The organism is Enterococcus avium ATCC 14025, from assembly GCF_000406965.1.
GTDB classification, from domain to species: domain Bacteria; phylum Bacillota; class Bacilli; order Lactobacillales; family Enterococcaceae; genus Enterococcus_A; species Enterococcus_A avium.
In genome coordinates, this window is the sequence record NZ_KE136357.1 from 412,694 (window position 1) to 634,216 (window position 221,523).

216 protein-coding genes, 1 tRNA gene, 2 pseudogenes and 2 other annotated features (1 of these 221 running past the window's edge) are annotated in these 221,523 nt (G+C 38.4%); of the genes and pseudogenes, 114 read left to right on the top strand and 105 right to left on the bottom strand.

Annotation, left to right across the window (positions count from 1 at the left end; all coding sequences use genetic code 11):
* On the top strand, window positions 1–523 hold the 3' portion of the coding sequence (locus tag OMU_RS01945; protein ID WP_016178304.1) for an ABC transporter ATP-binding protein. It extends 257 nt beyond the left edge of the window; 523 of the gene's 780 nt are visible here — the last part of the coding sequence; the start codon falls outside the window, past its left edge; the stop codon is at window positions 521–523.
* A 311-nt stretch (window positions 524–834) separates the two neighbouring features.
* On the opposite strand, the gene OMU_RS01950 is transcribed toward OMU_RS01945, so the two are convergent.
* Together OMU_RS01950 and ald (OMU_RS01955) are read right to left on the bottom strand one after the other, a co-directional pair.
* On the bottom strand, window positions 835–2,535 hold the full coding sequence (locus OMU_RS01950) for a M3 family oligoendopeptidase (RefSeq protein WP_016178305.1): 1,701 nt from the start codon (window positions 2,533–2,535) through the stop codon (window positions 835–837).
* A gap of 80 nt (window positions 2,536–2,615) precedes the next feature.
* A complete protein-coding gene (gene ald, locus OMU_RS01955; protein ID WP_016178306.1) occupies window positions 2,616–3,752 on the bottom strand; it encodes an alanine dehydrogenase in 1,137 nt (378 codons plus the stop codon).
* Window positions 3,753–4,048: 296 nt separating this feature from the next.
* Here ald (OMU_RS01955) and OMU_RS01960 point away from each other — a divergent pair, with 296 nt between their 5' ends.
* Window positions 4,049–4,441: a zinc ribbon domain-containing protein gene (locus OMU_RS01960; RefSeq protein WP_016178307.1), complete on the top strand. Its 393-nt coding sequence runs from the start codon at window positions 4,049–4,051 to the stop codon at window positions 4,439–4,441.
* Between the two features lie 20 nt (window positions 4,442–4,461).
* Here OMU_RS01960 and OMU_RS01965 read toward each other — a convergent pair whose 3' ends face one another.
* Both OMU_RS01965 and OMU_RS24130 read right to left on the bottom strand, forming a co-directional pair.
* Window positions 4,462–5,976 carry an AcpB/EbpR/MafR family transcriptional regulator gene (locus OMU_RS01965; RefSeq protein WP_016178308.1) on the bottom strand — a complete coding sequence of 505 codons (1,515 nt, stop codon included), beginning with the start codon at window positions 5,974–5,976 and terminating at the stop codon, window positions 4,462–4,464.
* A pseudogene (locus OMU_RS24130) lies at window positions 5,945–7,477 on the bottom strand (AcpB/EbpR/MafR family transcriptional regulator). Before OMU_RS24130 ends, OMU_RS01965 begins: the two are co-directional and overlap by 32 nt.
* Before the next feature lie 325 nt (window positions 7,478–7,802).
* Between OMU_RS24130 and OMU_RS01980 the strand changes: the two are divergent.
* The gene (locus tag OMU_RS01980) at window positions 7,803–8,078 is read left to right on the top strand and encodes an HU family DNA-binding protein (protein ID WP_010743624.1); all 276 of its coding nucleotides are present in this window, start codon (window positions 7,803–7,805) and stop codon (window positions 8,076–8,078) included.
* Between the two features lie 99 nt (window positions 8,079–8,177).
* Here OMU_RS01980 and OMU_RS01985 read toward each other — a convergent pair whose 3' ends face one another.
* The 4 genes from OMU_RS01985 to OMU_RS02000 form a co-directional block, all read right to left on the bottom strand.
* Window positions 8,178–9,320: a tyrosine-type recombinase/integrase gene (locus OMU_RS01985; RefSeq protein WP_016178311.1), complete on the bottom strand. Its 1,143-nt coding sequence runs from the start codon at window positions 9,318–9,320 to the stop codon at window positions 8,178–8,180.
* Window positions 9,321–9,430: 110 nt separating this feature from the next.
* On the bottom strand, window positions 9,431–10,156 hold the full coding sequence (locus OMU_RS01990; protein ID WP_028020497.1) for a potassium channel family protein: 726 nt from the start codon (window positions 10,154–10,156) through the stop codon (window positions 9,431–9,433).
* 89 nt (window positions 10,157–10,245) lie between these two features.
* Window positions 10,246–10,650 (bottom strand): ImmA/IrrE family metallo-endopeptidase, encoded by a 405-nt coding sequence (locus OMU_RS01995; protein ID WP_010743619.1) that lies wholly within the window; start codon window positions 10,648–10,650, stop codon window positions 10,246–10,248.
* Window positions 10,651–10,670: 20 nt separating this feature from the next.
* Window positions 10,671–10,982, bottom strand: a complete 312-nt coding sequence (locus OMU_RS02000) for a helix-turn-helix domain-containing protein (RefSeq protein ID WP_010743618.1) — start codon at window positions 10,980–10,982, stop codon at window positions 10,671–10,673.
* Window positions 10,983–11,279: 297 nt separating this feature from the next.
* On the opposite strand from OMU_RS02000, the gene OMU_RS02005 reads away from it, so the two are divergent.
* From OMU_RS02005 to OMU_RS23290, 6 genes are all read left to right on the top strand, one after another.
* Complete coding sequence (locus tag OMU_RS02005; protein ID WP_010743617.1) at window positions 11,280–11,462, top strand: helix-turn-helix domain-containing protein; 183 nt, start codon at window positions 11,280–11,282, stop codon at window positions 11,460–11,462.
* Window positions 11,463–11,474: 12 nt separating this feature from the next.
* Entirely contained in the window at window positions 11,475–11,777 is a 303-nt protein-coding gene (locus tag OMU_RS02010) for a hypothetical protein (protein ID WP_010743616.1), read from the top strand.
* Window positions 11,774–12,052: a hypothetical protein gene (locus OMU_RS02015; RefSeq protein ID WP_010743615.1), complete on the top strand. Its 279-nt coding sequence runs from the start codon at window positions 11,774–11,776 to the stop codon at window positions 12,050–12,052. Before OMU_RS02010 ends, OMU_RS02015 begins: the two co-directional genes overlap by 4 nt.
* A 139-nt stretch (window positions 12,053–12,191) precedes the next feature.
* A complete protein-coding gene (locus tag OMU_RS02020; protein ID WP_010743614.1) occupies window positions 12,192–13,109 on the top strand; it encodes a hypothetical protein in 918 nt (305 codons plus the stop codon).
* Entirely contained in the window at window positions 13,102–13,575 is a 474-nt protein-coding gene (locus OMU_RS02025) for an ORF6C domain-containing protein (RefSeq protein WP_010743613.1), read from the top strand. The genes OMU_RS02020 and OMU_RS02025 overlap by 8 nt, the downstream gene beginning before the upstream one ends.
* 14 nt (window positions 13,576–13,589) lie before the next feature.
* Window positions 13,590–13,742, top strand: coding sequence for a hypothetical protein (locus tag OMU_RS23290; RefSeq protein WP_010743612.1), 153 nt, complete (start codon window positions 13,590–13,592; stop codon window positions 13,740–13,742).
* A 119-nt stretch (window positions 13,743–13,861) separates the two neighbouring features.
* Here OMU_RS23290 and OMU_RS02030 read toward each other — a convergent pair whose 3' ends face one another.
* Window positions 13,862–14,389, bottom strand: a complete 528-nt coding sequence (locus tag OMU_RS02030; protein ID WP_010743610.1) for a hypothetical protein — start codon at window positions 14,387–14,389, stop codon at window positions 13,862–13,864.
* Between the two features lie 53 nt (window positions 14,390–14,442).
* On the opposite strand from OMU_RS02030, the gene OMU_RS23295 reads away from it, so the two are divergent.
* From OMU_RS23295 to OMU_RS02040, 3 genes are all read left to right on the top strand, one after another.
* The gene (locus tag OMU_RS23295) at window positions 14,443–14,586 is read left to right on the top strand and encodes a hypothetical protein (protein ID WP_010743609.1); all 144 of its coding nucleotides are present in this window, start codon (window positions 14,443–14,445) and stop codon (window positions 14,584–14,586) included.
* Between the two features lie 28 nt (window positions 14,587–14,614).
* Complete coding sequence (locus OMU_RS02035) at window positions 14,615–14,944, top strand: hypothetical protein (RefSeq protein ID WP_010743608.1); 330 nt, start codon at window positions 14,615–14,617, stop codon at window positions 14,942–14,944.
* A gap of 97 nt (window positions 14,945–15,041) precedes the next feature.
* Window positions 15,042–15,611, top strand: coding sequence for a host-nuclease inhibitor Gam family protein (locus OMU_RS02040; protein ID WP_248620882.1), 570 nt, complete (start codon window positions 15,042–15,044; stop codon window positions 15,609–15,611).
* Between the two features lie 109 nt (window positions 15,612–15,720).
* On the opposite strand, the gene OMU_RS02045 is transcribed toward OMU_RS02040, so the two are convergent.
* Window positions 15,721–16,971, bottom strand: a complete 1,251-nt coding sequence (locus OMU_RS02045) for an IS110 family RNA-guided transposase (RefSeq protein ID WP_016178086.1) — start codon at window positions 16,969–16,971, stop codon at window positions 15,721–15,723.
* A gap of 407 nt (window positions 16,972–17,378) precedes the next feature.
* Between OMU_RS02045 and OMU_RS02050 the strand changes: the two genes are divergently transcribed.
* The 8 genes from OMU_RS02050 to OMU_RS23300 all read left to right on the top strand — a co-directional run bounded on the left by OMU_RS02050 (window position 17,379) and on the right by OMU_RS23300 (window position 21,607).
* Window positions 17,379–18,059 (top strand): AAA family ATPase, encoded by a 681-nt coding sequence (locus tag OMU_RS02050; RefSeq protein WP_010743605.1) that lies wholly within the window; start codon window positions 17,379–17,381, stop codon window positions 18,057–18,059.
* Window positions 18,056–18,673 carry a DUF669 domain-containing protein gene (locus OMU_RS02055; protein WP_010743604.1) on the top strand — a complete coding sequence of 206 codons (618 nt, stop codon included), beginning with the start codon at window positions 18,056–18,058 and terminating at the stop codon, window positions 18,671–18,673. The genes OMU_RS02050 and OMU_RS02055 overlap by 4 nt, the downstream gene beginning before the upstream one ends.
* A 10-nt stretch (window positions 18,674–18,683) precedes the next feature.
* Window positions 18,684–19,415: a putative HNHc nuclease gene (locus OMU_RS02060; protein WP_016178313.1), complete on the top strand. Its 732-nt coding sequence runs from the start codon at window positions 18,684–18,686 to the stop codon at window positions 19,413–19,415.
* Window positions 19,408–20,331 (top strand): hypothetical protein, encoded by a 924-nt coding sequence (locus OMU_RS02065; RefSeq protein WP_010743602.1) that lies wholly within the window; start codon window positions 19,408–19,410, stop codon window positions 20,329–20,331. Before OMU_RS02060 ends, OMU_RS02065 begins: the two co-directional genes overlap by 8 nt.
* Before the next feature lies 1 nt (window position 20,332).
* Window positions 20,333–20,617: a hypothetical protein gene (locus OMU_RS02070; protein WP_010743601.1), complete on the top strand. Its 285-nt coding sequence runs from the start codon at window positions 20,333–20,335 to the stop codon at window positions 20,615–20,617.
* Window positions 20,614–20,970, top strand: coding sequence for a hypothetical protein (locus OMU_RS02075; protein WP_010743600.1), 357 nt, complete (start codon window positions 20,614–20,616; stop codon window positions 20,968–20,970). The genes OMU_RS02070 and OMU_RS02075 overlap by 4 nt, the downstream gene beginning before the upstream one ends.
* Entirely contained in the window at window positions 20,970–21,278 is a 309-nt protein-coding gene (locus tag OMU_RS02080; RefSeq protein ID WP_016178314.1) for a MazG-like family protein, read from the top strand. The genes OMU_RS02075 and OMU_RS02080 overlap by 1 nt, the downstream gene beginning before the upstream one ends.
* A gap of 161 nt (window positions 21,279–21,439) precedes the next feature.
* Window positions 21,440–21,607, top strand: a complete 168-nt coding sequence (locus OMU_RS23300; protein ID WP_016178315.1) for a hypothetical protein — start codon at window positions 21,440–21,442, stop codon at window positions 21,605–21,607.
* Window positions 21,608–21,659: 52 nt separating this feature from the next.
* Here the strand turns inward: OMU_RS23300 and OMU_RS02085 are convergent, their stop codons facing one another.
* Window positions 21,660–22,178, bottom strand: a complete 519-nt coding sequence (locus OMU_RS02085; protein WP_016178316.1) for an HdeD family acid-resistance protein — start codon at window positions 22,176–22,178, stop codon at window positions 21,660–21,662.
* 111 nt (window positions 22,179–22,289) lie between these two features.
* Here OMU_RS02085 and OMU_RS02090 point away from each other — a divergent pair, with 111 nt between their 5' ends.
* The 24 genes from OMU_RS02090 (at window position 22,290) to OMU_RS23305 (ending at window position 43,635) form a co-directional block, all read left to right on the top strand.
* Window positions 22,290–22,790, top strand: coding sequence for a hypothetical protein (locus tag OMU_RS02090; RefSeq protein WP_016178317.1), 501 nt, complete (start codon window positions 22,290–22,292; stop codon window positions 22,788–22,790).
* Window positions 22,791–22,798: 8 nt separating this feature from the next.
* Window positions 22,799–23,185: a hypothetical protein gene (locus OMU_RS02095; protein ID WP_016178318.1), complete on the top strand. Its 387-nt coding sequence runs from the start codon at window positions 22,799–22,801 to the stop codon at window positions 23,183–23,185.
* A 1,091-nt stretch (window positions 23,186–24,276) separates the two neighbouring features.
* Window positions 24,277–24,756, top strand: a complete 480-nt coding sequence (locus OMU_RS02100; RefSeq protein WP_010743598.1) for an RNA polymerase sigma factor sigma-70 region 4 domain-containing protein — start codon at window positions 24,277–24,279, stop codon at window positions 24,754–24,756.
* Between the two features lie 580 nt (window positions 24,757–25,336).
* Window positions 25,337–25,420, top strand: coding sequence for a putative holin-like toxin (locus OMU_RS23625; RefSeq protein ID WP_219924597.1), 84 nt, complete (start codon window positions 25,337–25,339; stop codon window positions 25,418–25,420).
* A gap of 189 nt (window positions 25,421–25,609) precedes the next feature.
* The gene (locus OMU_RS02105) at window positions 25,610–25,792 is read left to right on the top strand and encodes a hypothetical protein (RefSeq protein ID WP_010743597.1); all 183 of its coding nucleotides are present in this window, start codon (window positions 25,610–25,612) and stop codon (window positions 25,790–25,792) included.
* Window positions 25,793–26,122: 330 nt separating this feature from the next.
* The gene (locus tag OMU_RS02110) at window positions 26,123–26,347 is read left to right on the top strand and encodes a hypothetical protein (protein WP_016178319.1); all 225 of its coding nucleotides are present in this window, start codon (window positions 26,123–26,125) and stop codon (window positions 26,345–26,347) included.
* Window positions 26,348–26,372: 25 nt separating this feature from the next.
* Window positions 26,373–26,729 carry a phBC6A51 family helix-turn-helix protein gene (locus OMU_RS02115; RefSeq protein WP_010743595.1) on the top strand — a complete coding sequence of 119 codons (357 nt, stop codon included), beginning with the start codon at window positions 26,373–26,375 and terminating at the stop codon, window positions 26,727–26,729.
* Window positions 26,722–28,002 carry a PBSX family phage terminase large subunit gene (locus OMU_RS02120; RefSeq protein WP_233421612.1) on the top strand — a complete coding sequence of 427 codons (1,281 nt, stop codon included), beginning with the start codon at window positions 26,722–26,724 and terminating at the stop codon, window positions 28,000–28,002. The genes OMU_RS02115 and OMU_RS02120 overlap by 8 nt, the downstream gene beginning before the upstream one ends.
* A 17-nt stretch (window positions 28,003–28,019) precedes the next feature.
* Complete coding sequence (locus tag OMU_RS02125; RefSeq protein WP_010743593.1) at window positions 28,020–29,438, top strand: phage portal protein; 1,419 nt, start codon at window positions 28,020–28,022, stop codon at window positions 29,436–29,438.
* Entirely contained in the window at window positions 29,410–29,886 is a 477-nt protein-coding gene (locus tag OMU_RS02130; RefSeq protein ID WP_016178321.1) for a ribosomal-processing cysteine protease Prp, read from the top strand. Before OMU_RS02125 ends, OMU_RS02130 begins: the two co-directional genes overlap by 29 nt.
* Window positions 29,867–31,105 carry a minor capsid protein gene (locus OMU_RS02135; protein ID WP_016178322.1) on the top strand — a complete coding sequence of 413 codons (1,239 nt, stop codon included), beginning with the start codon at window positions 29,867–29,869 and terminating at the stop codon, window positions 31,103–31,105. The genes OMU_RS02130 and OMU_RS02135 overlap by 20 nt, the downstream gene beginning before the upstream one ends.
* A gap of 143 nt (window positions 31,106–31,248) precedes the next feature.
* Window positions 31,249–31,905: a DUF4355 domain-containing protein gene (locus OMU_RS02140; protein ID WP_010743590.1), complete on the top strand. Its 657-nt coding sequence runs from the start codon at window positions 31,249–31,251 to the stop codon at window positions 31,903–31,905.
* 17 nt (window positions 31,906–31,922) lie between these two features.
* Window positions 31,923–32,957, top strand: a complete 1,035-nt coding sequence (locus OMU_RS02145) for a major capsid protein (protein ID WP_010743589.1) — start codon at window positions 31,923–31,925, stop codon at window positions 32,955–32,957.
* A gap of 15 nt (window positions 32,958–32,972) precedes the next feature.
* Complete coding sequence (locus OMU_RS02150) at window positions 32,973–33,320, top strand: phage head-tail connector protein (RefSeq protein WP_010743588.1); 348 nt, start codon at window positions 32,973–32,975, stop codon at window positions 33,318–33,320.
* On the top strand, window positions 33,301–33,654 hold the full coding sequence (locus tag OMU_RS02155; protein ID WP_010743587.1) for a hypothetical protein: 354 nt from the start codon (window positions 33,301–33,303) through the stop codon (window positions 33,652–33,654). The genes OMU_RS02150 and OMU_RS02155 overlap by 20 nt, the downstream gene beginning before the upstream one ends.
* Window positions 33,644–34,183 carry a hypothetical protein gene (locus OMU_RS02160; RefSeq protein ID WP_016178323.1) on the top strand — a complete coding sequence of 180 codons (540 nt, stop codon included), beginning with the start codon at window positions 33,644–33,646 and terminating at the stop codon, window positions 34,181–34,183. Before OMU_RS02155 ends, OMU_RS02160 begins: the two co-directional genes overlap by 11 nt.
* Window positions 34,180–34,545 carry a hypothetical protein gene (locus OMU_RS02165; protein ID WP_016178324.1) on the top strand — a complete coding sequence of 122 codons (366 nt, stop codon included), beginning with the start codon at window positions 34,180–34,182 and terminating at the stop codon, window positions 34,543–34,545. The genes OMU_RS02160 and OMU_RS02165 overlap by 4 nt, the downstream gene beginning before the upstream one ends.
* Window positions 34,546–34,560: 15 nt before the next feature.
* Complete coding sequence (locus OMU_RS02170) at window positions 34,561–34,998, top strand: phage tail tube protein (RefSeq protein ID WP_010743584.1); 438 nt, start codon at window positions 34,561–34,563, stop codon at window positions 34,996–34,998.
* Between the two features lie 71 nt (window positions 34,999–35,069).
* Window positions 35,070–35,441: a DUF6096 family protein gene (locus tag OMU_RS02175; RefSeq protein ID WP_016178325.1), complete on the top strand. Its 372-nt coding sequence runs from the start codon at window positions 35,070–35,072 to the stop codon at window positions 35,439–35,441.
* A gap of 32 nt (window positions 35,442–35,473) precedes the next feature.
* Entirely contained in the window at window positions 35,474–35,821 is a 348-nt protein-coding gene (locus OMU_RS02180) for a hypothetical protein (RefSeq protein ID WP_010743582.1), read from the top strand.
* A gap of 3 nt (window positions 35,822–35,824) precedes the next feature.
* Window positions 35,825–40,483, top strand: a complete 4,659-nt coding sequence (locus tag OMU_RS02185; RefSeq protein ID WP_016178326.1) for a hypothetical protein — start codon at window positions 35,825–35,827, stop codon at window positions 40,481–40,483.
* Window positions 40,484–40,495: 12 nt separating this feature from the next.
* Window positions 40,496–40,855: a DUF6711 family protein gene (locus OMU_RS02190; protein WP_016178327.1), complete on the top strand. Its 360-nt coding sequence runs from the start codon at window positions 40,496–40,498 to the stop codon at window positions 40,853–40,855.
* A gap of 11 nt (window positions 40,856–40,866) precedes the next feature.
* Window positions 40,867–43,488 carry a hypothetical protein gene (locus OMU_RS02195; protein ID WP_016178328.1) on the top strand — a complete coding sequence of 874 codons (2,622 nt, stop codon included), beginning with the start codon at window positions 40,867–40,869 and terminating at the stop codon, window positions 43,486–43,488.
* Entirely contained in the window at window positions 43,489–43,635 is a 147-nt protein-coding gene (locus OMU_RS23305) for a hypothetical protein (protein WP_016178329.1), read from the top strand. It abuts the gene before it with no gap.
* A gap of 131 nt (window positions 43,636–43,766) precedes the next feature.
* On the opposite strand, the gene OMU_RS02200 is transcribed toward OMU_RS23305, so the two are convergent.
* Window positions 43,767–45,017, bottom strand: a complete 1,251-nt coding sequence (locus OMU_RS02200) for an IS110 family RNA-guided transposase (RefSeq protein WP_016178330.1) — start codon at window positions 45,015–45,017, stop codon at window positions 43,767–43,769.
* Between the two features lie 395 nt (window positions 45,018–45,412).
* Here OMU_RS02200 and OMU_RS02205 point away from each other — a divergent pair, with 395 nt between their 5' ends.
* The 6 genes from OMU_RS02205 to bsh all read left to right on the top strand — a co-directional run bounded on the left by OMU_RS02205 (window position 45,413) and on the right by bsh (window position 49,706).
* A complete protein-coding gene (locus tag OMU_RS02205) occupies window positions 45,413–46,447 on the top strand; it encodes a hypothetical protein (RefSeq protein WP_016178331.1) in 1,035 nt (344 codons plus the stop codon).
* A 74-nt stretch (window positions 46,448–46,521) separates the two neighbouring features.
* A complete protein-coding gene (locus OMU_RS02210) occupies window positions 46,522–46,860 on the top strand; it encodes a hypothetical protein (RefSeq protein ID WP_016178332.1) in 339 nt (112 codons plus the stop codon).
* Window positions 46,861–46,862: 2 nt separating this feature from the next.
* Window positions 46,863–47,132: a phage holin family protein gene (locus tag OMU_RS02215; protein ID WP_016178333.1), complete on the top strand. Its 270-nt coding sequence runs from the start codon at window positions 46,863–46,865 to the stop codon at window positions 47,130–47,132.
* A gap of 117 nt (window positions 47,133–47,249) precedes the next feature.
* A complete protein-coding gene (locus tag OMU_RS02220) occupies window positions 47,250–48,263 on the top strand; it encodes a peptidoglycan amidohydrolase family protein (RefSeq protein ID WP_010743573.1) in 1,014 nt (337 codons plus the stop codon).
* 271 nt (window positions 48,264–48,534) lie between these two features.
* A tRNA-Ile gene (locus tag OMU_RS02225) sits at window positions 48,535–48,608 on the top strand.
* Between the two features lie 123 nt (window positions 48,609–48,731).
* Window positions 48,732–49,706 carry a choloylglycine hydrolase gene (gene bsh, locus OMU_RS02230; protein WP_010743572.1) on the top strand — a complete coding sequence of 325 codons (975 nt, stop codon included), beginning with the start codon at window positions 48,732–48,734 and terminating at the stop codon, window positions 49,704–49,706.
* A 184-nt stretch (window positions 49,707–49,890) separates the two neighbouring features.
* Here the strand turns inward: bsh and OMU_RS02235 are convergent.
* Window positions 49,891–51,230, bottom strand: a pseudogene (locus tag OMU_RS02235) (ISL3 family transposase).
* Between the two features lie 706 nt (window positions 51,231–51,936).
* Here OMU_RS02235 and OMU_RS02240 point away from each other — a divergent pair.
* Entirely contained in the window at window positions 51,937–52,623 is a 687-nt protein-coding gene (locus OMU_RS02240) for a hypothetical protein (RefSeq protein ID WP_010743569.1), read from the top strand.
* Between the two features lie 289 nt (window positions 52,624–52,912).
* Here the strand turns inward: OMU_RS02240 and OMU_RS02245 are convergent, their stop codons facing one another.
* Window positions 52,913–53,167, bottom strand: a complete 255-nt coding sequence (locus OMU_RS02245) for a hypothetical protein (protein WP_010743567.1) — start codon at window positions 53,165–53,167, stop codon at window positions 52,913–52,915.
* Between the two features lie 389 nt (window positions 53,168–53,556).
* On the opposite strand from OMU_RS02245, the gene OMU_RS02250 reads away from it, so the two are divergent.
* The 6 genes from OMU_RS02250 (at window position 53,557) to OMU_RS02275 (ending at window position 60,047) form a co-directional block, all read left to right on the top strand.
* Window positions 53,557–54,453 (top strand): permease, encoded by an 897-nt coding sequence (locus OMU_RS02250; RefSeq protein WP_016178335.1) that lies wholly within the window; start codon window positions 53,557–53,559, stop codon window positions 54,451–54,453.
* Window positions 54,454–54,468: 15 nt separating this feature from the next.
* Window positions 54,469–55,308, top strand: a complete 840-nt coding sequence (locus tag OMU_RS02255; protein ID WP_016178336.1) for a TIGR03943 family putative permease subunit — start codon at window positions 54,469–54,471, stop codon at window positions 55,306–55,308.
* A 183-nt stretch (window positions 55,309–55,491) separates the two neighbouring features.
* Entirely contained in the window at window positions 55,492–56,169 is a 678-nt protein-coding gene (locus OMU_RS02260) for a response regulator transcription factor (protein ID WP_016178337.1), read from the top strand.
* On the top strand, window positions 56,169–57,170 hold the full coding sequence (locus OMU_RS02265) for a sensor histidine kinase (protein WP_016178338.1): 1,002 nt from the start codon (window positions 56,169–56,171) through the stop codon (window positions 57,168–57,170). Before OMU_RS02260 ends, OMU_RS02265 begins: the two co-directional genes overlap by 1 nt.
* Before the next feature lie 124 nt (window positions 57,171–57,294).
* Window positions 57,295–58,056, top strand: coding sequence for an ABC transporter ATP-binding protein (locus OMU_RS02270; protein ID WP_016178339.1), 762 nt, complete (start codon window positions 57,295–57,297; stop codon window positions 58,054–58,056).
* Between the two features lie 2 nt (window positions 58,057–58,058).
* On the top strand, window positions 58,059–60,047 hold the full coding sequence (locus OMU_RS02275) for an ABC transporter permease (protein WP_016178340.1): 1,989 nt from the start codon (window positions 58,059–58,061) through the stop codon (window positions 60,045–60,047).
* A 224-nt stretch (window positions 60,048–60,271) separates the two neighbouring features.
* Here the strand turns inward: OMU_RS02275 and OMU_RS02280 are convergent, their stop codons facing one another.
* Window positions 60,272–61,432, bottom strand: a complete 1,161-nt coding sequence (locus OMU_RS02280; protein WP_016178341.1) for a cation diffusion facilitator family transporter — start codon at window positions 61,430–61,432, stop codon at window positions 60,272–60,274.
* A gap of 232 nt (window positions 61,433–61,664) precedes the next feature.
* Here OMU_RS02280 and OMU_RS02285 point away from each other — a divergent pair, with 232 nt between their 5' ends.
* The 9 genes from OMU_RS02285 (at window position 61,665) to OMU_RS02325 (ending at window position 71,615) form a co-directional block, all read left to right on the top strand.
* Window positions 61,665–62,018 carry a hypothetical protein gene (locus OMU_RS02285; RefSeq protein WP_016178342.1) on the top strand — a complete coding sequence of 118 codons (354 nt, stop codon included), beginning with the start codon at window positions 61,665–61,667 and terminating at the stop codon, window positions 62,016–62,018.
* A 562-nt stretch (window positions 62,019–62,580) separates the two neighbouring features.
* Window positions 62,581–64,527 carry a glucosaminidase domain-containing protein gene (locus OMU_RS02290; RefSeq protein WP_016178343.1) on the top strand — a complete coding sequence of 649 codons (1,947 nt, stop codon included), beginning with the start codon at window positions 62,581–62,583 and terminating at the stop codon, window positions 64,525–64,527.
* A gap of 226 nt (window positions 64,528–64,753) precedes the next feature.
* Window positions 64,754–65,332 carry a TetR/AcrR family transcriptional regulator gene (locus tag OMU_RS02295; protein WP_016178344.1) on the top strand — a complete coding sequence of 193 codons (579 nt, stop codon included), beginning with the start codon at window positions 64,754–64,756 and terminating at the stop codon, window positions 65,330–65,332.
* Between the two features lie 142 nt (window positions 65,333–65,474).
* On the top strand, window positions 65,475–66,815 hold the full coding sequence (locus OMU_RS02300) for an aldehyde dehydrogenase family protein (protein ID WP_034875865.1): 1,341 nt from the start codon (window positions 65,475–65,477) through the stop codon (window positions 66,813–66,815).
* Between the two features lie 9 nt (window positions 66,816–66,824).
* Complete coding sequence (locus OMU_RS02305; protein ID WP_016178346.1) at window positions 66,825–67,715, top strand: phosphate acyltransferase; 891 nt, start codon at window positions 66,825–66,827, stop codon at window positions 67,713–67,715.
* A gap of 5 nt (window positions 67,716–67,720) precedes the next feature.
* Window positions 67,721–68,791, top strand: a complete 1,071-nt coding sequence (gene buk, locus OMU_RS02310; RefSeq protein ID WP_016178347.1) for a butyrate kinase — start codon at window positions 67,721–67,723, stop codon at window positions 68,789–68,791.
* A 42-nt stretch (window positions 68,792–68,833) separates the two neighbouring features.
* The gene (locus OMU_RS02315) at window positions 68,834–69,952 is read left to right on the top strand and encodes an NAD(P)-dependent alcohol dehydrogenase (RefSeq protein WP_016178348.1); all 1,119 of its coding nucleotides are present in this window, start codon (window positions 68,834–68,836) and stop codon (window positions 69,950–69,952) included.
* A gap of 14 nt (window positions 69,953–69,966) precedes the next feature.
* Window positions 69,967–70,641: an Mpv17/PMP22 family protein gene (locus OMU_RS02320; RefSeq protein ID WP_016178349.1), complete on the top strand. Its 675-nt coding sequence runs from the start codon at window positions 69,967–69,969 to the stop codon at window positions 70,639–70,641.
* Window positions 70,642–70,778: 137 nt separating this feature from the next.
* Window positions 70,779–71,615: a GNAT family N-acetyltransferase gene (locus tag OMU_RS02325; protein ID WP_016178350.1), complete on the top strand. Its 837-nt coding sequence runs from the start codon at window positions 70,779–70,781 to the stop codon at window positions 71,613–71,615.
* Between the two features lie 74 nt (window positions 71,616–71,689).
* Here OMU_RS02325 and OMU_RS02330 read toward each other — a convergent pair whose 3' ends face one another.
* The gene (locus OMU_RS02330) at window positions 71,690–72,124 is read right to left on the bottom strand and encodes an OsmC family protein (RefSeq protein WP_016178351.1); all 435 of its coding nucleotides are present in this window, start codon (window positions 72,122–72,124) and stop codon (window positions 71,690–71,692) included.
* 172 nt (window positions 72,125–72,296) lie between these two features.
* Between OMU_RS02330 and OMU_RS02335 the strand changes: the two genes are divergently transcribed.
* Entirely contained in the window at window positions 72,297–73,154 is an 858-nt protein-coding gene (locus tag OMU_RS02335) for a formate/nitrite transporter family protein (RefSeq protein ID WP_016178352.1), read from the top strand.
* 96 nt (window positions 73,155–73,250) lie between these two features.
* Window positions 73,251–73,964 (top strand): nitroreductase family protein, encoded by a 714-nt coding sequence (locus OMU_RS02340; protein WP_016178353.1) that lies wholly within the window; start codon window positions 73,251–73,253, stop codon window positions 73,962–73,964.
* Between the two features lie 282 nt (window positions 73,965–74,246).
* Here the strand turns inward: OMU_RS02340 and OMU_RS02345 are convergent, their stop codons facing one another.
* A complete protein-coding gene (locus OMU_RS02345) occupies window positions 74,247–75,215 on the bottom strand; it encodes a YncE family protein (RefSeq protein ID WP_016178354.1) in 969 nt (322 codons plus the stop codon).
* Window positions 75,216–75,345: 130 nt separating this feature from the next.
* Window positions 75,346–75,576, top strand: a binding site (T-box leader).
* An 83-nt stretch (window positions 75,577–75,659) separates the two neighbouring features.
* Window positions 75,660–75,887, top strand: a binding site (T-box leader).
* A gap of 96 nt (window positions 75,888–75,983) precedes the next feature.
* Between OMU_RS02345 and trpE the strand changes: the two genes are divergently transcribed.
* The 18 genes from trpE (at window position 75,984) to OMU_RS02435 (ending at window position 95,894) form a co-directional block, all read left to right on the top strand.
* Window positions 75,984–77,333 carry an anthranilate synthase component I gene (gene trpE, locus OMU_RS02350; protein WP_016178355.1) on the top strand — a complete coding sequence of 450 codons (1,350 nt, stop codon included), beginning with the start codon at window positions 75,984–75,986 and terminating at the stop codon, window positions 77,331–77,333.
* Window positions 77,330–77,860 carry an anthranilate synthase component II gene (locus OMU_RS02355; protein WP_016178356.1) on the top strand — a complete coding sequence of 177 codons (531 nt, stop codon included), beginning with the start codon at window positions 77,330–77,332 and terminating at the stop codon, window positions 77,858–77,860. The genes trpE and OMU_RS02355 overlap by 4 nt, the downstream gene beginning before the upstream one ends.
* Complete coding sequence (trpD, locus tag OMU_RS02360; protein ID WP_016178357.1) at window positions 77,861–78,874, top strand: anthranilate phosphoribosyltransferase; 1,014 nt, start codon at window positions 77,861–77,863, stop codon at window positions 78,872–78,874.
* A complete protein-coding gene (gene trpC, locus OMU_RS02365) occupies window positions 78,875–79,633 on the top strand; it encodes an indole-3-glycerol phosphate synthase TrpC (RefSeq protein WP_016178358.1) in 759 nt (252 codons plus the stop codon).
* Window positions 79,630–80,244, top strand: a complete 615-nt coding sequence (locus OMU_RS02370; protein ID WP_016178359.1) for a phosphoribosylanthranilate isomerase — start codon at window positions 79,630–79,632, stop codon at window positions 80,242–80,244. The genes trpC and OMU_RS02370 overlap by 4 nt, the downstream gene beginning before the upstream one ends.
* Window positions 80,245–80,267: 23 nt before the next feature.
* Complete coding sequence (gene trpB / locus OMU_RS02375) at window positions 80,268–81,461, top strand: tryptophan synthase subunit beta (RefSeq protein ID WP_016178360.1); 1,194 nt, start codon at window positions 80,268–80,270, stop codon at window positions 81,459–81,461.
* The gene (gene trpA / locus OMU_RS02380; RefSeq protein WP_016178361.1) at window positions 81,458–82,213 is read left to right on the top strand and encodes a tryptophan synthase subunit alpha; all 756 of its coding nucleotides are present in this window, start codon (window positions 81,458–81,460) and stop codon (window positions 82,211–82,213) included. Before trpB ends, trpA begins: the two co-directional genes overlap by 4 nt.
* Before the next feature lie 70 nt (window positions 82,214–82,283).
* Window positions 82,284–83,690 (top strand): C69 family dipeptidase, encoded by a 1,407-nt coding sequence (locus OMU_RS02385; RefSeq protein ID WP_016178362.1) that lies wholly within the window; start codon window positions 82,284–82,286, stop codon window positions 83,688–83,690.
* Window positions 83,691–83,862: 172 nt separating this feature from the next.
* The gene (locus OMU_RS02390; RefSeq protein WP_016178363.1) at window positions 83,863–84,756 is read left to right on the top strand and encodes a diacylglycerol/lipid kinase family protein; all 894 of its coding nucleotides are present in this window, start codon (window positions 83,863–83,865) and stop codon (window positions 84,754–84,756) included.
* 376 nt (window positions 84,757–85,132) lie between these two features.
* Complete coding sequence (locus OMU_RS02395) at window positions 85,133–86,548, top strand: cytochrome ubiquinol oxidase subunit I (protein ID WP_016178364.1); 1,416 nt, start codon at window positions 85,133–85,135, stop codon at window positions 86,546–86,548.
* Window positions 86,541–87,563, top strand: coding sequence for a cytochrome d ubiquinol oxidase subunit II (gene cydB / locus OMU_RS02400; RefSeq protein WP_016178365.1), 1,023 nt, complete (start codon window positions 86,541–86,543; stop codon window positions 87,561–87,563). The genes OMU_RS02395 and cydB overlap by 8 nt, the downstream gene beginning before the upstream one ends.
* 44 nt (window positions 87,564–87,607) lie before the next feature.
* The gene (gene cydD / locus OMU_RS02405; protein ID WP_016178366.1) at window positions 87,608–89,320 is read left to right on the top strand and encodes a thiol reductant ABC exporter subunit CydD; all 1,713 of its coding nucleotides are present in this window, start codon (window positions 87,608–87,610) and stop codon (window positions 89,318–89,320) included.
* On the top strand, window positions 89,317–91,065 hold the full coding sequence (gene cydC, locus OMU_RS02410; protein WP_016178367.1) for a thiol reductant ABC exporter subunit CydC: 1,749 nt from the start codon (window positions 89,317–89,319) through the stop codon (window positions 91,063–91,065). Before cydD ends, cydC begins: the two co-directional genes overlap by 4 nt.
* 164 nt (window positions 91,066–91,229) lie before the next feature.
* Window positions 91,230–91,760, top strand: a complete 531-nt coding sequence (locus OMU_RS02415; RefSeq protein WP_016178368.1) for a ClbS/DfsB family four-helix bundle protein — start codon at window positions 91,230–91,232, stop codon at window positions 91,758–91,760.
* A gap of 140 nt (window positions 91,761–91,900) precedes the next feature.
* Window positions 91,901–92,944, top strand: coding sequence for a peptidylprolyl isomerase (locus OMU_RS02420; RefSeq protein WP_016178369.1), 1,044 nt, complete (start codon window positions 91,901–91,903; stop codon window positions 92,942–92,944).
* 280 nt (window positions 92,945–93,224) lie between these two features.
* Window positions 93,225–93,656: a DUF6323 family protein gene (locus OMU_RS02425; RefSeq protein ID WP_016178370.1), complete on the top strand. Its 432-nt coding sequence runs from the start codon at window positions 93,225–93,227 to the stop codon at window positions 93,654–93,656.
* Window positions 93,653–94,843, top strand: a complete 1,191-nt coding sequence (locus tag OMU_RS02430; RefSeq protein ID WP_016178371.1) for a DUF6179 domain-containing protein — start codon at window positions 93,653–93,655, stop codon at window positions 94,841–94,843. Before OMU_RS02425 ends, OMU_RS02430 begins: the two co-directional genes overlap by 4 nt.
* A gap of 226 nt (window positions 94,844–95,069) precedes the next feature.
* A complete protein-coding gene (locus OMU_RS02435; protein ID WP_016178372.1) occupies window positions 95,070–95,894 on the top strand; it encodes a sortase domain-containing protein in 825 nt (274 codons plus the stop codon).
* A gap of 47 nt (window positions 95,895–95,941) precedes the next feature.
* Here OMU_RS02435 and OMU_RS02440 read toward each other — a convergent pair whose 3' ends face one another.
* Window positions 95,942–97,495: an AcpB/EbpR/MafR family transcriptional regulator gene (locus OMU_RS02440; protein ID WP_016178373.1), complete on the bottom strand. Its 1,554-nt coding sequence runs from the start codon at window positions 97,493–97,495 to the stop codon at window positions 95,942–95,944.
* Window positions 97,496–97,617: 122 nt separating this feature from the next.
* Here OMU_RS02440 and OMU_RS02445 point away from each other — a divergent pair, with 122 nt between their 5' ends.
* The 6 genes from OMU_RS02445 to OMU_RS02470 all read left to right on the top strand — a co-directional run bounded on the left by OMU_RS02445 (window position 97,618) and on the right by OMU_RS02470 (window position 103,214).
* Window positions 97,618–98,991 (top strand): aminopeptidase P family protein, encoded by a 1,374-nt coding sequence (locus OMU_RS02445; protein ID WP_016178374.1) that lies wholly within the window; start codon window positions 97,618–97,620, stop codon window positions 98,989–98,991.
* 149 nt (window positions 98,992–99,140) lie between these two features.
* The gene (locus OMU_RS02450; protein WP_016178375.1) at window positions 99,141–99,974 is read left to right on the top strand and encodes a Rossmann-like and DUF2520 domain-containing protein; all 834 of its coding nucleotides are present in this window, start codon (window positions 99,141–99,143) and stop codon (window positions 99,972–99,974) included.
* Window positions 99,971–100,813: a 3-methyl-2-oxobutanoate hydroxymethyltransferase gene (gene panB / locus OMU_RS02455; protein ID WP_016178376.1), complete on the top strand. Its 843-nt coding sequence runs from the start codon at window positions 99,971–99,973 to the stop codon at window positions 100,811–100,813. The genes OMU_RS02450 and panB overlap by 4 nt, the downstream gene beginning before the upstream one ends.
* Window positions 100,810–101,655, top strand: a complete 846-nt coding sequence (panC, locus tag OMU_RS02460) for a pantoate--beta-alanine ligase (RefSeq protein WP_016178377.1) — start codon at window positions 100,810–100,812, stop codon at window positions 101,653–101,655. The genes panB and panC overlap by 4 nt, the downstream gene beginning before the upstream one ends.
* A gap of 196 nt (window positions 101,656–101,851) precedes the next feature.
* Window positions 101,852–102,745, top strand: a complete 894-nt coding sequence (locus tag OMU_RS02465) for a helix-turn-helix transcriptional regulator (RefSeq protein WP_016178378.1) — start codon at window positions 101,852–101,854, stop codon at window positions 102,743–102,745.
* Between the two features lie 52 nt (window positions 102,746–102,797).
* The gene (locus OMU_RS02470; protein WP_016178379.1) at window positions 102,798–103,214 is read left to right on the top strand and encodes a DUF3788 family protein; all 417 of its coding nucleotides are present in this window, start codon (window positions 102,798–102,800) and stop codon (window positions 103,212–103,214) included.
* Window positions 103,215–103,342: 128 nt separating this feature from the next.
* Here the strand turns inward: OMU_RS02470 and OMU_RS02475 are convergent, their stop codons facing one another.
* The gene (locus tag OMU_RS02475) at window positions 103,343–103,786 is read right to left on the bottom strand and encodes an Lrp/AsnC family transcriptional regulator (RefSeq protein ID WP_016178380.1); all 444 of its coding nucleotides are present in this window, start codon (window positions 103,784–103,786) and stop codon (window positions 103,343–103,345) included.
* Between the two features lie 205 nt (window positions 103,787–103,991).
* Between OMU_RS02475 and OMU_RS02480 the strand changes: the two genes are divergently transcribed.
* From OMU_RS02480 to ald (OMU_RS02490), 3 genes are read left to right on the top strand one after another with little or no spacing between them, the layout of a single operon-like run.
* Entirely contained in the window at window positions 103,992–105,176 is a 1,185-nt protein-coding gene (locus OMU_RS02480) for an MFS transporter (RefSeq protein ID WP_016178381.1), read from the top strand.
* Window positions 105,177–105,187: 11 nt separating this feature from the next.
* Complete coding sequence (kynU, locus tag OMU_RS02485) at window positions 105,188–106,459, top strand: kynureninase (RefSeq protein ID WP_016178382.1); 1,272 nt, start codon at window positions 105,188–105,190, stop codon at window positions 106,457–106,459.
* A gap of 19 nt (window positions 106,460–106,478) precedes the next feature.
* Entirely contained in the window at window positions 106,479–107,597 is a 1,119-nt protein-coding gene (ald, locus tag OMU_RS02490; RefSeq protein ID WP_016178383.1) for an alanine dehydrogenase, read from the top strand.
* Window positions 107,598–107,669: 72 nt separating this feature from the next.
* Here the strand turns inward: ald (OMU_RS02490) and OMU_RS02495 are convergent, their stop codons facing one another.
* Window positions 107,670–108,608: a helix-turn-helix transcriptional regulator gene (locus OMU_RS02495; protein WP_016178384.1), complete on the bottom strand. Its 939-nt coding sequence runs from the start codon at window positions 108,606–108,608 to the stop codon at window positions 107,670–107,672.
* A 79-nt stretch (window positions 108,609–108,687) separates the two neighbouring features.
* Between OMU_RS02495 and OMU_RS02500 the strand changes: the two genes are divergently transcribed.
* Both OMU_RS02500 and xerS (OMU_RS02505) read left to right on the top strand, forming a co-directional pair.
* Entirely contained in the window at window positions 108,688–109,305 is a 618-nt protein-coding gene (locus tag OMU_RS02500) for a Type 1 glutamine amidotransferase-like domain-containing protein (protein ID WP_016178385.1), read from the top strand.
* Between the two features lie 1,226 nt (window positions 109,306–110,531).
* On the top strand, window positions 110,532–111,674 hold the full coding sequence (gene xerS / locus OMU_RS02505; RefSeq protein ID WP_016178386.1) for a tyrosine recombinase XerS: 1,143 nt from the start codon (window positions 110,532–110,534) through the stop codon (window positions 111,672–111,674).
* Between the two features lie 91 nt (window positions 111,675–111,765).
* Here the strand turns inward: xerS (OMU_RS02505) and OMU_RS22765 are convergent, their stop codons facing one another.
* The 4 genes from OMU_RS22765 to OMU_RS02520 form a co-directional block, all read right to left on the bottom strand.
* Window positions 111,766–111,945 carry a type II toxin-antitoxin system RelE family toxin gene (locus OMU_RS22765; RefSeq protein WP_081638465.1) on the bottom strand — a complete coding sequence of 60 codons (180 nt, stop codon included), beginning with the start codon at window positions 111,943–111,945 and terminating at the stop codon, window positions 111,766–111,768.
* Window positions 111,946–112,060: 115 nt separating this feature from the next.
* Entirely contained in the window at window positions 112,061–112,816 is a 756-nt protein-coding gene (locus OMU_RS02510; protein ID WP_016178387.1) for an alpha/beta fold hydrolase, read from the bottom strand.
* Between the two features lie 140 nt (window positions 112,817–112,956).
* A complete protein-coding gene (locus OMU_RS02515) occupies window positions 112,957–114,195 on the bottom strand; it encodes an MFS transporter (RefSeq protein WP_016178388.1) in 1,239 nt (412 codons plus the stop codon).
* A 103-nt stretch (window positions 114,196–114,298) separates the two neighbouring features.
* Complete coding sequence (locus OMU_RS02520; RefSeq protein WP_016178389.1) at window positions 114,299–114,943, bottom strand: TetR/AcrR family transcriptional regulator; 645 nt, start codon at window positions 114,941–114,943, stop codon at window positions 114,299–114,301.
* A 241-nt stretch (window positions 114,944–115,184) separates the two neighbouring features.
* Here OMU_RS02520 and OMU_RS02525 point away from each other — a divergent pair, with 241 nt between their 5' ends.
* Together OMU_RS02525 and OMU_RS02530 are read left to right on the top strand one after the other, a co-directional pair.
* Complete coding sequence (locus tag OMU_RS02525) at window positions 115,185–115,583, top strand: helix-turn-helix domain-containing protein (RefSeq protein ID WP_016178390.1); 399 nt, start codon at window positions 115,185–115,187, stop codon at window positions 115,581–115,583.
* A gap of 12 nt (window positions 115,584–115,595) precedes the next feature.
* Window positions 115,596–115,922, top strand: a complete 327-nt coding sequence (locus OMU_RS02530) for a hypothetical protein (protein WP_016178391.1) — start codon at window positions 115,596–115,598, stop codon at window positions 115,920–115,922.
* Between the two features lie 25 nt (window positions 115,923–115,947).
* Here OMU_RS02530 and OMU_RS02535 read toward each other — a convergent pair whose 3' ends face one another.
* Window positions 115,948–116,994 carry a bifunctional transcriptional activator/DNA repair enzyme AdaA gene (locus OMU_RS02535; RefSeq protein WP_016178392.1) on the bottom strand — a complete coding sequence of 349 codons (1,047 nt, stop codon included), beginning with the start codon at window positions 116,992–116,994 and terminating at the stop codon, window positions 115,948–115,950.
* Between the two features lie 205 nt (window positions 116,995–117,199).
* Between OMU_RS02535 and xerS (OMU_RS02540) the strand changes: the two genes are divergently transcribed.
* Entirely contained in the window at window positions 117,200–118,309 is a 1,110-nt protein-coding gene (gene xerS, locus OMU_RS02540) for a tyrosine recombinase XerS (RefSeq protein ID WP_016178393.1), read from the top strand.
* Between the two features lie 291 nt (window positions 118,310–118,600).
* Here xerS (OMU_RS02540) and OMU_RS02545 read toward each other — a convergent pair whose 3' ends face one another.
* From OMU_RS02545 to OMU_RS02580, 8 genes are all read right to left on the bottom strand, one after another.
* Entirely contained in the window at window positions 118,601–122,947 is a 4,347-nt protein-coding gene (locus tag OMU_RS02545; RefSeq protein ID WP_016178394.1) for a zinc-ribbon domain-containing protein, read from the bottom strand.
* Between the two features lie 4 nt (window positions 122,948–122,951).
* Window positions 122,952–123,647, bottom strand: a complete 696-nt coding sequence (locus tag OMU_RS02550; RefSeq protein ID WP_016178395.1) for a hypothetical protein — start codon at window positions 123,645–123,647, stop codon at window positions 122,952–122,954.
* On the bottom strand, window positions 123,629–125,326 hold the full coding sequence (locus OMU_RS02555; RefSeq protein WP_016178396.1) for a hypothetical protein: 1,698 nt from the start codon (window positions 125,324–125,326) through the stop codon (window positions 123,629–123,631). Before OMU_RS02555 ends, OMU_RS02550 begins: the two co-directional genes overlap by 19 nt.
* Complete coding sequence (locus tag OMU_RS02560; RefSeq protein ID WP_016178397.1) at window positions 125,326–127,200, bottom strand: hypothetical protein; 1,875 nt, start codon at window positions 127,198–127,200, stop codon at window positions 125,326–125,328. The genes OMU_RS02555 and OMU_RS02560 overlap by 1 nt, the downstream gene beginning before the upstream one ends.
* A complete protein-coding gene (locus OMU_RS02565; protein WP_238054253.1) occupies window positions 127,175–128,308 on the bottom strand; it encodes a site-specific integrase in 1,134 nt (377 codons plus the stop codon). The genes OMU_RS02560 and OMU_RS02565 overlap by 26 nt, the downstream gene beginning before the upstream one ends.
* 775 nt (window positions 128,309–129,083) lie before the next feature.
* Window positions 129,084–129,605: a hypothetical protein gene (locus OMU_RS02570; protein ID WP_016178399.1), complete on the bottom strand. Its 522-nt coding sequence runs from the start codon at window positions 129,603–129,605 to the stop codon at window positions 129,084–129,086.
* Window positions 129,606–129,640: 35 nt separating this feature from the next.
* Window positions 129,641–130,090, bottom strand: a complete 450-nt coding sequence (locus OMU_RS02575; RefSeq protein ID WP_016178400.1) for a hypothetical protein — start codon at window positions 130,088–130,090, stop codon at window positions 129,641–129,643.
* 20 nt (window positions 130,091–130,110) lie between these two features.
* Window positions 130,111–130,332: a helix-turn-helix transcriptional regulator gene (locus tag OMU_RS02580; RefSeq protein ID WP_016178401.1), complete on the bottom strand. Its 222-nt coding sequence runs from the start codon at window positions 130,330–130,332 to the stop codon at window positions 130,111–130,113.
* A 174-nt stretch (window positions 130,333–130,506) separates the two neighbouring features.
* Between OMU_RS02580 and OMU_RS02585 the strand changes: the two genes are divergently transcribed.
* Window positions 130,507–130,755, top strand: coding sequence for a helix-turn-helix domain-containing protein (locus OMU_RS02585; RefSeq protein ID WP_016178402.1), 249 nt, complete (start codon window positions 130,507–130,509; stop codon window positions 130,753–130,755).
* A gap of 143 nt (window positions 130,756–130,898) precedes the next feature.
* Here OMU_RS02585 and OMU_RS02590 read toward each other — a convergent pair whose 3' ends face one another.
* The 11 genes from OMU_RS02590 to OMU_RS02640 all read right to left on the bottom strand — a co-directional run bounded on the left by OMU_RS02590 (window position 130,899) and on the right by OMU_RS02640 (window position 142,039).
* The gene (locus tag OMU_RS02590) at window positions 130,899–132,146 is read right to left on the bottom strand and encodes an IS256 family transposase (protein ID WP_016178403.1); all 1,248 of its coding nucleotides are present in this window, start codon (window positions 132,144–132,146) and stop codon (window positions 130,899–130,901) included.
* A gap of 324 nt (window positions 132,147–132,470) precedes the next feature.
* Window positions 132,471–132,734, bottom strand: coding sequence for a type II toxin-antitoxin system Phd/YefM family antitoxin (locus OMU_RS02595; protein ID WP_016178404.1), 264 nt, complete (start codon window positions 132,732–132,734; stop codon window positions 132,471–132,473).
* 20 nt (window positions 132,735–132,754) lie between these two features.
* Window positions 132,755–134,569 (bottom strand): hypothetical protein, encoded by a 1,815-nt coding sequence (locus OMU_RS02600; RefSeq protein WP_016178405.1) that lies wholly within the window; start codon window positions 134,567–134,569, stop codon window positions 132,755–132,757.
* A gap of 427 nt (window positions 134,570–134,996) precedes the next feature.
* Window positions 134,997–135,503 carry a GNAT family N-acetyltransferase gene (locus OMU_RS02605; RefSeq protein WP_016178406.1) on the bottom strand — a complete coding sequence of 169 codons (507 nt, stop codon included), beginning with the start codon at window positions 135,501–135,503 and terminating at the stop codon, window positions 134,997–134,999.
* Window positions 135,504–135,636: 133 nt separating this feature from the next.
* Complete coding sequence (arsC, locus tag OMU_RS02610) at window positions 135,637–136,047, bottom strand: arsenate reductase (thioredoxin) (RefSeq protein ID WP_016178407.1); 411 nt, start codon at window positions 136,045–136,047, stop codon at window positions 135,637–135,639.
* A 134-nt stretch (window positions 136,048–136,181) separates the two neighbouring features.
* Window positions 136,182–136,952: an ABC transporter permease gene (locus OMU_RS02615; protein ID WP_016178408.1), complete on the bottom strand. Its 771-nt coding sequence runs from the start codon at window positions 136,950–136,952 to the stop codon at window positions 136,182–136,184.
* Window positions 136,945–137,880 carry an ABC transporter ATP-binding protein gene (locus OMU_RS02620; RefSeq protein WP_016178409.1) on the bottom strand — a complete coding sequence of 312 codons (936 nt, stop codon included), beginning with the start codon at window positions 137,878–137,880 and terminating at the stop codon, window positions 136,945–136,947. The genes OMU_RS02615 and OMU_RS02620 overlap by 8 nt, the downstream gene beginning before the upstream one ends.
* A 329-nt stretch (window positions 137,881–138,209) precedes the next feature.
* Window positions 138,210–139,295, bottom strand: coding sequence for an ACR3 family arsenite efflux transporter (gene arsB / locus OMU_RS02625; protein ID WP_016178411.1), 1,086 nt, complete (start codon window positions 139,293–139,295; stop codon window positions 138,210–138,212).
* A 278-nt stretch (window positions 139,296–139,573) separates the two neighbouring features.
* Entirely contained in the window at window positions 139,574–141,301 is a 1,728-nt protein-coding gene (gene arsA, locus OMU_RS02630) for an arsenical pump-driving ATPase (RefSeq protein ID WP_016178412.1), read from the bottom strand.
* Between the two features lie 35 nt (window positions 141,302–141,336).
* Entirely contained in the window at window positions 141,337–141,714 is a 378-nt protein-coding gene (gene arsD, locus OMU_RS02635) for an arsenite efflux transporter metallochaperone ArsD (protein ID WP_016178413.1), read from the bottom strand.
* A complete protein-coding gene (locus tag OMU_RS02640) occupies window positions 141,692–142,039 on the bottom strand; it encodes an ArsR/SmtB family transcription factor (RefSeq protein ID WP_016178414.1) in 348 nt (115 codons plus the stop codon). The genes arsD and OMU_RS02640 overlap by 23 nt, the downstream gene beginning before the upstream one ends.
* Before the next feature lie 493 nt (window positions 142,040–142,532).
* Between OMU_RS02640 and OMU_RS02645 the strand changes: the two genes are divergently transcribed.
* Together OMU_RS02645 and OMU_RS02650 are read left to right on the top strand one after the other, a co-directional pair.
* The gene (locus tag OMU_RS02645; RefSeq protein WP_016178415.1) at window positions 142,533–143,462 is read left to right on the top strand and encodes a sulfurtransferase; all 930 of its coding nucleotides are present in this window, start codon (window positions 142,533–142,535) and stop codon (window positions 143,460–143,462) included.
* Window positions 143,462–144,172: a TVP38/TMEM64 family protein gene (locus OMU_RS02650; RefSeq protein WP_016178416.1), complete on the top strand. Its 711-nt coding sequence runs from the start codon at window positions 143,462–143,464 to the stop codon at window positions 144,170–144,172. Before OMU_RS02645 ends, OMU_RS02650 begins: the two co-directional genes overlap by 1 nt.
* Before the next feature lie 507 nt (window positions 144,173–144,679).
* Here the strand turns inward: OMU_RS02650 and OMU_RS02660 are convergent.
* The 7 genes from OMU_RS02660 to OMU_RS02690 form a co-directional block, all read right to left on the bottom strand.
* A complete protein-coding gene (locus OMU_RS02660) occupies window positions 144,680–146,140 on the bottom strand; it encodes an SMODS domain-containing nucleotidyltransferase (protein WP_016178417.1) in 1,461 nt (486 codons plus the stop codon).
* 4 nt (window positions 146,141–146,144) lie between these two features.
* Entirely contained in the window at window positions 146,145–146,873 is a 729-nt protein-coding gene (locus tag OMU_RS02665) for a DUF6602 domain-containing protein (protein WP_227132322.1), read from the bottom strand.
* 253 nt (window positions 146,874–147,126) lie between these two features.
* On the bottom strand, window positions 147,127–150,030 hold the full coding sequence (locus OMU_RS02670; protein WP_016178419.1) for an SIR2 family protein: 2,904 nt from the start codon (window positions 150,028–150,030) through the stop codon (window positions 147,127–147,129).
* A gap of 450 nt (window positions 150,031–150,480) precedes the next feature.
* Entirely contained in the window at window positions 150,481–151,200 is a 720-nt protein-coding gene (locus OMU_RS23825; protein WP_016178420.1) for an MFS transporter, read from the bottom strand.
* Window positions 151,201–151,226: 26 nt separating this feature from the next.
* Window positions 151,227–151,826, bottom strand: coding sequence for an MFS transporter (locus tag OMU_RS23830; protein ID WP_016178421.1), 600 nt, complete (start codon window positions 151,824–151,826; stop codon window positions 151,227–151,229).
* Between the two features lie 37 nt (window positions 151,827–151,863).
* Window positions 151,864–153,858 carry an alpha-L-rhamnosidase-related protein gene (locus tag OMU_RS02685; protein WP_016178422.1) on the bottom strand — a complete coding sequence of 665 codons (1,995 nt, stop codon included), beginning with the start codon at window positions 153,856–153,858 and terminating at the stop codon, window positions 151,864–151,866.
* A gap of 11 nt (window positions 153,859–153,869) precedes the next feature.
* Complete coding sequence (locus tag OMU_RS02690) at window positions 153,870–155,195, bottom strand: MFS transporter (protein ID WP_016178423.1); 1,326 nt, start codon at window positions 155,193–155,195, stop codon at window positions 153,870–153,872.
* A 167-nt stretch (window positions 155,196–155,362) separates the two neighbouring features.
* On the opposite strand from OMU_RS02690, the gene OMU_RS02695 reads away from it, so the two are divergent.
* Window positions 155,363–156,331, top strand: a complete 969-nt coding sequence (locus tag OMU_RS02695) for an AraC family transcriptional regulator (protein ID WP_016178424.1) — start codon at window positions 155,363–155,365, stop codon at window positions 156,329–156,331.
* A 261-nt stretch (window positions 156,332–156,592) separates the two neighbouring features.
* On the opposite strand, the gene OMU_RS02700 is transcribed toward OMU_RS02695, so the two are convergent.
* The 8 genes from OMU_RS02700 to metF form a co-directional block, all read right to left on the bottom strand.
* Complete coding sequence (locus OMU_RS02700; protein ID WP_227132317.1) at window positions 156,593–156,868, bottom strand: hypothetical protein; 276 nt, start codon at window positions 156,866–156,868, stop codon at window positions 156,593–156,595.
* A 90-nt stretch (window positions 156,869–156,958) separates the two neighbouring features.
* Entirely contained in the window at window positions 156,959–157,285 is a 327-nt protein-coding gene (locus tag OMU_RS02705) for a DUF2922 family protein (protein ID WP_016178426.1), read from the bottom strand.
* Between the two features lie 58 nt (window positions 157,286–157,343).
* Window positions 157,344–157,718 (bottom strand): hypothetical protein, encoded by a 375-nt coding sequence (locus OMU_RS02710; RefSeq protein ID WP_016178427.1) that lies wholly within the window; start codon window positions 157,716–157,718, stop codon window positions 157,344–157,346.
* A 509-nt stretch (window positions 157,719–158,227) separates the two neighbouring features.
* The gene (locus tag OMU_RS02715) at window positions 158,228–158,944 is read right to left on the bottom strand and encodes an alpha/beta hydrolase (RefSeq protein WP_016178428.1); all 717 of its coding nucleotides are present in this window, start codon (window positions 158,942–158,944) and stop codon (window positions 158,228–158,230) included.
* Between the two features lie 190 nt (window positions 158,945–159,134).
* Window positions 159,135–160,046 carry a LysR family transcriptional regulator gene (locus tag OMU_RS02720; RefSeq protein WP_016178429.1) on the bottom strand — a complete coding sequence of 304 codons (912 nt, stop codon included), beginning with the start codon at window positions 160,044–160,046 and terminating at the stop codon, window positions 159,135–159,137.
* Window positions 160,047–160,068: 22 nt separating this feature from the next.
* Window positions 160,069–161,166: an aminotransferase class I/II-fold pyridoxal phosphate-dependent enzyme gene (locus OMU_RS02725; RefSeq protein WP_016178430.1), complete on the bottom strand. Its 1,098-nt coding sequence runs from the start codon at window positions 161,164–161,166 to the stop codon at window positions 160,069–160,071.
* On the bottom strand, window positions 161,117–162,370 hold the full coding sequence (locus OMU_RS02730) for a MalY/PatB family protein (protein WP_016178431.1): 1,254 nt from the start codon (window positions 162,368–162,370) through the stop codon (window positions 161,117–161,119). The genes OMU_RS02725 and OMU_RS02730 overlap by 50 nt, the downstream gene beginning before the upstream one ends.
* Window positions 162,371–162,656: 286 nt before the next feature.
* A complete protein-coding gene (metF, locus tag OMU_RS02735; RefSeq protein WP_016178432.1) occupies window positions 162,657–163,514 on the bottom strand; it encodes a methylenetetrahydrofolate reductase [NAD(P)H] in 858 nt (285 codons plus the stop codon).
* 164 nt (window positions 163,515–163,678) lie between these two features.
* Here metF and OMU_RS02740 point away from each other — a divergent pair, with 164 nt between their 5' ends.
* The gene (locus OMU_RS02740) at window positions 163,679–164,602 is read left to right on the top strand and encodes a LysR family transcriptional regulator (RefSeq protein ID WP_016178433.1); all 924 of its coding nucleotides are present in this window, start codon (window positions 163,679–163,681) and stop codon (window positions 164,600–164,602) included.
* Window positions 164,603–164,666: 64 nt separating this feature from the next.
* Here OMU_RS02740 and OMU_RS02745 read toward each other — a convergent pair whose 3' ends face one another.
* Window positions 164,667–165,251: a phosphatase PAP2 family protein gene (locus OMU_RS02745; RefSeq protein ID WP_016178434.1), complete on the bottom strand. Its 585-nt coding sequence runs from the start codon at window positions 165,249–165,251 to the stop codon at window positions 164,667–164,669.
* Between the two features lie 268 nt (window positions 165,252–165,519).
* On the opposite strand from OMU_RS02745, the gene OMU_RS02750 reads away from it, so the two are divergent.
* On the top strand, window positions 165,520–167,151 hold the full coding sequence (locus OMU_RS02750) for a malolactic enzyme (RefSeq protein WP_016178435.1): 1,632 nt from the start codon (window positions 165,520–165,522) through the stop codon (window positions 167,149–167,151).
* A gap of 114 nt (window positions 167,152–167,265) precedes the next feature.
* Entirely contained in the window at window positions 167,266–168,588 is a 1,323-nt protein-coding gene (locus tag OMU_RS02755; RefSeq protein WP_016178436.1) for a 2-hydroxycarboxylate transporter family protein, read from the top strand.
* Window positions 168,589–168,680: 92 nt separating this feature from the next.
* Here the strand turns inward: OMU_RS02755 and OMU_RS02760 are convergent, their stop codons facing one another.
* The 9 genes from OMU_RS02760 to OMU_RS02800 form a co-directional block, all read right to left on the bottom strand.
* Window positions 168,681–169,007, bottom strand: a complete 327-nt coding sequence (locus OMU_RS02760; protein ID WP_034875844.1) for a hypothetical protein — start codon at window positions 169,005–169,007, stop codon at window positions 168,681–168,683.
* A 180-nt stretch (window positions 169,008–169,187) separates the two neighbouring features.
* On the bottom strand, window positions 169,188–169,427 hold the full coding sequence (locus tag OMU_RS02765) for a hypothetical protein (RefSeq protein ID WP_016178437.1): 240 nt from the start codon (window positions 169,425–169,427) through the stop codon (window positions 169,188–169,190).
* 5 nt (window positions 169,428–169,432) lie between these two features.
* A complete protein-coding gene (locus OMU_RS02770; protein WP_016178438.1) occupies window positions 169,433–171,109 on the bottom strand; it encodes a hypothetical protein in 1,677 nt (558 codons plus the stop codon).
* Between the two features lie 56 nt (window positions 171,110–171,165).
* A complete protein-coding gene (locus tag OMU_RS02775; protein ID WP_233421603.1) occupies window positions 171,166–173,211 on the bottom strand; it encodes an adhesive domain-containing protein in 2,046 nt (681 codons plus the stop codon).
* Between the two features lie 694 nt (window positions 173,212–173,905).
* Complete coding sequence (locus OMU_RS23630) at window positions 173,906–174,523, bottom strand: MATE family efflux transporter (RefSeq protein ID WP_016178440.1); 618 nt, start codon at window positions 174,521–174,523, stop codon at window positions 173,906–173,908.
* Window positions 174,524–174,550: 27 nt separating this feature from the next.
* Complete coding sequence (locus OMU_RS23635) at window positions 174,551–175,210, bottom strand: MATE family efflux transporter (protein ID WP_016178441.1); 660 nt, start codon at window positions 175,208–175,210, stop codon at window positions 174,551–174,553.
* Window positions 175,211–175,358: 148 nt separating this feature from the next.
* Window positions 175,359–175,805 carry a GNAT family N-acetyltransferase gene (locus tag OMU_RS02790; protein WP_016178442.1) on the bottom strand — a complete coding sequence of 149 codons (447 nt, stop codon included), beginning with the start codon at window positions 175,803–175,805 and terminating at the stop codon, window positions 175,359–175,361.
* Between the two features lie 92 nt (window positions 175,806–175,897).
* Complete coding sequence (locus OMU_RS02795; protein ID WP_016178443.1) at window positions 175,898–177,433, bottom strand: MFS transporter; 1,536 nt, start codon at window positions 177,431–177,433, stop codon at window positions 175,898–175,900.
* A 51-nt stretch (window positions 177,434–177,484) separates the two neighbouring features.
* On the bottom strand, window positions 177,485–178,018 hold the full coding sequence (locus tag OMU_RS02800) for a PadR family transcriptional regulator (RefSeq protein WP_016178444.1): 534 nt from the start codon (window positions 178,016–178,018) through the stop codon (window positions 177,485–177,487).
* Window positions 178,019–178,328: 310 nt separating this feature from the next.
* Here OMU_RS02800 and OMU_RS02805 point away from each other — a divergent pair, with 310 nt between their 5' ends.
* Window positions 178,329–179,042 carry a sugar isomerase domain-containing protein gene (locus OMU_RS02805; RefSeq protein WP_016178445.1) on the top strand — a complete coding sequence of 238 codons (714 nt, stop codon included), beginning with the start codon at window positions 178,329–178,331 and terminating at the stop codon, window positions 179,040–179,042.
* Window positions 179,043–179,148: 106 nt separating this feature from the next.
* Here OMU_RS02805 and OMU_RS02810 read toward each other — a convergent pair whose 3' ends face one another.
* Entirely contained in the window at window positions 179,149–180,063 is a 915-nt protein-coding gene (locus OMU_RS02810; RefSeq protein WP_016178446.1) for an alpha/beta fold hydrolase, read from the bottom strand.
* 178 nt (window positions 180,064–180,241) lie between these two features.
* On the opposite strand from OMU_RS02810, the gene OMU_RS02815 reads away from it, so the two are divergent.
* Window positions 180,242–181,153 carry a hypothetical protein gene (locus OMU_RS02815; protein WP_016178447.1) on the top strand — a complete coding sequence of 304 codons (912 nt, stop codon included), beginning with the start codon at window positions 180,242–180,244 and terminating at the stop codon, window positions 181,151–181,153.
* Window positions 181,154–181,234: 81 nt separating this feature from the next.
* Here OMU_RS02815 and OMU_RS02820 read toward each other — a convergent pair whose 3' ends face one another.
* The 15 genes from OMU_RS02820 to OMU_RS02885 form a co-directional block, all read right to left on the bottom strand.
* Window positions 181,235–181,549 (bottom strand): type II toxin-antitoxin system RelE/ParE family toxin, encoded by a 315-nt coding sequence (locus OMU_RS02820; protein WP_016178448.1) that lies wholly within the window; start codon window positions 181,547–181,549, stop codon window positions 181,235–181,237.
* Entirely contained in the window at window positions 181,536–181,787 is a 252-nt protein-coding gene (locus OMU_RS02825; protein ID WP_016178449.1) for a type II toxin-antitoxin system prevent-host-death family antitoxin, read from the bottom strand. Before OMU_RS02825 ends, OMU_RS02820 begins: the two co-directional genes overlap by 14 nt.
* 200 nt (window positions 181,788–181,987) lie before the next feature.
* On the bottom strand, window positions 181,988–182,731 hold the full coding sequence (pnuC, locus tag OMU_RS02830) for a nicotinamide riboside transporter PnuC (RefSeq protein ID WP_016178450.1): 744 nt from the start codon (window positions 182,729–182,731) through the stop codon (window positions 181,988–181,990).
* Window positions 182,732–182,825: 94 nt separating this feature from the next.
* The gene (locus OMU_RS02835; protein WP_016178451.1) at window positions 182,826–183,533 is read right to left on the bottom strand and encodes a deoxynucleoside kinase; all 708 of its coding nucleotides are present in this window, start codon (window positions 183,531–183,533) and stop codon (window positions 182,826–182,828) included.
* A 548-nt stretch (window positions 183,534–184,081) separates the two neighbouring features.
* Entirely contained in the window at window positions 184,082–185,086 is a 1,005-nt protein-coding gene (locus OMU_RS02840) for an SIS domain-containing protein (RefSeq protein ID WP_016178452.1), read from the bottom strand.
* Window positions 185,087–185,104: 18 nt separating this feature from the next.
* Window positions 185,105–186,160, bottom strand: coding sequence for an SIS domain-containing protein (locus tag OMU_RS02845; RefSeq protein WP_016178453.1), 1,056 nt, complete (start codon window positions 186,158–186,160; stop codon window positions 185,105–185,107).
* Window positions 186,161–186,175: 15 nt separating this feature from the next.
* A complete protein-coding gene (locus OMU_RS02850; RefSeq protein WP_016178454.1) occupies window positions 186,176–187,003 on the bottom strand; it encodes a PTS system mannose/fructose/sorbose family transporter subunit IID in 828 nt (275 codons plus the stop codon).
* Complete coding sequence (locus OMU_RS02855) at window positions 186,987–187,778, bottom strand: PTS mannose/fructose/sorbose/N-acetylgalactosamine transporter subunit IIC (RefSeq protein ID WP_016178455.1); 792 nt, start codon at window positions 187,776–187,778, stop codon at window positions 186,987–186,989. Before OMU_RS02855 ends, OMU_RS02850 begins: the two co-directional genes overlap by 17 nt.
* A gap of 20 nt (window positions 187,779–187,798) precedes the next feature.
* Window positions 187,799–188,269, bottom strand: coding sequence for a PTS sugar transporter subunit IIB (locus OMU_RS02860; protein ID WP_016178456.1), 471 nt, complete (start codon window positions 188,267–188,269; stop codon window positions 187,799–187,801).
* A gap of 19 nt (window positions 188,270–188,288) precedes the next feature.
* Window positions 188,289–188,708: a PTS sugar transporter subunit IIA gene (locus OMU_RS02865; protein WP_016178457.1), complete on the bottom strand. Its 420-nt coding sequence runs from the start codon at window positions 188,706–188,708 to the stop codon at window positions 188,289–188,291.
* A gap of 80 nt (window positions 188,709–188,788) precedes the next feature.
* The gene (locus OMU_RS02870) at window positions 188,789–191,560 is read right to left on the bottom strand and encodes a sigma-54-dependent transcriptional regulator (protein ID WP_016178458.1); all 2,772 of its coding nucleotides are present in this window, start codon (window positions 191,558–191,560) and stop codon (window positions 188,789–188,791) included.
* Between the two features lie 343 nt (window positions 191,561–191,903).
* On the bottom strand, window positions 191,904–192,560 hold the full coding sequence (locus OMU_RS02875; protein ID WP_016178459.1) for an ABC-2 transporter permease: 657 nt from the start codon (window positions 192,558–192,560) through the stop codon (window positions 191,904–191,906).
* 1 nt (window position 192,561) lies between these two features.
* Window positions 192,562–193,266, bottom strand: a complete 705-nt coding sequence (locus OMU_RS02880; protein WP_016178460.1) for an ATP-binding cassette domain-containing protein — start codon at window positions 193,264–193,266, stop codon at window positions 192,562–192,564.
* 2 nt (window positions 193,267–193,268) lie between these two features.
* On the bottom strand, window positions 193,269–193,406 hold the full coding sequence (locus tag OMU_RS23310) for a hypothetical protein (RefSeq protein WP_016178461.1): 138 nt from the start codon (window positions 193,404–193,406) through the stop codon (window positions 193,269–193,271).
* Window positions 193,406–193,780 (bottom strand): GntR family transcriptional regulator, encoded by a 375-nt coding sequence (locus tag OMU_RS02885; RefSeq protein WP_016178462.1) that lies wholly within the window; start codon window positions 193,778–193,780, stop codon window positions 193,406–193,408. Before OMU_RS02885 ends, OMU_RS23310 begins: the two co-directional genes overlap by 1 nt.
* A gap of 168 nt (window positions 193,781–193,948) precedes the next feature.
* Here OMU_RS02885 and OMU_RS02890 point away from each other — a divergent pair, with 168 nt between their 5' ends.
* Complete coding sequence (locus OMU_RS02890; RefSeq protein ID WP_016178463.1) at window positions 193,949–194,803, top strand: RNA polymerase sigma factor; 855 nt, start codon at window positions 193,949–193,951, stop codon at window positions 194,801–194,803.
* A complete protein-coding gene (locus tag OMU_RS02895) occupies window positions 194,793–195,485 on the top strand; it encodes a DUF2461 domain-containing protein (RefSeq protein ID WP_016178464.1) in 693 nt (230 codons plus the stop codon). The genes OMU_RS02890 and OMU_RS02895 overlap by 11 nt, the downstream gene beginning before the upstream one ends.
* Window positions 195,486–195,546: 61 nt before the next feature.
* Here the strand turns inward: OMU_RS02895 and OMU_RS23835 are convergent, their stop codons facing one another.
* The 10 genes from OMU_RS23835 to glpO all read right to left on the bottom strand — a co-directional run bounded on the left by OMU_RS23835 (window position 195,547) and on the right by glpO (window position 204,990).
* A complete protein-coding gene (locus OMU_RS23835; protein WP_256184926.1) occupies window positions 195,547–196,248 on the bottom strand; it encodes an MFS transporter in 702 nt (233 codons plus the stop codon).
* Window positions 196,154–196,762, bottom strand: a complete 609-nt coding sequence (locus OMU_RS23840; RefSeq protein ID WP_071879945.1) for an MFS transporter — start codon at window positions 196,760–196,762, stop codon at window positions 196,154–196,156. Before OMU_RS23840 ends, OMU_RS23835 begins: the two co-directional genes overlap by 95 nt.
* Before the next feature lie 3 nt (window positions 196,763–196,765).
* Complete coding sequence (locus tag OMU_RS02910) at window positions 196,766–197,941, bottom strand: M20 metallopeptidase family protein (RefSeq protein ID WP_016178467.1); 1,176 nt, start codon at window positions 197,939–197,941, stop codon at window positions 196,766–196,768.
* Between the two features lie 148 nt (window positions 197,942–198,089).
* Complete coding sequence (dhaM, locus tag OMU_RS02915) at window positions 198,090–198,458, bottom strand: dihydroxyacetone kinase phosphoryl donor subunit DhaM (RefSeq protein ID WP_016178468.1); 369 nt, start codon at window positions 198,456–198,458, stop codon at window positions 198,090–198,092.
* Window positions 198,451–199,029, bottom strand: coding sequence for a dihydroxyacetone kinase subunit DhaL (gene dhaL, locus OMU_RS02920; protein ID WP_016178469.1), 579 nt, complete (start codon window positions 199,027–199,029; stop codon window positions 198,451–198,453). Before dhaL ends, dhaM begins: the two co-directional genes overlap by 8 nt.
* A gap of 187 nt (window positions 199,030–199,216) precedes the next feature.
* Window positions 199,217–200,200, bottom strand: a complete 984-nt coding sequence (gene dhaK / locus OMU_RS02925) for a dihydroxyacetone kinase subunit DhaK (protein WP_034876009.1) — start codon at window positions 200,198–200,200, stop codon at window positions 199,217–199,219.
* 40 nt (window positions 200,201–200,240) lie between these two features.
* A complete protein-coding gene (locus OMU_RS02930) occupies window positions 200,241–200,768 on the bottom strand; it encodes a GNAT family N-acetyltransferase (RefSeq protein ID WP_081638466.1) in 528 nt (175 codons plus the stop codon).
* A gap of 63 nt (window positions 200,769–200,831) precedes the next feature.
* Window positions 200,832–201,554, bottom strand: coding sequence for an MIP/aquaporin family protein (locus OMU_RS02935; RefSeq protein ID WP_016178472.1), 723 nt, complete (start codon window positions 201,552–201,554; stop codon window positions 200,832–200,834).
* A 96-nt stretch (window positions 201,555–201,650) separates the two neighbouring features.
* Window positions 201,651–203,159, bottom strand: coding sequence for a glycerol kinase GlpK (glpK, locus tag OMU_RS02940; RefSeq protein WP_016178473.1), 1,509 nt, complete (start codon window positions 203,157–203,159; stop codon window positions 201,651–201,653).
* A gap of 25 nt (window positions 203,160–203,184) precedes the next feature.
* Entirely contained in the window at window positions 203,185–204,990 is a 1,806-nt protein-coding gene (gene glpO, locus OMU_RS02945) for a type 1 glycerol-3-phosphate oxidase (protein ID WP_016178474.1), read from the bottom strand.
* Between the two features lie 307 nt (window positions 204,991–205,297).
* Here glpO and OMU_RS02950 point away from each other — a divergent pair, with 307 nt between their 5' ends.
* Genes OMU_RS02950 through OMU_RS02960 form a run of 3 tightly spaced genes read left to right on the top strand, consistent with a single transcriptional unit; the run spans window position 205,298 to window position 208,113 of the window.
* Window positions 205,298–205,981: a response regulator transcription factor gene (locus tag OMU_RS02950; RefSeq protein WP_016178475.1), complete on the top strand. Its 684-nt coding sequence runs from the start codon at window positions 205,298–205,300 to the stop codon at window positions 205,979–205,981.
* Complete coding sequence (locus OMU_RS02955; RefSeq protein ID WP_016178476.1) at window positions 205,978–207,414, top strand: sensor histidine kinase; 1,437 nt, start codon at window positions 205,978–205,980, stop codon at window positions 207,412–207,414. The genes OMU_RS02950 and OMU_RS02955 overlap by 4 nt, the downstream gene beginning before the upstream one ends.
* Before the next feature lie 57 nt (window positions 207,415–207,471).
* Entirely contained in the window at window positions 207,472–208,113 is a 642-nt protein-coding gene (locus OMU_RS02960) for a hypothetical protein (protein WP_016178477.1), read from the top strand.
* A 180-nt stretch (window positions 208,114–208,293) separates the two neighbouring features.
* Here OMU_RS02960 and OMU_RS02965 read toward each other — a convergent pair whose 3' ends face one another.
* The 10 genes from OMU_RS02965 to OMU_RS23645 form a co-directional block, all read right to left on the bottom strand.
* The gene (locus OMU_RS02965) at window positions 208,294–210,090 is read right to left on the bottom strand and encodes a heavy metal translocating P-type ATPase (RefSeq protein ID WP_016178478.1); all 1,797 of its coding nucleotides are present in this window, start codon (window positions 210,088–210,090) and stop codon (window positions 208,294–208,296) included.
* Window positions 210,091–210,312: 222 nt separating this feature from the next.
* Window positions 210,313–211,002: a response regulator transcription factor gene (locus OMU_RS02970; protein WP_016178479.1), complete on the bottom strand. Its 690-nt coding sequence runs from the start codon at window positions 211,000–211,002 to the stop codon at window positions 210,313–210,315.
* 9 nt (window positions 211,003–211,011) lie between these two features.
* Window positions 211,012–213,573, bottom strand: a complete 2,562-nt coding sequence (locus tag OMU_RS02975) for a sensor histidine kinase (protein WP_016178480.1) — start codon at window positions 213,571–213,573, stop codon at window positions 211,012–211,014.
* A 65-nt stretch (window positions 213,574–213,638) separates the two neighbouring features.
* A complete protein-coding gene (locus tag OMU_RS02980; RefSeq protein ID WP_016178481.1) occupies window positions 213,639–214,169 on the bottom strand; it encodes a potassium-transporting ATPase subunit C in 531 nt (176 codons plus the stop codon).
* Window positions 214,170–214,185: 16 nt separating this feature from the next.
* On the bottom strand, window positions 214,186–216,216 hold the full coding sequence (gene kdpB / locus OMU_RS02985; RefSeq protein ID WP_016178482.1) for a potassium-transporting ATPase subunit KdpB: 2,031 nt from the start codon (window positions 216,214–216,216) through the stop codon (window positions 214,186–214,188).
* 15 nt (window positions 216,217–216,231) lie between these two features.
* On the bottom strand, window positions 216,232–217,908 hold the full coding sequence (kdpA, locus tag OMU_RS02990) for a potassium-transporting ATPase subunit KdpA (RefSeq protein WP_016178483.1): 1,677 nt from the start codon (window positions 217,906–217,908) through the stop codon (window positions 216,232–216,234).
* A gap of 223 nt (window positions 217,909–218,131) precedes the next feature.
* Window positions 218,132–218,536, bottom strand: coding sequence for a pyridoxamine 5'-phosphate oxidase family protein (locus OMU_RS02995; protein WP_016178484.1), 405 nt, complete (start codon window positions 218,534–218,536; stop codon window positions 218,132–218,134).
* A gap of 198 nt (window positions 218,537–218,734) precedes the next feature.
* Window positions 218,735–219,979 (bottom strand): MFS transporter, encoded by a 1,245-nt coding sequence (locus OMU_RS03000; protein WP_016178485.1) that lies wholly within the window; start codon window positions 219,977–219,979, stop codon window positions 218,735–218,737.
* Between the two features lie 103 nt (window positions 219,980–220,082).
* Window positions 220,083–220,853, bottom strand: coding sequence for a Cof-type HAD-IIB family hydrolase (locus OMU_RS03005; protein ID WP_016178486.1), 771 nt, complete (start codon window positions 220,851–220,853; stop codon window positions 220,083–220,085).
* A 190-nt stretch (window positions 220,854–221,043) separates the two neighbouring features.
* The coding region (locus OMU_RS23645; protein WP_016178487.1) for an ISL3 family transposase at window positions 221,044–221,523 on the bottom strand (480 nt) is incomplete at its 5' end.

Here is a 221,523-nt window from a genome sequence, read left to right on the forward strand (position 1 = left end):
GCAGGAACGAATTCATCGCGAGGAGCAGGCGGAGGCCATCGTATTGTCAGGAAAATTTGCCAGTATTGGGATTTATCAAAAATACTCGGAGGCTGATATGGAGGAGGCCAAGCAGCTTTTACTATCACTTGGGGCGAAAAAATTAATCGGCAAAGTCTATCAGGTATTGTCGCAAGGGGAGAAGCAAATCGTTCTGATCGCGCGTGCACTCATGGCAAAACCAGAATTATTGATTCTCGATGAGCCATGTAATGGTCTTGATTTATTTGCTCGAGAAGATTTGCTGGCACGAATTAAACAGATGAAACAAACTGCAGATGCACCGAGCTTGCTGTATGTCACGCACCATACGGAAGAAATCCTGCCGCTGTTTAATCAGGTTTTAATGATTCGCGAAGGTAAAATCTTCAACCAAGGACCACGGATCGAACTGTTAAAAGAAAAAGTATTGAATGATTTTTACCAACGACCGATCGCACTTCATCAAATGAGTGGGGATCGGATGATGGTGATTCCTAAATAAATACTAGGATTCCTCTCTATGCAGAGGGATTTTTTTTGCGAATTCTGCTTTTCTCAGTTTGTTAGGCTTGAGCTCTAATTATTAATTTTCTTGAATATAGCGAACAGACTCTTTAGCAGAATCTTATAACTGAGCTATCTGTAGTAATTAACGAAGTAAAAATATCGCATAAGAAATATATGACATTCCCTCCAAAAAAATCACAACAATCAGCACAATCGTCCAATTTTAGATTTTTCATTTGTCATAAAAGTTGCTATGAAAGCAATAAGAAAACCTCAGGAGTAATCTGCTCCTAAGGTTTTCTTATCTCAGCGTAATTCCTTTTCCGAAATGTGTGACAAGTAATCATCGACTTCTGTTAAAAGACGGCTCATCTTTTCCTGATCAAAAGGTGAGGCAAGGTGACCTAACTGGACTGTTTCCAAAAAGGTTTTACTTCCACCGATACGACAAATCGCAAGATAATCCTGCCAAGTAGATGGATCATTTTCAACAATCTGTCGTTGCCAAAATTGCAAGGCGCATACCTGGGCTAAAGTATAATCGATGTAATAAAAGGGAACTTCAAAAATATGACCTTGACGATACCAGTAAATTCCTCGTTCTAAAGCTTCGGAGGCCTGATAATTCCGTTCCGGACAATAACTGTGCTCCAGTTCACGCCAGCAGGCTTTTCGCTCATGCGCTGTCCATTCAGGATGCAGATACACTTCCTCTTGAAAATGATCAACTAAAGCACCATAAGGTAAAAACTGCAGTGCGCTGCTTAGATGGGCAAATTGATATTTTCTGCTATCCGTTCCGAAGAAGTTCTCCATCCAAGGCCAAGTTAGAAATTCCATACTCATAGAATGGATTTCGGCGGTGTCCGAAGTTGGAAAAACCAGCTCAGGCTCTTTGATCCAGCGAGACAGATAGCTTTGGAAGGCGTGTCCTGTCTCATGAGTCAGGACATCAACATCATCTGACGTACCATTAAAATTTGCGAAAATGAAGGGCATTTGAATACCATCGATGAATTCACAATAGCCGCCGCTTTGTTTTCCTGAACGACTGGCTAGATCCATGAATTTTTGTTGCGCCATCAAGTCAAAAAAATCGCCAGTCTCATCGGAAAGTTCCTGATACATCGCTTGGGCTTTTTGAATTAATGCTTCTCCTTGGCTTTGCGGACGAGGATTGCCATCTGGATAAACGAGGGGCAGGTCATAATGTAAGAGTGCTTCAAGCCCCAAGCGATCAGCCTGTCGTTGATAGAGCTTTTGATTGATTGGTACGACCTTTTCCAGAATAAATTGGCGGAAATCCTGTAGCTGACTACGATCATAGCTCCAGCGATTCATTAAATGATCTCCGTACTCGACATAATTCTTAAAGCCTAGTTTTTCTGCCTGCTGATGGCGCAGCTGGACTAAGCGATCATAGATCTCATCAAATTCTTCTTCGTGGGCGACAAAAAAGCTGTCGTAAAGTTTTTGAGCAGACTTTCGGATTTCTCGGTTTGGATCAGTAAAGAAGGCAGATAACTCTGACAGTGTCCGTTTCTTACCGTTAAAGTCCAATTCAGCTGAAGCGATCAATTGAGTGTATTGGCTAATTCCTTCATTTTCCTGCTGTTTTAAAGCAATAACCGAGTCATCTAATAGACGCAGTTGATCCTGTGCATAAAGAAATAGTGTTGTCGGGAAATCCTTTTCTAATTGTTCCAGATAAGAAGAGGATAGCAGGCTTTTGTAAAAATGATTGTGGATTTGATCAACTATAGGAGCATGTTGATCCCAAAAGTCATTTTCCTCACGATAGAAGCTGTCCTTTGTATCGATTGAGTGGCGAATGTAGGCCAATTTCATGTTTTTAGCCATCTCAGCACGTAATTGATTTAGCTTTTCTAGAGCTGCCTTTGCGGCTGGGTAATTTGGAGCTTCGGAAAATTGTTGAGTAACTTGATGAAAGAGCGTTTCATATTGTGTTAAATCAGGTCGCTGATATAGAATTTCAGAAAAAAGCATGATGAACCTCCTAAAATATAAGAATCTTCTTCATTATAGCAAAAAACCTGCCAGCATCACGCTGACAGGCTCTTCCTGTTTTATGAATTCATCATTAATTCTTCGTTTAATACCTCGTCAATCGAAGTATATTCCATGTTTAAGTCTTTAGCTACTGGCTCAATTGTCAGCTTGCCATTGTAAGTGTTGACTCCACGTCGAAGGGCTAAGTTATTCTTCAAGATTTCTTCTAATGTGTTATTTGCTAACAGATTTGCATACGCCATCGTGCTGTTGCTCAAGGCATATGTCGCTGTTTGTGGAACGGCACCCGGCATGTTTGCTACTGCATAGTGAACCACACCTTCAGTCACGTAGGTTGGATCATCATGAGTAGTCACGCGGTCTTCTGTTTCGAAGATTCCGCCTTGGTCGATCGCGACATCCACGATTACTCCATGATCCGGCATTTGAGCAACCATTTCTTTGGTAACCAATGTTGGTGCTTTGTGTCCTGGGATCAATACGGCACCGATAACCAAATCAGCCGTTTTCAAACATTCTTGAATGTTGTAGCTATTTGACATCATGGTTTGTACGCTGTTGCCGAAAATAATATCCAATTCTTTCAGGCGAGGAACGCTGACATCTAGCAAGGTTACATTAGCACCTAGACCTAATGCTAATTTAGCGGCGTTCAATCCAACAACACCACCGCCGATTACGACTACATTTCCGCGACGCACACCAGGAACACCAGATAGTAGAATACCTTTTCCACCGTTGACACGTTCTAAATAATTCGCGCCGATTTGTGCCGCCATACGTCCTGCGATTTCACTCATTGGAGCAAGTAACGGTAAGGTATTGTCAGCTGGCTGGACATTTTCATAAGCAATCGCATTGACACCGCTATTAACTAATGCTTCAGTCAATGGTTTGTTTGCTGCTAAATGCAAATAGGTAAATAGTAGCAACCCTTTGCGGAAATATTGATATTCTTCAGGTAGAGGTTCTTTGACCTTCATCACCATTTCAGCCGCCCAAACATCTGCGGCACTGTCGATAATGGTTGCACCTGCTGCCACATACTCTTCGTCCGTAATGGCAGAACCTTTACCAGCGTCTTTTTCAACTAATACTTGATGACCACGATTGGTTAAATCAAATACACCAGATGGGGGAAGGGCAACACGATTTTCATTGTTCTTGATTTCTTTGGGAATTCCAATAATCATTTGACACACTCCTTCTTAACGATTCGTATACGAAGTGGATTCGCTTACAAAACAATTGTACAGGAATTTCGAACAATTTCAAATAAGAATTTGCAAAGTTTTTATACAATTTGAACGATTGCGACCAAATGAAATCCTTTACACTTTTTAATCTTCCGCGTTAAATGCTTAGAATGTTCTTATTGATCAGGGCTGCCTGATAAAAATTATTATTTTTATAATTGGAAAATAAAATATTTGCGAAAATGGAAATTACTGGTAATAATAGATTATGGAGATGGAGGAGCGAAGTTACTATGCCAGATATACAACGAATCAATCAATTAAAAGAGCAGGTCAGCTTTTTAGAAGCGCGCCTGACTCGTTATGAAGAATTATTACACGGCTCGGTACTAAAGCGGATCATCTTTGGGGGAGGGCGGCGAGCAAAGCTTAGTATTCTCGAAATCGTGATCGGTTTGATTGTTTTATTATATACACTATTTAGAATGGAATTAAGCGTTATCTCACTGGTGATTATTGTTTTAGCGTTGATTATGATTCTTTTTTCTGTGATTCAGTTGAATGTATTTCGGAAAAAGAACGGCACTGAGAAGTATCAGCGAATGATCAACAGCTTAACAGCAGAAAAGGCATCAATGGAAAAAGAGCTAACCCGTTTAGTCGCTGAAAAAAATGGACTTGAGTGAACGTACTCAAGTCCATTTTTTTAGGTTCGCAGCAACTGATTGTTGGCTTTGTTGATTTCATCTACCATTATCTGAATTTTATTTAAAGAGTGCACGCTGGGACAAAGTTCAACGGCGATGATGGGTGTTTGACAGTTCGGTACATCAAACGTGGAGGTGCTGATGACAATATCGTGTTCTTCAAAAAGCTCCGAATAGCTTCGATTATGCAGTTGCGAAGCATTTATTTGATGAATCGTATAGTTTCCTCGAAGTGATAAACGCAAAAGCTCCGTCAATAAGCTTTCCTGCATAATAGAATCAGTAGACACGACCAAAAGTTTAACGGGCTTTTCTGATCGCCTCATTCCATTTAAGCAGTTTGGAACAGTAGCTATGATTTGATAGATATAGTTATCAATAAATTCATCTGAATTAAAGAGATGATACTCCTCAGTAAATTCGAGTATGAGCTTACGCAGCTGATAGACGCAATGAGCATGAAAAGTCTCTAGCAACCGCAAGCAATCCTTTTTTCGATCCTGGAGAATACTGATCATTTCCTTTGTTTTTGCGTGGAAAAGATGCTGATTAATCAAGATTGTCGCTACTTGATCCTTTTGTTTTGCAGTTAGTGGAACGATCAGCATTCTACTGAGTTTTTCTGCTAACTCAAGGTGTATTTCATAATGATAGGCTAAAGAATAATTATTCTCCATGACCTTTTTCTTTTGTTTATCTCCTAATAAGAATAAATCGGAATAAAGCAGCCAAAAACTATCCTTCACGATGTCTTCGGAACAAAGAATTCCCAGCTCTCTCCGCAGGTAGGGCTCAAACCTGTTGACTGTGTATGGATTAGGTGCGCTGATCGCAGTTGATCGTAATCGTTTCGGAACAATACGATGTCCTCTTGAGATTCGTACTAGACTGATAAAAAAAGTAATTGATAGACGGTTATACTGAGCCAGCGATAACGATAGCTCATTTTCTCTAACTATCGAGCGAACAATTTTTTCGCCAAAATGAAAAAATTCCGAACTGAAACGTGTGTTTTCACGGGCTTCTTTTTTCTCAGAAAAATATAAAAAATATAAATGCCGAATAGCTGTCTCATCACCCGTTAGACGAAAAGGGCGACGCTGGATAGACATTTTCCAGCGCCCTAATGTTTCTTGCAGGTCCTTCATTGATGCTTGAACTGTACTCAGACTGCAGAATAGTTTTTTCGAAAGCTCTAATAGTGTATAAGATTCTTCATAAAAGATTGCTTCTAACAGTTTAAAAGCAATTGAGTTTCTAATTAACGTTGAATATAAAATATCAATTGTGGCATTATCTTTGAGTTCTAAATGATATAGACTATTTTCTCGCACTATCTTGTAATACTCGCTTTGATTGTTGATGGCGCGAATATCATTTAGAAATGCAGGTATCGTACATTGAATGATTGACGATAATTCCTCACTCGAACGTGGATGTTGAGAGTAATAGAGTGTTTCAACTAACTGTAATTGTCGCTGACTATCTCGTTTCAGTAGACGGCGTAAGTTCATGATGTAGTTCCTTTCGTGATAAAAGTGGGTCAAATTGATTAATAAACTGTTGAATTCGATCAAAATCTTTTGCCGTTGGAAAAGCGTTGATCGCAATCAAAGGACAAGCAGGTACTAGATCCTTCATCGTAACATTCGTAACAATCAGATCGTATTGCTGTGTTAAGTCAGTCAGTTGATCCTGCTTGATGAAGGGCGTCTCAAAGTGTTCATACGTGACTGCACCTTTGATGAAATCAGGAAAAACAGAATGCCAAAAGCGTTCATGAGTGGTGGAAGTATCTGACAGGAGAAGCACCTTGATAGGCCTGTCAGAATTAATTAAACGCTGCAGCAGATTATCTATCGTTGTTATCAAAAAACTGATATACAGCGGAACAAATTCCTCCTGATGAAGCGGCGATAAAAAGTTGCTGACAACATTCTCAAGCTTTTTGATTTCTCGATAGTATTTTTTATCAATTAAATGCAACATAATTTTTTCTGACTCGTGCAAAATTTCGATTGAATGCTTTTCTGGATAGTAGCAAAATAATTCATTGCCGAGCAGCCGAGCAGCGTCGACCATTTCATTTTGTGAAAGTGGTGTACTCAATAGATCGCTGACCGCTTCCAGCAATAAATAATGTGTATGGTAGAAATTTGCTAGGCGTCTATTTCTTTTGTGAACCAGTGCTTGCTGTTTACGATTCAGAAGCAGTTGATGTTAAAACAACGGCCATAAGCACTCTTTTAGACAAGCATTGGTAAACTCTAAAGATGTTTCCCGCTTGATCAAACGTACCAATGATTCAAGCTGCTTCACATTAGGTATAATTAATCCGCTGTAGCGGTAAATCCGCTTCATTTTATGCCCATGCTTTTGACGTTGCAGCCCAATCAAAAAGCTATGCATTAATTGGAAATGAATGTTCATATTATTCGTAATTTGATTTTCTTCTAGAATACGACGAATTAACTCATCCACAGAATTCAATAGACGCTGAGAAAATCCGTAATCAGCAAACTCCATACGCGACTCTTTAAAGAAGAGATAAAACAAATGCCGAATTGCTCCTTCATCGCCAACCATTTGTAACGGTCGATGTGTAACCGTGATATCCCATTTGATCACTTCCTTCTTGATGCTGATTAAGTAACGCTGCATATTTGAAAAGCTGCAGTTCAATCGATCAGCAGCAGGTTGGATGCCGCGACTTTTTTCAAAAAGTAGACTGTTAATGACCTGATATTCTAAACTAGTGCGTAAAATATACGCATAAACTGCATCAATCGTTGCATATGAATCAAAGTCGATCGTATAGAGTCCTTTGATTTTCGTAATTTTAAACGGCAAATTTTCTCCATTAAGAAAACGAACATCGGTGATTAATGCTGGGAGTGAACAATTTAATGATTCCATTAATTGTTCCGATGTCAGGAGTTCCTTTGCATAATATAATTCTTCAACCAACTGCAAACGACGAGATGTCTCCTTCTTCATTAACCCTCTCATATTCATAAATAAAACCCCTTAAAATGTTTTTTTATTTAATATAATCTTAAAAACCTGATAAAACAAGCGTGCCAGCCTTATTTATTTGTTATATTTGTTATTTAACTAATTATCAATATAAAATATTATAATTTAGAATACCAATTTAATAAGGAAATGTACAAATTATTTTAAAAAAATGAATAATTTTTTTATTTTTTAATTTCTAATAAATAAAAAAATAAAAAATCCAAAAAAAGAGAAAAAGGAGTGTTAACTGTTGCCTTTCCCCGCAAGAACGAATAGAATTGTCTTTGGAATACATTAAAAAAGATAGTGGAGGCTATACATTATGATCAATAAGCAAAGTTTAGTTGAACAAGTAGCAGAGAAAACAGGATTGACCAAAAAGGACGCAACAGCAGCCGTAGATGCTTTATTTGACGGAATTCAAACTTCATTAAAAGATGGAGAAAAGGTTCAAGTAATCGGCTTTGGAAACTTCGAAGTACGTGAACGCGCAGCTCGTAAAGGCCGTAACCCTCAAACAGGCGAAGAAATCACTATCGCAGCCAGCAAATCACCAGCTTTTAAAGCCGGAAAACAATTAAAAGATGCTGTAAAATAGTATCGACATTAAACCTGTTGGGGCTGTAAGGCTCTAGCAGGTTTTTGTTTTGATGCAAGGTTAAAAGGGGCAGAAAAGGGGCGAAAATAAAAAGAATGGCTATAAACCATTCTCTTCTAATTGACTGATTAAATCAGTTTTCATTTTATCAGTAATGTGAGTATAGATTTTATTTGTAACGTCGGCATCCTCATGGCCTACTCGATCCATAATAGCCTTCAAAGGAGTATTTTGTTCGGCTAGTAATGACACGTGGGTATGTCTTAGTATGTGAGAGGTTAAACGCTTGTTAATTCCACTTTTTTTACCTGCAGCAGCAAAAGAACGATTGAATGAACTATTTTGCATAGGCGTACCTGTTCGGGTCACAAAAACGAATCCATCATTATTAAAATCAGATTCGGATAACAGGTCTAGTTTATTTTCCTCAAAAGTACGTTTTACTAGCTCAACCGTCCGTTGGGTCAATTGAACATCTCTATTTGATTTCTGGGTCTTAGTTGGTCCTATCGCTTTTTGTTTGTAACCTTTGCTGTAGTCGATTGTACCTCTAATGTGAACGATATTATTATCCAAGTCAAAATTTCCTTCTCTTAATGCGACTGCTTCGCCAAAGCGAACTCCTGTTAAATACATAAATTCAGCTAATCGACCGACACGAAAGGTTGACCGACTTTTATAAAGTTGATCTAGGATCAATTTTACTTCATTTTTTTCAAGGTACTTATCCTCAATACGTTCTATATCTTCTAGGGTTTTCGCTTTAGGGATAATCTCCACGTTTTCAACAGGGTTTTTATCAGTGTAGCCTAGTTTAATCGCATATTTAAATACTAAGTTAAGATTTGACTTGATATGGGCGATATAAGTCTGAGAATAATCGAGAGAGGCAAAGAAGTTTTGCAACAATCTTGTATCAATATTTGAAATCAGAATGTCTTCGTTTATATTCTTGAAAATAATTTTTCGAATGGCTACATACGTGTTCTTTGAGTTAGGTCTCAAAGATTTAAAATAATTATTTTCCCATTCAGTATAAACTTGCTGGAAGGCGACTTTCTCGATTTTCTTTTTAGCCAGTTCATTTTCTATTTTATCATTCAGGATACTTAGCGCTTTATTCCATGCTTGTTTTGATTGGCTATTTAGTACCACCGATTTTTTCCGAGTCTTTTCAGTATACGGGTCTTTGTAGCGTTCAATAAACTTGAAACGCCCATCTTTCAATGGTTCTACCCACATTGTCATTTCCTCCTATCATTTGGTATAATAGGCACAACAAAAGAAGCCTATGCCTATAGGCGCTTTATTTTTGCACGATCATACTCTTGCCGGGGCGGGATCGTGTTTTTTTAATCCTTCTTTATTTCATCTTCTAACGACTCTATTTTTTTCATCAATAAATCCATTTTTTTGTGTAAACTTTCGATTTCATCGTCTTTAGTATCCTTGCCTGCATTGAAATATTCAGTGATTGTGGAAGTGAGCATACCTATAAAACCAATCCCTAGAAACATTAATAGAATAGCAGCTATACGTCCTAATGGTGTATTTGGAGATATATCGCCATACCCAACAGTTGTAGTTGTAACTACGGCCCACCAAATTGAGTCGACAAAAGCGACACTTTCTGCTATAGAATACATAGTGGCTGAAATCAGTATCAGAACCACACTGACATACAAAGCATTTCTAAAATTATTAGTTTTAAGAAAACCATCTATCCTATTAGTCAATTTTCCGGTAATCCCAACTAGTCTACTAAGTTTAAATAGTCTTGTTACCCTTGCTATCCGAAAAACTCGTGCAAGCCTGAAGAATGAAAAAATAGAGTTGAAGGGAATAATTGCAATAAGATCAAACATGTTTTTCAAGAAAAACTGTTTTTTATTTTCAGCCTTAATTAGTCTCGAAAAATAATCATAAGCAAATACTATTAATATAGCGGAGTCTATTGTTTTAAATGGATTTTTCGAAATGCTGATGATGTTAGAAAAATCCAGTACTACTAAGACAATCGAAAAAACAGCTAACACAATGATAGTAAAATCATAGATATTCTTTTTTGTAAATCTCAAATAGATCACCCTATTCTGATATAATATCAATATTTCATCAATCTTAGTAATAGGGTTGAGTTGAAGTCCGTGTGCCAGCACGGGCTTTTTTATCCTAAATTTCTCATTGATTCACGTACATATCTTTCTAAACTCCAAGGAATTTTATAATACTCCATGAATTTAACAGCATTTAGTTGTTCTTTATCAAAATCGTATTCGTTAGACCAAATAAATAATAGTATCTCTATAGCAATTCGATTGGCTTCAAATTCTAACTTTCGCCGACTATATCCAGTAGCATTATAATATGCAGATAATTCTTCATGTTTTTTGATACAGTGAGCTAGTTCGTGAGATACTTCAAAGTCAGAATTTTCATTAAGGAGCTCATTGTTTAAAAAAATCGTTTTCTCCTCAGCAAAATAAAAACCACTTCTTTTCATATCTACAAAGCACAGTTCTAAACCCAAATTCTCTACGAGGTTCAATAAGTGATTATTAATTTCATGCATAAATTATTAATCACTTCACTTTATTTGTTTTCCGCAGCCCGCTTTGCAGCTAATACAGATTTTAAAAACTCTACTTCTTCATCCGAAACAGGTTCGCCATCGAATGCAAATACACCATGCTTTTCTGCTAAAGAAGTCTTTTCTTCGCGTCCTAACAAATAGTCGACGGAGACTCCAAAATAGTCAGCTAGACGGGGCAATTCATCAGCGTTAGGAGTGTTTGTTTTCCATTTGGCTAAATATCCATTTGAATAGCCGAATCTCATTTCTAACTGCCTTATAGAAATCTTCTTTTTCTTGGCAAGCTCTTTTATGATTTCATAAGTATTCATTGATTTTGCAACCTTTCTGAATGCTCACAAAAAAAGTTTAGAAAAATACGCAGAATAAACTTGAAAAATTCTGAATGATAGTCTATACTTATTTTTGTAAACAAGTTCGTTAATAAAAAAGACAACAAAAAATAAAACTGATTAAAGTAAGCTGACCGGCAAGAAAGCTATAAATCAATATTTTATGTCTTATTTAACTATGCCTCTAGTATAGAGTAATACTCAGCACAAGTCAATATAGTTTAAAAAATAGTTTTCGAACTTGTTTACATTTCAACATAGAAAGGAGCAGCGTAGATGGCTAATGCACAGGAGACAAGACAAAAAATATTGGATCATTTCAAAGCGAATGGTTGGAGCATACCAGATGTTGCTAGCGCTTTGAATATTACTGAGCAGTACCTACGAAAAATATTGAACAATCCAGAAGACCATTGGAAGCAGATCACGGATATCATATCACGATACAAAATCAGATAGGAGGTTGAAATCATGAAGAAGCCGACGTTAGCAGAGTTAATCGAATCCGCAGAAAAGAATATGAAACCAGACGACTGGTATCGTCAGGGCTTAATCCTAAAAATGTTTCACGGGATGTCGAAGACAACTCTCGTTGAGTACTGCAAAGAGATGGAAGCCATCGACGAATTCAAAGAAGGAATTCTCAGGCCAGGACATTCAACAACTTTCATTCATGTCCATACGTTCATTTGGTTTTTACGATGGAAAGATGAGAACAAATACAGAACTAAAAAAGTAACGCCTAAAGAAATTTTGAAGGAGGCGACAGCATGAATGATGATAAATCAAAAGAGACCGGAAATATATTCGAAGGTTTGAGCTTCAAATATCCGCCAGTCTCAAAAGAAGAATATGAACAAGCATATGAAGAATATGTTAAGCGTTGTTCAGATCAACAAATCAAAATTCATAAAGGAAATTCAAAATGCGGAAGCAATGTTGAGGTGAAAAACACAATCGAGGCAAAAAGAATCGTGACAGAACTGATTGATAAAGAAACAGTTTCAATCACGATTAATCAAAAAAATGGGATAAAGTGCAACCTGTGACAGCTAACGGCGATAAATTTTCTGACGTAAATAATTGCTATCACTAGCATCAAATAGGCCTTCGTAGTTCGAGGTCAAACCGCCGATAAACAGTCGATCTTGCCTAGTAATTACTTGGAAAATCAGAGGAGGTTAAAAATTGAATGAAGTAAAAAATTTGTTCGACTATTCAATAGTGGATGATCGGACTGCTAGCTTTCTCAAAGTTAAAGAGCAGGAAATGAGGACAATCGTTTTGAATGGTTCGATTCAACTTGGTGACAAACTGATCGAGGCGCAAGAAAAATTAGCAAAATACAATTCTGGCACATTCGAGAAGTGGTTTTCGTCAATCGGGTTAAAAAAACAAACAGTTTACAACTACATTAATCAAGCGAAATTCGTCCATCAAATGGACGAATCAGAACAAATCAATATATTCCAAGAACTTCCGATGACCTTGAGAACAGAAGTTTCTAAACCTTCAGCTCAACCTGAAGCAGTCGAGTTAGTTCTATCTGGCGATATAAAAACCACAAAGGAATATCGTGAATTAGAAAAGCAACTAAAAAAGAAAGATGAACAAATCGATAACCTTTCAGAAGTGATCAATGACATGAGTGTTCAACAACCAAGAGTCATTGAAAAGGAAGTGGTTGTTGAAAAAGTTCCGGATGATTACGAAAATTTGAAACAATCCTATTCACAATTAGAAGAACGAAGTTCGCAACTAGAATCAAACTATAGAGATTTGTTAGCCGAACGAAAAGAAGTGGATGAGAAATCGTCTAAGTATGAACAACTATCAAAGGCGATCAACCAAGCCGAAGACAAACTGAGTGAAACCCAGCGACTTATTTCCAACTACAAGAATCTATCAGATGTATTAGAAAAATCGAATGAGTTATTGTCAGAGGCGAGCGCTCTAATCTATCAGGATTTGTCAGAAGTAATCAGTCGGGATGGACTTGCAAAAAGAGAGCTAGACTTTCTAACCGAAAGGTTGGAGAAATTTTTATCAGACTTAAAATTAATCAGCAAAAACAACATATTGGAAGGAGAGGTTATCAATGAGTAATCAGCTATTAGAACTAGAGAAAACCCTAGAAAATCAATTAGTTTTGGTGAAAGAAATGCGCCTAATCAAGAGCGACGTTTCTAAGATGAAGGAGGAAATTACGAAGGATGTTCAAGAATTGCGAGATAGTATCACATTGAACCGTCACGAAGGAGCAGAAATTCAGTCAGCAGTTGGGAAGAAAGCATGGGATTTAGCAAAAGAATACTTCGATCATAAAGTGTCAGATGATTTGTTTTTGGCTAAAGTTGGGCACTTCCGCGGAATCATCTACAAGCGATTAAAAGAAACTTTTAATGTACCGAGATACTATGATATTCGCCGCATTGATTTTACTAGGGCAAAACAAGTTATAGAAATCGTGTCATTAAGCAACTTAAAAGACTACCAATTGCGATTAACAGCACGGCAAAAAGAAATAGCTTACTTGAATGCTGATAATGTTGATGGATTAGAGATTGTTTAAGTGGAGAGGAGAAAATGAAACAAATCAACCTAGCTACAACAATCATGTGCATGTTAGCTATCCCAGTTTTTTCAAAATTTAGTATGCTGGCAGCTTATGGATACATCGGAATCTTTCTCCTAGCGATCGGATGGGAAAAGAAAAAGCCAGCCGAGGGGGCTGACTAAGATGAATATTGGAGATTACATTTTAATTGTTGCAATTTCACTAACATTGGTTATAACAATTCCGATAATGGTCGATAACCATAAGACACTTAAGCGATTAAAAAGGAGAAAGAAGTGATCTATTTAAGAGTTTTTACTATTGCATGAGCAGCGTTATTTATGGCTTTAGCCTCTTCAGAGCGATTTTTTGAAGTATCTTTTTGCCACATCATATCTGTAGTTTGACCAAAGTAAAGGTGAAAAATATCTTTATAAGTTTTCCCCTGAGTATCTGAATAAGTAATCTGAACTATTACGTTTCCTCTAAAGTCAGGTTCAACCGCAGTGGAAAATTTCTGGTTTGGCGCTATTGACCCGCCAACTAAAGATTTCATTTGACGATTTCTGTTTACTTGGTCTTCTTCAAGACCTTCAAACGTAAGCTTAGATATAGTGGCCATTGTATTTCCAAAATTTTTTAAAACTAAGTACTTTGCAAAAAATGTTGTATCTATTATATCCACATATGCAGATACATACGGCCTGTTAGATTCTTCTATAGTTTTTTCTGTTAATTTAATTGATCTATTCGATTGAACAATTGAAATGACAGACACAATAAGAGTAAGGCAAATAGCAATAACTTGAATCCAATCAGAAGATTTCATAATTCCACCATCCAGTTTTTAAACCATTATATCAAATTGAAAGGGGTGAGAAGATGAGTTATGAGGAACACATAAAGCTAATGGAAAAAGCAAATAGAGAATATTATAACTATCATGAGTCCATTTTGTTAGCAAAGCAAATTATCGAAAAACAAAAAAAGGCTCACTACGCCGACAAGCAATTAGTGAGCAAATGAAAAAATATATTTCTAAGGAGAGAATAACATGATTAACGAAAAAATTCAAAATTTATTGAAAGAACTACAACGGGAATGTGAAAAGGAAGGTGTATCAGCACTTTGTACACTCCATAAAGAAGCGAATATTTTACAACTGCTTGTTGGTGGATTACCCGATGTAGCTGCACTCTTAGCGATTCAAGAAAGTGAATTAGACAACAAGTTACTGGTTCCCGTGAAACTATTAAGGAATGCAGGATTAGAGGCATTGGGGATGGAAACGGGGAAAACTATGCCCGATCATACCTTTGTTCTTAATGATGTAAACGATATTCCAGATGTCCTTGAACGTATTAGGAAAGGTGAATTCGAATGAGTTTCGATTATGACACTGCAATGGCTGATCCTGATAACCACGTTTTCATAAATGTTACTCAATCAGGGGCAGAAGATAAGCCCGAAAGTATGGAGGGATGGAATTGAACGCCTTAGAAAAATATGAACTCGAAGAGTTAGAAGCAAGTGAGGTTCTAAAAGATGAGTCGCACGGTTGGAAAATTGATAGTTTAGAAAGTGCCGATTGGGCATTTAGAAAAATCGCTGCTTTAAAAAAAGCGAATAAGGAAATCTATCAGCTTGCCGATAAAGAACGTGAACGTATTGCTGAATGGGAAACAAAGGAAACGCAAAGTAACCAAGATAGCATTGATTTTTTTGAACATAAATTAGCAGACTATCTGCGTGAGCTACGGAAAAACGATCCAAAGGTAAAAATCAAAACACCGCATGGAACGGTAAACACGCGTAAACAAGCAGATTTATGGGAATATCGCGCTGATGCGGTAGACACTTTAAAAAAATTAGGACTCACTGAATTTATAAAAGTGACAGAAACTGTAAACAAAGCAGATTTTAAGAAAGCTGTTCAAGTTCTAGAAGATGGGCGTGTAATAAGCCCTGACGGTGAATTGATCGAATGCGTAAAAGTTATTCCGCAAGGTGAAAAAGTCATCGTGAAGTCTAATGGTGATAAGTCAAGATGAAATTTGAGATTATTTTTATTGAATAGACTATTTTGAAGCGCACTGAACTAAACCCGACTAAAATCAATTTTTTTCGGGCGTTTCAAGGATTTGCGTCAATAACAAATTGTTATTTATCTATCACGCTCCTTGGTGGCGTGTAGAGTTGATGGTTACGTAGTAGCGTATCCACCAAACGCGTAAATTTTCTTGCGGTTAAGACGAGTGCTCGTTTGTGTTGGTGTTTAGGTACCTCTTTATACTTGCTTTGATAAAAAGCTTTATATTCAGGAAGATAATTTTTTACTGAGTTGGCAGCTTCAACTAAGTAATAACGAAAATATCGATTCCCTTGCTTGGTCAGAGGTGTATTTTGAGACTGATAGTTTCCAGATTGTTTAACTTTCCAACTTAATCCAGCGTACTTCGCCAATTTTGTTTGATCTTCAAATCGTTCGATTTGACCAATTTCAGCGATCAAACCAGCAGCGTAGACTTTTCCAATTCCTGGAATACTGGTTAAACATTGATATTCTGGAATGACTATAACTAATTGTTCAATTGCTTTATCCAGCTCTTTGATATTCTTTTCAAGAGCCCGCATTTCACAAACAAGAACGCCCAGAACAATATCAATAGATTCTTGGGCTACAGTGCCTAAGCGATAGCTTGATCTGATGGCTCGTTGAATAGCCTTGGCAATTTTCTCGGGTTGTTTGAAACGACCTCTTCCTTTTTCTTGGATTAAGTCACTGAAAGCTTCCAAAGGAAGCTCAGCCAGTTCATCTAACGTGAAGTCTTCTGTCATTAGAGAAATCACTGTAGCACTAAAAAGACTAGTAGATTCGTCTTTCATTTCACGAACAAGTGTGTTGCATTTGTACGTTAGATTTTCAAGAAAGTGTTGCTTTGTACGAGTTAGTTGCTTAATTAATTGATAACGAGTTCGGGTCAGACGCTGTAACGCCATGTATTTTTCTTCTTTAATAGGAGACGTGGTAAAACGTTGAATGCGTAGAAAGTCAGCAATTCTTAGCGCGTCATTACGATCTGTTTTGTCTTCATCAAACATGCGTCTAAATTGTTTAATTCGAAAAGGATTTTCGATAGTTACAAGCGTATTGAGCTTTTTTAGTTCCTCGTCTTCATGAAAAAACATTGAAGGATGGAAACTGTACATGGACGTTGATTCCATGCCAATTATAATTTGATCAAATAGGTAATTCTCATTGAACTCAAGAATCATTTCTCGTGTTAATGAAGCACCTTCAATGTCATTGGAGACTGAGATTTCAGACAATGTAGACAACTGATCGTCGTCAGTTAGGAAACAGACATCTAACTTTTCAGAACTAACGTCAATACCGACAAATAATTTCATGGAAGAAGGACCTCCTTTCGATCTAAATTTTGGAAAATGCTTCGATACTGTGGGATTTCCCAGAAGCTCACTGTGTAACCACAACCTCGCCTAATAGAATACGGTGATAAAAGAGCTAGAAGCTGCCTTCCAAACTACTATCTGAAAGTCTAGTCCATTATCGAAACAGCTAATGAGTTGGTAGTGATAACAGTGGTTCGGGTAACAGACTTTGCAAGGTAGACAAAGCTACAGGAGGGCATAGCAAATTCCCGTTGGATCCTTTCCATGAATCCATTGTACTCTGAGAAATCACACAATAACGAAACAAATTCCGCAAGGAATGTGTTATTCAATAAATTTTTCGATTCAGAAGCATTTTGATTAAAAAGTATTAGACAAAAACTATTTTACGAGGAGGGCTAGCAATGAAATTTTATCCAAATGGTTCTGTGCCTGAACAAGCGAATATGTACTTTGTTTATGGTGATGGTGGAACTGGTAAAACGTCACTCGCAAAACAATTTGAAGGAAATAAAATGCTTTTTAGCTTCGATTTATCAACGAATGTTATTCGAGAAGCTAAAGATATATCTGTCGTTCAACTCGAAAGCCAAGATGCACCGAATATTCAAGCGTTAGTAACTAAATGGGTCTATAACGCATTAATTAAGCCGGAATACGAGGTTATTATTTTAGACAACGTAACAGCGTTACAAAATTTAGTACTGGAAAATATTGATGGGGCATCGAAAGATGGCCGACAAAATTATCAAAAGTTGCAACTGTGGTTCAGACAGTTAGGAACACGTCTAAGAGAAAGTAATAAAACAGTTTATGCAACAGCACATCAAATTGATAACGGAATTGCTGGATTAGACGGTAAAGGACGATTTAGTCCAGATATGAACGAGAAGACGTTTAATGCTTTTACATCAATGTTTGATGTGGTAGGACGCATTTACATTGATGGTGGTAAACGATTGATCGATTTAGATCCTGAGAATGGGAATCATGCTAAAAACAGGCTTGATGAGCGCAAGCTAGTTGAAGCAAGTGAGTTGATAATAAATAACAATATCGAAGAGAAAGAAGAGAAGAAAAAATGACGCTATTTATAACAGATTCTAAAAATGTATTTGGTAAATCAGTCAGTGAAGCAGGAAGCTACAACGTTAGAATTCTCGAAGATTCAGAACATAAGTTAACTAACAATACATTTAATGACATGGCCGTTTTAAATTATGAAGTTGTAGACGGTAAATATGCTGGTGGGAAAATCTTATACAACAACATAGTATGGGATAAAAAAGATGTCGAATTATCTGCTAAACGATTTAACACGTTATTAGCCGCGATTGGAGTTCCGGATGGTACACCAATTCAAAGTATTGAACAATTAGTTGAAGCAGTAAAAAACAGAAAGCTAAATATAACTGTTGAGTGGAAGCAAAGTGACTATAACAAAAAATGGAATTTGGAAGTTAAGTCATATAAACCAACTGATCCAGAAGGAAGCAAGCCAAACGGTGTTGAACGTCCGTCTGAGCAACAAATGAACGCACATAGACAAGATGAGATTGATCAAGCTGCAAATATGATTGCCCATAATAACACGTTCCAAGACTCACTCCCTGGGGTTGATCCAGTTAGAGATACAAGAAGTTTTGCAAATGGTGGTTTTAATAGCATTGATATAGCTGCAGACGATCTCCCATTTTAAGAGGGATTAAATGAATTATCCATTTAAAATGCTTAACTACGATGAAACAAATCGGGTAATGACTGTTCAATTGTTTGAATCACTGGATATAGAGCGGTTAATCAAACTATTCTCTGGTGATTTAAACAACGTGAACGGTGGAGTGTTTATTCCCGATCCTAGAGGATTTACTGTGCAACAGCGTAAGCTCTATTGGGCGTTGCTAGGTGATATTTATAGATGGTCTGGTACTGGTACAGGTCAATTAGACAGCTATTTCAAGGAATCCTATGCAATGAAATATTTCACCGAGATTAGCATTGCCGACTGTTCTGATGCCACCGTAAGCGAAGTAAACAACCTCTTAGAAATGGTTATTGATTTTATGTTTGAGTGGAATGTGCCATTTCCAAAGTCTTACGAATTGTTGCCACGAAAGGAACAGTATTACTTCTATCTCTGTTGTAAGCATCGTAAATGCGTGATTTGTGGGCAATCACATGCAGATATACACCATTTGATAGCTGTAGGAAATAGAAAAAGGAGTCAAGTTGATCATCGGAAGTTGCCGTTGACAGCATTATGCAGAAGGCACCATATGATGATTCATACATTAGGACTTACCGAATTCATGACTCGATTTGAAATCCATCCAGTGTATCTAAATAATGAAGAATTAATCAGAATCGGGATCATGAATGGAAAACAAATTAAGGAATTAGATGAGCAATTCAAATTCGAAGGCGGTGAAGCGAATGTCTGATAAAGGCTGGATAGCTCTTCATCGAAATATCCGTGATCATTGGGTATACCAAGAAAAAAGAGTATTTTCAAAATATGAAGCTTGGCTTGATCTGCTAATGGATGCCAATCACCAAGACAATAAATTTGTATTTGATGGAAAATTGGTTGAAGTTGAACGCGGTCAAAAAGTGACGTCGATCCGACAATTGTCAGAAAGATGGGGCTGGTCCAGGACGAAAGTGACTGATTTTCTAACCCTGCTGGAGAAAGACAAAATGTTGGTTAGAAAAAGTGACAGTAAAAAGACAGTTCTAACCATTGTCAATTATGACATTTACCAAAATCAGGAACAAGAAAAAAGCCACTCAAATGACACTGAAAAGCCGCAGAAAAGCACAAACAACAATGTTAAAACAATGAGTAACAATGAGAACAATAAAACATCGTCGTCAACACGCAAAAAGCGCGTGTATGACCCTGACTCAATATATTTCATTCTTGCAGAAAAGTTATCCAAACAGATTTGTCAGAATCAGGAAATCAAAGAGCCGAATTTAAATCGTTGGGCCGACGATATTCGGAAAATGATCGAGATCGACAAGCGGACCGAAAGCCAAGTAAGCAACATGATAGATTGGGCAACAAGTGATCCGTTCTGGTCAGCGGTTATTTTGTCCGCAAAAAAATTGCGTGATAAATACGATACGATGGCTGCGCAAGCAAATCGTGATTACAAAACGCAAACCAGCGTCAACAACAGCAGATCGTCGAAAAAACAAGCTACAAACTACGGAAAAACACTGTACACGTATTACGAGCAGGAACTCCGCTTTTCGCCCAATATGGCGTTCGATGAATATGTCAGAAAAAAACGATTGAATGAACGTGACCGACAAGCTTTAGAACAATACATTCACAGCCTGGAGGAGCGATAGAATGACTGATTTAGAATTAGCAGACGCAATCACTTCGTTGTTACCCGATGACTATCGAGAAAAGTTGAGGGGAACACTAGAACGCTTTGAAAAGACCATGGAGCAAACGAAACTAGACACCAAAGAATCGAACGAATGTTTTTGTCGATACATGGAGATTTATTGGCTAGCGGTTTATAACGGGCGATACGAATACAGTGCGTTGCAAAAGCTAGAGTATTCCGAATGGCGCAAACGTGCAAAAGAGATGCTACAAAGATTGCAACGTAAGGCGGTGACCGCATGAGGCGTAAGAAAACACCAGAACAACGACAGGCTAGACGTGAACTTTTTATGCTAACTGACGAGGAACTAAATCCAGAGTGGTTCAATGATCCAGAAAAAGTAAAACGTCGGGACGAATTGCTGGGAATTATCGAATATCGTGAACCGGTTGTAATGAGCGACGATGAAAAGTATCAACGCTATTTAGATAAACGCCCAGGTTTAGAGGCTGCTGTCGTAAAGATGTTGCTTGAAAAGAAGTTAAGCAAAGAAATCCGAGACGAATTAAAAATGGATTTTAAAGTGATCGCATTTTGTCGGAGGAAATACAATTTGAATCCGAAAATACGTACGAAAAGAGTTAGGAGAACATGATGGACGAACTAATACAAATGATCGAAGAGTGGTCGAAAGAACGCGGAATCAATAAAGCAGATCCTCAAAAACAGATGCTAAAAGTCTACGAGGAAATCGGCGAGGTTTCCGCTGCTGTTGTCAGAGACGATAAAGACGCATTGGGAGATGCTATAGGCGATTCGGTGATAACATTACTCAATCTAGCTTTGCAAAGCGATATGAGCCTGTACGAGTGTTTGATGCACGCATATGGTGAGATACAAGGACGAGACGGGAAAATGATCAACGGGATGTTTGTAAAGTCTGAGGACTTGAAGATTGGATAGTTCTGCTTAGAAGGGATTCAATACTTCTTAAATATTATATGGGGTTTACTACCCATTAGTTTTCTGTTGTTCGGCGGGAAGTGGAGTATTGGTAATTTTATTGAGCTAAACATGTCATCGTTTCTATGGAATAGTAAGAGAGCATACAAGGAGGACGGCGAATGAAAGATCAAGTCTCAATTCCAGAGGTGAGAGAGGCTATTAAAAGAGTCAAAGATATTACACCAGTGATGAATAGAACTGAATTTCTTCAATTGATTGCATTATACAAACGTGTTTTAGAACGATATGAAAAAGAGGAATATCTAAACGGGTTGCCAGAAGAATAATAGTTCCGGTAACCACGCCTATCATATAAAAATAGAGGCAGAAGCCTCTATTTTAAAACGCATATGCGATAAGAGAAATTCCAATCATCATTAAATAAAAACCAACTAAGAATGCTAATGTAAATGCTGAAACAATTGGATTAAATAAGAGCATAATTCCTACAATTATCCCAATAATATTTACTATCAGAATAAACCAATAGTAACTTGATCCATTGACCTTGTAAATATCTGCTCCTACAAGCCCCATAATTGAATCTACAATAAACCAAATAGCAAAAATATAAGGTAGGGCTAGTAAACCTGCATTAGTATTGAAGAGTAAAAATACACCAATTAGCAGGTCAAATATACCGAGAATCATTAGTAGGGTTGATTTTTGATTAGTGAATTCATGAAGTTTACGTCTAAAAAACAGTTCAAAAATTCCCTTTAAAACTGCAGCAATGGCAAAAACGTAGACAACTGCTTTTAAACTACTATCTGGATTATTAAATGATACTAAAGAAGCTATAACAAAAAGTAATCCAATTAAAAAATATTCCCAACTAAATCCAATTTTTCTTACCATGCTTATCACCTCCTTATGATAAATAATAGTATAACCTTATGAATAAAATAATGAAAATAAAACGTAAATAATACGCTAATTCAGCCTATCAAGTAAGAAAAGAGGTATGAAATGGAAATACGAGAAGTTATAGAGAAAATAAAGCAAGAAAAATATGATTTTTCAAAACCGTGGACGTCACTGGACAGATCGGATTATAAGGAAGGATACAATGATGCCTCCGATGACATTATCGGAATTGTTAATCAACTAGACGAACCGACGAAAGTGATTGCTCATTTGGCCGAAAAATGGCACGAAGACATTGGTCCTGTTCTCTGGTGGGATTTCCCAGTCGAAGAACCACCATATTGCGGCACACCACTAGATGACGATTTTCCAAAGTATAAGAGACATTTTACTGAACTTCATATTCCAGACGAGGTCGAGGAAGAGCCGAAGTGGGTGGTTAAGATAGAAGACAATGGGTCAGCGTACTTTGTTGACTTTTTCGATGAATTACAGCCTCATCTCGTCTACGGTTTAAGCGGCGAAGTAATGAGATTTGATAGCGAAGATAAAGCGAATGCGATTGTTACATTGATTGAATGTGGCACAGTTGAGAAAGTGTAGGTGTGAGAATGAGTGAAGTAGTGATTGATCCACAGGAGTATTACGTGTGGCTTGCATGTGAAAACGGATGGAATCGAGCAGTTGGCTTCAAAGCAAAAATAGCTGGTATAGATTGTTCCGTCGTCATGGTGCCGATTGATCCTATCGAGATAGTTTTTAGTGATCTCAACTCGGGATCAAGGATATTATCATTACCAATTTCGATACTTGATATGATCATGTGTGATACAAAAGAAAAAATGCTCGTATTGATGAAGGAGAATGCAGGTTTAGCAGCGAAAAAGATTGAGTATAGCGGAATAGACTTAGTACGTGAAGAATCAAGAAAAGCCAAAGGTTCGTTTGAAAAGAAGTTTGGTCCAATGCCGGACTTTGAGAAAACTTCTGTTTACTAAGATTCGGTAACTGAAGCCATAGTAAAAAAGACTGCCGCGGTATGAAACGGCAGTCAATGAACTATGGGTAGCTGATTAGAATAGTTCAAAGGTATTTTACACCTAAAACAAAAATAAAAAAAGACAGCCGACCACTGGCTGCCTTGGAAAAGAACTCTCGTCTAGTTTCCGCTAGACAAAATAATTTGTAACAAAAAAAGACCGCTGGGGATTGGTCAGCGGCCATGAGCTGATTGAAATATGCTTTTAACCCGATTAAAAAGGAGGGGCCAGCTCATCACTATTGTACACCTAGTAGCGCAATAAAAAAAGACCGCTAGGCAGTCAGTTAGCGGTCAATGAGCCGATTGCGAAAGTTGTTTGTAGTCAACAAAAGAAAATATCAGCTCTTCATAATTGTATCATAAAAAGGACCGCTTTTTCATATGGCAGTCCCTAAGCTAGTGTAGTATTCTTGGATTATTTATGGATTTTTCTAGCTCAAATATATTGTACACCTATGTGAATCAAAGTGAAATAACAAAAAAATAAATTAAGAAGCCTAGGTTTTATGAATTTGAAAGGTATAATGCCTGGTTTTCGTTAGACAAAATAGTTTTATCACAAAAATAGACCACTAAAAAAGCGGTCTACGAGCTAGATGAAATAGGTTTTGACGTTAACGAAAATTAGAAAGGAAAGAACTAGCTCATTTAGATGATACCATAGAAAAAGACCACTGAACAGTTATATCAGCGGTCCCTGAGTTAGGTCGTTGTGCTTATAATAAGTGGGTTGTATTTTTATTTAACCTAACTCATTGGGCTAGTGCAGTGTCAAAATTGTCGGTCTCAAACTTCAAGAAAATTACTAGCCCTAGTCTTATTTTACACGGAGATAAGTAAGAAAAAAAGACCGCTGAGTAAAAAAACAGCGGCTTGTGAACTAGAAAAATTCGGGTAATATGGAAAAATTAGAAACCAGCTCACACTAAAAGTTTATCAAATTCATTTTTCCGTTTCAAGATCGTACAAAAAAACGCTGGGAAAGTTCCCAACGCCTCTTTATGAATAAAAACTGACAAGATAATTATACCATAAGGAGTGGCGATTGTGAGATTTCAATGGTTAAAGGATTATCAAGATTTGGAAGAACAGTTACTCTACTTAAAGTGGAATCTGAATAAAAGTAAACTTGAATTGATTCGGTGGACAACTGGTGATTTATCGAAAGTACGTATAGAAAAAAACTCTCGATCGTCATTGCTCGAGGAGAATATTACTCAAATTGAAAATGAGATTGAATTGTTAGAAGAACAACAAAAGGAAATGTTGGTCATTATTCAATCTTTCAAAGGAGTCGAAAATGAAATTGTTCGTATGAAGTACATTGAGGGATTAACTTTGGAAGAAATAGTGGAAGAAACCGGATATAGCGATTCTTACATAAGAAAAAAGCATGCGGAAATCAGAAGTAAGCTTCAATTTATTGATGATTACGAGGCTCGCCATTTAGATAGAAAAGCAAAAAAAGAAGAGCTTGAATACTACGATGAAAAAAGGAGAAAAACTCAGCAACTTTCCCTTTTTTGAAAATTTCAACATTCACTAAATGTGCACTCATTTTGTGTATGGAAGTATTGAAATAGGCATGATATTTTATTAGCATAGAAAATTTTGAAAGGAGGAAGCTCCTCTTCGTTTCAATTTTTTCGATCGTTTGCAAGACGATAAATACTAGACGGCACAAAAAATAAATAATGAATGGAGTTGAAAAGTTTCATTTCCGTTGAAAGTTCGCTGTGCTGTCTATTGTTATCAAATAATTTTTATTAAAATTTATAGATTTCGAATATGTTCTTTTGTATAATATTTAACGTAGAGAAGTTAAGATGAGTAGCTCCATTTTTATGACTCTGCGCAAGTTAAAAAAAAATGATATACCTTGAGAATGATTTTTTAAACGATTTAAAAAAAGATCTTACTCATCTTAACAACTCTACAGGGCGTGCATACAGCACGTTCTTTTTTGCTGTTAAATTAAAACATACTAGCATGATTATTAGTCTTTTTGTATAATATTTGCGTAGAAAAGTGAAAAGATGGTGGCTAATCTCTTGAATAAAGGGGTGATGCCTATGGTTCATAGCTTTATCCCTAGAAGGGAGTAGGCATGTCTGTTTATCAAGCATTGTCACTGATGATCGCATTTGCGACGTTAGTGTTGCTGATTACAGATCACAAGAACAAAAAATAACCATCTAACACTTTGGCGAGGATAGATGGTTTAACAAAAAAAACTATTCATTTAAGCCACCGTCTTTTTAACGGTTCTACATGGGGCGTGTTACCAGCACGTCCTTTTTCTATGTCTATTATAGCATGGGAAAATAGAAAATCAATTGAGATCGCTTCGGCGGTCTTTTTATTTTGAGGAGGAATGAGAATGCTACAAGAAGCTATTATCAAGGGTGAAACAGCATATTTGAAAAACTTGACTCGAAGAAAAGATGTCTCAGTTGAAGAAATCGTTGAGGCTAAAGAATCATTGAACAATAAAGTTAGGGGAATGAAATTAGATCGTGCAGTTGAAATGATTGCCGACCCAGAAGGAACGTACAGAATCTAGCAGTCTCCTCGTGAGGCTGTTTTATTTTGCTCACAAAAATAGACCACTACCGGGTAATAGTGGTCAGGAATTAAATGAAAAAGATGTTAAAGGGTTGTTAGACAAGTATAACATCATAGCGTTTACATAGCAATACAAAAAAGAGCCACTGTTTCCGCAGCAGCCCTTTAGTGTAACAAGTAACTATAAATATATCATCCTTGGCCATGTATTTCAACACACAAAAATAGACCGCTGTTTCCGCAGCGATCTATCTGTGAAACGTAAACAATTTATACATAAAGCATACAATAATAACGCTTACATTGCAACGCAGAAAGGGATAGAGCAATGAAAACTTACTGGTACGTGTCATTAAACAATAAATACCCGCTGCCAATGAAAGGACAGCATAAACGTGTAGTGATGTCTGTTCAAATGAAGGCGAAGTATTCGATTGTAGAAATGATCAGAGAGGCAACGCCAGTAGAGGTTGATCATTGCAAGCTAGTCTATTGTTGGTGCGGCCGTTGGAAAGATGCTCATATACAAGAAAACATCAGAAAATACGTTTAGTTTGTTTTAGTTTGGAGGTGATTTTATGAAACTTACTAATAGGCATAATAAGGCTATAGAATTGCTGTTCGAAGGCTCTTTAAAGCGGATTGAAATCGCTGAAGAACTAAAGATAAGCGAACAGACACTTTACAATTGGTTAAAAGACGAAGATTTCACTCATGCTTATGATGAATATGTAAAAACTATTATGGGTAAGTCATCAGGTAAAGCGTTGAATACAATGTTGAAGCTTTTAGCAGCCAGATCAGAAATGGTTCGTTTTAACGCAGCTAAAGATATTCTTGATCGTGGAGGATTCGCTCCTGTTGATAAGAAGGAGATTACTTCAATTGAGCCTCCTGTATTTAAGGATGACATCAGTGGTGAGCCAGATGGTTAAACTATCTGAGTATTTGCCAAAAGCTTTTCATAGTACGTGGAGAGCAGCAATTGATCCAGAAATTCTTCATATTGTTGAAAAAGGCGGTCGTGGTTCAGGTAAATCTTCTGATATTGCGCATGTAATCATACAATTAATCATGAGGTATCCAGTCAACGCGGTTGCTATTAGATTCATCGATAACACGATTGAATTATCAGTTTTTGAACAGTTGAAGTGGGCAATCGAAGAACAAGGGGTAACGAGCTATTTCAAGATCAATAAAAGTCCAATGAGAATTACCTATCTGCCCAGAGGGAACTATATTACCTTTCGGGGTGCACAGAATCCAGAACGGATAAAATCTTTGAAAGATAGCAGATTTCCATTCGCAATAGCTTGGATAGAAGAATTAGCAGAGTTTAAAACAGAAGAAGATGTAACGACCATTACAAACTCCCTTTTACGTGGAGAGCTTGCAGATGGTCTTTTTTATAAGTTCTTTTACAGCTACAACCCTCCGAAGAGAAAACAAAGTTGGGTAAATAAAAAATACGAGACTAGTTTTCAGCCAAAAAATACGTATGTCCACCATACAACATATAAAGACAATCCCTTTATAGCCAAAGCCTTTATAGAAGAGGCGGAAGCAACAAAAGAACGTAATTCGAGGCGTTATGATTGGGAGTATTTAGGCAAAGCCATCGGTTCAGGTGTTGTTCCGTTCGATAATCTTCAAGTAGAACCAGGAAGTATTACGGATGAGATGGTAGCGAACTTTGACAACATCAGGAATGGTCTCGATTTTGGTTATGCAACAGATCCGCTAGCATTCGTTCGTTGGCATTATGACAAAAAGAAAAATGGGATTTACGCTATAGATGAAATCTATGGTGTAAAAATGAGCAATCGAGAGTTCTCAAATCAAGCAAAAGCAAGAGGGTATCAATCGGATGAAATATTTGCTGATTCCGCTGAGCCTAAATCAATTGCTGAACTTCAAAGTGAGCATGAGATTCGGAGAATTAGAGGAGTAAAAAAAGGACCTGATTCAGTCGAATACGGGGAAGAATGGTTAGACGACTTAGATTTTATCTGTATTGACCCGCTGAGAACACCAAATATTGCAAGAGAATTTGAAAATATAGATTACCAAGTGGATAAGGATGGGAATCCAAAGCCAAGACTTGAAGATAAAGACAACCATACGATTGATGCAACTCGATATGCTTTTAGTGAAGATATGAGAAATAATACAGCAGTAATCGGCAATAGAGCGAAAATCGGACTATAAAGGAGGGATAAAGTTAAATGGCGATTGTAGTAAATAGAGAAATAGCAGGAGATTTGAAAAATCCTTCTGCAGAACTATTAAATTACTGCTTGCAAGAACATCAGAAACAATTAGAGCGGTTAGAAAGACTTTCAAATTATTATGATGGAAAGCACGATATCTTGCTTAGAAAAAAAGAGAACGAATCGGCTCCGAATAATAAAGTTCTTATCAATCATGCGAAGTATGTAGTTGATATGAATGTTGGTTTTATGGTTGGCAATCCTGTTGCTTATTCAGGAACTGGAGAAGTTGATTTGTCGCCTATTCTTGACGAGTATGATCGTATTGATATTGTTTCACATGACACGGAATTAGAAAAAGATTTATCGACCTTTGGAATAGGTTATGAATTAATTTATTTGAAAGATGAGGCAGAATTATCTATAAAATGTATTGATCCACGAGGGATTTTTTTAGTTACTGATGACACTATCGACAAAAATCCGCTATTTGCGATTCACTATCAACCAGTATTCACTTTGCAAGGTGGCATTAGCCATTATATTGTTAAGTATTACAGTGATGATCGGATACTTACGTATAGAACTGAATCGAGAGGATTTGGCTCCTATCAGTTAGTTAAAGCTTTACCACACTATTTTGGAAGAGTTCCTGTAATTGAGTACAGAAACAATGAAGAAAAGCAGGGGGACTTTGAGCAAGCAATCTCATTAATTGACGCATATAACTTATTACAATCGGATCGACTGAACGACAAAGAAGCGTTCGTTGATGCGATTCTTTTTATTCAGGGGTTTGTTCTCCAAGACGGTGATGGTGAAAAGCTTCAGAAAGAAAAAATGCTCCAAGCTCCAGGTTCAAAATCTGATACAGCTGCAAGCTATCTAACAAAAGCATTAGATGAATCAAGTGTGACTTTGTTGCGTGATGCAATCCTAGATGACATTCATAAAGTAACGTATGTTCCAAATATGAATGATGAGAAGTTCGCGGGAAACGTTTCGGGTGAGGCAATGAAATATAAATTGTTTGGTTTGTTGCAATTAATGTCTGTGAAGTCTCGATACATGATTAAGGGATTAAGGCAACGCTTAGAAATATTTTCAACAGTGTTGAGGTACACAGAGCCAGAGATAGATATTTCAGGAGTGAAAATTAAGTTAAAACCTAATCTCCCAATTAACACGAGCGACATAATCAATCAGATTGTGACTGCTTATAACGCAGGGATTTTGCCACTAAAAATTTTATTGTCGTGGTTGCCCGATATTGATGATGTCGATGAAGTAATTGAACAATTGAATCTAGAAAAGGAAGAAAAAATTGAGCTACAGAAGAAAGTGATGGGCGTTCAAGCAGAAGACAGTCATTCGGATTTAGATGAACCACCTGAGGAGGAAGACGATGATCAAAGCAACGTTCATAAAGAGTAACGGCTCGTATATTAGTTATGAGGTTACTGGTCATGCTCACTACGCTGAACCGGGCAAAGATATCGTTTGCGCTGGTGTGTCTACTCTTTTTATCACGATTACTAATCAATTACTTTGTAAATCGTACGTGAAGTTGCAAGACAAGAAAGTTTCCATTCTTAATCCGGATGAGATTGATAATGCGTTAGTCGAAGCTTTATTATGCGGTTTGTATGATATTCAACAAAACTATCCTAATTATGTTTCTGTTGAAGTATCTAAAAAATGGACAGCAAACATGAAGTATGCTGTCCATGGGTATTCAAAAACTTTTCATTCTAGAGATGAAGCAATCAAGTTTGCAGAGTCTGTTTCAGTTTCTCGTAGTCGGGTTTTGATGATTTGTCCACCGGGACTGCTACAGAAAAACTTTGATAGGGGGAAGTTAGTTGCCGAAAAAACAAGATGATTCCTACTGGCTCGATCGAGGGATTAAGCAAGAGAAAAAAATTAATGACGCTGCGAAACAAGTCGAACAAAAGATAATTGTAGCTTATCGACAGGCTCAAAGTTATTTGACGAGGCAAGTTAGAAAACTATTTAGTCGAGCGAAACAACGTTCTGGAATGGATGAGGGAGAAACAAGAGCGTTACTTAATCAAACTGTTCAACCTGATGAGTTAGTAGAATTGAGAAAGCTTGCTGATGATGTTTCTCATCCTGAACTTCAAGAGTCCGCAAGAAAACGATTGAATGGATTGGCATTTAAAGAGCGAATAACACGAGCTGAAGACTTGAAAGCCAAGTCTTTTTTAGTTTCCAAACAGATTGCTTCTGTGCAACTAGATAAATCGACTGAATTTTATATTGATGTTATTCACGATTCGTATAATGAGACAACTGCCGAAACAATCATAAGGCAAGTTGAGCAAACAAAATCTGATCAGATCATCAGTGTTCGGAATGGAAAAAAGCATGGTTCAAAAATAGAAGCATCTAAACAGACGCAAAAACGTGACGTACCGATTGAGGTGTGGAATGATCCTGATATTCGATCGACTGATTACGAATTCAAGGAGCTTTCAACTAAGTACACCAAGAATATTCTTGATTCTCATTGGCATGGTTCAAATTATTCAAAACGTATCTGGAAAGATACTGAAGCATTGGCCAAACGTCTTGAAGAGTTATTTACTGTTGAGTCTATGACAGGGATGTCCGAGTTTGAAATGGCTAAAGCGATAGCGACTGAATTTGACCGCTCAATTGGTGTTGTTCAGCGTTTAATACGAACCGAGGCCAATTATATGGCAAATCAAGCAAAGCTCAAAGCATGGCGAGACAGAGGTGTAAAAGAGTATCGTTTGATTGCTGTATTAGATTTAAGAACATCTGAAATTTGCCAGAAGAAAGACGGAAAGATTTATCTTGTTTCCGAAGCTGTTGTTAATGGGGAAGCCGGAACGTATCCACCGTTTCATCCTTGGTGTCGAACTGTTGCTGTTGCTATTATTGGCAAACGATCACTAACAGGCAAACGAATAGCCCATGATCCGATCAGCGGAAAAACAATTACCATGGAACAAAGAGAAACATATGATGATTGGATGAATAAGTTAAAACAACGATATTCTAAAAAAGAAATTGAGCTTCAGAAAAAGAAGCTTCGGAATTACAGAAAAAAATAATTAACTGCCCTGAATATGGCGTTAAACTGTTCGAAAATATCAAACATACTGATTGGGTCTATCAATCAAAAATCAAGTGGACTGGTTAAACTGGGCTGCTTTTTTTGCGTGCGCTAGGACTGATTGGGATAGGAGAGATTGAATTGAAAAATTTACTAATGAAATTAGACCTGCAACTTTTTGCTGAAGAACAACCCTCAGATCAGAATTCCGAACAAATCAGGAATCCATATGAAGCTGGAAATCCTGAGTTTGATGCTGCAGTTTCTAAAGCAGTCAATACGGCTTTGGAAAATAATGACAAAAAATGGCAATCGAAACTTGATGAGAAATTGGAAAAGGTTCGGCAAGATGCGAAAACAGAAGCTGAAAAAATGGCGCAAATGAATGCTGAACAAAAAGCGGATTATGATCGCCAACAGCGTGAAGCGGCATTAGATCAGCGAGAATTGGAACTAAATATGCGTGAATTACGAGCGCAGTCAATTACGCAGTTAACAGAGGATAATTTACCTGTTGAATTAGTTGATCTTTTAGATTTGTCAGATGCAGATAAATGTCAAACTGCATATAACAAATTGAAAACAACGTGGGAAAAAGCTGTGGGAACTTGGGAAAAATCCTTACAAAAGAAAGTGAAAGAAGAACTAAAAAATAGTGTTGATAATCCTTTGGGGGATGCAACAAATCCAGAAGTTAACCCTTGGAAAAAGGAAACACTCAACCTTACAAAACAAGGTCAGATTTTGAAAGAAGATCCAGAGCGGGCAAAAGTGCTAATGGCTCAAGCCAATAAATAAGAAAGAAGGATAAAATCGTGGATAAATTAAAAATGAATTTACAGTTTTTCGCTAAAAAAACAAAAATTGAAGATGTTATTGTTCCAGAAGTTTTTAATAAGTATGTAATCGAGCGTACAGCTGAATTATCAGCTTTATACCAATCGGGTATTGTAAGCCATAATCCGGAGCTAGATGCTCTAGCTAGTGCCGGTGGTAAACTAATCAACATGCCTTTTTGGGCTGATTTAACTGGTGAAGACGAAGTCTTATCTGATACGAATCCATTAGAAACGGATAAAATCACCGCGAATCAAGATCAGGCGGTTCTATTGATGCGTGGTAAAGCTTGGAAAGCGAACGATTTAGCAAAAGCACTTTCTGGTGATGATCCTATGCGAGCAATTGGTGATTTAGTTGCCGCTTATTGGGCGCGTCGTCAACAAGTAACTTTGCTTTCTATATTGAAAGGTGTGTTCGGAGGAACATCAACTAAAATGGCTGGAAATAGTCTAGATATTTCCGCTGAAACTGGAAATGATGCAGCATTTACAGGGGAAACATTTATCAATGCTTCTTACAAACTGGGAGATGCAGAAGAAAAATTAACAGCATTAGCTGTTCATTCTTCAGTATACGCTAATTTACGAAAACAAAACTTAATTGAATTCTTGTTAGCTTCTGACAATACTAAAATTCCAACTTATATGGGGAAACGTGTCATTGTTGATGATGGTATGCCGTTAGATGGAGATGTGTTCACTTCTTATATTTTCGGAGAAGGAGCAATCGGTTTAGGAAACGGCGCGGCTCCTGTGCCAACGGAAACTGATCGTGATGCTTTAGCAGGAGATGATATTTTGATTAATCGCCAACACTTCTTGTTACATCCAAGAGGGGTGAAATTTACTAATAAATCTGTCGCAGGTTCTTCTCCTACGAATGCCGAATTGGCAACGGCAAGTAATTGGGAACGTGTATATGAGCCAAAAAATATTCGTATTGTTCAATTCAAACATAAGCTTTATGTTCCTAATGTCACGGCTTCTGGTAGAACTGGAACAGGTAAGTAAAGAAGGTAAAGGAAAATGAATGATGAGTTACTGGAAAAACACACGGATGTGTTGATGGAACGTCTCGACGATGTTGAGGAAAAGGAAAGACCTAAAATTAAAGGCATGTTAGAGGACGCGATTACTCTCATTCTTGATTATACCGCTCGAACAACCGAACAGATGAACGATAGCCTTTATTACTATGCGCGACAATTAGTTGTGATTGCTTGGAATCAGGAAGGAAATGAGGGAGATGCTGCTCGTTCTGAAGGCGGCGTCTCCCATACCTTTATTACAGATATTCCGCCTAAATTAAAATCGGGCTTAAATAATCACAGGCTGGGAAAGGTCGTGAGTTTTCATGCGCCTAAGGAAACGTGACCTTTCAACCGTTTATTTAAAAGAGCGGTTAACTGGGCAAGATGATGAAGGAAACTTTCAAGAAGGTTTTTCAGATGAATCAACAGAGATTCAAATGAATATTCAATCCGCAGGAGGACAAGTAATGGCTTCTGTCTATGGTCAAAGTCTTCCATACATCAAATCTTGCAAGTATCAAGGTGACAAAATCAAAGAAGGAAAGAATGAGAAAGATGGTATTTGTCTTTATGTGAGCAAAGATAAAGAACCAGACTATGAAATTGTTGCCATTCAAACATTTTCTGCTCATTGTAATGTGACCTTGAAGAAACTAGGTGATGAAGATGGGCGTTGAGTTCAGAGGTGCTGACCGACTGATGTCAAAAATACGAGCGATTCCTAAAGTGATGGAAGACGCTGTTTTTGAAGCGACATTCGATATTGTAGATGAAACTGTGGCAAGAGCAACAAGTCACCTGCAATCGTCAATTAAGTATGGATCAGGTGAATTAAGTGGTTCTCCAAAGCAGGAAGTCGTGATCGATGGTAAAGGTAAAATAATAGGGCGTGTGTGGTCAGACAAGATGGAAGCATTGTTTCGAGAGTTTGGTACAGGTCCAGTCGGAGCAGAGTCACCAAAAGATCTGCCGCCTGGAGTTAATCCTGTTTATTCTACTGAACGGTGGTTTATTCCTGTACACAAAACATCTGTTGACCTTGAGATGGTATACGGTATTTCAAGAGTGACTATCAAGGGACAAGATTTCTTTATGACTCGTGGGCAGCCGGCAAGACCTTGGCTATATCCGTCAATGAAAGAAGTGGTTGAAATGGCCGAAGACATTTATAAAGATCGTGTGAAGGAAGGACTGAGGAAACTATGACAGAGCGTTATAACATAAAGTCTGATATTGTTGCTCAGTTGAAAAAAGTCGCTGAGCTGAAGCTCGTATCTGCGGAGTATCCTAACACATGGTCGAATATGCCCGCTGCAATTTATTCGACAAAGGCAAAGCCGCACAAGAAAGATATATCCGACAAAGAAGCACTAACTGAATGGACAGTAAAAATCGATTTATACGGAAACAAATCTCTATCTACAATACAGAGTGAAATAATTAAAGTATTGAAAGAGATTGGATTTAAGAATACAGCCAGTGATGATGGCAATCAAGATGCATTGAAGCGTTCGATTCTAACATTCCGAGGAGTGGTAGATAATCGAACGCTTTTTGTATACCAATAACAAGGAGGAAATACCATGAAGAAAACAAAAATTTTACCGATGAACTTACAATTATTTGCCGGTTTACTAACTAAGGGCACGGCGTTATCAATGAAATCAGGCTCCGAGTCTGGCTTTACTGAAATTGAAGGATTACAAGCTGTTCCTGAAATCGGTGGAGATCCAGAACAAGTTGATGTTACGACGCTAAAAGACGCAAATAAAAAATATATTTCGGGTATTCAAGATATGGATTCATTAGAGTTCACTTTCTTATATGACAAAGCTGTATTTACAAAGTTAAAGGCAGTGCAAACGTCAGGAAAAGAAGCAAAATTTGAATTGTCTTATCCTGACGGTGCGAAATGCACATTTACTGGCGGCGTGACTGTGAAAATGGGTTCTGGTGAAGTAAACGGAGCCTATCAATTTACGCTGTCTGTAACTGTTTCAGATGGACCGGATTGGGCATAAACGTTTAACGAAAACTATATGGGCTAGAGATAACCCTCTGGCCCTATTTAAATCTTAGGAGGAAAAACAATATGAAACCAATGAAAGTAGAATTTGGAACTAAAACTCTATCCCTTGTATTAGATGGAAGTGCAACGGTAGACATTGAGAAGAAATTAGGTAAATCGTTATTTGGAATTATGATGACTGGCAACGGTGGAATGAAAATGCCGCGATTAGGTGAAATGCTAACTATCTTGCATTCTGCGAACCAAACAGCAAACATCAAGTCTGCCGATATGACGAAACTTTATGATGAATATATTTCTAAAGGCGGATCGATGATGAAGCTTTTCGAAGTCATTCAAGAATTGATGGAGAAGGCAGGTTTTTTCGAGTCGGAAAAGACGGACGAAGAAGACCTAGTTGGGGAAGAGAAAAACGAGGAAGAGAGTCTAGTGTAGGCTTCTCTTCCTTTTCTGATTTGCTGCAGGAGATGTATCCAAAAGCAGTAGAAGCAGGAATACCCGCAGAAAAATACTGGTCAATGACCTATGAAGAAATAGTCATACAAGCTGAAGCAAATGTTGCGATTAGAAAACAACAGCTAGAAGAAAAAGCCATGATGGATTACAAAGCTGCACAATTAAATGCTTATGGTTTTAATGATCCGAAGAAAATGCCTAAACCAGATCAACACTATCCATTCTTGAAAACGGAAGATAAGCAGGAACAATCAAATCGGCCGCAAGATTGGGAAATTATGAAGGCTCGGATGATTGAACGAACGGAATTGATTAAAGCTACACGAGAGCGGAAAAATAAACAGGAAAAGGAGGGATAGATCATGGAGCTGGATAGACTTGAAGTCGTTTTTGATGGTGACTTGAACCCCATTGAGGAAAAGGTCGCACGATTTGAACAAAAGATGGATTCTATGATGAGCCGAGTCAAGAGTTCATCTGGTCAAGGGATGGAAGCTGTAGAAAAAAACTTATCTGATTCAAAAGGGTTCGATAAATTTACCAAACAATTCGAGAAAATGAATTCAAATTTTGATTCTATGCTGAAGAGAATGAATCAATCGGCGTCAAAAAATGGCGAAGAAGTTGGGAAGTCACTTTCTGCTGGAGTATCCAAAGGCGCTGTTAAAATGACAAAAGATGTTCAAACCGCAGTTGATAAAGTGAACACGCAAATGCAGCAAGCCAAAGCAGCACAACAACGAATTGCCAACTTGCAGGCTAATAAAAATGGTGCGCGGTTGTCTGGGGATACTAAAAGTGAATCGAGAATAGGCGAACAAATTTCAAAAGCTCAAATTCAGATGAACAAGTCGCAACAACAAGCACAAGCGATTGTGCGCGGATTAAAATCCGAATATGATGCTATCCCTAATTCTCTGTCTAACATTTCAGCTAAGATGGAAGGCAATGAGCGGCAGATTGAAGCTATGAGAGCTAAAGTTAAGGCTCTGAAAAATGAAATGAAGATGCAGCAAACAGAAACAGGAAGTTTCGCATCTGGAAAGTGGAAATCTACAGGGATTCAAGATACACCACAATCGACCAAAACCGCTGAAACTATTTCTAAACAATCAGCAAAAATGGAGAAATTGATTGCAGACAATGATGCTTTGCAACGTTCATATGCTCAGTTGGAAGATCGTTCTGGCGTTCTAAAGACAGCGTTGTCTAGTGTAAATACGGAACTTGGCGAGCAACCTGTAAAAGCTCGTATGGCAGCAAATGGAATGAGGAATCTGTCGGGTTCCACGAAACAATCAGAAGGACTCTTTTCACGTTTCAAAAATATGATGAGTAATTCTATTGGTAGATTTGGAAGTTTATTTGACAGACAATCGAAACAAGTCACTAGCGGAACATCTAGAATGGCTCAAGGCATGGGTGGTTTTGGACGCTCCATGAAGATGCTATGGTCGCAGTTATTCTTGTTCACGTTCTTATACCAAGGAATCATGACTCTAGCTGGCGGGCTTTTTAAAGCGTTACAGACTAACGCACAGTTTTCAGCTAGTTTAAATCAAATTAAGGTCAATTTACTAACTGCATTTTATCCAATTTACCAAGCAGCTTTGCCAGCGATAAATGCTTTGATGTCGGCCTTAGCTAAAGTTACTGGCTATATTGCTGGATTTATATCCACACTTTTCGGAATGAACATCGGTGATGCATTCAACGGTGCTCAGGGACTAATGAACAATGTCCAAGCTTTAGATGATACTGGAAGTGCTGCATCTGATGCATCAGATGGATACGATGAGATGGCTCAATCCATTAAGGATTCAAATAAGCAACTTAAAGATCAGCATGATAGAACGGAAGCAGCTCGAAAAAAAGCAAAAGAATATAAACGTCTTTTAGCTGGGTTTGATGAATTAAACATTTTGGATTTCAGTGATGACTCTGACGACGAATCAAATGAGTTCATTCCTCAGGAAATTCCAACAAGACCGAAGAATCCGAATGGATCTGGTTCTGATCCATGGGCTGACTTTGGATCAGCAGCAGTTCCAGAAACTCCGAAATGGTTAACGGATTTTGCCAAGAAATTTAAAGACATCATGTCAAAACTCTTTGATCCAATAAAGAAAGCTTGGGACGCTCAGGGAAAACGTGTTATGGATGCGTTCAAGTATTCATTATCTGAAATTGGAAAATTGATTAAGGCAATTGGTAAATCATTCTTGGAGGTATGGACTAATGGAACCGGACAAAAGTTTGTAGAAAATCTTTTAGTATTATTGGGCGATGTTCTTTATATCATTGGTGATATTGCAAGGGCTTTTAGAATTGCTTGGGAAGAAAACGGCCGAGGCACTAAATTGATTCAGCAAATATTTAATGCCTTAAATCAGTGGTTAGAAGTCTTGCATGATATCGCGGAGTCATTCCGAGAAGTTTGGAATAATGGCACTGGGGTAGAGCTTGCAAGACAATTGATAGAATTCTATACTAAGCTATTTCATTTAATAGAAACTATAGGTAAAGTATTTCAAAATGCTTGGAACGACAACGGTCGAGGGACGGCGATCATTCAAGCTATCTTTAACGCGTTATCAGAAGTTCTTAAGCTAATCAATTCAATCATGACAGCATTTGACAAGGCTTTTGCTTCGGGAATTGGCGAAAGTATTCTAGCTAATATCATGGAGATCATTACGAATATTTTCAATACTGTTGGAAATCTGGCAAAAAGCTTTCGAGAGGCATGGGATGAAAATAACCGAGGTCAAACAATCTTCGAAGGGATTATGAAGATAATTGACACAGTCCTTGGGACAATCAAACGAATGACAGGAGCGACTGCAGAGTGGGCTAAGACTCTTGACTTCCGTCCACTCCTTAATTCTATTAATGGGTTACTTAAATCAATACAACCATTGACAAAAAACATTGGAGATGGGTTGGAATGGTTTTATAATAACGTTCTACTTCCTTTAGCCAAATACACAATTCAAGATTTAATTCCAGCATTTCTTAAAGCATTAAGTGGTGCACTAGATGCACTTAACGGGATAATCAATGGATGTAAACCTGCTTTTGATTTCTTTTGGAATTCCATGCTCAAACCAATTGCTGAATGGACTGGAGGAGTAATCGTTGATGTATTGAAAAAACTAGGTGACGCTCTTTCGGGTATTGGGAATTGGATAACTGAACATCAAGAAGGGTTTTCAGCTTTTGTAACGGTTTTCGGAACATTTGTTGCCGCTCTGAAGGTAATTAGTGCTCTTTCAACTGTAATAGAAATAGTTGGAGGACTTTTCGCTGGATTGAGTGCTATTGGTGGTTTATCGGGAGTTCTTTCAGCAGTAGGAACTGCGATTGGCGGATTAATTGCCTTTTTAGGTGGACCATTAACCGTTGCAGCTGCTGCAGCCATAGCAGTAGGCGTAGCTCTTTGGCAAAATTGGGATACCATCAAAGAGAAAGCTAGCCAGTTGAAAGACTGGATCGGTGAAAAATGGGAAGGTATAAAGACGGCAACATCTAATGCTTGGAATAATGTCAAAAATTGGACTTCGGAAAAATGGAATGCAGCGAAAGATGCTGTGACTAGTAAAGCAGGTGAAATTTATACCGCCGCTAAAGATAAATTTACGAATACTGCAAATACAGTTCGCGATAAAGCAGGTCAAGCAAAAGATTGGGTTTCTAGCAAATGGTCTGATTTAAAGAATTCCACTTCAACTAAATTTGAAGAAATACGTTCAACTGCTGGTTCGAAAATGAACAGCGCAGCTGAAGCGGTTAGGTCTGGTGCAGAGACAGCTAAAAGTAAAGCTGTTTCTGCATTTTCAAGTTTGAAGGATGGAGTCGGAGGACATTTAAATTCAATAAAAACTACAGCTTCAGAAGTCTTTAAGAAAGTAGGGGGATGGGCGTCCGATTTACCTGGTGATATTGCAAAAGGCCTGTCTAGCGGTCTTAATACGATTAAACAAGCCATGAACAATATTGCCAATGGATTAGCCTCTGGAATAGGAAAAGGTGTTAATGGCATTATCTCTGGAGTTAACTGGGTTATGAGTAGTTTAGGTGCAGGTTGGCGATTATCTTCTTGGCACGTACCATATTTCAGTTATGCAACTGGGACGAGTTTTCATCCAGGCGGATTAGCTATGGTAAATGACGGAGATGGCAGCAATTGGCGTGAGATGTATAAGTTGCCAAGTGGTCAGATTGGCATGTTCCCTAAACAAAAGGATTACATGGTTAACCTTCCCAAAGGTACCCAAGTCCTAAATGGTAGGGACACCAATAACTTTATGAATAATATTCCTCACTATAAAGGTGGATTAATCGACAGTGTTAAGAATTTCTTTGGTTCGATAAGTCCGAGTGCTTTATTAGATCGAGCATTCGAAAAATTCGTTGATGTAGCAGGTATACCTGAACCAGGAGCTTCGATGGCTCTAGGCGCGGCTAAGAGAATTAAATCAAGTGCTTTTCGTGTCGTGAGTGATCGTATTTCTGAACTATTCAGACTCGATCGAGAAAACGAAAGTAAGAAAAAGGGATTTGCTAACGGAGGTAGAGTAGATCAGTTTGGCTGGTACAAAATGTCTGAAGGCAATAACACTGAATGGGTTGTTCCAGTAACTAAGCCAGAACTAGCCTTTCAAAGAATCAACGAAGCGCTTGATTTCATGGGGTATGATGGTATCCCTGATTTAACAATGCCAGAAGTATTTAGAGATTCATCTGATAGTTATACTGGTTCAAGTTCATCTGGTAAAAAGAATAAAGGTTTTTCTATTACTGGTAATGGGATGGAAAACTTATCAGATAATCTACTTTCAAGTCTTGGTAATACAATCGCGAATGCCATTATTAACGCGCTCTCTAATTTGGATCTGAAGGGGAACGACGGGCCCTTGGAAGTTGTTCTAGAGGTAGATTCAACTAGATTAGGACAAGTAACTGTACGAGGCATTAATCAGTATCATGAACAGATAGGAAATGTAGAACTAAACTTATAAGGAGATGAGCTAATGGATTTCTTGATATCAGGGTCAAATGTAGTAACACCAAAAGAATTATCTGTCAGCATACAAACCTTAGACAGTGGTTCTAGCGGAAGAAATGCTAATGGAGATATGGTTCGCGATATTCTCGGAAGAAAAACTAAATTAGATGTAAAATGGGGACCTTTGGAAATTTCAGAGGTCTCTTTAATTTTGCGTTTAATTGATTCTGCCTTTTTTACAGTAAGGTATTTTGACCCACAGGAGGCAGGATTGATTACAAAAACATTTTACTGTGGTGATAGAGTAGTACCTGTTTACTCTTGGAATGAAAAATTCTCGAAGATGATGTGGCAAGGCTTGTCCGTATCGTTAATTGAAAAGTAGGTGAATACTGAATGCTGATAGTTTCAAATGAATTCTTTGAAGCCTGTAAAGATAAAGAAAGGGAAGCTTTTGCACGCATCATTGTTAATGATAAAGTCATATATCTTAAAGATAAAATAAAGAAAATTGATTATTCAATGGGGGCCTTGGGAGGAGAAAGTTTCCAGATTGGGTCAACGCAATCAGCCACAGTTAAAATTGTTTTTTCTGAAATTATTGAAGGGTTAAAAGAACTAGACGAGATCAAGGTAGAAGTAGGATTTAAAATAAGAGGAACCGGCTTGCCATCAAATATCAATCATGTTTCAAAAGTTGATCGAGCAAAAGTTGGAAGAGCAAGATTGGTGAGCTATGTTCCCGATAGATATGAATTTGTTCCTCTAGGAACGTTTTACATTAGTGGTCGAGTTGATCCCGACAGGAATGAAAAGACTACAACTGTTGAAGCTAGAGACGGATTTATTTTTTTGGAAGACAAATATGAGTCCGAGTTGAAATATCCAACAAAATTAGCAGACATTGCTTTAGAAATAGCAAACAAAAGTGGAAGTATTATCGATCCTGTTTCGTTTAACCATTTGAGTAATTACACGATAAATAAGTTTGAGGGATACACATATCGGCAAGCAATAGGTTTAGTCGGACAATTTGAAGGTGGGTTTGTTTGTTTTGATAGAGAAGGTAGACTGTCAATTCGAAAACTAGCAGACCCGAACTTTAAGATTGAACCAAATGAATACTTTTTAAAAGGCCTTGTAAAAAGTGAATTACTTTATCAACCTAGAGGGATTACATGTAAAGTTGTTAACCAAACTAATGAATCTAGTAATGAAACAGTTATTCTTCAATCAGGGTCAACAAATGGTGCGCAGATTTCTCTGGAAAATAATGCGATGACTCAGATTTTATTAGATGATGTTTTCCAGAAAATAAGATACATCAATTTTTACCCAATCAGTTTGAAGTGGCGAGGGAATCCAGCTTTAGAGGTTGGAGACTGGGTAACTATGACAGATAGAGAGGGAAATAAATTTAAATCTCCTGTTCTAAATTATACGATGTCTTTCGACGGTGGTTTCAGTTCAACTATTAGTGCTGACACTAAAGCTTATTCAGCTAACGTCTCATCATTCAAAGGACCGTTGCAACAAAAGCTTGATGACATCGATTATAGAATCGATGCAGCTGGCAAGAACAATGTTTATGAAGGAACAGAGGAACCGACAAATCCAAAAGAAGGCGACATCTGGTTTAAAAAGAATGGACCAGATGATGAGATATGGGTTTATAAGCAAACGGCACCTGGAGTATTCGAGTGGGTAATGACGACATCCACCGCTTTAGAGGAAAGTATCAAAGAGCAAATTGAAAACTCGACTCCTAAAGATGAAATAGTTAAAACCATTAATCTGAGTGATGAGATGGATGGTAAAGAGTGGCTGAAAATTAAAGGCGCAAAATTATGGCTAACTAACGAGACGAAGATTGACAAAGCTATAATCACATCGGCAATGATTGGATCAGTTGATGCTGGAACAATTAGTGTTGGTACTCTAGATGCTTCTAAAATAAGAGTCGTCAATCTTGACGCTTCATCTATATCCACTGGAACGTTGAATGCTATAACGATTAAAGGGGCGACTATAACAGGATCTAAAATCACGTCAACTGGTACGGATTATAATATGACCTTAGATAACGGAGCAATTCGGTGGAACAGAAAGTCTGATGGAAAAAAAGTATTCGAAATATATAGTGCGATCAGAAATCAAAATGAAGGTGTCATGTATTTTGCAGTTGAAGACGGCGGAACCTTCAATTTGAAAAGCAATAAACTGAATAGGAATTTTATCACTGCATATGGTTCAACCAGCAATATGCAATTAAACCTTGATTTAGATAGATTAAGTCTTTATTCATCAACTGGGAATACTTTAAGTTTTAGTGTTGAACGAACTGGTTTTTCTTATAGTACGAACGACAATGGGACATATAGAAATTTGTATTTACGTAACAATTCGTTCAGAGCAGATATTGGAGGTAACAAATATCTGAACTTAACGAATACTGGTTTTTCAATAAATACTGAAGGCATAATGAGCTTTATGACAAACAACTCAATCCAATTGAGAGGAACATCGGCAAGAATCATGAGCGATGCTTCAGTTGATAAATCATTTTATGTGTATGGGACAAAAAGCTCCATTGTAAGGACTGAAAATTTTGGTGAGCGTTTGCTATATGCTTATGAAACACCAGAATATTTATTTGCGACATATGGTAAGGCAATTACTGATGAAAATGGGTTTATAGAGATTGAAATTGAACCAATATTTTTAGAAACAATCAATACTGATTCAAGAAACTATCATGTTTTTGTTACACCATATGAGAATGCAAATGTTCATGCGTGCCATTTAGAGCGTGATCGTTTCATGGTTAAGTCTGACAAACCTAACATAGAATTTAGTTGGCAAATAGTAGCTTATAGAAAAGGATACGAAGAATTTTATTTGGAAACTCTATCCAGCAATAACGATAAAGCGCCAAATTTGCTTCAATATCCAATAAGTATTACTGACATGACAGAGAAAAACTCTAATCAAATATTAAATTACGAGAAGGTGAATTAAATGAATAAGGATGGTTTTGAAGTAAATGCGGAAAGCGTTATTGATCAATTATTAAAAAGACTGTCTCAAGTAGAGTTGGAAAATGCTTCACTAAAAGTAGCTCTTGATCAGGTTTCGATTAATAAACAAAACGTTACAAAAGTCTAGTGGTAATAAGTCAAGATAATTTTTCAAAAGATTTTTAAAGGTAGTTAATTTTTGAAGCGCACTGAACTAAACCCGACCAAAATTAAAAATTTTTTCGGGTACTTCCAAGGATTAGCGTCAATAACATACTGTTATTTATCTATCACGCTCCTTGGTGGCATATAGAGTTGATGGTTACGTAGTAGCGTATCCACCAGACGCGTAAATTTTCTTGCGGTTAGTACGATGGCTCGTTTGTGTTTATGCTTGGGTGTTTCAGCGTATTTTTTCTTATAATACGCATGGTACTCAGGCTCGTATCTCCTTACGGAGTTGGTGGCTTCAACTAGATAATAACGGAGATAACGATTGCCTCGTTTGGCCATAGGAGTATTTTCATACTCAGAGTTACCTGATTGGTTCTGTCGCCAATATAAACCGGCATATTTAGCCAATTTGCTTTCATCTGAAAAGCGATTGATAGGGCCAATTTCAGCGAGTATACCCGCAGCATAAACAGGACCGATTCCTGGAATACTGGTTAAACATTGATATTCAGGTAGCACAACGACTAAATCGTCAATGGCTTTGTCTAAGTCTTTAATTAACTTTTCAAGACTACGAATTTCTTTGGCTAGAACACCCAAAACAATATCTACAGAGTCCTGATGGACTTTTCCTAACCGGTAGGAACTACGTATGGCTTTAGAAATTGCCTTTGCAATTCCTTCGGGATTTTTAAAACGATACTTCCCTAGTTTTTGAATTAGGTTCGCAAACTCTTCTAATGACAGTTCGGCAAGTTGGTCCATTGTGTAATCTTCCGTCATTAGAGTTACTAATGTGGCACTTAAAACGGATCCACCTTCTGCTTTTAGTTCTTTAGAAAGCGTGTTGCATTTATAATAAATGTTTTCGATAAAGTGTTGCTTTGTACGAACCAGCTGTTTAATTAGCTGATAACGCGTTCTAGTTAAGTGTTGGAGGGCAAGGTATTCTTCCTCTTTAATGATGGAGTTGACTTGCCTTTGGATGCGAAAATAGTCAGCGATATAAAAAGCATCAATTTGATCGTTTTTGTTTTCTTCAAAAATATCACGATACTTTTTAATTTTATTTGGTTGTTCAACTGAAACCATAAGGTTCAATTGATTTAACTCAAGATCTTCTTTAAAAAACATAGCTGGATGAAAGCTATATAAAGATGTGGCCTCCATTCCAATCACTAAGCTCTCTATCTCAAATTTTTGAGAAAATTCGAGAATGTATTCTTTGATCTGGCTTGCGCCAAGTTGACTATTTCCATAAGATGCTTCTTTTAAAACAGAGCAAATTGAATCGTCTGTCATAAAGCAAGCATCTAATTTTTCAGAACTAACGTCTAAACCGACAAATAGTTTCATGTGGAAGGACCTCCTTTCGTTGATTATTCGGAAATTGCTTGGGTACTGTGGGATATCCCAGAATCACGTTGTCTAACGACAGCCTCGCATAATAGAGTTTCATTCATTAAACCTCTAAGCCACCCAATCTCTACTAGGATTGGTAGAGGTCAATGGACTCAGCTAGTGTGTTGGAGGTTATACCAACGGTTCGGGTCACAGACTTTCTGTCGCAGTAAAACTGCAGAAGGTGATAGCGTCTTCCCGTAAGTCCTTTCCAAGACTTATTATTCAGGAATATCCTACAGTATCCAAGTAGTAATCGTTATTTTATTTAAACATATTAGGAATAGCCCCTAAGGGCGATTGAAGGAATGAAAGTTTCTTCAAAATATATATTACGAGAAGGTGAGTAAATGGCTTATGAAAAACAAACTTGGATTCCTTATGATGACAATAAAACAGAGGAACAAAATATTCAGGCGGGAGCAGTAGTTACTGCTGAAAGAATCAATCATTTAGAGGACGGATTGGATGAACATGATAAAGATACGACTAATCCGCACAAGGTAACAAAAGCCCAAGTTGGCTTAGGAAACGTGACCAATGTTGAACAAGCGCCTAAAACTGATCTTACCTCCCATACATCAAATAAAACCAATCCTCATGGAGTTACCAAAAGCCAAGTTGGACTAGGAAACGTATCAAATGTGGAGCAAGCCAGTAAAACGGAGTTCAATAGTCATGTTGCTGATAAAACGAATCCGCATTCCGTAACGAAGGCTCAAGTTAACCTCGGTAACGTCGACAACTACGCTACTGCCAATCAGACTGATGCGGAACAGGGGCTTGCAGGAAATAAATTTATTACGCCAATGGGTGTAAAGCAGCATGTAGATAAGCGTATAGCGACGCAGGAAGAAGTAAACGCAGGGGAAGCAAGGGATAAAATTGTTAGTCCTAAGACGCTTGATAAAAAGTTAGATGATTTAAATGTATCAGGTGGTTTTGGTGCATTTAACATGAGTGTTTTCAATGGGGAGCAAGGACAAATAACTGGTAGTGGAATTCATGGGAAAGAGGTCAAATCAGGAACTCAAGTGCTACACATGCGGCCAGATGACCCAGTGGCAGAGAGAGCGTCCAATGGTCGGATTAAAATCCAAAAAGCTGGTACGTATTTATTTATCATTCACACGTGGTATCAAATAGGCACACAAACAAATGGTTACCTGTATTTCAATTTGTTAAAGAATGGCTCTCGTGCCGGCAACAATGATCGAGTGACTGGTCAAGGGGTAGATGCACTCAAGAATAGATGGGACGGCACAGGGCAGTGTGTAAACACAGCGAATGCAGGAGATGAGTTTTCTGCAGGTATTGAAACCAATATTACCGGCAGTTTCACGAGTGTTGGCACAAAAACTATTACAGTTATCAAATTAGCATAGATAAATAAGCAACGATTTAGCACACTTTCGAGTGTGCTTTTTCAATTATTTATTGAAAGGAAGGCGGAAAGCATGTGTTAGAAAAATTTCTGGAAATTAACAGTTTCTTGATGGCAATTGGATTAGGGGGATTCTTAAAGATTTTCCACAGTATTTATAAAGCGGTCAAGGGAAATAAGGATCAAACGGAAAATAGATTCAAACGTTTGGAATATGCGAATGTAGCCATTCTGCATGACAAAATTTATAAGCAATGCTCCGAATTTTTGGAGCAGGGTTGGATTTCTATAGATGATCTAGAAAATTTAGAGTACTTGTGGCGTGGATATCGAGAACTTGGCGGTAACGGAACTGGCGAAACACTGTATAAAAAAGTGTTGGATTTGCCGAATAAACTAAAGGAGGAAAAATAGTTATGGATTTATCATTTATTACAGAAAATTTTGTACCAGTTATTGTAGTTGCCTGTTTAATAGTTGGGTATGTAATCAAGGTTACGCCGCTATTTAATAAAGTAGCAAATGCTTATATCCCATTGATTGTAGCAGCGTTAGGAGCGATTTTGGGCGGTGTTATGAACGGTATAGATGTGGAGTCAATTGTTTATGGCGCAGTGAGTGGTTTAGCTTCTACAGGCTTGCATCAAATGTTTTCAAAATTATTGAATTTAGGAGGGAATGAGTAACATGGACATGAAAAAAGCGAAGGAACTTTACGAAAAATCAGATGATAAAAATGTTGGTCTGCAACCTCAACCAAAAGAAATCGAAAACGTCAAAGAAGGAAGAGAGGAGAAAAAATAATGGCTATTAATATCGAAAAAGGATTAGCTGTCGTTCAAAAATTTGTAAATAATTGCTACTACAGCATGTATGGTTCTCGTTATTACACAGATGGTACATGCGACTGTTCAGGCTCTGTTTATCGTATTTTACGTGAATCTGGTGGTTTTAACTATGGATATATTCCTAGCACTGAAACGCTACATGACTATCTTCTAAAGCTAGGGTATGAAAAGATCGCAGAAAATACAGACTTTCCAATGCAACGCGGCGATGTAATTATTTGGGGGAAAAAGGGTTACTCTGCAGGGGCAGGCGGTCATACAGGCGTAGCACTAGATAATCAAAACTGGATTGAATGCACTGGTTGGAAAATGACTACGATCATTGCTAATCACGATCAACGATGGGTGATGGCCGGATGTCCTTATTTTTATGCGTACCGTTTAAAAACTGGAGCATCTAGCTCAACATCGTCGAATACAGCGACAACAACACCTGCAACTGGAAATAAAAACGGTATCGCGATTGACAACGTGTCGAAAGATCAAGCGGTTAAAATGGTGCAACGCATTCAAACACGATATGCATGGACTTTATTGCGCGATCAAGTAAAACGAGTGTTTCAGCCGAACAAGGTTTATACTTTAATAATCTCGTGTGATTCTAAGTGGAAATACGAGAACGCTGTAAATCGCTTGAAACAAGAACTAAAGTCATACTATCCAACTTATATGCAGCAAAATATTGCGATTGTTGATGGAGATAAACCTATCATTAAAATTGAAGCTAGGAATCTTAATGATGAACAAAGCAAAAAAATAGAAGGGCATATGCGCAACTTCCTGAAAGATGTATTGTTGGATAGACAAACGTACGCAGAAGCTAATAGCTACGGAACTTACGATGTACGCGTCAAAGGTGAAGGATTTAACGATCACGACGCACCAATCGTCTTGAAAGAAATTCAGGAGATGGGTAAAGCAAATGACGTGAAGATTGACCCGAGCCATATTAAAGGATTTAAGTATTAAAAAATATTGACTCCGATGGAGTGTGTATGATAGTTTTATAGCATCGAAGGTAGCACCTCGATATACCGTAATGACTGACCGATACTAGCTTCTCGGTCAGTCTTTTCATTTTTGAAGCTAAATAGTTGCTCTAAAACTAGTATACGAATACTATCTAAATAGGGATTCCTGATACAGTATCATTGATAGTAATTTAAGAGACTGTGGGGAAGTTCAGGAATCCCTAGTTTATATTCTAACGCTTTGTATGCGTTTGCACAAATAATTCCTTGTACCTTTAGCTCAGTTGGTTAGAGCAGACGGCTCATAACCGTCCGGTCGTAGGTTCGAGTCCTATGGGGTACATAATATTGTCAATTTATAAAAAACGAAAACGTTTTTTTGTATGCGATGTGCTTTTCTTTTGATATACGAAATTATTAGGAGTAATATGGGGTTAAATGAACTATTATTTAGGGGGAATAACTTATGTGTACGTCCATCACTTATGTTACAAATGATCATTATTTTGGAAGGAATTTTGATTATGAAATATCTTACAATGAAGTAGTCACTGTTACTCCAAGAAATTATAAATTAGTTTTTCGAAAGGTAAATAATTTGGATAAGCATTATGCAATGATTGGTATTGCCGCAGGTATAAGTGACTATCCTCTTTATTATGATGGTACCAATGAAAAGGGTTTGAGTATGGCTGGATTAAATTTTTCTGGGTATGCTGATTATAAAGAAATACAAGAAGGAAAAGATAATGTATCTCCTTTTGAATTTATTCCTTGGATTTTAGGACAATGTGCAACAGTAGATGAAGCTAAAGATTTATTAATGAATATCAATTTAGCAAACATCAATTATAGTGAAGAACTTCCACTATCTCCTTTACACTGGCTATTAGCTGATAAAGAAAAGTCTATTGTGATAGAAAGTATGAAAGATGGGCTTCATATATATGATAATCCTGTAGGAGTCCTTACAAATAACCCTTCATTTGATTATCAATTATTTAATTTAAACAATTATCGTGTATTGTCGAGTGAAACACCTAATAATAATTTTTCAGATCAAATTAGTTTGAACGCTTATAGTCGTGGGATGGGAGGAATAGGTTTGCCTGGAGATTTATCTTCTGTTTCTCGTTTTGTTAAAGCGACATTTACTAAACTAAACTCATTATCAGGAGATTCAGAATCAGAAAGTATTAGCCAGTTTTTCCATATCTTAGGTTCAGTAGAACAACAAAAAGGTTTATGTGATGTTGGTGACGGAAAATACGAATATACTATTTATTCTTCTTGTTGTAATGTAGATAAAGGAATTTATTATTATCGTACGTATGAAGATAGTCAAATCACAGCCATAGATATGAATAAAGAAGATTTAAATGGTGAGGAATTAATTAGATATCCGATAATGAAAAAACAACAAATAAAATATGCTAATTAATTATTTGGGTATTTTTATTAAAAAGCCGAGAATACTTGTGACTTCAGTCTTGAGAGGTTCAATAAAATGTACTATTAACTAATTAATTGTAAAAGCTGATGAATCATTTCCTCAATATTTTTAGGCTCTTCGTCAATGAGTGTTGGTGAAGAAATTCAATAGAATAATCGAGATACTCACACGGCTAGACAGCTATCTTGTCTAGCCGTGTTGTTGTTCTGGCTTTAGTCAGTTGGGTAGTATTCTTAGTTTTCTTAAAATATTTTCCTCGATATAAAAAGATTCGTTCTCGGTAGTTTTGAAAGTTTCTAAAGCCATAGGCAATTCGTTTTAGTACTTTGATATGGTTATTCAGACATTCTATAGGCCGTTGGAATAGGGAACGCGCAACGCTCGTTTGATTTCTGTTTGATATTTCTTGAAGGTCGTGAACACTGGTTGGTAGTGCTTTGGCAACTCCTTGTAGTCTTCTTTTAGGAGCGCGACGAATTCAGGAACATCTTGTCTTCTGATAACGGAAAGAAAATCCTGGTAGACTTCGTAGCCTCGCTTTAAGGAATCATCATAAGATAATAGCCGATCGACTATCTCTGCTTCTGTCAGATGATCTCGAAATGACGGACGCCAGTAGCGATGCTGACCTTTCAATTCCCACGCATTCTTTTGAAGTAGTCTCCAGTATTTCTTTAAGTGCTTCGACCGACGATCCCCTTTTTTAAAGGTCTTCATTACTTGAATTCGGTGGTTGGTAAAAGCCCGACCAATGTGTTGGCTAATATGAAAGCGATCGGCGACGATTCGGGCATTCGGAAAACACTCTTTCACCAATGTGCGATAAGGTGTATAGAAATCTGAAACCACTAGACGCACTTGTTCACGGACTTTTCTAGGGTAGCGCAAGAAATAGTCGCGTAAAGGATTGAGTTGCCGATTTTCCACAATATCAATCAGTTGATGGGTCTTGCCGTCCATCATGACAAAGCTCATGGCTCCCGAGACGTTTTTCACCGATTTGAATTCATCGAAACACACTACTTCTGGTAACGGCTGGTTCAAAGAAACAATTTTAGGCCGAAGGCTGCGAAGTATTCGAATGACAGTGGTCGGAGAAATGTGCTTCATACGTGCAATCAAAGACATAGAAATAGGCTCACTTAATAGCTCAAGAATGGCTTGTTTGACTCTGCGGGCGATGGAGCAGCGACGATCACTAACTGAATCTTCTGCTAAAAAAGTCTTTCCACAGTGTTTACATTTGAAGCGCTGTTTGTTAATCCGCAGAATGGTCTTGTAGTTACTGACATCATTCAATAAGATGGATACTTTTTTCCAGCCCCATTTAATGATCGTTTGCTTATTTTGATAGTGACAATGGAAGCATTCCTCTGGTTGATAGGTCAATGTGCCATCAAAAACAAAACATGTTTCGTCATTGATTCGCTCTTTGCGAAAGGCATCTTCATGAAAGATAAGATTTAGGTCTAGAATATCTAGTAACTCTTTGGTAAACTCTGAATAGGACATCTTGAAACACTCCTTTGAATGGTTTTCGTCGACTTTATTCTAAAGGATTTCAAGGTGTCTGTTTGCGTTTATTAGAAAAAAGAAAAAGTATTGGCAACAGAAGGCGTCACCAACACTAGATATTATAGAGCCTATTTTTACACCCTTAAACAACGGAGCTCCTCTGGGAGCTTCTTTTTTACACTATGATTTTCCCGCGATTAACACGGTAGCTATATATTGCGATCTTTCGATTATTCCAGCAGAATATCTGCTTATTCTTATGAAGAAGCAAAATAGAGAATAAGGTTTTAGTGCTCATTGGAGCCTTTCTGTTCTGGCGAAAAAATATTAGGTTTCCTTCGTCATCAGGCTTAGCAGTAGTCAGTGGAATAAGGGTACTGCCCATTTGTGTATATATTTCCTTTGTATTCCTCATGAAAAGGATTCGCAGTTAGTTGTCTCAATAATTCGCCAGCCTTCATTTCATACCTTCTTCCGTTGGAATCTACTTGATTCAAATTTTAGCATGATACTTGTCTTGCCGACAACTGAATATCTTCTTACAATATCAGTTCCTGATTTTTAAACACGATTTAATTATAGTATGCAGGCTTATATTAAAATTTATTTATAAATAAACAATGTTATTGAGAAACAATAGATAAAACGTTAATATATAAAAGTTGCAATGTCGCTTTTATATATGAAAGGAGAAAATTGAATAATGAAAAGGAAAAAATATGTAGTCGTAACACTCATCATTGTAATAGCTTTTATTGGTTTAGCCGGTAAAAATTATGCAGACAGTATTTTAAACTGGGGTGGGGAACAGAATATTTCTACCATCAATGATAACTTAGATAAGTTGAATGATTCATTATCAGATAAAGAACAGAAAATCATACAATTATCCAATAAATCAGCAAGTACAGAGGGCCAATTAACTCAATTTCAAAAAGATATTGATAGTTACAAGCAACAGTTAGAAGCTTTGAAAAATGAAAAAAATCAATTAGCTGGAGAAAAAACTAGTTTAGAATCTCAATTAAATAGTAAAAATGGAGAACTTCAATCTAAACAGCAAGAAATCGCAGATAAATTAAAGGAAATTGAGCAGAAAAACCAAGAGATCAATCAGAAAAACCAAGAATTTAATACTAAATTGCAGGATGCACAAAATAAAGCTAATGATTTACAAAATACCATTAATTCACTAAATAACCAGATTAACACTTTAAACAGTGAAAAAAATTCTTTGCAAGCAGAACTGGATTCTACTAAACAACAATTAGCAAGTGCAAACAAAGAAAATTCTAATTTAAAAGCTTATATTGATAAATTAAACAAGGCTAAACAAGATGTAAAAGATACAGCTAACAAGTCTCAACAAATAGTTGATCAACATCAATAAAAGAGAAAAGATTTCTAGCCCACGATAAGTTATTTTCCCATTGCACATGAAACCGTTTCATTGTATACTATTCATATCCTAAAAACATTTTTTTCATTACTTCAGAACGCTCGAACGACCGGGCGTTCTATTTTTTTGAGTAAATCTATCTTGTCAAATGTAACCGCTCGCTGTATACTTTAGTCACCAACAACCCTAAAACACTTTTTCATAATCCTTGGAGCCCTGGACTAATCGGGAGCTCCTTTTTTTTGTTGTTTTATGTTGGTAAATTAAAAAGCCCGAAAAATCAGGCTTTTACCATATCAAATTCCATCATAATTTTTGTTTTTCCGATCACAGCGTACTTTTTTACAATGAATTGTTTTCTCTTATTATAATCGCCAGCCACTACAACATTCATGCCATCTTCTACGTCAGCTAGAAAATTCAAAGAGTGACCAGCAATCAAGCAACTAACATCATCTAACTTAAAGAAGACAAGGGGACATTCCGACATCTTTAAAATTTTAATTTTGATAACTGTTCCTGTTATTGACTGCATGCGATCACTCTATTCTAAATTGATAAACTTATTATACGAATGTACGTTCGTATTTTCGAGCGAACAAAAGATTAAGAATGAAAGGGGCAGAAAAGGGGCAAAAAATCCTAACTAGTTCGTTCTAGCTCGTTTTTTATCGTAATTTAATCGTTGTTAAACGTTGATTTCAAGCGTTTTTTGACCAGTTTGAACAAGCGATAAAACAGCCATAATAAAAGATGCTGTAAAATAGTTTGTGCATGCCCGCTCTTTTGAGTGGGCTTTTTTAATACTCAAAAGTAAAAAATCTATAAAAAAAGCGTAAAAAAAAGTTTGTGAATTGAAAAAATCTTGTGTCTTTTGCCGAAAAAGAGTATATCTTAGAACAGCGAAAAATTTGGAGGCGTCACATGTTTAATTTTCTACCACATTCGGTTCTGCAAATGAGCACAATTTTTTTGTCAATCGTCATTGAAGCGATTCCTTTTGTTCTATTGGGATGTCTCATTTCCGGAGCGCTGCAGGTATATTTAACCCCTGAACGAGTGCAAAAAATTCTGCCTAACAATAAGTTTCTAGCAATTCTAGTAGGTTCTTTTTTAGGCTTCTTTTTTCCATCCTGTGAATGCGGCATCGTGCCGATCGTCACACAGTTTATGCGAAAGGGAGTTCCTGAGCATACGGCATTTGCCTTTATGGTAACCGCACCGATTATTAATCCGATCGTTCTATTTTCAACCTATATTGCTTTTGGCAACAGTATGAAGTTTGCGTTTCTGCGAGCTCTTGGAAGCTTCATTGTCGCCTTGATCATAGGCTCATGGATCGCCTATTTTAATCGTTCTCCAATCTTAAAATCCGAATTATGCGAGCATTCTGATCATCACGTCGAAAATAAAATTAGAAAAAACTTAAAAAACAACATTTGGTCAGTGCTTATTCACGGAATTGATGAATTTTTCGATACTGGACGATATCTAATCATTGGAGCCTTGATTGCCAGCGGAATGCAGGTCTTTCTTCCGACACAATTCATGCTGCAGCTGACCTCTTCAAAAATCGTCGGCATTCTAGTGATGTTGGTCTTAGCCTTTACCATGTCACTTTGTTCAGAAGCGGATGCTTTTGTGGGCTCTTCTTTACTAAGCTTATTCGGTACGAATGCGATTGTTGCCTTCCTAGTCTTTGGTCCAATGGTTGATATTAAGAATTTAATGATGATGAAACGCAGTTTTCATGGGAAATTTATCCTACAGCTGATCGCATTGATCAGTGTGGTTGTAACGATTTACGCGCTAGTGATATAGAAGGAGGAAGAGGGAATGATACGTTTTTTGATTTTGTCGGGCTATTTTGAATTAATGATGTATTTGCAGGTTTCCGGCAGACTAGATCAATATATTAATGTCCACTATCGTTATCTCATCTTTCTGACGATGGCATTGTCGCTGATACTCGCTTTGGTCCAATTGAAAATTTGGGCCGCTGGAGAGAATGAGAAAAATGATGAGCATCATCATCACGGGCATGATCACGGCTTGAACAAATCCTATCAGCGAGGAATTGCTTATTTGCTGCTGGCTTTGCCGCTAGTAGTGGGGACGCTATTTCCAACGATCAGCTTGGATACGACGATTGTTGAAGCGAAGGGCTTCAGCTTTCCAGTAAGCAAAGAATCGGTGGGCGACCCTGAGATGAACACCCAATATTTGAAGCCTGATACGAGTATCTATTACAATAAAAGCGACTATAATGAACAAATGACACAGCTGATGAAGAAATACGAGACCGATCAAAAATTGGAGATCACGGATGAGAATTATTTAGAAGTGATGGAATTAATCTACAATTACCCAAATTCCTTTGTTGGAAAAACGATTTCTTTTAACGGCTTTGTTTACGAGGCGAACAAGAACAATCAGAAATACGATTTTCTTTTCCGATTCGGGATTATTCATTGCGTGGCTGATTCCGGAGTATTTGGATTGATGACCAAGCTGCCAACTGATTTAACAGTGAAAAACAATCAATGGCTGCATGTAGAAGGGACTATAACTTTAGATTTCTTCGAACCTTTTGATCGTCAGATCCCATCTGTGACAGTCAACAATGCTCAAATGGTGAGTGCTCCAAAAAATCAATATGTTTATCGTGCGTTCTAAGCATGCAATTTATCCGTAGACACCATCTTTTTTAGATGAGGTCTACGGTTTTTTGTTGGCATTTAGTCTCTAAATTTTTATTTTACGGAGTATAGGTAAATAAAATATTTCTCGAAATCAAGATAAACTCAGAAATTCTACAAATTTCTAGTATAATAAAAAGAAAAAGTAGAAGGAACTATAATGACGAATAAAATTTTTCTTGTAGAAGACGACGCGACGATTGTTTCTGTGATTCAACAGCATTTAACTCAGTGGGGGCTGGATTGTGAAATAGCAAATGACTTTCAACATGTTTTCGAAGAGTATCAAGCGATTCAGCCTGACCTAGTAATTTTGGATATTTCTTTGCCATATTTTAATGGCTTTTATTGGTGCCAGGAAATACGTAAGGTTTCAGAGGTGCCGATTATTTTTCTGTCCTCAGCCAAAGACCACATGAATCAGGTTATGGCTTTGAATATGGGCGCTGATGAATTTATCGAAAAGCCTTTCGAACTGACGATTTTACTAGCGAAGATTCAAGCGCTGCTGCGCCGCAGTTATAAATATGGTCAGCAACTAAGCTATTCCTTTGGGGAGTATCAATTTGTTCCAGCAATCAATCAGATTCAATCAACAAATGATCATCTGCCATTGACTCCAAATGAATCACGTATTTTAAGTGTTCTATTTGCCACACGAGGGCAGATTGTACCCAGAGAACAAATCATTGAGACATTGTGGCAAAGCGATGATTTTATTGATAACAATACCCTGGCAGTTAATTTGACACGCTTACGAAAAAAATTGAAGGACTTTGGTATTGACAGTTTGATTCAAACGGTTAAAAACAAAGGCTATTTAATCGAGGAAAAATAATGAAACTACTAATCCATTTTCTATTTGAAAGACGAATGATTTACGGGATGTACCTCGTATTTTGGGGACTGATTTTTCTGACGTTTTATCTCTATGAACTCAGCTTGATACCTTTTTGGGATAGCTTCTTATTTACATTTTTTGTGCTGATTACCTATTCTTTTGTTTCTTTTTATCGATATTTCCGTAAGCAAAAGCAATTAAGGCTATTAGCAACAAAAGATCTGCAATTGAATAGTTTAATCTTTCTGCCTAAAGCTGCAACCTTGTCTGAGCAGACCTATCAGAATGCTTTGCGATTAGTCTTAGAAACGAAAAATCAGCAGCAAGAAGCTCTGCAGCAAAGACAAAAAGATATGCTAGATGACTTCGGCTTGTGGCTGCATCAAATCAAGACACCAGTGGCTGCTTTAGATCTTTTAATTCAATCAGGTCAGTTAGAGCCACGAACAATGAAAAATGAACTCTTCAAGATTAATGAATATTTGCAGATGATTTTAAACTATATGCGGCAAAATCTCGATCAAACAGATCTTGTTTTTCAGCAAATTTCAATTGATAAGGTGATTAAAACCGTTGTAAAGAAATATGCGACTTTTTTCTCTCAAAAGAATTTAAGTCTGCAGCTTGAAAATTTGACTGGAAAGGTCAACTCAGACCAAAAATGGTTAATTTTTATTCTAGAGCAGATCATTTTTAACGCAATCAAATATACAGAAAATGGCACGATCAGCATAGCCTTTGAGAAGAATCGGCTGATTATTCGAGACACTGGTATGGGGATTCGAGCGGAGGATCTGCCGCGCGTTTTCGAAAAGGGATACACTGGAATGAATGGCCGCGAGCAGCAAAGAGCTAGTGGACTGGGCCTCTACCTTAGTCAACAGGCCGCCAATAAATTAGGTTGTCAATTGTATATTGAATCTCAAGTGAAAAAGGGAACAGAGGTCGTAATAGTTTTCCCAGAAGAGATGCATATGAATAAATCCAAACTTTCATAATTGTAAGTTTGGATTTATTTTCGTAAGTAGTGTTTTTACAGGCAAGATTCTATGATGTAGTAGAGAGCTAGCCAGTGACAATCGGCTAACGAAACCACAAAAAATGAACTAGGAGGAATTCACAATGAATGAACTATTAAAAGTTGAGAATATCAAAAAGATTTATCAAACCCAGTTCAAGGGGATGCCTGTTGAAGCATTAAGAAGTATTGATTTGTCTGTTGACAAGGGCGATTACGTAGCGATTATGGGCGAATCCGGGTCTGGTAAAAGCACCTTATTGAACTTGATCGCAACCTTGGATAAGCCTTCTTCTGGAACGATCTTATTGGACGGGATGGATCTGAATACCATCAAGGAAAAAAATGCGGCCGCTTTTCGCCGAGATCATTTAGGCTTTGTGTTTCAAGATTTTAATTTACTAGACACATTTTCAGTCAAAGATAACATTTTATTGCCGTTAGTTTTGTCTCGCATGCCAGTTAAGCAACTGATGGGAGAACTTAAACCAGTAGTTAAGGCCTTAGGCATCGAAAAATTATTAGAAAAGTATCCTTATGAGCTTTCAGGCGGTCAAAAGCAGCGAGTTGCAGTGGCTAGAGCGATCATTACCAATCCAGATTTATTTTTAGCGGATGAACCAACAGGGGCATTAGATTCTAAAACCTCTGAACAGCTGCTGCAAATTTTCCAACGTTTGAATTTCAATGGTCAGACGATTTTAATGGTAACTCACAGTTCGATTGCGGCCAGCCATGCCAAACGCGTCCTCTTTATCAAGGATGGACAGGTCTATCATCAACTTTATCGTGGGAACAAGGATAATTATGAGTTTTTAGAAACAATCAATGAAACGCTGACAGCCTTGTTATCGAAGGAGGCTTAAATATGTTTTATCTAAAATTAGCCTCTACAAATTTAAAGAAGAATCATCGCGGATATTTGCCATTTCTTATTTCAATGCTATTTCTAGTCGCTATCAATACAATGACACAGGTAATTGTAAATAATGAAGGGATGCGCGCGCTGCCTGGCGGCGATTCTGCTAGTTCGATGTTTGGATTAGGTCATATCGTTATTATGATTTTTACTGTGATCTTTTCATTTTATACGAATAGTTTTTTACTCAAGCAGCGAAAAAAAGAACTAGGCCTTTACAATATACTCGGCTTAGGAAAACGCGAACTGTATCAGCTAATGATTTGGGAAAGCTTCCTCAGCTTTTTCATTGTGCTGATCACTGGTTTAATTACCGGAGTTGTCTTATCAAAGCTAGCTTTTCTAGTCTTGCGTCGGCTGATCAGCGTCGGAAATGAGTTTGTTTTTCAGCTGTTACCTGAGAGTCTTGGATTTGTTTCCCTGCTGTTTCTTGGAATTTTCTTCTTGCTGCTGCTAATCAATTGCTGGCAAATCAAAAAGACCAACCCTATTTCGCTTCTGCATGGAAGCAAAAAGGGAGAACAGGAACCAAAAGCACGTTGGATCATCGCTATTTTGGGTTTGGTCTTTTTAGGAAGCGGCTATGGGATCGCGGTTACAATTGATTCTCCGATAAGTGCCTTAACGCTGTTTTTTGTTGCCATTATTTTGGTAATTCTTGGAACCTACTGCTTATTTATGGCAGGAAGCATTGCTTTACTGAAGCTGCTAAAAAGGAATGAACGATTCTATTATAAGACGAATCATTTCATTTCAATCTCAAGTATGATGCATCGAATGAAGCAAAATGCAGCGGGCTTAGCCAGCATTTGTATTCTTTCAACAATGGTTCTAGTAACAGCAGCGACTACTGGCAGTCTATTCTTTGGACAAAAGGATGTTGAAAATACACGCTATCCACGTGACGTGATGATTTCAACAGTTCAGCAGCCGGAGAAGGTGAAAGCTGCAATCGAAGCAGTTAGTGCTGAGAAACAAGCGCCGATTACTAAACAGGTCTACCTGACTTCGACCAAAAGTATCATGTTTCAACCAAAAAATGGCAACTACCAGCTGACACCATTGGAGGATTTTTACAACTCAAAATCAGCAACGATCGCTTTAATTAGTTTTATGACTGCTCAAGAGTATGCAAAGCACACAGATGAAACAGTGAATTTGAAGGATGACGAAATTTATTTCTACCCAGTTAGCGGTGATATTGACGGAAATCAGCTGAAGCTTGAGAATCAGAAGTTTAAAATCAAAAAGCGCATCAATAAATTTCCTGGAATTAATCAACAGATCGAGCTAACGGACTATTTTGTAGTCGTTTTAGCCAATCAGTCAGTTTTAGAGCAGTGTTTGTCTGACTGGTTTCCGAAAAAAGCAGTTGCGGCAGAAAATTATCCTGAATATAACTTTATGTTCAACACTGACCTAAAGGGAGAAAAAAATCAACTTGATTTTGCTCAAACATTGCGTAATCAACTAAATCAACAGCTGGGTGACTCTCAAGTTAGGATTGTTGACAAATATACATTTGTGTCTGAGAACAAGATATTTACTGGCGGCTTCTTCTTTTTAGGAATCATTTTCGGAGCGACCTTTATTTTAGCAACAGCCTTGATTATCTACTACAAGCAAATCTCTGAAGGAATAGATGATCGAGAACGCTTTGAAATTTTACAGAAGGTGGGAATGAGTCATCGTGAAGTAAAAAAGGTTATCCGCAGTCAAGTGATGATGGTATTTTCTTTTCCATTAGTTGTGGCTGTCATCCATCTAGGATTTGCCTTTCCTTTAATTAAGAAGCTGTTGGTTCTGTTTGGGCTGGTAAACTGGAAGCTGTTTCTGCTTGTTTGTGTTATCGTGACAGTGATCTTTGCCATCTTGTATTTTGTAGTTTATCGTTTAACCGCGCGAAGCTACTATCAACTTGTTGAACGGAAAAGCTAAAAGAAGGAGCTGATCTAAAAGTCTAAAAGACTTTCGGATCAGCTCCTTTTCACAATTAAATAGCGACTCATAAGTAGCATCGGCGGAAAATAAGCCGAAAATTCATAAATTTTACGAAGCATTGAGTGTACCATTCACTATCAGCTCCTAAGTCGCTGTGTTTCTTTTCGGGATTTTCTGCTTATTTCCTGACACTGAATAGTTATGACTCGGACTCTTCTTGCTTACAATAAATAGGTTCGATCAAAGGTAATACTTAGCTTTGCAGGTCCGCTTTGGCTGATAAAGCGTTCGCTGATCTGATCTTGCAACTGTGAATTTGTGACCTTTTTTAAGTCTTCAGGCACTACTAAATCAAAATAGATGGTCTCTGGTGTGGTCGTCTTATCAACACGCAGATCGTGAAAACGCAAATGCTGATGAATATCCTTTAAAATCCTTTTTAGTTCTGGAGCAATCCGCTTAAAGTCAGGATCATCAATCGGGTAGGGATCAAGATGACAGACTAAATCAACCCCCAAGTTCTGCTTCACATCATATTCGATCGCATCAATCACTTCATGAGCATGAGGCAAACTCCAATCTTGATTGACCTCAATATGGACAGACGCAAAAACACTATTTGGTCCATAGCTATGAATCAGCAGATCATGATAGCCGATGATGTCTGGGTAATTATCCAAATGCTTGCGGATCGCTAAAACTTCTTCTTCGCGCGGTCGAACTCCCATTAAATCATTAATGAAGCTCATAATCATTTTGACTCCTGAATAAATAATATATAAAGCGATCAGAAAGCCAATATACCCATCAATGCGCCAGCCGCTGAACCATTCGATAATTGCGGAGATCAGCACAGCGATCGTAGTGTAAACATCGTTAATACTATCTTGAGCAGTAGCCTTTAAAGTATCAGAGTTAATTTCACGACCTAATCTCCGATACATAAAGGACTGCCAAAACTTCATTAGGATAGATAATATCAAAACAATATAAACGATGGGGGAGAGCAAAACACTGCTGGGATGTAGAATTTTGATAAAAGAACTATCCAAAAAACGAATCCCAACATAGGTGACCAAGATCGAAATGACAAATCCACTGATATACTCAAATCGTTCATGGCCATAAGGATGGTCTTCATCCGCTGGTTTTCCAGCAATTTTGAAACCAGCAAGGGTGATAACCGAAGAAGCAGTATCCGAGAGATTGTTCATCGCGTCCGCCATGATCGAGACACTACCTGAAAGTGAACCGATAAAGAACTTGGCGAGAAAGAGAAGCAGATTCGAAAGTAATCCTAAAATTCCACCTAAGATCCCAACACTGGTTCTTCTATTTCCCTTCCAACGACTTGTAATTTTATTTATTAAAAAATTTAGCATAACACTCATCCTTATCAATCAATTATTACTAGTATAACCGAAAAAAGTGAGAGAAAGAAACTAAATCCATCATCAAGAATTAAAAGTAAACCTTAAATATTTGCGGTTTACTTTTAATAACGATCTATTTTCGAAGTTTTTTAATAAGATTTTTGCAAATATCTCAGCTAATTAAAATGTAAACACTTTATAATTGTTTATGTAAGAGGATTCAAAAATGGGAGGTATGAGTATGGAGAATCAAGTAGACATAACATTATGGAAGATTCAAACAAGTAATGTAGTCACAGCACTGGAAGATTTCATTGAAGACTGGAAAGCTTCAAGAAATAGTGATCTTGATGAATATTTGCGGAGCTACCCAGGTTACTTCCAAAGTGACGAACCCACCCGTGAAGCAATTCGTCTAGTCCTGAATTATGCTAAAGAGCTGATGGACGGAAAACGTGATAGTGTTGGATTTTATGAAAATAAAATTTGGCGGACCGAAAGCGGCGAAAGTGTTCGAATGACTCATTTCCACGAACGTTCAATTTCGAAGTTAATGCAGAAAATTATCAAAGATAAAGAAAAAGCCAATATTTAAGAAAAGAAGGACCTAAATAGCCTGTGCTATTAGGTTCTTTTTATGCAGTCTTGTTCAATGATCTCTGCAGCTTTGACACTGTGTTGTCAGTAATTCTATTTGTTTAGATACTGAGCGCATACCAATTATAAACGGTGTCTTAAGTAAGTTAACCTCATCAATAGATCTCGGATTATCATTTTTATTGATGTTTCGAGATTTATCTTTATTTTCGCGTATATTATATTAATAAAATAATTATTTACACAAATTACACAACACACTTTTTTAGAATTTTATTAAAATAAACATTTTATTCGCAATTGAATCTTCATTGAATAACCATTTATTGCATTTAGTAAAATATGCAATTTGTGAACGAATTAGACTGATTTATCAAGCTTTATAAACTAATGAACAGATAAAAAGGTAGCCATTTTATCCTGCACGTTGATAATATTGAAGATTTTATGAACTCTGGCTTAGACTTTAGACAGGTTCTTAAATTAATGATATTATAGTAAGTAATTAAGGAAATTAATTATATGTGAAAATATATTTATATTAGAAATGAGGTATAGAGATGAAGTACAATAAAATTGTAAGTCTATTAGCGCTGGGTAGTCTTTTTGGTCCAACTCTATTGGCTTCACAACAAGCTTTCGCTGAAGAAAGTAGTACTGTTGCAAGCAATTCAGCTGCGACTTCATCAAGTCAACAAACGACAGAAAGCTCGAGTACAGGAGAAACCGGGAGCTCTGAAGCGCCTGATCCGACTCCAACCGAACCAACTCCTGAACCAGCGAAACAATATAATTTATTAGCGAATGGTAGTCCAATCGCAAACAATACAGTCGCTGATGCAAACGGCAACCAAATTAGCTTCCAATATACATCGAATGAAGGCTTGGTTGCTGGTACAACCGTTCATTACGTTGTGTCATTGGTAAAAGGCTATACACTAAAAGAAGTAAAGATTATTAATACTACCACACAAGCAATTGTTTCAACGAGTGGAAATATCAATGGTCAATTCCCAATGCCTGATTCAGATGTATCTATCCAGTTTGAAGTGACTCCTGTGAAGGAGGAAGCAAAACCAACACCAACGCCAAAACCAGCAGAAAAACCGAGCGGCAATACAGGGAATTCAAACAGCGGAAATAAGGATAAACCAGCAAGCAATCCGTCAAGTACCACCAATTCCGCTGGAAATTCATCAGCAGCAAATCAAGAACAGCAAGCAGCACGTCAACCAGAGGCAGCAGCAGCGGATGTTCGTATTCCATCAAATCAAAATGCACCAACCTTCAGTAATGAGGTTCAAACGGCAATCGTTCAAGAGGCATACCGCCATCTTGGAAAGCCTTATGTTTGGGGAGCTAAAGGTCCGAATGCTTTTGACTGTTCAGGGCTTGCTTATGTTGTATATGCCAATGCGACTGGTCATAATATCGGCGGTTGGACAGGGGATCAGCAATACGCGGGGACGCAAATTCCTGTCAGTGAAGCACAGCCTGGTGATCTGCTATTTTGGGGAGCACCAACGAGTGTGACGACTCACGTTGCGATCTATATTGGTAATGGGCAATATATCCATGCACCACAACCTGGCGACGTCGTAAAAATCGGTAGTATCGCTGATTTTGCGCCAACCTTTGCTCTTCGCGTAAATGTTGCCGGTCTACCGAAAGCAACGGGCTCTTTATCCAATGCATTTGGACAATATAGTACGAATCAACCATTTATTTTTAATAAAAATCAAACAACCGATCAATTCATCAAAAAAATCGGAGAAACATCTCGCGAAATTGGACAAAAGAACGGCATTTATTCATCAGTAATGATTGCCCAAGCGATTTTGGAAAGTGGTTCAGGTAATAGTTCACTAGCCAGCGAACCAAATTATAACTTGTTTGGTATTAAAGGCAAGTTCAAGGATCAAGGCGTGACATTCCAAACGTTGGAACAGGATAAAGATGGTGCAAGCTTCCAAATTACTTCTGAGTTTAGAAAATATCCTTCTTATAAAGAATCATTGGAAGATTATGCTAAACTGATCAAAAAAGGAATTTCAGGCAATGCTGACTTCTACAAGGCAACTTGGAAAGATCAAACCGAATCTTATAAAGACGCGACAGAACATCTACAAGGACGCTATGCAACAGATAAACAATATGCAGAGAAACTAAATGCAATCATCAAAGCATATGATTTAACAGAATTTGATCACGCTAAAGAAACCAAAGAAAAAACGCCTGGACCTGAAAGCACAGTAGCGAAAGCTAAATTTGATGTGAATGATCAGATCCAATCAAAATTAATTGCTAGTATTATAAACAGTCCACGAATTCCACAAGTGATGTCAACGAAGCATTTTGTTAATCTTTTCCGCGGTGAAAGCCTAATTGCGTTAGCTGCGACAGCTTTGCCAACGAAGAAGATTCAAACGGAAACTATTCCTACCGCTTCATCAATCTATGTTACTTTAAGCAGTGGCTTATTGGCGGTTATCCCACCAATGAAATAATTTTTTCAAACCATAGACTGCCAAGTGAAAAACTTGGCGGTTTTTTTCTTTTAAAAATGCTTGAATTATGTGAAAATGGAATCGTATTCTTTTTCTCACGAATTAAACTAATAAAGAAAAATTTCACAAGAGAGAGGATTTCGTGAAATTTATCAATGATTTCAAAAAAATTAGAAATAGGTCTGAATGAATCAATTTTTGTTTTTTTAAAGCAGGAGAGATGACAATGAAACGGAAGCAAGAGAGTTTATTAACGAAGCAGCGATTACTGGAAACCGCCTTTCAAAATTTCTATGAAGTTGGATTTGAGAATACTTCATTAGATAAAATATCCAAAGATGCACATGTTAGTCGAGGTGCTGCTTACTGGCATTTTAAGAATAAATCAGAAATTTTTGGTGAAGTCGTTTTAATGACGATTGAGAAAATCAAGACTGAAAAACGTGGGATCATGTTAGACGAAGAGATGAGTTTTCAAGAAAAAGTCGTGGAAATATTGATGGTTCCGTCGCAAAATCAGATGGGCTTCAAGTTTATGCAGCAATCTTTAAAGACGTTAGAGGTCTATCCAGAATTTGCCGAGCTGCTTGAAACTTTTCGCGAAACACGCGCGCGACTGTATAACTTCTTTTTAGCTGGTTTAGTGGAAGAGGGATTAGAGGAAAATGATGCCATGGCTGTTTCTAGTATGCTTTACAATTATTTCGAAGGAATGTATGGTTTAGGAACTCCTGATGAAGTTACAAAAAATTACACTGCCGAGGCTATTAGACGTAGTATTTCGATTATTTTTAAAAACGCTTAAAAAAAAGAAGAACTTGTTTGCATCAGCATTTTGCGAACAAGTTCTTTTTTTCACGAAATTGACAGCGCTTTCATAACTTAGGTATATTGAGGTTGTAAGAAACATACACTCATGTATGTAAAAATGAAAGGGGCTTAAGGAAATGGCAATGGAGGAAATGGTACAACGGGCACGTGTCGCAATGGAAGAAATCAGCGGATACACTCAGGCAGAAGTAGATAAGATGCTTTATGCAATTTCTAAGGCAGTTTTTGAACAAGCAGAACCATTAGCCAAGTTAGCAATTGAAGAAACAGGGTTGGGACGACTGGATCATAAAATCGGAAAAAACCAAGGTATGGCCACCAATATTTTTGCGAGTTTGAAGAATAAGGCTTCTGTTGGCGTGATCCGAGAAATACCTGAAGAAGGTCTAGTAGAAATCGCGCATCCAAGAGGCGTGATCGGTTCGGTAACGCCAACAACCAATCCGACAATTACCCCTTTAGGTAACGGCTTGATGGCCCTTAAAGGAAAAAATGCCATGATCGTATCGCCGCATCCCCGTTCGAAAAAGACAACAAAAGAAACCATTGAGCTGATGCGAGAAGCTTTAGTCAGCGTTGGAGCACCTAGAGATTTGCTACAGGTAATTGAAGAACCGAGCATTGAATTGTCGCAAGAATTGATGAAATCTGTTGATTTGATTGTTGCAACGGGAGGCCCTGGCTTAGTGAAGTCAGCTTATTCCAGCGGACATCCCGCATACGGTGTTGGCCCAGGAAATGTACAAGCGATTTTGGATCGTGATTTTGATGTAGAAGTAGCCGCGGAGCTTTCAGTTATTGGTCGCTCCTTTGATAACGGGATTGTCTGTGCGTGTCAACAAAGCCTATTTTATCCGCAAGAAAAAGAAATCGAAGTTCTTGACGCATTACGTGCAAAGCAAGCGGCGGTCTTCACTGAGGAAGCGGATTTAACGAAATTACGTGATACTTTATTCATCGATGGCAAAGCTAATCCAGCAATGATTGGGCAAGATCCGCAGGTGATCGCTGAGGCAGCCGATGTTGAAATTCCAGAGGATAGTCAGATCATCGCAGTCAAAGTTGACGCAGTTGGCAGCGAAGAATTGTTCTGTAAGGAAAAAATGGCCCCTGTACTCGCATTGAAAAGTTACGATGACTTTGAAGAAGGAGTGGCTTTTGCCCAGGAAAATCTTTTATTAGAAGGCTCCGGTCATTCAGCAGGCCTATTCAGCCATAGCAAAGAACATCAACTTTATGCGGGAGAAGTTTTGCCAGTCAGTCGCTTAGTTGTTAATCAGCCAACGATTGATGCAGGAGGCTCTCCAGCAAATGGCCTGAACCCAACTGTGTCACTTGGCTGCGGGTCATGGGGGAACAATATTATTTCTGAAAATTTGACCTATACCCACTTGATTAATATTTCGCGAATCGCGGTGCCGATCACGCCTAAACATGATGGAAACCCTTGGGATTAGGTGATCTTCATGCAAAAATTTGATGAATTACTCTCAAACTTTACTAGCGTTCAAAAAATCCGGATCGGGGTAGTCTGTGCCAATGACGAAATAACGGTTCAGTCGGTTTTTAATGAAAAAGTCAAAGAGTATCTCGAACCGGTTTTAATTGGCGATGAGATCAAGATTCAAACCATTTTGGTGCAACATAATTTTTCAGCACAAGTTGTCCCAGCAGAAACGGAAGAAGAATGTGCAGCGATTGGTGTGAAGATGGCCAAAAATAATGAGCTCGATTTTCTGATGAAGGGGCATCTTCAGACACGGACATTTTTGAAGGCAGTCGTCGATCGTGAAAAAGGAATTGCTACTAGCAAGTTATTGAGTCATGTGGCACTAAATGAGATTCCCACTTATCACAAGCTGCTGCTGACAACAGATGGCGGGATGGTGACTTCGCCCAGTAAAGAAGAGAAGAAAATTTTGATTCAGCATGGGATCGAAGTGATGAATAAAATTGGTGTTGCTAAACCGAAAGTTGGTTTGTTAGCTGCGGCGGAAAAGGTCAATCCGAAAATCACTTCTAGCGTAGAGGCAGAGGAAATTATGCAGGAGTTTCAGAACGAAGCGCCAGATAGTTGTTGGATCGACGGCCCGATTTCGCTAGATCTTTCGTTAAGTAAGGAAGTTGCAAGAATCAAACACTACGAAAGTCCTGTCGCAGGTGATGCGGACATCGTAGTAGGGCCTGATATTACCACCATGAACGTTCTTGGCAAGAGCTTAACGATCCTAGCCGGTGCAAAAATGGCTGGGTTAATTATGGGCGCCAGCGTACCAATCGTGATGGTATCAAGAGGGTCAACAGAGGAAGAAAAAGCCTATTCGATTTTAGTCGCGATGTATTGCAGCAAGAGGTGAAGCAGATGAAAATTTTAGCAATTAACCCCGGATCAACATCAACCAAGGTTTCTTATTATGTGGATGGTGAGATTATCAAAGAACAGGGAATCTCGCATTCAACAGAGGAGTTGCAGAAATTTCAAAATGTCGTAGATCAAATGGAATTTCGCCGAGATATTTTATTGGCGTTTATGAAAAAAGAAGGAATTGATCCTAAGGAATTAGACGCTGTAGCTGGTCGAGGAGGAAGTCTTCCGCCTGTTTCCTCCGGTGCCTACGAAGTAAATGACGACATGATCTATTACTTGAAGAACGTCACACAAATTGAACATCCCTCAAATTTGGGGGCAATTTTAGCTCATGAGATTAAAGAACAAGGCAGTGAAAAAACCATCGCACTAATCTACGACCCCGTATCAGTGGACGAGTTTGAAGAGGTGGCTCGTATCTCTGGCTTGAAGGGGATCGAACGCAAAAGTATTGGTCACGCCTTGAATATGCGAGCAGTGGCTATGAAAGTTGCACGTGAGGAAGGGCTTGATTATCAGCATTCAACATTGATTGTCGCTCATTTAGGAGGTGGAAACACAATCAGTATTCATTACAAAGGGAAAATGATTGATTTAATCTCTGATGATGAGGGGCCATTCTCAACGGAGCGTACAGGTGGTTTACCGTTGAAATATTTAATGCCGCTGTGCTACGAGCATAGCTTAAAAGAAATGCTGCGACTTTATAAACGTGAAGGCGGTTTGAAATCGTATGCTGGAACCAGCAACGCAAAAGAAATCGAAGAACACATTCTGGCTGGAGATGAAGAACTAAAAATTGTTTATGACGCCTATATTTACCAGATCGCTAAAGGCATAGGAAGCTTAGCCACAGTTACCAATGGTTTAGTCGATCGGATCGCTTTGACTGGTGGGGTAGCTTATTCAAAGATCGTCGTAACAGAATTAGAAAAACGGATCGGTTTTATCGCACCAATCGTAGCAGTACCAGGGGAACACGAAATGATCGCTTTATCTAAAGGCGCAGAGCGGGTTGTACTAGGAGAAGAAGAAATGAAGGAATTTGTCAGTCCAAACGTCTAAATAATTCAATAATATGTTTTTAATAAGAAAGGGGCAGCAAGAATGAAAATCAAAGCGGCATTAGTAAAGGAAAAAGGGGCGCCATACGAAATTACAGAACTGGAATTGGCAGAAGTAGGTTCAAAGGATGTATTGGTGAAAATTGTCGCCTCTGGATTGTGTCGTTCAGATTACGGTGAAAGAAACGGGAATAGTATCAATTTTCCAAATGTTTTAGGACATGAAGGCGCCGGGATCGTTGAAAAAGTCGGCAATGCGGTGACCTCCGTAGAGCCAGGAGATCATGTGATTCTGTCTTACGCTTATTGCGGTGAATGCAAGCATTGTGTCGAAGGGCACCCGTCTTCTTGTGAGAAGTGGTTTACGGTCAACAACCTTGGAAAAAATCCGCGGGGAGAGTTCATTTTGCACACGGAGGATGGCACTGAGGTCAATAACTTCTTCAATCAATCTTCTTTCTCTACGTATAGTTTGACTGAGGAATCAAACGTTGTGAAGGTGGATAAGGAGGTTGATTTACGTCTGCTTGGTCCTTTGGGCTGTGGACTTGGTACCGGAAGTGGCGCAGTTTTAAGTGTCTTACAGCCAAAAGTAGGTGAAGGGATTGCTGTTTTTGGTACCGGTGCAGTCGGCTTTTCCGCAGTTATGGCTGCAAAAATTGCTGGTTGTTATCCGATTGTCGCGATTGATATTAACGATCAACGTTTAGAAAAGGCAAAGGAACTAGGCGCCAGTCACATCTTTAACAGCAAAGAAGATGATCCTGAAAAGTTCATCAAGGTTTTAACAGATGGTCGCGGCTTGGATTATGTGATTGATTCGACCGGTGTTGGCCCTGTTATGACGAAGGCCCTTCATTCAGTAAGCAATTCAGGAACCTTCGTACCGTTAGCAGTGACTCAGAAAAATTTTGAAGTGAATACTTTCTTTGACTTAGTTTTTGGAAACAAAAAGGTTCGCGGTGTTTTGATTGGCGATACTATCGCAAAATATCATTTGCCAAACTTAATCGAGTTCTACAAGCGCGGGGAGTTTCCATTTGATCAATTTATCAAATACTATGATTTTGAAAACATCAATCAAGCCGAAGCAGATTCTATCAGCGGAGAAGTCATTAAAGCAGTCGTTGTGATGGATAAAGATTATCAGCCGCCTAAATGATTGGAGGAAATCAAATGAAAAGAGGGGACATTGTTTGGGGGCTTTTGCTGGCAGGTTTGTTAATGCTTTTCGTTATCCCTGCTACTAGAGATTCTATCTTAGCAGCAAGCTCTGCCCACCCTTATATTGGAGGCTTCATTCAATTTGCGATTTTGGCGACGATGGGTGATCTCTTTGGAAAGCGGATTGCTTCTGGTGACTATCAGTTTTCAGCTCAAGTTCCTCTGCGAGCAGTTGTTTGGGGGATCATTGGCTGTATGGTAACGCTGGTTTTTCCAGTATTCATGGGAGGTGCTGGTTTAGCACAGGCTGGGAAATTGCTGCCTTTTGCTGGCGTTTCGTTGGCACAAGCTTTTTTCGGAAGCAGTATTATGAATCTTACCTTTGCGCCAGCGATGAATACGTTTCATCGTATTATGGAGCTATGGATCGAAACAGCAGCTGCAAAAGAACCCGTGACTCTGAAGGGATTGATTGGCAAAATTGATTGGACAGCTTTTGTAACCTTCAATTGGCTGAAAGTTGGCATTTGTTTCTGGATTCCAGTCCACACGATCGTATTTCTGCTACCTGAGAATATTCGAGTTGTGGTGGCTGCCTTCAGTTCGATCGCATTAGGGATCATCCTCTCATTTGCTTCTAAAAAAGGTAGCAGTCCAGCAAAAATTTCAGAGGAAGAAGCCATCTAATTCTATTACTAGAAAAAGCCGTCTCGATCCTGCGAGATGGCTTTTTTGTCATGCTAAGAAACTCCTCATTTTAATTTACATAAAACGGTTACATGATATGCTGAAATTAATCGAATGGTCAAGGAAGGGGTAGTAGGATGTATGAAATCAAGGATTTATCAGAGGTAGAGTTTTCGATAATCGCTATCTGTATGCGGGAAGCATTTTCTGATTATTATGTAAAAATGGAATTGAGTGATGAGGCTCTCTATCATCGTTTTAAGAGTGATAATGTGCGTTATGATTTATCCTGTGGAGCTTTTTTTGAGGGTGAGTTAGTGGCCGTCTTACTAAATGCAGTGGGCGAATCCAATGGGGAAAAGGTTGCCTTCGATGCTGCAACCGGTGTTGTGCCAGCTCATCGTCGCAAAGGACTGTATTCAAAAATGATGGATTATTGCCTAGAATTATTGAAACAGTATAACTTTGCCTATTATGGTTTGGAAGTGATTCAAACCAATAAACCCGCAGTGGCAACGTATCGTAAAATGGGCTTGGAGATCATTAAAGAATATGCGTGTTTTCGAGGAAATGCAAAAGAATCAATGAAGGGGACAGAAAACTTTCAAGAACTGCCTATTACTGAGTTTCCGTTAGAATCACTAGAACCACTTAGACATGATACGCCTTCTTTTGAAAATCGAATAGAGATTCTGCAGAATTTTCCAGATGATTATCGAATTATGTATACTGGCAATGAGAAAGAGTGCAATGCTTTTATTATTTATCAAAAAGATAGTGGGCAGGTAAAGCAGTGGGGAAGACGCGAAGGGAGAATTTCAGAGTTAGGAGAATTAATGGTCAATTTGAGCGAACGCTATCAAGACGTTCGTTTGCATAATATCAATTTTACGGATCAATTGTGGATTAAAAAAATGGAGGAATTGGGTTTTGATCATTTTTGCGATCAGTTTGAAATGAAAATGGACTGTTGAAAGGACAAGGAGGTTGCGGCAACGTCAACTTCTTCGAGAAATAAGCTGTGACAAGAATTTTGTCACAGCTTATTTCATGGATTGATATGCAGCTCCATCTCTGGGGCATTGACGATGGTATCTTTAACAGGACAGGTCGTCTCAATAAAGGCCACTAAATCTTTGATTTCTTCATCAGTATTGTCAGCGTCAATGTAATAATTTGTGATAATTTTTGAGAAGCCAATCTTTACATTTGGTTTTCCCTTTAGGCGATCAGAGTCGATCTCTCCTAGGATTTCCACACGCATCGATTTCAGATTGATTTGTTTTGCTTGATAAAAGAACCGAACCACCATCATTTTACAAGCGCCTAAGGAACAGAGCAAAGCCTCCAGCGGATTCATCGCTTCATTGGTGCCGCCAACATTTTCTGGCTCATCAATGATGAATTCAAAGCCGCGAGCCGAGCATTTCAGCTGTAGACCGCCTAAAGATTCTACTTCTGCCTTCAAAATTTGTTTAACCATTCATTTCCCTCCCAATCTATTACTTCAATCATACGATTTTTGCTGAGAAAATCAAATAACTTGTGCGATTTTTCTCAATATTTCATTTTTTTGCAAGTTTTCATTGAAAATAGTATGGAAATCTTGTATGATACCTGTACATTATGGCTTTTGCCAAGAAGGAAGGAACCTTATGAAATCGGATTTATTTATGGAAATTGAAGAAACACCTGTGACTGAAAGCGAAAAGCATGTGAAAACAAAATCAGGTTTAATGTCTCAGCTAGAGTATTCGATTAGTAAAAAAATTGATTTGTTTAATTCGAGTTTGCCTCGTTATGCAGTACGTTCAATGTTCGCTTGTTTATTTTTAGCGTTAGGAACAGCTATTGCTTTTTATATTGCCATTCGTATGCAGGAAGCAATTCCAGGCTTGGAAAAAATGGCTTATGCGTTTATGTTTAGTTGGTCGTTAGTAATGATTTTATTCATGAATGCAGAATTAGGTACTTCAAACATGTTGTACACAACGATTGGTGTTTACAAGAAGAAAATGTCTGTATCATTTGCTATTAAGTTATTATTTACTTGTATTTTATTCAATCTGATTGGCGGAGTGCTATGCGGATACCTGCTTTCATTGACAGCGCCATTCGGTCACTTGGAACCAGACAACTATATGTTCACCGGAATTGCTTCAAAGCTGACAAAATCAACAAGTCAAATTTTAGTTGAGGGAATGTTTGCTAATATCGTTGTGAATACTGCTGTGCTAGTCAGTTTACGGATGAAGGATGACGCAGCAAAAGTAATGGCGATTATTTTTATCATCTTTATTTTTGCCTTCTTAGGCTTTGAGCACGTTATCGCTAACTTCCCAGCTTTTTCTTTAGCATATTTCGCTTCCCATGGTACGATTGCTGAGATGACCGCAGGAAATGTCGTTCATAACTTATTCTTCACCTTGATTGGAAACTTCATCGGTGGCGGCTTAGTGATGGGGCTAGGTTATGCGTGGCTGAATAAAACCGATTCAAAATATGTTGACTAAAAAACGTTAGGGAGCAATCCCTGACGTTTTTTCTTGCATAGGTTAAAGGATATACCTATAGTTAAAATAAGTAATCTAATTGGGGAGGTTTATTGTATGGATTTGTATTCAAGTATGTTCACTCGAAAGTCAACGCGCAATTTTAATATGAAGCCGCTATCCGAAACGACACTCAAAGAGGTAGAGACCTTTATCGAAACCGTCCAGCCACTTTTACCAAATGCTGAAATTACCTATAAGCTTGTGGGACCTGAAGGAGTTAAAGGTATTGGAACACCAAAAGCTCCCCATTATCTTCTGATTTATGGCAAGGAACAGCCATTACGAGATACCTGTGCCGGTTTTTTATTTCAACATGTCGATCTGTTTTTATTTTCTCAAGGCTATGCATCCCGGTGGGTGGGAATGATGAAACCTGCGAAATCAGACAAGGATTATATTATCGGATTGGCTTTTGGTGAACCGGCTGAATCTGCCAGCAGAACCTTGAAAGAATTTGATCGGAAGGCTTTGAAAGAGATATCAGAGGGGAAGGATTCAAGAATTGAGGCTGCACGGTTAGCACCTTCTGGTCTGAATGGACAACCATGGTATTTCATCGCAAATAATGGAGCCATTTATGTTTATCGAAAAAAGAAAATCAATGGTCTTCCTGGGATGATGTACAAGCTGACGGAACTAGATGTTGGAATCGCTCTTTGTCATTTGGCAGTTGCGACTGAGCATAGCGGTCGGTCTTTTGAATTTGTAAACAGTAAGGGCGCGCCAGCTGCACTAGACGGACATCTTTACATTGGGACTGTAAAATAAAAAAAGTCGATTCATCACTGTTTGACTTCAATCAATAAGAAGAAATTTCTGAAAATCATCATGACGTGGGAGCGGATGTTGAATAGTTCCTATTCGGCATTTTTTGAATTTTCGGCTTATTTCCCAGACGCGACATACGAGTCGACGTTTAATCATGAAAAGTAGCTGAATCAAAAATCTAAAAGATTTTTGATTCAGCTACTTTTTTCGCATTCTGACTGAAAAAGTTGAGTAATCATTATAGTATTTCTGAGCCAGCTATCTGGATCTATTTAAAACAATTTAGAGCATGTTTTTTCCTAGCAGCTTCATTAGGTCAACTTGCAGGACGTCTTTCATAACATATGGAGTTTTTTGACGATAGGCTGCTGCACCGCTTTCGAATAAGGCGAAAAGTTGTCCATTCTCGACGTGTATTTGCTCTAAATATGGCGGTGTTTCGATGATTTTCAGTGCTTCATCAAGATTAGAAAAATCAGCCGTTTCCTGAATATCAAAAACAAAGATCTTTCCTGGTTGAGTTCCCCAAGATTGCGAGAGCAGCAGGAGATTTTTGTAGATAGTCAGTCCCTGAATTTTTTTCGGAATCATTAATGTGTCATAAGGAGATTTGACCACGGATTCCCCAGCCATCATTTCTAAATTTCCGTATTCATCAATTGGATAACAGCAGAATTTTCCAGGTTCATTTAAGGAAAATAAAGCGACGTAAAGATAACCTTGATCATATGTCAAGGTAGACGCGCGGGGAAGCTCCTTTAAGGCGATTTTTTGTTGATAGGCGATCATTATGGGATCTTTTGTGTATTTTTCAATGTCGGAAAGATGGATTGCTGCCACAGCAGCATGGTTATCTAATGTATTACTGATCCAGATTTTTCGATGGATTGGATCATAAGCCAGTCCTCCAGCATGAGGTAAATCTGGGAGAATAACCGTTTTGAGTCGAACACCAGTGATACGGTCCAAGACATAGATGACAGAATTGTGCTGATGATCATGACAGTAAGCAGAAATCAGTAAATAGTCTTCAGTCAAGGTCAATCCTTGAGGCGTCATGGCTGTACAGTGGTCTTTTTCATTTCTCCAATTTATCGTGTGGACTTTTTTTAACCCGGGAACAGGAAAGCTCAATTCTTTCCTAGCATTAAAAAAATCGGGAAACGCCTGCCAAACGTTTTTATGATTGGAAAATGATCCTAATAAAAAATGGCGCAACCAAATTATTGTTTTCAGAAGAATATTATTCACCGTCTTCGCCTCCAATGTCTCTATTTTAGCAATTTATTTCTGTTACGAACAGTCATTGGAATTTAGATAAATTGATTTTTTTACCAAAAAATGTTGACATGTCGAAAAAATACGGGTAATATTCAAAAAAATAAGAGTCATACAAAAGAGAAGTAACATAAATGAGCCTTTTCAGAGAGCTGATGGTGCTGTGAATCAGTAGGGATAAATTATGTGAATGGACTTTTGGACGAAGCTTTGAAATCTTAGTAGGAGCTTCCGGGAACTCCCGATATAGAGTAAGGTCGTTGTTGGACGACTGATAGAGAAATGCCTTGTTTGGCATACCATTGAGGTGGCACCGTGGATTACCGCCCTCAAACCAAGTTTATTTGGTTTGAGGGCTTTTTTTGTTCGAAAGGAACAAAACATGGGTTACGACAGGAATACTTTTTTAGAAAATCAAAAAAATCGACTTTAAGAGAAGTAGCTAGGATAGAAAAAATCACAGAAAGTTTCGGCTGATGAGAAGAAACATTTTTTCCCTAGTGAATGGACTTATTGGAGCGTTCTTGAACCAGAGTAGGGAACGACGGGAGCTCCCGTTACAGAGTACGATCGTTGTTGGACGATTAGAGTTGCTGTTTGCGAACAGTAAAAAAGAGGTGGTACCGCGCTGCTTGCGCCCTCAAACCAAAGTTTATTTTGGTTTGAGGGCTTTTTTTTGTTTAGTTAGCTATGAAAGACTTAGCAATCCTTATTAAAAATTCAACTTAAAGGAGTCATAGAATGAGAAAAACGAAAGAAATATTCGACAAACATCTGACCCCAGAGACGATTTATTACAGTTTGAAGGATCGAGGAACGTCACTGTTTGAACGAAGGTCTGAAACGCAGGATTATGCAATCATCGCTTTTGATCCAGTGAAGAATTTGATTTTTCAAAATGGAGCATTTCAAGACGGTCACGTGAGCTATCCTTGCGAAGATCCGCTGAAGGAGTTAGAAAACTACGTATTAGTAGATGAAGAAGAGCAAGAAAACTTGATTTTTCAAGGCGGGGCTTTAGGGTATGTCGGGTATGATGTGGCCGCCTGTTACGAAGCTATCGGAGAGATTCCAAAGGATCAACTAGGTGTTCCAGATCTGCAATTTTACTTATATGAATCCTATGTAATCTATGACAAGCAAAAACAAATGAGTACCTTTGTAATTGGAAATAGCTACAGCAAAGACTCAGAATTACAAATGAATAGGCGAATGACAGAATTAGAGCAGAAGCTTCTTCAAGTAAGTAAGCTGCCGGATTTAGAAATGCCTACTTTGGAATTTACGAGTAATCTTTCTCAAATCGAGTTTGAAGCAATTGTAAGACAGGCGAAGGAACGGATTGTAGAAGGGGATTTATTCCAAGTCGTCCCATCGCAGCGCTTGTCAGCGGAATTTACGACTGATCCTTTTAACTATTATCGTCAGCTGAGGCAAAACAATCCCTCAGCATATCTCTATTATCTTGATTTTCCTGATGTCCAAGTAATTGGGAGTTCACCAGAAAGTTTAGTGACTGTCGAAGCTGAGCTGGTTACGACAAACCCGATTGCAGGAACTAGAAAAAGGGGAGCAAATCAAGAAGACGACGAAGCTTTGGCTAAAGAGCTGCAAAATGATCCAAAAGAAATCGCGGAGCATCGTATGCTAGTAGATCTTGGTAGAAATGATTTAGGCAAAATAGCCGTTCATGGATCAGTAACCGTACCAACATACTTAACGATTGAGCGTTATCAATTTGTGATGCATCTTGTATCAGTAGTGACTGCCAAACTAAAACCGGGACACACAGCGATGGATGCCTTAAAAGCTACTTTACCGGCTGGAACAGTCAGCGGTGCGCCGAAGATCCGAGCGATGACTCGTATTTATCAATGGGAAACAGTCAAACGTTCGATTTATGCAGGAGCAGTTGGTTTTCTTGGTCAAAACGATCAGGCTGATTTTGCGATCGCAATCCGCACAATGGTCGTTAAAGATAATCAAGCCCATGTACAGGCAGGCGCAGGAATTGTCTATGATTCTAACCCGACTAGCGAGTATTTTGAGACATTGCAAAAAGCCAAAGCATTGATGGAGGTGGGACAATGATTTTGCTTGTCGATAACTATGATTCATTTACCTATAATTTGGTCCAGCTGTTGCCAGAGAATGTCAAAATTTTGCGAAACGATGATCCAGAGCTGTTTGCCATAGCGGAAAAAGCTTCGGCAATCGTCCTTTCTCCGGGACCAGGCAGGCCCGCAGAAGCCGGTATGATTGAAATGCTGATTCGTCGTTTTTATCGCAGAAAACCAATTTTAGGTATTTGCCTAGGTCATCAAGCGATTGGCGAAGTCTTCGGCGGAAAAATCATCAGTGCCCCGACGATCATGCATGGCAAGCAGTCGCGTCTGCAAAGACAATCTGAAAGGCAGGTCATGCGTTATCACTCGCTGATGATCGATCCTCATCAGGTGCCACAGGATCTAGAAGTTATGGATGAAGCAGAAGGCTGTATCATGGCGATTCGTCATAAACGCTACCCGGTGTTTGGCTTGCAATTCCATCCTGAATCGATTGGAACAGAAGACGGCGCTAGTTATCTTAATCATTTTTTACAGAAAGCAGGGATTTAAATGCAAGAATTATTTGAGAAAGTCTATCGTGGCAATGATTTAACTATTAGTGAGATGCAGCAGGTCGGCAAGGCGATCTTTGAGGAGCAATTAACAGACAGCCAAATCAGCGCATTATTGGTGGGCTTGAAAATCAAAGGGGTTGCGGCAGCCGAACTGACTGGACTAGCGCAGGTTATGCAGGGAAAAGGCACACCAATGTTAGCAGCACCAGTCGGTGTGATGGATAATTGCGGTACTGGTGGCGATCATTCTCACAGCTTCAATATTAGTACGACAGCCGCCTTTGTTTTAGCAGGCGGCGGCATTCCTATGGCGAAACATGGTAATCGCAGTGTTTCCAGCAAATCGGGCAGTGCTGATATTTTAGAAGCTCTAGGGATTACCTTGACCGTTAGTCCTGAAAAAATTGATTATTTGCTAAAAGAAGCAGGCATCGCCTTTTTGTTCGCACCAACGTTGCATCCGGCAATGGGAGCGGTAATGCATATTCGCAAAGAATTAGCGACACCAACGATTTTCAATCTGTTAGGACCGCTGATTAATCCTTATCCGCTAGATTATCAGTTGATGGGCACCTATGCTGGTGACTCGCTCGTTGAAACTGCTAAAACATTGGGACAATTAGGACGGGAACGAGCAATCGTCATTCATGGTCATGGCGGCATGGACGAAGCCAATCTAGCTGGCACAACTCATTGCGCCGTCTATCAAAATGGTGCAGTCAAAGAATTTTCTTTTGATCCTGAAGAAGCCGGCTTCAAACGAGTGCCATTAGCAGGGATTGTTGGGGGCTCCGCTGAGAAAAATAAAGATATTTTACTTTCTGTTTTACGTGGCATTCCTTCTGCTCACTATGAAACCGTACTTTTGAACGCAGGCTTAGGCTTTATGGCTAGTGGTCGGGTAAAAACATTGACTGACGGAATCGCCGAGGCAGAACAATCGATTCTTTCTGGAGCGGCTTATGATCGACTTCAGCAACTGATCGTAAAGCAACAGGAGGCGGCGTAGTTGGATTTTTTAACCAGAATTTTATTAGAAAAAGAAAAAGAGATAGAGAACCTAACAGCTGTTCAGACAGTTAAAACCAAGGTTCGCCCTTCCTTTTACCATATTGTCAAAGAGCAGCCAAAGAAAATGCATGTAATTGGCGAGATTAAACGAGCATCTCCCTCAAAAGGAGTCATCAATGAGAACGTTGATATTTTGCAACAGGCCAGAAGTTATGAAGCAGCTGGTGTCAGTGCCATTTCAGTCTTAACTGATCCAGTCTTTTTTAAGGGTGAGATCAATGATCTTGCCGCGGTTGCCCAAGTGGTGGATGTTCCTGTTTTGTGTAAAGACTTCATTATAGATAAACGACAGCTTGATCGTGCAAAGCAGGCCGGAGCAAGTATTGTACTGCTGATTGTTGCAGCACTCTCTGTAGCAAGATTATCAGAGCTTTATCAAGAAGCCAGAAAGCGGGGACTTGAAGTTCTGGTGGAGGTTCACGACAAGGATGAATTAAGGAAAGCACAAGCGATCGGTGCTGAGATCATCGGTGTTAACAATCGTAATCTGAAGACCTTCAATGTTTCCCTACAGACCAGTCTTGATCTTGCCCAACCAGAAGGGAAGTCCATCTATATCAGCGAATCAGGCTTTAAAACGGACCAGGATGTTGAAAAGATTAAGCATTCCTATCATGGGATATTAGTGGGAGAAACATTGATGCGAGCGAAGACCCCGTCCGCGAAAGTGGCTGAATTGCAGGTGAGCAGAAAATGACAAAAATTAAAATTTGCGGATTGAAAGATCGCCCGACAATTGAAGCGGCAGTGTTGGCTGGAGCAACCTATCTAGGATTTGTCTTTGCGAAAAGCCCGCGTCAGATGATGCCAGATGAAGTGCGTAGGCTGACCAGAGATCTGCCAGAGAGGATAAAAACAGTCGGCGTTTTCGTTTCACCGCAACAAAACGAGATTGAAAAAATCGCAGATATCGCTGGTGTAGACCTAGTCCAAATTCACGGCAAGACGAATCTGACCAAGCTTTCACGCCCAATCATTCGCGCCTTTAGTGTCAAAGATCAGAAAATCGTTTGCTTCAATCAATATGCCCATCTTTTATTGGATGCGCCACCTGCCAAGCTGATGGGTGGTAATGGTCGAACGTTTGACTGGCAGCTAGTTGATCAAAATCACCTACCTAAGGAGAAGCTCTGGTTGGCTGGGGGATTGACCAGCGATAATGTTAGCGAAGCGATCCAGTATTTCGCGCCGAAGGTAGTAGATGTTTCCAGTGGTGTTGAAACGATGGGAGAAAAGGATAGCATCAAGATTCATGCTTTTTGTCAAGCGGTTAAGGCAACAGATAGTCAAATAAAACTTCAAAAATAAAGTAAAAACAAAGGAGCGATTCTATGTATCAAGAACCTAACAAAGCAGGTTTCTACGGAGAATATGGCGGAAAATTTGTCCCTGAGACATTGATGTACGCGATTCAAGAATTAGAGGAAACCTATGAAGCATCAAAAAAAGATCCAGCATTTCAAAAAGAACTGAACTATTATTTGAAACAGTATGTAGGACGGGAAAATCCACTTTATTATGCAGAGCGCTTAACGAAAGATTTAGGTGGAGCTAGGATTTATTTAAAGCGTGAAGATTTGAATCATACAGGGGCACACAAGATTAATAATGCTTTAGGTCAAGTGCTGCTAGCCAAGAAAATGGGCAAACGTAAGGTTGTTGCTGAGACTGGTGCAGGTCAGCATGGTGTCGCAACAGCCACCGCCGCGGCGTTGTTCGGCATGGAATGTACGATTTTCATGGGCGAAGTCGACGTGAAGCGTCAAGCGCTGAATGTCTTTCGCATGGAGCTTCTAGGAGCCAAAGTTGAAAGTGTCACTTCCGGCAGCAAGACCTTGAAGGATGCGGTGAATGAGGCATTGCGTTATTGGGTCGCAACGGTGGAGGATACTCATTATGTGATGGGGTCTGTTTTAGGTCCGCATCCATTTCCTGAAATCGTCCGTGATTATCAAAGTGTGATCGGGATCGAAACGCGGCGGCAAATTTTAGAAGCTGAAGGTCGATTGCCTGACTTAGTTTTGGCTTGTGTTGGCGGAGGAAGCAACGCGATGGGGATGTTTTATCCGTTTATAGAAGATCAAACGGTTCGATTAATGGGAGTGGAGGCCGCTGGGCATGGGTTGGATACGGAAGAACATGCGGCATCAATCAATAAAGGCAGTGTTGGTATTTTACATGGGTCGAAGATGCACCTGCTGCAAGATGAGGATGGTCAAGTTTTAGAAGCCTTCTCGATTTCTGCCGGTTTAGACTATCCAGGTATTGGGCCAGAGCATTCTTTCTTACATGACATCGGCCGAGCAGAGTACGCAGCGATTAATGATGAGGAAGCAGTTGAGGCCTTCCATTATTTATCACGACTAGAAGGGATCATTCCAGCACTAGAAAGTTCTCATGCGTTGGCACAGGTATTAAAATTGGCACCGACAATGAGTAAGGATCAGATTATCGTGATGAATCTTTCTGGCCGCGGAGATAAAGATGTTCAGCAAATCAAAGAACGAATGGAGGCAGCACAATGAAACCTTTGACGGAAACATTAAAAAGCAGAGTAGAAACAGAAAAATTATTTGTTCCATATATTATGGCAGGAGCGCAGGGATTAGATAAGCTAGAAGAAGAAATAGCAATGCTGGTAGATCAAGGAGCAGCCGCGATCGAATTAGGTGTACCATTTTCTGATCCCGTCGCTGATGGTCCGACGATTCAAGCTGCCGGATTACGGGCCTTTGCACAACAGGTGACGCTTAAGAAGCTGGTCGAAAAATTGCAGGAGATTCGTTCAGGTGCCCCGCTAATATTGATGGGCTATAGTAATTCTTTCTTTCATTATGGAATTAAGGAACTCGTGGAAGATTTAGATGGAACCGATGTCCAAGGGTTCATTATTCCTGATTTACCTTATGAACATCGTGATCTGGTCCTACCAAATTTGAGAGACATCGCTTTGTTAACGTTAGTTTCCTTAACTAGTCCAATAGAACGGATAAAAAAATTAACAGCGGATGCGGAAGGATTTATCTATGCCGTAACCGTCAATGGCATTACTGGAACAGGGCAGGATTTTCGCAATGATCTAATGACGCATCTGTCAAGGATCAAATCCTTCAGTAAGATCCCCGTCTTGGCTGGCTTTGGTATCTCAACGAACGAGCATATCAAAAACTTTCAGCAGGTTTGCGATGGAGTTGTTATCGGTTCTAAGATCGTCAGCTCTTTAGAAAGACAAGGAACCGAAAAAACTGGAGAAATATTGGCAGAAATTTTGCGATAAGGTTTCATTTGGTGTTTAAATTTTTTAGCGTTATACTTGAGTTATTATGAAAAGGGAGAGTGTTTCAAGTATGACAAAAAGAGTAAAAGGTTCATGTACCACCGTACTAGTCGGAAAGAAAGCATCAATTGATGGCTCAACTATTATTTCAAGGAACGATGATGGGCATGAAGCATTAGACCCACAGCGTTTTGTGGTAGTTCAACCAGAAGATCAACCAAAACATTATCAAGCAGTCATTAGCGGCGTGAAAGTTGAATTGCCTGATAATCCACTGCGCTATACCTCAATGCCGAATTCGATTTTAACGAATGGTATTTGGCCTGCGGCCGGGATTAACAGCGAAAACGTTGCGATGTCCGCAACGGAAACGATCACCACAAATCCACGGATTCAAGGACTTGATCCTTATGTTGAAGGCGGGATCGGTGAAGAAGATATCGTGACATTGGTTCTACCTTACATCCACAGTGCCAAAGAAGGCGTAGAACGTCTCGGTGCTTTATTGAAAGAATACGGAACCTACGAACCAAACGGTATTGCTTTTTCTGATCAAGACGAAGTATGGTGGTTAGAAACCATTGGCGGACATCATTGGGCAGCAGTTCGTATCCCAGACGATGCTTACGTAGTTGCGCCAAACCGTATGAATATTGATGATTTTGATTTTGACTCCGCTGATACGCTTTGTTCAGATGATTTAAAAGCATTGATCGATGACAACCATTTGAATCCAGACTTTGAAGGCTATAACCTGCGTCATATTTTCGGCAGCTCTTCAATCAAGGATACGGTCTATAACAATCCGCGGGCTTGGTATGGGCAAAAATATTTCACTCCTGAAGTAGAACAAGACCCAATGGATCAAGATCTTCCATTCATTTGTCGAGCAAACCGCAAGATCACAATTGAAGACGTAAAATTCGTGTTAAGCTCTCACTTTGAAAATACCAAATACGATCCTTACAGAGACGGTACAGAAGCAGAAAAGACCTTGATCCGGCCAATCGGAATCAACCGGAACCATAATGTGCATATTCTACAAATCCGCAACAATGTACCCGCTGAAATCGCAGGTGTTCATTGGTTAGCCTATGGTGCCAATACCTTTAACACGGTCGTACCATTCTATTCAAACGTTAACGACACACCTGCTTGCTACAAGGATGCCACCGGTACCTTTGATCTAAATAATATGTACTGGTTAAGCTGTGCAACTGCACTCTTAGGTGATACAGATTACAATTTCTACGTGGATTTCCGTAATACCTTCGAGTTAGAAGCAATGTCGGCTTATCGCGGTATTCAAAATGAAACGGATAAGGCAATTGCTGATCAAACCGATGTGCAAGAATTCTTGGAAGCTGCTAATGAAAAACTGGCAGATGAATCCTTGAAACGCCAAACGAAGCTATTTGGCGACATGGTCATCTCAGGATCAGAACATATGAAATTACGTTACAATTTGAATGACTAAAAGAAAAAAATCCTCCAACGTCAATGGAGGATTTTTTTTCGTTCCAACAGCTTTTCATCACCTATCCGCAAAGCATCCTCAACAAATAATCGCTCTTTGCCTGTTATACTAAAGAAGAATAGAAAAGAAAAAGAACTATTTTCCAGATAGATGAAAAGGAGATCGTGTAATAATGAAAAAAGCAGTCTTAATTGTCAATCCTAGTTCAGGGAATGAAGAGGCAAAGAAATACGCTGGACAAGCGCGAGAAAAATTGGAACAGTTTTTTGATGAGGTGGATGTACAAGAAACAGAAAAAGAAGGCGATGCAACAAAATTTGCCCGCAAAGCGGCTGAGGAAAAAGTCGATAGTGTTTTCGCGATGGGCGGAGATGGAACAGTTAATGAAGCAATCAGTGGATTGGCTGAACAGGAGTATCGTCCGAAATTTGGTTTCTTCCCATTAGGTACAGTCAATGACCTAGGACGTTCCTTGAAAATACCAATGGACCCCAAAGAGGCGATTGATACTTTCACCATCGAACGCAAAACATCTTTAGATATTGGAAAAGTCAACGATGAGTATTTTATGAATATTGTTGCCGTTGGAAGTATTCCTGAAGCCATCAGTGATGTTGATGTAGAAGAAAAGACCAAATTCGGCAAACTAGCCTATTTTGTGAATGGGGTCAAAGAAGTCTTCAATGATGAAAATTACCATTTTACGTTAGAAATAGACGGAGAAAAAACCGCAATCGAAAGCAGCGCAGTTGTTATCGTATTGACAAGAACAATTGGCGGTTTTACACACATTGTTCCTGAAGCGAAGGTTAATGATGGGCAGCTGTATCTGCTTTACCTCAAGGATCAAAGCATCACGGATCGTCTGAAAAGTGTTCCAGATATTATCAAGGGTGTTGATCAGGCAAGCGAGAATATCGGGTATACGCCATTTACAGAGGGGCGTTTGACGGTGAAGGAAACTGTAGACTTGCATCCAAGTGTCGACGGGGATGAAGGACCAGAACTGCCATTAAGCTTCAAAGTATTGCCTCAACATTTAGAAGTCTATTACGGAGCTGAGTAGGCGAAGGAATGAGGCAGCAACAGAAGTGGTCGGCACATTTCCGATACTAGAAAAACATTTAATCGGAAAAAGGAGTTATGACAAAAAAAATTTTTCATAGCTCCTAATTTTTTTAGCCAATTTTTCTCATTAAAAATAAAGGACAAAAATGTTGCTCAAGTGAGGTTCTTATTAAGATAAATCAATTCAGTTCAATATTTTGAGCGAAAACCATCAAATTTTTACCTTTATATAGTTATTTTCCTTTTTCTTCATATTTTACGAATAAAAAGCGCTTAAGCTGAACATTTGGCAATTTATTTCGTAAGGATTATAGTAATTATAGAATTAGATTTATTTTAGTTCTGTTATTCACAATATAGGGGAGGAAATAAAAATGGACATAGTGACGTTGGCCCGTTTTCAGTTTGCCATGACAACGGTTTTTCACTTTTTCTTCGTACCATTCTCAATTGGAATGGTATTAGTTGTTGCCATTATGGAAACGTTATATGTTAAAACGAAAAATGAAAAATATCGTCAATTGGCAAAGTTTTGGGGAAACATTTTCCTACTAAGTTTTGCGGTGGGCGTCGTGACTGGGATCATTCAAGAGTTTCAATTTGGAATGAACTGGTCAGATTATTCACGGTTCGTCGGGGATATTTTTGGCGCGCCTTTAGCAGTGGAGGCCTTATTGGCTTTCTTTTTGGAGTCCACATTCTTAGGGCTCTGGATTTTCACATGGGATCGGGTAAAACCAGGTCTGCATGTACTATTTATTTGGCTTGTAACGATTGCCTCAATGTTATCGGCTTTTTGGATTTTAGCGGCCAATAGTTTCATGCAGCATCCTGTTGGTTATGCGCTTCGTAATGGCCGAGCAGAAATGACCGACTTTGGTGCGGTAATAGCTAATCCAAAGGTCTGGTATGAATTCGGTCATGTAATCGCTGCGGCAATCACAATGGGCGGAATGATTGCCGCTGGACTTGCGGCATTCCAACTATTAAAACGAAAAGACATAAAAATGCGGGAATTCTTTATGAAATCTATGCGCATCGGATTAGTAGTTACATTATTTGGCTCAATCATGGTTTTAGGTGCGGGAGATGCGCAAATGAAAGCCTTGATTGAAACGAATCCAATGAAGTTTGCAGCGATGGAAGGAACTTATGAGGATACTGGAGACCCGGCAGCCTGGACCTTGATTGCTTGGGATAATGAACGAGAACATAAGCAGGTGTTCGGGATTCAAATTCCCTATATGCTAAGTATTCTTTCTTATAATAAACCTTCTGGCTCGATTAAAGGAATGGATACTGTGAACAAAGAGTTAGTTAAAAAATATGGCGATCGAAATTATTATCCACCGGTGAATGTTTTGTTCTGGAACTTCCGTATCATGGCGGGCTTTGGTATGCTGATGCTGCTAGTAGCCGTTCTTGGTTTGTTCTTTACTCGTAAGAAAAAACCAATATTATATGAGAAGCGTTGGATGCTGTGGGTGATGGGGCTTTGTACCTTTGCACCATTTTTAGCCAATACAGCCGGCTGGCTAGTGACCGAGTTAGGCCGCTATCCGTGGACGGTTTACGGCTTGTTTACGATTGAAGACAGTGTGTCGCCAAATGTTTCAGTGACCTCTTTATTAATTTCAAATATCATTTACTTCCTGCTGTTCTCAGGATTAGCAGTAACAATGATTTATTTAGTTAAGCGTGAATTAAACAAAGGACCAGGACTGGATCAAATGAATCAGGAGACTGACTCAACTGATCCTTTCGATAAGGGGGCGTTCAGTCATGAGTAGTTTACAATTATTGTGGTTTTTATTGATCGGCGTCCTGTTTTCTGGCTTTTTCTTTTTAGAAGGGTTTGATTTTGGTGTCGGTATGTCGGTTCAAACCTTGGCCCATGATGAACACGAAAAGGACCAGATCGTAGAAACAATTGGACCGGTGTGGGATGGCAATGAAGTCTGGCTGTTGACAGCTGGCGGTGCGATGTTTGCCTCATTTCCGTATTGGTATGCGTCACTGTTTAGTGGGTACTATTTAATTTTGTTTATCATTCTATTTGGCTTAATTATACGCGGCGTTTCCTTTGAATTCCGCAGTCACATGCCGAAGGAACACAAACAATTATGGAATTGGACATTGACTATCGGTAGCTTTCTTGTGCCATTTTTCTTTGGTATTTTATTTATTAGTATGATTCAAGGAATGCCATTGGATGCGAATCACAACATGACAGCGACCTTTACTGATTACATCAATTTGTATTCTCTTGTCGGCGGTGTGGCCTTAACGTTATTGTGTTATTTGCATGGCTTGAACTATATTGCGCTGCGTACGGAAGGCCCTGTTCGCTACCGCGCAAAAAACTATGCGCAGCTGCTGTACGGCGTTCTTTATTTTGGCTTAGTCGCATTTGCGATTTTGATGTATTTCAAAACGGATTTCTTTCAAAATAATTTTGCGGTGACATTGATTTTATTAGCGGTGATCGTGCTGCTGACAATTATCGCAAATGTATCTGTCTTTAGAAATAAAGAGATGCTGGCGTTTATCACTAGCGGGTTAACCTTGATTGCGCTAGTCGCTTTATTATTCAGTGGCTTGTTCCCGCGAGTCTTGATCAGCTCTATTCCAGGAAATGACTTGTTAATCGAACATGCTTCTTCAAGTCCGTATACGCTGAAGGTCATGTCTTATATTTCACTGACTATTTTACCCTTTGTACTAGGCTACACTGCCTGGACATATTATATTTTCCGCAAACGGATCAAACATCCTCATGAGATCGGAGTACAATCAAATTATTAGCAGTTTTATTTGAATTAACTTTACTAGGAAATAGGAGTTCAATCATGATCGACAAGAAGTTATTACAACTTCCCGGTATCAAAAAAATTCTGATGTTGCTTGCAGGATCTGCTATCCTGCAAGCAATCTTTATAATCGGACAAGCGTACGGGTTGTCTAGGACAATCACGCATTTATGGGACGGGGAAGAATTAAACAAACAACTACAGTGGATACTGTTGTTTTTCATATCCTTTGCGTTGCGTCATTTGATGACCTATTTGCGGGAGCATGTATTAGAAGAATATGCTTATCAGCAGGCTAAAGATTTACGTGGTCAATTGTTGCGAAAAATCTTTCGCTTAGGTCCGCAGGTGGTGCAAAAACAAGGAACTGGAAGCGTGGTTACGACTGCACTAGATGGGATTGATCAGGTGGAGGAGTATTTGCATCTGATTTTACCAAAAATGCTGAATATGATGATTATCCCTTGGATTCTATTAGTAGCAATTTTTCTATTGGATTGGGAATCTGGTGTGGTATTACTGCTTGTGTTTCCGCTGATTATTATTTTCATGATCATCTTAGGATACGCGGCTCAAAGTAAGGCCGACAAGCAATACAAGGTATTTCAAGTGCTATCGAACCACTTTATCGATTCTTTACGAGGAATTGATACGTTGAAATTCTTTGGCATCAGCAAGCAATACAGCAAGAGTATTTTTACGACCAGTGAACGTTTTCGCAAAGCGACAATGAGCACACTAAAAATCGCGATTCTTTCGACGTTTGCGCTAGATTTCTTTACCACGCTATCTGTTGCCGTAGTAGCTGTTTTATTGGGGCTGCGTTTAATCAATGAGGGGATTTTCTTATTTCCGGCATTGACGGTGCTGATTCTTGCTCCTGAGTATTTTCTGCCCATTCGTGATTTTTCCAGTGATTATCACGCGACTTTGGATGGGAAAAATGCGATGGACGATGTTAATCAGATTTTAGAACTGCCAGAGACGCAGGATGCGCAGCTTAAGCTACCAACCTGGTCAGCTGATAGTCAGTTGAGTGTGAAGATGCAGTACAATTACGCAGAAAAGCTTGGTGCAGAAGTTGATTTCAAGGTACGGGGTTATCAAAAAATCGGAATTATCGGCATGAGCGGCTCTGGAAAATCAACATTGATCAACTTGCTGAGCGGTTTTTTACGTCCTGATGCTAGTCAGATTCGTTTTAATGATCAAGCGTTAACCGCTTTTGACCAGCCTCAATGGCAGGAGCAATTGATTTATATTCCGCAAAATCCATATATCTTCCAGCGATCAGTACGGGAAAATATCGCTTTTTATCATCCGCAGGCCAGCGATGAAGAGATTTTAAAGGCAATCGAAGTGACTGGTTTGACGGATTTAGTGAATGACCTGCCAGATGGTTTGGATACGAAACTAGGCGAGGGAGCACGCACACTGAGTGGTGGACAGGCTCAGAGAATCGCGTTAGCTCGTGCCTTTTTGGATCAAGAACGAAAGATAGTATTGTTCGATGAACCAACAGCGCATTTGGATATCGAAACGGAAGTCGAATTAAAGGAACGAATGTTGCCGCTGATGGAAACTCATTTAGTCTTTTTCGCGACACATCGGCTTCATTGGCTAACCGAAATGGATTATCTGCTGGTAATGGATCACGGAAAACTCGTTGAACAGGGAACCTTGAAAGAGCTGCAAAAAAGAAAGGGTGCCTTTACAAAATTAAGTCAGGCGTTGCGAGGTGAAGAGACATGAAGCAAATCGGATTATTCGACGTCCTAAAAACCGATGAATGGGTCAAGCCCTTTTTCAAGCAATATAAGAAATCTTTGATTCTAGCTTTGACATTAGGCTTTATCACTTTTTTCTGTGCGGGGGCCTTGATGTTCAATTCAGGCTATCTGATTAGTCGGGCAGCATCGTTGCCGGAAAATATTCTGATGATTTATATTCCTATCGTGTTAACACGAGCTTTTGGAATCGGTCGACCTGTCTTTCGATATGTGGAACGGCTAGTCAGCCATAACTGGGTCTTGAAGATGACCTCGAATTTACGCGTAAAGCTTTATAATTCGTTAGAGCAGGATGCGATTTTCTTTAAACAGAACCATCGCACTGGAGACATTCTCGGACTGCTTTCTGAAGATATCAACCATATTCAAAATTTGTATTTAAGGACGATTTTTCCAACGATTATCGCGTGGCTGCTCTATGTTTTTGTAATTATTGGGATCGGCTATTTCTCTTTCTTCTTTGCTTTAGCGATGCTGCTCCTTTTAGGGATCGTCGTATTTCTACTGCCTCTATGGTCAGTCATCATCAATGGTGCTCGTCAAGAACAGCAGAAGCAGATGAAGAATGAATTATACAGTGATCTGACTGATAATGTGTTGGGCGTGTCGGATTGGATTTTTAGTCAACGTGGACAGGATTATGTGAACCATCATGAAAAATCCGAAGAGGCATTACGAGAGGTCAATTGCAAACTTCAAAGCTTCCAACGTAAGCGTAATTTTATTTTACAGCTGATGTTTGGCGTGATTACGATCGCTCTGCTCGTGTGGACCAGTCGTCAATTCCCTGGGAATCATGGAGGAGCGGCAAATTGGATCGCAGCTTTTGTATTATCAGTTTTTCCGTTGATTGATGCCTTTGCGCCATTGCCAGCAGCGGCTCAAGAAACGAATAGCTACAAAGATTCAATCAAAAACTTGAATGATCTTCCTACGATTCAGAAGCGTCATGAAGCAACTCCAAAAATTTCAGGCGCTTTGACATTGAAAATTGACAATGTTCACTATCATTATCCTGAAGGTAAGAAAAGTGTTTTATCAGGAATTGATCTAACGCTGCGACCTGGCGAAAAAATCGCAATCTTGGGACGGAGTGGTTCCGGCAAAAGTACATTAGCGAATCTGATTCGTGGCGATCTGCGAGCCACTGAAGGGACAATTACGCTAAATGGAGAAGAAACCTACAAATTTGGTGACGACATCAGCAATTATCTAGGTGTTATCCATCAAACACCGTATCTTTTCCATACAACAATCGCGAATAACCTGCGGATTGGAAATGAGGCAGCAACAGATGAAGCTCTTTGGCAAGTATTAGCTCGAGTAGAATTGAAGGAATTAGTGGAGAATTTGCCAGAAGGCTTACTGACAATGGTGGATGAAGCAGGTTTACGTTTCTCTGGCGGCGAACGCCAACGTTTAGCATTGGCGCGCATCTTATTACAAGAAGTTCCGATCATATTATTGGACGAACCAACTGTTGGTCTCGATCCGGTAACCGAGCAGGCATTAATCAATACCTTTTTCAATGAGCTGCAGGATAAAACAGTTATTTGGATCACCCACCATTTGCAGGGTATTGAAGCGATGGATCAAGTTATTTTCATCGAAGATGGTCATTTAACGATGCAGGGAAGTCCGAGTGAATTAGAACAATCCAATGCTCATTATCGGAAACTAAAGCAAATCGATCAGGGAATTATTTAAAACTACAACTTCCTCAGGTAATTCTGAGGAAGTTTTTTGCTTGTCGGGCGAGTCGCAGTTTTGTAAAGTGAGTGAATGTAAAAAATTTGGAACTTCTTATAGACTCCCACGTTACGTGCTAGTCTATAATGATAGTAAGGACAGAGGTATGGGAGGAAGTTATAATGGCAAGACCAACAACTAAACACGACTTGATTCAGGTAGGAAATGACATGTACGAGAAAATGATTATGCTACTAGATTCAATTCCAAAGGAAGAATTGAACCGTACTTTTACTTTTGATACAAAAAATGAAAAACAGGCGCATTGGGAACGTGATAAAAATCTTCGTGATGTATTGATCCACCTATATGAGTGGCACCAATTATTGTTAAAATGGGTGCGAGCGAATCAGGCAGGAGAGAGTAAGCAATTCTTAAAGGAAGGCTATAATTGGAAATCTTATGGGGAAATGAACCTTGAATTTTGGGAAAAACACCAAACAACCAGCTATGAAACAGCACTTGAGCTATTAATAGAAAGCCATAAACAAGTGATGGAGCTTGCCAATGATTTTTCAAATGGAGAGTTGTTTTCAAAGGGAATCTTTCCGTGGGTTGGTGGCAGTACACTAGGAAGTTATTTCGTTTCTGCCACATCGAGTCATTATAATTGGGCGATGAAGAAAATCAGAAAGTTCAAAAAATCATTATAAATTATGAACAGCTTAGCATCCCAGTATGTTAAGCTGTTTTTTAGATAATACGATTAGAACTTAATCATTGATAACTTTTGGAAGAAGGACTGACTTTATCCTTTTCTGGTACAATTAAGAAAACGGGTTGGAGGCACGACATGAAAAAAAGGAAAATTATTTTAGCTGCTAGTGTTCTCGGTACTGCCGCAGTTATCGTTAAAAAGAAATTGATTAATGAAACCGTCACTAAGCAATTGATTCCTCGGCATTGGGATGAAGCAGAAATCAATGAACGATTGCGGGATTTCACCCGATTTTTAGCTGACGGAAATGAGGAGAAGATTGCTTCATTTGTTTTAGGCAAGTCGATAAAACCATTCAATTTATTGAAGAAGCAAGAATTAACCTTTTTAACGGCACATTTTTTGAGTATGTACAAAGTAAAAGGAAACAGCAGCAATAATTTACGCGGGTTAGTCTCTTATCGTGTGGCAACACCGAAAAAGGAATATACTTATCTGATCAAAGTAGCGCGACTTGGTGTTGAAAAACTAGATTGGTATATTCAAAAAGTAGTAGAGCAAGATCACGGCATTAACTATCCGAATCAATATTTACTTCAGCTGACCTCTCCACGCCCTAATGAAGAGCTTTGTCTGATTGAAACTGATGAAGGAACCATTACGATGAGAGTCTTTCCGCAGGATGCGCCAAAAGCGGTTAAGAATTGGCGTGGGCTGGCTAAGCAAGGATTCTATGATGGGACACCCTTTGCTCGGGTAATCAAGGATTTTGTGATCCAAGGCGGAGCATTAGATGGTTCTGGAGACGAAGCAACATCGATTTATGGCGGTTATTTCGAAGACGAGGTGGATGAAGGGCTGTATCATTTTGACGGAGCCGTTTGTCTGGGGAATCATGGACCCAATACCAACGGGAATCAGTTCTATATCGTGGAACGAAATCATATCGACAACGACCAGTTATACCGTATGAATCTCCCTCACAAAGTGCGCTCTCACTACGAAGCGGTGGGAGGAATTCCAGAGCTAGATGGACGCTACACAGTCTTTGGACAGGTTATTGAGGGGATGTCTGTGGTACGCGAGATTGCTAGTCAAGAAACAGACGATAATGATGCGCCGTTAAATCCGATCAAGATTCAAAGAATTACGTTTAAGCGAATACGAAAGATCAAATAAAGTCGTTTGGCAATTTTTAACACTAAGATTTTGAATAAGCAAACAGAACCAGTGATGGCAACTAAATTGTCCTCGCTGGTTCTGTTTGTGTGATTGTTTTAAAGTTATTTTATCCAAATCGAAATGAAGAGTACAGCTAGAAAAGTAAACAAAAAAAGTTAAGGAAGGCTTAATTCCGGCTTCTTAACTGTCTTTATAATACCACATTTTTGACTCTTTTTCAAGATTGTCTTTTTTGCTAGTCTGTGTTATTAGGACTATGAAAGGGGTGAACAAATGAATGTCAAATTTTGATGTTTCGTTATTTAACCAATTCCTATCAGAGCAAAAGGAAGAACCGCGAACAACGATCAATCAAGTGCTTCAAGTCAATCACAAAAGCTTTCAATTATCGGTGGCGGATTTTAGGGAAATCGCTGAGGAACGCAAACAGCATTTTAAGAATTATCACTTACTTGATTTCAGTTGGGAGAATTCTCAGACGGTCGCACATTTCTTAGCAAAGGAGCCATTTTCATACAAAAGTGATTACTTAGAGCATTTCTCTATTTGTCAGGAACTCTTTTATTATTTGCGGGCCTACCATTCTGGATCAATAACAGATCAAGAAATACTTGAAGAGATCGAACGCCGCTATCAAAAATATCAAGGAGATGTAGAAGCACTTCAAGGTTCATTTGAAGACTTTCCGGAATTGGAGGAAGAGGAATGAGGAACGAACTTTTAGATCCAGCTTTTTATCCATTTTTCATGAAGAAATTGCAGGAACGGTTAAGCGGTTCAAGCGTTATGCCAATTGATCAAGCAGAAAGAATCCAACAGTCCCTTGAGTTTGTTCTAAAAAATGGTGGAGAGGGAACTTTGCCGGAGCGCTTCGAACAAGGAAAGCAGCAATTGAAGCAACGCATAGAGAAATTACAACAGCTCTATGAGAAAATCCTTATAAGTTATCAAAGCTTTGGAATTGATTCTCTTGAGGAAAGCTTACGAGAAATTGGCAGTTTTTTTACAGATTATGATATTGATTACGGAGCAGCTGAGGTCGATCAGGCCTTTCTTGATTACCAACTTGCTGAAGCTGTTCCGGCTAACTTTGTCGGTCTTGATTTTTATGAGCGCTACCTACAAAATTTAGCAGCGGAAGTATTCTTTATTGCAAATATTCCAGAGAATCAAATTTACGAACTGTTAGAGACATATCAGGAGAAGTTAGGATTTGATTATCGCAAAGATGTGAACAATCTGTTTGAGATTGTCTTCAGGCAGGTTATAGGTAAATTGTTAATTGGAAAAAAGGAAAATGACCGTTTACTGCTAAATCCATTCGAAGCACAATATGCTCTGAATCAGCTTCAAGAAAAAAATCATCATCAAGAACTGAATCAATTGTTTGAATTGAATGAATATTATTATCGCATTTTTGAACAATTAAGAGGAATTAGTCAACGCTTAGAAGAGCCTGAGAAGGCATTTGACTTCTTTCTCACCATTACTCCTAAGAAGAAGGAGCTAGAATTGACTCCCACCATGACATCTAGTCGTTTCAATCAATTGCTAGAAGCCTACTCTGCAGCTGATCAGCAGGAAAAAATACGTCTAATTTCGAAGAATATTTCTGCTCCAGCAGATTTTGAAGAACTTCTAGATTTCACTTCAGAAAAGTCCGAATTTTACGAAAAACTTTTAAAAGAGCTAGATAAAAATTTTATAAAGGCTTTAATTTTATATGAAATGAAAAAGAATAGCTTCGAGAAATTCCATCAAATCATTTATACATCAAGGGGTACAGCGATTTTAAATCTTTTAAAAGATTATTTAAAAACTTATACAAAAGAAGAACGTTTAGCGCTTTTTGCTTCTATAAAAGACTATCAAATAACCCATTATGACTTTTCATAAATCAAGAAGGAAGCTTTTAGGTCATTCTGCAAAATAAGCTCGACCAGTTTTGTTTTCAGAAAAGAAAGTTATGAAACAACTATTTAAAAAGGGAGTACCGCACGATCTTTTCGGAGTATAAATAATACTATTCGTTATTTCACGAGCACCATTACAGTGATAGGGCTGTTTTTCCGTTAATTTGTAAGCAAATAGCAGAGAGCTTTTTGCTTAGGAGGAAACAGAAATGAGTACCTATTTTAAATTTATTATTATCGCTGCACTTTTTCTAACAAACGGCGCAGCATCTGTATTGGGTGAATCAGAAAATGGTTCATCCGCCACAAGGGATCAAGAAATTGTAGAACAGTCTACCAGTCAGGAAGAAACTAAATCAGCGTCTTCAACAACTAAAGACAGTGGAGACTCAATTGAATCAAATGAGGATGGCAACCAGATAACTACTCAAAGCAGTAGTGTGAATCCAGCAGCTACGGCCAACTCTGGAGCGTCCAACACAGACGCACATTCTGCAGAATCAGAAGCTGAGACAGCAAAAACAAATACTCGACCCTCACCAACAGTGAATGAAGCTGAGCCTAATAACAGTTCAGCACCGGAGTCCACCGCACCAAACATGGCAGTGCCGCAATCAACAACAATGCAGGCGGATCAATTGGAGATTGCTGGGCAATTGATAACTTATTTGAATGCGGGACAGGGAAACGGACAAGCCATAATTGATGCCAATCCCAATCTAGTCGCAACCTGGGGCGGTGCTTCTGTTCAGTCAGGAGACGATGGCGCGAATACACATTTTATTGGACATAATCCTGGCATTTTCAATGTGCTGTTCTCAGTAGGCGTCGGGGAAACGATCAGTGTCTCAGATGGAGCGAATAATGTATCGACATACACTGTTTCTCAAATCGTTACGGTGGATGATTCTGGAATGGCGGAGGACGGAACAGATTATTGGGAGCAAATCACAAGCTCTGGTGGCGGAGAGCGCATCAGCTTGCAGACGTGTATTAATGATGATTACAATTTAATCGTCTTTGCCAACAAATAAAAAATCGTCACCCTCTAAAGATTCGTCAATAGGAGGTGGCGATTTTTTTATTTGTTCATCAATTGCTGAGAGAAATACAGCTCTTTGGCGGTTTTCGTTTTAATATTGCCGAGAGCTTTCAAATGTTTGCGCGCTTCGCTTTTTTGATGGGCAACAATAAAGTTCAAAAGATTTTCTCGGTCAGAAGCGGAGAAGAAATTGTTAACAATCAAAACATTGTCATTTTCATATCCTTTAATTGGATTATTGCTTAAAACGATATCGTAGGTGGAAAAATCCTCAAAATCGTCTGCTCCAACCGAAATGACCGGCTCATTAAATGTATCAACGATGGTCCAATTACTATAATTAGCCACTAAGAAATCTCGCAGCATTTCTGCATGTTTCCGTCCCAAGTCACTCACTACATGAATAGTTACCTTTCGTCTCAGTTTTTCTAAATGGATTGGCAACTGTGACCATTCTTTCATCATCAAGAAAAAGATATTGTTGATCCGGATATCCGTCCATAATTCAGGTGATTTTTTTTCAATATCCTGTAGATGTATCTTCACAAGTGTCGAGAAGATTGGATAGACTAGTTGGACCTCACGAGCAAATTTTTTATATTTGTCATACAACATAATTTGACGGTAAGGATAGAAATTATATTCTACATACCAGGACATCATTTGCTGCATAATTTTCCGTTTATCCTCTTGATTCAATGGAAAATCGATTCCCTCTGACACGTTTTTTAAAAACGTATCAATTTTACTGTTGATCCGAACAATTTGCTCTGGATTGTCCCAATTGTAAAATTCATGGAAAACGGTTCGACTGACTTCTTTGTACCATTTTGGGGGCAGGGTGAAATCCTTATCCGCCAATAAATGTTCGGCAAAGGGCCGGCTGAAATCTAAAACCTTGTCAATCGTATCATCTTCTTCAGCATAAACATTCTCAGGTAAATAAAAGCCTTGCTGCATTCGATTTAAGGTCACCATAAATAAATAAGCCGCCTCCTGAATCTCTCGATCATCTAGAGAAACGTCAAAATCGGTGGAGGTGCGCATAATAAAACAAGTGGTTTCTTCATGATCCAAGGTAAAAGGCCATTGATTTGCACCATAGGCTTCAGAAAAATATTGCTGATAAAAGAAGCGAACCCAGCGTTCATCAGGTCCAACAATTCGAAAAGGGGAGCGTTCGAGCTGAAGTCCGCGTCGCTTCAAAAAATCCTCTAAAGCGTTGACCATCCGATAAAAGGAAGCCTCACTCATAAACAATTCGTTGATCCAATAATCCGCATCCTGATTTGATTCATACAGCATTTTTTCAACAAATTGAAATTCGTTTGATTCACTATATATCAATCCGTAGACATTCCCCATCTTATTAGAGGTTATATTGTTCAGGCGCACTCCTTGAAATTTCGAGTATTCAATATAGATGTAATCCCCCCAAAATTCATTGATATAATCAATATCTGATAATAATGTTTTCGCTGAACAATCAATTTTGCGTGCCGCCTCTTTGACGTCACACCAAGAAGGTAGCTGATCCAAAAATTCAACGAATTGAATTCGGCGGTATGTAGAGGAGTTAAGTAACTGTTTCATATTGACTCCTTTCAAAAAAAATTATTTATAATTATAAGTTTACCGATTTTCTTAAAAAAAAGCGAGTATTTTCAAACTAATTGTTATGGTATGATTAAAAAAAACGAAGGAGTCAGATAATCGTGATCAAATTAGAAAAAATTAGTCCTCCAAAATTGGACGAAAATATTCAACCAGTACAACTTACTGATGAAACGATGGCGACGCGTAAGGCTGAGCTTTTGAAAAAAATGCAAGAGGAAAATTACGACGCAGTTGTGATCTATGCCGATTTAGAACATGGCGGCAATTTTGAGTATTTCACCGGTTTTGTACCGCGTTTTGAGGAAGCTTTACTAGTGGTTCATCAAAGTGGAGAAGCCTATTTGGTATTAGGAAATGAGAACCTCAATAAAGTTCCCTTTGCTCGAATCAAGGCGAATGCTGTTCACATGCCGCATTTTTCATTACCAAACCAACCTATGGAAACGAAATTGACGGTGCCCGAGATTTTAAAGCAGACGAAGCTTGAACACGCGGATAGAATTGGTCTAATTGGCTGGAAGAACTTTACCAGTCAGCAAGAGGACAATGCCGTGATTTATGACCTTCCATACTTTTTAGTCGAGGGACTTAAACAAGCTGTACCAACCGCGGCCTTTAATAATGCGACCTACCTATTGATTGGCGAAAACGGCTTACGCACTACCAACAACGCCAATGAAATCGCCCATTATGAATTTGGTGCTATGAACGCTGGAAACTGTATCTTAAGTGCGATGGATCAGTTGGAAATTGGAAAAAGCGAGATGGATATTGGTGCCTATTTAAATGACCTTGGACAAAGACCTAGTGTTGTAACCATCATGGCAACTGGGGCTCGTTTTGAAAAAGCCAATCTTTATCCGACAGCTAAGAAAATCCAGCTAGGTGATCGGATTTCTATGACAACTGGCTATAAAGGCGGCCTGCAAAGCCGCGGCGGATATGCCGTTCACTCAAGTGTCGAATTGCCTGAAGGAGAAAAGGATTATTTGGATCGTATCGCAAAACCTTATTTCAATGCCGTTAAGACCTGGCTTGAGACAATCGCCACAGACCTCGAGGGTGCTGTATTATATGATAAAATTGAAGAAGTTTTACCAAAAGCTCAATATGGCTGGCATTTGAATCCGGGACATCTTTGTGCCGATGAAGAATGGTTGGCATCACCTGTCTATCCAGCCTCAAAAGAAAAACTTCAAAGCGGGATGATCCTCCAATTCGACATTATTCCTTCGGTTCCCGGATATTCCGGCGCCAGCTGTGAAGGCGGTGTTGTACTGGCAGATGAAGAATTACGAGCTGCTATTCAAAGAGAATATCCAGAAATGTGGGCACGGATGCAGGAACGACGTAAGTATTTAATAGAAGAAATCGGCATCGTATTAAGTGAAGAAGTCTTGCCAATGAGTAATGCAGCCGTGTACTATCGTCCATTCTTTTTAAATAAGGAATCAGCATTGACGGCGAAGTAAGGGAATTGAAGCAAAAACACTCAAAGAATTTTTTCTTTGGGTGTTTTTTCTGCGTCTCAAAAAAAAGGAATCCTATGTAAAGAAGAAAAATTTCATTTCGATTGTGCTATACTTTTTCTATTAATTTGAATAAAAAAGGAGAAATGCAGATGCGAATTGGCTTTATTGGAGCTGGAAAAGTCGGAACAACTATGGCACGCTACTTCGCTAGTAAAAAGTACACGATTTCAGGGTTTTACAGTCGCAGCTTTAAGCATGCGACTGCTAGTGCTAGTCAAATCAATAGTCAGGCCTTTAATCGTTTAGCAGAATGTATCGAAGCAAGTGATTGGCTATTCTTGACTGTACCGGATGATCAAATCGCTGTGGTATGGCAAGAAGTAGAGCCGCTAATTTCTGAGGGACAATGCGTTTTTCATTGCAGCGGTGCAAAAAGTTCGGCGGTTTTTGTAACAAAGAAAGAGATTGCTTGTTTTTCTCTACATCCGCTGATGGCTTTTGCTGACAAAGAAATACCTGCAAGTCAATTAGCTGAAGTCCCTTTTACTTTGGAGGGCTCAAAGAAGTTAGCCGAAGTTCAACAGCTTTTAACAAATTTAGGAAATCCAATCGCAACCATCGCCCCAGAGGAAAAGATTCGTTATCACGCGGCATGTGTGTTTGTCAGTAATCTAGTCGTAGGCCTGACAGCGACAGCAGAGGAACTACTTTTAGATTGCGGATTATCCAGAGAATTTGCACAAACAGCTTGGCGGCAGTTGTTTTTACAAAATGCACAAAATCTACTAGCCATGAGTCCCAGTGAGGCTTTGACCGGTCCAGTTGAACGAAATGATCTTTCCACTGTCACTGATCACTTGGCCGCCTTGCCTCCAGAAGCAACTGGGATTTATCGCGAGCTGACTAAGAAATTGATTCAAATCGCGACTCTGAAGCATCCAGAGCGCGAGTATCAACCAATGGAAAGGAAGTTAAACCAGTGAAAAATACCGTCTTAACGATGCAGAAGCAAAAAGAGCAGGGTGATAAAATTAGTATGCTGACCGCCTATGATTATTCCACCGCTAAATTGATGGATCAAGCAGGTATCAATTCTCTCTTGGTGGGAGATTCATTAGGAATGGTTATGCTAGGGTATGAAGATACCTTGTCCGTAACGATGGAGGACATGATTCACCATTCTCGTGCAGTAGCCAACGGCGCACAAAATGCGTTGGTAGTAACGGATCTGCCGTTTATGTCTTATCATATATCAATCCCAGATGCCGTAGCGAATGCCGGACGCCTGATCAAAGAAGGTCACGCAGCCGCAGTCAAGCTAGAAGGCGGTGAAGCCTTTAGTGAAACGATTCAAGCCATCACTCGCGCCTCAATTCCAGTAATGGGACACATTGGTTTAACCCCGCAGTCGATTCATGCTTTCGGCGGGTTTAAGGTTCAAGGAAAAACGATTGAAGCCGCACAAAAAATCTTGCAGGATGCCTTAGCAGTAGAAAAGGCAGGTGCGTTCGCCATTGTTTTAGAAGCAATCCCCGCTGACTTGGCGGCACTGATCACCAAGAAATTGACAATTCCTACAATTGGAATTGGTGCGGGTAATCAGACAGATGGGCAAGTATTGGTCTATCAGGATATGTTAGGTATGTACGGCGAGATGCAGCCAAAATTTGTGAAACGCTATGCCGATTTAGGCGCAGAAATGAATTCTGCCATTCAACACTATAAAACAGAAATTCAGCAGGAGCAATTCCCAGCCGCAGAGCATACTTTTAGTATCGCACCGGAAATCATCGCAGCATTGGAGAAAGGAATTAAACATTGAAAACCGTTAAAACGATTGAAGAAGTCAGAAATCAGGTGAAGGCCTGGCGACAGGCGGGACAATCAATTGGATTTGTGCCTACCATGGGTGCACTCCACGAAGGCCATCGCAGTCTGATGGAAAAGGCCAAACAAGACAATGATCATGTCATCGTCAGTATTTTTGTCAACCCCACTCAATTCTCGCCAAATGAAGATTTAGCCAGCTATCCTCGGAAGCTTCAAGCAGATCAAGCATTATGCAGCGCGGCGGGAGTCGCTTTGATCTTTCATCCTGAAGTGGAAGAAATGTATCCGGCTGGATTTAACACCTACGTGGAATCCTTTGGTGTGACCGAAGTATTAGAAGGTGCAAGTCGACCAGCTCATTTTCGTGGAGTTACGACGGTCGTTTTAAAATTAATACAGATCACTCAACCCGATCGCGTATACTTTGGTCAAAAAGATGCGCAGCAAGTTGCTGTTGTCCAACAAATGACTCGTGATTTGAATATTCCCGTTGATATTATCGCCTGTCCAATCATTCGTGAAGCGGATGGTCTAGCCAAAAGCTCTCGGAACAGCTATCTGAATCCAGCAGAGCGCCAAGCAGCTTTAGTATTGAGTCGCGCGTTGAAACTGGCACAAGAGCAGCTTTCAGCAGGCGTACGAAATTCTCAAGCTTTGATTCAAGCAATGACTGCCGAAATTGCATCTGAACCTCTAGCAAAAATTGATTACATTGAGATTGTCAATCAAAAAACATTGCAGAAAGTTGATACAATTGACTCAGCAATACTAGTGCCCATCGCTGTTTACATTGGCAAAACGCGTTTGATCGACAATTTTTATTGGGAAGAATAAAAAAGAAGAGGAGGTTGTGACAGAAATGGGTATTTTTAAGAAATAAGCTGATTCTGGAACACCTTTTTATTCGGAAAAAGGGAGCTGTGACAAGGAGTTTGTCACAGCTCCCTTTGCTCCATCTGTTTTATTAAGAAACAGACTTTCCCTGTTCAACGCCTCATGATATGCTAGTTTGTGAAGGGGAGGGCGGCAAATGATCGAAAGCAGATTGTTACAGATTCTTTTTATTTTAATGGAAAAAGGCTCCGTCACCGCACCAGATTTGGCAGAAATATTTGAAGTGTCCGCTCGAACGATTTATCGCGACATTGATGCGTTGAGTGCTGCCGGCATCCCAGTCTATGCAGTCCGAGGAAAAGGTGGCGGAATCTTTATTCAAGAGAATTATGTCCTAAATAAAGCTGTATTTTCTGATGAAGAACAACAGCAAATTCTGATCGCGCTTCAGAATTTGAATCTCACCGCTGGCTCATTAAGCAGTTCTCTGGTTTCAAAACTCAGCACTCTTTTCAAAAAAGAAACACTTGATTGGTTAGAGATTGACTTCTCTGATTGGACTGGATTACGAAATGAATTATTCGATCAATTACGACAGGCGATTTTTTCAAGAAATGTTATCCAAATAAATTATCTAAGCACTAAGGGACAATTCACCGCTCGTAAATTAGAACCCTTAAAACTAGTCTTTCGTAATAAGGCTTGGTACCTTTATGCTTTTTGCCATCTTAGAGCAGATTATCGGTTATTTAAAATGGCCCGCATGCGAAATGTCGAAATTTTATCTGAATCCTTCGGCCGAGAAACACCCAAAAAAATCTTCTCAGAAAAGCCAACAATACCAGAAAAGCAGGTTGAATTGACGCTGCTGTTCGATTATGCTGCAGCATATCGCGTGCAGGAGGAATTTAAGGATGTTCGTCAAAATAAAGATGACCGTTTGATTGCTGTTGTGACGCTTCCAGATGATGTGACAACAATTAATTACTTATTTTCTTTTGGTGATCAATTAGAAATTCTTGAACCTCCGGCTTTTCGTCAAAAGGTGGCAAGGCATATTGAAAATCTCAGAAAAAAATATAAAACTTGACATCTTATTACAAGTTTTACTTGATAAACTGAGGAAAAAGGAGGCGTTTTAGATGAAACCCATTTTAAAAGACTCATCAGAATTTCCAACTATAGAAAATTTAGCAAAGCATCTTTCCCCAGAGGATCTGAAGCTTTACCAACAGCTTTTAGAAGAACTCCATAAGCAATCCTATCAAGAGGACTGGAACTACTATAAAGATGGGCACAACTGGTTAAGTAAAATACTCTTCAAAAAGAAAAATCTAGGTTGGATCTCAGTATGGGAGACTGGTCTCAAAGTGAGTGTTTTTTTCAGTGAACGTATTTGGCCGCAGCTCGTAGCCAATGAACTCTTCAGCAAACTTGAAGCTAACGGCGCAGAGATTGATAAAACAGGCAAACTAAATGCTGTTTTGATTCCAATTAAAGATGAGACGAGTATAATGATCGCTATAAAAACAGTGAATTTCAAGAAAAATATAAAATAGAAAACGGAAAGAGACAAGAGAGTCGTATTAATGACTATTTTTGTCTCTTTTTTTGCTAATTGCAGAATATCGAAAAGCTCCCCCTATTCATGACGGAATCGCTTATGTCATAAATAGGGAGAACTTTTTTATAAAAGATCAATTAATTTTTTACCAGTAGTTTCTTCCAAAATAATCGATGTTGATACCTTGCCATAAGACATCAGTGCTGCCAATAATTTTTCCACTTCAGCAATGGTCTGAGCGCGTCCTTGCATGATATAGTTCTCTTCTCCCGTAACTGAATCGATCGATAAAGCAGGATTGAGCTGCCGTGCTCTTTTTATGAATTCATTGAAGTGGATCGTTAAATCACTAATTTTTATATAGAAGGGAATACTGAAACCTAATTTACTATAATCAATGTCAATTGTAAAATCCCGCAAAACCCCGATATCGACCATTTTTTCAATTCGTCGTTTGACACTTGGCTCAGACATCATCACAGTTTTTGAAAGATCTTTGATACGTATGCGGCTGTCTGCTGATAAGAGTTTCAAAATCTTTAAGTCAGTATCATCAATCGTATCCACAATCGCTTCCCCCTTTTTAGGTAAAAACAGCACTAATTTATTGAAATAATCATTTTATCAAAAAAATATATTACTATTTGTAGTTTAAACGAAAAAAAAGAGGAAATAAACTTTTTTTTATCATATTCAACGTGAAAAGCTTTTCGCTATAATAAGCACAAGGTTTGAAAGCGCTTTTAAACCCATAACTGGAAGGAGGAAACAAGTGAATAAATGGATGAAATTTTTCTTGCTTTATGCCGGAGGGACATTGATTGGAATGTCACAATTGAAGATAGCGCCTGTCATTACTCCTTTGTCTCAATACCTTCATACTTCGTTGACACAAATGTCTTTGTTGACCTCGGTTTTTACGATTTCAGGTATCTTTATAGCGATTCCAGGTGGAGCACTTGTTACTAAAATTGGTGCAAAGAATTTGTTATTGGTGATCATTGGATTGTTAGCTGTAGGAAATTTTTTAGGGACAATCGCTGGTTCATTTTCTTTACTTTTAGTAACTCGAATAATTGAAGGGGTCTCATTTTCGACGATTGTAATGACAGCTGTGGTCTTAATCAGCTATTGGTTTAAGGATAGCTCTCATTCTGGAACAGCGATTGGTATTTTTACGACTTTTCCAGCTTTGGCATCGTTAATCTCAATGAATTTGTTTTTACCCTTGTCTGAAAGATTTGGGCACTTTGCAAGTTGGTATTTAATTGGCGGCTTGTCCTTGATTATGTGGATTCTATATTTCTTATTTTTGGATGCTCCAGTAGAGGATATCTCAACAATAGAAGCAAGGGAGGACTCACCGTTTAAGGCGGTGATAAAGAACAAGACGGTATGGATACTAGGAATTTTGCAAGGATGTATGTCTTTTGTTTTATATGCCTATATTGCATTATATCCAGTTTTATTTAGTGATTATTACCACCTTTCTCAAACAACAGCTAACTTTTACTCAGGATTATTTGGGTTGTTTGGGATTCCTTTTGGGATTGTGGCAGGTTTTTTACTGGATCGAGTAAAAAAATCAGGTGTCGTGATTTTGGCAGCCTTTACAACAATGATGTTGTCCTGTTTAGCCGCACCATTTTTAGAAGGAATAAGTGGATTAATAATAGCACAAGTCTTTTTCCTATCGGCAGCCGCAATGTTAGCTTCCTCTTCAATTACCATTTTAGTTCCTCGAGCTGCTGGAAAAGAACGCTTGATTGGCTATTCTATGAGTTTAGTCAATTTATTTTATTACACAGCAATCGTGATCGGAGCACCAATTATTTCTAAAATAATTGAGAACTTTTCTTGGAAAGCTGGATTATTGATTCTGACAGGCATCGCAGCTCTCGGTGTTGCTGGTTCAATTATTTATTTATTATCAACAAAAGAAACGCTTAAAAATTAGGAGGAAACAAAATGAATACAACGTTTCAAACAGGTTTAGCATATGCAAAAGAATTAGATACAAAAGATGAGCTCCACCAATATCGTGAAGATTTTTTTATTCAACCAGGAGAAATCTATATGGATGGAAACTCTTTAGGTATGGCTTCTAAAGCTGCCGTTACAAGTATTGAAAAGATGATTGAGCGCTGGAAAAAAGAAGGTGTTCAAGCTTGGAATGATTTATATATTTATGGCGAAAAAATCTCTGCTTTAATGGCACCATTGATTAATGCGAAACCGCAAGAAATCACCGTGACTGGTAGTACAACTTCTAATATTCATTCAGCATTGGCAACCTTTTATCATCCTACGAAAGATCGTTATAAAATTTTGGTCGATGATTTAAATTTCCCGACAGATCGTTATGCTGTTGATAGTATGGTCGAAATAAAAGGGTATTCAATTGAAGAAGCTGTTAAGGTTATTCAAAGTGCTGATGGTGAATTTATTGACGAAGATGCGGTAATTGAGGCAATGACAGATGATGTTTCCGTGATTTTATTGCCAACTGTTTTATATCGAAGTGCACAGATTATTGATATGAAGCGTTTGACAGAAGAAGCTCATAAACGTGGAATTATTATTGGCTTTGACTTATGTCACGCGATTGGCGCAATTGAAATTGATTTTAAAGAAATTCAACCAGATTTTGCTGTGTGGTGCACGTACAAGTATTTAAACGGAGGACTCGGGTCGACTGCCGGCTTGTATATCAATCAAAAGCATTTTGATAAAAAGCCGGGATTAGCGGGGTGGTTTGGCAATCGTAACGATACCCAATTTCAACTAAAGCATCAATTTGACCCACAACCTGATGCAAGTGGTTGGCAAATTGGTTCACCGGCAATTTTTTCAATGGCAGGTTTGGAAGGTTCTTTACAAATTTTCAATCAGCTAGGAATGAAGAAAATTAGAGCTAATTCTTTGAATAAAACTGCTTATCTAATGTTTTTAATCGATAAAGAGTTAGCTGATTACGGGTATTCATATGGGAATAGTACGGATGATAAAGTGCGTGGTGGGCATGTTTGTCTGCAACATGAAGAAGCTTATCGAATTGCGGCTGCCTTGAGAAATAATGGTGTTGTCCCAGATTTTCGTGAACCTAATGTGATTCGTCTAGCTCCAATTGCTTTATATACCTCTTATGAAGAAATCAATCTAGTTGTTCAAACATTGAAAAAAATTGTTGCTGAAAAGATCTATGAAGAGTACAGCAATACTCGTTCTTCTGTAGTATAAAAAAGAAGGAGGATAATTCATGATAATAGGTATTCCAAAAGAAATTAAAAACAATGAAAATCGAGTTGCTTTACCGCCATCTGGCGTATTTGGTTTAACAAATCTTGGACACAAAGTTTTGGTCGAAACAAAAGCGGGGCTAGGTTCTGCTATTACGGATAAAGAGTATGAAGAAGCTGGCGCTACAATCGTACCAGATGCGATGAGTGCTTGGGCTGCAGAAATGGTTTTGAAAGTTAAGGAGCCCTTGGCTGAAGAATACCGCTATTTTCGAAAAGACTTATTGTTATTTACTTATCTGCATTTAGCCGCAAATAAGTCGTTAACTAAAGCGTTATTGAAAGCAGGAGTACACTCAATTGCTTATGAGAATGTTCAGCCAGCCGATAACTCATTGCCATTACTTGCACCGATGAGTGAAATTGCTGGTCGTATGGCCGCACAAATAGGCGCAAATTTTTTGGAACGCGTTAACGGCGGACGCGGTGTATTACTTTCAGGTGTTCCAGGTGTTGCACGTGGGAATGTTGTTGTTATTGGTGGGGGAGTCGTTGGTATGAATGCTGCGAAAATCGCAGCTGGCCTTGGGGCAAATGTAACGATTATGGACGTAAGTGTTCCTCGTTTGAAGCAATTAGATCTAATTTTTGATGGAAATATCCAAACCTTAATGTCTAATAGCTACAATATTCAAGAAGTATTGAAAACAGCTGATTTAGTTATAGGTGCTGTTTTGATTCCTGGTCATAGAGCACCTACGCTAGTTTCAAAAGAAATGGTTTCAGGTATGCCATTTCATTCGGTGATTGTGGATGTAGCGATTGATCAAGGTGGTATTTTCGAAACAACGAATAAAGTAACAACCCATGACAATCCTACTTATATCAAAGAAAATGTAGTCCATTATGCTGTTGCAAACATGCCTGGTGCCGTTCCGCAAACCGCGACTTATGCATTGTCAAATGCAACAATGGAATACGTCAATTTATTGGCAAACAATGATTTGATAAGCTTACTAAAAGATAATTTGGCATTACGACGCGGCTTGAATACCTATAATGGCAAGTTGACAATTGAAGCAGTGGCAATTGATTTAGATTTACCTTATTTCCCTGTGATTACAGCATTAGAAGCTTAATCAAAATAATGCTTGGAAGAAGTATTTTAATGTAACTGGAAATCAAAGTGATTTAAAAGCAGGTATCAAAGTCTATTCTTTGTACCTGCTTAATAGTTTTTCGATCAACATCATATATTCTTGTCTTAGTATTTTTGGTTCAAGTATTTCCACATGCTCGCCAAAACCAAGAAAATAATTGGTCAAAAAGGGTAGTTCGTTATTATTAAACTCTCCAAGAATAAAGCTATCGTTATCTGTGACTGTGAGTCTCATATTTGGAAACTTATTTTTTAAGAAATGTTCTTTTCCTTTATCAGATAGACGTACTTTAAAAGGAATGTTTCGATATTCCTTTTGTTGTGTGGCTATAATTTTAGCTATTTCTCCTTCAGAGAGAGGGCGTGGATAATCCAATTCTATTTCAATATCTTCTATGTAATCACAACGATAAGTTCTCATCTCTTTTTTTTCAATGTCTATGGCAATACAATACCAATAACCATCCATTAAAGTTAAGCGAATAGGCAAAATTCGTTTAACTTTTCGTGTATAACGAGTGTATAGAATTTTGATGGGTTCATTTTTCAAAATAGTGCTAAATAAATCTTCAAGATTTTTAGTGGGCTCAATTTGATAAATTCCCGCATATTGTACCGAATCAGTTGCTTGTGCTATTTTTTCTTGTTTTTCGACGCTAAATGTATTTAATAATTTTTGCTGAATCGTAGAATAATTACTACCAAATGGCGAGCCAGATAACAAGTTTAAAAGTTGAAGAGAAAAAAACACACTAAAAATTTCTTTTTCCGTAAAATAAATTGGAGGTAATAATGAGGAGGGGAGAACTTTATACCCGCCATATCTTCCATTTTCAACATAAAATGGCACTCCTAATTGTTCTAACTCTGCTAGATCTCTTATTGCAGTACTTCTAGAAATCTGAAATTCCCGCATTAGATCAGTCAGATTAAATTCTTTATGGCTATTCACGAAAAAAAGTTCCCGTTGGATTCGTTCAGATTTATTCATAACATTGCCTCCATAGGTATCATAAAGTGACACCATTAGAATATATAATGAGTTTATCATGTTGTAAAGGAGTCTATCTATGAAAAAATTGTTTTTGTCATCGTCATTTAGTGAGGTTTCAGATGAATTATTACTACTAGAAAAAGATGTATATGGAAAAAGAGTTACTTTTATTCCCACAGCAAGTAATGTTGAAAAAATCAAATCTTATGTGACAGCTGGAAGAAAAGCCTTAGAGAAAATGGGGGCAATTGTAGATGTAGTAGACGTTTCTGTTGAGCCTCAAATCATTATTGAGCAAAAGATAAAGGAAAATGATTTTATTTATGTTACAGGGGGAAATAGTTTCTACTTAATGCAAGAACTAAAAAAATCCGGAGCAGATGCGATTATTAAAGAAGAAATAGAAAATGGCAAGCTTTATATTGGAGAATCTGCCGGTGCCATTATCTTGTCGAATTCTATTCACTATATCGAAAAAATGGATACACCGGATAAAGGGCTCGACTTAAACTCTTATAATGGACTAGGTATTGTAGAATTTTATTCTTTGCCTCATTATAATGAACCACCATTCAAAACTATTACTAAAGATATCAAAGAGAACTTTGCCAATAATTTGCTTCTTTGCTGTATAAATAATAAGCAAGCGATCTTAGTAAAAGGGACAAAAAGAAAAATAGTTACGAAAATATAAATACAATTTTGTAGTAGGAATCATTTTGACGTTGTAACGTTCTTTTATTTCTTCGTAAAAAATAAAAATGTCGAACAATAATTCGTTATGGTGAAAGATACTTTATTCTTGATGGTATATTCTGATAAAAATGATAAACTGGCTCATGGTGTACTAGCCAGTTTATTTTTTATACTAACTATGACTATGGTACTGAAAGTTCCGACTATGAATAGTTTTTTATGAATGAGAGAGAATAGGTTTTTTATGGTTTGAGAATAATGTTAGTTTTTCTCAAACCATAAAAGAAGTAATAAAATAGAGCTCAATAAACCGGATATCTGGTTAAACCAAACTTAGCTGATTTTTTTTAATGTATTATCAAAATCGTTTTTCAGATTTCTATTTGAAGTAAATGCTGATAAGTTGAAGGAAGATTTTATTTGGATGTCATTGTCGATGAATTACAAGTAAGACTCAAGTGAATGATCAAAAACGAGCTGATTAAATGAGTTGTATGATCTGGTGTCTGCAAAATGATCATGATCGTCAGATGTCGAATGTGAGCAATTTTGAGATAAAAAGGTTGATAATGGTCCGCAATTGATCCTCAGAATCCTTTTTAAACGATAATGAATAGTCTAAGACACAATTAGTATGTTACGCATCTCAGTTATTAATAACTAATCGATTGCTGAAGATGCTGCAGGACAAGAAATCATGTTTTCGTAACAATATCTATTTTCCCGAAAGCATGATTTTTAAACTGTTAGAAATGGTAAAAAGCCATGTTTTCAGCGACTCAATTAATTTATTCAAGCAATTCAATTTGCAGCAAATTTATGGTTCAGACAGAAATATATCTCTATTTTTCCTGAAGTGCTATTGCATGCAAAGTTTGCTGATAGATCAATGATTGTCGAGCTTTTAACGATAATAACATCCCAATAACCAATAAATTAAATTGCATGAATGAATAATGATTTCGGTTTAATTTTTTCTTTTTTAGTATGTACTTCTCTTTCAACTTATTATAATATATCGTTATTTAAACACAGTTATAACAATCGTTATGTTTTATAGAAAGAACCATTTTTCAGTAATTCAACTATTTCATCATTCGTTCTCCCCTTTCTATTTTAGTGATATTTATGTTATTTAATAGTTGACAAATTGGTATATACCTATTATCATATAGTTAGAGAGTTCCCCTCTCCTATCAAAAAAAGAAAGGACTGAAAAATAAAATGAGTCGTGAATTACTACAGGAACGCTACGAAAAAGAATTCGAAAAATTACCGGATTTCATTCAAAAATATTTATTGTATTTGGAAGCAATCCCCCGTTCAACGAATACCTTGTACGAATACTCTAAAGAATATCGAAGATTCCTCTCCTGGCTTTCTTCTGAACAAATTATTCAGGTGGATGATATTTCAGAGATTCAATTAGAAGATTTTGAAAGACTGAATAAAGATAAAATCGTTTTATATAAGTCCTTTTTAAATCAATCACCGAAACGAACCTTTGAAGGAAAAGCTGAGAATGACATCTCTCAATCTCCTTTGAGTGAAAGAAATACACATCGCCTTAAAGTGACTGTTCAACGCAGCATCACTGCTCTTCGTTCCCTTTTCAAATACCTATCGAATGAGGAAATCGAAGAATTTGACGAGCAGCTGGGTGATTATGTGATTCGCCCGATGTTAAGACGAAATATTATGGTCAATATAGAAAATGGCGGTGTGGACGCTTCTGATGCGGTACGCAAAGATAAAATCGAAAAAATGCTCTACTTGGACTCGGACGCGATCGATTTTGTGGAATTTGTCTATGCTGGTTACGGCAATCAACTGACCTCGCGTCAAGCCAAAACAGCTTATGAAAAAAATCGTATTAGAGATACCGCAATTCTCGCCTTATTCCTAGGATCGGGCATTCGTCTATCTGAATTAGTCAACACAAATGTCAGTGATCTCAACTACGAAGGTCTGTATGTTCAGGTTCAACGCAAAGGTGACACGCTGGATCATGCGATGATCTCCCCGATTTTTATTGACTACATTCAAGAATATGTTGATCAACGAAAGACACTCTATAATGCCGATGACTCAGTACCAGCCCTTTTTTTAACCAAACATAAAAATGTTGCCAAACGAATGGAAGGCGGCTCAATCGAAAAGATGATCGACAAATACTCCACAGCCTTTGGCAAACGCACCACTCCCCATAAGCTGCGGCACAGTGTCGGCACGATGGCCTTTCGCAAGACAAAAAATTTGAAAACCGTCAGTGAGATACTAGGCCAACGCGGTACGTCTGCCACAGAAATCTATACTCATATCGTCAAAAAAGAGAAACGATCAGTGATTGATGATCTTTGGACATAAAAACAAAACGAGTTCAATCGAAAAACAGATTGAACTCGTTTTGTTTATTTTTTTGTGGGTTACAGTCGATGCGAAATTAAAGTTTTTCCTTTTAAAATTGGTAAACATCGTCGCTATGACCCACTTTTAAAATCAAAATAGTCACCGTTTCTTCATTGATATCTGAAATCAGACGATAGTTTCCAATTCGATACCGCCAATAAAACTGGGCTTTGGCGGTCAATCCTTTACCATGAATTCTGGGAGTTGATAAAGCCGTGCTTTCGCTGATTTGATCAAACGTAACATTTTTTGAAAGCTCCCTTTTTCCTCTCCACCTTTCTAAACTATCAAAAAGCGATCAACCTAGTCCTATTCCAGCAAGTTGACCGCTTTTTTGATACTTTTTAGCTATATTCATAAATGAATTGATTAATGGTTTCTGCTACTTCTTCGCAGCAGCTTTCGATCGCAGGATGACCGGGCTTGTCGAACAATTTGAACTGACCGTGGACGACTTCGCCAACAATGGCTTGATATTCTTGTTCAATATTTGGACGAATAGCTTTGTCTTTTTTAGCGGCTGTTAGCAGCAGCGGCGCCTGCAGAATTTGCAAGGAATCGAAGAACAGCTCTCTTCTGGAGATGATCAAACGCCACATGGAATCTGTATCCCGCTCAACCACGTCCTTCCAATCCTCCCCAATACACCAATGGTAGAACTGTGATGCTTCAGGGTCCGCCATCGTTGAAGAGCGTTCTGCTAGTAATTCTTCATCAAAATCATCAGGAAGCGTACGCCCGTGAAAGCTGTCAGCAGTAACGGTAGCGATCAGATCTGGTCTTAAAAATGCTGCATTGATGGCTACCCAAGCGCCACCGCTAGTTCCCACTAGATTTGCGTCGCTAATATTTAAGTGCTCTAACAAGGCGATCGTTTGGCGAGCTTCATCTTTCCAAAGCTCGGTAGGAAATTTATCCAGCCGATCAGATTGACCATAGCCTAAAAAATCGATCAAGATTACTTGGAAATCTTTATAAAGGGGCAACATGGGTTTAAATAACTTGGATGACGAGGTATTTCCATGCAAAAAGACGAGTGGTTTTCCTTCTCCGATTGTTTCGTAGAAGATTTTTTTTCCTTTATAGCTAAAGAAACTCACTACAATCCCTCCTTAAAAGTTCATACGTTTGTTTTTAGTATAACAAGAAAAGCCAATAACAGCGGTTATCGGCCTAAAGAAAAATATTATGAAATATAAAATAAATGGGTTGGACTTTTTATAAAATATATGTTTTGAAACTATACTTCATTGCTTACACGCATCTGCTTAAAAATTCTGATCGAGAAAATAGCAATCAAAATGGTCACAATAGAAGTGGCAATGATTAGTACTAGCAGCATTTTTGTCGACGCTGCTGCCGCAAAGCTGCCATACATCACCTGGCCTAAAGGAATCGCCAGGGTGGTCACGATCATCACTAATGACATGATCCGACCAAGCAAAGCTTTGTCAGAAACTAACTGGATATAAACAATCAATTGAACCGAAACGACTGTAACTACACCCATTGCTGAGGCCACGATGACTGTCATCAGCCAAAATGCCAACGTTGAATTCTGAATCAGGCCAAACGGGATGACTAATAAACTAAATAAAATCGCCACGAGAATCAAATTTTTGGTAATACTGGTTTCATTCAAGCGATTCGCGATCACACCGTAAACGACTGTTCCCAAAAGACTGCCGATTGCTAGAATCGTATTCATTAACCCGAATTGTGCGTCGGTCGCACCTAATTGAATACGGGAAACATACGGAATGATCACCTGAATAAAGGAAGCGAGAAAAAAGTTTAACAAAAATGCTACTGCTGCAACTTTGACAATGACTTTTTGCGCCTTCAGATAGTTCGCTACTTCCTTCAAATCACCGACAACCACCTGGAAAAGCGTCCCATTCATTGCAGCTTGTGCTTGAACCGGAATGTTTAACAATACTTCGCAGAAAATCGCAATTAAAAATAAGGCTGCTGTGATCATAAAAATTTGATAAACGGCGTCAAATCGATAAATGATTCCCGCAAGGATCGGGCCTAAAACCGTTCCTAATGTACCGATGGAGCTGATGATCCCGTTTGCTCGTGGAATCTCCTCTTCCTTACAAATTATGGGAATCGCTGATTGAACCACGGGTGTTTCAAAAGCCGAGACCATTCCAATGATCACTGTCAAGATTCCGATCGCCGTTACTGGATTTTCCAAACGTGTGACTAGAAACAGGCCAATCGATAAAACAAGGTACAGACAATCCATCAGTAACATCAAATTTCTTTTCGGCAAGCGATCAGCCAGCACGCCGCAGAAAGGCAGACAAATCAATCGCCCTACGATCGATAACGACGCAATCACGCTAAAGGTCAACGCGGATTTTGTAATATCCAGCACATACAATGAAATCACAAATTGAACAATCGTTGTTCCTAAAACGGAGAATAATTGACTCCCGATTAACAAATTAAAATTTTTATTTCTTTTCATAATAACCATCCTTCTTTCTTCACTCTTGTGCGACAAGCTCAAAAACAACTAATATCGATTAACATACCTACCGTTGGTATCTATAACTTTAAAAAAAAATAGCTTATTCTTCGCTATCTTTTTTTAAATAGGCAAACATCTTATTCGCTTCTGTCATGATCTCCTCATTGAAGATCGGAATACCGACACCATCGAATAGCTTCTTAGTAAATAGTACCTTTCGCTTCAGCTGTTCCTCAGTAAAAACAGTCAAGTGCAACCCGATCCACGTATTTAGGTTCATCATCAACACATCCGCGACCTCTTCAGGAAACTCTGTTTCAATCGAGCCATCCGCGATCCCCTCTTCAACGATTTTTTTGATTTCGGGAATTACTTCGTTAAACATGCTGATTATTTGCTCTCCGATAAAACGCGGACTGCGCAGGGTAACTGCCGCTGAATAATTTAACTTCATCCGAGAATAATCAGTAAACGCATCTAGAATTGCGCTTTGCAATTTTTCTAATCCGTTATTTCCTGGATGCTTTCGCAAACTTTCTTCGGGTGTTTCCGCAGGTTCGATAATCGTTTCAAAAATCTCAAACTTTGATTTGAAATGCTGGTAAATCGCACCCTTCGTCATGCCATCTAAACCATTGACAATATCTTGGATCGACGTATTATCATAACCCTTTTCAAGAAATAATTGTTTCGAAACAGCTAGAATCTTGCGCCTTGTTTCTTCTGGATTTTTTCCTCTCGCCATGGCTTCACTCCTTACATACCATTGGTATCTATCTAAAATATAGAGCTTCACTGGCTAATTGTCAACAGTTTTTGATAAAAAGATTTTGATATAATTTCATTTGCGATATTTATAGTTCTATATCTTTAAGAGAAATCCCTTAACTATCGAACGTAAAAGCTTTTTTACCTGATTTTTCTCGCGAGGATTCGCTTTTTGTTTTATGCTAGAGATAAGATAAATGGTGATTGAGGGATGAAAAATGGATGTCGGACAACGGTTAAAAATACGTAGAAAAGAATTGGGATTCACACAGGATTATGTGGCAGCTGAGTTAGGAATTACCCGCCAAACAATGTCGAATTGGGAAAATGGTCGAAGCTACCCTGATATCGAGCGAATTATTCGTTTATCAGAGCTTTACAATCTTTCCCTCGATGAATTATTGAAGGGAGATCGAGAAATGGTCAAGCATTTACAGGAGAATACCGTGGTCAACCACTTCTTGAAGATTTTTATTGTTCTACTTTTAGTGAATGGACTACTGATGCTGCTTCTCTTAGCAAATCCATTAATGAATGAAGTATTTCTTTGGCTGATTTTCGCTCTGGTTGGTGCCAACAGCTTGTCGCTTTTTTATCTGATTATAAAAAAAATTTAGGAGGGACAAATTATGAACCAAACAGCGCTCATGATTCTTTTAATGGTTTTACTTTTGGTAGGGGCCTGCTGCCTATTTTATTATATCTTTTCGTTGATCATGCTAGATGCCAAAAGCCGCGGCATCAAAAATCCAAAATTTTGGTCATTGATCGCTACCGGCGGACAAAACGGTGGCGGCCTGCTGCTTTATCTTTTTGCTCGTCGAAAAACCACTAGCTTAATGAAGCCGGCTGAAGTGGAGAAATTTCTTCAACTCAAACGGAAAATCTATTGTTTGCTGGCAGTGCTGTTTGTGCTTTTTCTAGCATTCGCCGCGATAATTTTCCGCTTGAACTAAAAAAAGAACCGATCAGGGCTCTTTTTTAGCGATACTTCATTTCTAATGCCAACAAATACTGCTTGCGTTCTAATCCGCCCGCATAGCCGGTCAGATTTCCGTTGTGTCCGATCACTCGATGACAGGGAATGACGATGGCGATCTTATTCGAGCCGTTTGCTCTTCCCACTGCACGAACTTTTCGTTTATCTCCTAAACGCTCCGCAATTTCCTGATAGCTGACCGTTTCGCCACTTGGAATCGTCATCAAACTATTCCAGACCTCTTTTTGAAAAGGGGACCCGTCAAGAAACAGCGGCAACTCAAACTCTGTGCGTTCGCCTTTGAAATATTCGTTCAATTGTTGCTCCACACGCTGATTGATGGCGGTTTGACCATAAATGATCCGAAAGTTGTATTTGTCACGCAGCGCTTCGATCTCACGCTCTAGTCCACGCCGATCTTCAAATTCCAATAAATAGAGCGCGTCGTCATCGGTTAGGCACAGCATTCGACCGATGGGGGTGGAAATAAATGAGGCGTTTAACGTACGTGCAGCGACTTTTTTCGCGGGATTTCCCATAATTTTCGTAAAGGCATCATTGAATCCGCTGGCTGATTCATATCCAGACTCCAGCTGCTGATCGATTACCTTGCTGCCTTGACTGATTTCCTTAAAAGCCAAACCCATCCGGCGGGCCCGAGCATATTGGACAAAAGTCATGTTATAGACCTCTTTGAATTTTCTGCGAGCTGTGACGGAGTTCAGTCCAAGCGCTGAAAAATCCGCCTCCTTCCAGCGTTTTTCCGGCTGCTCTTCCACTGCATTCACCAAAAGCTGAACTTCTTCCGGAATTGCCTGCGGAAATGACAAGGGCTGACAAATTTTGCAGGGCCGGTAGCCTGCCAGCAGCGCTTCTTCTGCTGTTGGATAAAACTCGCAGTTCTCCATTTTCGGTTTGCGTGCTCGACAGGTTGGATGACAAAAGATCCCCGTCGTTTTTATTCCTGCAAAAAAGATGCCATCGTAGCTGCGGTCTCTCTCTTTTAAAGCGTGATAATACTCTGCTTGTTTTTTCTTTGAAGTAATCATCTCGGATTCCCCCTTTGTTACCAATAGTATAAACCTTCTAACATGGACTTTCTTCCGAAAAATGAACAACTATTTTCTATTTATTAAATAACCGTCTAAGATAATAACATTTTGTTTCAATGACAGTTGGACGTTATAAAATAACTGTTGTTTGACACTACTTGCGCGCTGTCTTATACTTTTAGTTACAAAGGAGTTGGCAGCGATGAATCAACAAGAAGCCAATCGACGGATGGAGGAAGAAATCCAATATTTCCCCTGGTTCGTCCAAAATTATTTTCGTAAAAAAAGCGGTGATCAATACTCTTCCATCACCTTATATGAATACGCCAAAGAATATCGACGCTTTTTGAATTGGCTGATCCAAGAAGGCTTTTCTTCGGCCGAGAAACTCTCAGAAATTACACTGGAGGAGTTTGCGGCATTATGGCCGGAGGATTTGGAGTTCTACAAAGCCCACTTGGTCAAAGCGCCGAAGATTTTAAAAGAATCGACTAAGAAACGTTTAGAAGAAAGCGAACAAGCCCTTCCCTTGCGGCAAAATGTCACCGTTCAACGTGGCGTAACCGCCCTGCGCTCCCTCTTCAGCTATTTGAATGAGGCGATCGATCGTAAAACTGGCAAGCCTTATCTTGAACATAATATGATGGGAAAAGTCGCAAATGTCAAGGATAATAAGACCATGGCCGAGCGCGGTGCCGCGATTGAGAAGAAGCTTTTCTTAGATGATGAAGCCCTAGACTTTCTCGATTTTGTCGAACATCGCTACATCGAAACGTTGGAAAGTCGCCAGGCAATTACAGCCTTTAAGAAAAACCAAGTCCGTGATCTCGCCATTATTGGACTTTTTCTAGGAACCGGCATGCGGCTGGCTGAACTGGTCAATATGAATGTTCAGGATCTTGATTTGAATGCCGGAGAAGCTCGCGTCTATCGAAAAGGCGGAAAATGGGATATGGTGGTCATCTCTTCGATTGCGATCGAATATCTAACGAATTATCTTAACCAAAGACAACAGCTGTATCAACCAGATGAAAACGAATCCGCCCTCTTTTTAACTCGTTATCGCGGCAAAGCCAAACGCATCGCCGGCGGTGCAGTCGAAGCAATGGTGGGAAAATATTCCGAAGCCTTCAAAATCAAAATCTCACCTCATAAGCTGCGTCACTCTGTCGCCACACAGCTCTACAGTAAAACCAATTCCTTGGTACAAGTCGCTGAGCAGCTGGGACAATCGGGGACGTCTGCTACGACGGTTTATACTCATATCGCTGGGAAGAAAAAACGCGATGCTATGAATGATTTGTGGACTTGAAACAATAAAGTTAAAAAAATTTAAGTAATAAGTTAAAAAAATTTTTTTACAAAAAGATCGAAAAATGAACTTTATTCTCATGAAAAGTAAATTTTCTAAAATCTAATTTTCTATTGTAAATGAACTTTATTTTCTCATTGCCACAAAACTTTAAAAAAAAGAACACCGATCCTTACTATTTTTTTGTAAGATCAGTGTTCTTATCTATTTGTTTTGCTAAAAAATATTCTTATACTGATACCTGATGATTTGGTAATTACTCATTTCTCATTGCAAACTATAAATTAAAACCTAAATAAAATGCCTTTTTTTTCTGCGTAAACCTTTACAGAATGTACAAGGCTCCTTTTTCCTTTTTTGAAAATTAATTCTCCGTTTGGGCGACATTAGGTATTTATGATCTTTATTATGTTCGCAAATCCACCATACGTTTTCATCATATTTCGGTAAAATTATACTTGGATCTGTCAAAAGATAGTTATTAATATAATCCCAAAATGGTAATAGTTCAGGATAAACGACTTCAAAAGTATTAAAACCAATTAATGCTTTTCTATTAGCACAGTAAGGACAACTATCATCGTCACACTCTCGATCGCGAATTGAGTGCGAATATTCTCCACTACATTTTGAACAAACCCATAAAGCTGCTTGTGTTGAACTATATAAATAGTCAGTTGCAGCACCTTCATTATTTATGCTCCACTCGGATAATAACTCTGGTTTCAAATCTGCCACAGTGTTTAATCCCTTAAGTAGCTTTCTATTATTACAGTAAGGACAACTATCATCGCCACACTCCTGATCGCGAATTGAGTGCGAATATTCTCCATGACATTCTGAACACTCCCATAGAACAAAGTAGGATGAGTTATAGAGATAGTCAGTTGCAGTACCTTCATTATTTATGCTCCATTCGGATAATAACCCTGGTTTCAAATCTGCCACAGTGTTTAATCCTTTAAGTGGTTTTCTATTATTACAGTAAGGACAACTATTGTCATTATATTCACGCTTCTTTATTGACGCTGGATAGTCGTTTTCGCAACGTTGACATGTCCATAATACCCAATATACAGATTGAAAAGTGAATTCAGAAATATCTCTTTCGTTACTATCACTATATTCATTTACCAATTCTGGCTTAACTGCTTGAATAGTATTAAAACCCTCTAAAGGAATTCTATTTGAACAATATGGACATGCATCATCACCAAAATAACGTCTTCTTATTTCGTATTGAAAATCTCCTGAACAATTTTCGCAGGTCCACCATGCTCGATAGTTTGACATAAATGAAAACTCAAATATCTCTCGCGTATTATTAGCACTCCATTCTGGAACTAGCTCCGGTTTTACATCATTCAAAGTATTATAGCCATTCAGAGCAGCTCTATTTGAACAATATGGACATTTTTTATCACCGAAATCACGATCTTTAATAGGAGCAGAAAATTCGCCTTTGCAATCCGAACAAATCCAAAGAGCAGCAAATAATGATTTATAACTATATTTTTCGATTGATTGTTCATTATTGGTACTCCATTCCGAAATTAACTTGGGTTTCATATCCACAATGGTATTTAACCCTAATAGACCTTTCTTGTTAGAACAATATGGACAACTATCATCCCCAAAATCACGGTTTCTTATTACTTGTGAGTACTCTCCTTTGCAATCAGGACATTCCCACAGAACAGAATATACAGAGGTATCACTATATTCTTCCGCCGGTCTCGTATTGTTTTTACTCCATTCTTTAGACAATTCAGGTTTTGTATCACATAGAGAGTTTATGCCAGAAACTACAATGCTATTTTCACAAATGGGACACTTAAAAGTTTCATCATCTTTAAAATTATATAATTGACGTTTGAAAGAGTGCCCTTCATCACATTTCCACCAAACAATATCGTTTGATTTATTCGTATAAGAACTAAAATCTCTTTCATTTTTATCAGTGTCAAAATACTTTTTTAATTCAGGGTGCTCCTTATAAAACATCTTACCGTAGTGATAGTTTCTGCATAAATTACAATTCCCTTCCCCGATTGCCCGTCTCTGGAATGGCGCGAACCAAACATGTTCGCTATTATTACGACATATCCATTTTGCTTTTTTTGAACTGAACTCAGCAATATTATATGGATCCATTAGGTTATCCGGTGAAAACTCATCCATAAGATCAGGATGTAGTACCGCAAAGTTATTATCAATACTAACTGTTTTCCCTGAACAATATGGACATCCCTTATAAACTGAGTTTTGGGACCTTACCATAGAAGGAATTGTGCTACGAAACTCCCGCTTACATCCGTTAACACATTTCCACCAGTATTCTTTGTTAAGCTGTATCTTATCAGCAGTAAAAACACTTATCTCATTTTTTTCATATAGAAATCTTGAAATTAAATCCGGATATTCTTTTATATAGAATTCATTTCTATTTATTCTTACACACTTAGGGCATTTTTTTACCTCATATTTTTCACAGATTTTCACATACCTTGAAGAAGGATTTGATTTCCACTCATAGTCACATTCTGGACATTTCCATTCTATTCTATCGTTCATGGAAATGGACAAATCTTCGATCAATAAGTCTTTATTCTTTGAATAATCATAGTATTTCTCAAGTTCAGGTACAATTGAAAACAAGTTAGTCTTTCCTGCAACAACTTTAATTCTGGTTTCACAACAAGGACACTCACCTTTAGATAGTTTCCTTGATTTTATTTCGGATTGCCATTCATATTCACACTTTTTACAAAACCACCATACTAATTTTTTTGAGTTAGGCGAAGTTGAATTAATATTAATTTCAGCATTTTTTGTAAAATTCCACTGTTTTAGCAAAAGTGGATAATCAGATACAACTTTTTGGTTTTCAGTGATGCATATTGGACATTTAGGACACCTACTAAAGTTTACTATTTTTTTTGAGAAACTATGTCCATTTTCACATTTGAACCACGCGAGATTTGTTGAATTTCGAAAAAGAGAATATGGATCTAAATCAAAATTTTTTTCCCAATCCCACATTCTTTTTCCTTTTGAACAACAGGAAAAAAAGTCTGTTTGACCAACCACTGTTTTTACTTTTGAACAAAATGGACAGCCAAACGGCGATTGTTCTGGAATACTATAAATAGTTTTCTCAAATATATGGGACTCATCATTTGGACATCTTAAGAATACTTTTTTTCCTGATTTTCGAGTGACATTATCAGGTGTAATCCCTTGATTTTTATCATCTAGCCAAAAATTCGATGCGGCTGGATTACTACTGCGAAAATTATTCGAACATGATCCATCTGAATAACAGTTTGGGCAAAAACTTTTTTTTGCCTCTCTTCTATTACAAAAACTTTGAGTCCACTCATATCCACAGTCACTGCATCTCCAAAATCCTCTTTCCTTTGAATGTACACTGACTTCATTTGGTAAGTAGTTCATTTTCTCATAATCCCAAAATTTTATTAAATCTGGTTTCAATGATTGAATACTAGATTTTTTTTCAAATTTGCAAGTAGGACATTCCGGTGTTTTAAAAAAAGTAATTATACTTTTTCTAAAAGAATGATTATTCTTGCAATTGAACCACGCTTTTTCTCGTGAAGAATACGACAGTTTCGTTGGATCTTTAATTTCTTGATTTCTTTCATGATCCCACATTTCCTTTGCAGGTTTACAAACAGTGAATAAATCATTTACTCCAGGTGTAATTTTCGAGAAACTATTTGTACAATATGGACAAACGACAATCTTCCGACTATTATCAGAAATACTATAAACTTTTCGAGAGAAGGAATGCCCTTTGTCACATTTCAACCAAACAGATTTATTTGATCCATGTGATACTGATGAAGGAGTTAAACCTTGATTCTTCTCATAATCCCAAAAGTCCTCAATATTTTTAACAATTTGTTTCAAAGTTTTTATATTAAATTTTTGAACGATTTTTTGATTCTTTTTCTCGCTTTTGTTTTCTCCATCAAACCCACAACAAGGGCACAACGCATATTTTAGCCATGTAGAGAATTGCCATGACCATTCGTAATGGCATTTTGGACATTGAAAAATTGCTTTCTTTTCAGAAGAAACAGATTCTTCACTAAGAATAATATCTAGATTTTTTGAAGGAATAAAAAAGTGACATATGTTGGGGGTGCGAGAAATCAACTTGTATTTTTCTTTTTTGCATTCTGTGCAACTTGGAGAGGCGCTGAAATTGGCTATTATCCTTAATAAGCTGTGCCCATTTTCACATCTAAAATAGGCTTTTTTTTTCGATTTTGGCAATAGGCTTGTAGGATCAATTCCTCTGTTCTTTTCATAGTCCCACAATTTCTTTGCCTCAGGGAAAATTGTTAGTAAATCTGTTTCTCCTGCAAAGGCTTTTTTTGCATTTGGGCCACAATAGATACATCCAACATTATGACCATCTCTATAGCTACTCATTTTGGAGATTCTTTTTTTAAATACATGATTTGGATTTTTTAGACAACGGAAAAAAACTATTTTATCTGAACCTGCTCCGATTTTTTCGGGAGATAGGGATTTGTCATTCAAATCAAAAGCCCACATTTTTGCAGCTTCTGGATTTTTTTTACTTAAAGATATAAACTGCTTTTTCATTGGTCTACCTTTCAAGATCCGCGAATAATCCTTGTATTATTTTACTCTCTGATTTGATTGGAGTTTGTGCTGTTATTATCTTTTCAGAAAGAATTTCCGAATTAATTATTTTTTGAGTTTCGTTTATCAACATGTCTTCCATCAATAATTCGTTTGCAATCTCCGGATAAACATAGGTCTCAATTATTGTTTTGTAGCTCTTAATTAGCGACGTGAGGCTTTTGTTTAGACTTTTAAGTTTCTTATTATCTACAGAAATCTCTAAATTTTCTTTTTCAAGTTTAGTCAATTTTGTTTTATACTCTTCCATTTTTTCAATCGCGGTATTGCTTTCCTTATTTAAAATAGTTGCCGCTTCACATATAGATCGATGATATATGTTCAACTCTGACAGTGCCCTTTTCATAGAGGAATTACTACAATTAGTTTTAATAAATAAATCTACATCAAGAGTGCGATATGTTGATAATGTATGTCGATTCGAAATTGTCCCTCTTTCTCTTTCATCATTTAAATATTTCCTAATTGTGATATTTCTTCGAATCAAATAGTCTTGGACTTTTGGAAAACCATTTTTTCTTAAATAAGTACCAAACTCTGGAATTTTTACAGTATCACTACGTCCATCACAGAAATTTACAATATAGTTATTTAAATGTTCCAGTAATTCTTCGTCTGTTATTAGTCTTCTTCTTGCCATATTTTTTCTCCTTTAGCATGGAAACGAGCTGTCTTTTCTTCGAAATATTCTTGATAAGAAAATGAACTACTTTTCAAGTTCAATAGAGCCTCACCAATATCTTCTGTATCTCCCTTTCCAATACGAACTAAATGGATTGCATCCTCTAACTTTTTACAATCATCTTCAATTTTTCGTTTATAAAAACCATCATCGGTGGAAAAAAAAGAACTACTAGATTTTCTGTAGAATTTACAGTCAGGACAATATCCGATTTCGCCTTCTTTACTAGCTAATGCAAAGCAATCGGAATAATCACCAATATAAAATTTTTCGGAAAAGCACCTCCCACCATGGCTTAATTTTTTAAAATTATTTTCTCGGATTATGGGAAATTTTTTTAGAGAACTTAGTTGATAAGTAACTTCTCCTAGAGAGATCTGTCTATATTGACGATACGTTCTACATTCAATCAAATTTGTAATATTTGAATAATAGTGGGCAGACATTTCGATATTATCATGCCCTGCCAATAACATTGCCGTAACTGGAGTTCCTCCTTCAGCCATAATATTAATTAGTGCCAAATGCCGAGTGTCTCCCAAATGAATATAATTAATCTCATCTCGCTTAAGATGCCGTTCACTTCGACCATAAATTGTCTTTAAGCCGTACTCATTTTGGATAATTTCATAAAAGAAATAGCGCATAATTGTATTGATGTTAGTATAAGTAAGAAATCTACTATTTAAATGCTTTTTTTGACGCCATTTTTTGTAATGAGGATCAGATACAAAAAAAGTATCTATCTGCGTTTTTTCATACTGCTTAGTGAAATCATGATAATTCATTATTTCATTGGCTAGTACTTCTGGAATTTTGTATGTCACATCATAATAATCAGTTGAAATTTTATATGAAACCTCTTTATTGCCTCCTTTCAGTCTGTTACGTTTTAAAGTGAGGTAATAACCATCATCTTCTTTTTTTAAGCAATTTCGTGGTGTTAAAATGAATTCCTTAGGTCGCAATGGAATAATTGCAGTAATTCTCCACCATAAATAGATCGGATAATAAAAGAGACGTGTGTCATTACTGATATCTCGCTTCCAAAAATCACTCAATATATCATTGAAGAGAAAATAGCTGTCAAATTGTGCAAGACTACGCTGTTTCTTTACTCCTCGTTTAAAATCTTCTGTAATATAAAATTCTAGTACATCAATCAATTTTTCAACGTTTTTATTATCGCTGTTATTTGGGAGTATTGAAAAGAAATCAATGCACAAACTAGGTGTCGCAATTTTTAAATTAGCCGTAGCGCCATAAAACTCTTTTCGTTCAGTCTTTATAATTCTCTTAATGTCATTCACCACTGTTTGTAAAGTTTTTAACACATTTTTCCCTAAAGTAAATGCAACGAAAACCTTTAAGTACTCCACAAACTCTTCATAAGATAAACGAAAAATATCTTGATAGCTTCTTTCATAGCAAAAACGATTCACATTATAGTTTATCCCAACATTGGAATACTCATCGGTGCCATTCCATTTATTATCATCAAAGCTGCAATCTTTAAATACGCCTTTTTCATAAAAAATAAGAAAAACTTTCCTTGCTTCATCGACGTTACTCTGACTAAGTTCTTGTATAGTTAGAAATGTGTCGAATAATTGTTCCGACTGAAAACTTGAGTTCATTAAATATACTCCTTAATTAATTTCTCATAAGAGTGAAAAACGGATGAACCATATTGATCCTTGAGACAAAGCAATACTTCATCTAAACAGGGAAGGATTATCTTCATTAAAAGCTGCCTATACTTTTCTTTCTCTATTTCTTCAGAAGATTCTTGATATAAAGAATACACACGCTTATACTCGCTGACTAATAACAACATCGTTGATTTTGTTTTTATTTCATATTTACAACCAACGCATTGAGTTCGATTATCGAAAGAACAGACTTTATTTATAGCCGTTAGCAGACAAAGACTCTCGGATTGTTTAGAAAAAGCTGCTCCTGTACCGATCTTATGTAAAATTTCGAGAATATCATCTTTATTCTTTCCTGAAAGCAAGAGTTCTTCCACTATTTCTTCTGATTGGCGTTTTGATTTTGAAACAATTTCTACGGTTTGTTCTATTTCATTGGGAGAAAGATTCAATTTTTGAATCATTTGCGTTTGCTGACTAAAGGATAAATCGTTATATGATCCCTCGGTAATAATCTTTAAAAGCATAGACGGAACAAATGAGAGTACGCCTCTTTCAAAAAGTTCTTTTGCAACAAATTCAGCTGACAGACCATTCATTTTGGCATCTTTAAGGTATTCAGCTGTTACTCCAGCAAATTTTCCGTAAGATCCCTTATGACTTCTAGCAATTGAGGCTAGTAAATAGCCCTTAATTCTTACACTTTCATTCTTACTCGACATATCATCAGCAAGGATGTAAAGAGATTGCAAATAGGACTTATTTGCTGAACGAGATCTGAAATTTGATTCTAAAAATAATGATCCAATCTCTTCTCCCATGTATCTCGAAATTCGATCATAATCTGAAATCTTTCGAATCAGAGATTTTTCAAAAGTATCTGCTAAACATGAATGAGCTTCACAGATGCTTAAGAGCGTTCCAATATGAACCTCACAACTCTCGGGAACGTTGAACTTAATTTGCGAAATATTTTTTTGTCCACTAGTTTTGCTGGGGGTTAGAGGCAATACGCATAATCTTGTGGTTATAGATAACAACACTTGCCTAGCTTCTGAATCATCGTATTGATTGTTTTCTATATGTTTTAGTACATTAACCGGAGATTTTAAAAGAGTCGGATGTGGAATTCTTTCCATATCCGTAACTCTGAGTGAACAAATGAAGTGTAAAGATAAAAAAAGCCACGTATCTGCATAATTCTTTGATTTTGTTGCTTTCTCATACATCTTTTCTTTCTTAATATATTCTTCGTTAAAAAGATAATATAAAAGTTGTAAATATTCATCAAAATCGTAGGCTTGTTTTGACTGAGCCATAGAATATCTATTCTTCATGAAATATTCTTTTTTATATGCAGTTTTGTAGTTTTCTTTTAGCCAAGACAAAAAGAATGTTAGTACTAAACCATGACTTTTTATTAAATCATTAATAGCAAGTTCCATAAGACTGGAAATTTCTTGATCATCCATAAGGAAAATATCTTTCTTTAATGAATAAAGCAAGAAATCTGAAATATAGAACATTGCTTCGTCATAAAATTCTACAGAATCAAAAAAAACAGTAAGTTGATTAGTTGTCTCGGGAAATTTGGCTCGTAACATTGTAATCATTCCTTCATAATTCACTTTTGATGATTGTGCAGCAAAAAAAATCTTTAGAGGTTCACTATACAGTTTCACCTGATCAGAAGTGAGCATCACCTTTCCATCGACCAAGACTGGTTTCGAGCCAAACCAGTTGTTGTCTTCCAAGAAAGTAATCATTTTTTGTTTTCCTTCCATACTAGAGCATTCATAACCACCTAAAACTTCTTCAGCAAATAGTTTTAAATCAATCATTTCTTTTACTTCCACCATTTTTTTTAGCTGCTGCCCAGGTCAAGTAATTAAACATCTCATCATTGACTTTTTTGTATTGCTTTTCTAGCTCGCCTTTATTTTGAAGATAAACAAATGAACTTTCGGGAGAGCTATCCCCTCTCGCATGCATTAATTCAGCTACATTTTCCATACCTGATAAAACAAGTTGAACTGTATACCAATGTCTGAAAACATGAGGTGACAGATTATTCTCAATTAGAAGCCGGCCATAAAAAACTGTTTCAGCATCGTTACTAGAAAGATATAATGGAATCATTTCTTCCTTGATAATTTTTCTGAATTTTTGATAGTAACTGTCATACGTCATAGCTCGTCCCTGCTTATTTACTGTTAATGCTCCAAACTGACATTCATATTTTTTCCCAACTAAATGATTCATATAATTTATATAACTACTATAAAATGCATCTGTAAAAATTAACGGCACCGTTTGTAAGCGTTCTCTTTTTATCCTGCCAATTGATTTTAAATCACTTCTTAGATTCAGTTCTTCCCTTATATCTATTTGAATTTTGTGTATTTCACTATCATAAATATCAAAAAATAATCCTGCACCTAAATTACTGTCTTCTCTTCTGACGTTACAAGCCTCTGAAGGTCTTAAGCCTGCAAATGCTGATAAAGTTACGAGCATAATCAACTCTTTGTGATGTTCAGCGATATGAGAAAAGAGCATCTCAAAAGCATTATTTGGTATATCTCGGAAAATTTCTCGATGTTTATTTATATACAACACATCAAATACGGGCACCTTTTTCTTTCTTAAAGTTCCTTTTTTATCGCGATAATTAACATGTTTGTACAATTCTTCAATCTTAATTGCACATTTATCTTTTCGATCATTAATAAACAGTTCAAAAAAATCAAGGACTGCAGAAATACAAGATTCAACTGTTTTTTTTGTCCGTCCAGAACCTTCCACATCCTCGGGTAAAGTACCTTTTCCATAGTGATTAAAAAAATTCTTTATTGTTTCCACAGTAATTTGATCAAGACTTTGACATTGTTCGAAGAAAAAGGCGTAATTCAGCAGCTTCACAACAAAGTAAAATCGATTATTTCCGTCATCATTAATATTCCTCACTGTTCTGTTACCCGATTTGATATACTTGTGAAAGTTAGTGAAAGCTAGCAAATGATCTTGTTTTTTTAAAACTATAAACTTTCTTGAAATTAGTTTGTTGCCTTGAATAACTAGATGATGCTTGTAAACAGAAAAACGCGGATAAAATAACGAAATGACAATCAATCCTTTCTTGGTAACATCACAATCGTTATCTTTTAGTTTACTATAGTATCGTCAAACAATATACTTTTTTTAATAGAAATTTTTTTATAAAAAAGATTATCCGTTTAATTAGTCGGATTTTTGACCTTGAAACATAAAATCTCTTTAATTTATGTTTCCTCTAGATTAGTCTTCTCGATTTTCTATTTCCCAAGATAAATAACGTATGACTATGATTTTTCGCGATGAAAAAAGTTACTTGTTTGTCGGTTATTTTTCCAGTCAATACTTCATTAATAGTGTCATTTGTATCAACACAGTTGTTATCATGAAAAGGAAACGTTGAACATAAGTTTGTTTTTAAAAGTATCATTTTATAGGTTTTTATTTGATATTAAAAAAACTATTTCAGAAAAGTATCACTTTACATCGTTTTGATGATAATAACAGCAAATCTAATATCTTTTTGCTAAGAGAATAGATATCTAAGTAAAAAAATAGAATCAAACATGAATGCAGTTGTTTGATTCTGAATTATAATCTATTAGTGTGACCAATAAATCTAATTTTAAAAATGTCGGTAATTACTTTTTTTATTGACGAGGTACGAAACTTAAGATTTCAAATTTTATTATTCATCTTTTTGATTTTCAAATTCGTCCAAAAAGTCCTCAAATGATTGCTGATGCAGCATTTGGAAATGAGCTCTTGTTCCTTTGAGTTTCGTTACCGGTTCCTTCTTTATCTTCCTATTAATATTTGGTTTAGTCAGAACATTCTTACTAGGATATTCTGATACATGAAAACCGAGTTCCTTAGCTCTTTTATTATAAATCTTTGTTAGGTCAGTTTTAATACTGAACTGAAGGTCTGAAAGGCTTTCGAACCTTGGCGTATAGAAATATAGGTAATTTTCTTTCTTTTCTTTAGGAAAGTGACTACGTAAGGATAAAATATAGATTTCAGAGATATTTTTCATTTTGACTGTAAAATAAATTGAATCAGTAGAAGCTGATCTTTTAGTTCGTATGTAATTAATGAAATTCAGGCTGTTCAAGGCCAATCGTACTTCTCTGATTAACACACTATAATATTTTTCTGGAACTTTGGCGCTCTTGATAAAGAATTCTATTTCTTTTCCGTCTATCATCATCTCCAAAACCTCCCTTAAATTTACAATCTACATAACTATTTTAATTTATCTTTCAATTTTTTGATAGTAAGAGTTTGAAGTCGATAGCCATCTATAATAACTTGATAATTCTTGAACAACACTTTTGAGAGTGGACCATTTTTTTCTATCCTTCCTTCAGGATAGAAAAGTTCCACGTTAAAATTTAGGCTATTGTCAAGTAGCAAATCTAAGAAACAGTCTATTTTTTTTGTAGATATTATCATTTTTAGCTGCAATAGATTTCTTTTTTTTTGAAGACTATCTGCTATCATGTCAGCAAATTCCTCGTATTGACATTCATCAGCCGGTAAATACTTCTCAATGATTTCCTCTACATAGATTTTGTATTGTTCAAAAAATACATCCTCTGAAAACTGACAGGAATACCCATCGTTTTTTTTATCACTCATTTTTCTTTCACGTAACAATCTTTTAATTTGGAGCTTTCTTCTTCTACTTTTCAATGGTCCTTATTCCACCTTTTTTAGATTGGTTGATCTCTACTTCTTAAATCAATGAAGATTAAATCATCTATACTGATATTAAATGCTTCAGAAAGACGTTTTAATGAGTTGATTTCTGGCTCATAGGTTCCGTTCTCCCACTTTGATATAGTTGAGCGTGTAACTAGCAAGATGTCTGATAGTTGTTCTTGTGTAAGGCTCTTCTTTTTTCTTAGATATGATATATTCTCTGCTAGATACACTTAATCATCTCCCTAATGTCCTTTTAAAGTTTAGACAATATTTCCCATAAATAAAAGTGATTCAAGAGAACAAATAAAAAATCCAAGTGGACTCATACTAGTCCCATTTTATCACATAGCTTTCTTATGATTGTTTTAAAAAGAACTAGTTCTAGTTCAAGGGATATATTGATAATGCCAGAAAAAATTATTAGTGATAAAAACAATACAATAGGAAAAAATATAAGAAGAATGCGAATTGATAGAGGAATAGGCCAATCTGAAATGGTACGCCAACTTCAACTGATGGATATAAATATTACAAGAGAAACGTTGGTAAAAATTGAACGAGGCCAGCAGCATATTAAGCTGGATCAAATACGAGGAATTAAGGAAATTCTCAATACTAGTTATGATAGTATTTTGGATAATGATCATAACTAGTAAATCAAACAAGCAAAATCGGGGTTGTCAACTAAACTGTGGAAGTTAAATAGTTAAGAGTTTTTAACAACCCAAATTCTCTTGGCTATTTTTAAAATCAGATAAATTTTAATTGGACACATAGTTGAATAAACCTACCGTTGTTATGGAAGGTAAATCGCATACTTTTCAATTCTAGAGGAGAAGGTCTCGTTGATCATTAACTGATTAAGCACCATAGCCCAGTTTTGAATTCGACCACCTGACCACTTCGCGTGTAATTCTTTCGTGCGTAAATAAAGTAGTTTTAGGAGTGCATTCTCATTAGAGAACGCTCCTTTTTTTGTGACTTTTCTGAAGCTGGAGTGAACACTTTCAACCGCATTGGTAGTGTACATAATTTTTCGAATGGCACTACCATAATCAAATAGTTGTTCAACATGTGCAAAGTTCCGTTTCCAGACATCTACAGCACCAGAATAATGAGACCACCGATTTTGAAAACTGTCAAAAGCAGCATGTGCAGCGTTTAGAGACGAAGCACCGTAGAATTTTTTCATATCTCGGCAGACTTCCTTATAATCCTTACTTGGAATATAGCGCAATGCATTTCGAACAAGATGAACAATACAGCGCTGAACAATTACCGATGGAAAGATCGCTTTTGCGCCTTCTTCAAGACCAGAAACCCCATCCATAGAAATGAAAAAAACATCTTCGACACCACGTGCTTTCAATTCATCGAACACTTGCATCCAGCGATTTTTAGATTCTGTTTGATTTAACCATAATCCTAAAATCTCCTTATTTCCTTTGAGATCATAGCCAAGAATGGTGTATACAGCATATTCTTTGGCTTCATAATTTTCTCTTAAAGTAACATACATACAATCAACGAATAGAAAAGCATAGCACTTGGCCAATGGACGGGCTTGCCATTCTTCCAATTCAGGAAGAACAGCGTCAGTGATGTCTGAAATCATTTCATGGGAAATATCAAAGCCATAAATGTCTTCGACGGTTGCGGCGATATCTCGTTGACTCATTCCTCGTGCATACATGGAAAGAACCTTCCCTTCGATGTCGGAAACATCTCGTTTTCGCTTAGGAATTAACTCTGGTTCGAAGGAAGCCTCCCGGTCTCTAGGAACATCAATAGCTACTTCACCAAAACTGGTTTTAAGTGTTTTATTTCCATAGCCATTTCGACGGTTATCGTGTTCCTTAGGCTCTTTAGAATGGGCATCATAACCTAAATGATTATTCAATTCTCCTTGAAGCATCTTTTCAAAAAGGGGACCAAACACATCTTTCAAAGCATCTTGCATGTCATCGACAGATTCAGGTTGATAGGCATTCAGAATGGATTCAGCTAACTTTTCGGCATCAGGATTTCTTTTCTTTCTAGCCATCGTGTACTCACCTCTTGATCTTATTGTAGAAAAAGAAAAACCGCGAAGCAACCACCTGCCTAGGATTAATGGTTACTTACACGGTTTATATTACACTCTCGCAAAATCTGCGATTATCATAGTCGCAGATTTTGCTTGTTTTTTAAAGTCCAATTAGAAATAATTTTTTTCTTGTTCTTACATAAACTAAGGATAACTTCATTTAGCTTAATTATCAGTTCCTTTTGTAATATCTCAATTACTGCTTCTTCTCGTATAATTACTACAACTAATGAGAATATCAGCCTTGGCAGAAATTTGTCACTTAATTTTAATGACTATTTATTACAAGTTATCCCAGTTAATTTTTTCTATACTCGTATATCCTGTTCCATCTTTTTCTCGTTTTTTCACAATTGCTAAAGTTTCAGTTTTCATGAGCATTAGTGTTTCTTGAATAGCCCGCCAATCGGATAGTGCAATCAAAACAGCACTTTCTTCGGTGGTATCTCCAATTATTTCTACTTCTTGATGAGTAGTGTTTACTTCTTCCAATAACTTGCGTAAGCGTTTTTTAGCCTCGTATGGTGTTACTATTATATTAGGCATACAATTGATCTCCCTGTTTTTTATTTAGATAATAATTTTTCGTATAAGTTATAAATCGGGTAACTTTTATAGTCTTGCTTTTCTTTTTTACTAAATGTTGAAAAGATTCTCTCAGCACGTTTTCTTTCTTCTAATAAGACATATGCTCCAAATTTAAAAGTCTTATCAATATCATTTGAATCAGTAATATCATACAACCAATCACTTTCCGATTCAGTTAATGCACGTTTACGTTTGAAAATCTGAAGCTCATTCATCATCAGTATTTGATTATTTGTCTCTTCCATTTTGAGATTTTCTTCTTGCAACCAGTGATTAAAATTTAAAGCTGCGTCTAAGAAAGATTCTTTCCTTTCTGGGTTATCCGTACAAAAATCTGCAGCGTTAATCAAAACCAACATGTATTGACTTGCATCGAATAGAATATCATTTTTTTCACTGTGTAGCTTTTGATATTCCTTTAAAAGTACTTCGAAATCAATTGTTGAACACTCAGCAAGTTGCTCAGCTGTTAGTCCTCTAAACATTGGTAAATTAAAATGTTCTCCATCGAAAATAAGATAAAGACAGCTTTTTTTAGCTTTAAATATATCTTCAATAAGGTATTTACCACTTTTTTGTAAACTAATCATTAATGGAATACTAAAATTCTGAAGCTTTAAAATAGTTATAGTGTGGAGAGTTTCTTTTAATGCCAATTCTTGCTTCTTAATTAATCCTGCAATTAAAATATTTAAATCGCGCCATTCTACTTCAGACAGTTTACTAGAATCAATATCATCTGAAATGTTTAAATAATCTAATAGATTCACTACTTCCTTGCAGTGCAGAAGTGATTTTTCATATCTTTCAAAATCAAAATGCGGCCCCGATTTAATTGCAGAAGATAAATCAAGGAATTTTCCATTAACTGTAAATCCTTTATTCTGATAAAGTGAGATCAGAAATTCTATATCAATAAGTGCTTTCCTCGCAAAATCGCTTATTTTATAATTAAAAGTCTGCTTGCTAAATTCTTCGTTAATAGCGAACTCAAAACTATCTCCAAATTTTAAAGTGACAGTACCACGCTGCTTTTCTCTAATCTGTTCAGTATATAGAACCTTTTCTCCTATGCCAATTTCAAGATTAGTTTTTTCGATTTCAATTATTTCCTTCAGCTCTCCAGCTAGTGGTATTAAAACGGGTGATTCAGGAATTTTTGCGTAAAGATAAACATTGTTTGTATCAACGTAATTTTGCATATTGTGTTGGTGAAGAGCTAAGCCTGTTAAAGTGAATGTTAACTCCACCTTCTTATGATCCTTACTAAGACTCTCAAAAGTGTATAGATCACCATCAATAAAACTCATCTGTTTCTTCCTGTGAAACAAAAAACTCTTGAATATATTTACAATATCAATAGTATCAGAAGGAAGTTTTTTAAGCTCTATACTTTTCTTTCCTGACGAGTTCTTTCTTGACTCCAATATTGTCTTTATTTTTATTGGTTCTAATTGAGCGTAATAAAATGTTACGTCATTCTTTCCATTAATGTAAATGACAAAGTAAAGTACTCCACCATCCTGTAAATAGTTCTCTAAGTCCCTAATTTCTGCTAAAAAAGAAATTCTGCTTTGACTTAAATCGTCACTATATTTGCCTTTTACCTGAACGGGAACTTTCCCTAATTTATTTTTATTATACTTATTCATTTTTTCTAGAACATATATATAACCGTCCCAGGATGGTTCTGTGTCCCCAGAATTTAAAAATGGATTAAGATATCCAGTTTGAGTAAGAGTAATTTTTAAGAAATTAATTGACATTATCTCTAATTGCCTTTTATCCAACATAGTTTTCAATCCCCCACACTTATCTTTTTCTATAATAATAAATCAATAACCATAAAGCCATTATATCAATTTACTTGTTGTAGAGATAAATGAGTGCATAAATGCTACTTAAATTGAATGTTATAGATTAGTCGTCGCGTTTTAACTCAAATAATCAAATAAAATACTATGTGGATTCATCTTCTCGTCAATCAATTATCAACAAAGTATCTGTATTCCTTTCGGTATTTATTCAGTAAATCGTGAAATATCATTTCTATTAGGATATTCATCAATGTTTGAGCTCTTTTTTTAGGCAAAAAATAACCCAATCACTTGTTAGTATGATTGGGTTTCATAATAATATACATTGACCCGTTTTATGAAGAATTTGATGACGTATTGGCATTGATTATAAGTTAGACCAAAGGCTTCACAAAGAAATCATTCAATCCTTTCCTGTAATTTTACTTCTTCGTTCTAGAAGTAAAGTATCCCGCCAGGTGCCCTCAAGTTTTCCAATTTTATCTCTTCTACCAACTATTCGAAAACCATTCCGTTCATGTAGCTTCAAACTAGCTTCGTTCTCAGGAAATATACCTGCTTGAATGGTCCAAATACCATTTTCTTCACTAGCTTTGATTGCACTACTCATGAGTGTACTGCCAATACCTTTGCCACGTTGAGCTTCTTCTGTGTAAATGCTGATTTCTACGACACCACTATAGACACATCTTGAAGATACAGGAGAAAACGAACTCCAGCCAACTACATTATCATTTTCTACAGCTACAAAATTACCAAAAGATGAATGCTCAGCTTGCCAATCAATGTAACTATTCGGTATAGATGAAATAGTTGCAAAGGTAGCTTCACCAGATTTTATCCCTTCAATATAGATTCTTCGGATATCAGGCCAATCGCTTTCTACCATTTGTCTAATCTCTACAACCATCGGTTTCCTCCTTCGCTAAAAAATACAGTTATTTCTCTCCATCTACTATCCTAAATCGGATGTCTTGCACACAATCATACTATGATACTTTCTTTTGGTAATGAAAATCCCAATCAAACAATTATAAGTTGGCTTATTTTGAAGATAGACTTTTTATATTATTCTTGATAACGTCCCTAACACTTCTGAATTCTGCTAAAATTTCATCTTCTGTCCCTTGTGCTTGAGCAGGATCTTTTAAGTTCCAATGAATATGTTCGATGCCCTTTGGAACCCTTGGGCATTTGTCCTTTGCGTCACCACAAAGAGTAATAATTAAATCAGCATGATTAAAATAATCCAAATCAATCAAATCTGACGTTTGTTTTGAGATATCTATACTGTCTTCAGACATTACTTTCACAGCTCTTGGATTCAGTCCATGTGTCTCAATACCTGCACTTCTGATCTCAAAATCTGAATCAGATAATAAGTTGTGACCATATCCTTCAGCCATTTGACTACGGCACGAATTGCCTGTACATAAAAAGTAAATTTTTTTCACTATCATTTTCCTCCAATCAATAATGGAAAGCTAATTTCTATTTTTCGTTTCGCAATCTATTTATGATAGACTTTTTTATTCAGTGCATTATTACAAGTTATAAAGAAGCAATCAAGTGATATTGATGATATGATTTAACTTCTTAATCCCCTACCCGTATTAACTAGATAGTAACAAACAGTATAAAGAACTGAAATGAACAGAACAAGTATTGTGATCGAGACGGCTATTGGAACATCGGTCGTTCCTAAAAATCCATATCTAAACGCGGATATCATATAAACAATCGGATTGATTTTCGAAACACCTTGCCAAAAAGGAGGCAGCATGGATATCGCATAAAAAACACCACCTAGATAGGTTAGAGGTTGTAAAATAAAAGTTGGTACGATTGACACATCGTCATAAGATTGTGCAAAAACGCCATTTATCAAACCTGCTAATGAAAACAGGATGGCTGTCATTAACAATGTGAGAATAACAATAATCCATGAATGCACATTTAGTGGTACAAAAAATAAAGAAACAATTGTTACAAGTGTTCCCACCAGAAGACTTCTTCCTAATCCTCCAATGACGAATCCCCAAATGATAATGTGAGTTGGTACTGGTGCAACTAATAGTTCTTCAATATTTTTTTGCAGCTTCTGAGAGAAAAACGACGAAGAAACATTTGCATAAGAGCTCGTAATGGCTGACATCATAATTAAACCTGGAACGATAAACTCCATATAGGAGAACCCACCCATATCTCCAATTCGACCACCGATCATTTTCCCAAAAATAATAAAATACAGTGATGTAGTTATGACAGGCGGTACCAGAGTTTGTACCCAAATTCGCAGATACCGGTTGGTTTCCTTGACGGCAAGACTTTTTAAAGCGGTAAAGTAAAGACTAAACATTGATTTCCTCCGGTAGACTTTTTTCTTCTGTGATTTTCAAAAATAGTTCCTCTAAACGATTAGATTTATTACGCATAGATAAGACTTTCATTCCTTGATCGCTGAGTTGCTTAAAAACATCATTTACTCCTTGATCTCGCTCTACTTCCACCGATAAAGTCAGATCATCTTCTAAATAATACTCATAACCTTCTATCTTAGGTGCTGTATTATGAGGTGCAAGGTCTAAAATAAATGTTTCAAACTGTAATTTGGATAGCAGTTCTTTCATACTGGTATTTTCGATCAGTTCTCCTGATTGAATAATCCCGATATTTCTACAAAGCATTTCAGCTTCTTCCAAATAATGAGTAGTCAAAATAATGGTGGTTCCATTTTCATTTAATTCTTTTAAGAATGACCACATTTCACGTCTCAGTTCAATATCCACCCCAGCGGTTGGTTCATCCAAAATTAACAGTCTTGGTTCGTGCATTAATGCTCGAGCGATCATAAGTCGTCTCTTCATTCCTCCAGAAAGCATTCGGGCACGTTCATTACGTTTTCCCCACAAATTTGATTGCTTCAAGTACTTCTCACTGCGCTTCAATGCTTCTTTTCTCGGAACGCCATAATACCCTGCCTGATTCACTACAATTTGTTGAACAGTCTCAAAAGGATTGAAATTGAATTCTTGCGGAACAAGACCAATCTGCTGCTTAGCCTTTTCTAAGTCAGTATCAAGATCATAGTCAAAAACTTTTGCCTTCCCAGAGGTCTTATTGACCAGAGAGGTGATAATTCCAATCGTTGTCGATTTTCCAGCACCATTCGGACCTAAAAGGGCATAGAAATCGCCTTGTTTAACCTGTAGATCGATTCCTCGTAGCGCCTCAACGCCAGTTGCATATACTTTTTTTAAATTTTCTATTTCTAGTGCATTTGCCATTAAAAATTTCCTTTCATAATAAGCCTCTTTATAAACAAAATAGTTGTAATACGATTACTGTAAAAAGTCATGTGGTCAATCGACCACATGACTCTATTTTTCTTGCCTTTCTTTCCTTTTTGCTAATAAATAGAGTACCAAAATTAGCGTAATAAAGTTGATAAATATTCCGAGACTAATTGGATAGTGTAATAATTTTGCTAGAATAAAGGACACTGACATCCCTAATAATCTAGCGACTGCTCTCCTTTCTTCAGACATAAGTTTTATTACCTCAACGATTTGCTATTTAATTAATTTCCCTACACCTATCAAAGCTTTCTTCTCAATCAATTATACAGATTATCCATTTTGGTAATCTCATCTGACTTTGCAAACCATGACTTTGTATTATTGGAAATTTTTACTAGTAGCAACATTACGGGTACTTCAACTAGCACTCCTACCACTGTTGCTAAAGTCGCCCCTGACTGTAGTCCGAAAAGAGAGATTGCTACAGCCACTGCCAGTTCAAAAAAATTACTTGCTCCGATCATTCCCGCTGGTGAAGCAATTTCATGAGGTAACTTCCAAAATCTTGCCCATCCATAAGCAATAGTGAAAATCAGTAGTGTTTGAATGGTTAGTGGGACTGCAATTAATAAAATATGCGTTGGATTTGCCAGTATTTTTTCTCCTTGAAAAGAAAAAATGATAATTAAGGTTAGCAATAGACCGACAATTGTCACAGAATCAAATTTCTTTAGAAAAACATTTTCGAAATAGTCTTTGCCTTTATTTTTGATTATCAATACTCTAGTAACAAAACCTAGAAGTAATGGTACTACCACAAAAAGAATCGTTGATAGGAGTAGCGTTCCCATTGGAACAACAACATTATCCACACCAAGTAGAAAAGCGACAATTGGTGCAAATAATATAAGAATAATTAGATCATTGATCGCTACTTGTACCAAAGTATACGCTGCATCCCCTTTTGTTAAGTAGCTCCATACAAATACCATGGCCGTACAAGGCGCTGCTCCTAAAATGACTGCACCAGCAACGTACTCTTTCGCTAATTCAACAGGAATAAGATTTTTAAAAACTACATAGAAGAAAAATGCGGATATAGCATACATTGTAAATGGCTTGATCAACCAATTCGTCACGCAGGTAACAACTAATCCTTTTGGTTTTTTAGCTGCACTTACAATACTTGTAAAATCAATCTTTAACATCATTGGATAAATCATTAACCATATTAAAATTGCCGTGGGAATTGATACCTGATAATACTCAAACTTGCTTAATGTATCAGGAACACCCGGTAAGAATTTCCCAATTAGTACTCCTACAGCCATGCATAAAATTACCCATAACGTCAGATATTTTTCAAAAATACCTAAACCCTTTTTATCATTTTTAGAACTCATCTATTTCCTCCTATTGGCTTGCGCCTTCTTTTGAAAAATTTTTTTAAACTTTAAAAAAACACTCACTTAAGCAATTTGAACTTGAATCTCGGTAGTGAATGACAACGATATTTTGATCAGATAGCTTGTACTATTCTTTGAAAATGAAATAGCATTGTGATGGCTAATCGAACAATATCCATAGGCGACTTGATTGCTTTTCACTTTTTATCTAAATTTTTCGCAAATTAATAGATGAACCCCTATATAGAGATTCATCTATATTAAATTCAAAAAAATTAATGAACTAATTCTGCATCAAAATTTGGGACCCATTCAGCAACTGCAAAATGTCCATCTGAGAGATGTTTTACTTTGTTAATCCATTCGATTTCATTCGCAGCACGTGCCTTTAACACCTCGTTGGACGTATCAGTAGTGTACATGCTTTGATTGACTAACCACCATGTATGTGCAATTTTTGCACGATCCAAATCTTCATCTAAGCGCATTGATTCGTAAACCGGTGTTGTTTCAGGAAGTGTGACCATTAATACTTCCGTTTCATTTCCGTTCTGTAATCTTGGCAATAGCTTTTGAATCGACATTGGTACTTCGCCTGAGCTTCTCTCAACTTCTCTTGCATAGCTTTGAGTAGAGTCTAAAAGAAGTAAAGTATGTCCTGTAGGTGCTGTGTCAATAACCACAATCTCATTTTCTGATTTATCTACGATTTCCGCAAAAGCTCTAAATACTGCGATTTCTTGTGTACATGGTGAACGAAGATCCTCTTCAACATAAGCAACATCATCCGCGTCCATCGTCTCACGAGCTTTTGAAAGAACCTCTTCTTTGTAAGCCTCTAGTTCTTTCTCCTCGTCGATATGACTGATTGAAATTGGCAGCTCATTGGAAAGAAACAAGTTTAGGTGATCAGCAGGGTCAGTTGTCGCCAAATGAACCTTTTTACCTGATTGTGCCAGCTTCTCAGCGATTTGAATTGCAACAGTCGTCTTACCAACGCCACCCTTACCCATCGTAAAGATAATCTTTTTATTTGTGCGAATAAACTCATTTACGATCGCATCCAAATTAGGAAACTCAGCATGTTCTTGTGCCTGTTCTAAAATAGTAGGTTGTTGATCGCTCAATAAAATTTGGAGTTTATCTACACCAGTAACATTGTAAGGGCGAAGAGGAATGTAGTAGGTATCAAATTTACTCAACGGCTCTGGCATTTCTTTTAGATCATTTTGTTGTTCAGAATAAATTACTTGAGAAATCGCATCATCAGGATTAATCAATAGACCATTCACAACTAATTTTTGATTTTCGATTCCCAATTTTAGCAGCTCCTCTGAAGCACGCTCTGCTTCAATCAAGGGAGAGGCTTGCGGACGGGTGACTAGAATCAAAGTCGTTTGGCTAGCATTGCTCAAAGTTTCAACCGCTTTTTCATACATAGTTTTTTTGTCGCCCAAGCCGGATAATTGTCCCAAGCAAGAAACACCAGTGGTATTTTCATCGAGGAAATTATTCCAGGCAGAAGGCAACTGTAGCATTCTTAATGTATGACCCGTAGGAGCTGTATCAAAGATGACATAGTCATATTGTTCTGCTACTTCTTTATCAGTCAAAAAGTTCGCGAACTCGTTAAAAGCAGCGATTTCCACTGTACAAGATCCTGATAATTGTTCTTCCATATTGACTAGGGCACTATCAGGAAGAATACCACGATATGGACCGACGATACTCTCTTTATACTCTTCCGCAGCAGTGATTGGATCAAAGTTCGCTACTTTCAAGTTATCAATTCCATCAATCGCAGTTGGCTTGTTGGTCAAAGTGGTTTGAAAAACATCTTGCAGGTTTGAAGCCGGATCGGTACTAACCAACATGACCTTATTGCCCTCCTGTGCCAAAGATGTTGCCGTGGCACAAGCAGTTGTTGTTTTACCAACGCCACCTTTGCCTGTGAAAAACAGATATTTTGTTAATCCCATCTTTTGGGGAATATATTGAAGCATTCCATCTCCTCCTTATTCTATTTTAAAGAAGGCTGTTAGCAACAGCCTTCGGACCCACTATTTCCGCCGCAGCAACCGCCTGAATTACCGGCTGGTTGAGTAACAAAATGGACATCACCATATTTTCCAAACTCTTCTAGTGTAGGATATGATCCTTCTTTTACGATTTCGCCGTCTAGTAAAGTCACTGGCAAAATATCATTTCCTTTTTCTTGGAGTAGTTTTAAAATTGTTGGTTGATTCACAAACGCGTCTGGATCGCTCGTTAAATTATGGCGAGAAGCATCCACTGAATCGATCCCTTCAAAAGTTTCAAAAACTGAGGTCACCATTAATAATTCTTCATCCACTGATGGACCACAGACTCCTGTTGAACAGCACATTGCTGGTTCAAATAGTTCCAATTTTTTCATCACTTTTTTCTCCTTTACAATCACAGTTTATTTTTTTACAAATGCAATCATCTTTAGCAGAGAATAATTGCATCATTGAACCCATAAATTGATCGATAAACACATCTGTTAGTTGATAGTGATGCCATGTACCTTCCTTCGTTACAAGAACAACTCCGGCTTTTTCCAATACTTTCATATGATGAGAAAGTGTTGGTTGTGTAAAATCAAAATGATCTAAGATATCACAAGCACACAGACTGCCGCATGACAAAAGATCGATGATTTTCAGCCGTTTAGGATCAGCAAGTGCTTTTAAAGTTTTGGACATATCTTCATAATTCATAATACTATTCCTCCTTACATAGAAACTCATCTATGTTTACAATATAGATGTACATCTATATGTTGTCAAGAGTTTCTGTCTTTTCTATTTCTGATAATCTATTCTTTTATAAAGATTATAATAAGTTAGTATTGTAATAAAGAAAACGTTTTTATATACTTCTACATGAAGACTGCCGTAAAAACAATTGGGGGTGAAGGCAATGTTTGCATTGCATCTATGACAATGAGTAACAAGCAAACTTAGAGTTTCTAAGAATGTAAATGAATCCTTCCCTCCAAATCTCTTCTATTGTTAAATGTGAAATCAATCACTACTAGAGGATTATTCTGGAGAACATACGAATACGTATGTTTCTTTTTTATGCATTAAATTACTGTGAGTGGATGTCTTCCGATTTGGAAGGAATAGTTTTTCATTTATTTTTTTGTTATCGTATTTTTAATTTGTAGGTTGATTTGGATGATCAAATCAATACATTAGGAGGATCATTATGAAAAAAGTTTTAACATTAGCAGTGCTGGCATTTGGTTTAACTATTACGGGTTGTGGAAGCTCAAATGATGCTACAGATGATTCAACAAAAGAAGCAACTAGTCCTAAAACGACTTTTAAGGGAGAATATACTGTTGATGCAGATTACGTGAAGAATAACCTTGATGATATCATTCTGATCGACGCTCGCGGTGATGATGCTGCCAAGAAAGGGACGGTAAAAAAAGCTGTTCCAATGGCTTGGCAATATCTAGCGGATGTGGAAAGTGGTGCTTCTGGTGACGAAAATTGGGGGTTAGTCTTAGAACCTAAAAAGTTGGCTGAGCGTCTTGGTGATAAAGGGATTGATAAAGATAAAGAAGTCGTTCTATTTGCCTCTGCTCAAGATGGCTGGGGTGACGATGGACGGATTGCGTGGGAATTGCTTGCTGCTGGATATAAAGATGTAAAAATGGTTGATGGCGGTTTCTCTGCACTTAAAGATGCCGGAATAAAAACGAATAAAGGCGGAACTGAATTAAAACCTGTAGACGTTGAGATAGATTCTCTGAACCAAGATCATATGATCAAAACAGACGAACTAAAAGCGGATTACGATGAGTATAAAGTTGTCGATGTTCGTGCGGATGAAGAATACAATGGTGAAGTGTTATATGGTGAGGCAAAAGGCGGGCATCTTCCTGGAGCAATCCAAGTTCGATATACTGATATGTTCAATAAGAATGGTACTCTAAAGAGCAATGAGAAATTGACTAAACTATTTGAAGATGCAGGCTTGTCAAAAGATGATAAAATCGTGACTTACTGTACCGCGGGAATCCGTTCAGCCTACACTCAATTAGTGATGGATATGTGTGGATTCAAAAACGTTAAAAACTATGATGGTTCTTTCTATCGTTGGGCTAAAGTAGAAGATGTTGAAAAATAATGAAGAAGCTGAATAAGAAACAACTAGCCAGAATTATACTAATAATCATTGTATTAGTTAGTGTCATTTGTTTCATGTACATCCCTGCTTTCAAATCTAAACTTACTCAAGTGTTGATGCTGTTTCGCTCAATGAGTGTCGAAAGTATCATTGGATATATAAAATCATTTGGTGCTTGGGCAATTCTGATTTCGTTTCTATTAATGATGTTTCAATCAGTTATCGCTCCGTTACCTGCATTTTTGATTACTTTTGCAAATGCAGCGGTATTCGGCTGGTGGCAAGGAGCAATTCTTTCTTGGAGCAGCGCAATGGCGGGAGCGTTACTATGTTTCTATATTGCTCGAATCGCTGGCAGAGATGTTGTAGAGAAAATAAATAAGAATTTTTCCCTACAGAAATTAGATGAATATTTTGACCGATATGGGAAACACACGATTCTTATTTGTCGGTTGTTACCCTTCATTTCTTTTGATTTTATCAGTTATGCTGCTGGGTTGACAGCGATCAAACCGATTCCTTTTTTGGTCGCTACTGGATTAGGACAATTGCCAGCTACGATAGTTTATTCTTATGTAGGAAGTAACTTAACCGGTAATAGCCAAAAGATTATGTTTGGCTTGTTGAGCATGTTCGCTTTGTTTATTGGGATTTATGTAATAAAACAAATCTACAATGAACGTAGAAAAAAAGAATCAGCAAAACCATAGAATGAGAGGGGACTAATTGATTGAATCGGTCCCCCCTTTCGTCATTTCAAACTTCTCTCTATTCACCCTATCATCAAATCTAAAATGCTTAACTACCAAAAAATATCATCATTTATCATACGACACGATTTGATTACTATCATTTTCAATTATTAAATTGACTTTTCTAATTTCTCTAGCTAATATAATACTGAAAGAAGTCAGAAATTCTTTTGACCTAAGTGGAATTTCTGAAGGATTATCCTTTACCTGGAAGGGAACCAGATTATCTGGCGTGATAGTTAGGTCGACTATCAAAAAACTTACTTTCAAAGTCACGGTGCATGACTTCCAATTTCTACTTCTTATTTCATTGCTGACGGTAGTCGTAATGAAGAATTTATATCAAGTTGTTTGAGATACATTTTGTAAGATGGCTTAGAAGATGCCTAGGATATACCTAAAAGAATGCACCAAATTAGGCTGTAAATTTTCTAGATTCTTAGGAAATTTACAGCCTTTTTGTGTTCAATTGTTTTCACTCTTTTGGAAATAATTTTCTTCCAGTAGTTTTAGCGCAATTCTATATGACTCAACAGTATCAGAGTAATCACCTTTAATTATTTTTGCTCTTAATATATCAATTAACCTTTTTCTAAAGTAAGTATTATCAATAATATATTTTACGTCATAATTTGACAGATAAAACCCGTCTTCGACCATAAGACATATAGAATTATAGTATTCTTCTTTTAATTCTAGCGCTTTATACAACGAAGCAAAATAGCTATATTCATATCCTCTAAAACTACTATTTTTCTTTTTTTTAATTGATTCCAAAATCTTAATCATATCCATCCAATATTCTCTGCCCATCCCTTTTATTAACTCGTCAGAGAGATTGTATTTTGCTTCTTGTAAGAAGTCCAAATAAACATCATACTTTATTTCGTCCTCTTTTTTTTGCATACTTTTTTCTCTATTTTCAATTTCCTTTTTTTTATTTTCATAATCCTTGATTTCTACACTTAACTGTTTTGACTTTTCAATAACTTGATTTAATAGCTGATCCATTTGTCTTTTTAGAGAGAAAGAATACTCTTCTCGAACATCTTCTATACTTTTACCACCGCTATTACCTAATATTTTTTCCCAAGCCTCGACAGTGCAATGATTCTCTCTCAAAAACAATAGATCTTGTTGAAGTAATTCTATAAATTTAGAAAAATCATCAAATGTATACTTATCAAATAAATTGTTTTTTGGTAAAACTGGATCGTAAACTGATGGAACTACTTTTTTATCTATATAGACTGTTTTATAATTATCTACTATGTTCTCCATCGTCATTACTAATAAGTTTTCGATATCGTATTTTGATTCACCAAAATTATCAGCAATTATTTTTTCTAAAAGAATTCCTTTTGGTAGTTTTAAATCGCCAACGACTTTTCGTTTTCTCCACCACTTAAAAATTTTAACAATAGGTTTGTATTTTCCTTCGTTTTTCATGTTAATTTCTGTAGACCAAGAAATATGTTTCTTAGGATCAGTTAAATTCCACTCATCCTTTTCATGGTTTCCAATATAAAAATGATCAGCCTCTTTAACGATTGGCACAACATCAATATGATAATTGGCCATCTCAATTCCAATAGATTTAGATTGTAGTTTGACTTCTTTGTATTTACTGTTGTTTTTTAACACACTTTTCAATTCATTCAATACCTGAACTGGAGGCGTATCTCTTGTATAATTTGTTAGAACCACAATATCTACATCTTGATTTTCTTCATTTAAGCTTGGTCGTATCGAAGTATTTTTCGCATATGAACCAGATAAAAATGTATCAATGTGCTTAGTCTTATACTCAATGTGGTTCTTAAGATAATCTCTTAGATTAGACTGTAAACTACTGACATATGACTTTGTTGTTTTGCTTAGTTCGATGTTCGTAAGTAAATTAGTAAAATAACTGGAGTTTCCCATAAATTCAATCCTCTCTTTTCAATTGGATACTATCTAATGAAAAGTCAGCGTACTCTCTTATATCGATAGCTGGGCTGGTGCCAAGTTTATAAAGCTCATCAAGTATAATAAAAAAGAAAGATAAAATGACTTCATCAGAATTAGAATTCACTACATTAACAGTATTGTCATTTTTATCCTTAATAGTTATAAATGAAAAATTGTTAATTGCACAACCTAAATCAATTGCTGGATATTCAGCTAAATATCGGCGAAGATTTTCAAAAGAAATAGAATTTGAAGCTAAAATACCACCGAGTATTTTTGTCAAAGCTCTTGCTGGTACGGTTTTTCCGGCTACAATCATAGGTCTAGAACTTCTATATAGCTTTCTTACCGACTGTATTTTTTTTTGAGCATATTCCAAATACCCTTTATTAATTTCCTGTTTAACTTCAAATACTGCATAAACACTTTCAGAAGTAATAAATTTTTCTCCAACTTCTGTCTCGAAAATTAATGGAGTATAAAGTGAATCATATATTATTACATCTATTTGTTCACTCAAGTTTCCTTTAGAATCAAATATAAACCCTTTATCTACAGCATATTTACTGGGTAAAAAGCTTTTAAAAAAATTGATCCAAGCATTTTCACAATTATCACCTTTAGAAGTGGGATGATTAATATCAGCTTCTAGTTTTGTAATTAATGTTTTTTGCTTATTCTCTAATAAAGATTTAATTGACGTCAAAGTGGGAACCCCTCTCAAATAAATTCTTGCATAAAGTATATCATGGTTTAATCTATTCATATGTTCTGTCTTAGTAAATGTGTCCACAAAAAATCGTTACTCAAATATTAAACGTTTAGTCTTGTATTTGTGTAACGAGCAGTTATTTTAGAAAATGTTACTACTTTTTTTACTAGTTATTAATCAGATTTAAAAACTTTATCTTTTCTTTCCCAATGAAAAGGTAGCAAAGGTTACTTACTAACACTACTACTTATGAGTAGTTCCAAAATTCTTCTTCTGAGGCTATATATTTGAAGAATATTTTCTTCTGCTCTTCTTTTGCATCACCATTGTTAATGTCTTTGATCAAATTTTTTTTGATTTTTTCTTTTCCGTGAATTAAAATTTTCTCTCTGTAGAAATCATTCTTAAATAGGTTTACCCACATATATTCCTTAAAATCAATTTTTGAATAATCAAATGACTCATAATTGAAAATGAAATCAAGAAAAACAGAACTTGTGGTAAAAGGCTTTAAAAATTCAATATTATCCACTGTACCTAACAAATAGAAAACTATGGATTTCTCAATTGTTTCCTTTTCTGGATCAGGAAAACTACTGTATCCTGACTTCCTTTTTTCAATTGTTTGATCAATTAACTGTACAAATTCTCTTTTAACAGACTCATCGATGTGTATAACATCAAGGCGTATTAGATTCAAAAGAACTCCAGAATCCAGAATAATCACATTCTTATTAATCAGAACAGAATATTCTCGTTTCTGCTTCTCAGACATCATTGGGTACATTAAGCCTAAAAAATTAACTCTCTCCCGAGTATGGATCATTTCTAACTCAAGTTGTCTAATAGTGGTCTGTATTTTTTCATTTCTATAAAAAGATTCGTTTTCTTTCAGCTTAGATATCAGCTTAAGAAAATCATGTCCTTCTCGAGCCTCTTTTCCTAATCTCTCTAATAAAAGAACAAAATAGTCAACAGATATTTTCGATCCTTGAGATATAAAATAGTTGATTACCTTAATTAAACTAATTGATATTTTAGGATCAACCCCACGAAAATCATTAAATGTTGGATGGGCCAACATTTCAAAAATCGATGTAAGAATTTGTTTTTTATCGTTTTCATCTACTTCACAATGCATTAAAAGAAAGAAAAAAATAGGAAGTTGCTCAAATAACTTTTTACTCCCTTTTTCCAAACAAAAAATAGTAGATTCACAAAAATTCTTAAAAATATTCGTAACACTTGTTTCTTCATCAAAGGTAATATTTGGGATTTTATGATCTATAATATATTTTTTTATTTCTGAATAATCGGAATAAGAAATAAAAATATTAACATCATCAGCACACCACTCATATTTTTTTAATGGGGTTCCAAATCCAAATAAAATATCTTTTTTCTTTTCGATTTGCTTTTGTGATATTAACAAAGCTTTCAAATAGACAGTAAAAAAAACTTTTGTTTCAAGGTATGAGTCTATTAGAACTCCATTTTTCCGAATGAACAGAAAGTGGTGATAAGCAATTGTTTGGATTTCAGGCAAATCCCCAAACTCTTTATTAGTATGTGCGTATGGGTTTTCATAATAATTTTCTGTTTTAAGTAATAAATCTTCCATTTTCTTGAATTTCTGAATGTCATAACCACTTTGAACTATTTTATATAAGTAATCATAGGCCAGCTTTTCCTTTTTTGATAACATTTCATAGTATCTAATTACTTCATGCTTTGAATATCCTTCTCTCATCACCCTTTTTTTGAAAAGAATCTCGTTAAATTTGTAAAGTAGAGTTTCCCATCTCGTTAGTTGATTAATCTCATTTTTTTCCATTTGATAATATTTTTTTAGTTCTCCATCTGAAATATTAATAATCGAGCGATAGTAATTTTTAACTAATTCACTTTCGTCAGAATTAACTAATTGTTTTTCAAGCTCTTCATATTGAAAAGTACAGGCTAAATCATAAAGAATAGATTCATTATCATTCACCCTGTAAATTTCGATCGGTTCAGAAATCCTATCCTTAAAATAATACACAGAATAAATTCCTGCTCTGTTCCAATAATCACAAATCGTTGGGTCATTACTCAGACTCACCCAATTTCTGAACATTCTTTCATCATAAAAACCAATACTACCACTTTCATAATTATCATCCTTAATCCCACTAACTACTTTCAAGTCATCAATATTAATCCAACTCATTGAATCAAAAACAGAATATCTGCCTTTTAAGAAAGCTGCATAATCCGTAAGGCTCATATCTAGATCATCATCTTTTATAATCTGTAAACAAGTATATAATCGTTTTCCTACATCATGCTCTAAGTCAGCGTGCTCAAACCTCTCAATCAATGATTCATCTAAAAATGAGCTGTCAATTATTGAAAGATTTTTGTGTCGCCAGTATTTTAGCTCAAATTCTTCTGGTTTCTGATTTTGAATAATATAATTTTTATGTCTTAAATTTTGAACAGATTCTTTTGAAGATAAGTAATCAATCCAGCTCATAATCTGTTTCAAGTTGTAATCATTTAGAGAATAACCCACGAATAGAAAAACGTGATTTACTAATAGAGATTTAATGAACGTTTCAATCAGTATGTGCTTATTTGAATAGTTTAAGTAGTCATCTTCTCTCAAAACAATGTTTTCTAAGTCGTCTATATCTCCGTGCATTTTTATGATGTAATGTTCCCCTTGGTTTGATAATAGCATTCCATCAGAAGAAACTACTCTATATTGAGAATCGTTCATATCACCTGAGGATTCTAACAGTTTGTCATAATTAGTCGTTATAATGTGATTGGGTAGCATATTGACAATTAGTTTATGCAGTGGATTTGAGAAAAAGTTCTCGTTCTTAAGCTCATGCCCAATGATCTCAAAATACTTTTTGGTGTCCGTATCGTAAACATATTGCGGAATTTTGAGCAGTTCGTCTGAAGAGAACTTATAATTGCCTTTTTCAGAAGATCGACAATATGGACCATAATTGATTTCTTCAGCAAATACTTTAACTAATTCAGACCATGATGGTAATCCCGAGTTAGCGGATACACCAGCACCCACAAATATAACCAAATTATTATTTTCAAGAGCTTCTCGAATTTTCCTAAATTCGGGTAAATATGTTTGCTTGGACATTTCAAAACCTCTTTCTAAGGAAAATATTCTCCTCTTGATTATACCAATGTTCGAATAACTATTACTATCAATTATAAATTAGAAACCTAAAAAGAAAATGCTCGGTAAGATTTGTCAAAGAATATATCTCTTTCTTTTAGTTCACCTTGAAAAGAAAGATGTATTTTTGTCAAACAAGTTAATTTTTTTATACCGATTTTGTACTTTATTTTTTAACAAAATAGACAGCTGTCAGCCATATATTTGAATTTTATTCCGCAAAATAATAAAGTTCAAAGCGAAATAAAGTCAATTCTAAATTTAATGGACTTTATCAAATATTCTTTGGTATGCCAATGATTAGTGATGATTCCTCAAAAGTACAAAAAAATTTACTTATAACAACCAACATTCGTTCTAGCCATATCAAACGAATGTTGGTTGTTTTATGTTCATGCCTTTTCAATCTAATTATGCCATCGGAGAGTTGCTTTTTTCTTTCAAAAGTGACTTTTTCTTAGAGAAAACAAAGCCGTAGTTAAAGACTAGAATGGTCAAAATATACAAAACAAAAGGAATGGCAAAGGTTGAAACAATGATTCCAACAGACGCGCTGTTCAGCTGTTCCTTATTTGCAACATAACCTGTATAAGATAAGACAAATCCAGGGACAGCACCACCTAAAGCCATCGCAAATTTCATGATAAGTGAGTTCAGTGACGCGATTAATCCTGCTGGTTCAAAGCCCAGTTTTTTGCGAACGATATCAACATTATCAGCAGAGATGCTGTACTGCAAAGTGTTCGTAAAGCCTAATCCGAATTGCACCAAGACATAGCCTATCAAAAAGGCAAGCTTTAAATTCTTAAACGCCATTAGAAAGAGCATAGAAATGCTAATTATTACCAGAGCGGCAGTATATAAGTTGATTTTTCCAATTCTTTTAGAAATGCTTGGTACAAGAATCCCAGCACCTAAAGCCCCGAACAAACCAATGAAACTCGCTAAACTTAATAAGCGCGGTTCCTTTATAATATAGCTTAAATAATACAACAGAGAGCCGTTAAAAATATTTGTAGCGGCGGTAATAAAGAGCATACTGATAAAGAGAGTCGCAACTTCTTTAATCTTCAAAATCTTTAGTGCATCTTTGATTGAGTAGTGTTTCTTTTTCGATTTTGAAGGCTCCATGTGTTCAATCACTCGTTCCTTAAGCGTTAAGGTTCCCACAATGGTAAAAAGAAGGCCACTACGATGACAGTTCCAACGATTAAGATCAGATAGCCGGAAATTTTACTGCTATTATTTGCCAGAATTAAAGGAGCGGCGATATTTAACAATGTTGGCCCTACGGTGTAGGAAATCCCTTTAATCGAAGACAATATATTGCGCTCAGATTCTTGAGTTGTCAATACGGGAATCAAGCTGTTTAACGGAATATCCATCAAATCGAAGGTGATGCCTAGCAGAATATAGGAAAAACTGATCGCTAAAATTTTCTGTCCTTCAAAAAGCAATGGAGAAAACCATACTAATAAGTAATTGAGACAACAGATAAGTGAACCTGCGATTAGAATTGGTTTGTACTTTCCGATTTTCGTCCGGGGAAAGCGATCAATCAGAAAACCAAGCAAGGGATCACTTACCCCATCCAACAATCTTGAAATCAAGAACAAGGTACCGACAATGGCGGGATCAATTCCCACGACATCCGTATAAAAGATTAAGAGATAGGTATTCAACAACGTCATGATTGGTATGTTTCCTAAATTCGTTAAAGCAAAACCGATTTTTTCAATTATCCCGATTTTCGTCACTTGTATTTTCCACCTCTCTTCTTCAAAAGCAACAGTATCAATAACTATTCCCGACCAATTCTTTTGGTAAATCGAAGGCATATTCCATATTCGCTTTAAGGACGACATCCGTACCATTTAGCAACATTGTGCCCCCTTCTTTCGTCGAACAAACAACTAGCGTATTTGCTTCTTTTTTAATTCGTATCGACCCTCCTTTTATTGGAAATGTACAATCGATCGCAGAAAAACATTCAAGCTTTGGTTCGACAGAAAAGGTTTGATACCCTGGCGAGGTTGGTCGGATACCTGCAAAATATCTGCCTAACAAATAGATTGGACTAGCTCCCCAAGCGTGACACAAACTTTTGCCAAATGGATCTCCGTACATTTCGTAAACAGCATTCCCCTTTTCATCAGGGATATATTCTTCCCAAAAGGTAACGGCATCCTGCTGGACCATGCCGCCCCAGTAATCACAAATAATGTTAAAGACTCGATCGGTTTGACCTAGCTTACATAATGCGTCTTGTTCAAAAAATTTGAAATAAGGAGTGGTGATTTGAGTAATCTCCTCGTTTAACAGGACGTTTTGTAAGATTTTTTCCGCTTTTAACTTATCCACAAAATCAAATAGAACAGCAAAAATATTGGCGTGTCTTGTAACATGTCGTTTACCCGATTCATAGGAATCAATAAAGGCGCCCTTTTCCTCATCCCAAAAATAAGTCATCAGGTTTCTTTCTAGCTGCTTATACTTAGCTGAATACTCACTCGTGTCTTCACCAACAACTGATCCGCAAACGATCATTGCGTTATAAGCCTTCAGCAGCAATATCTGCTCAGCAGCTAACGTACCTTCCTTATCCATTTCTGACCAATCAATAAAGATCCAGTCTTTTTCTCTTCCATAGATAAAGCCCAACTCGTTAGTTTGAGCTAGTAGATAATCCATCATGGATTTCATTTTTGGATAAATCTGTTTCAAGAATTCTTTGTTACCGGTCATCATGTAATAGTTTTCTACTGCGATAACCCACAATATCGAGTAATCCACAATGGTATTCATATGCTGCTTAATCTCATTTTGCCCACGCAGCGCAAGCATAGTCCTAGTGTTAATGTCCTCATCAAAGAATAAGTATTGATTGATAAAGTAACTTTGATAAGCATCTCCTGACCAAATCCAACGATCTCGTTTGATTCCATCTAAGAAAAACATTCCGCTGCATAAGGTAAAGGTTTCCACTGAAATATTCCAAATACGATTCATTAACTCATTGTCGGAATCAAAGGAAGCTTGATTTTTTAAAGGAATAAACTCATGGATCGCCTCTATTTCAACTTGTTCTGGAGTAGTCTCCGGGATAAACAGGTAACGGAATGCTCGTTTCCGCGGCGTACTATTTGCGTCGGCATTTTCTTCTTTGTAGTAGCACATGTCAATGTCCAATGCTTCCGCATCGGACTCGCCATAGCAAATCGTTATCGGTTTATCTAATGCTAATTTCTTAATGTCTAATGTACCGAAAACTGCTCGTCCGTAGTCGATCAAAACACCACCATTGATTGACGAAACAGTCGCTGCTTGCACCCTTTCCGTATTGAAATAGACGTTATTTGGGTCCTGTTCTTTATCTGTATACAATGTGCTACTGCCAGCAGGCAATTCTTCAACAAAATTACTTGCTGACCAGCCACCATCACTCTTAATTATTTCACCTTCGATATAAGCAGCCGGCAGGCCAGCTGTGTTGCCGACAAACACCCGGATTTTATTTTTCCCTGGTTCACAAAGAATTTTTTTACCAAAAGGAAATTTTTCTCCATTGACTTCAACATAGCCGATACCGATTGCATGAACCACAAAACTCGTTGCCTTTTCCAAGGTGTAATAACGTTTAAACTTTACATTCTTATGACAATCATCCATATTCCAGTAGGCAGGCCAATCATAGCTGCGCTCTTCTCTTGAAAAATTCTGCAATAATCCTTGTCGAATCTCAAAATCTCCCGGATACCATATCCATCTTGCATTTTCTGTTTTTTCCATCGTTATCCCACCTAAACATTGTCAGTATTAAGCTTGTTATCATCAATCGAATCCTCGATTGCTACGACCTTATTTTTCTTTTGAAGACGCATCATCATGATTCCAGCAAAAGTAGCGCACAAGACGATACCGGCAAATCCGTACATTGACGTTTGAATTTTTCCTGGAGTAACTAAAAAGGGTGTTATAAATGCGAATAAACCGCAGCATACTCTAGAAAAGCCATTAATAAATCCTTGGATTGTAGCTCGTACTTCTGTCGGAAATGATTCCTGTGTCCAAACTTTATAGATTGCTTCTCCGGCCATCGGATTTCCAAAGTTATAAAATCCAATGGTGACAGCCAGCATGATAAAACCTGTTCCGCCCCCAATAACCGCCATACTAAGCATCGCCATAAATTGGACAAACGCACCGACGAAAAAGGCCTTATTTCGATACTTACTACCAGAAACAGAAGCAAATAAAATCGTGGTTACCAGCGATACAATATTCAAGACGATACCCAGTCCAGTTGCCTGTGCTTGAGAAGCACCTGCATTTGTTAATGCGTAGGTTTGGAATTGTCCCCACGTATTAGCTAATAAATTCCAGCATACATAGAAAATCAAAATAGCTAAAAAGTACCCTAAGAACTTGTTTTTGTTTTCTCCAAATAGCACAGACTTTATTGAGACTTCCTGTTTTTCCTGAGAGCCGTCTTTAAGTAATTTTTGCCGTTGGAGCCCTTCCTCATGAAATCTCTTGAATTTTTTAGAAACGCTGCGCCAAATCCAAGTGAATAAGGAGAAGGCAAATAATATTGCGAACACTATCCGAGCACCCAATACTCCGCTTACACCAGATAGTAAAAACGAACAGATATAAGAAATAAAAATCCCTACCTGCCAAAAAATCTGGGTAGAAGATACTAATTCCGCAGAGGTCTTTTCATCTGGTGCATCATGTGAAACCACCGTTAAACTAATCGGCAGATCAGCTCCTGACGCCACTCCCATCACTAAGACCCCCGCAAGCAATGCAGCAAAATTTCCTGAAAAAACACAAATCATCGACCCAATCGCATAAAATAAATTAATCCAGTTAAAGGACTTGAATAATCCGAATAAACTTGTAATCTTCCCCGCAAATAATGATCCAAAGGCAATAGCGAAAGTTAAGCCTCCTGAAATAAATCCAACCTGTGAAGTCGTCAACCCCAGCCCTTGCTGCCAAACAGGAATGGTGGCGGAAAGTCCGACAATACAGCCAGAACCTAACATAGAACCAATCCCCGCAGCCGTTGCTAATGGGCTATATTCCTTAACTAAGGACTTGCTTTGTGTACTACTATTCATTTGTTTTAAATCTCCTTTCTTTTTACATCCATATATTAACCGCTTTCACTAGAGGGCTTCAATTTCAAAAAGATAGAATAGTTATAGCCAAAATACAGGTCCTGTGATATTTTGGAACTTTTTAACGGTCAATGAGTATACTTAAGACTGATAGGAGGAGTACGCCAATGGAAGAATTATTGAAGCAGCTGTATGATGAGACAACTGTAGAAGATTTGCAAAAGAAGACTGGAAAAAACATTAATACAATGAATTTGAAATATCATCGTTCGATCGTCCCTGAGATACCTCAGGCTGATTTTTTTAAATACGGAAATATCGCTATAAACAAACATGCGCGGTTTTCATATACACCCGCACATACACACAGCTTTATTGAAATTAACTACGTGCTGAACGGTCAATGCACGCAACGATTAAATGGTGAAAAATTTCTTTTAAAAAAGGATCAATTGGTTATTTTAGATCGCAAAGTAATCCAGCAAATTGATCATGTCGACTCAGAGGATATTCTGATCAATATTTTACTGGACAAAGAATCTATCCAAAATGAAATCATACCGAACCTCCCCGCTTCGAGAAATTTAGTTACGGATTTCTTCTTTCAGGCTGCCAACGCTGAAAATGAGCACAATAATTACATTCTTTTGGATGCATCCAAAAGTGAACTTTCCAAGAAGCTTTTTTTTGCCCTTTTACTGGCTGGGTATAACCGAACCAACGGAGATAAAAGGCTTCTGATCAACTTGCTTTATTGTGCTTTAATGGTTGAAATCTCGTCGATCCCGATTATCAGTACAAACAAGAAATTGACCATTAATGATCCGCTGATTCAAATTTTAAAATATATTAATGATCATTACACAACTATCACATTGAAATCTTTAGGAAAAAAATTTGGATACAACAAAAATTATCTAAGCAATCTGCTTAAGGATAAGACCGGCAGCAGCTTTCAAGAACTGATTGATCAAAAACGCGTTTCCGAAGCAAAACGACTGATGAGTGAAACCGAAGACAGCTTAAGCACGATTGCTATGAAAATTGGCTATAAAAGTGTCCCTTCGATATTCAAATTATTCAAAAAGGAAACAGGCCAAACACCCAATTTTTTCAGAAATGAACATTCAAATTGATTCAGCTTAATATCAGCTAGATGAAGGCTTCGAAGAGCTTTTCATACTTAAAAAATCTCTTCGTTTTGACTGACACGTCTGGTCTATGAAAAATACCATAATTGAGGAAAGGATTAATCCTCGCACATTGTTCAGCAAATTCTCCCACGACGAATAGCCCGCAGCTTTTGCGGGCTTAAAATTTGCGCTCACCTTTTTAAATCGTACACACTTCCGCCTCATCCCAACGTTGGATTTTTTTGATAAGGCGGAAATCGGTACTTATTCTCGTTTGCGCATACGATTAAGCAGACGTTTGCGTTTCTTCTTAGGTTTTGCTGGCGGGGATTCTTTGTTTGCCGACAGGACGGCTTCTTCCGCTGATTCTTCTTCATATTTCGCCGTGATGATCAGCTTCACAGGCGATGCTTGCTCATCTACCGCCAGATCCTCCACGGAGACGCCTGCTGGCAGACTGGATGTAATCATCATCAATGCCTGACTTTCACTAATATCCTGCGGTTCAACACCTAATGGCAGCTGGATGGTTTTGATCAACCAGCCTGGTTTTGGCTGCTCTTCGGTAATGGTGAAATCCTCGGGAAAGCGGATTTGTCCTGTATTTTTGCTATTTTTGACAGACTGCGGCTACGGGTTTTCTTTTGCAACAGTCGCTTCTACAACTGGCTGTGCACCAGCTGTCTCCAGCATGATACTCATTGGATCGTTGGCGGGTTGCTCGGTTTTTTCTCGATCATCAAAGATCGTGCGGACTTCTCGCACGATTACTTTGGCGTGCAAAACTTCTTTGAATAGCGCGACCCCATCTTTTTCAAACAGGCCGATCTTAGTTAATTTGGTTAATGCTGCTTTGACTTGATCCGCGGTTTTGGTGGGATCAAAATGTTTAAATTTTAAATGATGGGATTTGCCAATTCCGTCGGCAAATTCCGCATCTAACGTAATCGTTTTCATTTTTTGGTTTTCTTCCTTTCGTTTTTCGTTTTTTTTACATTGGGAATGGAAATATTCGTCATGATTCCGCGAATCCTGTTAATGGTTCTTCGGTAATTTGATTCAATAATTGTTCAGTTTCTTCAGCGACATAGGTTTGCGCTGGGAATAATTTTGCGGATAATAATTGCCATTCTTTCTTTCCAAAATAATCGGTAAAATAAATATAATAGCGACGCATCGCGGCAGTCGAGCGGGTTTTTAAAAAAATGTAGTTCGCTAATCCGCGTAACACACTCTTGAATTCTGATTCGCAGAGTTCTGCTCTAACTTGCAGCGCAATCAATAGTTCGATGGTGGCCGTGCCATCTTTTGTCTCATGGTAAAACTTGCGAATGCGTTTTTCGATTGTCTGCCGTGACAACGTAAATAGTTTTTTATCGGTAAATGCCATACTCGTGCATTCATTCTCCCCCTTTCGTTTAGAATAGTTCTTTGTTGAGATATCTACACCACTAACATACGCCTATTTCTACGGAATTTACACACCAAAAATTTGATTGCAACTAAAATATAAAAATCCTAATCTAAGGAATACGACAAACACGCACCAAACACCTTCATAAAATAACTTAATTCAAAAATAAATACCCATATTTTTATCTAAAAATATGAAAAAGCCTACGAAATGATTGTATTTTGAATAAAAATAGCCCGTTTAAACACTGAAAGAGCTGATTGAGAGGCATCATTAAAACAGTGTAATTTTTTTTACTTTAAGATGCCTTTCACTTTTGATGTTTATTAGATTTGTCTGCCAAGACATATAGATTGTTCTACTGTTGTATCAAGTTCACAATAATTAGCCAATGAGACGCAGCTAAATAAAATCTGTCAAAATCATGCCTCTTGATTCACTAGATCACCAAAAAGACCGATCAGTTTTCCCGATCGATCCTTTGATTAAACTTCCTTATTTAGCCAAGTAATCAGCCTTTGAGCTACCTGCTCATTTTGATCGCTGATCTCTGATTTTCCATCGCCCTTTTGAGCGCCATACGCACCAAAGCCGCCATGATTTCCACCGATGATTTCTTGATAATCTGTGTCTTTAGGCAAATCCTCTTTGGCTTTTTGATAAGCGTCACGATTCAATACCTCATCCTTCTCTCCAGTCAAGGAGAGTACGGGCAGCTTCTTATCAGCTAGACTTCCCTTTTCATCTGGATAACTGGCTAAGAAAAACACTCCTACTAATCTATCAGAATGCTCCTTGGCAAAACGGCTTGCCATCACACCGCCTAATGAGTGACCTCCCAACACAAAGTCTCGCTTAGGTTGCTGAGAAAGTACCTGCTCCCCACGATTTGGTGCTAAGATCGCCAAGTCCAGCGGCATTTTCAATAGATAAACTGGATAGCCAGCTTTTGCCAGCATTTGAGCCCAGAGACTATAGCTTCCTGGATCGACTAAGGCCCCGGGATAAAAAATGATTATCGGCTTCGATTTGTCCTCAGAAGGAAAATACAGCCAATCCTTGCCTTCTTTTGCCTGTTCCGTCACCTGCTGTGCGGCCTCTGTCGGAGCATAAGTTTGCGTTTTTACATACGCAATTCCGCCGATTATCACGACAACGATTCCGATAAGAACAGTCAGAAGGAGCTTTTTCCATTTCTTCACTGTGATCGTTCCTTTCCTTCGTTGCCATCATATCATTATCCAGCATTTTGGAGCAATTTTTGTGACCCTGCTTTTCTAGTAATTAACGTTCCGACAGCCGCTTACCCACGACTAAAGTCACAGGTGTGCGCGCCTCGCTCAAGCAACTGTGCCGCACCAATGAGCCTTTTTTTATGGAAATTCGGTGCTTTTATTTAGGATCTCTAGCGCTTTTCTGTAATGTTTTCTTCAAATGCTTGAGAAAGTATTCTCCAAATTCTGTCGGCTTGCGCATTTTATTAGAGATCACCACTAAAGAATGAACCTCGGCATCCTTCAATGGACGAAGCACGATTTGCTCCTTAGTTAAGCCGTTGATGATGCCTAAGCCAGAAGCATACGCATCAGATGCACCTAGTAAATTCATCAGAGTTCCACGGTCACTGGTGTAGAAATTGGATTGCTCTTTGGATATGTCAATCGGGTCCTCATCTAAATGGACTGAACCGCTGTCCTCTTGAAAAAAACGGACTTGAGGATAAACCAAAAGATCCTCCTTCGTTATGACTGACTTCCCACTAAGCGGATGGTCCGCACCCAAATAAATATGCGTAGAAAAATTCCCCAGCACCTCAAATTTCAAACTTTCTTGGCTGAAATAACGCTCAAGCAATCGCTTATTTTGCGGATTTAGATACAAAATTCCTAGCTCGCTTTCAAAATCTCGAATGCTTTCAAGAATTCGTTTGGTAGTCGTCTCAATTAAATAGAAATTCCGACAATCCGCTTGAAATTTCTTCGTAACTTTCGCAAAAGGCTCATAAAGAAAGTCATAATGCTGGGAAACCACGGTGAAGCTCTTCTTTGTTCCCAACGAAAAATGGTTTTCCATCTCTTCTACCTGAGCCAAGATTCGTTTGGCATAGATCAAAAAGTCGCTGCCCGCTTCTGTCAAGCAAACACCGGATTTGGAGCGATGGAACAGCTGAATGTCCAGCTCCTTTTCTACCTCCTTAATGGCGCTAGAAAGACTGGGCTGCGTGACGTACAACTCTTTAGCTGCTTGACTAAAGCTTCCGACCTTAGCGATCGTCAGGACGTAACGATATTGCTGTAAATTCATGAATTTCTCCTTTCCATAGTGCTTATTCGTCAAATACCTGGAAGCCGCAAATCAGATCCTTCAATAAATCCTGACTGTCTTCAATCCCAATCGAAAGACGCAATAAATGATCCGTTAGCCCGTAAGATTCCCGTAATTCTTTGGGGATATCCCCATGCGTTTGCGTTATTGGATAGGTGATCAGCGTCTCCACCCCGCCTAAGCTTTCAGCGAAGGTGATCAAATTCAGTCGGTTTAAAAATTCTGGTATCTTGGCTGCATCACGAACACAAAAGCTGATCATCGCGCCAATTCCTGGATAAAGGACCTTCTCAATTGGTGAAATATTCTCTAAAGCTGCTGCAATTTTCTGCGCATTGCGCTCCTGCTGCTCAAAACGGACCTTTAGCGTCTTGAGACTACGAATGAACAGCCAGCTGTCAAAGCTGGATAAGGTTGGACCCGTAGTATTACTGAGCCATGCCAATCTTTGACCAACCTCTGGTTCTTTCGCCACAACGACGCCTGCCAATAAATCATTGTGACCGCTTAAAAATTTGGTTCCTGAATGAACCACAATATCCGCCCCTTCTTTCAAAGGTTGCTGACGCAAGGGAGTTGAAAATGTATTATCTACAATTAACAGTGCATGATATTGATGCGCCAGCTTTGCTGCTTCAGTGATTGAGACCTCCTGCATTAAAGGATTCGTCGGTGTTTCTAAAAAGACGGCTGTGATTTCTTCATTGATTTGACTTTTTAAGCTGTCAAAATCCTCAAAATAATGAAAGACTGACGCATTTTGCCGCTCTAGCTCTTGAAAATAACGATAACTGCCGCCATAGAGATCTCTCGATACTAGAAATTCACTCTTAGCCGGAAAATAATTAAAGACTAGCTGAATCGCGCTCATTCCTGAACTGGTAACGATTGCTTGACTGCCAGCTTCTAAATTTGCCAGTGCTTCTTCTAAAATTGTTCGCGTAGGATTTTTAGTCCGAGTATAGTCATATCCGGTGCTTTGTCCCAACGCTGGATGAGAAAAAGTCGTCGATAAATAAATCGGTGCTGAGACTGCTCCTGTCTGTATGTCACTGCGATTGCCGATCTGCGCTAATTCTGTTGCTGTTTGATAATTCATCTGTGATACCTCCTTTAATGCTGTGATCCACTTCGATTAATCTTTTCACTGCAGCTTCAATATTTTCTGGTTTTGTTGCTAAATTTATACGGATGAATCCTTTAGTCTCCGACGAAAACCAAGCACCATAATCAATGGCTAAACCGGCTTGATCTTGGATGTAATGCTTTATCTCGTATAATTTTGGCAGCCAATTTCTTATGTCTAGCCAAGCTAAATAAGTACCTTGCAGCTCGCTGATCTTAATCTCAGGAATATTTTCTGCTAATCGTCCCCTTAACAGTTGATAGTTTTTCTCCACCACAGCCAGTAAGTCTCGTAGCCACTCATCGCCTGTAGCATAGGCAGTCATTGCAGCTGTCTGACCTAAGGCACTAAGACCGGTATGGCGATGCTGCTTTTCCCATTGTTGATATTTTTTTCGTAGCTTCGGATCAGGCAGCCAGATATGCGCATTCAGTAGTGATGCCAAATTAAAAGTTTTCGACGGCGCGTTGCAGACAATCAGCTGCTCAAAACAATCTAATTCCTCAGCGATCGTTAGTGCAGAAACAAACGAATGACCAGACAAAATCAAATCTGAATGAATTTCATCGGAAATGACCAATACATCATATTTTTGACACAGGGAAAGAACTTCCTTTAGTTCTTCTCTGCGCCAGACGCGTCCAACTGGATTATGCGGGGAGCAAAGAAGAAACAGCTTCACCTCATTTTCCATTAGCTGCCGCTGGAAATGAACCAGATCCATTCGATAGCCGTCCTCTGTTTCTAATAAATTCGATGTGAGCAATTCCCGCTGCTGGTCTTCAATCACATTAAAGAAGGGGTAATAAACAGGCGGCTGAATGAGGATCTGATCGCCTTTTTCGGTAAAGCATTCGATCAAATCGTGAAGCCCCTGTACAACACCCGTCGTAAAATGCAGCCATTCCTTACGAAATCTAGTTTGTTCATGGCGCTCCTGCCAGCTTGCATAAGCAGAAAAATAATCTTCTGGAAGCAAGGAATAGCCAAAGATGCCATGCTCGATCCGTTCCGTTAATGCTGCTTGAACAGTTGTCGGCATAGAAAAATCCATGTCCGCTATCCAAAGCGGCAGCAAGCCTTCAGCACCGTACCGTTCCTTCAAACCATCCCACTTCAAAGAGTCTGTTTGTTTTCTGTTTTGATAAAATGTCTGGACAAAATCTGCAATTTCCATCTGCTCACTCCTTTTTTTGAAAAAAAAAGTCCCTTTGTCAATTGACAAAGGGACGGATTATACCGTGTTACCACCCAAATTCGTATTACAAAAATACCTCGACAGCTCCATAAGAAGCTCGGCGAAATAACGGTCGCAACCGTCTAGCGAGCGTGAACCCGCCAGAACACTCAGAGCTCATCTTCATTGAGTTTGCCATGTCCTCTTTCTCACCAGCCGAGGTCTCTGTATTTAGCAGCGTCAACTACTCTTCTCTTCAACGTTAATTTATTTTATTCTTGAAAAACTAGCGTACCTCGATCTGACCCTTCAATACGTTTTTGGTGTTGTAATAGATATGCTTCGCTACCTCAGCGTTATTCATCGTGTACAGATGAATCCCCGCCACATCCTGTGTCGCCAAGTCAATAATCTGATCGATAGCATACGCCAAGCCAGCTTCTTTAAGAGCGATCGGATCATGCTCGTATTTTTCTAAAATGGCTAAAAACTTGCGCGGAAGCTTAGTATTGGTAGTCTTAATCAAACGCAAGGCCTGCTTCCGATTTACAATCGGCATGATCCCCGCTAAGATCGGAACCTTGATATCCGCCAAGTCACAGGATTCTTGAAATTGATAGAAAAGCTCATTGTCGAAAAACAGCTGGGTGATCAATTGATCGCAGCCGCCAGCAACCTTCCGCCTCAGATTTTTAACATCCTCAATGCGATTTTGCGACTCTGGATGCGTCTCAGGATAACAAGCGCCGCTGATATGAAAATGCGGTGCCTGCTGCTTCACGTAGTCAATCAAATCGCTGGCATAAGTAAAATCCTGTTTAGGCGGCAGCTCTGGAATGATATCCCCTCGCAACGCCAATATCTGATGAATGCCGATTTGATCTAATCGCGTTACTAGTCGCTGAACCTGCGCTTGATCCAAGTAAGCCGCGGGCAAATGCGCGATCGTTGGTACCTGAAGCTCCGTATGGATATAATCGGCTACCCTCAACGTCGTCTCTTCGATGGTTTGACGATTGTTGCTGCAGGTCACACTGATAAAATCAGGCGCTAATTGCTGCAGCTCCTCCAATGTTGTTATGAGCTTCTCCGTTCCAACCTGTGTATTCGGCGGAAACACCTCAAATGATAGCGTGCTGGACATTGGCTGCACTTCCCTTCTATCAGAATTTGTCTAAATTCCTTCGTTTGTTGTGATACGTTACACAATACCACGCTTTTTTCGCCTTGAATAACTGATAAAAGTAATAACTGGTTATAGCTAATAACTATAACCTCCGTTATAATTATAGAAAAAGAGGTGAAGTGATGCGTTTACAACAATTGATCTATTTCGAAAAAATTATTGAAAAAGGCTCAATAAATGAGGCTGCAAAATCTCTGTATCTGACTCAGCCCAGTCTTTCCAATGCGTTGAAGGAGCTCGAGAATGAAATGAAGGTACAGCTGCTAGTTCGCAACAAGCAAGGGATCATCCCTACCGCTGAAGGTCGTGAATTTCTGATCTATGTTCGGCAAATATTGGATCAGGTCAATCTGCTGGAGGAGAAATTTAAGAATGAGCCGCTGCGACGCCAGAATTTTTCAGTATCCGCTCAGCATTATGCCTTTGTGGTCCATGCTTTTGTGGAGCTACTGCGCACCGTCAATGCCGAGGAATATAATTTCACCCTGCGCGAGACCGAAACAGAAAATATTTTCGATGATCTCGCCAGCTTTAAAAGCGAACTAGGTATTCTTTATTTGAATTCCTTTAACCGTCAAGTCATGACCAAGCTGTTCAAAGAAAAAGGCTTAGAGTTCACACCGCTTTTCAATGCCAAGCCGCATGTCTTTGTCAGCCGCACCAATCCCTTAGTCGCTAAAAAATCGCTGAAATTAGCAGATCTCGAGGACTATCCCTATTTATCCTACGAGCAAGGAGAAAACAATTCCTTCTATTTTTCCGAAGAAATTCTAAGCACCTGGGATCGAAAAAAGAACATCAAAATCAGCGACCGCGCAACAATCTTTAACCTGATGGTAGGCTTAAACGGCTATACGATCAGTTCAGGAATCATCAGCAGCGAACTAAACGATGATAAGATTGTCGCGATTCCTCTAGAGTATGAGGATGTCATCACCCTCGGCTGGATCAAACAGCAGCAGCTTGAGCTCAGTCCCTTAGCTCAGTCCTATCTAGAGCTGTTAAAAGAACACATTCGCGGCTATGGGTTTGATATTATTGAATAAAAAAGGAGTCAAAAGCTTCTCTTTGATGAGATAGCTTTGACTCTCTTGATTTAATTCAGAATAATCAACTATAAACAAGCAGTCCCCACTGCAAAATCAGCGTAATCCCCGCACCGAATAGCCAGCCGCCTACTACATCAGACAAATAATGAATCCCTAAATACACCCGAGAAAAACCAATCATTCCAGCAATCACTAGACAGATGATTACCAATAATGGTAGGAATTGCGGATAGACTTCCCCACCACCAAGCGCGATACAGCAATAAAGAGCACTGGAACAGGTCGCGTGAAAGCTAGGAAAACTGGCGTCGACTTCTTCGACCAACCGTTGACCCACTGGACGGGGACGCTTTATCAAACGCTTGATAATATAGGCTAAGCCCCAACTAAGAGCCAAAGATAAGCCAGCCGGTTTCAGAATTGCTGAACGAAACGGCGGGACTAAAGCCAGCGCACCGATGATAATGATCACACCTGTAGCTCGACCAAGTTTTGTAAAAAAGAGCATGATCTTAGTGATAAACGGACGCCGTAAAGCAATCACTTTGAGCGTCACCAGCTCATCGAAGCGCTGTAAACCTGACAATGAAAGAGCGATCAACAACACTACGAATACTAGCAAACAAATAATTCCACCGATTAACATAGCATCTCCTCCTTCCAGATATTACTCTCAATCTCTGCAACTTAAACGATCTTTATTCTTATTATATTAAGTATAACCCAATTTATTTCCGTTGTGTTAAAGAGAAAAAAAGGACCAGCTACGTTTTGCACGCCAATTTTCCTCAGCTCCCTTACTTTTTTAATCATATCCCTCATATAAACAAAACTTATCGTTACCCAACGTTTTGACTATACTTTCCTCCACCTTTTATACTTCCGTTGCAATCAAATTTTAGGAGGATTTAATTATGCTTACAGGTTTAAATTTATTAAACAACCCCTTTTTAAATAAAGGAACAGCCTTTACCAAAGAAGAACGAGCAAAATATGGTATTACTGGGATGCTGCCTAGTACCGTTCAAACATTAGAGCAACAAGCCGTTCAAGCTTACGGACAATACTTAAGCAAACCATCAGATTTGGAAAAACGCATTTTCTTAATGAACGTGTTTAACACCAACCGGACATTATTTTACAAATTGATGGGCCAACATTTAGTTGAATTCATGCCAATCGTTTATGATCCAGTTGTGGCTGATTCAATCGAACAATACAACGAAATTTTCGTTGAACCACAAGATGCGGCTTTCTTATCCATTGATGATCCAGAAAGTATCAAAGACAGCTTGAAAAACGCCGCTGACGGCCGTGACATTCGTTTGATCGTTGCGACTGACGCAGAAGGAATTCTAGGCATGGGCGACTGGGGTGTCAACGGTGTGGATATCGCCATCGGTAAATTAATGGTTTACACTGCTGCAGCTGGAATCAACCCTGCACAAGTTTTACCTGTTTCCATCGATGCTGGTACGAACAACGAAGAATTGTTGAATAACCCACTTTACTTGGGAAACCGTCATGAACGTGTGACTGGCGACACTTACTACGATTTCATTGATCAATTCGTTGAAGCAGCGACAGATCTTTTCCCTGAATTACTATTACACTGGGAAGACTTCGGCCGTGGCAATGCCGCAAACATTTTAGAAAAATATCAAGATAAAATCACGACCTTCAATGATGATATCCAAGGAACCGGAATCGTTGTTCTTGCTGGTGTATTAGGCGGATTGAACATTTCTGGTGAAGCCTTGAAAGATCAAACCATCCTGACATTCGGTGCTGGGACTGCCGGCGTTGGTATTGCCAACATTTTATTAAAAGAAATGGTTCGTCAAGGAACACCTGAAGAAGAAGCACGCAAACACTTCTACCAAGTCGACAAACAAGGTTTGTTGTTTGAAGATACAGAAGGCTTAACACCTGGTCAAATTCCATTTGCAAGAAAACGTGCTGAATTTACTAACAGCGAAGAATTAACAAACTTAGAAGCCGTTGTAAAAGAAATTCATCCAACAATCATGATCGGCACTTCTACACAACCAGGTGCTTTCAGCGAAACCATCGTCAAGGAAATGGCGGCACACACTGCTCGTCCAATCATTATGCCGTTATCAAATCCAACAAAATTGGCAGAAGCTACAGCGAAAGATTTGATCGAATGGACTAACGGAAAAGCTTTGATCGGTACAGGTATCCCTGCTGCTGATGTGGAATACAAAGGCGTGACTTACCAAATCGGCCAAGCCAACAATGCCCTAATGTACCCAGGACTTGGTTTAGGCTTGATCGCTTCGACTTCAACTCGCGTAAATGATGAAATAATTTCTCAAGCAAGTCGCGCGTTAGGCGGAATCGTGGATGTGACAAAACCAGGTGCGTCTATCTTGCCTCCTGTTGCTAAATTGACGGAATTCTCTCAAATCATCGCTGAAACGGTAGTGAAATCAGTCGTTGATCAAAAATTGAACCGCGAAGAAATCACAGATGTCAAAGCAGCGGTTGAAGCAGCTAAATGGGTCCCTGAATACACAGACTAATTCCTCGATTTCCACTAACTAAAAACCACTCTCTAAAATGAGGGAGTAGATGCAATGCTACTCCCCATTTTTATGGATTCAACAATGCTTTACTAAAGAAAGGATCTTTTAAAAATGGCACAAAAAGAATCAACAACTGCGATGCCAGTTGAAGAAAAAAAGACCAGCTTCTGGTCAACCAAAATCACTGGTGTTAGCCTTCCAATTTATTTGATCATGGTCGTTGTCCTGATCGTAGCGATGGCTTTAGGCAAATTGCCTACAAATATGATTGGACCAATCGCTATTCTAGTAATTTTTGGGAATTTATTTCATTTTATCGGCAATAAAATTCCGATCGTCAAAAGCTATTTAGGCGGCGGCTCAGTCTTTGCGATCTTCGCTTCTGCAGCAATCGCAACCTTTGGTATCTTACCTGCTGAAGTCGTAAAATCAACGCAAAACTTTGTCAGCAATATGGGCTTTTTAGACTTTTATATCGCGGCTTTAATTACCGGTAGTATTCTTGGAATGAATCGTAAGTTATTAATGAAAGCCTCTGTTCGTTTTATTCCCGTAGCACTTATTTCTATGGTCGTTTCTTTCTTCGCTGTCGGATTGGTTGGTATGCTGATCGGTAACGGCTTTGCGAATTCTGTTTTATATATCTCGTTGCCTGCGATGGCTGGTGGTGTCGGTGCTGGCGCTGTTCCTTTATCAACGATTTATGCTCACGTTTTAGGAACGGATGCGTCCTCAATTATTTCTCGTTTGATCCCGGCAACTGCCATGACAAATGTTTTAGCAATTATTGGTGCTGCGTTAGTTGCTCGTGCGGGACAATCATTGCCAAAATTAAATGGTAATGGGAAGCTGATGGAAAAAGGCGATCTTGGCGATGGCAAACCTCGTGAAGTTAAACCTGATATTGCTCAACTAGGTGTTGGGCTGATGGTGGCATTGACCTTCTACATTTTAGGTCAAATCTGTAACTTCTTTGTTCCAAAGATCCATGCCTATGCCTTCATGATCATCATCGTAGTTATTTGTAAAATTACCAATATCTTGCCAGAATATTATGAAGATGCCGCAATCATGTTTAACAACTTGATTGTTAAAAACCTGACTGCTGCTGTACTAGCTGGTATCGGTATTGCGTTATTGAACTTGAACGTTCTAGCTTCCGCATTAACGTGGCAATTTGTTGTCCTATGCTTGACAAGTGTTATTGTTATTTCTGTCGTTTCTGGTTTCGTTGGTCGTCTATTCGGATTATACCCAGTCGAATCAACGATTACTGCCGGTCTATGCAATAACTCAATGGGCGGAACCGGTAACGTAGCTGTTTTATCTGCTGCTAACCGCATGGAATTAATCGCCTTTGCCCAAATGGGAAATCGTTTAGGCGGAGCGATCGTGTTAATTATCTCAGGATTTTTAATGCAGCTGTTTTCATAATAAAAAACGAGCGAACAGCTTTCTTTGGATTGAAAGCAAATGTTCGCTCGTTTTTATTTTTGGTATATCGTGTCTGAAGTGCTGTGCTAATATTATATTTTCCCTCGTGATTTCATTGATCCTGCAATCCCTGTTACAAAGACAACGAAGAAAATAAATATCAAAACAAAGAATGGAATAATATGAATGGCGCCATTTTCAAAACACATTAATAGATAAATCAACGATGGCAGCGCAAAGAAATAATTGGCTGCTCTTCTATTCAGATTGATAAACCTATCGTAGATCAAAACACAAAATGGTGCGACAGCGCAGATCATTATTTTAAACATCCAGGCTTCGGTTACTTTGAAGGAAAAAACACTTATTAGAATAACCAACAATATCAGTAATACACCAACAATCTTCTGTTTGTTCAAAAAGACACCCTCTTTTCCATGAACCAGATTCATTTCAACCCAAACGATCTAATAAACAAATAATTATATTATGTAAACTTTTGTTTCTTGCTCTTTTATTCCACTACTATAGCATTGATATTCAAACATTTGAACAAAAAAAAGGAGAATGCTTTCCAATTCTCCTCGTTTTTCTTGTTTCTACCATCTTCCTCGTTTTAATCGAGCCTTGTTTACATAGCGTTTCGCATTTGCTGGAATCCGATCTGGCGAGTCGTCCGTATCAGCTTCCCAAGGATAGAGTCCCTCTTCGTTTTTTTGGAAATTTTGCAAGTCGTCTTTTTGTGAGTCCTCGCTCCGTTCGTTCTTCTTCCGCAAACGCATAAGGAAATAAGACAGTGCGATGAGTATTAATGCGATAAAACGAATCGTCCCTACCATGATCCTTACCTCCTCATTTCATGTAGTCGATAGTTAATTAATCCTGACAGGAAATGTTCAGCATCATCGATTCTCATTCTAAAACGGTCATGTCTAGCAAAAAAGCCATAGCTGATCGTATTTGGTTGTTTGAAAAATTGGGCAAATTCTGGAAACATGACGCCAGTCGTGATTTCATGCTGAACTCTTTTTCTCATGACTGAATTGATCCTGTCCTTCACAACATTGAACTCTTTTGAGCTTTGGAATATTTGCGTTTTCAGTTCGCTACTTGATAATTTTTCAATCATTTTAGACGCTGCGACTAGCAACTCCAACATTGTGGGATAAGCCGTATCTCGTTTATCAATGAAGTTAATATTCCCAAGTGCATTGTCCAAGCCAAATTGATAATACTCTTTCTTTTCTTGATAAATCAGCAGTTCATTGGTTGCGTAACTAAGCCAATGATCATGATATTTTTGGTAGTCATCGGCGATAAATTGATTCATGAGATCCTCACAAATCTGCATGATGTTTGCTTCTTTGAAAATACCATAAGCCCGAAGCAGGGCAAAAAGGATTTCACCATCATAATAAACGATTCTAAATGTTTCCTTGATTTGTAATTGCGAATCCAACACATGGATGGTTCGATTGTCCTTTGTTATAAATTTATCCTTTACAGAAACAATCAATCGCCTTAAAATCGGTTGAAATTGCGAATCTCCTGTGACTTCGCTATATTTAGCAATCGCTAAAATCGCTGTTGCTTGTGCTCCCAGCTTGTATTCTACACTGGAGCTTAACGGTTCCTTTACCAAAAGATAGCCCGAGACTTCTGAGAGTAAATGCTGGATGCCCCATTGAAGACTTTTTTCAAGTAAAGGCTTTATTTGTTGATCATTCGTGTATCCGGCAGCTTCGGCTAACGCATATAAGGAAGAAAAATGTCGGACAGAATTATAGCCTTTTATTCGTTGGTCATAACAGGGGAAATAACCATAAATAAATTGTCCTGTCTCTGTTAATTGGCGCTTTAGATAGTCACTGCCTTTTTCAATCACTAGATCAGTCATTTGATTCAAATTTAAAACCGAAACGGACCGCACCCGATTGCCATTTCCATAATCAATCAAAGGAAAAACCTGATCATTTTCAAAGTAAAAAGCTTCGGTTTTAAATAGATACAGTGGAGCAGTTGATAACTGAGCTGTCTTCGCGTTTCTTATGCCATATTTTCTCTTCATATAGCCACGATAATTTTGATCATCAATTGAAAGTTCCGGTAGATTTCGCCCGACCTTGTGCTCTTTGCTAGGCTTTAAGATCGCATTTCCCACCAGTTCTTCCATTAAAAAGCTCTGCTTCTTTCTTCCATTTACCCGAAAATTGAAATCGCCGTAGTTGTTCCTTTTGACACTGCCAATCAATTCCTGAAGTTCTTGGAAAGTAATCTTCTTTTCCTCTGTTACAACATCTAGTCGAAAATACGGGGCTTGTTCAAGGTTCTTTCTTTTATAGTATGATAAAAAATCATTCCAAATTGTTTGATAATTATCGCCGTACAGCTCAACGACCTGACTGCGTTCTGCGAATTTACCGATACTGATAATTAAGAGAGGACTCACCTGCTTTGTCCGCATCTTACTAAGCAGCTCTTCCACCACTTGGAATTTATTTTCAATTAATTGAATCGACATTTTATCACCCCATAAAAGATCAATGAAGGGAACATTCCCTTCATCAATCCCGTTTTTTAGTCTTCTTTTTTTGTCTTTCTAAGTTTCCATATACCAATACCAGAAAAGAATGCGGCTAATGCTCCTAACGCTGTGATCGATGTGTCAGTGTCCTCACCGGTTGCTGGATATTGTTTCGCGCTTCCAAGGTAACTAGTTCTTCCGCTTCCAACACTTCCTGACCCACTTGCACTATATCTTCCTAGAGAAGATGTCGGTGGTGTACCTTGGTTATTCGCCATTACAGGTACTCCTCTGTTGTCGTCGCTATCCGCATCGGCGTCAGAATCGGCATCGGCGTCAGCATCGGCATCAGCGTCAGAATCAGCGTCAGAATCAGCGTCCGCATCGGCATCAGCGTCCGCATCAGCATCGGCGTCGGCATCAGCGTCAGCATCGGCGTCAGCATCGGCGTCGGCATCAGCGTCAGAATCAGCGTCCGCATCGGCATCAGCGTCGGCATCAGCATCGGCATCAGCGTCTGCATCGGCATCGGCATCAGCATCGGCGTCGGCATCAGCATCAGCATCGGCATCAGCGTCGGCGTCGGCATCAGCGTCGGCATCAGCATCGGCATCGGCGTCGGCATCAGCATCGGCATCGGCGTCAGAATCAGAATCAGCATCGGCGTCGGCATCAGCATCAGCGTCTGCATCAGCGTCTGCATCGGCGTCTGCATCGGCATCAGCGTCTGCATCAGCGTCTGCATCAGCGTCTGCATCGGCGTCTGCATCGGCGTCAGCGTCCGTTTCATCATCATCTGGAATAATTGCAGGTGTCGGTAAACTTGGCACGTTGTTTTGATCATAGGCAATTAATTCAATTTGATCCAATGCATCGACATCTTCTGCAGAGACAGGAATTGAAAATCGACCATTCTCATCCGTCTCTCCTTCAGCAATTTCTGTGCCGTCTTTATAAATTCTAACAATCGTATTAGGGTCCGCATACCCTGTAACTTTATAATCCGTTGATGAATTCCCTGTAACTACTACATCATATGGTGCAGTTACTTGTGCTACCTTGTAAAAGATTGGTGTATAGCCATCATTTTCTGTGGCAATATCAATTGAAAGAAGATTCGTTTTCACAATTGTAGCTAAAAATCCTGCTTCATAAGGTCTAGTCAAGTCTATTCCTCGATCAATTAACTCTTGAGGGATCGGATCAATGATAGTTGTTGGAATCGTAACATTCGTTTCTCCTAAAATACTCGCATCTGCAAGCTCACCAATTAATGTTGAGCCTGTATTTACTAAAGCTTGGGCAGTGGCAAAGGTTCCATTGAAAATGGGTTTTAGCGTCAGATTTAGCGTTTGATTCAGAAGTCCGGCTCCGGTACCTGTAATTGTCAGTGCCTGAACAGCACTATTCAAATCACTAAGTATTTGATTGACGTTTTCTCGAATGATCGTTTCCAATACACCGTCAAGATCCGCATAAATATATTGATCCCCTTGGGTTTGCAATTGCAATGCGACATCTGCGGCAGTCAGGCTGCTCAAGTTTTCTAATAGATTTAATTGTTCATAAACCTCATCTAAATTTATATTCAATAATGGATTAGAGTTAATCAAGGTGTTAATCGAGTTTATTAGTGTAGTCGTTGCGCCATCAACAATCGATAGTAATGGAGCTAGACCATTTTCCGGAAGTAAAATATTCGTTGAGAGCGTTCCTGTACCATTCGGTGCTACGTGACCTCGAAGTTCTTCAGGAATTGCCAACACAGCCATTCTATTGCCTGCAACCACACTTAGATCAATACCGCTATCAGCTGAAATGGTGAAATCCACACTTCTAACAGCATTTTCAATAGTAAAAGGACTCGTATCAGTTGTTCCACTTGAATTGGAAGAGTTCAAACTACTAAATAATTGCCCATCTATCAGCGCTGCATAAGCCTGTGTAGATTGCGTTGAAAAAAACGGAGTTGCTATTGAAATCGGTGTCAATCCTAGTAACAAGCCTGTCGCTACTGAAGTTCCTACATAGATATATTTTCTTGAACGTCGTTTTTCTCGTGCTTTTTGGTCCATTAACTTTCGATAATCCCTCTTCAATCTTTTCATCCCCTAAAAATAATTTATTTGAACTATTTTTTTGGTACCAGCAAAATGGTTTGATCACTTAAGTTAATAGGAATTTAACAAGAATATAATCTCTGAACAACTAGATTGTTTTACAATAAATAACTTTGACAGGACTTCTTAGAAGCTAAATTAGGCATACCTTATAATAAAATAAAGCTCTGCTGTGTTATGAAAACACTCATCTAAAAATGCTCGTTTATGGCATTTATATGAATAAATGGTGAATATTATTTTAACTTAAGTAAGAGATACATTCTTACTTTAAAAATATTCAGTTATTTTAAAATCCGCTGTTGGTGAGTATGGATAACCTACCCTTGGAATTCGAAAAGGGATTCTTATATTTCTAAAAAAATGAAAAAGATAACAGGTCTTTTTGTTTGGTTTGAAAAATGACACCCATATTTCAGATTCGGAATATTTTTGCTTATTGCCGATATACTAGTTCTGCTTAGCGGAGTTTAGCAGTAACTGTGTGCCTAGAAAAGTGAGCTCATGAAGTCAAACATGAATATACCTGCTGTAAAGCGATTTTTTCATGTGAAAATTTCTACTTTTCTTATAGAGGCAATAAAAATAACCCATCGGTTTTCCGATGAGTCATGAATTCTTATTCTATTATCAATCTCGACATGACCGGAAATTTTTCAATTATTTCCAATTGTTATATCGCTGAGTTCATTGTCGAATCTTTTTTACTGGCTTTTTGATATTGGCGTAAAAAATAAGCCGCAAACAGAAGTGTCATAAGTTCAGTGATCGGCAAACTCGCCCATACTCCCGTTAATCCACAGAAGTTCGCTAAAACAAGCACTAAAGGTATTAAGAAAAAATAGCCTCTGAACAATGCCAACGCAAAAGCCTGTTTGGCACGACCGATCGCTGAAAAGAAAATGCTAAAAACGACATTCAGTGAAGAGCCAAATAATGACAAGAAGAAAATCGGAATACCAGCAGCAGCTAATCGGATCAGGATTGGATCATTTTCACGATTAAACGCGGAAATGATTGGGTATTTCAAGAAAAATAGGACCAGATACAAGCCAACCGCCATAACAAAGCTAACCCTTAACCCAAAGGACAAGGTCTTTTGGATAGTGGTGCGGTCTTCTTTGTTTGCGGCACGACTGATTAATGGCTGAATTCCCTGTGCGACGCCAGTAAATAAAGAAAGCGCAACTACTAGAATATTTGCCAAAACTCCATAAGCAGCAATGGCAATATCTCCGCCTAAGCCGATCAATACCTGATTGAAGACTAGGATACTTACACCCGTACTCATTTCCGCAAGAAAGGAAGATAACCCCAGCTACACACTTTGAGTGACCGTCTTTAGCTTCGGAATCGCCCATCTCAATGAAAGGGAACGCTTTGAGAAATGTCGGTGAGTACTCAAAATGAGCAGACTAAGTACTGGAGACAATACCGTTGCCAACGCTGCACCAGCCATTCCCATATTCATTGGAAAAACAAAAATATAATCAAAAATGATATTGAAAACACTGGAAAAAATCATCGCCTTCATTGCCAACTGCGGATTTTGATCGTTGCGAATAAATGCTAGACATAAATTGTTCAAGATAAAAAATGGCGCCATCACCAAAATAAAGCGCATATACATTGTTGTATACGCAACAGTTTCGCCACTTGCTCCTAAAAGTAACGCCAAATCTTGACTGAAAAAGGCCCCTAGTCCAGTAAAAAAGAGTCCGATGATTCCACCAATCACCAGCAGCTGAGAAAAATAGTCGCCGCTTCTTCCCTTCAGCGCAAATAACGTCGCGCCGCCCATACCCAACAATAGCCCAAGCCCCGTCAGTAGATTGAATATCGGCAGTGCAATATTTAAGGCCGCCAAGCCTAGCACTCCCACCCCATTTGCAATAAAAAACGTATCCGCTAAAATATACAGCGATAATCCTAGTGTGCTTAACACGCTTCGTGTGACATAACCTTTGATCTCATTCATTTGATTCCCTCCACAAAAAAATAGCATCCTACCCTCCTATGGCCTACGGGGCAGACTGCTACTCAAAACAAAACCCGGCGATTTTGCTAAAAGTTCTTCATAATTTCCTTACATTCTAGCAATAAACAGAGCAAAAGGCAATCCAATTCTACAAGTCAAGATACATCACCCGTTCACTATTCTCCGGATCATGCCTTTGACTGTTAATAAAACCAAAGCGCTGATAATAAGGAATAATTTTTTCATTTTCCTCATGCACACTCAAATAAATCCGCTCAATCTCATACTGTTCTTTCATAAAATCGATCAGTAAAGGAATAAACAAGGTCCCATAGTGTTTTCCTTGAAACTTTGCGTCGATCATTAATCGATCCAGCCACATTGACTTATCCTGCTTGGCCCCAATCATGGAAAAACCGATCAACTGACGATCATCATACAATGCCAATGGCTGCCAGTTAAGAGAAACATCATAGGCTGCCTCCAGCAAAGATTGACCATTCGTCTCGATGAACGCCTCCTGATCCTTTGAAACAGAAAGAGCAACGATATCACGCCAATTGCTTTCATCTACATCCTTAATCAATAATCCCATTGGTTGCGTTCTCCTTTAAAGGTACTATTTGTAAGCAACCATAACAAATACAGAAAAAAACAGCAATCAAAAACCGATTGCTGATTAAAAACTTATTCGACTACTTCCTTACTTTCACGCATAAAGATCGCCGCGCCAATGGCACCAATCAGAACGATGGTTCCGGCAACATAACAGATTTGAATCAAGCCTTTATCGAAAGCATCCACAACCAGCTTCTGTAAATCTTGAGCAAATGGCGCTTTACTTAGTGCATTTGAAAAAGCAATTTCATGACCGGAAAATGGCCCGGCTTTGATTAATCCGTTCACTAATTTTTCTGGTAGATGCAGCGAAGAAGCCTGTTGACTTACAACATTCCCATAACGATTGGCTTCGACTAAGCCTAAAATTACTACTCCAAAGCTGGTACCAAATTGGCGGAAGACATTCAGTAATCCTGAAGCCATGCCCATTTCCTGCGGAGCCACACCTTCTAAACCAGCCGAGTTCAATACCGGATTAACAATTCCGTTGGCGATTCCGATCATGACTAACGTTGGCCATAATTGAGCATAGCCCATCGTTGGAGATAATTGACCGATCAAAAAAATGAATCCAGCGCCGCTGACTAATAGTCCAGCAACGATCATCCATTTTTTCGAGAATTTGTTACCAAGAATTCCAACGACTGGTCCTAAAATCAATGACCAAATCGATAAGGCCAATTGACGAATCCCTGTATCAAAGGCGGACCAGCCAATATAGTTTTGCATTAGGACTGTCAAGTACGTATTAAAAGCGTAGATACCAGAACCTAAAGCAAACGCGACTAATACTGAACCAATGAAATTGATATTTTTGAACATCGACAAATTCATCATAGGATTTTGTACTTTGGCTTCCGCAAAAATAAATAGTGCTAAGAAAACAACCGCTAAAAGCAGCCATCCACCTATGCGCAGATCAGTCCAGGCCCAGCTGAGGTGGGTTTCCTTTTGAATCAAACCATAGATTGCGCTGAACAGTGCTGCCGCGGATAAAATCATCCCGATAAAATCGATTTTTTGATCTTTCCCATAGCTTGGTGTTTCATTGACAAAACGAACCGTCATTAAGACGGCAATAATTCCGATCGGCAAATTAATAAAGAAGATTGATTCCCAACCAAAGGCGTCTACTAGCAAGCCGCCAACTAGCGGACCAGAAGCCGAAGACAAACCAATAACAGAACCTAAAATACCTAAAGCTAGACCGCGTTGTTTCCCATCAAAATTGGAAGCCACCAGCGCCATCGACAAGGACATCATTCCAGCCCCACCGACTGCTTGGACACCACGACCAATATCTAAAATCAATAAGGATGGTGCAAAGCCATTCACTACAGAGGCGATGACAAAAAGAATCAAACTAGCTAAAAAGATTTTTTTTCGTCCATACATATCGCCCATTTTTGACACGATCAGCAACGTGACCGCAAACACTAAGGTATAAGCATTCAGCACCCATTGCAGCTGCGTAAAGGGTTCATTGAAGGCCTTTTGCATAGTCGGTAATGCGACGTTTACTACAGTCACATCTAAAAGGCCCATAAATACGCCTAATGACATCGCGAACAACGAGAACCATTTTCTTGAAGAATTTTTCATAAACTGTTCCAACTCCTACTATTTATAACATTCAATCGCTTCAGTAGATCATTACTTTCGATCAGCGATTTGTTTTTTTATCCAGATTAATTTTGTTTTGGCAATTTGAATATCCAACTCATAGGCCTCCACTAAAATACGAAAGCGTTCTGCATTTTCCGGAAAACGCACTTGAGAATCAATCATTTCTGCCTGCGCCTTTTGATAGAACATTAGATCCTTTTCAATAAACAGTTGGAACTCATCCAAGATTCTCAGCTGCTCAGTAAGGTCCACGCTATCCAGCGAACGTAATTTGAAATGGATCATATCATTGCGCTTCGCATCAGAAGGAATTTTTTCCTTCATTAACTCAATAAAGCGGTCAACACCTTTTGTAGTAATATGCCACAGCTTCATCTTTCGCCCATCCTCATAAATCGTGGAAGTCACGAGCCCTTCCTTTTCTAATCTTTCTAATGATGGATACAATACCCCGCTAGAAACCTTCCGCATCGGCTGCAATGCAGAGCCGACGATTTTTTGAAGCTTATAGCCGGTTTTATCACTGGTAATCAATGAGCCTAAAAGCAGTAAATCGTACATTTTATCCCCCTCTCGATAAAACAGTATCAGTCTTTTAGATATATCGACTTGCTTATTATAAGTCTTTTAGACATATTGTCAAATAAAAAATATTCTTATTTTATTAGAAAAATCCGTCTTAAATGAGAACATAAAGAAACACCCACAACGGATTAGTCGCAGGTGTTGAGCACTTAAGAATTATTCGCAAATATAATCCAAAAAACTGCTTGCTTTTTTGTCGATAAAGATAAATCATGGAGTTGAAGTACCTCTTGCCACAAGCGGTAAAGGAAACGATTTTTGCTTTTCGGAAAGGACGAATTACTCAATGAACTTAATGCAGAATTATTATCAAGAACTTCAGAAAAACATGGAATACGTCATCAGCAATGAGTCAGAGGCGATAACTAAAGCAGCGACACTCATGAGTACTTGTATTGAGACGGAAAATAAGGTTTATTTTTTTGGCACGGGACATTCCTATATTGTCGGTCAGGAAGTCTTTGCCCGCGCAGGCGGCTATGCGGGCTTTATCCCGATCCTTGAAAATGAACTAGGCATGAATCATGCCTTCAAAAGCACGCTGATTGAACGAACTACTGAATACGCCGCTGTTTTGCTAGAATTGTATCCGTTTAAAAAAGGCGATGTAATCGTCATGACCTCAAATTCTGGACGAAATGCGCTGTTAATTGAACTGGGGCTGCGACTTAAGGAGATGGGCGTTAGCATCATTGCCATTACTGCTTTGGAGGCGTCAAAAAATAGTATTAGCCGGCACAAGAGCGGATTGCGCTTGTTTGAGCTTGCGGATGTTGTCCTTGATAATCGCTCTGTTTACGGAGATGCCAGCCTTTCTCATAATGATGAAATAAAAACAGGGCCTACCTCAACCATCATGAGCTGCTTTATCGTCCAGCTTTTAGTCAGCGCGTTCGTTCAGCTTGAAGTTGAAAAAGGCGGCGATGTTCCAGTTTTCAGAAGTAGCAATATCGATGGCGGCGATGCCTATAATGAGAAATTGTTTGAACGTTATCGGTAACAACTGAACGTAAATGATTCTTTGATAAACCGTAAGCCAGAAACCCTTTTCTTCATTGAAAGAGCTTCTGGCTTTTTATCACTTCATTAAAAATTCTTTTCGTTAACTAGCTCGTTTTCTCAATAAAGCCACGAATCGCTTGATCGATCACATCCCCGTTGCCATCAATCGTATGTCCGCCGGTCTCACAAATTATAGTATCTGCCTTAACTCGTTTAAGCAACTTTTCGATAGCCTCATACTTCGCCATTGGATCATCTTTCGCGTGACAAACTAAAATCGGCACGCTGATCGTTTCTAAAGCATAGTCATCATAGTTCAAGGACATATCCGTATTTGTAACCTCGCTATCCGCTTTCACCCCTTGACGTCTAGGGGTAGCTGGCAGCATGGTTTCAAACAAATTATTGCTTTCAATAGTCGAACCCATCATTTTATTGAAGACAAAGCCAAAATGCTTCATTGAAAACCACATAATAAAGTCATTGACGATAAATGGTGGGGGTCCTTGCAGCCCCATTGCCTTTATTTCTTTTGGGGTTCTTTTCTGATCTGGCGCTCCAGAGGATAGTAATATCAACCCCTTCAGCCTGTCAGGATAATCCAAAGCCATCCTTAATCCAGCGGCACCGCCTGCTGAAGTTGCTAGAATATAGCCTTTTTCAATATTCAACTGATCCATCATTTCAACAAAGGCCTGAGCTTGATTTTTCGGCGTGGGATCGCTCGGCAGATCTGAGCCTAAATAGCCAAAGCGAGCAGGGGCAATTTTTCGGTAGTCCTCTCCTAATACTTGTTTCAGACTGGTCATCCCCTGATCATATCCACCAAATATCCCGTGAGAAATGATAACAGACTCCCCAGACCCTTCATCAAGATAGTTCATTTTTCCGAAGCTGGTAATCAGGGGTTTAGCGTTATACTGATTCAAACGGGCATAAGCGTTTTTCATGTCTTTCTTATAAAAATAAAATTCTATACAAATAATAGTTAATACCACAAACATTATTGAGTATCCCAAAATTGTTCTCCTTTTAGAGTGATGATTAAAGTATAACAGATACCGATTAACAGTTTTAACCCTTTGTAGTAAAGGTACACTTTCAATGTAAAAGCAGCTTCCAACTTTCAGCTCGGAATGCTACACTTAAGATGATTTGAACTATTTTTGACTTTTAAAAAGATTCCGAGGTGTGGTTATGATTAACGAAGAGACTCAGTTAGACTCTGCTTTACAATTAAAAAAATACGTACGAGACATTGGCTGTCCAGAGTCAGCGGATATTCAGCACTGTCTGGAAAATTCAGCGGTTATCGCCAAAATTCTGGCTGAAAAGATTCGCACAGATACCTTCACCGGTCTGCGAAAGCTGGAATTTCTATTAGCAGAGCTTTCGGAAATTCCCTTCTTTGAACGGTTGGAAACGGTTCAAGTCATGCTCAACACACTTTACAAGCAAACAAATGTTGACGAAGGCTTTTCACTAACTGGAAAACAAAACGGTGTTCTGGCCTGTCATAATGCACTTTGCACATCAATTTTTATTCGGGCTGGCAAAAAAGAATGGGCTGAACAAGGTGTTCGATGGATCATTTCTTACTTCCCATTTGATAGAAACGAGCCCTCCAATTGGCAGGGCAAGGACCTCTTTCAACGCTTTGGGGGCTGTGTCGGAAATTCACCTTGCTATGATGGTGTCGTAAAATCAGTCAAAGCCCTCTCAGAGTATGCAGAAAAATACGGAGAGCTTCCCGGTCTTCGTACGAAGTTACAACAAGGTTTAGACTATTTTTTGAAGCATCGGGTGATTTTCCATCAGAACAACGACGAGTATTTATACGATGATTTGATCACGCTTTTTTACCCCTATCCTTATCGCACAAATATCATTGAAGCTCTTAGTGTTTTAAAAACTGAAAAGCTTCTAGATCGGCCTGAATGTCAAGCGGCACTTGACTATTTGAAGACGAAACAACGGAGTGATGGCTTCTGGCAGGCTGAGAAGATTTTTATGAAAAGCTCGTGGGTACCTTTTGATGCGTTGAAAAAGCCAGGAATGTGGATAACGGATGAAATTAATTGGATTTTTAGTGCAGTTTCTTCGAGATAAGCTCTTATTTCCTGAATACTAAAAAAACGACCCTCAGAAATTAGAAAAATCTAACTTTGAAGGTCGGTATTTCATTGACTGTTAAAACCCAAGAATACGAATATAATCTTTGTTTGTAGGAATTATTCGAGTGATTTCAATTATCTCGTCGACAATCTCATAAAAAATAATGTACTGTTCTAAGATATAAAAACGCATGTTAGTCGGTGCATCTATTTTAGCCGTTAAAGTCTGACCAAGCAACGTTGTCACTTTTAAAAATTCAAAAGCTGTATAAATCTTATCCAAAAAATCAGCCACCGTTGTTTCGTAACTGCCGATTTCCTTCATATAGAAAACAATTTCTGACAAATCATTCTCAATTTGAGGAGAGATGTTTAAGCTATAGTTTTTCATTCATTCGAGCCTTTAATTGGTCCAAGGTCAAATGACCTTCCTCTTTCAACGCTTGCTTCCCCTTATGCAGTTCTTCAAATAAAGTAAGAGTAGCCTTCATTTTTTGATACTCTTCAAAATCACTTACGACGTATCTTGCTCGACCATTTTTTGTTAATATAACTTCTTGTCCAGCCTTCACATTAGCTAACACTTGGTTATAGGACCGCATATCTGAAACAGGTATGATATTTTCCATAGAAAACCACTCCTTTTACACAGTTTAATACAAGTTACGCAATATTTTAAGTAACAAATATTTCCGTTTAAAACCGTGCACATATAATCCTAGAATTTTACAAAGCTAGTAACAAGTTGTCTATAGCATTAATATCGCCTGAATCATTTCAAATCATGATTGTTCTTGTTGCCAAATAATAGAACATCACTTTTTTAAAATTAGTGACTCAGATGATAATACTCTTCTTCCATCCGCTGCATTCTTGCACGTTCCTTTTTGTTGTACCAAGGAGAAACAGTGAAGGCCAACACATCGTTGATCAAATAAACCGAGCTGTTGACAAACATCGCTAAGCTGGCGGAGCCATGTCGGAATGAAATGAACCAAAGAACCATTTGGGCAAGGCCTGAAGCCAGCCACCAGAAATATTGATTGTTGTAGCGTAAGAAGCTGATAATTCCGGCACTCAGACTAATAGAAAAGGCAATCGCATCAATCCAAGGCCGCGGATCGTCGGTGAAGCGTTGGATCAAATAACCCGATACAAAATAAACGATGATGGTACTGATAATCGCAATCCCCCATGTTTTTCCGGTGAACTTGCGGATTTTTGCGGCCATGTTGTGATTCCATTCCTTACTTAATAAAACAGGAATATCAAGGGTGATCATATAGGCGATCTGTTCGCCGATGCTTAAATAATTCTTCGCTGAATAGCCAACATAAATAAAGCAGATTGCCGAGATAATTCCTAAAATACCATTGACCGACTTTGCGGCATTAATGGACAGAATACATAAAACCCCTAAAGTTGTACCGATGAAGGTAATTACAGTTAGAAGGTTGATCGGTTGGTTAACTAGTGTCATCACCTGACAGCCTAGACTGAAGAAAAAGAGGTAATAATTTTGTTGCGGCCAGCCTTTTAACTGGTGAAGTAAAAATTTAAAATAATTTATCATGGTGGAGCTCCTCGTTATAAATATTTAGGGATTCATCTTTATATCTATACCCTCGAAAAAACAGACGTTCTTTAATTCTCAAATAAAGGACCTATTAAAAAATTCCTTTTTCAATATTTCCATTTGAATAATAACAAGGACTTTTCAGTTCCTGCTGATTCAACTTATTCGTTTCTTCTTTGATCAGCTTGATCACTGTTTCAGCAGCCTGCGGATCAGCGACAAAATCGTAGTGATCGCCGTCGATCTGGATTTTTGGACAAATATTAAAATTATCATACCATTGCTCATAACGCTCGTTGACCATTCGATAGTAATCATACAGCTCAGGATTTGCGGCAATTTGTTCGTAATCTCGCCCACGCTTTTGAATCCGATCCAGCATCACATCAAAGGAAACCTTAATATGAACCATTAAATCAGGCCGTTTCTTTGGTGCGGCAGTCTCCAATTCCTTCAACATCGTGTCCAATAAGTTGTCATATTGCAGCACTTCCTGTTGACTTACGCGCCCAAGATCAGCATTCAAATGAAACAGTAAACTGTCTTCATAAATTGAACGATCAAGCACGTTATCCGCTTGCTTCAAGGCATCCTTCATCGCCAAAAAGCGTTTATTTAAAAAGAATATTTGCAGCAGAAATGTATATTTTTCTGGATTCGAGTAAAACAACGGCAATACTTCGTTATCATCCACGTTCTCGTAAAATGGTTTTGAATTCATTTCCTGCGACAACATATCTGTCAAACTACTCTTCCCTGCACCGATTGTGCCAGCTATTAATAGCATCGTTTCATCCATCCCTCTCTCATTAAAATAAGAATTTATCTTTTAAATCCTTGATAATAGTACTCCTAATTTTTTTTGATGTAAAGACTAGATTTTGTGTCTAATTAGTGATATACAAAACCGACAACACAATATATAGTGTTGTCGGTTTCAAGAGGTTGTATGCACTTTCTTTGCTATGTTGACGATTTTTCATCAAAAATATTGGACTCGCAGTTATCTCTTTTTAGGTACTATTTTTCTAAAAACGTGAAAAATAGGTTTATTTTCGTTTCGCATACGATCCAACTAAACTTCTCGTATGTTTGACCTTCTAAGTTGAAGATTTTACTAACCACTTTTAATCCTGCAAAAAGTCGGACTCGCTGCTATCTCTTTTTTTGGTACTATTTTTCTAAAAGCGTGAAAAATAGGTTTATTTTCGTTTCGCATACGATCCGACTATACTTCTCGTATGTTTGACCTTCTAAGATGAATACTTTACTACCAACTTTTGATCCTGCAAAAAGTCGGACTCGCAAAAGAGACCTCTTTACTTCACGCAAAGAGGTCTCAAAATATTAATAATCAAATTGACGGTAGTAACGACGAATGTCTAATGGATGGCAATTTAATTTTTCAACATGGGCATCGATTCGTTGGGTGACACAGTGCATTAATAAATGCGGTAGCACTCGGCCGCGATTTTTCTCGCTGATGCCTTTGATTGGGTAATCCTTGGAATCAATGAAGGTATAGTTTCCACAAATACGTGGTAACAGATTTTTCACCCGCTCAGCTAATGGACGCTGCTCATCTTCCCCTAAGAACAATGTTACTGGTGTGGTTTCATCAACGATTTCTAGTGTTCCATGTAAGAATTCAGCAGCGTGGATTGATTTAGAGCGTAACCAGCTTTGTTCTTCCCAATAGCACATCGCGTATGAATAAACGGCGCCCCACTGATTACCAGCCCCGATAAAGTAATGCATATCATCGTGACGATGTTTTTCAGCAAACGCACGGCCAAAGTCTTCTGCTTGTTTTTCTGCTTCGACTAACCCTTTGGCTAAATGATTTTCCAATTCCTCATAATACTCTTCATAATCTGGAAAATCGCCATTCTTGTTCATCAAACGATCCGCAACCATGAAAAATTTGATTTGCTCAGTTCCAGGATTCGGATAGGTAATCACGTGATCACAGCTTTCAGCCAGTTTCGTGCCTGCCGTATCAATGAAGCCTAATAATGTCGCGCCAACTTCTTTAATCATATCCACTGCCTTCACGACTTCTTCCGTTGTGCCTGTTACTGAAGAAAGAATCACTAATGAGTCCTTCGTCAGTCTGCGATTACCGGTAGTATAATATTCAGCAGCGTGCTGCACATACACTGGCAGATCACTGCGACCGTTAATATACGTTACTGCCTGCATAGCAGAAGCATAAGTACCGCCGATTCCTAAATAAAATATATTGTCGTAGCCTTTTTCCCAAACCTCATCAACAATTTTTTCGACCTGTGGGCGTAGTTCTAAGGCTCCTTGGATATCATCAATTTGCTGCTGTTCATTAAATTTCAACATGTCATAAACTCCTCAACTTTATATTTTACTTTTTAATACTGCGTCAAAATCATCAAAAATTCGTTTGCTTAAATCAATTCCCTTCGCCGTTGCCGTGCGATACGCCAGCAGTTGGAACGGAATAATCAATACTAATGGAGAGAAAAGCTCTGAAACCTCAACATCTAAACCTAAAGTATCGTTATCAGAGGCTTTTTCTGTCGTCACCCTCAGGATTTTCCCAACAGAACTATCCATATAAGCCGCTAAAGCCTGTGATCTTTCAAGATTCACACTAGGTGTTTCGATAAAGAACAGCGTATGTTCCCAATCAGCTTCCAAATATGGACCATGCATGTAAGCTTCTAATTCAAAGCCTTGACTAGGTCGGCGTACAGTTTCAGTGAATTTCGTTTCAAACTCTTTGGCTGTTCCCCAGTTCGGTCCATAACCTAGTGCAACGAAACGTCCGCCAAGCTTCAGCAGATTTTCGTGCTGCTCAAAAAAGTCATTGGATTTTGTGATCACACTTGGAATATGCGTAATCAACTCCGCTAATTCTTCCTTAAGCGCATGAAGCTTTTGCTCGTCAATATGTTTTTTCGAAACGCCGACTTTGATTGCCAGCAGGATCAATTGTAAAATTGTTGCTGAAAAGCCTTTTGTAACAAAGCCAACGGTTTCGATTCCCATGTTTAGGTCAATGACTTTATCAACCACTTGAGCAATCGGACTTTCTACATCGCTGGTTAACACGATCCGTTGAATCTCGGTGCCACTTAATTCCTTCATCGCATCGATTGTCGAGGCACTTTTACCGCTTTGGGAAACGCCGATAATCGTATCGGTTCCTTTGATCAAGCGTCCATAATGATTGAAATTATAGGGTTCTTCAATTGTAATCGTGACATCCGCCAATGTTTCAAACGCGAACTTTGCTGATAAACACGCATTGTAAGAGGAACCTGTCGCTAGAATCGTGACAGTATTCATTTCTGCCAATTGTGTATCCGTCGAAAAATCATACTCGGTTAAAATTTTCGTCAATGTTTCTTGTTCTTGATCAATATAATCAAGCATTGTCATTGTTGACATGTTTTCCCTCCATTCTTAAAAGATCCCGATTAACGAACCAAGGATGCCGAAAACAGCTAAGCCTAATAAAATCGTCAAGGCTTTGACTTCCTTTTTCAATAAATAGAAAACTGCGCCAAAAGCTCCCAGTGATAAGATTCGCGGCACGATATCGTCAAAAATACTTTGAACTGTTACCGCATTTTCACCTGTCCCGATTTTCAGCGGGATATTGATATCGATCATTGAAGCAGTCATTCCGCCAACAACCATCAACCCGATGATTGAAGCACCTAAGGTCAAGCTGCCCATCATGCCATTCTCCTGAATCTTCTTCAAGAAGCCGGTTCCCAATTTATAGCCCCAAGAGGTTGCAAAATAGCGGAACAATAAATGTGGAATATTGAAAATCAGAATAAACAAGATTGGTCCTAAGATATTGCCCTGCAATGCCAAAGAAGTCCCCACGCCAGTAGCAATCAAGCGTAAAGTCCCCCAGAAGAAGGAATCGCCAATCCCAGCCAATGGTCCCATTAATGACGTTTTGATATTATCGATTGTGGAAACATCAAAATTCGGATCATTGGCATTTTCCTCTTCCATCGCCGCGTTGATCCCTAGAATCAATGTCACGATATGAGGGGTGGTGTTGAAGAACTCCAGGTGACGCTTCAACGCTGTCGCCATCGCTTCTTTAGATTTATACAATTTCTTCAAAATCGGAATCATTGCATAACAGTAAGCCAGATTCATTTGTCGCTCGTAGTTCCACGAGAATTCCATTTGGAACGAACGCCAGAACACCTTACTCAAATCTTTTTTCGTAATTTTCAACTCATTGTTCTCATTAGAAGTCTTCATCATCATCCACTACCTCCCCTGTAGAAGTTTGGACACTGTTATTTTGTCCGCCGCGCACATTCATAATATTGATTACCACTACCGCTACAATCGCACCAAAAATTGCGATTCCTGTCACTGGAATTTCAAGATAAGCAGCCAAAGCAAAGCCTAAGAAGAAATAAGGCGCTACCTGTTTATTGATCAACAGTCGAGCAAGCATCGCAAACCCAAGTGCTGGGATCAAGCCTGTTGCGACAGATAATCCGTGCTGGATAAATTCAGGGATCATATCCAATAAATTTCCAACGGTTTTACTCCCTACCATAAACGAAATCATGACAACTAGTCCTAACATCAAAGATAGACCAAAGCCAGCGATTAAATGCATTCGCTCTACCCCTTTATAATTCCCATCAGCAGCATATTTATCCGCGTTTTGGTTCATGATCGGAATCAAAATACCTAGATAAATATTTTTCAGAATTAAAGTTAATGTGGCAATCGGCAAACCTAGCAGCAACGCCGTTTCTGTTCCAGCACCAGCGGTAATCGCAAAGGCAGTTCCCAAAATGCCTCCTGTCACTACATCTGGTGGAATCGCCGCGCCAACAGAGAAGGAGCCAATAAATGCCAACTCTAGGGTTGCTCCCATAATAATTCCGGCCTTTACATCTCCTAGTACAATCCCGGTAAAAAGACCAGTAACAATCGGACGAGATAATAGCGATGTTCCTAATGCGTACTCAGATTGAGCAATAAATGCGACTAAACCAAGTAAAATTGCTTGAATAAGCATGTTTCTTCAACCTTTCTTTTTTAAAGAACTTCAGTAACAGCAACTTTTTTATCGGCTGGTACTTGTCGAATCTCCACTTCGAGTCCGTTACCAACCATTTCCTTCAACATTTCTTCTTCCTCTGGCAAAACATTAACCGCTTTTCCGATACTCCGTGTACCTTCCTTGGCTTTGATCCCGCCTAAATTAATCTTTTGAATCTCTGGAAACGCCTCCGCCAATTTTTTTGCATCCGCAATCGATTCCACCACGATAAATAATTTGTACTTATCTGTTACACCGCTTTGCAGCGCGACGATAGAGTCCTCGATGTTTTTGATAACGAGTTTAACTCCTTGTGGTTTTGCCAGCTTGATCGTCGTCTTACGCAAATCGTTCGTCGGTACATCATCGTTAGCGATTAAAATACAATCTGCTCCCAACCCTTGTGTCCAAGAAAATGCGACTTGACCATGAAGCAAACGATGGTCCACTCTTGTTAATAAAATCATTTTTATCCCTCCATTTTTATTAAAATTCTTCTTCTTCCATTTGTTTCGTAATCGCTTGATTGCAAAATTGAATTGTTTGCTTAGAAGTTTCTAAAGTCGCTTCAATCAACTTCGGCAATGAATCAGCTTGCTGAAGCTGCATCGTCAATTCAACTAAAAAAGGCAAATTCATCCCCGCAACTAAATAGAAATTCGGACGATCAATCTGTGTCAAAAATTCATTGTTCACACTTCCGCCAAATAAATCAGTCACTACAACTAATTCACAATCGTGATATCTATTCATGATGTTCTTTACTTCTTTTTCTAGATCAAAATCCTCTGTCAAATAGCAATCCAGCGTTTCGATGGCTATTTGCCTTCCGCAAATTAATTCCAGCGAAGATGTAATCCCTGAAGCTAATTTTCCGTGGGATGCAAGAACGAGCTTTCTTTCCAATCATATTCACCTCTCAATCTTCTCTACACCTAAATAAAAGCAAGCGGTGTGCCAACTTTAGTGGCGCACCGCTTGCTTTATCAAAATTCATCCTCATTCATTGAGGTATCCGTGTTTTTGTAAACGATATCAAAGATATAAGCCAGCTCGGAATCTGGTATCGTGACACTATAAACTCGTTCAATGACACTAAACGCCTGTTTGATCCTTTCCAGCCGTTCTTTTTGACACTGATACAAATCGGCATAACCTTCATAGGTTTCAATCGGAACATTTCGGATCAAACGCTCAATTAAGCAGCTGACATGCACGTACAACGCCAACTTCTTCGCATTAGAAAGCTGAATTCTTCCCGAAAGCTCCAAATCCCGCATAAATAAATCAATCTCACTCATGACTTTATCGGTATCTAGAATGGTGACAGAGTCGATTACCTTTTCCAATGAAAAGTTACGAATTACATTCGTGTTGAAAATGTGGTTTTCCTCTACGGTCATCACAGGTGCTAACCATTCAGTTAAAATCTGCTGCTCATCACCAGAGATTAATTCTTCTAAAGAAAGATAGGGGACTTCAGCAATTTTAGGATCATCCGTACCAATAATCCCTAACACGTCATAAATCGAAAAGACCGTTTCATCCAATTTCTTTTCCTCTAAAACGCGATATTCGTAAGGCAAAATCTTTAGCTCGCAGGTACTTGGAAGGCTTTTTTCAAGTAAATGGCAAATTTGATTGGCCGTTCCGATCCCAGTTTGACAGGTGGTTAAGAGTGCTTTGGTGCGATTTTCCTCAGGATAAATGATCTCCCAATCAAAAGCCGCCTCAGCTGCCGAATTTTCTGCCAACTCATTCAATGTTCGCTGGTGCATAATACTTTCTCCAACCGCAATAGCTAATGGTGTCGTGACATTATTCATAATCACAATCGGCACATTGATCTGTTTGGGAAAAAACTGATAAATTTCCTTCAAACTGCCCATATCCACTAAAATGACCAAGCCATTGGAAATATCGTTGTTCTCACTATAGTCTAGAATTTCTTCTGCGATCTGCTGAGGAGTCACATCCAGCGGCATATCAAAAGACTCAAAAATATCTTTTCCCAAAAAGCGATTCGCTACATTGGCAATACTGCTGGCAGTCGCGTACCCATGGGCGACGATCACCGCTTTGGTCATTCCCTGCTCTTTCGTCCAATCAGCTTTCTTCAAATACAAGGTTAAGACGATCCGATCCATCGCTGAGATTTCGATATCGATCTTAGGTTTGCACAATTCTAGGATTCTTTGGACATAATAATAGCTTGCAGGATACGCCTCCGATACCTGAACTTCAAGCTGACGAATCAGCTCCATGATTTCATTATCTTCTGATACCCAGCGACTCGAACCTCTTTGGAATAAATAATACCCCACCGCATACACACTATTGCCGTTAAATTTAATTTGATAAGCACTTTCCATCTGGCGGAAAGTTTCCCGCACATACTGAGTCAAATATAGCAGCATTTCATGCTTTTGCTGCCGATCCGTTTCAAACAGCAAATAATCAAACAATTGATCAACAATTTCCTTTAGCTTTAAATGACAATCGCTTAGATCTCCTTGAGCTTTTTGATACTCTAAAATCATTTTGGCAAAGCTATCTTCCACTCTTCTTTGACTTTGACTATTGGAAAACATTAAATTATCCAACGTAGAATCATCATGAATCAATACTTCTTCAGGTAATGAGGTTTGCAGATTCTGGTTGTTCAAAGAAAGCAGCGATTCTGGAAGATGATAGATTGTCAGTCTGATCTGCTGATTCTGGATCGCTTCTGAAAAAGCTTTAGCCACCATCACCTTAACAATATTCTGTAATTCTCCGATATTCCCTTTAAAGCTGCCACTAGCCAACAGCTCTAATGTTTGTCCGCTGATAACCAGCTCTCGCTTGATTTTCGTTTGTTCGCTGATTAGGAAGGAATAAATCAGCTCTAGGCGTTCATTTCGCGCTCGCTGCTGCAATGAGGGAATCGTTACCTGAATCGGAATCCGACGAATAAAAGTTGTCAAAAAATTGCTTGTCAAATCTTCCGTTGTCGCAAAAAACAATCTAGTTTGAACATTAATCGGGTGATTCGTATCCCCCATTCGATAAATCAAGCCTTGATCTAAATAAGTAAATAATTTCTCTTGTCCCTCTGCATTTAAACGGTGGACCTCATCTAAAAACAAAATACCGCCATCAGCTGCTTCAAACGCCCCTTTACGATCAGCGTCAGCGCCTGTATAAGCACCCTTGATACTGCCGAAAAGATTACTCGTCAGCAATTCAGGATTATTCGCATATTGGGCACAGTTCAGCGTAATGAAAGGCGCATCTTCAGCAATCAACTCATTTTGAATACAATAATGATAAATTAATTTAACTAAATAGCTCTTCCCCGTACCACTTTCTCCATTAATTAATACAGGCAAACCGCCATCCGGATAATTAAGCGCTGCCTTGATTTGTTCAATCACCCGATTCAAGCTTTTGTCGTGCCCAATCAAAAGTGAAAAGAAATCCTGTTCTTTTCCAAACATTGGTTGCTCGGATAAGATCGCTTGAACGCTTTCATAATAATTCGTACTCAATGCAAAAAATTGCTTTTCAAATGCGCCTTTGTGAAAATAATAAACTGGACGCGAATTTATTTTTACCAACTCGCCATTTTCTGTTAGTTGATTTAAATACTGGCTTACCGTATTCCGTTTCACTTTAAAAATCTCCGCCAATTTCGAAGCAGTAAATAGATCGCTCAATTCATTCAAATCGAGAAAAGCCGTTTGGTTCTTTAAATAATTTAACAGTTCTTCTTTCAATACACTCCCCTCCCTCCTCTTATAATAGAAAAAGCGGCACCAAAGTCAATATTTGTTTTTTGCCGCTACCTTAAATAATTTTTGAAAAATGGTATTCATTCCCTATGTTGCAAGACCTATACCGAGAACTGTCTATGCTAGCAAATGGCATTTCTTTATAAAAAACGACCTCTATTTCCAACACTTTTGCAAAATCTACGAACTGTTGAAGAGAGTGTTGAGTATTATTTTAATAGCTATATCTTTAAAAAAGGATCAAACCACACCAGATAGGTTCTCCTGGTTGATTTGATCCTCTCATTCAAAAATTTTCCATTCAATTACTCAAGTTACTGCTACTGGCTTACAGCTCTTTCTGTTCAATAAATCCAAATGATAAAATAACAGATATCGCACAAGTGACGATAGCGACAATTCCCCCTCCAACAAATAGCAGCCACATCGGCACATTAGAAATCCACAATAAAATCCCCATAATATCAATCCCCAAACGATCAAATACGCCTTTGCCTAGGAAAACAAAAAAGAAAATAATGGCCATTACAACTATAATGATCAATCGGCTTTTTCCTTCATCAAACTTAAAATAAAAGGGCAGGATCAAACTGATATACAGAGAGCCGAGAATAAAGATGCCAACTAAAACAATGCCTAAGTCTTTCATATCAACCGTTCTTCCCTGCAGCATATTCATAATCAAAATAATGCCAACAGAAAGTAATATAGCAGCCAGTGAACTGATATATGACAATAAATATTTCTGAAACACATACTTCCTTCGAGAGACAGGCAAGGTAAATAAAAAGGAGAAGCCATGATTCGTTTCATCTAAGGTAATGGTAGTAAAAATAATCGACAGTACAAAAAATAACATAAAAAGCGGAACAAGCACAAGCATCTGAAAATTTTGCGCATTCATCACTGTTAAAAAAATCGTGGCTAAGAAAAATAATTTTTGTTTTTCTAGCAAATAGAGATCCTTCACAAATAATCCTTTCATCTTAATTCCCTCCCATCATCATAAAAACAATCTCATCAATATTCGCTTTTTCAACTGCTACCTCGGGATAATTTTCACGATAAAACTGGCGTTGCTTCGTCAAGCATTGATAACCAAAACTTGCGGGTAATATCTTAGTGATGTATTCCTTATCTAATGTAGAATACTGTTCCTCTGTTACTTTTATAATCCCATACTCATCCATTAATACGTCGGTATCCTCATTTAAAATAATTTTTCCTTGATCAATAAAATACAAGGAATCACAAAGCTGCTCCAAATCCTTAGAAATGTGTGAGCTGATTAAAATACTGCGAGATTCATCTTTCTCAAGGTATTCCTGCAAAAGTCTTAGAATTTCCCCACGTGCAACCACGTCCAATCCAGCAGTTGGCTCATCTAAAATCAAAAGCTCCGCATTATGACTAATCGCAATCAAAACACTTAGGCGCGCCTTCATCCCTGTGGAAAATTCTTTTAAAGGCTTATCTAATGGAAGTCGAAATTCTTCGCATTTTGAGACAAAATAGCTTTTCTCAAATTGTGGATAAAAACTTCGCAAGACTGACACAATTTTTTTGATTGTAAACTGTTCATAAAACCCAACTTCTCCTAACGAAGCCCCGATTCTCTGTCGATCTTTATCTGTAATTTCATTGATTGATTTTCCAAAAAGTTCAACGTCTCCGTTATCACGATTTATCAATCCTAGTGCAATTTTGAAAGCCGTACTCTTTCCTGACCATTACGACCAACAAGTCCAACGATCTCACCTCTACCAAGAGCCAATGAACAATCCAACTCAAAGCTCTGGTATCGCTTTTTCACATTTTTTAGCTTAAGCATTATAACCCCTCCAGTATTAATTCCAAAAGCTCCATCAATTCCTTATCGCTCATTCCAACTAATCGTGCTTTCCTGACCACGCCTTCAAATTCATCTTGAATTGCTTTGAGTTGTTCCTCCCGCTTTAAGGATGGATTTACTCCACAAACGAAGCTTCCTTTTCCGTGAACAGTAGCGATCATCCCCTCTTGATCCAGTGCATCGTAGGCCTTCTTGACCGTTAACGCACTGATTTTCAATTCCTTAGCTAAAGCTCTCACAGAAGGTAATACATCATTTTCCTGCAGTTCTCCTTCAATGATTGCACGCTTAATTTGTTCAACCAGCTGCTCATAGATCGGCGTCATCGATGAGTGCTGAATAATAATTTTCATGATCCTACCACCTCTTCGCAAACAGTGTATAACAGTATATATCAGTTGTCAATAATAGATTATTTATAGTAAAGGCTTAAAAATTCTGTCACAATAATAAATAAAGGGCTAAAACGTGTCACATCGATTGTTTTTATTTGTCTAATGAATAAAGGAGGCAAAAAAATAATGAACATCGAACGAGAAACAGCGCTAATTCAGTCCGCCTTGAGCGGGGATAGCAATTCGTTAACGGAGCTTTTAAGCGAAGTAAAAGATAGTGTCTTCAATCTATCTTTACGAATGCTGGGAAACATCTTTGATGCGGAGGATGCCACGCAGGAGATATTATTAAAAATCGTTATGAACCTCGGTTCCTTCAAACAGCAAAGTCGTTTCAGTACATGGGTGTATCGTATCGCTGTCAATCATTTAATTACAGTTCAGAGGAAACGATCTTTTCAGGAGCAGCTAACCTTTGAGCTAATGCAAAAAGATTTGGATCAGTCGCTGCCTACCAAGGAATCTGCTTTTTCTGATTTAGAGGAGGATGAATTAGCTGAGGAATTAAAGCTTTCCTGTACAAATATAATGCTCCAATGTCTTAAGCCAGAAGATCGTTGTATTTTTATTCTGGGCACAATGTTCAAAATGAATAGTCAGCTGGCTAGTGGACTTCTGCAAATCACACCAGAAACATACCGCAAGAAACTTTCGCGAGCTCGAAAAAGAATGGGAAAATTTTTAGAGAACTATTGTGAACATGCGGGAGGTAAATGTGACTGTAAAAGACGTGTCCCCTTTGCCATCAAGCAACATCGGCTAAACCCGAACAGACTGGATTATTCATCATTAAAGAAATTTGATTTAGTCGAAATTCAGCAGCAAAAAGAAAATATGGAGTTTATGGACAACCAAACACTTCTCTTTGAAGCTTTATCTCATTACCAATCATCGTTTGATCCACCAAAATTCTTAAGCAAACTGCTAGAATCCAAACAACTGTTAGAATTAATCAAGGAGGATGCCACCTATGACCTATGAAAAAATTTTCAACTATTTGTCAGCATTAGAGAAAAACAATCAGCAAGAATGGTTTCAGCAAACTAAAGATCAACGCAAAACAGCTGTGACAGAGTTCTATCAATTAGTGGATGAACTCTCTCTTGCACTTCATGAAAAAGACTCTGAAATCCAATTCATTCCAGCAAAAAAATTAAGTTTCAAGCTCAATCGAGATACACGCTTCAGCCATGATAAAACACCCTATAATCCAGTGTTTCGTGCTCATATTGGACCAAAGGGAAAATTACCGATCCCAGTAGGCTATTATATTTTTCTAAAACCCAACAATCAATCCTTCTTAGGCGGCGGTCTTTTCGCCGATATGTTTTCCGAAGCAACTGAAATGATTCGACAAGCAATCATCGAACACGAAGCAGAATTTCTAACAATCATTCAGAACCCTGTGTTTACTGAACACTTTACCGTACTAGGCAAGCAATTAAAACGAATGCCGCGTGGCTACGAAAATTACATCGATTCACCGATCGCCGATTATCTAAAGTATAAGAGCATGTACTTGGAATATCCTTTGACGGATCAAGAAATACTTGATTCCGATGATTTTGTTTCAGAAACTGTAGAAACATTCTTATTGATGAAGGAGTTCAACCAGTTTTTGAATAACGCGTTAGTAGATTTTGCTTTCCCTAAGCGAAGATAAAAAAACAGCAAATTATCAAAATAAGATGATTTGCTGTTTTTTATCTTCTATAGTGTGCTCTCTATTTTTGTCCTTCTAGCTCTTCTACTGGCTGTTTACTACTCTCCTTTGTCTGAATAACCAGTGAAACTCCCCCTGCTAAAACAAAGACTAATGAAATAAAAGTAAAGGCTCCGCCATATGATCCGCTGGTATTCACTAACCAACCGATAATCATTGGCGCAAAAAAGCCGCCAGAAACACCGATTGCATTGATGATTGAATACTTAGTCGAAACTTCTCGTTCAGCAAACAGCTTCACTGGTAAACTCATCAAAGTCGCAAAACTAATACTCGCAGCAGCTACTGCCACCGACAACAAAAGCATACTTACCACTAATGAGGAGCTACTTGATAATAAAAAGGCGACCACTCCGCCCAATGCCGAAGCAACGAAAATTACTTGTTTTTCACGATCCTTAAAATAACGAACGATCATCGAACCTGCGAACATTGCACTGAGCATCATGACCAACCCAATCAACGCGCTCATCATCGCCATTTTATTCATCGTCAAACTGAATTCATCTACCAAATAGGAAGCAATCCAGCCTGTCATCCCATAAACCGCAGCATTAATGAAGAACGCAGCCAAAACCATGATCCAAACATTCCGATCCTTGATCATTTCAAAAAAAGAAATATTGGATTGACCAGCAGAAACGATAGGCTGTCCGCTGTTTTTCGGAATTCCTCGAAGCATCAGAAATCCAATCAAAAGCACAATCGTGCCATAAACAAAATAGGTCGTTTTCCAACCAATCATAGTTAGCAATGGTGCAACTAGCAACGCCTACAATTCCAGCAAAACCGGATGAGGCAATCATTGAGGATTGTATTGAACCTCGTTTTGCCGGTTCAACTTCCTTTGTAACAAACGCGCTGACTGCCGAAGGATAGCCGGCATGAGCAAATGAACCCGCCGCAAAACGAATCAGGATCAAATAGATGAACGAAAAGCCGAATCCTAAACAAATCATCAATACACCCATTAGTAAAATCGCAAAAGTCATGATTTTACGACTGCCTAGACGATTGCCTAAAAAGCCGAAGGGAATTTGAAACAGGGTATATCCTAAGAAAAAAGCACTTAAAATCAAGCCTTTTTGTCCTGCATCAATTCCTAAATCCTGTGCGATTGGAATGACTGATAAGCTGATGATGTTCTTGTCCAAATACACACAGGTATATCCGAGAAATATCAGGATCAATGATCGATTAATCTTGTTTTTTCCCATAAGCTAGACACTTTCTAAATAGGCTAATGCGGCTTCAACATAGACATTTGCACCAAATTCCAAAATGGATTCATCCAAAACAATCTTCGGGTTGTGCAGCATTAATTCAGTATCGGCAGCCGTAATAAACATCGTCGTTGTTGGAATTCGATGACTAATTTCACCAAAATCTTCACTTCCCATCATTGGAACTGCCAATGGCGCTTCTTGAAGAACATTCGAAGGAAAAACTTTCTCTAGTCCCTCTTTGACCACTCTTGTCACTGTTTGATCAATTTCATTACTACAACAGCCATTAGTAAAATCAATGGTCACCTTCGCACCAAAGGCTTGACCGATAGATGTGGAAATTTCGATCATTCGTTTCTTAATTTGTTGGCGAACCTCTTCTTTCAAGCTGCGCATCGTGCCTTTCATATATGCGGAACTTGGAATTACATTCGATGAACCAGGTGTTCCACCGACAAACTCGCCGATTGTCAAAACAAAGCGCTCAGCTGAACTGATTTCACGTGCAGACAGGGTCTGTAATGCCTCATAAATTTTAGTCGCGACATTAATCGGATCGATTGAAACTTCTGGCATCGAACCATGACTGCCAACACCCTCAATCTTGATTTCGAACCAATCGGCGCTAGCCATAAACGTACCAGCAGGTGCGACAAATACATTTTTTAATGGTAAATTCTTGAAAGGAAAGACGTGGATCATCGCTCCTGCATCGACCTTAGGATTCTCCAGTATCCCCGCATCTAAGCAATCCTTTGCCCCCTGCAAGATCTCTTCGCCTGGTTGGAATAGAAGCTTCACTACTCCCGTCAGTTCTTTTTCATGTTCTTTCAAAAGCTTCGCTGCCCCTAATAGCATGGTCGTATGCATGTCATGGCCACAGGCGTGCATTGCGCCATTTTCAGAACGAAATTCCAAGTCGGTATCCTCTACAAGCGGAAGCGCATCCATATCGCCACGCAATAAAAAGACTCTCTCGCCTTGACCAATCGTACAGGTAACCCCCATCTTACCGCAGCTTTGAGGCTCGTAGCCATATTCTACCAATTTCTGCCAAACAAAATCTTTTGTGGCTGGCAGTTCCATTCCCACTTCTGGATTTCGATGAAGGTGTCTGCGAATATCTACTAATTCTGTTTGCAACGTTGTTTTCTTAATCATTTCTATCATGATTCCCCCTTTAAAAAAATGATAGCACAACAAAGGGAGAAGTAATTTTTTTCTTTTTTATATTCAATAAAAAAATTGTTTTTTCAGTTTCAATGATGTTTAAAATAAAAAGAGGCGTCAACTTTTGATTGACTCCTCAATAATTCATTTATTTCACTTTTAATGTAGCTAATTGTTGTTCGATGTCCTCTTCGCCGACATCTGCCGCTAATAATGCGCAAGCAGTATAGGCACTTTCAACCATGGCTGTATCAAACAATGTCACCTTTTTATCTGTCATTTCAATAGCCATTTCTAGATTCATTTTGGCACTGCCTAAATCATAAAAAGCCAGCAATTCATCGGCTGTGTTTTCTTCGATTGCTTGTGAGATTCGCTCCATTGATGTACCTATACCGCCGTCTTCCAATCCGCCAGCAGTTGTGATGGGGACATCTTTGGCAACTTCGCCGATCAAACGTTTCAAACCTTCAGGGATTTCTTTCGTATGAGAAACTAATACCACACCTCTACTCACTGAAAACACCTGCCTCAATCATTGACTCAAAGAAATAAGCGGATGACATTGCACCCGGATCAATATGACCAATCGAACGTTCCCCGACATATGAGGCACGCCCTTTAGTTGCCTTGATATTTTTTGTTTGTTCAACGAGGATTTCCAGCGTAGCCGTGTTTAATGTACCGTTATTTAAATTATCTACGGCCGGTCCCCACAGATCTAGCATTGTTTTTTCGCCGACAGTGGAATTCCCGCGTTTCATAATTCCAGCAATCGCTGCTCTCAGTAAAATTTCTGGTTCATTTGACTCTTTGCTGGCCTTCATCATTTCCATCATAGCTGTGCCATAGAGAGGGCCTGAAGCTCCACCGACTTTGCTGATCATCGCCATCGCGGCCGCTTTAAAAATATCCGGCAAATCGCCAGACAAGTCTGCAGCCATCACCGCATCCATGCCTCGAGCCATATTGTTTCCATGGTCACCATCACCGATTGGTGTATCCAGCTCACTCAAATAGTCTTTCTTGATTTGAATTTTTTCATTGAATAATTCTAGTGTTTTTCGCAAATTTTCTGGTGTAAACATAATGGGCCTCCTTATTCGTACAAACCTACTAATTTCCTTTAGAAAAATTAGCAGTATTTCTATGCCAACTACCTTTTGATAAGTTTTCTCATCCTTTTAGCAGAACTGGCAGATTTGAATACTCTTTTGTTCAGCTTATGATCATTATAAATCAACCAGCTCAATTATTTAAATATAACCTCTTAAATTACCACGCAATTGTATGAACTGGTTCGTTCAAAAAGCGTAACCGTTCGTCATCTAATTTGATCAGGGTGATCGATGCGCCAGCCATTTCAAGGGAAGTCATATAATTTCCTACTTTACTGAAGGTAAGTTCGATTCCTTCCTCAGCAAGGATCGCTTTTGCATCGTTAAACAAAATAAACAGCTCCATCAATGGAGTAGCGCCCATTCCGTTGACGAATAAGCCATATTTATCGCCGGATTTCCAATTGAATTCTCCCTTGATCTTTCCGATAATTTCTTCAGCAATTTCTTTTGATCCTTTGATTTTTTCACGGCGATAACCTGGTTCGCCATGAATTCCCACACCGAATTCCATTTCATCTTCAGCCAATACAAACCCAGGCTTGCCGACTTCTGGAACCGTTGCACCCGATAAGGCGATCCCAACAGTTTTAATATCTTTGACTAACTCTTTTCCGTAACTGGCCAATTCAGCAACAGATTTTCCTTCACGGGCCATACCACCGATAATTTTATGCACTAAGACTGTTCCTGCGACACCACGACGTCCTTGTGTGTAGGTACTATCTTCCACAGCAATATCATCATCTACTAAAACAGAATCAACTTCGATGCCATCCATTTCAGCCAAATCTTTTGCCATATCAAAATTCATCACATCGCCTGAATAGTTTTTGACGATCATTAGTGTACCTTTACCTTTATCGGTTGCCTTAATTGCTTCATGAATTTGATCTGGCGTCGGTGAAGTGAAGACCTGCCCACAAACCGCCGCACTTAACATACCATCTCCGACAAAACCTGCATGTGAAGGCTCATGACCGCTTCCTCCACCGCTGACTAGCGCCACTTGATCGTAATCGTCACTTCTTGCCACAACGAGTGTTTCGGGAACTTGCTTTACATAATCAGGATAAGCACCCACTAATCCGCTTACCATTTCTTCCACGACATTCTTTGGATCATTGATAATTTTTTTCACTTGCTCTTCCTCCTTGTAAATAACTTTATCCTTTATAATCTTATGACTGATCTTCTTTAAGTAGCCCATAAATAAGTGTATCCTGCCAAAGTGGCGTGCCGTCTTGCTGCTTACTGAAATAAATATTTTTTCTCAGATGTCCCTCTTTAGTGAATGACAACTTCTCTAATAATCTCCATGACGCCTGATTTTCAGGATGACACTCTGCAAAAATCCGATGTGCTCCTTGTGCGAAAACTTGATCAATCATTGTGTAAGCTGCTTCATACGCATAGCCTTGATGTTGATAATCATAATGAAAAACAAAGCCTAATTCCCAGCTGTCTTCCACTACCTCCTCAAGATAAATGTTTCCAATCACTTTATCTTCAAGACAAACCGCCCAAAACTCGTTCGATTCGCTATGGCTTTTTGCTATCTCCTTACTCTGCTGCTGATTAATCGGCCCGTAAGGCTCATATTTCACCACGCGTTCATCCGAGAGATAGCCCCACAAATCTGGCCAATCACTAGGCATAAATTTCCTAATTACTAATCGTTTGGTTTTTATATTTTTCGTCTTTTCCATACTATACTTGTCCTAAATTTAAAGCATACTAGGGTAATAGAAAATTCTATTACCCCATAAAATCTACATTGGTAAAATCATAAATAGCAATGCAGCTAAAATTCCACCGATGATTGGTCCAGCGATAGGAACCAAGGCATAGCCCCAATCGGAGCCTCCCTTATTTGGAATCGGCAGAAACGCATGAGCGATTCGCGGACCAAGATCTCGCGCTGGATTGATCGCATAACCTGTTGTCCCTCCAAGCGAAAGCCCAATGACTAAGATCAGAATACCAACCGCGATTGGATTTAATCCATCACCAAATTTGCTCATTCCAAAAGCTAATAAAGCAAATACCAACATGAAGGTCCCGATGATCTCACTGATCAAGTTGGCGCCTAAGCTGCGAATCGCGGGTCCTGTTGCGAATACCCCTAAAATTGTGGCTTGATCCTTCGTTTCCTTCCAATGCGGATAGTAGTGAATGTATACTAAAACCGCACCAATAATAGCACCGATCATTTGTCCTAAAATATATGGGACAACCATATCCCAGCCGATTTTCCCAGCAATGGCCATTCCAATTGTGACAGCAGGATTCAAATGGGCAAATGACATATAACCTGCAGCATAAGCACCGATAGTAACAGCGGCGCCCCAGCCTAAGGTAATCGCAATCCAGCCGGCTCCTTCTGCTTTTGTTTTTCGTAAACTAACACCGGCTACAACACCATCTCCCAATAATACTAAGACCATCGTTCCAATAATTTCTCCAATTACCTGCGTTGACATACTCGTGTCCATAAACTCATCCCCTTTAAATTTTTGTTGCTATATCAGCTGTACCGTAAATTTTTTCTCTCATAAAAATTTAGTTGCCAGTACAGCTGATGTATTCACTTATTTTTCTTTAGGCTGATGTTTATATTGCATCGTCGCTTGGACTGCTTCTTGCCAGCCTGCATATAGATCGTCTGTCACGTCTTGATCCATCGCTGGTTCGTAGCGTTGTCCGTCAGAAGCAAATTTCTTAATGTCATCAATATCTTTCCAATAGCCGACAGCCAAACCTGCCAGATAAGCCACACCTAGAGCTGTTGTTTCCAGATATGGCGCACGTTCTACTGGGGTTTGCAGAATATCTGCTTGGAATTGCAGCAATAGATCATTTTTTGATGCGCCGCCATCCACACGTAATAATTTAATATCAGTACCAGAATCCTTGTTCATGGTTTTTACAACGTCCGCTGTTTGATAGGCTAATGATTCTAAGGTTGCACGGATGAAATGCTCTTTGGTTGTTCCGCGAGTCAATCCGAAGATCGCTCCACGTGCTTGCTGGTCCCAATAAGGAGCACCAAGTCCAGTAAAGGCTGGAACTACGTAAACATTTTCACTGCTGTCAACGCGTTTGGCATAATCTTCTGATTGCGGTGCTTTTTGGAACATTCGTAAACCATCACGCAACCATTGGATCGCAGAACCAGCAACGAACACACTTCCTTCTAAGGCGTAAGTTACTTTGCCGTCAATGCCATAACCAATCGTCGTTAATAATCCGTTTTCAGAAAGAATTGGTTCTTCCCCTGTATTCATCACGATGAAAGCGCCGGTTCCATAGGTATTTTTAACCATCCCTTTATCAAAGGCCAGCTGTCCAACTAAGGCAGCTTGCTGGTCCCCAGCCATACCTGCGATTGGAACCTTGTTACCATAGAAATGATAATCAGCCGTATAACCATAAACCTCTGAATTTGATTTTACCTCTGGCAGGATTTCTTTCGGAATGTCTAACAAGTCTAAAATTTCTTGATCCCATTTCAGGTCGTAGATGTTATACATCATTGTCCGGCTGGCATTGGTGTAATCAGAGACATGAACTTCCCCGCCTGTTAATTTCCAAACTAACCAAGTATCGATTGTTCCGAATAGTAATTCACCATTTCTTGCCCGTTCGCGCGAACCTTCCACATGATCCAAGATCCATTTTACTTTGGTTGCAGAGAAATAAGAATCAATCAACAGTCCGGTTTTCTTTTGAATCATGTCAGAGTGTCCCTGTTCCTTTAGCTCATCAGCAATGTCGCTTGTTTGCTTCGATTGCCAGACTATTGCGTTATAAATAGGATGTCCTGTTTCCTTTTCCCAGATGACCGTTGTTTCACGTTGGTTGGTGATCCCGATTCCTTCGATTTGATCGGGTTTTAACCCGCCTTCAATTAATGAGCCTGCAATAACTGATTGAACCGAGTTCCAAATCTCATTCGCATCATGTTCTACCCAGCCTGGTTTTGGAAAATGCTGTGTGAACTCTTTCTGTGAAGAACTTACTTCCTTCCCTGCTTTGTCGAAAACGATTGCCCTGCTTGACGTTGTTCCTTGATCGATTGACATGATATAAGACTCCATGTTTCCACTCCTTTTTATATTATATTTAGTGCTTTTTTAAATCCGTTAATTGGGTTTCCTTGATCTGTTGATCTAGTTCTGATTGATACGCTTCTTTTGTAGCAGCGTTCCAGTCGAAGTAGTCAGCCATAGCATCAACGACAGCGTCTTTGATTTCCATTAAGCGATGGCTGATAAACAGCATATAATTGGTTCGACGTAATAAGTAATCTACCGGCGTCAGCGTCATCTCTTCTTCCATTGCGTAGCGTAGTGACATCGATTCTGCCAAGGAGAGTCCTTCAAAGGCTCCTTGCTCCTTCAATGCGAAGACTTTTTCTGCATTCGAACCATATAGTTCTGCAATAAATTTGGCCTCTTCGGAACTTAAGCCCTGATCTTCGCCTTTTTTGGCAATAGCTTCTAAGGCTTCATCGACATTTTTCGAATCGAGTTCCCCGCCGGATACAGGATAATTTTCTGAGTCAATAAGTTCGAACTGACTGTCCGATAAGAGTTCAATAATTTTCTTCATCGCCCCTGTCGCCATTAAACGGTAATCTGTTAGCTTGCCACCTGATAGAATCAATAATCCATCGTCAGCGATGGTCAGATCACTGCCGCGAGAGACTGCTGAAGGATTGTCCTTTGGCTCTTCCTTTGCCGCATCGGTGATTGTTTTTTCGACTTCTGGACGAGATTGTTTACCATTGGCATAATCCTCAGCCGCGTTAATAATTTTTTCAAAATTTTCGTCACTGATTTTTTCTTTGGTTGTACCATTATAATCACCGCCGGCTTCACTAATTAACGGTCGTAATCCCGCCCAAGCAGCCTCGATGTCTTCAATTGTCAGATTTACCTCAGGATAGCGACGATTGACGATTTTCAACAAATAATCAACATCTGCCTGTTCGACAGTCGGATGATTGTAATCTCCTTGATAATCAGTATCCGTCGTCCCAAAATATGTTTTGCTTTCTCTTGGAATGACAAAGACCATCCGTCCATCATTTTCTCCAGTGTCAAAATAAGTGGGCTGCGGAACTTTCAGCTTCTCACCATCAACGACTAGATGTACCCCTTTGGTTGGTCGCATATGGGGCTTGTGATCAATTTTTTTATCCAGCTTATTAACCAAATCTGACCACGGTCCAGCGGCGTTAATTACCAGCTTGCTAGTAACAGTCAGCGTATTGTCTGTTAGCCTATCTTTGACTTTTACTCCTGAAACTTTTCCTTGATCATCATGGACAATTTCTTCGACCTTCATTCGGCTGACTGCAATCGCACCATCATCTACGGCTCGTTTAATGTTCTCGATTACTAGCCGAGCGTCATTATTGCGATAATCCAAATAAACGCCTCCGCCTAATAAGCCCTCTGATGCTAACTGGGGTTCCCGTTCTAAAATTTCTTCCTTGCTCAACATGTAGTTCGCATATTTTCCGCCTGTGATCCCAGCTAGATGATCATAAAGATCCATGGCTACCTTGACGGAAAATAGATTAAAGGTAGAGCCTGGTTCATCAAAAATCGGTAAAATCATTGGGTCCGCTTTCGGAATATGCGGAGCAATTCCCTGAATAATTGCTCGTTCGCTGACTGTATCAGCGACTACTTCGACATCAAAGGTCTTGAGATAACGGAGGCCCCCATGAACCAGCTTGGTCGACCGAGAAGACGTTCCTTCAGCAAAGTCTTGCATTTCAAGTAATGCCACAGATAATCCTGAAGCCGCCGCCTGCAGTGCAACCCCAGCTCCAGTGATTCCGCCGCCAATAATTATTAAATCAAACGCCCCCTCCTTTAACTGTTGAATCATTTGGTTCCGCTCTTTAAAAGAAAACATACTTTACACCTCACTCTTATTCATGCAATATTTTTCTTAAAAATGGCGATTTATCATTACAGAATCAGTTTATCACAACGAAAAACGCTTTCAAAAGATTTGAATCGCAACAGCTTGAAACATCAAATCTGTCAGCCCTTTTCATTCTAACCGGCTATGAAAAAAAGAATGTTGGAAATAACTCTTCAATCATTTATCCCTCTACTTTCTTTTATGATACCATGCGAAGAAACTACTTTCGTTCTTTATTTTTGCTCTCTTTCTAAGATATAATTGCGGTAAATGCAGAATAAAGGGGGGAACGGTTATGAAAATTTTGATTATTGAAGATAATGAACAGATTGTTGATGTTCTTATGCGTTATTTGAGCAAAGCAGGATACGAAACCGCGGTCATCCAGGATGGCAAAGAAGCACTCCCCTATTTCGAAAAGCATCCAGTTGATTTTGTTCTGTTAGATATCATGTTGCCAAATGTCGACGGCTTTACGATCTGCCAGCAGATTCGCGAAAAATCGACGGTTCCAATCATTATGATCACTGCCAAATCAGAAGATGCGGATCGTATTTTAGGATTGGAGGTAGGCGCAGATGATTATATTATCAAACCTTTTTCACCCAAGGAGGTCCTATCTAGGATCAAAGCAATCTTACGGCGTATTCATTTTGAAAAAGAACCGTCTGTCAACCAATTATCTCTTGGTTCGCTCCGTTTATTTCTAGAAAAACGCCAAGCAATCGTTAACCAACAGGAAATCAAATTGACCAAAAAAGAATTTGAATTGTTGGTTCTTTTCGCAAAATATCCGAATAAGGTATTTACCCGTGATAATTTACTGGATGCAGTCTGGGGCTATGACTATTACGGCGACAGTCGTACCGTTGACAGCCATATTAAACGTCTGCGAGCAAAATTGAAGAAAGCCGGCGTTACCGATTGTCAGATCGAAACCGTTTGGGGCGAAGGTTATCGAATTGAGGTTTGCTCATGAAAAAAATCACGACTCGTCTGATCCAGCATTTTGTCGGTCTATTATTGATTTTTGCCACTATGATTGCCCTGTTCTTTGGTGTACTGTTTGCCAAGCAGACTGAAGACTTGCATCAAGAAGAAATGACCCATCGCAGTAAACTGATCAGTGAAACCTTAGCGGATTATTTCAGCTCCAATACGAAAATGGGACAAAGCGGCGGCATGGGCGGTTATGGAGCCTTTTTGCGCTTTCTCAATCAAATCGCTGGTGAAGAAGTTTGGGTTTTAGATACAGAAATGAACCCGGTCATGACCTCTCATCATGACAATGCCAATCTACAGATTGAGCCGCCAAATGAGGCGAAAAAGCTAGTCACTGCTACCTTCGATACGAAGAAAATGCAAGTGGCAAAAAAACGAAATCTGTTTCAGCTACAAGAATTAACGATTGCAACACCTGTTATGAACAATGATTCCGTCGCGGCTGTAGTCCTGATGCGTTCAAAGGTTGATGTCATTCATCAAAACCAAATGTCTGGCTACTTGATGCTGCTGTTAAGTCTCGTAGGTGCGGTGATTATCGCAAGCTTTCTGGCTTGGCGTCTTTCCAAACGATTCGTCAAACCGATCGAAATGATGCGGAGCTACGTAAACGAGCTGGCAAATGAAAACTACGAAGAAACCTTAGCGATCCAAACAAAAGACGAACTGCAGGAATTAGGCGATCAGTTGACTTTGTTGAGCCAACGTCTGGCAGAGGCTCGTTCAGCCCGTGACCGCAAAGAGCAATCAGAAAAGGATTTTCTTTCGCAAATATCCCACGAACTTCGGACTCCGGTCATGGTGATCAAAAGCTCGCTAGAGGCGATTACTGACGGTTATTTGAGCACACAAGAAGAAAAAGAGTATCTATTGCAGCTATTAAAGGAAAGCACTAACTTGGAACGACTGATCAACGATTTACTGGAACTAAGCAGATTGCAATCAACTGAATTTCATCTACAGAAGGATCTCGTTGATCCATTGGATTGTGTCAATGATGCCCTGCGTAGCTATCGATTAGTTTTGAAGGAAAAAGGCCAAGAAATTCGCTTAGAAAATCACTTGTCTGAACCACACATGATCCATGCAGATTATTTGCGGATCACGCAAGTTATTAAAATTTTGCTGGATAATGCAACAAAATATGCGCCGGAATATTCGCTGATTACTGTTGAAATAGCGAAAAAAACGAAGATGTTGGAGATTGATATAAGTAACGAGTGGCATAATCCGATCAAGCATCCAGAACAGCTTTTTGAGTCCTTTCAACGGCAGAGCGGCACAAATGTCAATGGGACTGGTCTAGGATTAGCCATCGCTAAGCAAGTCATTCGACGCCATGAAGGTCAAATTATGGCAGAAGTAATTGGCAATCAATTCTTGGTCAAAATTTTATTACCCACTTCATAATTGCCATACTTTTGCCACATTCTCCTCCTATACTACAATTGAAGGAGGAGATCACTCATGAAGAGTCATAAAAAGAAATTGGTATCAGCTTCATTATTATTTGTTGGCATATTAAGCTTCACTACATTAAAAGCAGACGCTGTTGCAACGAATCAAGACGTTCAAAATCTGCGCTACTGTACGATTAATAACATTTATAAAACACCACGAGCAGATTGCCCTTTGCGACAAGATCATATTCTCAATCGTTTAGATGAAGACGGGACTACTAGACCACAAAACGGCAAACAAGACGGGACCGGTTCAAGACGCGCTGATCGGCCAAGAATCGCTGATTGTCCAAATTACGCAGCAAAGCAAACTCAAGCAACTTCCGACCCAGCAACTGAACCGACTGCAACAGCTAATAACACGCAGCCACAGGATGGCGCCGGAAATCAATACGGCCAGCAAAATAATTATGATTCAGCTCAAGAAACCACTAGCATGAATCAACAAACCACCCAATCTCAGCAAGTCCAACAGCCTGCACAGCAACAGGAAACTCAGCAACAACCCGTCCAACAACAGCAAGTGCGGCAACATCAACAATACACAAATCAAACGTCGCAAAACAATGTACCCGTGCAACAGCAGAATCGTGTACATCATAACAACATACAGCCGCAAACGGGTAGTCATCACGGCCGTCACCATTAAAAAAGGAGCTGTGACAAAAGACTTGTCATAGCTTCTTTTTCCGAATAAACGGTGTTCCAGAAGTAGCTTCTTCGGAAATAAGCCGAAATTTCACAAAAATTTGAGGAACAACTTTCGGAAATTCCTTCTTATTTCTTGAAGCTGACCATTTCTGTCACAACCTCATCTTCTATTATATAATCACCGATCTTTTCTTGCCCGTAATGCAGATAGGATCGAAACCGTATCAATCACTTCCTGCAGAGCCGCTCCTAGCAATGCTGGAATCACACCAGTACTTGCAATCAACATCAAAATGACACATATTACAATCCCGATCAGCACAGATTGACGAGCAATTTGCATCGTGTCCTGAGATAAGCGGACAGCGGCTGAAACACGACTAAGATCATCCTTCAAGATCACCGCATCGGCACTTTCACTAGCTGCAGTCGATCCATGAGCCCCCATGGCGATTCCAATGTCCGCCACAGCAAGCGCCGGCGCATCGTTAACGCCATCTCCTACCATGATTCCTGGACGATCTGCGTCACTCAAGGTTTTGATTACATTAATTTTTTCCTCCGGCAAGCATTCCGCATATACCTCAGAAATTCCAACTTCCTCTGCTATTTGATTAGCAATCGATTGGTGATCTCCCGTCAACATAATCGTTTTCGTAATTCCTAGTTGATTTAATTCCTTAATCGTTTCCGCCGATTCTTTGCGAACAATATCAGTAAATGTAATGTACCCCACATAGCAATCATTGATTGAGATATAAACTGCTGTCTTCTCACTACTTAGCTGAGTGGTTGTACCAACAAATGAAGCTTTTCCAACACGAATATTTTTGTCATTAACGGTTGCTTGAATTCCTTGACCAGTAACTTCCTCTAAATTTGTTACTGGCAACAGAGGAAGCTTCTTTGCCTTTGCATAAGCCACTAGAGAGCGAGCTAAAATGTGACTGGATTCTTGCTCACCACTAGCCGCGTAAGCAACAATGTCTTCCTTTGTGAAATCCTCCGAAGCCACATATATCTCTTCAACAGAAAGTCTTCCTTCTGTCAAAGTACCAGTTTTATCAAAAGCGATGCTTTTTGCTCTCGCCAGCTTTTCAATTGACGTGCCCGTTTTCACCACAATTCCATTTCGACTGGAACGACTCATTCCGGCGACTAAAGCCACCGGTGCAGCCAAAATCAAAGGACAAGGAGAAGCAACTACTAACACTTCTGCAAAACGAACAGGGTCCTTTGAGACGAACCAAGCAATCCCGCCAATAATATACGCGATGAGTGTGAAGGGAACCGCATAACGATCTGCCAATCGGACAAAATGAGCGGGCTTGGCTTCAGACTCCTTAACTAATTTTACCAATGTCTGATATTGGCTATCTTTTGCTGTCTTTGTAACCTTGAAGCGTAACGCTGCATCGCCGTTGATTGAGCCTGACATCAGCTCGTCATTTAGCTCTTTTTCGACTGGTTTGGATTCTCCTGTCAGTGAAGACTCGTCAACAAAAGATTCCCCAGCGATAACCCGCCCATCGACTGGAACCAATTCGCCAGGTTTAACTAAAATCGTGTCGCCAACTTGAACCTCCTCAACCTCTATATCGGTTACTTCTTCTTCCTTGACGCGGTGAGCGACCTGCGGCGAATTATCCAAAAGAGAGCGTAACTCACGACTTGCTTGATGACTCGCATAATCCTCTAAACTATCTCCACCTGTTAACATGATCAATACCATCAGGCTTGCCCAATATTCACCCACCAACAAGGTAGCGATAATAGCTGTGATAGCTAAGATATCGACTCCGTATTTTCCAGAGCGTAGCGTTTTAACCATACCAATCAACATAGTAATCGCCATGATTCCTCCAACAATAGCAACCAGCCAAAAGGCCAATTGCTCTTGATGAAAGCCAAATTCCAGAATCAACGCGACAATTCCTATCACTACGGTTAACAAAAATTTCTTTACATTACTCATGTCTCTACGCCTCCATCTATCTTCAATATTAGATTAGCACCGCAATCAGCTAATTGAAAATAGAACCCATTAAATGATAATGATTATCATTAACAGCTCGGAAAAGGCTTATTCTACTTTAGAATTACTATAAATAAAAGTTTTAAAAAATTATTCATTTCACTGCATTTCCCACCTAATAATCTTGTTTCTTGTTGGTATTTTATCATTGCTTACTATTAACTATTCGGATCGATGATCGCGTAAACGATAACCCACGCCAATTTCAGTGATCAAATACTCTGGTTTCAATGTATCCTTCTCAATTTTTTTACGAATATTAGACATATTTACTCGCAATGTTTGTGAATCATCACTATATGGTCCCCAGACCTCGGTCATTAGGGTTTGGTAAGTAACAACTTTGCCTAATTGTCGAAACATCAATGCTAGAATTCGATACTCATTTTTAGTTAAATGAATCTCTCTTCCATCCTTATAAACTAATTGTTTCTCAAAATCGATCTTTAAGGCTTTATTTTCGATAACTGAGATAGCCTCTGTCTGAACATTTTGATGGCGTAAAGCGGTTCGAATGCGGGCCAACAGTTCATTTGTGCCAAATGGCTTTGTCACATAGTCATCAGCACCTAAATCCAAGGCTTTTACTTTTTCCTCCTCGTTGCTTCGAGCAGAAATAATAATAATTGGTAAATGCAGGCGCTTGCGCAGAATTTTCAGCAGATCAATTCCATCAATATCAGGCAGACCTAAATCTAATAAAACTAAATCAATCGAAGTTGTTTGAAAAGCAGTTAATGCCTCCATTCCCGTACGAGCAATCGTTAATTGATAACGTTCTTGGTCTAAGACAACCTCCATAAAATCTGTGATGTTCGGGTCATCTTCAATCAGTAAAATACTAGCTTTCATAAAAATTCCTCACTTCAAATAAATTCTAACCAGCGTCTTGCCTTCACCAACCATCATTTCCATCTTTCCATTGTGGGCATGGATGATTGTTTTTACGATACTCAATCCAATCCCCAGCCCGTTTTTTGAATCCACTGGTACTTCGCTTGTGCTGGATAAATTTGTTTGGATTTTTTCAAATTGTTTTAAGGGAATTTCGCCATCATTTTCGATCTCGAAGACCGTCTGATCGTTTTTCTGATACACAGTTAGTTTTACAGGTTGCTTTTCTTCTCCATGTCGAAAGGCATTTTCAACGATGTTGAATAACGCTTGTTCAATCAAAATAGGATCTGCTTGGATAAAGGTTACTTCAGATGGCAAAGAAATCTCGACCTGTCCTTCTGGATAGACCTTTTTTAAATGCTGATACACCGCTTCAATAATTTCTTCTATGGGTTCAGCTGTTTTATTCACTTTCATCGTATCCATATTGATACGTGTGATGGATAAGAGGTTTTCCACCATTCGGATCAGCCACTGAGATTCATCTTGAATATCCGCTAGTAACTTTTGACGCGTATTCTCTTTTAAGTCAGAGCTATTACCTAACGTTTCAGCGATGCCAGAAATAACAGTCAATGGCGTTCGTAAATCATGGGAGACTGCTCGCAATAGGTTGCTTCGGACTTTTTCTCTTTCATTTTCCATTTCAACCCGCTCTTTTTCACTCTTCAATTCTGTTTGTTCTAAAATAACAGCAAGTTGCGTCAAAACTAACTTTAAATAATTGAGCTGATTGTTTTCTAAATCAAGTCCGGCATTACGCTCGATCCCTAAAACTGCTAATGTTTTTCCGCTTGCGATGATGGGTAAATAAAATCCTTTAGCCCCAATCAGCGTATCGGTGCCGTTGCCTGCTTCCTTTTGATTTTTAGCTGTCCAGAAAGCAACAGCGGCTTCATCCTTGGTGCTTAAAATCGAAGGTTTCCCACTAATACAATGAATACTTTCTACCTTTGCCTGAGAATCAAACAAGATTACTTCACGTTCTAGTAATCTAGATAAGTAAGTCGCTGAAATGTCGAGAATTTGATTACGATTGTCGGCCAAGACATACTGCTTATTCAGCTCGTAAAGCAATTCCATTTGATGTTCTTTTTCCATTGAACTTTCTGCTTGTTTTTTTAAACGAACCATTAAATTACTAATTAGGATCGCAACTAAACACATGATCAGCAGGGTGATTGGGTATCCTTGCTTGTAGACAGTCAAGGAATACAAAGGCTCCACGAAAAACCAGTTAAAAGACAAAACACTTAAAATAGACGCAAGTGAACTCCAAAAATAACCAGATGTAGTTCTTGCAACCAGTAAAATAAAAAAGATATAAATCAGCATCAGGTTTTGATCACCAATATGGATATACTGCATCAATTCGGTTACGATCGTCGCCAAGAAGACTCCTCCTAGCGCGATCACCAAATCTTTCCCGCCACCTTCTATGATCTTACGTGTTCTAAGAAAGAGGGATTGCTTCTCCTCCTTAAAGGGAATCAAATGAAGCTCCGTGTCATTTAAACGTTTCAACAAGCGGTCATCAAATGCCTCAATGAAAATTTTCTCATACCAAGGCTGGCGGAGATTTTTTCCCATAATGATATCTGTGACACCCGTCATTTTTGCGAACTCGACGATTGTTTCAAAGCTATTATCCTCTTCAATACTAATTACTTCAGCACCCAGCTTTTCTGCTAAGGGTATATTAGTGAGCGTATTTTCCTGAGTACGGACCTGAATGACCGTCCATTCTGCTCCTAAACCTTGAGCTAAACGCGCGGTCCAACGAATCGATTTTTCCGTCATTTTAGGAAAAGCATCATTCACCACCGTTAGCAATTTGCTTTGAATCCTAATCGTTTTAGCACTGATTCGATTGATATGATCAGAAGCACGTTGTATTGCCAGTCCCCGCAGCTGATCTAGCTTTTGAGGAATGAAAAAATTTTGCAAAGCTCGCTTCGCACTTTCACTGGCATAAATTTTTCCCTGCTCTAAACGATCAATCAACTCCTCGGGCTCCACATCAACCACCTTGATGGTTGCCTGCTGCAAAAACGTATCCGGTACAGTTTCTTTAACCTCGACGCCAGTGACCTCCTCAACGATATCATTCAAGCTCTCAATATGCTGAACATTGACAGTTGTGAATACGTCAATTCCCGCGTTTAACAACTCGTCTACATCCTGATATCGTTTACGATTTCTTGACCCTTCAGCATTTGTATGGGCCAGCTCATCGATTAAAACAATCTCTGGCTTTTGCTGGATAATTTGATCAATATCCGGTTCTGTTAAAAGCATTTGCTTATAAAGAATTTTTTTAGGGGGGATCTGCGGCAGGCCTTCCAATAAGCGATTCGTATCTGGGCGATCATGAGGTTCGATATAGCCGACGATAATATCTTTCCCCATCAGCAATAATTCATGAGCTTCCGAAAGCATACTATAGGTTTTACCGACTCCCGCCGCAAAACCAAAAAACACGCGTAAACGGCCACGACGTCCATCACCCATTTGCTTTTTCTCCATTTTTTCCCTCCTTCCTATGCACAACAATTCTCTAACCACCTAGCTGGTTAGAGAACCCATTCCAATTATACATCAAGTTTATCTAATGCTAGGTTCAACTGCAAAACATTGACATATTGTCGATCAGAAAACCAATCCTTTTGTACTTTTTCCTGAATGATCTTTTGAATCACTCGTTTAGACAGTCCGCGCTCATTAGCGATACGAGATACTTGAAATTCAGCTGCTTTCAAGCTGATATCCGGATCAACGCCACTAGCAGATGCTGTGACTAGATCGTTAGGAACTTTTTTCTCCGCTGGATTTTTCGCTAATTCTGCTTGGATTCGTTTTTCAACTAATCGTTTTTGTTCATTAGAAACTGGCGACAATTGACTCACCTGCTGACTGCGTCCTGAAAAATATTTATCCTGTTCAAAGGGTTGTCCAATCAAGGTTGATCCAACTACTTGATTATCCTTCGTTAGTTGGCTGCCATTCGCTTGATTTGAAAAAAGCAATTGGCCCACGCCAGTAACCACTACCGTATAGAATCCGCCGAAAACAATTAAGCTAAAGATCAAAAATCGTATACTACCTAGAATACTTCTCCTCATTTTTTCTGCTCCTTCTTTATAAAATGATCATTGAAAGAATCAAGTCGATGATTTTGATAAAAATAAATGGGGCAATGATTCCGCCCAAACCGTAAATCAGCAAGTTATGGCGTAGAATCTGACTCGCTGGTTTTTCCTGATAGCTGACCCCTTTTAGTGCCAAAGGAATCAGTGCAACGATTACCAATGCATTATAGATAACGGCAGATAAAATCGCTGTCAACGGACTACCTAATCCCATGATATTTAGTCGATCCAGCTGAGGATAAATACTATAGAATAAAACTGGAATCACCGCAAAATATTTAGCGATATCATTGGCAATACTGAAGGTCGTCAAAGCGCCGCGAGTCATCAACAATTGCTTGCCAATCTGTACGACCTGTAATAATTTGGTCGGGCTGGAATCCAAGTCAATCATATTCCCCGCCTCTTTAGCAGCTTGGGTTCCTGTATTCATCGCCAAAGCTACATCCGCCTGCGCTAGTGCTGGCGCATCATTCGTGCCATCACCTGTCATGGCGACCAGATGGCCTTTTTCTTGATACTCACGAATCAAGTCCATTTTATTTTCTGGTGTGGCTTCAGCTAAAAAATCATCTACTCCTGCTTCTGCCGCAATTGCCGCTGCTGTCAAAGGATTATCACCAGTGATCATAATTGTTTTGATACCCATTTTACGCATATCTGCAAATTTATCTTTTACACCGTTTTTTACGATATCTTTTAAATAGACGACACCCATTACCCGATTATTTTTTACTACTACTAAAGGTGTCCCGCCTGCACGAGCAATTTTATCAACAATCTCGTCACATTCAGCTGGATACTGTTCTCCGTTTGACTGAACGTATTTTTTCATCGTATCCGCGGCGCCTTTACGAATCTCATCCCCGCGATAGTCAATACCGCTCATTCGAGTCTTCGCACTAAAATCAATAAAAGTTACTTCAGATTGTTGAAATGCTCTTTCTCGCAAATTAAAGCGTTCCTTCGCTAAAATCACGATACTGCGTCCTTCTGCCGTTTCGTCGGCTAAAGAAGATAATTGTGCTGCATCGGCAAGCTGCTCTTCACTGACACCATTCACCGGTAAAAATTCGCTGGCGCGACGATTCCCAAGCGTTATGGTTCCTGTTTTGTCTAGTAGAAGAACATCCACGTCGCCAGCGGCTTCGATCGCACGACCACTCATAGCGATGACATTTTCCTTCGTTAAACGACTCATCCCAGCAATCCCGATCGAGGAAATCAACGCACCGATAGTTGTCGGAGCTAAACAGATCAATAAAGCAATAACAATAATCATGGATAAAGCTTCACCTTTACCAGATAACTGACTGCTAAAGTCTGTAAATGGCACTAAGGTAATCGAAACCGTTAAAAAAATGATTGTCAGAGTAATCAAGAAAATTTGTAGTCCGATCTCATTGGGTGTTTTTTTTCGTTGGGTCCCTTCTACCATCGCGATCATTTTATCCAAGAAAGATTGGCCGTTTTCTGAAGTTACTCGAATCACTAGATAGTCAGAAACAACAGTGGTTCCGCCTGTCACCGCACTGCGATCGCCACCAGATTCACGGATAACGGGAGCGGATTCACCTGTGATAGCACTCTCATCGACAGAAGCTGCCCCCTCGATTACATCGCCGTCAGCCGGAATCTGTTCTCCAGCACGTACATAAATCAAATCACCACGTTTTAAATCAGAAGATCTCAACTCGGTAAAATTCTCTTCTTTAATATCTGCTAAGCTTTGTATTTTATAGGTCATAATTTCCTTTTTGGCCTGTTTTAAACTATCGGCCTGTGCTTTTCCGCGACCTTCTGCTACAGCTTCAGCGAAATTGGCAAAAAGTAAGGTCAACCATAGAAAGACTGTGACAGAAATACTGAACCATAACGGCACATGCATCGGATAAAAACATAACACCGTGGTGATGATCGCGCCTAAATAGACAACGAACATCACTGGATTTTTGATTTGTTGACGAGGGTCTAGCTTCTTAAACGATTGACCCACAGCCCATTGATAAATTTTCTTCATTTTCACTCACTCCATCTATTTCATCGTAAAGTATTCTGCAATCGGACCTAATGCTAAGGCTGGAAGAAAGCTCAATGCACCAATCACTAAAATAACTATAATTAACATAGATACAAACGTTGGACTAACAGTAGATAACGTACCTGAGCTTAAAGCCGCTTTCTTTTTGCTGCCCATACTTTCAGCTAAGAGCAGAATAGCTATGATTGGCAGGTATCTTGAAACAAGCATTAACAAACTACCTAAAAGATTAATAAATGGCGTATCAGCTAATAATCCGCCAAAAGCACTTCCATTATTATTTGCTAATGAAGTCGCTCCATACAGCAATTCACTAAATGCATGGGGTCCCTGATTCGTCAGCCATGTTAATACTTCCGGATGTAAAACGAATACCATTGTTCCAAACAGCGTCAGCATCAATGGTGTTAAAATAACAATACTAGCCATTTTTATATCAAAGGCTTCAATTTTCTTCCCCAAGTATTCCGGCGTCCGCCCCACTAACAATCCAGCAATAAAAACTGCCAACAGTAGAAATGCCAACATGCCATAAAGTCCGCTGCCAACGCCGCCAAAGATGATTTCTCCTAGCTGCATCAAGAACATTGGTATAACTCCGCCCAATGGCATAAAGCTATCCAGCATTGCATTTACTGAACCATTGGAAGCAGCAGTTGTTCCCACAGACCATAAGCTTGACCACCCAACGCCGAAGCGAACTTCTTTGCCCTCCAGATTCGTTGTTCCAAGTACATGTGCAAATTCCGGACCATAGAACTCACTAAAGGCCACACCAATAAAAGCCAACAATAGGAAAAATAGTGAAACAATCATGATTGTTCGACCTTGTTTCCAGTCCTTAACCCAAAAACCAAAAGCAAAGATTAATGCGGCTGGAATCAATAAAATTGCCAAATTTTCTAAAAAGTTCGAGAAAATTGTCGGATTCTCAAACGGGTAGGCTGAGTTTGCACCAAAGAAGCCACCACCGTTCGTTCCAAGCTGTTTGATCGCCACTTGACTAGCTACTGGTCCTAAATGAAGCCAGAGGTTTTTTCCCTCTAATCCCTCATAAGAAATACCTGATTTGAAAGTTTGGACAGTTCCTTGAGAAATCAATAGAATCGCGAAAATGATTGATAACGGTAATAAAATATAGACCAAACTGCGGGTCAAATCCTGCCAAAAATTCCCCAGCGCCTTCTTTTTAACCTGTGAAAGTCCCCGAAGCAATGCAACTAAGACTGAAAGCCCCACACCTGCTGAAATAAAATTCTGGACGGTTAATCCAAACATCTGCGAAGTATTTGATAAGGTCGTCTCTCCAGCATATGCCTGCCAGTTAGTATTCGTTACAAAACTAACAGCTGTGTTCAATGCTAACGGCAACGATAAATTTTTCACAGATGAACCGCCAGGCATAAAGTGTTGTGTCATTAAAATGACGATCAACAATATGATTGATGAAATACTTAATAGTAAAACACTTGCTCCGTAACGCTTTGCGGACATTTCTTTTTTACTAATTGGTCCGATAACCTTATAAAACAATCGCTCCAAAGGTTGAAGGAATCGAACACCCTTTGGAATCTTACCTTGCATAATTTCTTTGATATACCAGCCTAACGGTAACGCCAATGCTAATAAAATAAACAAGAAAAATAATCCTTGATAGATGACACTACTCATATTTCTTCCCCCTTAAATAAAAACCAGAAAAGATAAATCATTAATAAGAGTCCAATGATTCCCAAAATAATCGTCATTTCATTTCTCTCCTTATTAGCCCTACTTCTGTTGTAACAAGGCTTACTTTCTTTACTTTTTAAGCATAAAAAAAAAGACCTAAAGATAGTGTGAAACTTACGTCCATTTCTTTACACTATCTTTATATGGTCTTTTAAGGTTTTTTTTAAAAGGTGGTTACTTGAAAATCTTGATAGAACTCTCCTTGATCAAAAGTAAATTTTAATACGGTGAAATCTGACAAGCCTTCCCCTTGTTCATAATAAATGTGGTATTGATCCTGCCAAAACTCAATTTTATCCGCTTCTTTTGATAACACCTCCATCTTTCCAATCAGCGATATACCAGTGAAATTTTTCGCATCATAAAAATATACACAGGCTTTTGAATTAGCCAAAAATTGTTGAACTTTATTCGATGAGGTATTCGTATGCAGATACAAACAGTTATCATCGATTTTTATCGGCTTTAGCATCGCACGAATCATTGGATATCCCTTTTCAGTAATAGAACCTAAAAAACACAGTTCTTGTTTATCAACCAATGCTTGTAATTCCTTTTGAGCATTCATTCTTATCCACCCCTTTTAGATTAGTATTCCAAAACACTAACAAAAATGCAAGTAAATTTACATTAACCCCATCATTATTTATTATTATTATCGCTTTTCACAAAAAGTTATAAACAAAAAAACATAAAATTCATTTTATACCAAACTTCTTAATCATAGCAAAGCACATCAGTTCTAAATTAACGACGTGCTGCTTAGTTATTCTTTTACCGTATAAATATCGCTTTCTTTGGTTTCTCTGAACATCATAAAGCACACAAATGAGATTAACAAAACGAACACGCTGATCATAAGCAATGGGATAAAAACATTGGTTGTCGTATTTCTAAATACTAATCCCATCACCAACTGACCTAGCGGCACCGCACATTGTGCTACCGCGATAATGGTTGCCATAACCTTGCCCAAATTTGCTTTTGGCGTAATCTTTTGAACAAGTGAGATTAGGTAGATTGAGATTGCACTCAACATCATTCCGATAATAATCTCCATAATAAGAACAACCATAAATCCTATACTTGCACTGGTCATACTCAACAAAATATTCGTAATCACCAAGATAATTCCCGAATAAGTAAATACACGATAAAAATTGTTAAACTTCAGATTTTTCGTCAACGGTCCTGCTAGAATTGCCCCGACGATACTAGAAAGACTAAAGACACCCATTCCAATACCATACATTGTGTCATTAACCTGCAGTGTCATCCGTAAAATAATTGGTAAACCAACAATAAAGAACGAGGTCAAGACAAAATTGATCGCCGCGGCAATCACGATTGATTTGAAAATCACTTGATTATTTTTGACTTCTTTAAACCCGTCCTTTAAATCAGCGGTTAATATTTCCATAACAGTTCCCGTTGTTCGTTCACGTTTTTCAAAGGGAATTTTCAAGAAGCTTTCAACAATCGCAGCAATCACAAAGAAGACAATACTGCTGGCAACCAGCAGCTTCGCGCCCATCAATCCGTAAAATATCCCGCCAATGATCGGTGCTACCACATTAGACAACTGTAAAATTCCATTTGATAATCCATTGATTTTCTCTAGCTCGTGTTCCTCTACCAATAACGGGATACTCGCTCCCACAACTGGTGTATCAAAGCTGCCGACAATCGCTAAAATAAAGATCAAAATTCCAATACCTAAGATAGATTCTGAGGTTCCTACTACTAAGAATAATAGCGCCGCGATAATAGCATTAGCGACATCCATTAACACCATCAAAATCTTTCGATCAAAACGATCCGCAATTGCTCCGCCAATCGGCGCAAACAAAACCGGCACACTAGAGATTGCTAAGACTGTGGCAAATACATCAGCTCTTCCTGTTACATCCAAAACAAATAGCGACAATGCAAAGCGTAATATCGCTCCACCAAACACAGAGATAAATTGCCCCAACATCAAATAGATAATATTTCTCTTATTCCCTTTCACACTCTCTCCTACTCTCTTTCATTGATATGCTTAGCTTAACGAATTCTTAAACTTTGAACATCCGCCTTAAGTCTCATTGTTTTATCCTACTTTTAGTCACTTCTTATGAAATCAATCCATAATGCTTTAGCCCTTCCAACACACCATTCTCCGTTTTCGCCACATAAGAAGCCTGAGATTTCAATTGATCCGTCCCATCTCGCATTGCTACTCCGTAATCTACCAGCTGAAACATACTTAAATCATTATTCTGATCACCAAAGGCATAGGTTTCTAGTTGTGTACCTGACAACGAGGTCAAGAGCTTTTGGATGGCGGTTCCTTTTGAGACCGTTTTTGGCAGGACATCAATCGCTAATGGAGCAAAACGAACGGTATCTGCAACGGATGCTAATTCTGCGCTTACTTTTTTCTCCAGCTCTTCACTTAAATAGAGATTCATAAAATTAACCGGGTTCTTATGGAAAAAATTAGGCGAGATTGGAATCTCTTGAATTCCCATATAGGCGATGTGCTCTTTTACAACATCCGATAATCGATTGACCGCGAACTCCCGTTGATTAAAGTAACCAGCCGCTAGACGATTTTCTTTGGCAATCGCTAAAATTTTCTCAATTTCTGATGCTGAAAATTTTGCGTTCTGGATTGTTTTGCCGGCTAAACGTACATAGCAGCCGTTAGATAATACGAAGTGCTCCGCCTTTAGTAGCGTTAATAGCTCCTTTACTTCATAATAGCTGCGACCCGTTGCAATGATTGGCAGTACCTCATTTTCTCTTAGCTGGTCAAAAGCGTCGAGCGTCTCCTGAACCACTCGCAGGCTTCCCCCTAAACACAATGTCCCGTCTAAATCAAAAAAAGCTAGTTTCTTCATGTTTGTCATCCTTTCAAATACTCTTGATTTATATGAATGCACCAACAAGCCCATCAGACAAAAAAATCCGAGAAAAAAGTGGCTCTTCGTCAAATCGTGTTGGTGAAGACAAATTTGAATAAAACTTAGTCCGATATGCGACGCGTTCTGTGCGCCGCATATTTTTTTAGTTTTCAAAGATCAGACCTTGTTATAAATAGATCCGTGCCCGAAAGTTATAAAAGTTGCGATAACCAAACGCAATTCGTTTAATCAGCTTGATCTTGTTATTCAGCCCCTCCGTGACGCCGTTTGAGTGGGACACTTTAAAGGCATTTGAAATGCCCGATTGGTAACGATGGAAGATCGTGAATTTCTTTTTAAACGACTGAGGTAACGTAGATGAAATTGTTTTAAGGGTTTCTTGAAAGCCTTCCGTATCTCGTTTAACGAAATAATAGCGTAATAATTGACAAAAATGATACGCTGTTCGCAATTCTTCGTTGTAGCTTAACAGTTCATCGACGATTTCTGTTTGACTAATTGGTCGTTTAAACAGTCGATGATAATGCCGTTTGAGTGGCTCCAATGTCGTGGAATCTTTGAGTAAGAGTTTCCAATATCGCTTGAGCCGACGGTACTTCTTCTGATTTTCAGAGTGTGAGGTTCGAAAACGATTCATGATCTGGAC

Excerpts from the sequence above, each read along its gene's own strand:
- OMU_RS02545 (WP_016178394.1), bottom strand. The coding sequence starts at position 122,947 with ATGAAAAAGCAGTTTATATCTTTAAGTAAAAAAAATCCAGAAGCTGCA.
- OMU_RS02890 (WP_016178463.1), top strand. The coding sequence starts at position 193,949 with ATGAACATCGAACGAGAAACAGCGCTAATTCAGTCCGCCTTGAGCGGG.
- OMU_RS02170 (WP_010743584.1), top strand. The coding sequence starts at position 34,561 with ATGAAGAAAACAAAAATTTTACCGATGAACTTACAATTATTTGCCGGT.
- OMU_RS02645 (WP_016178415.1), top strand. The coding sequence starts at position 142,533 with ATGAAAAAAGTTTTAACATTAGCAGTGCTGGCATTTGGTTTAACTATT.
- OMU_RS01985 (WP_016178311.1), bottom strand. The coding sequence starts at position 9,320 with ATGTGGGTAGAACCATTGAAAGATGGGCGTTTCAAGTTTATTGAACGC.
- OMU_RS02370 (WP_016178359.1), top strand. The coding sequence starts at position 79,630 with ATGACAAAAATTAAAATTTGCGGATTGAAAGATCGCCCGACAATTGAA.
- OMU_RS02770 (WP_016178438.1), bottom strand. The coding sequence starts at position 171,109 with ATGTCGATTCAATTAATTGAAAATAAATTCCAAGTGGTGGAAGAGCTG.
- OMU_RS02010 (WP_010743616.1), top strand. The coding sequence starts at position 11,475 with ATGAAGAAGCCGACGTTAGCAGAGTTAATCGAATCCGCAGAAAAGAAT.
- OMU_RS02885 (WP_016178462.1), bottom strand. The coding sequence starts at position 193,780 with ATGAAAATTATTATTCAGCACTCATCGATGACGCCGATCTATGAGCAG.
- OMU_RS02120 (WP_233421612.1), top strand. The coding sequence starts at position 26,722 with ATGGTTAAACTATCTGAGTATTTGCCAAAAGCTTTTCATAGTACGTGG.
- OMU_RS02525 (WP_016178390.1), top strand. The coding sequence starts at position 115,185 with ATGGATGTCGGACAACGGTTAAAAATACGTAGAAAAGAATTGGGATTC.
- OMU_RS02705 (WP_016178426.1), bottom strand. The coding sequence starts at position 157,285 with ATGAAAACGATTACGTTAGATGCGGAATTTGCCGACGGAATTGGCAAA.
- kdpB (WP_016178482.1), bottom strand. The coding sequence starts at position 216,216 with ATGAAGAAAATTTATCAATGGGCTGTGGGTCAATCGTTTAAGAAGCTA.
- OMU_RS02085 (WP_016178316.1), bottom strand. The coding sequence starts at position 22,178 with ATGGTAAGAAAAATTGGATTTAGTTGGGAATATTTTTTAATTGGATTA.
- OMU_RS02980 (WP_016178481.1), bottom strand. The coding sequence starts at position 214,169 with ATGAGGAGAAGTATTCTAGGTAGTATACGATTTTTGATCTTTAGCTTA.
- OMU_RS02790 (WP_016178442.1), bottom strand. The coding sequence starts at position 175,805 with ATGGGATTATTGATTAAGGATGTAGATGAAAGCAATTGGCGTGATATC.
- OMU_RS23310 (WP_016178461.1), bottom strand. The coding sequence starts at position 193,406 with ATGCTTAAGCTAAAAAATGTGAAAAAGCGATACCAGAGCTTTGAGTTG.
- OMU_RS03005 (WP_016178486.1), bottom strand. The coding sequence starts at position 220,853 with ATGAAGAAACTAGCTTTTTTTGATTTAGACGGGACATTGTGTTTAGGG.
- OMU_RS02090 (WP_016178317.1), top strand. The coding sequence starts at position 22,290 with ATGGAAATACGAGAAGTTATAGAGAAAATAAAGCAAGAAAAATATGAT.
- OMU_RS02835 (WP_016178451.1), bottom strand. The coding sequence starts at position 183,533 with ATGGATGAAACGATGCTATTAATAGCTGGCACAATCGGTGCAGGGAAG.
- OMU_RS02300 (WP_034875865.1), top strand. The coding sequence starts at position 65,475 with ATGGCAATGGAGGAAATGGTACAACGGGCACGTGTCGCAATGGAAGAA.
- OMU_RS02095 (WP_016178318.1), top strand. The coding sequence starts at position 22,799 with ATGAGTGAAGTAGTGATTGATCCACAGGAGTATTACGTGTGGCTTGCA.
- OMU_RS02730 (WP_016178431.1), bottom strand. The coding sequence starts at position 162,370 with ATGGAAATTGCAGATTTTGTCCAGACATTTTATCAAAACAGAAAACAA.
- OMU_RS23840 (WP_071879945.1), bottom strand. The coding sequence starts at position 196,762 with ATGGGAAAAAACAAGATTAATCGATCATTGATCCTGATATTTCTCGGA.
- OMU_RS02995 (WP_016178484.1), bottom strand. The coding sequence starts at position 218,536 with ATGAATGCTCAAAAGGAATTACAAGCATTGGTTGATAAACAAGAACTG.
- OMU_RS02895 (WP_016178464.1), top strand. The coding sequence starts at position 194,793 with ATGACCTATGAAAAAATTTTCAACTATTTGTCAGCATTAGAGAAAAAC.
- OMU_RS02320 (WP_016178349.1), top strand. The coding sequence starts at position 69,967 with ATGAAAAGAGGGGACATTGTTTGGGGGCTTTTGCTGGCAGGTTTGTTA.
- OMU_RS02750 (WP_016178435.1), top strand. The coding sequence starts at position 165,520 with ATGCTTACAGGTTTAAATTTATTAAACAACCCCTTTTTAAATAAAGGA.
- OMU_RS02200 (WP_016178330.1), bottom strand. The coding sequence starts at position 45,017 with ATGAAACTATTTGTCGGTTTAGACGTTAGTTCTGAAAAATTAGATGCT.
- glpK (WP_016178473.1), bottom strand. The coding sequence starts at position 203,159 with ATGGAGTCTTATATCATGTCAATCGATCAAGGAACAACGTCAAGCAGG.
- OMU_RS02245 (WP_010743567.1), bottom strand. The coding sequence starts at position 53,167 with ATGCAGTCAATAACAGGAACAGTTATCAAAATTAAAATTTTAAAGATG.
- OMU_RS02600 (WP_016178405.1), bottom strand. The coding sequence starts at position 134,569 with ATGTTGGATAAAAGGCAATTAGAGATAATGTCAATTAATTTCTTAAAA.
- arsA (WP_016178412.1), bottom strand. The coding sequence starts at position 141,301 with ATGCTTCAATATATTCCCCAAAAGATGGGATTAACAAAATATCTGTTT.
- OMU_RS02965 (WP_016178478.1), bottom strand. The coding sequence starts at position 210,090 with ATGAGTAATGTAAAGAAATTTTTGTTAACCGTAGTGATAGGAATTGTC.
- OMU_RS01960 (WP_016178307.1), top strand. The coding sequence starts at position 4,049 with ATGCCAGATATACAACGAATCAATCAATTAAAAGAGCAGGTCAGCTTT.
- OMU_RS02315 (WP_016178348.1), top strand. The coding sequence starts at position 68,834 with ATGAAAATCAAAGCGGCATTAGTAAAGGAAAAAGGGGCGCCATACGAA.
- OMU_RS02955 (WP_016178476.1), top strand. The coding sequence starts at position 205,978 with ATGAAAAAAATCACGACTCGTCTGATCCAGCATTTTGTCGGTCTATTA.
- OMU_RS02850 (WP_016178454.1), bottom strand. The coding sequence starts at position 187,003 with ATGATGAAGACTTCTAATGAGAACAATGAGTTGAAAATTACGAAAAAA.
- OMU_RS02515 (WP_016178388.1), bottom strand. The coding sequence starts at position 114,195 with ATGAAAAGAAATAAAAATTTTAATTTGTTAATCGGGAGTCAATTATTC.
- OMU_RS02130 (WP_016178321.1), top strand. The coding sequence starts at position 29,410 with ATGATCAAAGCAACGTTCATAAAGAGTAACGGCTCGTATATTAGTTAT.
- OMU_RS02070 (WP_010743601.1), top strand. The coding sequence starts at position 20,333 with ATGACTGATTTAGAATTAGCAGACGCAATCACTTCGTTGTTACCCGAT.
- OMU_RS02935 (WP_016178472.1), bottom strand. The coding sequence starts at position 201,554 with ATGGACACGAGTATGTCAACGCAGGTAATTGGAGAAATTATTGGAACG.
- OMU_RS23625 (WP_219924597.1), top strand. The coding sequence starts at position 25,337 with ATGTCTGTTTATCAAGCATTGTCACTGATGATCGCATTTGCGACGTTA.
- kdpA (WP_016178483.1), bottom strand. The coding sequence starts at position 217,908 with ATGAGTAGTGTCATCTATCAAGGATTATTTTTCTTGTTTATTTTATTA.
- OMU_RS02335 (WP_016178352.1), top strand. The coding sequence starts at position 72,297 with ATGAAATCGGATTTATTTATGGAAATTGAAGAAACACCTGTGACTGAA.
- trpD (WP_016178357.1), top strand. The coding sequence starts at position 77,861 with ATGCAAGAATTATTTGAGAAAGTCTATCGTGGCAATGATTTAACTATT.
- xerS (WP_016178393.1), top strand. The coding sequence starts at position 117,200 with ATGAATCAACAAGAAGCCAATCGACGGATGGAGGAAGAAATCCAATAT.
- OMU_RS02075 (WP_010743600.1), top strand. The coding sequence starts at position 20,614 with ATGAGGCGTAAGAAAACACCAGAACAACGACAGGCTAGACGTGAACTT.
- OMU_RS02975 (WP_016178480.1), bottom strand. The coding sequence starts at position 213,573 with ATGGAGAAAAAGCAAATGGGTGATGGACGTCGTGGCCGTTTACGCGTG.
- OMU_RS02420 (WP_016178369.1), top strand. The coding sequence starts at position 91,901 with ATGAAAAAAAGGAAAATTATTTTAGCTGCTAGTGTTCTCGGTACTGCC.
- OMU_RS02220 (WP_010743573.1), top strand. The coding sequence starts at position 47,250 with ATGGCTATTAATATCGAAAAAGGATTAGCTGTCGTTCAAAAATTTGTA.
- ald (WP_016178306.1), bottom strand. The coding sequence starts at position 3,752 with ATGATTATTGGAATTCCCAAAGAAATCAAGAACAATGAAAATCGTGTT.
- OMU_RS02050 (WP_010743605.1), top strand. The coding sequence starts at position 17,379 with ATGAAATTTTATCCAAATGGTTCTGTGCCTGAACAAGCGAATATGTAC.
- OMU_RS02040 (WP_248620882.1), top strand. The coding sequence starts at position 15,042 with ATGGAATTGAACGCCTTAGAAAAATATGAACTCGAAGAGTTAGAAGCA.
- OMU_RS02215 (WP_016178333.1), top strand. The coding sequence starts at position 46,863 with ATGGATTTATCATTTATTACAGAAAATTTTGTACCAGTTATTGTAGTT.
- OMU_RS02720 (WP_016178429.1), bottom strand. The coding sequence starts at position 160,046 with ATGAATTTACAGCAATATCGTTACGTCCTGACGATCGCTAAGGTCGGA.
- OMU_RS02415 (WP_016178368.1), top strand. The coding sequence starts at position 91,230 with ATGGCAAGACCAACAACTAAACACGACTTGATTCAGGTAGGAAATGAC.
- OMU_RS23300 (WP_016178315.1), top strand. The coding sequence starts at position 21,440 with ATGAAAGATCAAGTCTCAATTCCAGAGGTGAGAGAGGCTATTAAAAGA.
- OMU_RS02590 (WP_016178403.1), bottom strand. The coding sequence starts at position 132,146 with ATGGCTAGAAAGAAAAGAAATCCTGATGCCGAAAAGTTAGCTGAATCC.
- OMU_RS02115 (WP_010743595.1), top strand. The coding sequence starts at position 26,373 with ATGAAACTTACTAATAGGCATAATAAGGCTATAGAATTGCTGTTCGAA.
- OMU_RS02390 (WP_016178363.1), top strand. The coding sequence starts at position 83,863 with ATGAAAAAAGCAGTCTTAATTGTCAATCCTAGTTCAGGGAATGAAGAG.
- OMU_RS02195 (WP_016178328.1), top strand. The coding sequence starts at position 40,867 with ATGCTGATAGTTTCAAATGAATTCTTTGAAGCCTGTAAAGATAAAGAA.
- OMU_RS02160 (WP_016178323.1), top strand. The coding sequence starts at position 33,644 with ATGGGCGTTGAGTTCAGAGGTGCTGACCGACTGATGTCAAAAATACGA.
- OMU_RS02155 (WP_010743587.1), top strand. The coding sequence starts at position 33,301 with ATGCGCCTAAGGAAACGTGACCTTTCAACCGTTTATTTAAAAGAGCGG.
- OMU_RS02330 (WP_016178351.1), bottom strand. The coding sequence starts at position 72,124 with ATGGTTAAACAAATTTTGAAGGCAGAAGTAGAATCTTTAGGCGGTCTA.
- pnuC (WP_016178450.1), bottom strand. The coding sequence starts at position 182,731 with ATGATAAATTATTTTAAATTTTTACTTCACCAGTTAAAAGGCTGGCCG.
- OMU_RS02080 (WP_016178314.1), top strand. The coding sequence starts at position 20,970 with ATGGACGAACTAATACAAATGATCGAAGAGTGGTCGAAAGAACGCGGA.
- OMU_RS23630 (WP_016178440.1), bottom strand. The coding sequence starts at position 174,523 with ATGAGTACGGGTGTAAGTATCCTAGTCTTCAATCAGGTATTGATCGGC.
- OMU_RS02825 (WP_016178449.1), bottom strand. The coding sequence starts at position 181,787 with ATGGAAAATATCATACCTGTTTCAGATATGCGGTCCTATAACCAAGTG.
- OMU_RS02640 (WP_016178414.1), bottom strand. The coding sequence starts at position 142,039 with ATGAATTATGAAGATATGTCCAAAACTTTAAAAGCACTTGCTGATCCT.
- OMU_RS02690 (WP_016178423.1), bottom strand. The coding sequence starts at position 155,195 with ATGAATAGTAGTACACAAAGCAAGTCCTTAGTTAAGGAATATAGCCCA.
- OMU_RS02860 (WP_016178456.1), bottom strand. The coding sequence starts at position 188,269 with ATGATTTTATTAACAAGAGTGGACCATCGTTTGCTTCATGGTCAAGTC.
- OMU_RS02495 (WP_016178384.1), bottom strand. The coding sequence starts at position 108,608 with ATGAATAAATCTGAACGAATCCAACGGGAACTTTTTTTCGTGAATAGC.
- OMU_RS02270 (WP_016178339.1), top strand. The coding sequence starts at position 57,295 with ATGAATGAACTATTAAAAGTTGAGAATATCAAAAAGATTTATCAAACC.
- OMU_RS02660 (WP_016178417.1), bottom strand. The coding sequence starts at position 146,140 with ATGGGAAACTCCAGTTATTTTACTAATTTACTTACGAACATCGAACTA.
- OMU_RS02285 (WP_016178342.1), top strand. The coding sequence starts at position 61,665 with ATGGAGAATCAAGTAGACATAACATTATGGAAGATTCAAACAAGTAAT.
- OMU_RS02450 (WP_016178375.1), top strand. The coding sequence starts at position 99,141 with ATGCGAATTGGCTTTATTGGAGCTGGAAAAGTCGGAACAACTATGGCA.
- OMU_RS01980 (WP_010743624.1), top strand. The coding sequence starts at position 7,803 with ATGATCAATAAGCAAAGTTTAGTTGAACAAGTAGCAGAGAAAACAGGA.
- OMU_RS02295 (WP_016178344.1), top strand. The coding sequence starts at position 64,754 with ATGAAACGGAAGCAAGAGAGTTTATTAACGAAGCAGCGATTACTGGAA.
- OMU_RS02065 (WP_010743602.1), top strand. The coding sequence starts at position 19,408 with ATGTCTGATAAAGGCTGGATAGCTCTTCATCGAAATATCCGTGATCAT.
- trpA (WP_016178361.1), top strand. The coding sequence starts at position 81,458 with ATGAAACCTTTGACGGAAACATTAAAAAGCAGAGTAGAAACAGAAAAA.
- OMU_RS02005 (WP_010743617.1), top strand. The coding sequence starts at position 11,280 with ATGGCTAATGCACAGGAGACAAGACAAAAAATATTGGATCATTTCAAA.
- OMU_RS23305 (WP_016178329.1), top strand. The coding sequence starts at position 43,489 with ATGAATAAGGATGGTTTTGAAGTAAATGCGGAAAGCGTTATTGATCAA.
- xerS (WP_016178386.1), top strand. The coding sequence starts at position 110,532 with ATGAGTCGTGAATTACTACAGGAACGCTACGAAAAAGAATTCGAAAAA.
- trpB (WP_016178360.1), top strand. The coding sequence starts at position 80,268 with ATGTATCAAGAACCTAACAAAGCAGGTTTCTACGGAGAATATGGCGGA.
- OMU_RS02385 (WP_016178362.1), top strand. The coding sequence starts at position 82,284 with ATGACAAAAAGAGTAAAAGGTTCATGTACCACCGTACTAGTCGGAAAG.
- OMU_RS02340 (WP_016178353.1), top strand. The coding sequence starts at position 73,251 with ATGGATTTGTATTCAAGTATGTTCACTCGAAAGTCAACGCGCAATTTT.
- OMU_RS02725 (WP_016178430.1), bottom strand. The coding sequence starts at position 161,166 with ATGAATTATCAAACAGCAACAGAATTAGCGCAGATCGGCAATCGCAGT.
- OMU_RS02670 (WP_016178419.1), bottom strand. The coding sequence starts at position 150,030 with ATGTCCAAGCAAACATATTTACCCGAATTTAGGAAAATTCGAGAAGCT.
- arsB (WP_016178411.1), bottom strand. The coding sequence starts at position 139,295 with ATGAGTTCTAAAAATGATAAAAAGGGTTTAGGTATTTTTGAAAAATAT.
- OMU_RS02055 (WP_010743604.1), top strand. The coding sequence starts at position 18,056 with ATGACGCTATTTATAACAGATTCTAAAAATGTATTTGGTAAATCAGTC.
- OMU_RS02930 (WP_081638466.1), bottom strand. The coding sequence starts at position 200,768 with ATGGAAAAGACGAAAAATATAAAAACCAAACGATTAGTAATTAGGAAA.
- OMU_RS02500 (WP_016178385.1), top strand. The coding sequence starts at position 108,688 with ATGAAAAAATTGTTTTTGTCATCGTCATTTAGTGAGGTTTCAGATGAA.
- OMU_RS02555 (WP_016178396.1), bottom strand. The coding sequence starts at position 125,326 with ATGAACTCAAGTTTTCAGTCGGAACAATTATTCGACACATTTCTAACT.
- OMU_RS02355 (WP_016178356.1), top strand. The coding sequence starts at position 77,330 with ATGATTTTGCTTGTCGATAACTATGATTCATTTACCTATAATTTGGTC.
- OMU_RS02280 (WP_016178341.1), bottom strand. The coding sequence starts at position 61,432 with ATGCTAAATTTTTTAATAAATAAAATTACAAGTCGTTGGAAGGGAAAT.
- OMU_RS02205 (WP_016178331.1), top strand. The coding sequence starts at position 45,413 with ATGGCTTATGAAAAACAAACTTGGATTCCTTATGATGACAATAAAACA.
- OMU_RS02615 (WP_016178408.1), bottom strand. The coding sequence starts at position 136,952 with ATGTTTAGTCTTTACTTTACCGCTTTAAAAAGTCTTGCCGTCAAGGAA.
- OMU_RS02465 (WP_016178378.1), top strand. The coding sequence starts at position 101,852 with ATGATCGAAAGCAGATTGTTACAGATTCTTTTTATTTTAATGGAAAAA.
- OMU_RS02255 (WP_016178336.1), top strand. The coding sequence starts at position 54,469 with ATGATACGTTTTTTGATTTTGTCGGGCTATTTTGAATTAATGATGTAT.
- OMU_RS02585 (WP_016178402.1), top strand. The coding sequence starts at position 130,507 with ATGCCAGAAAAAATTATTAGTGATAAAAACAATACAATAGGAAAAAAT.
- OMU_RS02740 (WP_016178433.1), top strand. The coding sequence starts at position 163,679 with ATGCGTTTACAACAATTGATCTATTTCGAAAAAATTATTGAAAAAGGC.
- OMU_RS01995 (WP_010743619.1), bottom strand. The coding sequence starts at position 10,650 with ATGCATGAAATTAATAATCACTTATTGAACCTCGTAGAGAATTTGGGT.
- OMU_RS02855 (WP_016178455.1), bottom strand. The coding sequence starts at position 187,778 with ATGCTTATTCAAGCAATTTTACTTGGTTTAGTCGCATTTATTGCTCAA.
- OMU_RS02570 (WP_016178399.1), bottom strand. The coding sequence starts at position 129,605 with ATGATGATAGACGGAAAAGAAATAGAATTCTTTATCAAGAGCGCCAAA.
- OMU_RS23825 (WP_016178420.1), bottom strand. The coding sequence starts at position 151,200 with ATGGAGCCTTCAAAATCGAAAAAGAAACACTACTCAATCAAAGATGCA.
- OMU_RS02910 (WP_016178467.1), bottom strand. The coding sequence starts at position 197,941 with ATGATAGAAATGATTAAGAAAACAACGTTGCAAACAGAATTAGTAGAT.
- OMU_RS02125 (WP_010743593.1), top strand. The coding sequence starts at position 28,020 with ATGGCGATTGTAGTAAATAGAGAAATAGCAGGAGATTTGAAAAATCCT.
- cydC (WP_016178367.1), top strand. The coding sequence starts at position 89,317 with ATGAAGCAAATCGGATTATTCGACGTCCTAAAAACCGATGAATGGGTC.
- kynU (WP_016178382.1), top strand. The coding sequence starts at position 105,188 with ATGAATACAACGTTTCAAACAGGTTTAGCATATGCAAAAGAATTAGAT.
- ald (WP_016178383.1), top strand. The coding sequence starts at position 106,479 with ATGATAATAGGTATTCCAAAAGAAATTAAAAACAATGAAAATCGAGTT.
- trpE (WP_016178355.1), top strand. The coding sequence starts at position 75,984 with ATGAGAAAAACGAAAGAAATATTCGACAAACATCTGACCCCAGAGACG.
- OMU_RS02805 (WP_016178445.1), top strand. The coding sequence starts at position 178,329 with ATGAACTTAATGCAGAATTATTATCAAGAACTTCAGAAAAACATGGAA.
- OMU_RS02430 (WP_016178371.1), top strand. The coding sequence starts at position 93,653 with ATGAGGAACGAACTTTTAGATCCAGCTTTTTATCCATTTTTCATGAAG.
- OMU_RS02325 (WP_016178350.1), top strand. The coding sequence starts at position 70,779 with ATGTATGAAATCAAGGATTTATCAGAGGTAGAGTTTTCGATAATCGCT.
- OMU_RS02605 (WP_016178406.1), bottom strand. The coding sequence starts at position 135,503 with ATGGTTGTAGAGATTAGACAAATGGTAGAAAGCGATTGGCCTGATATC.
- OMU_RS02060 (WP_016178313.1), top strand. The coding sequence starts at position 18,684 with ATGAATTATCCATTTAAAATGCTTAACTACGATGAAACAAATCGGGTA.
- glpO (WP_016178474.1), bottom strand. The coding sequence starts at position 204,990 with ATGTTTTCTTTTAAAGAGCGGAACCAAATGATTCAACAGTTAAAGGAG.
- OMU_RS02840 (WP_016178452.1), bottom strand. The coding sequence starts at position 185,086 with ATGTTGAAATTTAATGAACAGCAGCAAATTGATGATATCCAAGGAGCC.
- OMU_RS02395 (WP_016178364.1), top strand. The coding sequence starts at position 85,133 with ATGGACATAGTGACGTTGGCCCGTTTTCAGTTTGCCATGACAACGGTT.
- cydD (WP_016178366.1), top strand. The coding sequence starts at position 87,608 with ATGATCGACAAGAAGTTATTACAACTTCCCGGTATCAAAAAAATTCTG.
- metF (WP_016178432.1), bottom strand. The coding sequence starts at position 163,514 with ATGTCCAGCACGCTATCATTTGAGGTGTTTCCGCCGAATACACAGGTT.
- OMU_RS02530 (WP_016178391.1), top strand. The coding sequence starts at position 115,596 with ATGAACCAAACAGCGCTCATGATTCTTTTAATGGTTTTACTTTTGGTA.
- OMU_RS02520 (WP_016178389.1), bottom strand. The coding sequence starts at position 114,943 with ATGGCGAGAGGAAAAAATCCAGAAGAAACAAGGCGCAAGATTCTAGCT.
- OMU_RS02105 (WP_010743597.1), top strand. The coding sequence starts at position 25,610 with ATGCTACAAGAAGCTATTATCAAGGGTGAAACAGCATATTTGAAAAAC.
- OMU_RS02845 (WP_016178453.1), bottom strand. The coding sequence starts at position 186,160 with ATGTCAACAATGACAATGCTTGATTATATTGATCAAGAACAAGAAACA.
- OMU_RS02440 (WP_016178373.1), bottom strand. The coding sequence starts at position 97,495 with ATGAAACAGTTACTTAACTCCTCTACATACCGCCGAATTCAATTCGTT.
- OMU_RS02290 (WP_016178343.1), top strand. The coding sequence starts at position 62,581 with ATGAAGTACAATAAAATTGTAAGTCTATTAGCGCTGGGTAGTCTTTTT.
- OMU_RS02150 (WP_010743588.1), top strand. The coding sequence starts at position 32,973 with ATGAATGATGAGTTACTGGAAAAACACACGGATGTGTTGATGGAACGT.
- OMU_RS02110 (WP_016178319.1), top strand. The coding sequence starts at position 26,123 with ATGAAAACTTACTGGTACGTGTCATTAAACAATAAATACCCGCTGCCA.
- OMU_RS01950 (WP_016178305.1), bottom strand. The coding sequence starts at position 2,535 with ATGCTTTTTTCTGAAATTCTATATCAGCGACCTGATTTAACACAATAT.
- OMU_RS02550 (WP_016178395.1), bottom strand. The coding sequence starts at position 123,647 with ATGGCAAGAAGAAGACTAATAACAGACGAAGAATTACTGGAACATTTA.
- OMU_RS02470 (WP_016178379.1), top strand. The coding sequence starts at position 102,798 with ATGAAACCCATTTTAAAAGACTCATCAGAATTTCCAACTATAGAAAAT.
- OMU_RS02535 (WP_016178392.1), bottom strand. The coding sequence starts at position 116,994 with ATGATTACTTCAAAGAAAAAACAAGCAGAGTATTATCACGCTTTAAAA.
- OMU_RS02765 (WP_016178437.1), bottom strand. The coding sequence starts at position 169,427 with ATGGTAGGGACGATTCGTTTTATCGCATTAATACTCATCGCACTGTCT.
- buk (WP_016178347.1), top strand. The coding sequence starts at position 67,721 with ATGAAAATTTTAGCAATTAACCCCGGATCAACATCAACCAAGGTTTCT.
- OMU_RS02435 (WP_016178372.1), top strand. The coding sequence starts at position 95,070 with ATGAGTACCTATTTTAAATTTATTATTATCGCTGCACTTTTTCTAACA.
- OMU_RS02950 (WP_016178475.1), top strand. The coding sequence starts at position 205,298 with ATGAAAATTTTGATTATTGAAGATAATGAACAGATTGTTGATGTTCTT.
- OMU_RS02190 (WP_016178327.1), top strand. The coding sequence starts at position 40,496 with ATGGATTTCTTGATATCAGGGTCAAATGTAGTAACACCAAAAGAATTA.
- OMU_RS02800 (WP_016178444.1), bottom strand. The coding sequence starts at position 178,018 with ATGTACGATTTACTGCTTTTAGGCTCATTGATTACCAGTGATAAAACC.
- OMU_RS02185 (WP_016178326.1), top strand. The coding sequence starts at position 35,825 with ATGGAGCTGGATAGACTTGAAGTCGTTTTTGATGGTGACTTGAACCCC.
- OMU_RS02260 (WP_016178337.1), top strand. The coding sequence starts at position 55,492 with ATGACGAATAAAATTTTTCTTGTAGAAGACGACGCGACGATTGTTTCT.
- OMU_RS02175 (WP_016178325.1), top strand. The coding sequence starts at position 35,070 with ATGAAACCAATGAAAGTAGAATTTGGAACTAAAACTCTATCCCTTGTA.
- OMU_RS02695 (WP_016178424.1), top strand. The coding sequence starts at position 155,363 with ATGGAAGAATTATTGAAGCAGCTGTATGATGAGACAACTGTAGAAGAT.
- OMU_RS02425 (WP_016178370.1), top strand. The coding sequence starts at position 93,225 with ATGTCAAATTTTGATGTTTCGTTATTTAACCAATTCCTATCAGAGCAA.
- OMU_RS23290 (WP_010743612.1), top strand. The coding sequence starts at position 13,590 with ATGAAACAAATCAACCTAGCTACAACAATCATGTGCATGTTAGCTATC.
- OMU_RS02795 (WP_016178443.1), bottom strand. The coding sequence starts at position 177,433 with ATGAAAAATTCTTCAAGAAAATGGTTCTCGTTGTTCGCGATGTCATTA.
- OMU_RS23635 (WP_016178441.1), bottom strand. The coding sequence starts at position 175,210 with ATGAATGAGATCAAAGGTTATGTCACACGAAGCGTGTTAAGCACACTA.
- OMU_RS02970 (WP_016178479.1), bottom strand. The coding sequence starts at position 211,002 with ATGAAAGCTAGTATTTTACTGATTGAAGATGACCCGAACATCACAGAT.
- OMU_RS02305 (WP_016178346.1), top strand. The coding sequence starts at position 66,825 with ATGCAAAAATTTGATGAATTACTCTCAAACTTTACTAGCGTTCAAAAA.
- OMU_RS02045 (WP_016178086.1), bottom strand. The coding sequence starts at position 16,971 with ATGAAATTATTTGTCGGTATTGACGTTAGTTCTGAAAAGTTAGATGTC.
- OMU_RS02755 (WP_016178436.1), top strand. The coding sequence starts at position 167,266 with ATGGCACAAAAAGAATCAACAACTGCGATGCCAGTTGAAGAAAAAAAG.
- OMU_RS02620 (WP_016178409.1), bottom strand. The coding sequence starts at position 137,880 with ATGGCAAATGCACTAGAAATAGAAAATTTAAAAAAAGTATATGCAACT.
- OMU_RS02650 (WP_016178416.1), top strand. The coding sequence starts at position 143,462 with ATGAAGAAGCTGAATAAGAAACAACTAGCCAGAATTATACTAATAATC.
- OMU_RS02960 (WP_016178477.1), top strand. The coding sequence starts at position 207,472 with ATGAAGAGTCATAAAAAGAAATTGGTATCAGCTTCATTATTATTTGTT.
- OMU_RS02265 (WP_016178338.1), top strand. The coding sequence starts at position 56,169 with ATGAAACTACTAATCCATTTTCTATTTGAAAGACGAATGATTTACGGG.
- OMU_RS02710 (WP_016178427.1), bottom strand. The coding sequence starts at position 157,718 with ATGGCATTTACCGATAAAAAACTATTTACGTTGTCACGGCAGACAATC.
- OMU_RS02875 (WP_016178459.1), bottom strand. The coding sequence starts at position 192,560 with ATGAAAGGATTATTTGTGAAGGATCTCTATTTGCTAGAAAAACAAAAA.
- arsD (WP_016178413.1), bottom strand. The coding sequence starts at position 141,714 with ATGAAAAAATTGGAACTATTTGAACCAGCAATGTGCTGTTCAACAGGA.
- OMU_RS02030 (WP_010743610.1), bottom strand. The coding sequence starts at position 14,389 with ATGAAATCTTCTGATTGGATTCAAGTTATTGCTATTTGCCTTACTCTT.
- dhaL (WP_016178469.1), bottom strand. The coding sequence starts at position 199,029 with ATGTTTACACCAGAAAATTTGCGAAAAACACTAGAATTATTCAATGAA.
- OMU_RS02815 (WP_016178447.1), top strand. The coding sequence starts at position 180,242 with ATGATTAACGAAGAGACTCAGTTAGACTCTGCTTTACAATTAAAAAAA.
- OMU_RS02685 (WP_016178422.1), bottom strand. The coding sequence starts at position 153,858 with ATGGAAAAAACAGAAAATGCAAGATGGATATGGTATCCGGGAGATTTT.
- OMU_RS02560 (WP_016178397.1), bottom strand. The coding sequence starts at position 127,200 with ATGGTGGAAGTAAAAGAAATGATTGATTTAAAACTATTTGCTGAAGAA.
- OMU_RS02820 (WP_016178448.1), bottom strand. The coding sequence starts at position 181,549 with ATGAAAAACTATAGCTTAAACATCTCTCCTCAAATTGAGAATGATTTG.
- bsh (WP_010743572.1), top strand. The coding sequence starts at position 48,732 with ATGTGTACGTCCATCACTTATGTTACAAATGATCATTATTTTGGAAGG.
- OMU_RS02250 (WP_016178335.1), top strand. The coding sequence starts at position 53,557 with ATGTTTAATTTTCTACCACATTCGGTTCTGCAAATGAGCACAATTTTT.
- OMU_RS02035 (WP_010743608.1), top strand. The coding sequence starts at position 14,615 with ATGATTAACGAAAAAATTCAAAATTTATTGAAAGAACTACAACGGGAA.
- OMU_RS02595 (WP_016178404.1), bottom strand. The coding sequence starts at position 132,734 with ATGCCTAATATAATAGTAACACCATACGAGGCTAAAAAACGCTTACGC.
- OMU_RS02745 (WP_016178434.1), bottom strand. The coding sequence starts at position 165,251 with ATGTTAATCGGTGGAATTATTTGTTTGCTAGTATTCGTAGTGTTGTTG.
- OMU_RS02000 (WP_010743618.1), bottom strand. The coding sequence starts at position 10,982 with ATGAATACTTATGAAATCATAAAAGAGCTTGCCAAGAAAAAGAAGATT.
- cydB (WP_016178365.1), top strand. The coding sequence starts at position 86,541 with ATGAGTAGTTTACAATTATTGTGGTTTTTATTGATCGGCGTCCTGTTT.
- OMU_RS02240 (WP_010743569.1), top strand. The coding sequence starts at position 51,937 with ATGAAAAGGAAAAAATATGTAGTCGTAACACTCATCATTGTAATAGCT.
- OMU_RS23295 (WP_010743609.1), top strand. The coding sequence starts at position 14,443 with ATGAGTTATGAGGAACACATAAAGCTAATGGAAAAAGCAAATAGAGAA.
- OMU_RS01965 (WP_016178308.1), bottom strand. The coding sequence starts at position 5,976 with ATGAACTTACGCCGTCTACTGAAACGAGATAGTCAGCGACAATTACAG.
- OMU_RS02025 (WP_010743613.1), top strand. The coding sequence starts at position 13,102 with ATGAGTAATCAGCTATTAGAACTAGAGAAAACCCTAGAAAATCAATTA.
- OMU_RS02165 (WP_016178324.1), top strand. The coding sequence starts at position 34,180 with ATGACAGAGCGTTATAACATAAAGTCTGATATTGTTGCTCAGTTGAAA.
- OMU_RS02015 (WP_010743615.1), top strand. The coding sequence starts at position 11,774 with ATGAATGATGATAAATCAAAAGAGACCGGAAATATATTCGAAGGTTTG.
- OMU_RS02275 (WP_016178340.1), top strand. The coding sequence starts at position 58,059 with ATGTTTTATCTAAAATTAGCCTCTACAAATTTAAAGAAGAATCATCGC.
- OMU_RS02180 (WP_010743582.1), top strand. The coding sequence starts at position 35,474 with ATGTATCCAAAAGCAGTAGAAGCAGGAATACCCGCAGAAAAATACTGG.